The sequence below is a fragment of the Kribbella sp. CWNU-51 genome (assembly GCF_054073265.1).
Genome location: NZ_JBSXMZ010000004.1, coordinates 776,207 through 999,101, shown reverse-complemented (window position 1 = coordinate 999,101; position 222,895 = coordinate 776,207). Strand labels below are relative to the sequence as shown.

Annotated in this window: 219 protein-coding genes, 7 tRNA genes, 4 pseudogenes and 1 riboswitch (2 of these 231 cut by a window edge); of the genes and pseudogenes, 131 read left to right on the top strand and 99 right to left on the bottom strand. The window is 68.5% G+C overall.

Going from position 1 to position 222,895, the window contains the following annotated elements; all coding sequences use genetic code 11:
* The 6 genes from ACXC9Q_RS06875 to ACXC9Q_RS06850 form a co-directional block, all read left to right on the top strand.
* Positions 1-399, top strand: partial view of an ABC transporter substrate-binding protein gene (locus tag ACXC9Q_RS06875; protein ID WP_457055618.1) — the final stretch only. The gene continues 888 nt to the left of window position 1, outside the view; only the last 399 of its 1,287 coding nucleotides appear in the window; the start codon falls outside the window, past its left edge; it ends in the stop codon at positions 397-399.
* Entirely contained in the window at positions 396-1,361 is a 966-nt protein-coding gene (locus ACXC9Q_RS06870; RefSeq protein WP_457055617.1) for a carbohydrate ABC transporter permease, read from the top strand. The genes ACXC9Q_RS06875 and ACXC9Q_RS06870 overlap by 4 nt, the downstream gene beginning before the upstream one ends.
* Positions 1,361-2,245 (top strand): carbohydrate ABC transporter permease, encoded by an 885-nt coding sequence (locus ACXC9Q_RS06865; RefSeq protein ID WP_457055616.1) that lies wholly within the window; start codon positions 1,361-1,363, stop codon positions 2,243-2,245. Before ACXC9Q_RS06870 ends, ACXC9Q_RS06865 begins: the two co-directional genes overlap by 1 nt.
* Before the next feature lie 94 nt (positions 2,246-2,339).
* Positions 2,340-3,554: a M20 metallopeptidase family protein gene (locus ACXC9Q_RS06860; RefSeq protein ID WP_457055615.1), complete on the top strand. Its 1,215-nt coding sequence runs from the start codon at positions 2,340-2,342 to the stop codon at positions 3,552-3,554.
* 240 nt (positions 3,555-3,794) lie between these two features.
* Positions 3,795-4,109, top strand: coding sequence for a GNAT family N-acetyltransferase (locus ACXC9Q_RS06855; protein WP_457055614.1), 315 nt, complete (start codon positions 3,795-3,797; stop codon positions 4,107-4,109).
* Positions 4,110-4,112: 3 nt separating this feature from the next.
* Positions 4,113-4,304: a GNAT family N-acetyltransferase gene (locus ACXC9Q_RS06850; protein ID WP_457055613.1), complete on the top strand. Its 192-nt coding sequence runs from the start codon at positions 4,113-4,115 to the stop codon at positions 4,302-4,304.
* A gap of 619 nt (positions 4,305-4,923) precedes the next feature.
* Here the strand turns inward: ACXC9Q_RS06850 and ACXC9Q_RS06845 are convergent.
* From ACXC9Q_RS06845 to ACXC9Q_RS06830, 4 genes are all read right to left on the bottom strand, one after another.
* A complete protein-coding gene (locus ACXC9Q_RS06845) occupies positions 4,924-6,957 on the bottom strand; it encodes a DUF222 domain-containing protein (protein WP_457055612.1) in 2,034 nt (677 codons plus the stop codon).
* Positions 6,958-7,118: 161 nt separating this feature from the next.
* Positions 7,119-7,475, bottom strand: a complete 357-nt coding sequence (locus tag ACXC9Q_RS06840; protein WP_457055611.1) for a hypothetical protein — start codon at positions 7,473-7,475, stop codon at positions 7,119-7,121.
* Between the two features lie 79 nt (positions 7,476-7,554).
* Entirely contained in the window at positions 7,555-8,451 is an 897-nt protein-coding gene (locus tag ACXC9Q_RS06835; RefSeq protein WP_457055610.1) for a phosphotransferase, read from the bottom strand.
* A gap of 442 nt (positions 8,452-8,893) precedes the next feature.
* Positions 8,894-9,133: a hypothetical protein gene (locus tag ACXC9Q_RS06830; RefSeq protein WP_457055609.1), complete on the bottom strand. Its 240-nt coding sequence runs from the start codon at positions 9,131-9,133 to the stop codon at positions 8,894-8,896.
* 184 nt (positions 9,134-9,317) lie between these two features.
* Between ACXC9Q_RS06830 and ACXC9Q_RS06825 the strand changes: the two genes are divergently transcribed.
* The 3 genes from ACXC9Q_RS06825 (at position 9,318) to ACXC9Q_RS06815 (ending at position 11,427) form a co-directional block, all read left to right on the top strand.
* A complete protein-coding gene (locus ACXC9Q_RS06825; protein WP_457055608.1) occupies positions 9,318-9,470 on the top strand; it encodes a hypothetical protein in 153 nt (50 codons plus the stop codon).
* Between the two features lie 114 nt (positions 9,471-9,584).
* Complete coding sequence (locus tag ACXC9Q_RS06820) at positions 9,585-10,457, top strand: SDR family NAD(P)-dependent oxidoreductase (RefSeq protein WP_457055607.1); 873 nt, start codon at positions 9,585-9,587, stop codon at positions 10,455-10,457.
* Between the two features lie 316 nt (positions 10,458-10,773).
* Positions 10,774-11,427 carry a class I SAM-dependent methyltransferase gene (locus ACXC9Q_RS06815; RefSeq protein ID WP_457055606.1) on the top strand — a complete coding sequence of 218 codons (654 nt, stop codon included), beginning with the start codon at positions 10,774-10,776 and terminating at the stop codon, positions 11,425-11,427.
* A 170-nt stretch (positions 11,428-11,597) separates the two neighbouring features.
* On the opposite strand, the gene ACXC9Q_RS06810 is transcribed toward ACXC9Q_RS06815, so the two are convergent.
* Positions 11,598-12,683 (bottom strand): IS630 family transposase, encoded by a 1,086-nt coding sequence (locus ACXC9Q_RS06810; RefSeq protein WP_457055605.1) that lies wholly within the window; start codon positions 12,681-12,683, stop codon positions 11,598-11,600.
* A 340-nt stretch (positions 12,684-13,023) separates the two neighbouring features.
* Between ACXC9Q_RS06810 and ACXC9Q_RS06805 the strand changes: the two genes are divergently transcribed.
* A complete protein-coding gene (locus tag ACXC9Q_RS06805; protein ID WP_457055604.1) occupies positions 13,024-13,317 on the top strand; it encodes a hypothetical protein in 294 nt (97 codons plus the stop codon).
* Here the strand turns inward: ACXC9Q_RS06805 and ACXC9Q_RS06800 are convergent.
* Both ACXC9Q_RS06800 and ACXC9Q_RS06795 read right to left on the bottom strand, forming a co-directional pair.
* A complete protein-coding gene (locus ACXC9Q_RS06800) occupies positions 13,310-13,597 on the bottom strand; it encodes a LysR family transcriptional regulator substrate-binding protein (RefSeq protein WP_457055603.1) in 288 nt (95 codons plus the stop codon). The two genes, ACXC9Q_RS06805 and ACXC9Q_RS06800, sit on opposite strands and share 8 nt — an antisense overlap.
* Positions 13,518-14,273, bottom strand: coding sequence for a LysR family transcriptional regulator (locus ACXC9Q_RS06795; RefSeq protein WP_457055602.1), 756 nt, complete (start codon positions 14,271-14,273; stop codon positions 13,518-13,520). The genes ACXC9Q_RS06800 and ACXC9Q_RS06795 overlap by 80 nt, the downstream gene beginning before the upstream one ends.
* A 95-nt stretch (positions 14,274-14,368) precedes the next feature.
* Between ACXC9Q_RS06795 and ACXC9Q_RS06790 the strand changes: the two genes are divergently transcribed.
* Complete coding sequence (locus ACXC9Q_RS06790; protein ID WP_457055601.1) at positions 14,369-15,187, top strand: class I SAM-dependent methyltransferase; 819 nt, start codon at positions 14,369-14,371, stop codon at positions 15,185-15,187.
* 20 nt (positions 15,188-15,207) lie between these two features.
* On the opposite strand, the gene ACXC9Q_RS06785 is transcribed toward ACXC9Q_RS06790, so the two are convergent.
* Positions 15,208-15,738, bottom strand: a complete 531-nt coding sequence (locus tag ACXC9Q_RS06785) for a YbhB/YbcL family Raf kinase inhibitor-like protein (protein WP_457055600.1) — start codon at positions 15,736-15,738, stop codon at positions 15,208-15,210.
* Positions 15,739-15,872: 134 nt separating this feature from the next.
* Between ACXC9Q_RS06785 and cobT the strand changes: the two genes are divergently transcribed.
* The 4 genes from cobT to ACXC9Q_RS06765 are packed head-to-tail and all read left to right on the top strand — an operon-like array spanning position 15,873 to position 19,580.
* Complete coding sequence (gene cobT, locus ACXC9Q_RS06780; RefSeq protein ID WP_457055599.1) at positions 15,873-16,913, top strand: nicotinate-nucleotide--dimethylbenzimidazole phosphoribosyltransferase; 1,041 nt, start codon at positions 15,873-15,875, stop codon at positions 16,911-16,913.
* Positions 16,910-18,151, top strand: a complete 1,242-nt coding sequence (cobA, locus tag ACXC9Q_RS06775; RefSeq protein WP_457055598.1) for a uroporphyrinogen-III C-methyltransferase — start codon at positions 16,910-16,912, stop codon at positions 18,149-18,151. The genes cobT and cobA overlap by 4 nt, the downstream gene beginning before the upstream one ends.
* Positions 18,148-18,957, top strand: a complete 810-nt coding sequence (locus ACXC9Q_RS06770) for a TrmH family RNA methyltransferase (RefSeq protein ID WP_457055597.1) — start codon at positions 18,148-18,150, stop codon at positions 18,955-18,957. The genes cobA and ACXC9Q_RS06770 overlap by 4 nt, the downstream gene beginning before the upstream one ends.
* Before the next feature lie 8 nt (positions 18,958-18,965).
* Complete coding sequence (locus tag ACXC9Q_RS06765; RefSeq protein WP_457055596.1) at positions 18,966-19,580, top strand: phosphotransferase-like protein; 615 nt, start codon at positions 18,966-18,968, stop codon at positions 19,578-19,580.
* Between the two features lie 4 nt (positions 19,581-19,584).
* On the opposite strand, the gene def is transcribed toward ACXC9Q_RS06765, so the two are convergent.
* From def to ACXC9Q_RS06750, 3 genes are read right to left on the bottom strand one after another with little or no spacing between them, the layout of a single operon-like run.
* Positions 19,585-20,190: a peptide deformylase gene (gene def, locus ACXC9Q_RS06760; protein WP_457055595.1), complete on the bottom strand. Its 606-nt coding sequence runs from the start codon at positions 20,188-20,190 to the stop codon at positions 19,585-19,587.
* Between the two features lie 59 nt (positions 20,191-20,249).
* The gene (locus tag ACXC9Q_RS06755) at positions 20,250-21,062 is read right to left on the bottom strand and encodes an LLM class F420-dependent oxidoreductase (protein WP_457055594.1); all 813 of its coding nucleotides are present in this window, start codon (positions 21,060-21,062) and stop codon (positions 20,250-20,252) included.
* Between the two features lie 10 nt (positions 21,063-21,072).
* Positions 21,073-21,663 carry a hypothetical protein gene (locus tag ACXC9Q_RS06750; RefSeq protein ID WP_457055593.1) on the bottom strand — a complete coding sequence of 197 codons (591 nt, stop codon included), beginning with the start codon at positions 21,661-21,663 and terminating at the stop codon, positions 21,073-21,075.
* A gap of 206 nt (positions 21,664-21,869) precedes the next feature.
* Between ACXC9Q_RS06750 and ACXC9Q_RS06745 the strand changes: the two genes are divergently transcribed.
* A complete protein-coding gene (locus ACXC9Q_RS06745) occupies positions 21,870-22,568 on the top strand; it encodes an AAA family ATPase (RefSeq protein ID WP_457055592.1) in 699 nt (232 codons plus the stop codon).
* Here ACXC9Q_RS06745 and ACXC9Q_RS06740 read toward each other — a convergent pair.
* From ACXC9Q_RS06740 to tkt, 9 genes are all read right to left on the bottom strand, one after another.
* A complete protein-coding gene (locus ACXC9Q_RS06740; RefSeq protein WP_457055591.1) occupies positions 22,558-22,965 on the bottom strand; it encodes an SRPBCC family protein in 408 nt (135 codons plus the stop codon). The two genes, ACXC9Q_RS06745 and ACXC9Q_RS06740, sit on opposite strands and share 11 nt — an antisense overlap.
* A 284-nt stretch (positions 22,966-23,249) precedes the next feature.
* On the bottom strand, positions 23,250-23,828 hold the full coding sequence (locus ACXC9Q_RS06735) for a hypothetical protein (protein ID WP_457055590.1): 579 nt from the start codon (positions 23,826-23,828) through the stop codon (positions 23,250-23,252).
* 63 nt (positions 23,829-23,891) lie between these two features.
* Positions 23,892-24,701: an isocitrate lyase/PEP mutase family protein gene (locus ACXC9Q_RS06730; protein WP_457055589.1), complete on the bottom strand. Its 810-nt coding sequence runs from the start codon at positions 24,699-24,701 to the stop codon at positions 23,892-23,894.
* A gap of 61 nt (positions 24,702-24,762) precedes the next feature.
* Positions 24,763-25,539: a 6-phosphogluconolactonase gene (gene pgl, locus ACXC9Q_RS06725; RefSeq protein WP_457055588.1), complete on the bottom strand. Its 777-nt coding sequence runs from the start codon at positions 25,537-25,539 to the stop codon at positions 24,763-24,765.
* Positions 25,536-26,699 carry a glucose-6-phosphate dehydrogenase assembly protein OpcA gene (locus ACXC9Q_RS06720; protein WP_457055587.1) on the bottom strand — a complete coding sequence of 388 codons (1,164 nt, stop codon included), beginning with the start codon at positions 26,697-26,699 and terminating at the stop codon, positions 25,536-25,538. The genes pgl and ACXC9Q_RS06720 overlap by 4 nt, the downstream gene beginning before the upstream one ends.
* Positions 26,696-28,246 carry a glucose-6-phosphate dehydrogenase gene (gene zwf / locus ACXC9Q_RS06715; RefSeq protein WP_457055586.1) on the bottom strand — a complete coding sequence of 517 codons (1,551 nt, stop codon included), beginning with the start codon at positions 28,244-28,246 and terminating at the stop codon, positions 26,696-26,698. Before zwf ends, ACXC9Q_RS06720 begins: the two co-directional genes overlap by 4 nt.
* Before the next feature lie 22 nt (positions 28,247-28,268).
* Complete coding sequence (locus ACXC9Q_RS06710; RefSeq protein WP_457055585.1) at positions 28,269-29,852, bottom strand: glucose-6-phosphate isomerase; 1,584 nt, start codon at positions 29,850-29,852, stop codon at positions 28,269-28,271.
* A complete protein-coding gene (gene tal, locus ACXC9Q_RS06705; protein WP_457055584.1) occupies positions 29,849-30,958 on the bottom strand; it encodes a transaldolase in 1,110 nt (369 codons plus the stop codon). The genes ACXC9Q_RS06710 and tal overlap by 4 nt, the downstream gene beginning before the upstream one ends.
* A gap of 36 nt (positions 30,959-30,994) precedes the next feature.
* The gene (gene tkt, locus ACXC9Q_RS06700) at positions 30,995-33,166 is read right to left on the bottom strand and encodes a transketolase (protein ID WP_457055583.1); all 2,172 of its coding nucleotides are present in this window, start codon (positions 33,164-33,166) and stop codon (positions 30,995-30,997) included.
* Between the two features lie 304 nt (positions 33,167-33,470).
* On the opposite strand from tkt, the gene ACXC9Q_RS06695 reads away from it, so the two are divergent.
* Together ACXC9Q_RS06695 and ACXC9Q_RS06690 are read left to right on the top strand one after the other, a co-directional pair.
* Positions 33,471-34,436: a heme o synthase gene (locus tag ACXC9Q_RS06695; RefSeq protein ID WP_457055582.1), complete on the top strand. Its 966-nt coding sequence runs from the start codon at positions 33,471-33,473 to the stop codon at positions 34,434-34,436.
* A gap of 246 nt (positions 34,437-34,682) precedes the next feature.
* Positions 34,683-35,771, top strand: coding sequence for a ScyD/ScyE family protein (locus tag ACXC9Q_RS06690; protein ID WP_457055581.1), 1,089 nt, complete (start codon positions 34,683-34,685; stop codon positions 35,769-35,771).
* 26 nt (positions 35,772-35,797) lie between these two features.
* Here the strand turns inward: ACXC9Q_RS06690 and ACXC9Q_RS06685 are convergent, their stop codons facing one another.
* The 3 genes from ACXC9Q_RS06685 to ACXC9Q_RS06675 are packed head-to-tail and all read right to left on the bottom strand — an operon-like array spanning position 35,798 to position 38,236.
* Positions 35,798-36,724 (bottom strand): COX15/CtaA family protein, encoded by a 927-nt coding sequence (locus ACXC9Q_RS06685; protein WP_457055580.1) that lies wholly within the window; start codon positions 36,722-36,724, stop codon positions 35,798-35,800.
* Between the two features lie 19 nt (positions 36,725-36,743).
* Positions 36,744-37,529 (bottom strand): ABC transporter permease, encoded by a 786-nt coding sequence (locus ACXC9Q_RS06680; RefSeq protein ID WP_457055579.1) that lies wholly within the window; start codon positions 37,527-37,529, stop codon positions 36,744-36,746.
* Positions 37,526-38,236, bottom strand: a complete 711-nt coding sequence (locus ACXC9Q_RS06675; protein WP_457055770.1) for an ABC transporter ATP-binding protein — start codon at positions 38,234-38,236, stop codon at positions 37,526-37,528. Before ACXC9Q_RS06675 ends, ACXC9Q_RS06680 begins: the two co-directional genes overlap by 4 nt.
* A 246-nt stretch (positions 38,237-38,482) precedes the next feature.
* Between ACXC9Q_RS06675 and ACXC9Q_RS06670 the strand changes: the two genes are divergently transcribed.
* From ACXC9Q_RS06670 to ACXC9Q_RS06630, 9 genes are read left to right on the top strand one after another with little or no spacing between them, the layout of a single operon-like run.
* Positions 38,483-39,163, top strand: a complete 681-nt coding sequence (locus tag ACXC9Q_RS06670; protein ID WP_405072244.1) for a helix-turn-helix transcriptional regulator — start codon at positions 38,483-38,485, stop codon at positions 39,161-39,163.
* Positions 39,160-40,572, top strand: coding sequence for a Fe-S cluster assembly protein SufB (sufB, locus tag ACXC9Q_RS06665; protein ID WP_457055578.1), 1,413 nt, complete (start codon positions 39,160-39,162; stop codon positions 40,570-40,572). Before ACXC9Q_RS06670 ends, sufB begins: the two co-directional genes overlap by 4 nt.
* The gene (gene sufD, locus ACXC9Q_RS06660; RefSeq protein ID WP_457055577.1) at positions 40,572-41,774 is read left to right on the top strand and encodes a Fe-S cluster assembly protein SufD; all 1,203 of its coding nucleotides are present in this window, start codon (positions 40,572-40,574) and stop codon (positions 41,772-41,774) included. The genes sufB and sufD overlap by 1 nt, the downstream gene beginning before the upstream one ends.
* Positions 41,771-42,109: a non-heme iron oxygenase ferredoxin subunit gene (locus ACXC9Q_RS06655; protein WP_329478179.1), complete on the top strand. Its 339-nt coding sequence runs from the start codon at positions 41,771-41,773 to the stop codon at positions 42,107-42,109. Before sufD ends, ACXC9Q_RS06655 begins: the two co-directional genes overlap by 4 nt.
* A gap of 21 nt (positions 42,110-42,130) precedes the next feature.
* Entirely contained in the window at positions 42,131-42,892 is a 762-nt protein-coding gene (gene sufC / locus ACXC9Q_RS06650) for a Fe-S cluster assembly ATPase SufC (protein ID WP_328521296.1), read from the top strand.
* Entirely contained in the window at positions 42,889-44,145 is a 1,257-nt protein-coding gene (locus ACXC9Q_RS06645; protein WP_457055576.1) for a cysteine desulfurase, read from the top strand. The genes sufC and ACXC9Q_RS06645 overlap by 4 nt, the downstream gene beginning before the upstream one ends.
* A 31-nt stretch (positions 44,146-44,176) precedes the next feature.
* Positions 44,177-44,635, top strand: a complete 459-nt coding sequence (gene sufU, locus ACXC9Q_RS06640; RefSeq protein WP_457055575.1) for a Fe-S cluster assembly sulfur transfer protein SufU — start codon at positions 44,177-44,179, stop codon at positions 44,633-44,635.
* Positions 44,628-45,011 (top strand): metal-sulfur cluster assembly factor, encoded by a 384-nt coding sequence (locus tag ACXC9Q_RS06635; protein WP_457055574.1) that lies wholly within the window; start codon positions 44,628-44,630, stop codon positions 45,009-45,011. The genes sufU and ACXC9Q_RS06635 overlap by 8 nt, the downstream gene beginning before the upstream one ends.
* Positions 45,008-45,631 carry an acVLRF1 family peptidyl-tRNA hydrolase gene (locus ACXC9Q_RS06630; RefSeq protein ID WP_457055573.1) on the top strand — a complete coding sequence of 208 codons (624 nt, stop codon included), beginning with the start codon at positions 45,008-45,010 and terminating at the stop codon, positions 45,629-45,631. Before ACXC9Q_RS06635 ends, ACXC9Q_RS06630 begins: the two co-directional genes overlap by 4 nt.
* On the opposite strand, the gene ACXC9Q_RS06625 is transcribed toward ACXC9Q_RS06630, so the two are convergent.
* From ACXC9Q_RS06625 to ACXC9Q_RS06615, 3 genes are read right to left on the bottom strand one after another with little or no spacing between them, the layout of a single operon-like run.
* Complete coding sequence (locus ACXC9Q_RS06625; RefSeq protein WP_457055572.1) at positions 45,613-46,173, bottom strand: hypothetical protein; 561 nt, start codon at positions 46,171-46,173, stop codon at positions 45,613-45,615. The genes ACXC9Q_RS06630 and ACXC9Q_RS06625 overlap by 19 nt on opposite strands.
* Positions 46,174-46,176: 3 nt before the next feature.
* The gene (locus tag ACXC9Q_RS06620) at positions 46,177-46,707 is read right to left on the bottom strand and encodes a hypothetical protein (protein WP_457055571.1); all 531 of its coding nucleotides are present in this window, start codon (positions 46,705-46,707) and stop codon (positions 46,177-46,179) included.
* 26 nt (positions 46,708-46,733) lie between these two features.
* Positions 46,734-53,786, bottom strand: coding sequence for a hypothetical protein (locus ACXC9Q_RS06615; protein WP_457055570.1), 7,053 nt, complete (start codon positions 53,784-53,786; stop codon positions 46,734-46,736).
* Positions 53,787-53,930: 144 nt separating this feature from the next.
* Between ACXC9Q_RS06615 and ACXC9Q_RS06610 the strand changes: the two genes are divergently transcribed.
* The 13 genes from ACXC9Q_RS06610 to ACXC9Q_RS06550 all read left to right on the top strand — a co-directional run bounded on the left by ACXC9Q_RS06610 (position 53,931) and on the right by ACXC9Q_RS06550 (position 65,890).
* The gene (locus ACXC9Q_RS06610) at positions 53,931-54,392 is read left to right on the top strand and encodes a hypothetical protein (RefSeq protein WP_457055569.1); all 462 of its coding nucleotides are present in this window, start codon (positions 53,931-53,933) and stop codon (positions 54,390-54,392) included.
* A gap of 53 nt (positions 54,393-54,445) precedes the next feature.
* A complete protein-coding gene (locus ACXC9Q_RS06605; RefSeq protein WP_457055568.1) occupies positions 54,446-55,186 on the top strand; it encodes a hypothetical protein in 741 nt (246 codons plus the stop codon).
* On the top strand, positions 55,186-55,989 hold the full coding sequence (locus tag ACXC9Q_RS06600) for a hypothetical protein (protein WP_457055567.1): 804 nt from the start codon (positions 55,186-55,188) through the stop codon (positions 55,987-55,989). Before ACXC9Q_RS06605 ends, ACXC9Q_RS06600 begins: the two co-directional genes overlap by 1 nt.
* Positions 55,990-56,065: 76 nt before the next feature.
* The gene (locus ACXC9Q_RS06595; protein ID WP_457055566.1) at positions 56,066-57,376 is read left to right on the top strand and encodes a CpaF family protein; all 1,311 of its coding nucleotides are present in this window, start codon (positions 56,066-56,068) and stop codon (positions 57,374-57,376) included.
* Between the two features lie 4 nt (positions 57,377-57,380).
* The gene (locus ACXC9Q_RS06590; protein WP_457055565.1) at positions 57,381-58,286 is read left to right on the top strand and encodes a type II secretion system F family protein; all 906 of its coding nucleotides are present in this window, start codon (positions 57,381-57,383) and stop codon (positions 58,284-58,286) included.
* Positions 58,283-59,203, top strand: a complete 921-nt coding sequence (locus ACXC9Q_RS06585; protein WP_457055564.1) for a type II secretion system F family protein — start codon at positions 58,283-58,285, stop codon at positions 59,201-59,203. The genes ACXC9Q_RS06590 and ACXC9Q_RS06585 overlap by 4 nt, the downstream gene beginning before the upstream one ends.
* Before the next feature lie 80 nt (positions 59,204-59,283).
* Entirely contained in the window at positions 59,284-59,502 is a 219-nt protein-coding gene (locus ACXC9Q_RS06580) for a hypothetical protein (RefSeq protein ID WP_328521282.1), read from the top strand.
* A gap of 7 nt (positions 59,503-59,509) precedes the next feature.
* Positions 59,510-59,926 carry a TadE family protein gene (locus ACXC9Q_RS06575; RefSeq protein ID WP_405066285.1) on the top strand — a complete coding sequence of 139 codons (417 nt, stop codon included), beginning with the start codon at positions 59,510-59,512 and terminating at the stop codon, positions 59,924-59,926.
* Positions 59,927-59,934: 8 nt separating this feature from the next.
* Positions 59,935-60,396 (top strand): TadE/TadG family type IV pilus assembly protein, encoded by a 462-nt coding sequence (locus tag ACXC9Q_RS06570; protein ID WP_329478151.1) that lies wholly within the window; start codon positions 59,935-59,937, stop codon positions 60,394-60,396.
* Positions 60,383-61,129 carry a TadE/TadG family type IV pilus assembly protein gene (locus tag ACXC9Q_RS06565; protein WP_457055563.1) on the top strand — a complete coding sequence of 249 codons (747 nt, stop codon included), beginning with the start codon at positions 60,383-60,385 and terminating at the stop codon, positions 61,127-61,129. Before ACXC9Q_RS06570 ends, ACXC9Q_RS06565 begins: the two co-directional genes overlap by 14 nt.
* Before the next feature lie 20 nt (positions 61,130-61,149).
* Entirely contained in the window at positions 61,150-61,797 is a 648-nt protein-coding gene (locus ACXC9Q_RS06560; protein WP_457055562.1) for a hypothetical protein, read from the top strand.
* Positions 61,798-61,906: 109 nt separating this feature from the next.
* Positions 61,907-62,854, top strand: a complete 948-nt coding sequence (locus tag ACXC9Q_RS06555) for a hypothetical protein (RefSeq protein WP_457055561.1) — start codon at positions 61,907-61,909, stop codon at positions 62,852-62,854.
* A 21-nt stretch (positions 62,855-62,875) separates the two neighbouring features.
* Positions 62,876-65,890 carry a hypothetical protein gene (locus tag ACXC9Q_RS06550; protein WP_457055560.1) on the top strand — a complete coding sequence of 1,005 codons (3,015 nt, stop codon included), beginning with the start codon at positions 62,876-62,878 and terminating at the stop codon, positions 65,888-65,890.
* Between the two features lie 230 nt (positions 65,891-66,120).
* Here the strand turns inward: ACXC9Q_RS06550 and ypfJ are convergent, their stop codons facing one another.
* Positions 66,121-67,020 (bottom strand): KPN_02809 family neutral zinc metallopeptidase, encoded by a 900-nt coding sequence (ypfJ, locus tag ACXC9Q_RS06545; protein WP_457055559.1) that lies wholly within the window; start codon positions 67,018-67,020, stop codon positions 66,121-66,123.
* 104 nt (positions 67,021-67,124) lie between these two features.
* Here ypfJ and abc-f point away from each other — a divergent pair, with 104 nt between their 5' ends.
* A complete protein-coding gene (gene abc-f, locus ACXC9Q_RS06540; protein ID WP_457055558.1) occupies positions 67,125-68,723 on the top strand; it encodes a ribosomal protection-like ABC-F family protein in 1,599 nt (532 codons plus the stop codon).
* 25 nt (positions 68,724-68,748) lie between these two features.
* On the top strand, positions 68,749-69,516 hold the full coding sequence (locus tag ACXC9Q_RS06535) for an enoyl-CoA hydratase/isomerase family protein (protein ID WP_457055557.1): 768 nt from the start codon (positions 68,749-68,751) through the stop codon (positions 69,514-69,516).
* On the opposite strand, the gene ACXC9Q_RS06530 is transcribed toward ACXC9Q_RS06535, so the two are convergent.
* The 3 genes from ACXC9Q_RS06530 to ACXC9Q_RS06520 are packed head-to-tail and all read right to left on the bottom strand — an operon-like array spanning position 69,513 to position 70,737.
* On the bottom strand, positions 69,513-69,959 hold the full coding sequence (locus ACXC9Q_RS06530) for an SRPBCC family protein (protein ID WP_457055556.1): 447 nt from the start codon (positions 69,957-69,959) through the stop codon (positions 69,513-69,515). The two genes, ACXC9Q_RS06535 and ACXC9Q_RS06530, sit on opposite strands and share 4 nt — an antisense overlap.
* A gap of 20 nt (positions 69,960-69,979) precedes the next feature.
* Positions 69,980-70,309, bottom strand: coding sequence for an ArsR/SmtB family transcription factor (locus ACXC9Q_RS06525; RefSeq protein ID WP_457055555.1), 330 nt, complete (start codon positions 70,307-70,309; stop codon positions 69,980-69,982).
* Entirely contained in the window at positions 70,306-70,737 is a 432-nt protein-coding gene (locus tag ACXC9Q_RS06520) for an SRPBCC domain-containing protein (RefSeq protein WP_457055554.1), read from the bottom strand. The genes ACXC9Q_RS06525 and ACXC9Q_RS06520 overlap by 4 nt, the downstream gene beginning before the upstream one ends.
* Positions 70,738-70,904: 167 nt before the next feature.
* Between ACXC9Q_RS06520 and ACXC9Q_RS06515 the strand changes: the two genes are divergently transcribed.
* On the top strand, positions 70,905-72,791 hold the full coding sequence (locus ACXC9Q_RS06515) for an ABC transporter ATP-binding protein (RefSeq protein WP_457055553.1): 1,887 nt from the start codon (positions 70,905-70,907) through the stop codon (positions 72,789-72,791).
* Positions 72,792-72,794: 3 nt separating this feature from the next.
* Here the strand turns inward: ACXC9Q_RS06515 and ACXC9Q_RS06510 are convergent, their stop codons facing one another.
* Positions 72,795-73,301: a hypothetical protein gene (locus ACXC9Q_RS06510; protein WP_457055552.1), complete on the bottom strand. Its 507-nt coding sequence runs from the start codon at positions 73,299-73,301 to the stop codon at positions 72,795-72,797.
* Between the two features lie 125 nt (positions 73,302-73,426).
* Complete coding sequence (locus ACXC9Q_RS06505; protein ID WP_457055551.1) at positions 73,427-74,503, bottom strand: ATP-dependent DNA ligase; 1,077 nt, start codon at positions 74,501-74,503, stop codon at positions 73,427-73,429.
* An 87-nt stretch (positions 74,504-74,590) separates the two neighbouring features.
* Between ACXC9Q_RS06505 and ACXC9Q_RS06500 the strand changes: the two genes are divergently transcribed.
* The 5 genes from ACXC9Q_RS06500 to ACXC9Q_RS06480 are packed head-to-tail and all read left to right on the top strand — an operon-like array spanning position 74,591 to position 76,956.
* Positions 74,591-75,325 (top strand): hypothetical protein, encoded by a 735-nt coding sequence (locus ACXC9Q_RS06500; protein WP_457055550.1) that lies wholly within the window; start codon positions 74,591-74,593, stop codon positions 75,323-75,325.
* Positions 75,310-75,849 carry an FHA domain-containing protein gene (locus ACXC9Q_RS06495; RefSeq protein WP_457055549.1) on the top strand — a complete coding sequence of 180 codons (540 nt, stop codon included), beginning with the start codon at positions 75,310-75,312 and terminating at the stop codon, positions 75,847-75,849. The genes ACXC9Q_RS06500 and ACXC9Q_RS06495 overlap by 16 nt, the downstream gene beginning before the upstream one ends.
* A 41-nt stretch (positions 75,850-75,890) precedes the next feature.
* On the top strand, positions 75,891-76,205 hold the full coding sequence (locus tag ACXC9Q_RS06490) for a hypothetical protein (RefSeq protein WP_457055548.1): 315 nt from the start codon (positions 75,891-75,893) through the stop codon (positions 76,203-76,205).
* Complete coding sequence (locus ACXC9Q_RS06485) at positions 76,202-76,624, top strand: MerR family transcriptional regulator (protein ID WP_457055547.1); 423 nt, start codon at positions 76,202-76,204, stop codon at positions 76,622-76,624. Before ACXC9Q_RS06490 ends, ACXC9Q_RS06485 begins: the two co-directional genes overlap by 4 nt.
* Positions 76,621-76,956 (top strand): YnfA family protein, encoded by a 336-nt coding sequence (locus ACXC9Q_RS06480; protein ID WP_457055546.1) that lies wholly within the window; start codon positions 76,621-76,623, stop codon positions 76,954-76,956. Before ACXC9Q_RS06485 ends, ACXC9Q_RS06480 begins: the two co-directional genes overlap by 4 nt.
* Here ACXC9Q_RS06480 and ACXC9Q_RS06475 read toward each other — a convergent pair whose 3' ends face one another.
* Complete coding sequence (locus ACXC9Q_RS06475) at positions 76,957-77,718, bottom strand: phytanoyl-CoA dioxygenase family protein (protein WP_457055545.1); 762 nt, start codon at positions 77,716-77,718, stop codon at positions 76,957-76,959.
* A 131-nt stretch (positions 77,719-77,849) separates the two neighbouring features.
* Here ACXC9Q_RS06475 and ACXC9Q_RS06470 point away from each other — a divergent pair, with 131 nt between their 5' ends.
* Positions 77,850-78,638, top strand: a complete 789-nt coding sequence (locus ACXC9Q_RS06470; RefSeq protein ID WP_457055544.1) for an AraC family transcriptional regulator — start codon at positions 77,850-77,852, stop codon at positions 78,636-78,638.
* Complete coding sequence (locus ACXC9Q_RS06465) at positions 78,524-79,192, top strand: Gfo/Idh/MocA family protein (RefSeq protein ID WP_457055769.1); 669 nt, start codon at positions 78,524-78,526, stop codon at positions 79,190-79,192. The genes ACXC9Q_RS06470 and ACXC9Q_RS06465 overlap by 115 nt, the downstream gene beginning before the upstream one ends.
* Before the next feature lie 13 nt (positions 79,193-79,205).
* On the opposite strand, the gene ACXC9Q_RS06460 is transcribed toward ACXC9Q_RS06465, so the two are convergent.
* Positions 79,206-80,180, bottom strand: coding sequence for a zinc-binding dehydrogenase (locus ACXC9Q_RS06460; protein ID WP_457055543.1), 975 nt, complete (start codon positions 80,178-80,180; stop codon positions 79,206-79,208).
* A 92-nt stretch (positions 80,181-80,272) separates the two neighbouring features.
* On the opposite strand from ACXC9Q_RS06460, the gene ACXC9Q_RS06455 reads away from it, so the two are divergent.
* Positions 80,273-81,493, top strand: coding sequence for an ROK family transcriptional regulator (locus ACXC9Q_RS06455; protein ID WP_457055542.1), 1,221 nt, complete (start codon positions 80,273-80,275; stop codon positions 81,491-81,493).
* Positions 81,494-82,214: 721 nt separating this feature from the next.
* On the opposite strand, the gene ACXC9Q_RS06450 is transcribed toward ACXC9Q_RS06455, so the two are convergent.
* From ACXC9Q_RS06450 to ACXC9Q_RS06425, 6 genes are read right to left on the bottom strand one after another with little or no spacing between them, the layout of a single operon-like run.
* Positions 82,215-83,561 carry a GH1 family beta-glucosidase gene (locus tag ACXC9Q_RS06450; protein ID WP_457055541.1) on the bottom strand — a complete coding sequence of 449 codons (1,347 nt, stop codon included), beginning with the start codon at positions 83,559-83,561 and terminating at the stop codon, positions 82,215-82,217.
* Positions 83,558-84,505 carry an aldo/keto reductase gene (locus tag ACXC9Q_RS06445; RefSeq protein ID WP_457055540.1) on the bottom strand — a complete coding sequence of 316 codons (948 nt, stop codon included), beginning with the start codon at positions 84,503-84,505 and terminating at the stop codon, positions 83,558-83,560. The genes ACXC9Q_RS06450 and ACXC9Q_RS06445 overlap by 4 nt, the downstream gene beginning before the upstream one ends.
* Positions 84,502-85,281 (bottom strand): VOC family protein, encoded by a 780-nt coding sequence (locus tag ACXC9Q_RS06440; protein ID WP_457055539.1) that lies wholly within the window; start codon positions 85,279-85,281, stop codon positions 84,502-84,504. Before ACXC9Q_RS06440 ends, ACXC9Q_RS06445 begins: the two co-directional genes overlap by 4 nt.
* An 18-nt stretch (positions 85,282-85,299) precedes the next feature.
* On the bottom strand, positions 85,300-86,139 hold the full coding sequence (locus ACXC9Q_RS06435) for a carbohydrate ABC transporter permease (protein WP_457055538.1): 840 nt from the start codon (positions 86,137-86,139) through the stop codon (positions 85,300-85,302).
* Entirely contained in the window at positions 86,136-87,110 is a 975-nt protein-coding gene (locus ACXC9Q_RS06430) for a carbohydrate ABC transporter permease (RefSeq protein ID WP_457055537.1), read from the bottom strand. Before ACXC9Q_RS06430 ends, ACXC9Q_RS06435 begins: the two co-directional genes overlap by 4 nt.
* A 4-nt stretch (positions 87,111-87,114) precedes the next feature.
* Positions 87,115-88,428 carry an ABC transporter substrate-binding protein gene (locus tag ACXC9Q_RS06425; RefSeq protein ID WP_457055536.1) on the bottom strand — a complete coding sequence of 438 codons (1,314 nt, stop codon included), beginning with the start codon at positions 88,426-88,428 and terminating at the stop codon, positions 87,115-87,117.
* Positions 88,429-88,559: 131 nt separating this feature from the next.
* Between ACXC9Q_RS06425 and zapE the strand changes: the two genes are divergently transcribed.
* Positions 88,560-89,615, top strand: coding sequence for a cell division protein ZapE (gene zapE, locus ACXC9Q_RS06420; RefSeq protein ID WP_457055535.1), 1,056 nt, complete (start codon positions 88,560-88,562; stop codon positions 89,613-89,615).
* 51 nt (positions 89,616-89,666) lie between these two features.
* Positions 89,667-90,536, top strand: a complete 870-nt coding sequence (locus ACXC9Q_RS06415; protein WP_457055534.1) for a PPK2 family polyphosphate kinase — start codon at positions 89,667-89,669, stop codon at positions 90,534-90,536.
* A 32-nt stretch (positions 90,537-90,568) separates the two neighbouring features.
* Here the strand turns inward: ACXC9Q_RS06415 and ACXC9Q_RS06410 are convergent, their stop codons facing one another.
* The gene (locus ACXC9Q_RS06410; protein WP_457055533.1) at positions 90,569-91,657 is read right to left on the bottom strand and encodes a Clp protease N-terminal domain-containing protein; all 1,089 of its coding nucleotides are present in this window, start codon (positions 91,655-91,657) and stop codon (positions 90,569-90,571) included.
* Positions 91,657-91,884, bottom strand: a complete 228-nt coding sequence (locus ACXC9Q_RS06405) for a ribbon-helix-helix protein, CopG family (RefSeq protein WP_328521247.1) — start codon at positions 91,882-91,884, stop codon at positions 91,657-91,659. The genes ACXC9Q_RS06410 and ACXC9Q_RS06405 overlap by 1 nt, the downstream gene beginning before the upstream one ends.
* Positions 91,885-91,966: 82 nt before the next feature.
* Here ACXC9Q_RS06405 and solA point away from each other — a divergent pair, with 82 nt between their 5' ends.
* Positions 91,967-93,091 (top strand): N-methyl-L-tryptophan oxidase, encoded by a 1,125-nt coding sequence (gene solA / locus ACXC9Q_RS06400; RefSeq protein WP_457055532.1) that lies wholly within the window; start codon positions 91,967-91,969, stop codon positions 93,089-93,091.
* Here solA and ACXC9Q_RS06395 read toward each other — a convergent pair.
* From ACXC9Q_RS06395 to ACXC9Q_RS06375, 5 genes are all read right to left on the bottom strand, one after another.
* A complete protein-coding gene (locus ACXC9Q_RS06395; RefSeq protein ID WP_457055531.1) occupies positions 93,088-93,882 on the bottom strand; it encodes a sirohydrochlorin chelatase in 795 nt (264 codons plus the stop codon). The two genes, solA and ACXC9Q_RS06395, sit on opposite strands and share 4 nt — an antisense overlap.
* Complete coding sequence (locus ACXC9Q_RS06390) at positions 93,879-95,165, bottom strand: sulfate adenylyltransferase subunit 1 (protein ID WP_457055530.1); 1,287 nt, start codon at positions 95,163-95,165, stop codon at positions 93,879-93,881. The genes ACXC9Q_RS06395 and ACXC9Q_RS06390 overlap by 4 nt, the downstream gene beginning before the upstream one ends.
* Positions 95,165-96,079, bottom strand: coding sequence for a sulfate adenylyltransferase subunit CysD (gene cysD, locus ACXC9Q_RS06385; RefSeq protein WP_457055529.1), 915 nt, complete (start codon positions 96,077-96,079; stop codon positions 95,165-95,167). The genes ACXC9Q_RS06390 and cysD overlap by 1 nt, the downstream gene beginning before the upstream one ends.
* Positions 96,076-96,762, bottom strand: a complete 687-nt coding sequence (locus ACXC9Q_RS06380) for a phosphoadenylyl-sulfate reductase (protein ID WP_405066321.1) — start codon at positions 96,760-96,762, stop codon at positions 96,076-96,078. Before ACXC9Q_RS06380 ends, cysD begins: the two co-directional genes overlap by 4 nt.
* A 222-nt stretch (positions 96,763-96,984) precedes the next feature.
* Positions 96,985-98,679 (bottom strand): nitrite/sulfite reductase, encoded by a 1,695-nt coding sequence (locus tag ACXC9Q_RS06375; protein ID WP_457055528.1) that lies wholly within the window; start codon positions 98,677-98,679, stop codon positions 96,985-96,987.
* Between the two features lie 411 nt (positions 98,680-99,090).
* Between ACXC9Q_RS06375 and ACXC9Q_RS06370 the strand changes: the two genes are divergently transcribed.
* The 4 genes from ACXC9Q_RS06370 (at position 99,091) to ACXC9Q_RS06355 (ending at position 103,194) form a co-directional block, all read left to right on the top strand.
* Positions 99,091-99,657 (top strand): ArsR/SmtB family transcription factor, encoded by a 567-nt coding sequence (locus ACXC9Q_RS06370; protein WP_457055527.1) that lies wholly within the window; start codon positions 99,091-99,093, stop codon positions 99,655-99,657.
* Positions 99,654-100,019, top strand: coding sequence for a hypothetical protein (locus ACXC9Q_RS06365; protein WP_457055526.1), 366 nt, complete (start codon positions 99,654-99,656; stop codon positions 100,017-100,019). The genes ACXC9Q_RS06370 and ACXC9Q_RS06365 overlap by 4 nt, the downstream gene beginning before the upstream one ends.
* 83 nt (positions 100,020-100,102) lie before the next feature.
* Positions 100,103-101,962: a glycoside hydrolase family 9 protein gene (locus tag ACXC9Q_RS06360; RefSeq protein ID WP_457055525.1), complete on the top strand. Its 1,860-nt coding sequence runs from the start codon at positions 100,103-100,105 to the stop codon at positions 101,960-101,962.
* Between the two features lie 62 nt (positions 101,963-102,024).
* Positions 102,025-103,194, top strand: coding sequence for an amidase (locus ACXC9Q_RS06355; RefSeq protein ID WP_457055524.1), 1,170 nt, complete (start codon positions 102,025-102,027; stop codon positions 103,192-103,194).
* Between the two features lie 6 nt (positions 103,195-103,200).
* On the opposite strand, the gene ACXC9Q_RS06350 is transcribed toward ACXC9Q_RS06355, so the two are convergent.
* Positions 103,201-103,671 (bottom strand): GbsR/MarR family transcriptional regulator, encoded by a 471-nt coding sequence (locus ACXC9Q_RS06350; protein ID WP_457055523.1) that lies wholly within the window; start codon positions 103,669-103,671, stop codon positions 103,201-103,203.
* A gap of 58 nt (positions 103,672-103,729) precedes the next feature.
* Between ACXC9Q_RS06350 and ACXC9Q_RS06345 the strand changes: the two genes are divergently transcribed.
* Both ACXC9Q_RS06345 and ACXC9Q_RS06340 read left to right on the top strand, forming a co-directional pair.
* On the top strand, positions 103,730-103,960 hold the full coding sequence (locus ACXC9Q_RS06345; RefSeq protein ID WP_457055768.1) for an MFS transporter: 231 nt from the start codon (positions 103,730-103,732) through the stop codon (positions 103,958-103,960).
* Positions 103,961-104,051: 91 nt separating this feature from the next.
* On the top strand, positions 104,052-104,972 hold the full coding sequence (locus ACXC9Q_RS06340) for an MFS transporter (protein ID WP_457055522.1): 921 nt from the start codon (positions 104,052-104,054) through the stop codon (positions 104,970-104,972).
* Here ACXC9Q_RS06340 and ACXC9Q_RS06335 read toward each other — a convergent pair.
* Positions 104,965-106,413, bottom strand: a complete 1,449-nt coding sequence (locus tag ACXC9Q_RS06335; protein ID WP_457055521.1) for a glycine hydroxymethyltransferase — start codon at positions 106,411-106,413, stop codon at positions 104,965-104,967. The genes ACXC9Q_RS06340 and ACXC9Q_RS06335 overlap by 8 nt on opposite strands.
* A 28-nt stretch (positions 106,414-106,441) precedes the next feature.
* Positions 106,442-106,521: riboswitch (ZMP/ZTP riboswitch) on the bottom strand.
* A gap of 86 nt (positions 106,522-106,607) precedes the next feature.
* Positions 106,608-108,233 carry an acyl-CoA dehydrogenase family protein gene (locus tag ACXC9Q_RS06330; protein WP_457055520.1) on the bottom strand — a complete coding sequence of 542 codons (1,626 nt, stop codon included), beginning with the start codon at positions 108,231-108,233 and terminating at the stop codon, positions 106,608-106,610.
* Positions 108,234-108,362: 129 nt separating this feature from the next.
* Between ACXC9Q_RS06330 and ACXC9Q_RS06325 the strand changes: the two genes are divergently transcribed.
* The 4 genes from ACXC9Q_RS06325 to ACXC9Q_RS06310 all read left to right on the top strand — a co-directional run bounded on the left by ACXC9Q_RS06325 (position 108,363) and on the right by ACXC9Q_RS06310 (position 112,491).
* Positions 108,363-109,472, top strand: a complete 1,110-nt coding sequence (locus ACXC9Q_RS06325) for a YhjD/YihY/BrkB family envelope integrity protein (RefSeq protein WP_457055519.1) — start codon at positions 108,363-108,365, stop codon at positions 109,470-109,472.
* A 151-nt stretch (positions 109,473-109,623) separates the two neighbouring features.
* Positions 109,624-110,691 (top strand): ribosome small subunit-dependent GTPase A, encoded by a 1,068-nt coding sequence (rsgA, locus tag ACXC9Q_RS06320; RefSeq protein ID WP_457055518.1) that lies wholly within the window; start codon positions 109,624-109,626, stop codon positions 110,689-110,691.
* A gap of 31 nt (positions 110,692-110,722) precedes the next feature.
* Positions 110,723-111,466 (top strand): SDR family NAD(P)-dependent oxidoreductase, encoded by a 744-nt coding sequence (locus tag ACXC9Q_RS06315; protein WP_457055517.1) that lies wholly within the window; start codon positions 110,723-110,725, stop codon positions 111,464-111,466.
* Positions 111,467-111,642: 176 nt separating this feature from the next.
* Positions 111,643-112,491, top strand: coding sequence for a DMT family transporter (locus ACXC9Q_RS06310; protein ID WP_457055516.1), 849 nt, complete (start codon positions 111,643-111,645; stop codon positions 112,489-112,491).
* Between the two features lie 85 nt (positions 112,492-112,576).
* Here the strand turns inward: ACXC9Q_RS06310 and ACXC9Q_RS06305 are convergent.
* The 4 genes from ACXC9Q_RS06305 to ACXC9Q_RS06290 all read right to left on the bottom strand — a co-directional run bounded on the left by ACXC9Q_RS06305 (position 112,577) and on the right by ACXC9Q_RS06290 (position 113,988).
* Positions 112,577-112,648, bottom strand: a tRNA-Val gene (locus ACXC9Q_RS06305).
* A 42-nt stretch (positions 112,649-112,690) separates the two neighbouring features.
* Positions 112,691-112,761, bottom strand: a tRNA-Cys gene (locus ACXC9Q_RS06300).
* Between the two features lie 32 nt (positions 112,762-112,793).
* Positions 112,794-112,866: transfer RNA gene (locus ACXC9Q_RS06295), tRNA-Gly, on the bottom strand.
* Positions 112,867-113,052: 186 nt separating this feature from the next.
* The gene (locus ACXC9Q_RS06290) at positions 113,053-113,988 is read right to left on the bottom strand and encodes a sigma-70 family RNA polymerase sigma factor (RefSeq protein ID WP_457055515.1); all 936 of its coding nucleotides are present in this window, start codon (positions 113,986-113,988) and stop codon (positions 113,053-113,055) included.
* 39 nt (positions 113,989-114,027) lie between these two features.
* Between ACXC9Q_RS06290 and ACXC9Q_RS06285 the strand changes: the two genes are divergently transcribed.
* From ACXC9Q_RS06285 to ACXC9Q_RS06275, 3 genes are all read left to right on the top strand, one after another.
* On the top strand, positions 114,028-114,477 hold the full coding sequence (locus ACXC9Q_RS06285; protein ID WP_457055514.1) for a pyridoxamine 5'-phosphate oxidase family protein: 450 nt from the start codon (positions 114,028-114,030) through the stop codon (positions 114,475-114,477).
* Between the two features lie 37 nt (positions 114,478-114,514).
* Positions 114,515-115,660 (top strand): PucR family transcriptional regulator, encoded by a 1,146-nt coding sequence (locus ACXC9Q_RS06280; RefSeq protein WP_457055513.1) that lies wholly within the window; start codon positions 114,515-114,517, stop codon positions 115,658-115,660.
* Between the two features lie 132 nt (positions 115,661-115,792).
* The gene (locus ACXC9Q_RS06275) at positions 115,793-116,767 is read left to right on the top strand and encodes an alpha/beta hydrolase (RefSeq protein WP_457055512.1); all 975 of its coding nucleotides are present in this window, start codon (positions 115,793-115,795) and stop codon (positions 116,765-116,767) included.
* Positions 116,768-116,801: 34 nt separating this feature from the next.
* On the opposite strand, the gene ACXC9Q_RS06270 is transcribed toward ACXC9Q_RS06275, so the two are convergent.
* Positions 116,802-117,752 (bottom strand): LysR family transcriptional regulator, encoded by a 951-nt coding sequence (locus ACXC9Q_RS06270; protein ID WP_457055511.1) that lies wholly within the window; start codon positions 117,750-117,752, stop codon positions 116,802-116,804.
* A gap of 70 nt (positions 117,753-117,822) precedes the next feature.
* Between ACXC9Q_RS06270 and ACXC9Q_RS06265 the strand changes: the two genes are divergently transcribed.
* Both ACXC9Q_RS06265 and ACXC9Q_RS06260 read left to right on the top strand, forming a co-directional pair.
* On the top strand, positions 117,823-118,740 hold the full coding sequence (locus tag ACXC9Q_RS06265) for a cyclase family protein (protein ID WP_457055510.1): 918 nt from the start codon (positions 117,823-117,825) through the stop codon (positions 118,738-118,740).
* Positions 118,741-118,744: 4 nt separating this feature from the next.
* Positions 118,745-119,047, top strand: coding sequence for a CBU_0592 family membrane protein (locus ACXC9Q_RS06260; RefSeq protein ID WP_457055509.1), 303 nt, complete (start codon positions 118,745-118,747; stop codon positions 119,045-119,047).
* Here the strand turns inward: ACXC9Q_RS06260 and ACXC9Q_RS06255 are convergent.
* Positions 119,014-119,604, bottom strand: a complete 591-nt coding sequence (locus ACXC9Q_RS06255) for a TetR/AcrR family transcriptional regulator (protein WP_457055508.1) — start codon at positions 119,602-119,604, stop codon at positions 119,014-119,016. The two genes, ACXC9Q_RS06260 and ACXC9Q_RS06255, sit on opposite strands and share 34 nt — an antisense overlap.
* A gap of 80 nt (positions 119,605-119,684) precedes the next feature.
* On the opposite strand from ACXC9Q_RS06255, the gene ACXC9Q_RS06250 reads away from it, so the two are divergent.
* From ACXC9Q_RS06250 to ACXC9Q_RS06240, 3 genes are all read left to right on the top strand, one after another.
* Positions 119,685-120,971, top strand: a complete 1,287-nt coding sequence (locus ACXC9Q_RS06250; protein ID WP_457055507.1) for an FAD-dependent monooxygenase — start codon at positions 119,685-119,687, stop codon at positions 120,969-120,971.
* Positions 120,964-121,740, top strand: a complete 777-nt coding sequence (locus tag ACXC9Q_RS06245; RefSeq protein ID WP_457055506.1) for a hypothetical protein — start codon at positions 120,964-120,966, stop codon at positions 121,738-121,740. The genes ACXC9Q_RS06250 and ACXC9Q_RS06245 overlap by 8 nt, the downstream gene beginning before the upstream one ends.
* Before the next feature lie 287 nt (positions 121,741-122,027).
* Positions 122,028-122,201 carry a hypothetical protein gene (locus ACXC9Q_RS06240; RefSeq protein WP_457055505.1) on the top strand — a complete coding sequence of 58 codons (174 nt, stop codon included), beginning with the start codon at positions 122,028-122,030 and terminating at the stop codon, positions 122,199-122,201.
* 94 nt (positions 122,202-122,295) lie between these two features.
* Here ACXC9Q_RS06240 and ACXC9Q_RS06235 read toward each other — a convergent pair whose 3' ends face one another.
* Entirely contained in the window at positions 122,296-123,255 is a 960-nt protein-coding gene (locus tag ACXC9Q_RS06235; protein WP_457055504.1) for a DUF5937 family protein, read from the bottom strand.
* A 56-nt stretch (positions 123,256-123,311) separates the two neighbouring features.
* Between ACXC9Q_RS06235 and ACXC9Q_RS06230 the strand changes: the two genes are divergently transcribed.
* Positions 123,312-124,814, top strand: coding sequence for an MFS transporter (locus ACXC9Q_RS06230; protein ID WP_457055503.1), 1,503 nt, complete (start codon positions 123,312-123,314; stop codon positions 124,812-124,814).
* Here the strand turns inward: ACXC9Q_RS06230 and ACXC9Q_RS06225 are convergent.
* The gene (locus tag ACXC9Q_RS06225) at positions 124,768-125,001 is read right to left on the bottom strand and encodes a hypothetical protein (protein ID WP_457055502.1); all 234 of its coding nucleotides are present in this window, start codon (positions 124,999-125,001) and stop codon (positions 124,768-124,770) included. The genes ACXC9Q_RS06230 and ACXC9Q_RS06225 overlap by 47 nt on opposite strands.
* Positions 125,002-125,325: 324 nt before the next feature.
* Between ACXC9Q_RS06225 and ACXC9Q_RS06220 the strand changes: the two genes are divergently transcribed.
* On the top strand, positions 125,326-125,772 hold the full coding sequence (locus ACXC9Q_RS06220; RefSeq protein WP_457055501.1) for a tyrosine-type recombinase/integrase: 447 nt from the start codon (positions 125,326-125,328) through the stop codon (positions 125,770-125,772).
* A gap of 1,960 nt (positions 125,773-127,732) precedes the next feature.
* On the opposite strand, the gene ACXC9Q_RS06215 is transcribed toward ACXC9Q_RS06220, so the two are convergent.
* Positions 127,733-128,119 carry a hypothetical protein gene (locus ACXC9Q_RS06215; protein WP_457055500.1) on the bottom strand — a complete coding sequence of 129 codons (387 nt, stop codon included), beginning with the start codon at positions 128,117-128,119 and terminating at the stop codon, positions 127,733-127,735.
* Between ACXC9Q_RS06215 and ACXC9Q_RS06210 the strand changes: the two genes are divergently transcribed.
* The 4 genes from ACXC9Q_RS06210 to ACXC9Q_RS06195 are packed head-to-tail and all read left to right on the top strand — an operon-like array spanning position 128,118 to position 130,807.
* Entirely contained in the window at positions 128,118-128,705 is a 588-nt protein-coding gene (locus ACXC9Q_RS06210) for a DUF4062 domain-containing protein (RefSeq protein ID WP_457055499.1), read from the top strand. The two genes, ACXC9Q_RS06215 and ACXC9Q_RS06210, sit on opposite strands and share 2 nt — an antisense overlap.
* A complete protein-coding gene (locus tag ACXC9Q_RS06205; RefSeq protein ID WP_457055498.1) occupies positions 128,702-129,361 on the top strand; it encodes a replication initiator in 660 nt (219 codons plus the stop codon). Before ACXC9Q_RS06210 ends, ACXC9Q_RS06205 begins: the two co-directional genes overlap by 4 nt.
* 25 nt (positions 129,362-129,386) lie before the next feature.
* Entirely contained in the window at positions 129,387-129,608 is a 222-nt protein-coding gene (locus tag ACXC9Q_RS06200) for a helix-turn-helix domain-containing protein (protein ID WP_457055497.1), read from the top strand.
* The gene (locus ACXC9Q_RS06195) at positions 129,608-130,807 is read left to right on the top strand and encodes a site-specific integrase (protein ID WP_457055496.1); all 1,200 of its coding nucleotides are present in this window, start codon (positions 129,608-129,610) and stop codon (positions 130,805-130,807) included. Before ACXC9Q_RS06200 ends, ACXC9Q_RS06195 begins: the two co-directional genes overlap by 1 nt.
* Positions 130,808-130,846: 39 nt before the next feature.
* Here the strand turns inward: ACXC9Q_RS06195 and ACXC9Q_RS06190 are convergent.
* Positions 130,847-130,921: transfer RNA gene (locus ACXC9Q_RS06190), tRNA-Val, on the bottom strand.
* Between the two features lie 125 nt (positions 130,922-131,046).
* On the opposite strand from ACXC9Q_RS06190, the gene ACXC9Q_RS06185 reads away from it, so the two are divergent.
* The gene (locus ACXC9Q_RS06185) at positions 131,047-131,613 is read left to right on the top strand and encodes a CGNR zinc finger domain-containing protein (RefSeq protein WP_328521205.1); all 567 of its coding nucleotides are present in this window, start codon (positions 131,047-131,049) and stop codon (positions 131,611-131,613) included.
* A gap of 80 nt (positions 131,614-131,693) precedes the next feature.
* On the opposite strand, the gene ACXC9Q_RS06180 is transcribed toward ACXC9Q_RS06185, so the two are convergent.
* On the bottom strand, positions 131,694-132,512 hold the full coding sequence (locus tag ACXC9Q_RS06180; RefSeq protein WP_457055495.1) for an aminotransferase class IV: 819 nt from the start codon (positions 132,510-132,512) through the stop codon (positions 131,694-131,696).
* A 176-nt stretch (positions 132,513-132,688) separates the two neighbouring features.
* Between ACXC9Q_RS06180 and ACXC9Q_RS06175 the strand changes: the two genes are divergently transcribed.
* The 3 genes from ACXC9Q_RS06175 (at position 132,689) to ACXC9Q_RS06165 (ending at position 132,978) form a co-directional block, all read left to right on the top strand.
* Positions 132,689-132,761, top strand: a tRNA-Gly gene (locus ACXC9Q_RS06175).
* A gap of 32 nt (positions 132,762-132,793) precedes the next feature.
* Positions 132,794-132,864 (top strand) — tRNA-Cys (locus ACXC9Q_RS06170).
* 42 nt (positions 132,865-132,906) lie between these two features.
* A tRNA-Val gene (locus ACXC9Q_RS06165) sits at positions 132,907-132,978 on the top strand.
* An 801-nt stretch (positions 132,979-133,779) separates the two neighbouring features.
* Here ACXC9Q_RS06165 and ACXC9Q_RS06160 read toward each other — a convergent pair.
* Genes ACXC9Q_RS06160 through ACXC9Q_RS06150 form a run of 3 tightly spaced genes read right to left on the bottom strand, consistent with a single transcriptional unit; the run spans position 133,780 to position 136,430 of the window.
* Positions 133,780-134,388 (bottom strand): formylglycine-generating enzyme family protein, encoded by a 609-nt coding sequence (locus ACXC9Q_RS06160; protein ID WP_457055494.1) that lies wholly within the window; start codon positions 134,386-134,388, stop codon positions 133,780-133,782.
* An 18-nt stretch (positions 134,389-134,406) separates the two neighbouring features.
* Entirely contained in the window at positions 134,407-135,867 is a 1,461-nt protein-coding gene (locus tag ACXC9Q_RS06155; protein WP_457055493.1) for an ArnT family glycosyltransferase, read from the bottom strand.
* On the bottom strand, positions 135,864-136,430 hold the full coding sequence (locus ACXC9Q_RS06150; protein WP_457055492.1) for an SDR family NAD(P)-dependent oxidoreductase: 567 nt from the start codon (positions 136,428-136,430) through the stop codon (positions 135,864-135,866). Before ACXC9Q_RS06150 ends, ACXC9Q_RS06155 begins: the two co-directional genes overlap by 4 nt.
* Between ACXC9Q_RS06150 and ACXC9Q_RS06145 the strand changes: the two genes are divergently transcribed.
* The 4 genes from ACXC9Q_RS06145 (at position 136,402) to ACXC9Q_RS06130 (ending at position 141,422) form a co-directional block, all read left to right on the top strand.
* The gene (locus tag ACXC9Q_RS06145) at positions 136,402-137,487 is read left to right on the top strand and encodes a GntR family transcriptional regulator (protein ID WP_457055491.1); all 1,086 of its coding nucleotides are present in this window, start codon (positions 136,402-136,404) and stop codon (positions 137,485-137,487) included. The two genes, ACXC9Q_RS06150 and ACXC9Q_RS06145, sit on opposite strands and share 29 nt — an antisense overlap.
* A 47-nt stretch (positions 137,488-137,534) precedes the next feature.
* Complete coding sequence (locus tag ACXC9Q_RS06140; RefSeq protein WP_457055490.1) at positions 137,535-139,103, top strand: sensor histidine kinase; 1,569 nt, start codon at positions 137,535-137,537, stop codon at positions 139,101-139,103.
* Positions 139,100-139,765: a response regulator gene (locus ACXC9Q_RS06135; protein ID WP_457055489.1), complete on the top strand. Its 666-nt coding sequence runs from the start codon at positions 139,100-139,102 to the stop codon at positions 139,763-139,765. The genes ACXC9Q_RS06140 and ACXC9Q_RS06135 overlap by 4 nt, the downstream gene beginning before the upstream one ends.
* Before the next feature lie 151 nt (positions 139,766-139,916).
* Entirely contained in the window at positions 139,917-141,422 is a 1,506-nt protein-coding gene (locus ACXC9Q_RS06130) for an AAA family ATPase (RefSeq protein ID WP_457055488.1), read from the top strand.
* Here the strand turns inward: ACXC9Q_RS06130 and ACXC9Q_RS06125 are convergent.
* A complete protein-coding gene (locus tag ACXC9Q_RS06125; RefSeq protein ID WP_457055487.1) occupies positions 141,406-142,281 on the bottom strand; it encodes a sigma-70 family RNA polymerase sigma factor in 876 nt (291 codons plus the stop codon). The two genes, ACXC9Q_RS06130 and ACXC9Q_RS06125, sit on opposite strands and share 17 nt — an antisense overlap.
* A gap of 182 nt (positions 142,282-142,463) precedes the next feature.
* On the opposite strand from ACXC9Q_RS06125, the pseudogene ACXC9Q_RS06120 reads away from it, so the two are divergent.
* Positions 142,464-143,027 (top strand): annotated as a pseudogene (locus ACXC9Q_RS06120) (NAD(P)H-dependent oxidoreductase); the annotation flags it as partial.
* Here ACXC9Q_RS06120 and ACXC9Q_RS06115 read toward each other — a convergent pair.
* From ACXC9Q_RS06115 to ACXC9Q_RS06100, 4 genes are all read right to left on the bottom strand, one after another.
* Entirely contained in the window at positions 142,986-143,213 is a 228-nt protein-coding gene (locus tag ACXC9Q_RS06115) for a hypothetical protein (protein ID WP_457055486.1), read from the bottom strand. The pseudogene ACXC9Q_RS06120 and the gene ACXC9Q_RS06115 overlap by 42 nt on opposite strands.
* Before the next feature lie 96 nt (positions 143,214-143,309).
* Positions 143,310-143,483: a hypothetical protein gene (locus ACXC9Q_RS06110; protein WP_457055485.1), complete on the bottom strand. Its 174-nt coding sequence runs from the start codon at positions 143,481-143,483 to the stop codon at positions 143,310-143,312.
* Entirely contained in the window at positions 143,464-143,958 is a 495-nt protein-coding gene (locus ACXC9Q_RS06105) for a DedA family protein (RefSeq protein WP_457055484.1), read from the bottom strand. The genes ACXC9Q_RS06110 and ACXC9Q_RS06105 overlap by 20 nt, the downstream gene beginning before the upstream one ends.
* Complete coding sequence (locus tag ACXC9Q_RS06100; RefSeq protein WP_457055483.1) at positions 143,955-144,416, bottom strand: ATP-binding cassette domain-containing protein; 462 nt, start codon at positions 144,414-144,416, stop codon at positions 143,955-143,957. Before ACXC9Q_RS06100 ends, ACXC9Q_RS06105 begins: the two co-directional genes overlap by 4 nt.
* A gap of 175 nt (positions 144,417-144,591) precedes the next feature.
* Here ACXC9Q_RS06100 and thrS (ACXC9Q_RS06095) point away from each other — a divergent pair, with 175 nt between their 5' ends.
* The gene (thrS, locus tag ACXC9Q_RS06095; RefSeq protein WP_457055482.1) at positions 144,592-146,613 is read left to right on the top strand and encodes a threonine--tRNA ligase; all 2,022 of its coding nucleotides are present in this window, start codon (positions 144,592-144,594) and stop codon (positions 146,611-146,613) included.
* Complete coding sequence (locus tag ACXC9Q_RS06090; RefSeq protein WP_457055481.1) at positions 146,610-147,206, top strand: HIT family protein; 597 nt, start codon at positions 146,610-146,612, stop codon at positions 147,204-147,206. The genes thrS (ACXC9Q_RS06095) and ACXC9Q_RS06090 overlap by 4 nt, the downstream gene beginning before the upstream one ends.
* A gap of 3 nt (positions 147,207-147,209) precedes the next feature.
* Here the strand turns inward: ACXC9Q_RS06090 and ACXC9Q_RS06085 are convergent, their stop codons facing one another.
* Positions 147,210-148,172 (bottom strand): hypothetical protein, encoded by a 963-nt coding sequence (locus ACXC9Q_RS06085; protein WP_457055480.1) that lies wholly within the window; start codon positions 148,170-148,172, stop codon positions 147,210-147,212.
* 141 nt (positions 148,173-148,313) lie between these two features.
* On the opposite strand from ACXC9Q_RS06085, the gene pgsA reads away from it, so the two are divergent.
* From pgsA to ACXC9Q_RS06070, 3 genes are read left to right on the top strand one after another with little or no spacing between them, the layout of a single operon-like run.
* On the top strand, positions 148,314-148,979 hold the full coding sequence (gene pgsA, locus ACXC9Q_RS06080) for a phosphatidylinositol phosphate synthase (protein ID WP_457055479.1): 666 nt from the start codon (positions 148,314-148,316) through the stop codon (positions 148,977-148,979).
* A 2-nt stretch (positions 148,980-148,981) separates the two neighbouring features.
* Complete coding sequence (locus tag ACXC9Q_RS06075; RefSeq protein WP_457055478.1) at positions 148,982-149,851, top strand: phosphatidylinositol mannoside acyltransferase; 870 nt, start codon at positions 148,982-148,984, stop codon at positions 149,849-149,851.
* A 10-nt stretch (positions 149,852-149,861) separates the two neighbouring features.
* The gene (locus ACXC9Q_RS06070) at positions 149,862-150,962 is read left to right on the top strand and encodes a glycosyltransferase family 4 protein (protein WP_457055477.1); all 1,101 of its coding nucleotides are present in this window, start codon (positions 149,862-149,864) and stop codon (positions 150,960-150,962) included.
* Here ACXC9Q_RS06070 and ACXC9Q_RS06065 read toward each other — a convergent pair.
* From ACXC9Q_RS06065 to ACXC9Q_RS06045, 5 genes are read right to left on the bottom strand one after another with little or no spacing between them, the layout of a single operon-like run.
* Complete coding sequence (locus ACXC9Q_RS06065) at positions 150,938-151,180, bottom strand: hypothetical protein (RefSeq protein ID WP_457055476.1); 243 nt, start codon at positions 151,178-151,180, stop codon at positions 150,938-150,940. The two genes, ACXC9Q_RS06070 and ACXC9Q_RS06065, sit on opposite strands and share 25 nt — an antisense overlap.
* On the bottom strand, positions 151,177-151,410 hold the full coding sequence (locus ACXC9Q_RS06060) for an anti-sigma factor family protein (RefSeq protein ID WP_457055475.1): 234 nt from the start codon (positions 151,408-151,410) through the stop codon (positions 151,177-151,179). The genes ACXC9Q_RS06065 and ACXC9Q_RS06060 overlap by 4 nt, the downstream gene beginning before the upstream one ends.
* Positions 151,407-152,027 carry an RNA polymerase sigma factor gene (locus tag ACXC9Q_RS06055; RefSeq protein WP_457055474.1) on the bottom strand — a complete coding sequence of 207 codons (621 nt, stop codon included), beginning with the start codon at positions 152,025-152,027 and terminating at the stop codon, positions 151,407-151,409. The genes ACXC9Q_RS06060 and ACXC9Q_RS06055 overlap by 4 nt, the downstream gene beginning before the upstream one ends.
* 4 nt (positions 152,028-152,031) lie before the next feature.
* Positions 152,032-153,258 carry an MFS transporter gene (locus ACXC9Q_RS06050; protein WP_457055473.1) on the bottom strand — a complete coding sequence of 409 codons (1,227 nt, stop codon included), beginning with the start codon at positions 153,256-153,258 and terminating at the stop codon, positions 152,032-152,034.
* A 60-nt stretch (positions 153,259-153,318) separates the two neighbouring features.
* Entirely contained in the window at positions 153,319-153,723 is a 405-nt protein-coding gene (locus ACXC9Q_RS06045; RefSeq protein WP_457055472.1) for an HIT family protein, read from the bottom strand.
* Between the two features lie 153 nt (positions 153,724-153,876).
* On the opposite strand from ACXC9Q_RS06045, the gene ACXC9Q_RS06040 reads away from it, so the two are divergent.
* The 3 genes from ACXC9Q_RS06040 to ACXC9Q_RS06030 are packed head-to-tail and all read left to right on the top strand — an operon-like array spanning position 153,877 to position 156,458.
* Complete coding sequence (locus ACXC9Q_RS06040) at positions 153,877-154,326, top strand: hypothetical protein (RefSeq protein ID WP_457055471.1); 450 nt, start codon at positions 153,877-153,879, stop codon at positions 154,324-154,326.
* Positions 154,323-155,198 carry a tetratricopeptide repeat protein gene (locus tag ACXC9Q_RS06035; protein WP_457055470.1) on the top strand — a complete coding sequence of 292 codons (876 nt, stop codon included), beginning with the start codon at positions 154,323-154,325 and terminating at the stop codon, positions 155,196-155,198. Before ACXC9Q_RS06040 ends, ACXC9Q_RS06035 begins: the two co-directional genes overlap by 4 nt.
* On the top strand, positions 155,199-156,458 hold the full coding sequence (locus ACXC9Q_RS06030; protein ID WP_457055469.1) for a tetratricopeptide repeat protein: 1,260 nt from the start codon (positions 155,199-155,201) through the stop codon (positions 156,456-156,458).
* Between the two features lie 15 nt (positions 156,459-156,473).
* On the opposite strand, the gene ACXC9Q_RS06025 is transcribed toward ACXC9Q_RS06030, so the two are convergent.
* Complete coding sequence (locus ACXC9Q_RS06025; protein ID WP_457055468.1) at positions 156,474-158,606, bottom strand: elongation factor G-like protein EF-G2; 2,133 nt, start codon at positions 158,604-158,606, stop codon at positions 156,474-156,476.
* 152 nt (positions 158,607-158,758) lie between these two features.
* Between ACXC9Q_RS06025 and ACXC9Q_RS06020 the strand changes: the two genes are divergently transcribed.
* Positions 158,759-160,642 carry a DUF2207 domain-containing protein gene (locus ACXC9Q_RS06020; RefSeq protein ID WP_457055467.1) on the top strand — a complete coding sequence of 628 codons (1,884 nt, stop codon included), beginning with the start codon at positions 158,759-158,761 and terminating at the stop codon, positions 160,640-160,642.
* Positions 160,643-160,646: 4 nt separating this feature from the next.
* On the opposite strand, the gene ACXC9Q_RS06015 is transcribed toward ACXC9Q_RS06020, so the two are convergent.
* Genes ACXC9Q_RS06015 through ACXC9Q_RS06005 form a run of 3 tightly spaced genes read right to left on the bottom strand, consistent with a single transcriptional unit; the run spans position 160,647 to position 164,146 of the window.
* Positions 160,647-161,174, bottom strand: a complete 528-nt coding sequence (locus tag ACXC9Q_RS06015; RefSeq protein ID WP_457055466.1) for a ferritin — start codon at positions 161,172-161,174, stop codon at positions 160,647-160,649.
* Positions 161,175-161,225: 51 nt separating this feature from the next.
* Entirely contained in the window at positions 161,226-163,133 is a 1,908-nt protein-coding gene (locus tag ACXC9Q_RS06010) for a DUF2264 domain-containing protein (protein WP_457055465.1), read from the bottom strand.
* Entirely contained in the window at positions 163,130-164,146 is a 1,017-nt protein-coding gene (locus ACXC9Q_RS06005) for a hydroxyacid dehydrogenase (protein ID WP_457055464.1), read from the bottom strand. The genes ACXC9Q_RS06010 and ACXC9Q_RS06005 overlap by 4 nt, the downstream gene beginning before the upstream one ends.
* 173 nt (positions 164,147-164,319) lie before the next feature.
* On the opposite strand from ACXC9Q_RS06005, the gene ACXC9Q_RS06000 reads away from it, so the two are divergent.
* From ACXC9Q_RS06000 to thrS (ACXC9Q_RS05990), 3 genes are all read left to right on the top strand, one after another.
* Positions 164,320-165,234, top strand: a complete 915-nt coding sequence (locus ACXC9Q_RS06000) for a proteasome assembly chaperone family protein (RefSeq protein WP_457055463.1) — start codon at positions 164,320-164,322, stop codon at positions 165,232-165,234.
* A gap of 42 nt (positions 165,235-165,276) precedes the next feature.
* Entirely contained in the window at positions 165,277-166,122 is an 846-nt protein-coding gene (locus ACXC9Q_RS05995; protein ID WP_457055462.1) for an acyl-CoA thioesterase, read from the top strand.
* A 179-nt stretch (positions 166,123-166,301) separates the two neighbouring features.
* A complete protein-coding gene (gene thrS / locus ACXC9Q_RS05990) occupies positions 166,302-167,579 on the top strand; it encodes a threonine--tRNA ligase (protein ID WP_457055461.1) in 1,278 nt (425 codons plus the stop codon).
* Between the two features lie 40 nt (positions 167,580-167,619).
* Here thrS (ACXC9Q_RS05990) and ACXC9Q_RS05985 read toward each other — a convergent pair whose 3' ends face one another.
* The 4 genes from ACXC9Q_RS05985 to ACXC9Q_RS05970 are packed head-to-tail and all read right to left on the bottom strand — an operon-like array spanning position 167,620 to position 171,854.
* Positions 167,620-168,477, bottom strand: coding sequence for a MaoC/PaaZ C-terminal domain-containing protein (locus ACXC9Q_RS05985; RefSeq protein ID WP_457055460.1), 858 nt, complete (start codon positions 168,475-168,477; stop codon positions 167,620-167,622).
* 1 nt (position 168,478) lies between these two features.
* Positions 168,479-169,825 (bottom strand): 3-oxoacyl-ACP reductase, encoded by a 1,347-nt coding sequence (locus ACXC9Q_RS05980; protein WP_457055459.1) that lies wholly within the window; start codon positions 169,823-169,825, stop codon positions 168,479-168,481.
* Positions 169,826-169,833: 8 nt separating this feature from the next.
* Positions 169,834-171,111, bottom strand: a complete 1,278-nt coding sequence (locus tag ACXC9Q_RS05975) for an acetyl-CoA C-acetyltransferase (protein ID WP_457055458.1) — start codon at positions 171,109-171,111, stop codon at positions 169,834-169,836.
* Entirely contained in the window at positions 171,108-171,854 is a 747-nt protein-coding gene (locus ACXC9Q_RS05970; protein WP_457055457.1) for a TetR/AcrR family transcriptional regulator, read from the bottom strand. The genes ACXC9Q_RS05975 and ACXC9Q_RS05970 overlap by 4 nt, the downstream gene beginning before the upstream one ends.
* A gap of 101 nt (positions 171,855-171,955) precedes the next feature.
* Here ACXC9Q_RS05970 and ACXC9Q_RS05965 point away from each other — a divergent pair, with 101 nt between their 5' ends.
* From ACXC9Q_RS05965 to ACXC9Q_RS05945, 5 genes and pseudogenes are all read left to right on the top strand, one after another.
* A complete protein-coding gene (locus ACXC9Q_RS05965; protein WP_457055456.1) occupies positions 171,956-173,272 on the top strand; it encodes an acyl-CoA dehydrogenase family protein in 1,317 nt (438 codons plus the stop codon).
* A 492-nt stretch (positions 173,273-173,764) separates the two neighbouring features.
* Positions 173,765-174,184, top strand: a pseudogene (locus ACXC9Q_RS05960) (TCP-1/cpn60 chaperonin family protein); the annotation flags it as partial.
* Between the two features lie 141 nt (positions 174,185-174,325).
* A pseudogene (gene groL, locus ACXC9Q_RS05955) lies at positions 174,326-175,504 on the top strand (chaperonin GroEL); the annotation flags it as partial.
* Positions 175,501-176,685, top strand: a complete 1,185-nt coding sequence (locus ACXC9Q_RS05950) for a hypothetical protein (protein WP_457055455.1) — start codon at positions 175,501-175,503, stop codon at positions 176,683-176,685. The pseudogene groL and the gene ACXC9Q_RS05950, both read left to right, overlap by 4 nt.
* A 288-nt stretch (positions 176,686-176,973) precedes the next feature.
* On the top strand, positions 176,974-177,717 hold the full coding sequence (locus ACXC9Q_RS05945; protein WP_457055454.1) for a phosphotransferase family protein: 744 nt from the start codon (positions 176,974-176,976) through the stop codon (positions 177,715-177,717).
* 348 nt (positions 177,718-178,065) lie between these two features.
* On the opposite strand, the gene ACXC9Q_RS05940 is transcribed toward ACXC9Q_RS05945, so the two are convergent.
* On the bottom strand, positions 178,066-178,467 hold the full coding sequence (locus tag ACXC9Q_RS05940) for a nuclear transport factor 2 family protein (RefSeq protein WP_457055453.1): 402 nt from the start codon (positions 178,465-178,467) through the stop codon (positions 178,066-178,068).
* Positions 178,468-179,123: 656 nt separating this feature from the next.
* Here ACXC9Q_RS05940 and ACXC9Q_RS05935 point away from each other — a divergent pair.
* The gene (locus ACXC9Q_RS05935) at positions 179,124-179,447 is read left to right on the top strand and encodes a hypothetical protein (protein WP_457055452.1); all 324 of its coding nucleotides are present in this window, start codon (positions 179,124-179,126) and stop codon (positions 179,445-179,447) included.
* Positions 179,448-179,512: 65 nt separating this feature from the next.
* Here the strand turns inward: ACXC9Q_RS05935 and ACXC9Q_RS05930 are convergent, their stop codons facing one another.
* A complete protein-coding gene (locus tag ACXC9Q_RS05930; protein WP_457055451.1) occupies positions 179,513-182,077 on the bottom strand; it encodes a helix-turn-helix transcriptional regulator in 2,565 nt (854 codons plus the stop codon).
* Between the two features lie 153 nt (positions 182,078-182,230).
* Between ACXC9Q_RS05930 and ACXC9Q_RS05925 the strand changes: the two genes are divergently transcribed.
* Both ACXC9Q_RS05925 and ACXC9Q_RS05920 read left to right on the top strand, forming a co-directional pair.
* Positions 182,231-182,764: a hypothetical protein gene (locus ACXC9Q_RS05925; protein WP_457055450.1), complete on the top strand. Its 534-nt coding sequence runs from the start codon at positions 182,231-182,233 to the stop codon at positions 182,762-182,764.
* Positions 182,765-182,885: 121 nt separating this feature from the next.
* Positions 182,886-184,583, top strand: a complete 1,698-nt coding sequence (locus tag ACXC9Q_RS05920) for a S8 family serine peptidase (RefSeq protein WP_457055449.1) — start codon at positions 182,886-182,888, stop codon at positions 184,581-184,583.
* A gap of 68 nt (positions 184,584-184,651) precedes the next feature.
* Here the strand turns inward: ACXC9Q_RS05920 and ACXC9Q_RS05915 are convergent, their stop codons facing one another.
* The gene (locus ACXC9Q_RS05915) at positions 184,652-185,407 is read right to left on the bottom strand and encodes an IclR family transcriptional regulator (protein ID WP_457055448.1); all 756 of its coding nucleotides are present in this window, start codon (positions 185,405-185,407) and stop codon (positions 184,652-184,654) included.
* A gap of 277 nt (positions 185,408-185,684) precedes the next feature.
* Between ACXC9Q_RS05915 and ACXC9Q_RS05910 the strand changes: the two genes are divergently transcribed.
* From ACXC9Q_RS05910 to ACXC9Q_RS05865, 10 genes are all read left to right on the top strand, one after another.
* Positions 185,685-187,088, top strand: coding sequence for an extracellular solute-binding protein (locus tag ACXC9Q_RS05910; RefSeq protein ID WP_457055447.1), 1,404 nt, complete (start codon positions 185,685-185,687; stop codon positions 187,086-187,088).
* Entirely contained in the window at positions 187,085-187,981 is an 897-nt protein-coding gene (locus tag ACXC9Q_RS05905; RefSeq protein WP_457055446.1) for a carbohydrate ABC transporter permease, read from the top strand. Before ACXC9Q_RS05910 ends, ACXC9Q_RS05905 begins: the two co-directional genes overlap by 4 nt.
* A complete protein-coding gene (locus ACXC9Q_RS05900) occupies positions 187,978-188,895 on the top strand; it encodes a carbohydrate ABC transporter permease (protein ID WP_457055445.1) in 918 nt (305 codons plus the stop codon). The genes ACXC9Q_RS05905 and ACXC9Q_RS05900 overlap by 4 nt, the downstream gene beginning before the upstream one ends.
* Positions 188,896-188,931: 36 nt before the next feature.
* Positions 188,932-189,378 carry a Rieske (2Fe-2S) protein gene (locus ACXC9Q_RS05895; protein WP_457055444.1) on the top strand — a complete coding sequence of 149 codons (447 nt, stop codon included), beginning with the start codon at positions 188,932-188,934 and terminating at the stop codon, positions 189,376-189,378.
* 22 nt (positions 189,379-189,400) lie between these two features.
* Complete coding sequence (locus ACXC9Q_RS05890) at positions 189,401-190,351, top strand: PDR/VanB family oxidoreductase (RefSeq protein ID WP_457055443.1); 951 nt, start codon at positions 189,401-189,403, stop codon at positions 190,349-190,351.
* 31 nt (positions 190,352-190,382) lie between these two features.
* On the top strand, positions 190,383-191,477 hold the full coding sequence (locus ACXC9Q_RS05885; RefSeq protein ID WP_457055442.1) for an amidohydrolase family protein: 1,095 nt from the start codon (positions 190,383-190,385) through the stop codon (positions 191,475-191,477).
* Between the two features lie 8 nt (positions 191,478-191,485).
* Entirely contained in the window at positions 191,486-192,595 is a 1,110-nt protein-coding gene (locus ACXC9Q_RS05880; RefSeq protein WP_457055441.1) for an amidohydrolase family protein, read from the top strand.
* Positions 192,592-193,680, top strand: a complete 1,089-nt coding sequence (locus tag ACXC9Q_RS05875; protein ID WP_457055440.1) for a mandelate racemase/muconate lactonizing enzyme family protein — start codon at positions 192,592-192,594, stop codon at positions 193,678-193,680. The genes ACXC9Q_RS05880 and ACXC9Q_RS05875 overlap by 4 nt, the downstream gene beginning before the upstream one ends.
* Positions 193,681-193,773: 93 nt before the next feature.
* The gene (locus ACXC9Q_RS05870; RefSeq protein ID WP_457055439.1) at positions 193,774-194,829 is read left to right on the top strand and encodes a Gfo/Idh/MocA family protein; all 1,056 of its coding nucleotides are present in this window, start codon (positions 193,774-193,776) and stop codon (positions 194,827-194,829) included.
* 68 nt (positions 194,830-194,897) lie between these two features.
* Complete coding sequence (locus ACXC9Q_RS05865; protein ID WP_457055438.1) at positions 194,898-195,383, top strand: RNHCP domain-containing protein; 486 nt, start codon at positions 194,898-194,900, stop codon at positions 195,381-195,383.
* Between the two features lie 128 nt (positions 195,384-195,511).
* Here the strand turns inward: ACXC9Q_RS05865 and ACXC9Q_RS05860 are convergent, their stop codons facing one another.
* Positions 195,512-197,239: an MFS transporter gene (locus ACXC9Q_RS05860; RefSeq protein WP_457055437.1), complete on the bottom strand. Its 1,728-nt coding sequence runs from the start codon at positions 197,237-197,239 to the stop codon at positions 195,512-195,514.
* A gap of 28 nt (positions 197,240-197,267) precedes the next feature.
* Positions 197,268-197,699: a MarR family winged helix-turn-helix transcriptional regulator gene (locus ACXC9Q_RS05855; RefSeq protein WP_457055436.1), complete on the bottom strand. Its 432-nt coding sequence runs from the start codon at positions 197,697-197,699 to the stop codon at positions 197,268-197,270.
* Between the two features lie 129 nt (positions 197,700-197,828).
* Here ACXC9Q_RS05855 and ACXC9Q_RS05850 point away from each other — a divergent pair, with 129 nt between their 5' ends.
* From ACXC9Q_RS05850 to nicT, 6 genes are all read left to right on the top strand, one after another.
* On the top strand, positions 197,829-200,666 hold the full coding sequence (locus tag ACXC9Q_RS05850; protein ID WP_457055435.1) for a helix-turn-helix transcriptional regulator: 2,838 nt from the start codon (positions 197,829-197,831) through the stop codon (positions 200,664-200,666).
* 171 nt (positions 200,667-200,837) lie between these two features.
* A complete protein-coding gene (locus ACXC9Q_RS05845; RefSeq protein WP_457055434.1) occupies positions 200,838-201,680 on the top strand; it encodes an alpha/beta hydrolase in 843 nt (280 codons plus the stop codon).
* A gap of 36 nt (positions 201,681-201,716) precedes the next feature.
* Positions 201,717-203,453 (top strand): ubiquinone-dependent pyruvate dehydrogenase, encoded by a 1,737-nt coding sequence (gene poxB, locus ACXC9Q_RS05840; protein WP_457055433.1) that lies wholly within the window; start codon positions 201,717-201,719, stop codon positions 203,451-203,453.
* Positions 203,454-203,773: 320 nt separating this feature from the next.
* Positions 203,774-204,256 (top strand): hypothetical protein, encoded by a 483-nt coding sequence (locus ACXC9Q_RS05835; RefSeq protein ID WP_457055432.1) that lies wholly within the window; start codon positions 203,774-203,776, stop codon positions 204,254-204,256.
* A 7-nt stretch (positions 204,257-204,263) separates the two neighbouring features.
* Positions 204,264-205,346 (top strand): hypothetical protein, encoded by a 1,083-nt coding sequence (locus tag ACXC9Q_RS05830; protein WP_457055431.1) that lies wholly within the window; start codon positions 204,264-204,266, stop codon positions 205,344-205,346.
* A gap of 35 nt (positions 205,347-205,381) precedes the next feature.
* Positions 205,382-206,551, top strand: a complete 1,170-nt coding sequence (nicT, locus tag ACXC9Q_RS05825; protein ID WP_457055767.1) for a Nickel transporter NicT — start codon at positions 205,382-205,384, stop codon at positions 206,549-206,551.
* Here nicT and ACXC9Q_RS05820 read toward each other — a convergent pair.
* Complete coding sequence (locus tag ACXC9Q_RS05820) at positions 206,510-207,517, bottom strand: cation:proton antiporter (protein ID WP_457055430.1); 1,008 nt, start codon at positions 207,515-207,517, stop codon at positions 206,510-206,512. The genes nicT and ACXC9Q_RS05820 overlap by 42 nt on opposite strands.
* A gap of 240 nt (positions 207,518-207,757) precedes the next feature.
* Here ACXC9Q_RS05820 and ACXC9Q_RS05815 point away from each other — a divergent pair, with 240 nt between their 5' ends.
* The gene (locus tag ACXC9Q_RS05815; protein WP_457055429.1) at positions 207,758-208,591 is read left to right on the top strand and encodes an alpha/beta fold hydrolase; all 834 of its coding nucleotides are present in this window, start codon (positions 207,758-207,760) and stop codon (positions 208,589-208,591) included.
* Here ACXC9Q_RS05815 and ACXC9Q_RS05810 read toward each other — a convergent pair.
* Complete coding sequence (locus tag ACXC9Q_RS05810; protein ID WP_457055428.1) at positions 208,588-208,929, bottom strand: hypothetical protein; 342 nt, start codon at positions 208,927-208,929, stop codon at positions 208,588-208,590. The genes ACXC9Q_RS05815 and ACXC9Q_RS05810 overlap by 4 nt on opposite strands.
* A gap of 292 nt (positions 208,930-209,221) precedes the next feature.
* Between ACXC9Q_RS05810 and ACXC9Q_RS05805 the strand changes: the two genes are divergently transcribed.
* Positions 209,222-209,674 (top strand): DUF1269 domain-containing protein, encoded by a 453-nt coding sequence (locus ACXC9Q_RS05805; RefSeq protein WP_457055427.1) that lies wholly within the window; start codon positions 209,222-209,224, stop codon positions 209,672-209,674.
* A gap of 80 nt (positions 209,675-209,754) precedes the next feature.
* On the opposite strand, the gene ACXC9Q_RS05800 is transcribed toward ACXC9Q_RS05805, so the two are convergent.
* From ACXC9Q_RS05800 to ACXC9Q_RS05790, 3 genes are all read right to left on the bottom strand, one after another.
* A complete protein-coding gene (locus tag ACXC9Q_RS05800) occupies positions 209,755-211,341 on the bottom strand; it encodes a nitric oxide synthase oxygenase (RefSeq protein WP_457055426.1) in 1,587 nt (528 codons plus the stop codon).
* 76 nt (positions 211,342-211,417) lie between these two features.
* On the bottom strand, positions 211,418-212,077 hold the full coding sequence (locus tag ACXC9Q_RS05795; RefSeq protein ID WP_457055425.1) for a DivIVA domain-containing protein: 660 nt from the start codon (positions 212,075-212,077) through the stop codon (positions 211,418-211,420).
* Positions 212,074-213,138 carry a globin domain-containing protein gene (locus ACXC9Q_RS05790; RefSeq protein WP_457055424.1) on the bottom strand — a complete coding sequence of 355 codons (1,065 nt, stop codon included), beginning with the start codon at positions 213,136-213,138 and terminating at the stop codon, positions 212,074-212,076. The genes ACXC9Q_RS05795 and ACXC9Q_RS05790 overlap by 4 nt, the downstream gene beginning before the upstream one ends.
* A 787-nt stretch (positions 213,139-213,925) precedes the next feature.
* Here ACXC9Q_RS05790 and modA (ACXC9Q_RS05785) point away from each other — a divergent pair.
* From modA (ACXC9Q_RS05785) to ACXC9Q_RS05765, 5 genes and pseudogenes are all read left to right on the top strand, one after another.
* Positions 213,926-214,291 (top strand): molybdate ABC transporter substrate-binding protein, encoded by a 366-nt coding sequence (gene modA / locus ACXC9Q_RS05785; protein ID WP_457055766.1) that lies wholly within the window; start codon positions 213,926-213,928, stop codon positions 214,289-214,291.
* Positions 214,273-214,716, top strand: coding sequence for a molybdate ABC transporter substrate-binding protein (gene modA / locus ACXC9Q_RS05780; protein WP_457055423.1), 444 nt, complete (start codon positions 214,273-214,275; stop codon positions 214,714-214,716). The genes modA (ACXC9Q_RS05785) and modA (ACXC9Q_RS05780) overlap by 19 nt, the downstream gene beginning before the upstream one ends.
* Before the next feature lie 10 nt (positions 214,717-214,726).
* Complete coding sequence (locus ACXC9Q_RS05775; protein WP_457055422.1) at positions 214,727-215,446, top strand: ABC transporter permease; 720 nt, start codon at positions 214,727-214,729, stop codon at positions 215,444-215,446.
* Positions 215,419-215,886, top strand: a pseudogene (locus ACXC9Q_RS05770) (ATP-binding cassette domain-containing protein); the annotation flags it as partial. The gene ACXC9Q_RS05775 and the pseudogene ACXC9Q_RS05770, both read left to right, overlap by 28 nt.
* A 473-nt stretch (positions 215,887-216,359) precedes the next feature.
* On the top strand, positions 216,360-216,509 hold the full coding sequence (locus tag ACXC9Q_RS05765; protein WP_457055421.1) for a TOBE domain-containing protein: 150 nt from the start codon (positions 216,360-216,362) through the stop codon (positions 216,507-216,509).
* 295 nt (positions 216,510-216,804) lie between these two features.
* On the opposite strand, the gene ACXC9Q_RS05760 is transcribed toward ACXC9Q_RS05765, so the two are convergent.
* The 3 genes from ACXC9Q_RS05760 to ACXC9Q_RS05750 form a co-directional block, all read right to left on the bottom strand.
* Entirely contained in the window at positions 216,805-217,887 is a 1,083-nt protein-coding gene (locus ACXC9Q_RS05760) for an IS110 family RNA-guided transposase (RefSeq protein WP_457055420.1), read from the bottom strand.
* Between the two features lie 138 nt (positions 217,888-218,025).
* Positions 218,026-218,235, bottom strand: coding sequence for a TOBE domain-containing protein (locus ACXC9Q_RS05755; protein ID WP_457055419.1), 210 nt, complete (start codon positions 218,233-218,235; stop codon positions 218,026-218,028).
* Positions 218,236-218,351: 116 nt separating this feature from the next.
* Positions 218,352-219,464: a pyridoxal phosphate-dependent aminotransferase gene (locus ACXC9Q_RS05750; RefSeq protein WP_457055418.1), complete on the bottom strand. Its 1,113-nt coding sequence runs from the start codon at positions 219,462-219,464 to the stop codon at positions 218,352-218,354.
* Between the two features lie 158 nt (positions 219,465-219,622).
* On the opposite strand from ACXC9Q_RS05750, the gene ACXC9Q_RS05745 reads away from it, so the two are divergent.
* Complete coding sequence (locus ACXC9Q_RS05745) at positions 219,623-220,393, top strand: GntR family transcriptional regulator (protein WP_457055417.1); 771 nt, start codon at positions 219,623-219,625, stop codon at positions 220,391-220,393.
* 65 nt (positions 220,394-220,458) lie between these two features.
* Here the strand turns inward: ACXC9Q_RS05745 and ACXC9Q_RS05740 are convergent, their stop codons facing one another.
* The 3 genes in view from ACXC9Q_RS05740 to ACXC9Q_RS05730 are tightly spaced (at most 52 nt apart) and all read right to left on the bottom strand, a layout consistent with a single transcriptional unit that may run on beyond the window.
* Complete coding sequence (locus ACXC9Q_RS05740) at positions 220,459-221,955, bottom strand: CoA-acylating methylmalonate-semialdehyde dehydrogenase (RefSeq protein ID WP_457055416.1); 1,497 nt, start codon at positions 221,953-221,955, stop codon at positions 220,459-220,461.
* A gap of 52 nt (positions 221,956-222,007) precedes the next feature.
* The gene (locus tag ACXC9Q_RS05735) at positions 222,008-222,802 is read right to left on the bottom strand and encodes an SDR family NAD(P)-dependent oxidoreductase (RefSeq protein WP_457055415.1); all 795 of its coding nucleotides are present in this window, start codon (positions 222,800-222,802) and stop codon (positions 222,008-222,010) included.
* Positions 222,799-222,895: the end of a glycine C-acetyltransferase gene (locus ACXC9Q_RS05730; protein ID WP_457055414.1), read on the bottom strand. Its footprint extends 1,088 nt past the window's final position; the window shows 97 of its 1,185 coding nt (coding positions 1,089-1,185); its start codon lies off the right edge, out of view; it ends in the stop codon at positions 222,799-222,801. The genes ACXC9Q_RS05735 and ACXC9Q_RS05730 overlap by 4 nt, the downstream gene beginning before the upstream one ends.

Below are 222,895 nucleotides of genomic sequence, written 5' to 3'. Positions count from 1 at the left end.
CTCGACGCGCAGAGCAAGCCGGCCGTGTACTCCGGCGGCTGGACCCAGTTCGTGTCCGCGAAGAGCGCGAACATCGACGCGGCGAAGAAGTACGTGAAGTGGCTGTGGCTCGACAAGGCGGACTTCCAGGAGGACTGGTCGCTGAACTACGGCTTCCACATCCCGCCGCGGAAGAGCCTCGCCGCCAAGGCGTCGAAGCTGCAGAGCGGCGTCGCGGCCGACACGGTCAAGCTGAACGAGGACTACGGGCACACCGACAACCCGGCCTGGACTCCGAAGATGGGTACGGCGTTCGGTGACATGCTCACCAACATCATCAAGAAGGGAGCCGACCCCGCCGCCGAGATCAGCAAAGCCGAGAAGACCGTCAACGCCGAGCTGTCCCGGTTGTTCGGATGAGCGCTCCCGTCAAGACTGCCCAGGCCGTGGACCCCGCCATCGCTGGTGAGCCGCGGGGCTCACGGCGGCGGCAGAAGGGGATCGCCGGGAACACCTTGTGGTTCTGGGTGTTCGTAGGCCCGTTCGTGCTCGGGCTGCTGATCTTCTCCTACCTGCCGATCATCTGGAGCCTGATCCTCAGCTTCTTCGAGGCCTACAACACGGTCACGCCGTCGAAGTTCGTCGGGCTGCAGAACTACATCGACATGCTCACCGACCACAACTTCTTGTCGAGCCTCGGCACGTTCACGATCTTCGCGGTGTTCATCGTGCCGCTGACGTTCGTGCTGGCGCTGGCGCTGGCGTTGCTGGTCAACCAGGTGAAGATCGCGCGGGCGTTCTTCCGGTCGGTGTTCTTCCTGCCGACCGCGTGCTCGTACGTGGTCGCGTCGCTGATCTGGCGGTTGTCGATCTTCAACGGGGTCCGGTTCGGGCTGGCGAACACGATCCTGGGCTGGTTCGGCGTCGACGGGATCGCGTGGCTGTCGACGGTCGATCCGCCGTGGTACTGGCTTCCGATCGTCACCGTGCGGCTGTGGCTGCAGCTCGGGTTCTACATGATCCTGTTCATCGCCGGACTGCAACGGATCTCGCCGACGCTGTACGAGGCGGCGTACGTCGATGGGGCGAAGCCCGGGTGGCAGGTGTTCCGGTACATCACGTTGCCGCAGCTGCGGGCGACGTCGGTCGCCGTACTGATCCTCAATCTGATCGCGGCGTACCAAGCGTTCGACGAGTTCTACAACCTGATCGGCAACGTGAACTACGCGCGGCCGCCGCTGGTCTACCTGTACGGGATCTCGTTGGGCACGATCCAGGATCTCGGCCACGGCTCCGCCGGCGCGCTCATCCTGGCGGTCATCATCATGATCGTGACACTGCTGCAGAGCCGGATCTTCGGCTTCGGAAAGGCAGGTGACTGATGGCTGTCGCCGAGCGTACGACGGGCACACCCCAGCCGATCGGCTTCAGCCGGAGCGCTCTCGGCCGGGTCGGGACGGTGCTGCGGTGGATCGCGTTGTTCATCGCGGTGGTGCTGTTCCTGCTGCCGTTCTACCTGATCCTGCGCAACGCGCTGTCCACCGAGGCCGACATCACCGCGCCTTCGTGGACGTTGTTCCCCGCGCATCTGCAGTGGAGCAACATCAGCGAGCTGTTCAACGACACCCAGGTGCCGATGGCGCGAGCGCTGTACAACTCGGCCGTCGTCGGTGTGCTCGGGACCGGCGGACAGTTGCTGTTGGCATCGATGGCGGGGTATGGGCTGGCGCGCATCCCGTACCGGCACGCGGACAAGATCTTCTACGCGATCGTCGCGACACTGATGATCCCGGCCGCGGTGACGTTCATCCCGAGCTTCATCGTGGTGTCGTCGCTCGGATGGGTCTCGTCGTTGCGTGGTCTGATCATTCCGACGTTGTTCAGCGGATTCGCGGCGTTCTTGTTCCGTCAGTATTTCCTGGGCTTCCCGAAGGAACTGGAGGAGGCGGCCCGGGTTGACGGTGCCGGCTATTTCGGTGTCTTCTGGCGGATCGTCGTACCGAACTCCCTGCCGTTCTTCGCCGCCCTCGCCGCGATCACCTTCATCGCCAACTGGAACTCGTTCCTGTGGCCGCTGGTGATCGGCCAGGACTCGTCCTCGTGGACGGTCCAGGTGGCGATGTCGACCTTCGTCACCGCCCAAACCATCAACATCCACGAACTGTTCATGGCGGTAGCGGTCTCGATCCTGCCGCTGATCCTGATCTTCGCCTTCCTCCAGCGCTACCTGATCCAAGGCGTAACCCAATCCGGCATCAAAGACTGAACGTCTGGAACGCTCCGGCGGGGAGTCCACCAGGCTCCCCGCCGGCCCGCCAACCGGGGCTGGTGCTGGAGGAGCGATGGCCTAATCTACGGTGGTGCAGTCTGAGAGCATCATCAGTCTGATCGACCAAGTTGTCCCGTCGCTTGACCGCGACCTGATTGAGGTGCGCCGGGCGATCCACCGGCACCCAGAACTGGCCGGCGGCGAGGTGAGAACGGCGGCGCTCGTAGCTGACCACTTGCGAGCGGCTGGGCTGGAGGTCTCGACCGGAGTCGGCGGGCATGGTGTGGTCGGCATCCTTGACTGCGCTGAGCCGGGAGCGACGATCGGGTACCGCGCGGACATGGACGCGGTGGCCATGGACGAAGCCTTCGATTCTGAGTTCAGGTCACAGGTCGACGGAGCAGGGCACCTGTGCGGGCACGACATCCACACGGCCATCGGAATCGGCGTCGCGCGAACCCTGGCCCGGGTGCGGGACCAATTGAGCGGGCGGGTCGTGTTCTACTTCCAGCCGGCCGAAGAAGCCCTCACCGGCGCGAAGGCGATGCTCGATGCCCGCGTCCTCGAACTGGCCGAGCCGGAAGAGATCTATGCACTGCATTGCGCGCACATCCCCGTCGGCACCTTCGCGGTGATGCCGGGCGGCGGACTGCCGGGGCACGACAGCTTCGACCTGGAACTCGCTGGGCCGGGCGCGGCAGACAAGGCGGAAGAGATCGCCGCTCGGATCGCCTCCTGGTCCACGGTCAGGCCGCCGGCTACGCCACAGCAACATGAACAGTTACTCGCTGACCTGCAAGTGGAAGACGGCCCGCTGGCTCGCTTCGTCTTCGCCGGCGCGTGGATCAGCAGCGACGAGACCCGCACACAGGTGAACACGCATGGCTGGATCAAAGCATGGCCTGACGACTCGTACCCCGGAATCCGGGAACAGGTGACAGAACTCGTGCACGACGTGTGCGGCCCCGCGGGGCTGGACCACCTGACTTTCCGGGAGGCGCCGTTCCCCGCCATGATCTGTCCAGTGGATCTCAGTGAGTCGGCAGCGCAGTACTTTCGTGGGACGTTCGGAGCCGACGCGGCGACGATGCTGCATGCACCGTTTCCTTTCAATGGTGAGGATTTCGCCTACTTCCTCAACAGGGTTCGCGGGGCGATGTTCTTCGTCGGCGTGGCGAACCCGGCGGAGGGACTGAGCGGCATCGTGCACACCCCGACTTTCGCCGCCGACGAACGTGCAATCGCACTGGGAGTACGCGCGATGGCAGGCTGGCTCGCAAACCGCCTGTTCGCGCTGGACGATTAGGCCCATCGCAACGAACCCGACCGTCGGCCCGACCAGCTCGGCACCTCCGCGCGCCCAGTCTCAGCCGCCGAGATCGCGCTGCCCCCCGCAGTGTTGGTCGTACGGAACAGCCTGTCTGGGGAAAGGGGACGACGTTGCCCGAGCCATCAGGAACCGGTGATCCGTTCGGTGGGCGGCAGGCGACGAGTGCGGCATTAGGTATCTCAGGGTGGCAGACAGTGTCGGGGGGCGGCTGCTACGTTGCCGACGTACCGGATAAGGCGGGAGGGCGCGGCTGCGGCCGACGTGGTGTTGCGGGAACTCGAGGATGGTGACCTCGATGGGCTGTTCGAGCAGATGCGGGACGCGGAGTCGGTCAGGATGGCTGCCTTCGTCTCCGGGGATCCCAACGACCGCGAGGCGTTCGATGCTCAAACGGCGCGGGTGAGGGCGACTCCTGGCACCAGGAATCGCGCGATCACCCGGGACGGGCTTCTCGTCGGGAGCATTGCCAGCTTCGTCATCGAGGGCGACACCGAGATCACCTACTGGATCGATCGTTCGGTGTGGGGGTAGGGAGTGGCGAGCACCGCACTGACGCTCTTCCTTCAGGAGCAGCAGATCCGGCCTCTGCATGCTCGAGCGGCCAGCGACAACGCCGGATCCTTGAGGGTCCTGCAGAAAGCAGGATTCCACGTCACCGGCACCGAGGTCTCCTACGCGAACGCGCGAGGTGCCGAGATCGAAGAAACCATCCTCGGCTTCGACTAGAACTCGCGGCCCGGGTTGACCTCGGGAGCACTGGTGGTGGGGCCGGGCAGTGCAAGGTGCTCGGCTTGGGACAGGAACTCGTTGGTCGGTACACGCTATTTCGGCTCTTCTGCTCGATGTGTGAGTGGCCGGCCTGCATGTCCTCGTCGGCGGGCGGACCCGGGGCCGGTGACTTGAGACAGCCCCTGGTGTGCGGGGGTCAGAACTGCCAGGTCGCCGCCCCCGTCTGGTCGAGGCTGTCGGCCAGCGGCGCCCGGCCCCCGGTCGTCCAGGCCCGACCCCCGGACAGGTAGTGGGGGCCTCGGACACGGCACGGCCTGTCCGAGGCGCCCAGGCGGTGTCCCATCCCCGCGGACCGGTAACGGTCCCACCACCGGCAAGACGAACGCCCGGCCAGTCACCGCACTTGCCCGCCGGTGCCGGCTCGTCGGGTGCGGACGTTGGCAGCCCGGACGTGTGGACGGTGGTGTGCGGGAGTGCGGACGGTGGGATCGGTTCGCTCCTCGGGAACGAACTCCAGGCCGATTCCGAGTAGATCGGCCGATGCCGCCGCTCCCAATCCCGGCGCGGTGGTTGGTTCAGTCCCAGGTGGCTGAATGCAAGGCCTACCCGGGTCTCATCAGAACGGCGGGCGATCGTCGGCCGGTGCGCGCTGCCGTGTGGTGGTGGATTCGTGGGTGCTGCTTACGGCGTGAGCGTCTGTGTAGGTGGTGGGAGAGTCGTGGGCTTCGGCTGGCTGGAGCATGGGGCCGCGGACGGGTGGCACGGTGGTGTAGCGGTGGCCGGTGGGGGTGGTCAATGTGATCGAGCCGTCGGGGTGGCTGGTGGTGGTCCAGCCCCAGGCGGGGGTGTCTTTGATGACGTGGTGGTACTCGCAGTAGGGCGCTAGGCCGGTGAGGCTGGTGGTGCGGTTGCGGGCGAACGGGGTGAGGTGGTCGCGGTCGCAGTCGCGGGAGGTGCGGTTGCAGCCGGGCCAGGCGCAGACGGGGTGGCGGGCGAGCAGGGTTTCGGTGACGAGGGCGCCGGGATCGTGGCGGGTGGTGGAGGCTTCGACGACGGCGCCGTTGACGGGGTCGGTCAGGAGTCGCCGCCAGGTGCCGTCGGCGGCGATGCGGCGGGCCATATCGGCGGTGATCGGGCCGTAGCCGGTGAGTTCGGCGGGGTCGTCGTCGAGGCCGAGCAGGGTGGAGGCCGCGACGACGACCTCGATGTGGGGGCGGCGGCGGTGCTGGTCGGGTAGGCGCCGGCCGAGCCAGTCCAGGCCGTTGTGGAGGATGTGCTCGAACAGGTCCGCGGCCACGTCGGCGCGGCGCTGCGCGGCGGTCCGGGCATCCTTCAGCACACCATCAGCCGAGCCGGCGGTGGTGCTGACCGTGGCGCTGCTGTCGTCGGTCGCACGGTTCGGCCTGGCATCCGTGGACGCCATCGCGTCCGGTGCCACGGTGCCCGGTGGCACGAAGTCGGGTGGCACGGAGTCGGGTGGCACGGTGTCCGGTGGCGCGGTGCCCGCGGTGGTTGCTGCGGTGTCCGAGCGGTCCGTGGTGGCGTGCGGGTTCGCCGGGGCCGTCGCGGCGCCGACGCAGGGTCGGTTGCTGTCGTTCGGCGAGCAGCCGGGGTCTGGGGTGGTGCCGTGGTCTGGGGTGGTGTCGGTGTTGGCCGAGATGGTGGTGCTGGACCCGGGGGCAGGTTCGGCGGTGGTGGGGGTATCGCGCTTGGCGAGGGCGGCCATCGCTTGGATGGCGACCCAGATCTGCTGGATCTTGTCGGAGGTGTGAACGATCCATAGGCCGGCCATGCCGTCGGCCAGCGGGACGATCTTGCAGGTGCGCTCGGCGACGGCGGCGCGGTGGCTGTCGGCGGCTTCACGAGTGGTGTGTTTGGCTACTTGGCGGCGCAGCGACTCCTGCAGGTTCTTGTGGGTCTGTGCGGCGGCGCGTTTCAGGACGTGCGCCTCGACCGCCTGCGCCTCGCGGTCGGGCAGTTTGCTGGTGGCCTCGGAGATCGCCAGGGCCTTGCCCCAGGTGAGCGCCCCGCATTTCAGCGCCGCGTGCGTTGCCGACAGGGTCGAGGTGAGCCGCAGGGCGGTGTCGACCCGGCGACCGACGGTATTGGGCGACAGCCCGAGCGCCAACGCGATCTCGCCGTACCAGGAACGTTCCGGATCGATCGGGCGGCCCGTCGCATCGAGCTGGGTCGGACGAGGCGACTCGCGGTGCTCGGCTTGGCGCTGCCGGTAGAACGATGCCATCGCGGCCGCCTCGATGGACGCCGCCCAGCTGGACAGGCGCTTCGCGGCCTTCATCAACTCGATCAGCGCCATCGGCGACATCGCCTGCGGCCGCGTCGACTCCAGCGCGGTCGCCAGCCCACCGCCGGGCGGCAACAACACCCAGGCAGGAGCCTCGCGGCGCAGCATCTCGCGCTCCGCCTCGTCTTGGTCGACGCCGTCCCACAACTCCCACTCCAGCGTGTCCACCCGGGAGAATCTGTTCCGGCCCAGGAGTACGTCGAGCTCGGCGTCCCACTCGTCTTGCTCACTGACGAAACGCGGACCACCCAGGTCATCGGGGATCTCGAAGGCGGCGCCACCCGAAGACAGCGCATCGGACTGCGCATCGGCCGGATCGCTGGCCGGGAAGTCGATGGCTCTCATGGATCTATATTAGAACAAATGTTCGATCAGATCAAAGTGACTCTCTCGCCGTCACTGTGTGATGTCTCAGGACATCGGTGACGGTTCTGTCTCAGGACATCGGTGACGGTTCTGTATCAGGACATCGGTGACACTGGGTGTCTCAGGACATCGGTGACGATTCAGGGGTCTTGGCGTGGGCCGCGGGGGCGGCCGTTGCCGACGTAGGTCACTCCGGGCGCGGGTCTGGTGTGCTCGATGAGGATCTCGCCTTCGAGGTCGGCGACGGTGATCTTGTCGCCGGCGGTGATGACGAGGACCTGCTGGAAGCCTCGTCGCCCGTCGACCATGTACTGGACCTTGTTCAGGATGAAGACGGCGTTGCTGGTCAGCTTCTTGACGACGGTGTCGTCGGGCAGGTCTGTGGGTAGGGGCGCCGGGGTGGGTCGGGGCCGGCTGGCGGGACGGCGCATCAGGTCACGGGTGGGGCGAGGTGCCTCGGTCTTCGCGGTGGCCTGCCAGGCGGTCAGATTCTGCACCGGCCCGGGTGCGTCCGGCCCGCCGATTCTTCGCGATCGGTGGCCAGAACGCGGACTCGGATGATCCAGAATTGTTCGGCTAGCGCGGGGCGGTGCCGTCGGGCGACGGAAGCCCCAGCGATGACGCTGCCCACGACAGGTCGATCGCGATCAGCCGGATCATCACCGGGACCAGCCAGTCCGGCAGGGAATCGTGGTGAACGCGATAGGCGAGCGTGGCGGCACCGGCGGCGGCCCAGGGTGCGCCGTCGGGCATGACGTCGTAGGGAAGGGCGCCGCCTTCCAGGTGCAGGGTCGGGAGCAATCCGGCCAGATCGTGGTCGGCGCTGCCGCGTGAGGTATGGCTCCAGTCGACGAAAACCACCCGGTCGCCGTCGATGCAGATATTGTCGCTGCGAATATCCCCGTGCACCAGGCTCATTCCGTCCTCGTCGCAGCGGGATTCGGCGGCGATGAGCTGCGGTGCGGCGTTGTCGAGCCACTTCTCCGAGCACAGCTGCAATTCGAGGAAGGCCGTTCGGTCCGGGCCGCACAGTAGGCCGGGCCAGCGAGCGCGCGTTCGCGGTGTGGGTGAGAAAACGTTCGGTGCCTCGATATGTGAAAGATTGGCGACAGCGGTGAGTAGGAGATCGATATCGCCGGGGCGCCAATTCACGCCCTGATGGCTGGCCGGCCAGTGAGCCCGGCTGAGATCTTCAGTGACGAGAATCGGGCGGCCGGGCTCGTCGAGCCACGCGATGATCGTTGGCGCGAACCGCTCGGGAACGTGCTGCAGGGAAAGGTGTTCGGTGCGGAGCCAGCGCTCGGTATCGTCGTCGGTGGCGGCTTTGACGAAGACGCGCGTGCCGTCGGCCAATCCGACTGAGTGCCGGATCGCCCCCGACCAACCGGTATCGGGGACGGCCCACGTCGTGGTCGGCCGGCCCAGTGCCTGTTCGACCCGGCGTCGGATCTCGGCATCGGGTTCGTCCGGCATCAGTTCCTCTCCCAGGGTTCACGCATCTACGTCGTCGCAGATTGGATTGTGGCAGAGAAAGTGTGGCTGCACGCCCTTTCCGCGTTTGGTTGGCTGGGACTTGTCGAGAGGCCCGCCTGGCCCACAACTGCCGCGACGTAGAGGCAACTGGCTGGCGGAAGTGGCGAGGGTGGCGACGGTGGCGACCCCCATGCTCTAGCCCTGCCCGTGGCCCGGTTCAGCTAGAGCATTGGTGCATCCCCCGTGCATCCTTGGCGGTGGTCAGCCGAGGCCGCGGAGCGGGCGCGGGCGTCCATAACCGGACCCGGTCATTTCAGACTCACCTAAGAGGCTACGTGGGATTCCCAAGCTGAGAATGCGAGTTCGATTCCCGTTCATCCGCTCCAAGGCTCCGCAGGGTCAGGTGATGGCATGAGTCGACCATGCGATGGTGTGAGCGTGGCTACCCATCCGCTATGGCGGCCATACTCCTCGTCGGCCAACGCCGTCCGCCAAGCCAATCGAGTGCAGCCCGGACCCCGATCGCCTGCCGCCTGACCTCATCGGCCAGCTTCGAGGGCTCGACTTCGGCCGCCGCGACCTCGGCTCCAACGCCGCCGCGGGCACCGTCGGTCAGGCTACGCCGCCGGATCTCGTAGAACGTCCTGCGCGAGATGCCGTGCTCGGCACAGAAGGTCGTCACCGCCCCACGCGGCGCATCAGACGGCCACTGCGTGATCGCGAGACGGACACGGGGATCAACAGACTCGTTCTTCGGCACCGGCGCAGTCCACCTGCCCCGGGCATCACCGACCCCGCCGACTCACCGAAGTGTCACCAGCCGCCACATTCAGGGTGACCCTTTGCTGGCAGCAGGATTACCGCCTGTGGGTCGGTCGGTTGAGCTCGACGAACTGGTTGAGCATTGGACGCTGTTGGATGACGAGCGGGTCTTGCTGTCGGGCAACGGTGGCGCGGGTCTGCTCGGGTTCGCGCTGCTGCTGAAGTTCTACACCCGTGAAGGCCGGTTGCTCGGGTGAGTTCGTCATGACGATGACGCTAGAGACTGGAGCGCGCTCAAACGCAAGCCTCGATGACTGGAGTCTGCTGTTCGGTTTGCGTTGGAGTGCGCTCCAACCTCTAGCGTCGCGGCTATGAACACAACACAAGACAGCACGACCTGGATCATCACGGGCGCTAGCTCGGGCCTCGGATTGGCGCTGGCCGAGGCCGCCCTGAACGCCGGAGAGCGGGTCGTCGGTACCGCGCGCCATGTCGAAAGGTTCGACGCGCTCAAGGCTCGGTACGGGGATCAGCTTCTGGCGATCGAACACGACGTACGGAACACGTCCACGGCCGCCGAGGTCGTACAGCGCGCGCTGGACGCGTTCGGGCGGGTCGACGTACTGGTCAACAACGCCGGTGCCGGGCAGGTCGGCGCCGCAGAGGAAGTCACGGACGCCGAGCTGCGAGACATGCTCGACCAGCACCTGTTCGGCCCCGCCGCCTACGTCCGAGCGGTCCTCCCGCACATGCGGCAGAACCGTTCGGGGGCGATCGTGCAGATGAGCAGCCAGGGAGGACGGATGTCGTTCCCCGCCGTCGGCAGCTACTCAGCCGGCAAGTTCGCCCTCGAAGGCTGGTCCGAAGCCCTCTCGGGCGAGGTCAAACCGTTCGGCATCCGCGTGCTGATCGTCGAACCCAGCCGCTTCCGCACCGGATTCAACGCCTCCGACGTACTCAACACCGCAGAGCAGGACGCAACGTACGACGAGGTCATCGGCTCAGTGCGCGCCAACATCGCCGAAGCCGACGGCCTCCAGGAAGGTGACCCGGGCCGGGCTGCACTCGCGATCCGCGACATGCTCGGCACCCCCGATGCGCCACTGCGGTTGCCGCTCGGGGCCGAAGCCGTCCGCAACCTCACCCGCGTCTACCAACGCGACCTCGACGACGTCCGCAAGTGGGCCGCCGTCAGCGAAGCAGCCGACTTCCCCGGCCTGCCCCCGGCCGCGCGCGCCTTCTGACCATCCAACGTCACCGAAGTCCTGATACAGAACCGTCACCGAAGTCCCGAGACATCACACTCTCTCATCGGTGCGGGCGCGGAATGTCGTCGCAGGGACGGCGATCCGGCCAATCGGTTGCTGATAGCAATTAGTAGGGACACGACAGGCATGAGATGCGACCGGCGCGCGGTTGTAGGTTCCGGCTCCGACCTGCAACGACGAGTGGCGGGATCGACTATCGACTACGAGCGGGCGCGGCCCGGGAGCACAGCAGGCATAGTCAGGTGTGCCCTGAGGGGTCACGATGAGAAGTCCAGGCAGGAAGGAGACGGCGTTGTCCGAACCAGTGGTAACCCGCGGTCCGTACGGCGGCCGGCAACCGACCAGCCATGAACGGATGACAGGCGAGCCTTGGGATGCGTCGTACCACGACGGACCGGCTCCCTGGGACTTCGGCGGCCCTCAGCCGGCAATCGTCCGCCTGGCATCCAGCGGCGGCTTCACCGGATCGGTGCTCGACGCGGGCTGTGGCAGCGGCGAGAACGCCCTGCAGATTGCGTCTCTCGGACTGCCGGTCCTAGGGGTCGACGTTGCCGAAACCGCCTTGGCCTTGGCCCGCCAGAAGGCCGTCGACCGCGGTATCAAAGCCGACTTCACCACAGCCGACGCCCTCCACCTGGATCGCTTGGGGCGCACATTCGACACAGTTCTGGACTGCGGCCTGTTCCATTCCTTCGACGCCGACGAGCGCCCGCCGTACGTCGCGAGCCTGGCCTCGGTCACCCAACCCGACGGAACCCTCTACCTCCTCTGCTTCAGCAACGAAGGCCCCGACACCGGCCCCCACCCCGTCACCCGCGAAGACCTGACGACAGCCTTCAACCCCAACACCGGCTGGCGCATTGCCACGCTCGAAAACACCAAGCTCGAAACGCGCTACCACGACAACGGCGCCCCGGCCTGGCTGGCAACAATCAACCGGACATAGGTCCCGACCGTGACGTAAAGCATTTGGCGGTTCATACTGCCTTCGGGGGTGGCGCGGCGCCAGATCGCGTCACGGGGGGAATGTCATGAAGAATCGTCGTGCGCGGTTCCGCAGGACAGCGATCGCGATCTGTGTACTGCCTATTTGCTCTGGATGCGTCATCAACGCTCCTAGTGGTCCGTGTTTGAAGTGGTCTGACGGTTGGCTTTGCTGAGGATCTGGTCGGCGGTCTTGGTCCAGACGAAGGGGTGGCAGCGGTCGTTCCAGCCGTCGATGAAGGCGCGGATCTTGGTGTTGAGGTCGCGTACGGAGTTGAAGGTGCCGCGGCGGATGGCCTGGCGTTCGATGATGCCGAACCAGACCTCGACCAGGTTGAGCCACGATCCGGACGTCGGGGTGAAGTGCGCCTGGATCCGCGGGTTGGCGGCCAGCCAGGTACGGATCTCGGGGCGCTTGTGGGCGGCGTAGTTGTCCATCACCAGGTGGAGTTCGGTGCCGTCCCCGTGGTCGGGGTAGGCCTTGGCGACCTGCTTGAGGAAGGCCAGGAACTCCTGGTGACGGTGCCGGGGCTTGACCGCTGCAGTCACGGTGCCGGTGGCGATCTCCAGGGCCGCGAACAGTGTGGTGGTGCCGTGCCGGACGTAGTCATGGGTGCGCCGCTCGGCCAGCCCGGGTTGCATCGGCAGCGTCGGCTGGGTCCGGTCCAACGCCTGGACCTGCGACTTCTCGTCCACACACAACACGATCGCGTTCTCCGGCGGCGCGAGATACAACCCGACCACATCGGTGACCTTGGCGACCAGTTCGGGATCGGTAGAGAACTTGAACGTCTCCACCCGCCACGGCTGCACCCCATAATCGCGCCAGGCCCTGGCCACCGTGCCATTACTCACTCCCAGCCGAGCGGCCATCAGCCGGCTCGACCAGTGCGTCACCCCCAGCCGCTTCGGTGGCGGCTTCAGCGTCTCCGCCACGATCTTGCGATGGTCGACCACCCGCGGCCGACCCGACCGCGGCTCATCATCCAACCCCGCCAGTCCCCGCTCGGCGTACCGCTCCCGCCAACCGATCACCGTCGGCCGCGAAACCCCCACCCGCTCCGCGATCGCCGTATTCGCCTCACCGTCAGCCGCCAACAGCACAATCCGCGCCCGCTGCGCCAGACCCGCCCGACCCGACGACGACCGAGCCATCCGCAACAACCGCTCCCGATCACCCTCACGAAGAACCAGCGCAGCAGCAGGTCGATTCGCCATACCCCCATCCTGACGCACACCAACCGTAAATCAACTAACTACACGCGACACTAGTTCAACGCCAAACGGTTCCGCATCAGCGCAGCCGCAGGGCTCGGCCACAGTGCGCGTATCTGTACCTCCAAGTCCTCAGACGAGCAAGACCACGCCCCGGACACTTCCGGGTGGACCGGGCGTGTACTCGTTCGAGTACGAGGGAGCTGTGGGGACGATCCAGGTCCCTGCATCCATCATGGACGCGCGACTGTAGAGGTTCGGCGACTATCGCAGACTTGCGAAGGCGCCGCCAATTACCTACCTCATCGCCCAGGTCGACAATCAGTCGAACGCCACAATCACCATGCACGAAGTCGTCGTTGTCACCGGCAGCGGCCAGCAGATCGAGGCGACCTCGATCAGCGACTACGTCGATATCTGGAGAGATACCTTCGCAGGTGACGCCAGCGGGCACGGCGGCGACACGACGAAGTACAACATGGGAATCGCGCTCTCGAACGCCAGCAACTTCTTCCTGCTTCCAGGCGCGAAGGGGACCGCGATCATGGGTGTCAAGGTGCCGATCAAGACGGTCAAGCGGGTGTTCGTCTACCCGGCAGGTGCGTTCGACCGAGCTGAGGCCCACAGAATCACGTGACCACGGCGGTTGTGCCGGCCTCTTGCGGTACGCCGGGTGGGAGTCGGCCCGGGTTCTGGGACCCCGGTGATTGCAGGTGGGCTTGGAAGTGGGATGCGACTTCCGTGGCGATTGCGATGGTCCGTTTGGTGAGGGGGGATTGGGTGCGGCCGGAGGGCCAGAGGAGGTAGATCTCGCGGCGGGGTGGGGCGGGGAGTAGGTCATGGATGGACAGGGCCGGGTCGGGGGTGGTCAGGACCAGGCGGGGGAGTACGGCGGAGCCGAGGCCGGATCGGACCATCGCCAGGACTGCTTCGTTGCCTGCGGCCCGGAACACGATGTGGGGCCTGTACGTCGTTGGTGGCGAACAACTGTTCTACGCGGGGCTGGTCGCAGGTGGGTGGCCAGGCCACCATGGGTGCGCGGTGGAGGCTGGTGAGCTGGACCGGGCCTTCTGGGAAGGCGCCACGTGGGGCGACCAGGACGTACGGGTCGTCGAGCAGTCTGAGGTGCTCGATGTCGCCGGCGACGCGGCCGTCGAAGAACATCAGGTCCACCTTGTCGACCGGTGGCGGATCGGATTCGTCCTCGAACAGGCGGATGTCGCAGCCGGGGTGTTCCTCGCGCAGTTGGCGGACGACGTGCGGGAGGAGCACGTTGGAGACGCTTTGGAAGGTGCCGATGTCGATGCGTCCCTCGCCGGCTTTGAACCGGTCGAGCGCGGCGGTCATGGCCTGGCTCCTGGCCAGCAGGTCGCGACCATGAGACAGCACGACCGTGCCGAGTGGGGTGATCCGCACCGGCTTCGGGCCGCCGGGGCGGTCGAACACCGCACCGCCGACGGCCTTCTCCAGCGCGGCGATGTGCTGGCTCACTGTCGACTGGGTGTAGCCGAGCCGGGTGGCCGCCCGACCGAACGAGCCCTCGTCGGCGACGGCGGCGAGGGTAGCGACATGCCGGAGTTCAACGTCGGACATGGACGCGAGCGTACGCCGGATGATCGTGGTTCGCGATGGGGTCGATCGAGGACTATCGTTTTTCACGATGCTGAGCGCGGCCTAGCGTCGTTGCCGTGAGCTGGGGAAACGACGAAGGGGAAGCGACCATGACGGCCGAAGCGCAACGCGGGCAGTTCGACTACGACGCCGAGCTGAGCCGGTATCACCCGCGGCTGCTGACGGCGATGGATGTCAGGTCCGATGACCACGTGCTCGACATCGGATGCGGTAGCGGGCTCACCACCCGGGCGGCCGCCAAGAGCGCGGACTCCGGGAGTGCGCTCGGCGTCGACATCTCCGCCGAGAGCTTGGATGCTGCCCGGCGACTCAGCGAGCAGGAGGGCCTGCAGAATGTCCGCTTCGAGCGGGCTGATGCTCAGACGCATCCCTTTCCGGCGGAGGGCTTCTCCCTCGGCATCAGTCGGTTCGGCACGATGTTCTTCAGCGACCCGGAGGCCGCGTTCACCAACATCGCCCGCGCGTTGCGTCCGGCGGCGCGGCTGGTGCAGCTGGTCTGGCAGGACAGAAGGCACCAGGAGTGGGACGCCGTGGTCCGTCGTATGCTCACCACCGGACGGACGGCGCCGGACACCGGAGGCGAACCGTTCTCGCTCGCTGACCCCGCGGCCGCGGAGCGTCTCCTGACCGGCACTGGGTTCACCGACGTACAGGTCACCGACGTCCGTGAACCCGTGTACTACGGCCCTGACGCCGACGCCGCGTGCGACGCCGTACGCAGCCTTTGGCTGACAAGGGACCTGCTCGCCGAGCTGGGCCCGACCCGTGCCGAACAAGCACTCGAGCGATTGCGCGCCATCCTCGCCAGCCGACAGACCGCGGACGGCGTGTGGTTCGACTCCCGCGCTTGGATCGTCACCGCACGCCGCCCGTAGTATCCGGGCCGGCCGGGCAATCAGGCCTGGATCTGGTAGGTGGGGGTGAGGATGGCTCGGGCGAGGGTGTGGAAGGCCAGGTTGAAGGAGACGACGGCGGGGGTGGCGTCGGAGTCCACGTCGAGGGCTTCTACGTCGATGGCGTGGACGACGAAGTAGTAGCGGTGGACCTGGTCGTTGGGCGGCGGAGCGGCGCCGCCGAAGTTCTTGGTGCCGAAGTCGTTGCGGACGTGGAAGGCGCCGTTGTCGAGGCGCTCCGTCGCACCGGCGCCGGTCGGGAGCTCCGTCACCGTGGCCGGGAGATTGACCAGGATCCAGTGCCAGAAGCCGGACGGTGTCGGGGCGTCGGGGTCATAGCAGGTGACCACGAAGGCCTTGGTCTCGGCGGGGAATCCGGACCAGCTGAGCTGCGGCGAGGTGTTTGCGCCGGCGAACGCCTGGGCGTCGGGCAGCTGCTGACCGTCGGTGACATCGGTGCTGGTGACGGTGAACGATCCGCATTTCGGCAGGAGTTCGTACGGGTCCGGGGCGACTGGACGATCGAGCGACATCGGTGATCCTCCGGGATCTCGCGAGTGTGGTGATTCCGACATTACTGTCCACATCTCACCGGTCCGTCCCGGGGCACGCTCACGGGGATGCGAAGATCGGAGCGGTACGACGGCAGACGTGAGCGGAGGACGTGGTGGAGGAGTATCTGGAGCGGATCGTTCCGGCCGATCCCGAGGCGATGCGGGCTGCCGCCGAGCGGCAGGCGATCCTGACGAAACCGGCCGGATCCCTGGGCATCCTCGAGGACCTGTCCGTCCAAGTCGCCGGGATGACCGGGACGTGCCCGCCCGCGATCCCCGCGCCCGCCGTGGTGACGGTGTTCGCGGCCGATCACGGCGTACACGCTCAGAACGTCTCGCCGTGGCCGCAGGAGGTGACCGCCGCGATGCTGGCGAACTTCGCCGCCGGCGGCGCCGCGGTGAACGCGTTCGCGGCGAACAACCGGGTCGACGTCCGTGTGGTCGACGTCGGCGTGGCGACGCCCGTCGACGAGCTGGACATCATCCACGCGAAGGTGCGCCCCGGCACCCGCGACCTGTCCACGACCGACGCCCTGACCGAGGACGAGACCAGGGCCGCGATCGCGGTCGGCTTCGACCTGGCGGACACACTGGTCAAGGACGGCTACCGGTGTCTGCTCACCGGCGACATGGGGATCGCGAACACCACCGCGAGCGCCGCCCTGATCGCCACCTTCACCGGCGCGACCGCCGACGTGGTCACCGGTCGCGGCACCGGCATCGACGACGCCACGCTGGCCCACAAGACCGCGATCGTGCGGTCGGCTTTGCAGCTGCACGACGTACCGGCGACCGACCCGCTCAAGGCACTCCAGGCGTACGGCGGCCTCGAGCATGCGGCCCTGGCCGGGTACATCCTCGGCGGCGCGGCCAACAAGGTGCCGGTGATCCTGGACGGCGTGATCGCGGGAGCCGCCGCGCTCGTCGCACAGGCGTTCCACCCGGCGGCGATCGACTACTGCGTCGCCGGGCACCGGTCCGCCGAGCCGGGACACGCGGTCGCGCTGAAGACGCTCGGCCTGCAGCCGTTGGTCGACCTCGATCTTCGGCTGGGTGAGGGAACCGGCGCGGTCCTTGCGTACCCGATCCTGACCTGTGCGGTACGAGCGCTGGACGAGATGGCGACGTTCGAGTCCGCGGGAATCGACTCGTGACGAGCCAATACCTGTCTGGTCTGGTCCTCGAGGGGCGGCGCGTTGTCGTCGTCGGAGGTGGTGGAGTCGCCCAGCGGCGGCTCCCACGCCTACTCGAGTCGGGCGCGAAGATCGACCTCATCTCGCCGTCGATCACGCCGACGATCGAGGGCCTGCTGAGCAACCCGTCGCTGACGTGGATCGAGCGGGGCTACGGGGACGGCGACCTCGACGGTGCCTGGTACGTCGTGGTGGCGACGGACGACGCCGCGGTGAACGACCGAGTGTCGGCGGAGGCCGAGGAACGGCGAATCTTCTGTGTCCGCTCCGACGACCGGTCCCGCGCGACCGCCTGGACCCCCGCGTCCGGGCAGCACGACCAGGTGACCATCGGCGTACTCGGTGGCGGCGATCACCGGCGCTCGGCCGAGGTCCGCGACGCGATCCTGGAAGGCCTGCGGACGGGGCAGCTCGGAGCGCGCACCCAGGACAAGAAACCGGGGGTGTACCTCGTCGGCGGCGGACCGGGCGATCCGGATCTGATCACTGTCCGCGGCCGGCGGTTGCTGGCCGAGGCCGACGTGGTCGTGGCGGATCGGCTCGCGCCGCAGCAGTTGCTGGATGAGCTGCACCCCGATGTCGAGCTCTTCGACGCGGCGAAGCTTCCGCGTGGGCGGGCGGCTCAGCAGGAGGAGATCAACCGGATCCTGGTCGATCGCGGTCGCCTGGGGAAGGTCGTCGTCCGGCTGAAGGGCGGCGATCCGTACGTGTTCGGCCGCGGCTTCGAGGAGGCGCTCGCCTGCGCGGAGGCCGGGGTGCCGTGGTCGGTGGTGCCGGGGATCACGAGCTCGATCTCGGTGCCGGCGGTGTCCGGGATCCCGGTCACGCATCGCGGCGTGACGCATGAGTTCACCGTGGTCTCGGGGCATATTCCGCCGTCGCATCCGGATTCGCTGATCAACTGGGACGCGCTCGCCCAGTTGAGCGGGACGCTCGTCCTGCTGATGGCGGTCGAGAATCTGCCGGCGATCACCGAGCGGCTGATCGCCGCCGGCCGGCCGAAGACGACGCCCGCCGCGGCGATTGCCGACGGCACCCTTCCGGGACAGCGGATGGTGACGTCCGACCTGGCCGGGATCGCCGCCGCGATGGCCGCGGCCGGCGTCGGCGCACCCGCGATCGTTGTCATCGGCAACGTCGTGGAGGTGGCCGCGCAAGCGCGCGATGGACACGGCGACGACGGGCCGGGGCCGGCGTGAGTTCGCTGGTGCCGCTGGATGATCCGGCGGATCAGCGGCTGGCGGACTATGTGCAGCTGCGGGAGGTGAACCTGCGGCGCCTGCTCGAGGAGGAGCACGGCCTGTTCATTGCCGAGGGCGACAAAGTGATCCGGCGCGCCGCGGACGCCGGGTACGAGCCGCGTTCGTTCCTGCTCGCGCCGCGATGGCTGGACTCCCTGCACGATGTGCTGGCGAAATGGCCGGACAAGCCGGTGTATGTCGTCTCCGAGGAGCTGGCCGAGCAGGTCACCGGCTTCCACGTGCACCGCGGCGCGCTCGCGTCGTACCGGCGTCGCGCCGCGCGGCCGCTGACCGAACTCCTCCAGGACGCACCCCGGCGGATCGCGATCTTCGACGACATCGTGGATCACACCAACGTCGGCGCCGGCTTCCGGGCCGCCGCGGCGATGGGCGTCGAGCTCGTCCTGGTCACCCCGACCTGCGCGGATCCGCTGTATCGGCGCTCGATCAAGGTCTCGATGGGCACGGTCTTCCAGGTCCTGTGGACCCGGCTCGACACCTGGCCCGGCGATCTCGAGCTGCTCCAGGACAATGGGTACGTCGCCGCGGCGTTCGCGCTCACCGACGACTCGATCACGCTCGACGATCTCGCCGCGCGGCACGACGAACGGCTCGCGCTGATCTTCGGCACCGAAGGGCACGGCCTCAAGCCGCACGTGCTCGACAAGGCAGACCTGACCGTACGCATCCCGATGGCCGGCGGCGTCGACTCCCTCAATGTGGCATCCTCAGCAGCAGTCGCGTTCTACGCCACGCGACCATAGGTCGAGTCATGCGTACGACGGGACGCCTGGTGCTGCGCCCGTTCCATCTACTCACTCACGGCGGAGGCATGGACCACAGCCCGAAGGTAGTGCTTGTCACGGGGATGCAGGCGGCGGGGAAGTCGACGGTGGCGCCGATGGTGGCCGCGCGGCTCGGGCCGCCGGCGGCGACGCTGGATGGGGATGTGTTCTACCGTGGGGTCGTCGCCGGCGCCGAACAGATGACACCGGAGCCGTCGGCGGAGGCGGTCCGGCAGTTGGAGCTGCGGTACGACGCGACCGCGCTGGTAGCGCAGCACTACGCGGACGCCGGATTCGACTTCGTCTGCAGCGACATCATCCTGGGCGAGCATGTCGAGAAGTGGTTCGCCCGGCTGCGGGGCGTGGACACGTATCTCGTCGTCCTGATCCCGTCGGTGCGGTCGATCGTCGAGCGCGAGATCGGTCGAGGCGGCAACAACAGCTACCGCGACTGGGGCCCCTCGCTGGAGGACGGCGTCCGCGCCCTGCAGGCAGGCCTGGAGGACATCCCGCGCCGCGGTCTGTGGCTGGACACGACCGGCCAGACCCCGGAGCAGACCGCCGACGCGATCCTCGCCGACCTCGAGAAGGCCCGCTGGTAGACCGTCAGGTGGCGCTGCTGTCCTCGTGGGCATCCTCGTGTTCGATCATCGGGGTGATCGGCCAGTCGGAGGGGTAGTCGGGGGCGAGTTCTTCGGCTTCGGCGAAGAGGCGCTTGCGGTACTTGCGCGACAGACGGTCGCCGAAGACGGTGCCCTGGGTGTGGTCGGTCTCGTGCTGGAGGCAGCGGGCGAGCAGGCCGTCGCCCTCGAAGCTGACAGGTTCGCCGTGCTGGTCGAGGCCGGCGACTCGGGCGAAGTCGGGGCGGGCGCACTTGGTGAACGCGCCCGGCAGGGACAGGCAGCCCTCGTCGCCCTCGTCCAGGCGGCGGTCCTTGCCCTCCGGGAGCTCGATCACCGGGTTGCAGACGACCCCCTGGACCCGGTTGCCGTCCTTGTCCGGGCAGTCGAACACGAACAGCTGCAGGTCCACGCCGACCTGGTTCGCGGCCAGGCCGACGCCCTCGGCCGCGTTCATCGTCGCGACCATGTCGGCGACCAGCTTCTGCAGCTCGTCACCGAACTCGGTCACCGGCCGGTTGACCCGGTGCATGACGTCCTCACCCCACCGGGTGATGGGCAGCACCGAACCGTTCTCAGGCAACGTAGACATGGCGAAAATCCTAGCGCCCTCTCGGGTGGCGGCCGACCGGCCGCCACCCGAGGCCGGTGCTACTTCTTCAGGTCGTCGCGCCACGCGACCCAGTCGCGCAGCAGGCCCAGGTCGTAGTCCGGGCCGGAGGCGTGCACGGTGAACAGGCGGGTGCCGACGTCGAGGAGGGACTTGCCGATCTCTTCGGGGGTCTTGGTGCCGACGGCCGTCGAGCGCTCGATCTCGCCGGGGTCGCGGCCGATCGTCTTGCAGTGCTCGTCGAGGACGGCGTGCTTGTGCGCGATCGTCTCGGCGTCGCCGAAGCCGTGCCAGATGTGCGCGTGCTGGGCGACCAGCTTCAGCGTCTTCTTCTCGCCACCGCCGCCGATCAGCACCGGGATGTCCCGGGTCGGCTTCGGGTTGAGCTTGGTCCAGCGCTGCTCGATCCGCGGCAGCGCCTCGCCGAGCGCGTCCAGCCGGCCGCCCGCCGTACCGAACTCGTAGCCGTACTCGTCGTAGTCCTTCTCGAACCAGCCGGAGCCGATGCCGAAGATCAGCCGGCCCTCGCTGATGTGGTCGACCGTGCGGGCCATGTCGGCCAGCAGGTCGGGGTTGCGGTAGGAGTTGCAGGTGACCAGGGCGCCGATCTCGACCCGCTCGGTCGCCTCGGCCCAGGCGGCCAGCATGGTCCAGCACTCGAAGTGCAGACCCTCGGGCTCACCGGACAGCGGATAGAAGTGGTCCCAGTTGAACACCACGTCGACGCCGATCTCCTCGGCCGCGGCAACGGTCCGCCGGATGTCGGCGTACTGGGCGTGCTGGGGCTGGAGCTGCAGGCCGATCCGTACCGGGAAGGCGGCGTACGGACGGTCGGTGGACTTGGAATCTGTCATGGTGGTGATCTTATCCGGCGTTGCGGAGGAGCCTCCGGATAGGTCCATGACAAGGGGGTACGGCGCGATGCCGGACGAGACCGAGATCGACGAGTTCGCGCGGCTGTTCACGCGGTTCCTGGAGCGGATGCAGCAGGCCGGCGGGCGGACGGGCCGGGAGAGCCTGCGGGACCGGTTGCGCGCGCATCTCGGCGTCGACCCCGAGCAGGTGCCGGTGGTGTCGTCGAGCTTCCCGTCGTACGACCTGCCGAACGTGCAGCGCGGGATCGAGGCGTGGTTCGACGAGTTCGAGGTGCTCGGGCTGGCCGGGTCGAACCGCGGCCACCACTCGCTCGGCGAGCTGCTCGAGCTGTCGGAGTACGACCGGTTCGGGATCGGCGCGGTCGACTATCAGCGGTTGCAGATCGACGTCGACGAGGAGATGGACTGCGTCGCGTTCGGGTTCTATCTCGGCGTCCAGGGCGAGGACCGGTACGTCGCACTGTTGCGGGCGGCGAACCCGCAGTACGGGCGGATGAGCGTCGAGCTCGAGGTCCTCGCGGTGGCGAAGGCGGCGGGGGATCGGTTCCTCGGTGCGCTGCCGGACCTGATCCGCGAGCACAACGTGTTCCGCGGCAAGGTGGTGTCGTTCGAGGGACACGAGTTCGGTCAGGGGGTCGGGCCGTTCCGGTTGCATCCGCGGCCCGGGATCACGCGGGCGGACGTCGTACTGCCGGATGGGTCCTGGAGCGGGTCGAGCGTGAGGTCGTCGGCATCGCGGAGCACCGGGAGACGCTGCTGTCGGCCGGCCAGCACCTGCGCCGAGGCGTGCTGCTCTACGGGCCGCCGGGGACGGGCAAGACCCACACCGTCCGGTACTTGCTGTCCAGGTTGCCCGGGTTCACCGTCGTACTGCTGGCGGGGACGAGTATCGGGTTCATCTCGCAGGCGTGTTCGCTGGCGCGGATGCTGCAGCCGGCGCTCGTCGTACTCGAGGATTGTGACCTGGTGGCCGAGGCGCGCGACTACTCCCACGGGATGGGGAACCCGCTGCTGTTCCAGGTCCTCAACGAGATGGACGGCCTGGCCGAGGACGCGGACGTCGCGTTCCTGCTGACGACCAACCGTGCCGACCTGCTCGAGCCGGCCCTGATGCAGCGTCCGGGCCGGGTCGACCTCGCGGTCGAGGTGCCGCTGCCCGATGCCGAGGGTCGTGCGCGGCTGCTGAGTCTCTACGGACCTCGGCTGCAGCTGGATGCCGACGTGATCGAGGAGGTCGTCGGGCAGACGGAGGGTACGACGGCGTCCTTCATGAAGGAGCTGGTACGACGGACCGTCCTGCTGGCCGCGGAGTCGGGGGAGACCGCGGGAGCCGGTGAGCTGCGGACCGCCGTGGCCGAGCTGCTGTCGTCCCGCGATGCGCTGACCCGGCGACTGCTCGGCGCGGCCGACGGCGACGCGCCGGACTACTCGCCCGGACCGGCACCTGGACCGATGCCCGGCGTCTACAAGGGGCTCATCGGCTGAAGTACGACGCCATGTGCCCGAGCATCGTCGCGACGCCGGGCTTGATCGTGGTCTCCTGCTCGACGGGCAGGCCCACGCTCCGGTAGTCGAGCCGGGTCCGGTCGTCGCCGAGATCCGTCAGCCGGACCGTGATCTCCTCGGCCGGCTCGTCGAAGTGAAGTACGACGCTCCGCGGCAGATCGACCTCGCCGAAGCGCAAGCTGAAGGGGACCTCGACGTCCCCGTCGCCGACGAACACGGCCGAGATGAGTCCGCCGGGGCGAGCATCGATGGCGACGCGGTCGGCGGGCGTGGTGAAGCCTTCGGCGAGGAACCAGGCCGCGAACGGCTCGGGCTCGGTGAAGGCGCGGGCGACCTGGGTGGGTGCTGCGTCGATGGTCCGGGTGAGGGTGAACATGAGCTTGACCTCCTGGAATCGGGCTGACTCCAGCACTGTGCCGCGACCCGTTTACGGTTTGTTTCCGGTCGGGATGCGGTCGGCGTAAGCGGCCGCCCAGTCGCCGAGCGCCCGGATCGGGACGAGGAGATCCTCGCCGGGGGTGGTCAGCGAGTGAGCCGGTGGTCGCCGGTGGGCTGGCACGCGCGCGGTTGCTGGAGGCAACAGCCGCGTTGGCGATCGGTGTGTGGGTCTCCGGTGGTGATGTGCGAGGCCTGTTCCCGCCGCTGGAGGCCGCGTTCGGGTCAGTCCTCCCCGGGCAATGAGGTCACGCGGCCCAGGCGGAGGCTCCAGGCCGGGAAGAGCAGGTAGGTGCCCGCCCAGCTGAGGCCGCCGACGTAGGTCCAGCCGGGTGCGGTGTTCAGGTCGTCGAGACCCATGATGATGCCGGGCACGCTGACGAAACCGAGCAGCATCACGGCTCCGGCGACCAGGCCGGCTCGTTGCAGGCGCTGCGGCCACGAGCCGTCGGCGAGTCTCCGACTGGCGGCGACGAGCCAGACCCCGATCAGCGCGAACCCGGTCGCCGACACCAGCCCCGCGAGGAAGAATCCGGTGGCGTCGGTCAGGATCAGGATCGAGCCGACGACGGTGATCACGGCGCCGAGAGCCGCGATGCCGACGACCACGGGCCGGACCTTCGCGGCGGACTCCTGGAACCGCCAAGCGAGCCCGGCGCTGAGCAGCCCCAGCGCCGCGTTGCCGACGTCGTTGATGGAGCCGAACGCGTCGGCGCCGAGGTAGAACACGATGAGACACAGGCAGGTCGCGAGGCCGACGATCCCGTGAACGATCGCCGGCCGGCGCAGTCTGTCCGTCACCATCGTTGCCCCCAACCCGTGAACCGAGAGTGCTCCCGGGAGACGTCGGCCGGCAACTGCCCGGTGTCAGCGCAGTGGTCGGCTCCCGAAGAGCCGGTTGAGCTCGGCTTGCGGGATCTGGTCGGCGGCGAAGGTGATCGTGCCCTTCGTGGCCAGCTCCTCGGCGCTGCGGCGGATGAAGCCGAGTGCGGCGCGGGCGATACTGCCGCCGAGGCTGATCCGGGTGACGCCGGCGGACTGCAGGTCGGCGACGGTCAGGGTCGACGTACCGAGGCCGACGACGACGTTGAGCGGGCCGTCGATCTCCGTCACCAAGGTGCGGATCGTGTCCAGATCGTTCACGCCGGGCACGTAGAGGCAGTCGGCACCAGCCGCGCGGAAGCGGTTGGCGCGCTCGATCGAGTCGGTCAAGGAGCTCGGCGTGCGCAGCAACTGTCCGTCGGTCCGGGCCGTGAGCACGAAGTCCGCGCCGGCCGCCTCGCGGGCCGCGACGATGAGGTCCACGGCGAGCTCCGCGTCGTACAACTCGCGTCCGTCGTAGTCCTCGATGTTCCCGCCGGCCAGCCCCGCCTCGCGGGCGAGCGCGATCGTCTCGGCGACCCGCGAAGGCTCGGCGCCGTACCCGTCCTCGAGATCCCCGTTCACCGGTACGGCGCTCGCCGCCGCGATCTCGCGGATCCGCTCGAACATGACCTCGCGGGACACCGACGGCGCCCCGTCAGGCAGCGTGTGATCGCCCTTGGCGAGCGAGAATGCGATCCCGGCGCTCGTGGTCGCGATCGCCGGGAAGCCGGCCTCGGCAAGGATCACCGCGGACCCGGCATCCCAGGCATTCGGCATCACGAAGAACTCGGTGTGCAGCTCACGGAAGGTCATGACCGCGATCCTGCCAGACCGACGCTTCGGCACCGGCCGAAGTCCGGCCCGCGGGTCTGGACTACTCGATGTGTGACGCGGCGGCTTCGTCGAGGAGCCACAGCGTGCGGTTGCGGCCCTTGGGCGCCGAGGCAGGAAGGGTGCTGGTTTCTTTCAGGGCATCGGCCACCGCATCGGCCTTGTCTTCGCCGGAGACGACGAACCAGACCTCGCGGGAGCGGTTCAGGGCCGGGAGCGTGAGCGTGACCCGGGTCGGCGGGGGCTTGGGGGAGTCGTGCACCGCGACCGCCGACACGTCGGTGACGGCGAGCTGCGGGTAGCCCGGGAACAACGACGCCACGTGCCCGTCCGGCCCGACACCGAGCATCAGTACGTCGAACGCCGGTACGGCGCGACCTTTGACGTCGCTCAACGCCGAGATGGTGGCGGCGAGTTCGGTGGCGTACGCCTCGGCGGCTGCCTCGGGCGATTGCCCGGTATCGGCGGGCATGGGGTGCACACGAGCCGGGTCGACGTCCACGTGGGCGAGGAGGGCGTCGCGAGCCTGGGTCTCGTTGCGCTCGGGGTCGCCGGGCGGCAGGAACCGCTCGTCACCCCACCAGAACTCGACCCGCTGCCAGTCGATGCTCGCGCCGGCCGGCCACTCGGCGACGGCGCGGTGCACCGCGGCCGCGACGCGACCGCCGGTCAGCACCACCTGCGCGACCCTGCCGTTGCTCTGGGCATCGACCAGCGCGGTCACGAACCGCGCCGCAACCGCGTGCGCCAACGCCGTGGCGTCGCGGTGGATCAACAGCTCCGGGTCGACCACCCGGCTGGAAGCGGATGCATCAGTCATGAGGGCCCCGCCACTGCCTTGCCCGCCGCCGCCTTCTTCGCAGCGGTCTTCTTGGTCGCGGTCTTCTTGGCAGCAGTCTTCCGCCCAGCGGCGTTCTTCGCCGCCGCGGCCTTCTTCGCGGCAGCCGACTTCCGCGGAGCGGCCGTCTTCTTGGCCGGGGCCGTCGTCGCACCCGCGGTGTGGGCAGCGGCCTTGGAGACCGCCGCCTGCACCGAGCGCCGGTCGGCCGCATCGACCTTCTTCTCGGCTTCGGGCATCGTCTCCCGCTTGACCATGCACGCCAGCGTCTTCGCGTACACGTCGTCCGGGTCGAGTCGCCGCAGCTCCTCGCTCAACAGCTCGGACGTCGTACGGCGCTTCAACGCCACCGGCCGATCCGGCTGCCCGGGGATGCTGAACGTCGCCACCGCGCCATCCGGCCGCGTCAGCGCGATCGGCCCCGACGGCGTGAACATGCGAACGGCGGTCACCCCCGGGCCGCGCGAGTTCCGCTGCTCGACCGGGACGCCGAGCCGGCACTGCAGCCACGCGGCCATCAGGTCCGCACTCGGGTTGCCCTTCGCCGACACTACCTCCGCACCCGTCACCTTGGTCGGGTACTGATCCAGGGCAGCCGCCATCAGCGCCCGCCACGGCGTCAGCCGGGTCCACGCGAAGTCCGTGTCCCCAGGCTCGTAGCCCTCGGCCCGCGCGGTGAAGTCGAGCGACGCCCGCCGGGTCGTGGCCGCATCGGTCACCCGCCGCCGGCCCAGGCGGCCGAGCGGGTCGTCTGCCGGAGCCTTCGGGCCGCCGCCCGGCCACCAGACGATGACAGGGGAGTCGGGCAGCAGGAGCGGCGTGACCACGGACTCCGGCACCTTGGCCAGCTCACCGTGCAGCCGGAGCAGCACGGCCTCACCCGGAATGCCTTCGCCCACCCGCACCTCGGCGTCCAGGCCGGAGGCACCGCGGCCCGGCCGCAGGATCGCGACCAGGACCCGGGAGGGGTGTTCGCGACCGGCCTCGTTCGCGGCCTTCATCGCGTCGTGGTGCGACGCCTCGTCGACGACCACCACGATCGTGCCGACCATGCCCATGGCCGGGGAGCCCGCGTTCCGGCGGGCCTTCAGCAGCGCCGAGGCGATCTCGCTCGAGGTCGTGTCGGTGAGGTCGATGATCATGGCCGCCTCCAAGCGCGTCCGTCGCGGGCGAGCATCTCGTGCGCGGAGTCCGGGCCCCAGCCGCCCGACCCGTATTGCTCCGGTTTGCCGTGCTCGGCCCAGTAGTTGATCACCGGGTCGAGAATCTTCCAGCCCAGCTCGACCTCGGTGTGCTGCGGGAACAGCGGCGGGTCGCCGAGCAGGACGTCGAGGATGAGCCGCTCGTACGCCTCGGGCGAGGACTCCGTGAACGAACCGCCGTACTGGAAGTCCATGTTCACGTCGCGGATCTCCATCGCGGTCCCGGGCACCTTCGCGCCGAAGCGCATGGTGATGCCCTCGTCCGGCTGGATCCGCAGGACCAGGGCGTTCTGACCGAGTTCTTCGGTCTCGGTCTTGGCGAACGGCAGGTGCGGCGCCCGCTTGAACATCACCGCGACCTCGGTGACCCGGCGGCCCAGCCGCTTCCCGGTCCGCAGGTAGAACGGAACCCCTGCCCACCGGCGGGTGTCCACGTCGACCCGCAGCGCCGCGAAGGTCTCCGTCGCGGAGGACGCGGGGATGCCGTCCTCCTGCAGGTAGCCCTTCACCTTCACGCCGCCGGCCCAGCCGGCCGCGTACTGACCGCGAGCCGAGTGCAGGTCGAGGCGCTCCGGCAGTTGCACCGCGGCGAGCACCTTCTTCTTCTCCTGGCGCAGCGACCAGGCGTCGAAGCTGACCGGCTCCTCCATCGCGACCAGCGCGAGCAGTTGGAGCAGGTGGTTCTGGATCACGTCCCGGGCCGCGCCGATGCCGTCGTAGTATCCGGCCCGGCCGCCGATGCCGATGTCCTCGGCCATGGTGATCTGGACGTGGTCGACGTAGTGACTGTTCCAGACCGGTTCGAACATCGCGTTGGCGAATCGCAGTGCCAGCATGTTCTGGACCGTTTCCTTGCCGAGGTAGTGGTCGATCCGGAACACCGACTCCGGCGGGAACACCGACTCGACCACGCGGTTCAGCTCGCGCGCACTCTTCAGGTCGTGGCCGAACGGCTTCTCGATCACCACCCGCCGCCACGAACCGGGCACCTCGTCGGTCAGCCCGTGCTCGGACAGTTGCCGCACGACCTCCGGGAACAGCCCCGGCGGGATGGACAGGTAGAACGCGTGGTTGCCACCGGTCCCGCGGGTGATGTCCAGCTCGTCCACGGTCTCCCGCAGCCGCTTGAACGCCTCGTCGTCGGTCAGGTCACCCGGGACGAACCGGAAGCCCTCGGCAAGCTGCTGCCAGACCTCCTCGCGGAACGGAGTCCGCGCGTGCTCCTTCACCGAGTCGTGCACGATCTGGGCGAAGTCCTGGTTGGTGTAGTCGCGGCGGGCGAACCCGACCAGGGCGAAGCCGGGCGGCAGTAGCCCCCGGTTCGCCAGGTCGTAGACCGCCGGCATCAGCTTCTTGCGGGCCAGGTCGCCGGTGACTCCGAAGATCACCAGGCTGCACGGCCCGGCGATCCGCGGTAGCCGCCGGTCCTGCGGATCCCGCAGCGGGTTCACCGGGCCGGCCGGCCCGTCATCGAGCTCAGCGGTCATCAGCCGCTTCCCTCCGAGGTGTCTAGTTGCCGAACAGGGACAGGAGCTGTTGTACGCCGGTCGCCGGGTCCGTCAGGTGCAGACGAAGTACCGGACGGCCGCGGTCGGCCAGAACGTTCGCGTCACCGGCCGCCTGGGCCGAGATCAGCGTGCCGAACGTGAACGGACGGTCGGGGATCTCCACGTCCGCCGGGTGCGCCGAGGTGATCTGCAGGAACACGCCCTCCGGGTGGCCACCCTTGTGGTACTGGCCGGTCGAGTGCAGGAACCGCGGACCCCAGCCGAAGGTCACCGGACGGCCCGTGCGGGTCGCCAATGCCGGGCGAATCGCGGCCAGATAGCCGTCGCGATCGGAGTCCAGGTACGCCATGACGGCAAGGTAGCCCTTGGCATCGAGCTTGCCCAGCAGCGCGTCGACCGCGCCTTCCAGCGAGTCCACACCGTCCAGCAGGCCCTCGGAACCACGAACCTCGACGGCGCCCTCGGTGAACGCCGCCGCCTCCGGCTCGGGCTGTGCGTCGAGCAGGCCGCGCGCCGCCTTCTTCGCGCTCTCGACATCGGGCTGGTCGAACGGGTTGATGCCCAGCAGGTAGCCGGCCACCGCCGTCGCCATCTCCCAGAGCAGGAACTGCCCACCGAGCGTGCCCGCGGTCAGCGCCGTCGGCACCCCGCTCGTCGCCTTCTCCGCGAGCAGCGCGTTGGTCAGGTCCGCGGCCTCGCTGCGCAGCTCCGGAGCGCCGACCTCGACCGCGACCGGCAGGACGCCGGTGCCGTTCTTGCCGGTGCTCTCGGCGATCAGCTGCTCCGCCCAGTCCGGGAAGCCGACGATGTCCGAGCCGTCGGCCGTGATGATCGCCTTGTCCCGCCCGGCGCTGGCCGCGAGCACGGCGCCCAGCCACAGGGCCGGGTTGTCCGTGGAATCGGCCTGGAGCTCGGGAGCCGCCTCGGCGGCCTGATCGAGCAGCTCGGCGATGTCCGCACCGGCCAGGCCGGACGGCACCAGCCCGAACGCGGTCAGCGCGCTGTACCGGCCGCCGATGTTCGGGTCGGCCAGGAAGGTCTTGCGGTAACCCTCGTCGGCCGACAACTTCTCGAACGGCGAACCCGGGTCCGTCACCACGACGACCCGGGACGCAGCGTCGATGCCCGCGTCCGTGAACGCCTTGACGAACGTCCGCCGGTGGCTGTCCGTCTCGACCGTCCCGCCGGACTTGCTGGACACCACGATGACGGTCTTCGACAGGTCGCCGGCCAGCGCACGCCCGACCACACTCGGGTCGGTCGAGTCCAGGACGACCAGCTCGACACCGGCTGTCCGGGTGATCACCTCGGGGGCCAGCGACGAACCGCCCATGCCGGACAGCACGATCCGGTCCAGACCCTCGGACCGCAGGTCCGCCTGCAGCGCCTCGATCTCGGCCAGTAGCGGGCGGGAGGTCTCGTGCAGGTCGACCCAGCCGAGCCGGATCGAGGCCTCGGACTCGGCCTCCGGGCCCCAGATCGTCGCGTCCTTCGCGGCGATCCGGGATGCGATCTTCTCGGCGACCAGTTTGCCGACGACCTCGGCCCAGTCGCCGTTCTGCGTCCTGACCGACGGAGCGCTCACTTGGCGGCCGCCTTCAGCGCCGCGGTGACGGTGTCCTGCAGGTCCGACCAGGACGCGTCGAACTTGGCCACGCCTTCGTCCTCGAGCACCTGGACGACCTCGTCGTACGAGATGCCCAGCTTCTCCAGGTCGTCGATCACCTTGCGGTCGGCCGCGTAGTCGCCGCGGACCGTGTCGCCGGAGAACTCGCTGTGCTCCTCGACCGCCTTGATGGTTGCCTCAGGCATCGTGTTGACGACACCGCTGGTGACCAGGTTGTCGACGTACAGGGTCGGGGAGTACGACGGGTCCTTGGTGCCGGTGGACGCCCACAGCGGACGCTGCGGCTTCGCGCCGGCGGTCTCGATCTCGCGCCAGCGGTCGCTTTCGAAGATCTCCTCGTACGCCTCGAACGCGAGCCGGGCGTTGGCGATCGCGGCCTTGCCCTTCAGGGCCAACGCCTCGTCGGTGCCGATGGCGTCCAGCCGCTTGTCCACCTCGGTGTCGACCCGGCTGACGAAGAACGACGCCACGCTGGCCAGCTTGGTCACGTCGTGGCCGTTCTCGATCGCCTGCTCCAGGCCGGTCAGGAACGCGTCCACGACCGCCTTGTAGCGGTCGAGGGAGAAGATCAGCGTCACGTTCACGCTGATCCCGGCGGCCAGCGTCGCGGTGATCGCGGGCAGTCCCTCCTTGGTGGCCGGGATCTTGACGAAGATGTTCTCCCGGCCGACGGCCTCCCACAGTTCCTTGGCCTGCCGGATCGTCTTCTCGGTGTCGTGCGCCAGCGTCGGCTCGACCTCGATCGAGACCCGGCCGTCCTGGCCCTCGCTGTCGTCGTACGCCGGCTTGAACACATCGGCGGCGTCGCGGACGTCCTCGGTCGTGATCACCCGGATCGCCTCGTCGGTGGAGATGCCCTGCGCTGCCAGCCGGGAGACCTTCTCGGCGTACGCGTCGGCGTCCGAGATGGCCTTGGCGAAGATGGTCGGGTTCGTGGTCACGCCGACCACGTGCTTGTCCTGGATCAGGGCGGCCAGGCTGCCGCTGGTCAGTCGTTCGCGGGAGAGGTCGTCGAGCCAGATGGAGACACCCGCGTCGGTGAGTGCTTTCAAGCGATCGTTCATGTCCGGAGCCTTCCGAATCTTCTGTTGTGGGTGTCGTCAGTTGCCGGCGTCGGCGGGTCCGACCGGCCCGGCGGCGGCTCGCTTGGGCGGCACGCCCGGACCGCTGATCTCGGCGGCCGCGGCGATGCTGTCCTTGGCTGCCTGTACGACGGCGCCGGCGGTGATGCCGAACTCGTCGTACAGCGTCTGGTAGGCGGCGGACGCGCCGTAGTGCTCCAGGCTGACCGTGCGGCCGGCGTCGCCGACGATGTCGTGCCAGCACTGGGCGATGCCGGCCTCCACCGACACCCGGGCCCGGACCGCCGCCGGGATCACAGACTCGCGGTACCCATCGTCCTGCTCGTCGAACCACTCGCGGGAGACCATCGAGACCACCCGCGCCTTGATGCCCTCGGCCGCCAGCGTGTCGCGGGCCTCGACGGCCAGCTGCAGCTCGGAGCCAGTCCCGATCAGGACCACGTCCGGCGTGCCGTCGGTGTCGAGCAGCGTGTAGCCGCCCTTCTTCACGTTCTCCGTGGTGGCGAAGCCGTCGGTGCCACGGGGGAACGTCGGCACGTTCTGCCGGGTCAGCGCCAGGCCGGCCGGGCGGTCGGTGTGCTCGAGGATCACGGCCCACGCGGCCGCCGTCTCGTTCGCGTCACCGGGCCGTACGACGTCCAGGCCGGGGATCGCCCGCAGCGCGGCCAGGTGCTCGACCGGCTGGTGGGTCGGGCCGTCCTCACCGAGGCCGATCGAGTCGTGCGTCCACACGTAGGTGACCGGCAGCTTCATCAGCGCGGCCAGCCGGACGGCCGGTCGCATGTAGTCGCTGAAGACCAGGAACGTGCCGCCGTACGGGCGGGTCAGTCCGTGCAGGGTGATGCCGTTCAGCACCGAGCCCATGGCGTGCTCGCGGATGCCGAAGTGCAGCACCCGGCCGTACTCGTTGCCCTGGAACTCCTTGGTGGCGTGCTCGGGCGGGATGAACGACGGCTCGCCCTTCGGGGTGGTGTTGTTCGAGCCGGCCAGGTCGGCCGAACCGCCCCACAGCTCGGGCAGCTCCGGCGACAGCTTGGTGAGCACGTCACCGGACGCGGCGCGGGTGGCAACGCCCTTGGCGTCGGCGTCCCAGCTCGGCAGCGCGTCCTTCCAGCCGGCCGGCAGCTCACGCTTCCGCAGCCGGTCGAGCAGTGCCGCGCGCTCCGGGGTGGCCGTGCGCCAGGCGTCGTACTTCACGTCCCAGTCGTCCTGCAGCGCCTTGCCGCGGTCGAGCGCCTTGCGGGTGTAGGCGATCACGTCGTCGGCGACCTGGAAGGTCTGCTCCGGGTCCCACCCGAGCACCTTCTTGGTGGCCGCGACCTCGTCCGCGCCGAGGGCCGAGCCGTGGATCTTCCCGGTGTTCTGCTTGGTCGGGGCCGGCCAGCCGATGATCGTGTGCAACCGGATGAAGCTCGGCTTGTCGGTGACCGCGTTGGCCGCCTCGAGCGCGTCGTACAGGGCCTGCACGTTCTCCTCGTAGCCGGTGCCGCCATTGGTCCAGTCCACGTCCTGCACGTGCCAGCCGTACGCCGCGTAGCGGGCCGCCACGTCCTCGGAGAACGCGATGTTGGTGTCGTCCTCGATCGAGATCTTGTTGGCGTCGTAGATCACCGTCAGGTTGCCGAGCTGCTGGTGACCGGCCAGCGAGGACGCCTCACCGGAGACGCCTTCCTCAAGGTCACCGTCCGAGGCGATCACGTAGATGTGGTGGTCGAACACGCCCGCGCCGCGGGCCGCCTCCGGCTCCAGCAGGCCGCGCTCGCGGCGGGCCGCCATCGCCATGCCGACCGCGTTGCCGACGCCCTGGCCGAGCGGGCCGGTCGTGGTCTCGACGCCGGGGGTGTGGGAGTACTCCGGGTGGCCCGGGGTCTTGCTGCCCCAGGTCCGGAGCGACTTCAGGTCATCCAGCTCGAGGCCGAAGCCGGCCAGGTACAGCTGGATGTACAGGGTGAGGCTGGAGTGACCGGCCGAGAGCACGAACCGGTCGCGACCAGCCCAGTGCGGGTCGGCGGGGTTGTGCCGCATCACCTTCTGGAACAGCAGATACGCCGCCGGTGCCAGGCTCATCGCCGTACCGGGGTGGCCGTTGCCGACCTTCTCGACCGCGTCCATCGCGAGCACCCGCACGGTGTCGACCGCGCGCTGGTCGAGCTCGGTCCATTCAAGCTTGGGGCTGGTCTTCTCCGTCACGCCGGCGGCGCTCCTCTCGATGGCTGCGAAACACGTCCGGTCAGCGTCGAGGGGATCGCTCCTCGACCTACCGGCCGGTCACGATCGCGCCCCCGCGCGTCACCGTGAGCGAGCCTACTCGCCTAGGCGTCCGGCGCCTTCCATAGACTCCGAACCCGGCCGGTGTGGTGCTTGTTCCCAACGTCTGCCAGGTCACACCGATGACTCGCCCAGGGGGGTGGCGAGTCCCTCCTACGGGCAGTCGTAGACTGTCGAATCGTCAGCGCCGGACCTCCGGCGTCAACCCACTGAGTTCGAGGTGTTCGTGACGGCCGTCGACCCGCGTCCAGCCGCGACGACGTCGTACCCGACGCCGCTGGTGGACGCTCCTGCTGTGGTGAGTCCGTCGGTGCGCGACGTGGTGAAGACGTACGTCGGTCTGACCAAGCCTCGCATCATCGAACTGCTCCTGATCACGACCGTGCCGGTGATGTTCCTGGCCGCCGGGGGAGTGCCCGGTCTGGAAGTCGTCGCGGCCACCCTGGTCGGCGGCATCCTCGCCTCCGGCAGCGCCAACACGATCAACTGCGTGCTCGACCGGGACATCGACGAGCAGATGCGCCGGACCCGGCGCCGGCCGCTGCCGCGGCACGCGGTCAGCCCGCGCTCGGCGACGGTCTTCGGCATCGTGCTCGGCGTCCTGGCCACGCTCGAGCTCGGGTTCTTCGTCAACTGGCTGTCGTCCGGCCTGGCACTCGCGGCGAATCTCTTCTACGTGTTCGGCTACACGATGGTGCTCAAGCGCCGGACCGTGCAGAACATCGTCTGGGGCGGCATCGCGGGCTGCTTCCCGACCCTGATCGGCTGGACCGCGGTTACCAACGAGCTCGCCTGGACCCCGGTCGTGCTGTTCCTCGTGGTGTTCTTCTGGACGCCGCCGCACACCTGGTCGCTGGCGATGCGCTACCGCGAGGACTACGCATCGGTCGACGTACCGATGCTGCCTGTAGTCGCGACCCCTGTCGCGACCGCCCGGCAGATCACGGCGTACTCGGTGATCATGGTGATCACGTCGATCGCGCTCTGGCCCGTCGCGGACACCGGATTCGTCTACCCGCTGGCCGCGATCGCGCTCGGTGTGGTGTTCCTGCGCGAGGCCCGCGCGTTGTTGCTCCGGGCCCACACCGGCGCCGAAGGAGCCGCACTGCGGCCGATGCGGTTGTTCCACTTCTCCAACATCTACCTGGCCTTGCTCTTCATCGCCGCAGCCGTCGATCCCCTGCTGCACTGAGCAGGACGACTCCGGTACGCCTGGCGCCGGCTGCTCGAAAGGGCAGGGGTGGTTGCTTCAGGCATCGAATTGCGGTGCACTGAGGGTGGAGTCGCGGCGACACTGCGTTGTTCGTAGGGGGTTTGCGGCGCGTGTGTGGTCGGCTGCGTGGAGTCCTCCCGTTGACCTCACCGTTATCTGATGTTCCGATAGGGCCGTCTGTGGAGGGGGTTCCACGCCTGGGGGGACACAGATGAAGGGGAAGACATGGGGGTTCGAACACGCATTGCAGCAGTCGCGGCACTGGCACTCGCCGGGTCCGTGCTGGTGGCCGGGCAGGCCGACGCCGGTGGCTCACACAGCAGTTTGAAGCCGGTGGTAACGGGTCTCGACGGTCCGCGGGGAGTGTCGACGTTTGGGCACAGCGTCATCTACAGCGTCACCGACGGTTCGGTGTACGCGACCTACGGCAAGAAGACCGTCAAGCTCGGCCAGGTGCCGGGCGGCTTCGCACCGGCGATCGACACGAGCAAGCGGGGCGTGACGTACGCCCTGACCGGCGGTGGTGGCCCGGAGGGTGACACCCCACCGGGCGGCGCGACCCTGTTCCGGCTCCGCGGGCCCGGCAAGTCGCCGGTCGTCGTGGCCGACATCGGGAAGTATCAGGCCACCGATCCGGACCCGTACAACCAGGCCGACTCGCCGACCGAGTCCAACCCGTTCGGTGTCGCGGCGCTCAACGACGGCACCGTCCTGGTGTCCGATGCGGCGAACAACGATCTGCTCCGGGTCTGGCCGAACGGCAAGACGAAGACGGTCGCACGGTTGAAGCCACGCACGGTGAAGGTGCCTGCTGGTCTCGGGCCGGACGCACCGCCGGCCGGAACGCCGTTCGTGGCCGAGGCCGTGGCGACGTCGGTGACGGTCGGATCCGACGGCTACTGGTACGTCGGTGAGCTCCGCGGCTTCCCCGCCACACCCGGGACCTCGGAGATCTGGCGGATCAAGCCGGGTTCGATCGGCGCGGTCTGTGACCCGGTCAAGCCGAACAGGGGCAACTGCCAGCGGTACGCCGACGGCTACACGTCGATCGTCGACTTGGCCGGCGGCCCGCACGGCACGCTCGCGGTAGTGGAGCTGGCGCGAGACAGCTGGCTCGCTTTCGAGTCCGGCGGCTCGACGATCGGCGCTCTGTTCCTGCAGTACCCGGGCAAGCACCACAAGGCCGGGTTCAAGCGGGAACTGGTCCGCGGCCAGCTGAACCTGCCAGGCGGCGCGGCCTTCAACCGATGGGGCGGCCTTTACGTCTCCGCACCGGTCTTCGGGCCTGGAGCCGTCTACAAGGTGAAGTACTGATGTGAGTGGTGCGCCCGCGGCGTGAGCTACGTCGCGGGCGTGCCGCGTTCGGCGTACACGGCCGTGACGAGGGCGATGAGCAGTCCGGCGAAGAACATGTGGACGAGCACCAGGCCCCACGGGAGGCCGGTGAAGTACTGCGTGAAGCCGACGGCGCCCTGGAGTAGTTCCATCGCGAGCAGCCAGGCGGCCAGCTTGCGCAGCGTTCTCGAGGTCGCCGTCACGCGGGTGGCGATCACCAGTGCGATCGTGATTCCGAGCAGGCCGAACACGACGTCGGCGTGCAGCTGGCTGATCAGCTCCTCGTTGAACCCGTTCCGCCCGGTGTCGGGGTCACCCGAGTGCGGACCCGCGCCGGTGACCAAGGTGCCGAGGGCAACGGTCAGCCAGACCGCCACGACACAGGCGGTCGCGAGGGCGCGGACCACCGGGGGAGTGTGCGGGTAGGGACTGGTTCGGGACCGGCGCACCATCGACACCGTCAGGGTGATGATCACCAGCGAGACCAGGAAGTGCGCGGACACGATCCAAGGATTCAGCCCGGTCAGCACGCTGATGCCGCCGATCACGGCCTGCAACGGGACGCCGAGCGCGGCCGCCGTGGCGAGCCGGCGCAGGTCCCGGCGGATCGGGCGGTACCGCATCACCACGAGCCACGTGCAGATCGCGATCACCGCGACCACGAACCCGAGCATCCGGTTGCCGAACTCGATCGCGCCGTGGATGCCGAGCGCGCTGTGCGGCACGTACGACTGGTCGGTGCACTGCGGCCAGGTGGGGCAGCCGAGGCCGGAGCCGGTCAACCGGACCAGACCACCGGTCACCACGATGCCGATGTTCGCCGCCACCGACGCCCAGCCCCAGCGCCGGACGACGTCCAGGCTCGGTTCGGGAACCAGTCGCCAGAATCCGCTGACTGGCTCGGCCTCTTGGGGCGGCGTCTCCGTGCTCATCACCGGCACACTCTAAAGGTCAGTCCCATCGGAAGGTTCGGGAGACCAGGTAACCCAGCACCCCGGCCCAGAGCGCGAGCGACAGCGCCGCAGCCCATGGGATCACACCTTCGACGGTCGAGTTCGCCAGCCCGTTGGCCAGGGCGGCACTCGGCAACAGACGTACGACGCCCTGCATGCCGGCCGGATACTCGTCGACCGGCGTGAAGATCGCGCCACCCACCAGCAACAGCAGGTACAGCAGGTTCGCCGCGGCCAGCGTGGCTTCGGCGCGCAGTACGCCGGCCATCAGCAGCCCGAGTGACGCGAAGGCCGCCGTACCGCACAGAACCGTCAGGATCACACCGAACACGGCGTCGAACCCGCCCGTCGGGTTCCAGCCGAGGGCGAAGCCGGTCCCGATCAGTACGGCGAGCTGGATCGCCTCGACCACCAGGACCGCGCCGATCTTCCCGGCCAGCAGACCGGTGCGGGACAGCGGGGAGGCGCCCAGCCGCTTGATCACGCCGTACCGCCGCTCGAAGCCGGTGCCGATCGCCAGTGAGGTGAAGGACGTCGAGAGCACCGCCAGCGCGAGCACCCGCGGCACCGCCTGGTCGATGGCCGGACCGTCGCCGAGCGGGAGTCGGTCACCGAGTTCGGTGCCGCCCAGCAGCAGGAGCAGGCCCAGCGGGATCACCAGGGCCAGCAACAACTGCTCGCCGTTGCGGATGAGCAGCTTGAACTCCATCCGCGCGTGCGCGAGCACCTTGCGGGGCCACGGAGCACCGCCCGGCCGCGGGGCGTAGGTCGCGGCGGTGCTCATGAGCCCTCCCGCTTCGGTGCCGTCAGCTCGAGGAAGACATCCTCGAGCGACTTCGTGTGATGTTCGGTGAGTGAGTCCGGCGTGCCGGACGCGATCACCTTGCCCGCGGACACGACGTGGACCTGGTCCGACAACTGCTCGGCCTCGTCCATCGCATGCGTCGTGAGTACGACGGTCACGCCGTCGTCCCGCAGATCGCGGATCAACTGCCAGATCTCGCGCCGTCCGTGCGGGTCCAGCCCGGTGGTCGGCTCGTCCAGGAACGCGATCTCCGGCCGCCCGACGATCGCGAGCGCGAGCGACAGCCGCTGCTTCTGCCCACCCGACAACCGCCGGTACGGCGTCCGCCCGCAGCTGCCCAGGTCGAGTCGCTCGGCCAGCGCGGGGATGTCCAGTGGATGGGTGTGCAGGGTGGCGACGTACCGGAGCATCTCGAGCGCGCGGACGCCGGACCAGGCGCCGCCCTCCTGGAGCATCACGCCGATCCGCGGCGTCAGCTCGTCGTGGTCGGCGATCGGATCCAGCCCGAGCACCCGGACGCGGCCGGAACTCGGCCGCCGGAAACCCTCACAGCTCTCGACGGTCGTGGTCTTGCCGGCGCCGTTGGGGCCGAGCACTGACGTCACCGTGCCGCCGGTTACGGTGAGACTGAGACCGTCGACCGCGGCCTTCTCGCCGTACCGCACGACGAGGTTGTCGATCTCCACCGCAACAGGCACGGAAGCAGTCTAGGACTGGGCTATCGCGCCTTCGGCCCGGGTTGGGGTAGTGGCGAGCGGCGTGACGCTGGTCACGGGAGGGCTCCGTCGCCTGCGGCGGGGAGCGAACCGGTTAGGTGAGCCTTATTTGAAGGGTCCGGGGAATTACGCGACACTGATGTTGTGAAAACTCCCGCGACCAATCCTGCGACGGGTGGCCCAGCGCCCTCCGGCGCCGGTGCTGTTGCCGGTGTCATGCGGGACGAGTCCACCCGGGACCGGGTCGCCCGCTCGATCCTGACCCACGGTCCGTCCAGCGCCGCGGTGCTCGCCGAGCGCCTGGAGCTGACCCCGGCGGCAGTCCGCCGGCACCTCGACCACCTGCTCGACGAGGGCCTGGTCGAATCCCGCGAGGAGCGTGTCTACGGCCCGCGTGGCCGCGGTCGCCCCGCGAAGGTCTTCGTGCTGACCGACACCGGCCGGCACGCGTTCCACCAGGCGTACGACGACCTGGCGGCCACCGCGATGCGGTTCATCGCCGAAGCCGGCGGTGAGCAGGCGGTCGCGGAGTTCGCCCGGCGCCGGGTCGCCGAGGTGGAGCAGAAATACCGCGAGCTGGTCGACGCCGCTCCGGAGAGTGACAAGACCGAGGCGCTGGCCCGGGCGCTGACAGCGGACGGGTACGCCGCCTCCACGGCGGAGGCCGGGCACGGCGCCCAGCTCTGCCAGCACCACTGCCCGGTCGCGCACGTGGCCGAGCAGTTCCCCCAGTTGTGCGAGGCCGAGACCGAGGTGTTCTCCCGGTTGCTCGGCAAGCACGTCCAGAGATTGGCCACCATCGCCCACGGCGACGGTGTCTGCACCACACATATCCCCGGCCCCCAGCCGGCTACTGCCCCTGTATCCGACGGCGAATCTGCGAGGACTGCACGATGACGCAAACCGCTCACCCTGAGCTCGAAGGGCTCGGCACGTACAAGTTCGGCTGGTCCGACAGTGACGCCGCCGGTTCCGTCGCGAAGCGGGGCCTCAGTACGGACGTGGTGCGGGGCATCTCGACGCTGAAGAACGAGCCGGAGTGGATGCTGGACCTGCGGCTGAAGGGCCTGAAGCTCTTCGACCGCAAGCCGATGCCGTCGTGGGGTGCCGACCTGTCCGGGATCGACTTCGACAACATCAAGTACTTCGTCCGCTCCACGGAGAAGCAGGCCACCAGCTGGGAAGAGCTGCCCGAGGACATCAAGAACACCTACGACAGGCTCGGCATCCCCGAGGCGGAGAAGCAGCGCCTGGTCGCCGGTGTCGCGGCGCAGTACGAGTCCGAGGTCGTCTACCACCAGATCCGCGAGGACCTGGAAGCCCAGGGCGTCATCTTCCTGGACACCGACACCGGCCTGCGCGAGCACCCGGAGATCTTCAAGGAGTACTTCGGCTCGGTCATCCCGGTCGGCGACAACAAGTTCGCCTCGCTGAACACGGCGGTCTGGTCCGGCGGCTCGTTCATCTACGTGCCCAAGGGCGTCAAGGTGGACATCCCGCTGCAGGCCTACTTCCGGATCAACACCGAGAACATGGGCCAGTTCGAGCGGACCCTGATCATCGTCGACGAGGACGCCTACGTGCACTACGTCGAGGGCTGTACGGCGCCGATCTACAAGTCGGACTCGTTGCACTCGGCGGTGGTCGAGATCATCGTGAAGAAGGGCGCCCGCTGCCGCTACACGACGATCCAGAACTGGTCGAACAACGTCTACAACCTGGTCACCAAGCGCGCCACCTGCGAAGAGGGCGCGACGATGGAGTGGATCGACGGCAACATCGGCTCCAAGGTGACGATGAAGTACCCGGCCGTCTACCTGATGGGTGAGCACGCCAAGGGCGAGACCCTGTCGGTCGCGTTCGCGGGCGAGGGCCAGCACCAGGACGCCGGCTCCAAGATGGTGCACAACGCGCCGTACACGTCCAGCTCGATCATCTCGAAGTCGGTGGCCCGCGGCGGCGGCCGGACGTCGTACCGCGGCCTCGTCGAGGTCGCGCCGGGCAGCCACCACAGCAAGTCCACGGTGCGCTGTGACGCGCTGCTGATCGACACGATCAGCCGTTCGGACACCTACCCGTACGTCGACGTCCGCGAGGACGACGTGGCGATGGGGCACGAGGCGACCGTGTCCAAGGTCAGCGACGACCAGCTCTTCTACCTGATGAGCCGGGGCATGGCCGAGGACGAGGCGATGGCGATGATCGTCCGCGGCTTCATCGAGCCGATCGCCCGCGAGCTCCCGATGGAGTACGCGCTGGAACTCAACCGGCTCATCGAGCTGCAGATGGAAGGGGCCGTCGGCTGATGTCCGCCGCTGAAACCCTGGTCGCCACCGGCAACCGGGCGCACTCCCACGGGCCGGGCTCCCCGGTCCCGTTGCAGGCCCGCAGTGAGCGGCCGACGTCGTACGACGTGGCCGACTTCGCGGTGCCGAACGGTCGCGAGGAGGAGTGGCGCTTCACCCCGGTCAAGCAGCTCAAGGCACTGTTCGACGACGCGGCCGGCAGCGAGACCCCGAAGATCGACGCGAGCGGACCCGAGGGCGTCGTGTTCGAGACGGTGGCCGCCGACTCGCTGCAGGTCGGCAAGCCGCAGGACCGGTCGGCCGCCATCGCCTGGAACCAGGCCGGCCAGGCGTTCGCGGTGCGGATCCCGGTCGAGGCCGAGCTGACCGAGCCGGTGCACGTGAACGTCGCGAGCCTCGGTGCGCGCGGCTTCACCCACCTGATCGTCGAAGCCGGCCGGCACAGCCGCGCGATCGTGATCATCGATCACACCGGCGCGGGTGAGCTCGGCAGCAACGTCGAGATCGTCACCGGCGACGGCGCCCAGCTGCGCGTGGTCAGCATCCAGCAGGGCGACCACGAGTCGATCCACCTGGCCCAGCACGACGCGCTGGTCGGCCGGGACGCGAAGCTCCACCACGTCGTCGTCACCCTCGGCGGCAAGATCGTCCGGATCGCCACCAACGTCCGGTACGCCGGGCCTGGCGGCGACGCGGAACTCCTCGGCGTGTACTTCGCCGAGTCGGGCCAGCACCACGAGAACCGGCTCTTCGTCGACCACGAGGCCGCCAACTGCAAGAGCAACGTGATCTACAAGGGCGCGCTGGCCGGTGACCACGCCCGCTCGGTGTGGATCGGCGACGTCCTGATCCGCGCCGCGGCCGAGGGCACCAACACCTTCGAGCTGAACCGGAACCTGGTCCTGACCGACGGCGCCCGCGCCGACTCGGTGCCGAACCTGGAGATCGAGACCGGTGAGATCGAGGGCGCCGGCCACGCGTCGGCGACCGGCCGGTTCGACGACGAGCAGCTGTTCTACCTGCAGGCCCGCGGCATCCCCGAGGACGCGGCCCGGCGGCTGGTGGTGTCCGGCTTCTTCAACGACATCATCGGCAAGATCGGCGTTCCCGAGGTCACCGAGCACCTGCACGACGTGATCGAGGAGAAGCTGGCGCGGGCCGCGGAGTTGAGCGCATCGGCCGAGGCGGTCGTCGGGCAGTGAGCGACAGCTTCGAGCGCGCCTGCGCCGCCGCCGACGTACCGGATGAAGGAGTCATCCCGGTCGAGGTCGGCGGCGTCGAGGTCGCGGTGGTGAAGAGCGAGGGACAGTTCTTCGCGGTGCGGGACGAGTGCTCGCACGCGCAGATCCAGCTGTCCGAGGGCGATGTCGGCGAGTGCGAGATCGAATGCTGGCTGCACGGCTCCCGCTTCGACCTGCGCACCGGCGAGCCGACCAGCCTGCCGGCGTACGACCCAGTGCCGGTGTATCCGGTCCGGCTGGACGGCGACGACGTACTCGTCGACGTGAAGAACCCCCTGAACCAGGCATCCCTGTAAAGCGACGGAGATAGAAACCTCATGGCGACACTCGAGATCCGCGACCTGCACGTGTCGGTCGACACCGAGAGCGGCCCGAAGCAGATCCTGCGCGGCGTCAACCTGACCATCAGCGGTGGTCAGACGCACGCGATCATGGGCCCGAACGGTTCCGGCAAGTCCACGCTGGCGTACTCGATCGCCGGCCACCCGAAGTACAACATCACCAGCGGCACCGTCACCCTCGATGGCGAGGACGTCCTCGCCATGAAGGTCGACGAGCGCGCCCGGGCCGGCCTGTTCCTGGCGATGCAGTACCCGGTCGAGGTGCCGGGGGTGTCGGTGGCGAACTTCCTGCGGACGGCGAAGACCGCGATCGACGGCGAGGCGCCGAAGCTGCGCACCTGGGTCAAGGACGTCAACAAGGCGCTCGCCGACCTGGACATGGACGCCGACTTCGGTACCCGCAACGTCAACGAGGGCTTCTCCGGTGGTGAGAAGAAGCGGCACGAGATCGTCCAGCTCGAGCTGCTCGACCCGAAGATCGCGATCCTCGACGAGACCGACTCCGGCCTCGACATCGACGCGCTGAAGATCGTCTCCACCGGCGTCAACCGGTTCGCGGAGAAGGGTGACAAGGGTGTCCTGCTGATCACCCACTACACGCGGATCCTGCGCTACATCAAGCCGGACTTCGTGCACGTGTTCGTCGACGGCCGGGTCGCCGAAGAGGGCGGACCGGAGCTGGCCGAGGAGCTCGAGGCGAACGGCTACGAGCGGTTCCTGAAGGCAGGCGCGAAGTGACCACCGCCCGGACGTTCAGCAGTCCCCTGGACCTGCAGTCGGTCCGGGCGGACTTCCCGATCCTGTCCCGCGAGCTCGCGGGCGGTTTCCCGCTGGTCTACCTGGACTCGGCCAACTCGTCGCAGAAGCCGCGGCAGGTGGTGCAGGTGATGGAGGACCACTACCTCAAGCACAACGCGAACGTCGCCCGGGCGATGCACCAGCTCGGTGCTGAGGCGACCGCGGCGTACGAAGGTGGCCGGGACAAGGTCGCGGCCTTCATCGGCGCGCCGTCGCGGGACGAGATCGTGTTCACCAAGAACGCGTCCGAGGCACTCAACCTGGCCGCCCACACTCTCGGTGCCGGGCTGAAGCCGGGCGATGTCGTCGTCGTCTCCGAGATGGAGCACCACAGCAACATCGTCCCGTGGCAGCTCGCGTGCGAGCGGACCGGCGCGACGCTGAAGTGGTTCGGTGTCACCGAGGAGGGCCGGCTCGACCTCAGCAACATCGACGAGCTGCTCACTCCGCAGACCAAGGTCGTTGCACTGACCTGGGTGTCGAACGCGCTCGGCACGATCAACCCGATCACCGACATCGCCGCCAAGGCGCACGCGGTTGGCGCGACCGTGGTGGTGGACGCGTCGCAGGCGGTGCCGCAGTTCCCGGTCGACGTCTCGACGCTCGGCGCCGACCTGCTGGCCTTCACCGGCCACAAGGTCGTCGGCCCGACCGGCATCGGCGTGCTCTGGGGACGGTACGACCTGCTCGCCGCACTGCCGCCGTTCCTTGGTGGCGGTGAGATGATCGAGGTCGTGCGGATGACGGGTTCGACGTACGCCGCTCCGCCGGCCCGGTTCGAGGCCGGTACGCCGCCGATCGCGCAGGCGGTCGGACTCGGCGCGGCGGTCGACTACCTGTCCGGGATCGGGATGGACAAGATCGCGGCGCACGAGCACGCGATCGTCGAGTACGCGCTCGAGGGGCTGCAGACGGTCCCGGGCGTGACGATCCTCGGGCCGACCGACGCGGCCGACCACGGCGGCGCGATCAGCTTCGAGGTCGAGGGCGTTCATCCGCACGACGTGGCGACCGTGCTGGACACCCGCGGGATCGCGGTACGGGCCGGGCACCACTGTGCGCGGCCGGTGCACGAGCGGTTCGGCGTCCAGTCCTCGACGCGGGCGTCGTTCTACCTCTACACGACTCCGGAGGAGATCGAGGCGCTGGTCGACGGCCTCGGCTTCGTCCGCTCCTTCTTCAAGCGTGCTTGACATCAGATACAGCAAGGTGGCCTGACTTTCCATGCAGCTGGACGCGCTGTACCAGGAGATCATCCTGGACCACTACCGCAGCCCGCACCACGCGGGACTGGCGGACCCGTACGACGTGGAGGTGCACCACGTGAACCCGTCCTGCGGGGACGAGGTCACGCTCCGGGTCGAGCTCGACGGCGACACCGTGAAGGGTGTGACGCACCAGAGTGTCGGCTGTTCGATCAGCCAGGCGGCGACATCGGTGATGTCGGATCTCGTCATCGGCAAACCGGTCGCCGAGGGCATGGCGACGTACGAGAAGTTCCTCGAACTGATGCAGAGCCGGGGGAATGCCGAACCGGACGAAGAGGTTCTGGAGGACGGCGTCGCGTTCGCGGGCGTCGCGCAGTTCCCGGCCCGGATCAAGTGTGCGCTGCTGGGCTGGTCGGCCTGGCGGGACGCCACCGCCCAGGCCCTGGCCCGGAAAGAAGGAGTGAGCAATGCCTGACCAGACCGACGAGAAGATCGAGCTGCCCGAGGTCGACCTGGCCGCGGCGGCTCAGCCCGGCACGAGCCCAGCCGAGGTCGAGGACGTGACCGAGGCGTTGAAGGACGTCGTCGACCCCGAGCTCGGCATCAATGTGGTAGACCTCGGCCTGATCTACGGCATCACCGTCGACGACACCAGTACGGCGATCATCGACATGACGCTGACGTCCGCGGCCTGCCCGCTGACCGACGTGATCGAGGACCAGACCCGGATGGCGCTCGACGGTCTGGTGAACGACTTCCGGATCAACTGGGTCTGGATGCCGCCGTGGGGCCCGGAGAAGATCACTGACGACGGCCGCGACCAGCTCAGGGCGCTCGGCTTCAACGTGTGAGCCGCATCGTTGCGGTGGCGCCGGAGCGGCTGGACAGGTGGCTGGCCGGCTTCGGAGACCGCCACGGCGAGGTCTCGTACGACGTGACGCCGACGAGCGTCACGGTCTCCGCGAAAGACGGCTCGCTTGCGGTCGTGACCGTGCCGTTCGCGCCGCTGAGTGAGCTCACTCGCGCGGGGTTGATCGCGCACGTGCTCGGCGACCATCGGCTCGGTGTGCTGCTGGTGCGACGGGGTGGTTACGGCGCCGGAGTGTTTGCCGGCGGCAAGCTTCTCGACTCCAAGGTCGGCTCGCGGCACGTGCAGGGGACGACCAAGGCCGGCGGCTGGTCGCAGCAGCGGTACGCGCGGCGCCGCGACAACCAGGCGCGGGAAGCCTTCGCGGCCGCGACCGAGGTCGCCGTACGCATCCTGGCCCCGGCGAAGCTGGACGCGCTGGTGTGTGGGGGAGACCGGCGCGCCATCGACACCGTGCTCGAGGATCCACGGTTGAAGGACCTGCCCGGACTGGTGCGGCCGCCGTTCCTCGGCGTACCGGATCCGAAGCAGAAGGTGCTCGAGCAGGCCGGTGTGGACGCCCGGGCGATCCGGATCGAGGTGACTCAGGAGGATCCGTCGTAGAGCGCGCGGAAGTCCTCCAGCGTTCCCCGGCAGTACTCCAGATCGTCTTCCAGCTTGGCGCGCGTCACCAGGTGCCGGTTCTCCGCCCGGGCCTGGCGCCCGAACTCCGACCACACTGCCGCGTCCGGCGCCTCATTGGCCCCCTCGGGCACGAACTTGAGCGCCTCGCGGACCGCGTCCGCCGCAAACTCCCAGTTGAGTTCGACGACGGTGCGATCCTGGTCGGGCGCGCCGGTGTAGGCCATATCGGCCTCCAGCGCCCGCCGCGCGAAGGTCGCGGCCACCACGGCCCACTGCGCCGCGTCGATCAGTTGGGAGACGCCGAGGCCGAACCGGGCGCCGACTGTCCGGGACGCGTTCTCGGAGTCGAACGGGATGAGCAGTTCACCGGCCGTCGACCGGAGCGTCCAGCCGTCCGCTCCTTCGAGCAGGTTCTCCCCGGGCTGCAGCGGGGCGGGCTCGCTCGCCGGCACCTCCAGATCCGCCGCCGTCGTCAGGCTGACGTAGATCTGCGCCTCGGCCAGGGTCCTTGCGGTCAGCATCGGTTATCTCGCTCCTGTCTCTCGGACCAGATCGCGGTACGTGTCGCGGACCACCAGCAGCCGGTCCAGCCGGAACCGGCCCGGCTCCGCGTCGCGAACCGCCCGGCCTTCGGGCGTCCAGAACTCGTCCTCCGGTACGGCGTCCTGCCCGGCCGGCACGAACTTGATCACCTCGTCCACGGCGGCCCGCGCGACGGCCAGCACCCTACCCGCCTCCACCGGCTTCGTGGGGACCGCCATGGCCGCGCGATCGGCGACCTCCATCCACTGACCCGCGTCCAGCAGCTCCGACGGTTCAGGCCCGCCGAACGTCGGCCACCCGGCGGCGCCGGTCTCCCGGTCCGGCAGACCGAACAGGTACTCGCGTTCGGCGTCGCAGCCGGGGCAGATCCCCGCGTAGCTGGTCACGAGCTCACCGTCCACGTCGGCCAGCCCGTGCTCCCAGGGCGTTTCGGTCGAACCGCAGTCAGGGCAGGGGTGCAGCTCGAGGTAGAGCTGCGCCTCGTCCCTCGTGCGCGCTACGGCGAACTCCATATGCTGCTTCTCCTCGTCTCGCCCGGTCACGGCCCGGCCAGAATCGGGCCGCCGCCGGCGGTCTGTGTCATGGCCCGGCCGGCCGCTGCGCCGTCAGTCGTCGGCCTCGCGCCGTGGCCCGGCGTCGGCGGGTTCTCGAGCTTGGCCGAGGAGTAGGTGAGTCCCTTCAGCATGGCTTTCGGCACACCGTGCTCCTCGAGGGCGGCCGCGACCTGGGTGCTGAAGTTGCTCCCCGGCTCCGAAGTGTTGAACAGCTCCCGCAGGTCGACGCGACCCTCGGCCATCATCACCAGGTTCCGGTCGAGGGTGGCGAAGGCGGTGGCGAATCCACCGTCGCTCCCGCCGTCCATCGTCCCGTCCGGGAACGCCTGGTAGAGCCGCTCGTTGCCGTTGCGATCCGTGACCGAGAGCACCACCGTGGACTCCTCGGCGATCGCCTTCTCGATCGCAGCCCGCAGCGGCCGGTACGGCTGGTGCACAGGCTTGCCCGAGGCGCCCTGTCCCCACTCCGACGCGCGCAGGTCCGGTTTGCCGAGCTTCTTCGGCACGGCCCGCAGCCGGGATCCGCCCAGCGAGACCTCTCCGCCGGACTCCAACTGGCGCAGTCCCTCGAGGTATTCGTGGTACTGCATCCGTACGTAGAACTCGGCCCGGCCGGCGTCCTTCAACTGCGTGGTCCGTTTGGCCGCCGGCGTGCCCCGGCCCTTGTCGGTCAACCGGTCAATGGTGGCCCTGTACTCGACCGGCACGCGGACCGTGACGATGTCTCCGTTCCGGAAGGCGGTGGCCTCGCGCCGGGTGCCCCAGGAGTTCGAGGACTGCTGCTTGACCTGGTCGCCGACCGACCCGGTCACGGAGACGATGCCGCCGCCGGCGCCACCGGTCGCGGTGAGCGGCAGCGCGTTGGTCCCGGTGGTCGAAGACGTGCCCTGGTCCTGTCGGCGCCGGACCGTCCCACTCTGACCGGGCGCCGGTCCGGTGACGAGCTGCCAGCCGACCGGCTTCGCGTAGATGCGAACGCCGACCGTGGTCCGGCCGTTGCCACCGGTCGCCATCGGCTCCAGCCGGAGACCCCCCGGGCTGGTCAGCTCCTCGAGGTTGGCCTCCATAGCGGTGGGTTGCAGCTGAATCCCGATCGACGTTTCGTACTGCGCCAAGCCTCCGGCCCCGAGAACGTCGCGCCTGCCGAGGTGACCGGTGAGCCGGTGGTACAGCTCGTCGGTGACGGCCGCGCCTTTGCGGAACGGCAGCATCGTCTCGGCCGCGGCGCCCTCAGGCATTTCGACGGAGCGATGCTCGGGGTGGAACTCTTCACCACTGTGCTGAGCGACGACCGCCGGCGGATCGCCGACGACGCCAGTGGGCACGAGAGCCGTCAACTCGGCCCGCAACTGGCGGGGCCGCGCGGTCAAGGTCTGCGCCGCCGGAGCCGTGCGGTTGAGCCGCCACCGCACGCTCGACGGCGCGGCTGCGCCGGCGTTCTGGATGCGCCGGACCTCGGTGGTGAACACCATCGTGCGGTAGAGCGGTGTCTGCTCGAAGTCCCCCGTCCGGGCGAGTGTCGTGTTCTGCTCGGAACTGCCGGCGGTGACCTGCCGGACCCTGTCGGTGCTGACACCTCCGGACAGCGAGCCGTCCGCACCGTCCTCGCCGTTGACCCCCACGCTGCCGGAGTACGTCGTGGTATGGCTGATCGACCGGCTCTTCCCGAAGTATTTGTACTTCTGGATGAAGCCCAGCGCCGCGGCCTTGGCCAGCTCGGGGGTGCCGTCGACGGTCGGTTCGCCCTCGAACTCGGCCTTGACCGTGATGAGCAGGAGGTCGGGCCGGTCCTGGCCCTCGACCGGAACCTCGATCGGTGTGGTGTACCCGCGTGGGCCAAGCATGTTCTCCAGCTGGCCCTGGTAACTGTCCTCGGACAGGTCTACGTCCAGCATCGGTGCGAGCAGTTTGTCGGACGCGAGCAGCCCAGGCGCGACCTCCTCGAGCTGCGCTTTGATCTGGGGGAGCAGATCGACGTCCTGGTCGGCGTCTCCGTCCACTTTGATCATGTACAGCTGACTCGACGCCAGGCTCGCCTCATACTGCTCCGAGAGGCCGACAACACGCCGGCTCTCGGCCAGCGCCTGGACCTTGACCAGTGACTCCCGGAGGCGTTCTTCGGCTGTCGGGGCGGTGGACTCCGCGACGCCGGTCCGGTCCAGGACCTTCGCGTTCAGGCGTTCTGCGGTGTGCTCGGATGCCAGGCCTGTGGTCGCGCCGGCCTGCTCCTGCTTGTAGCGGCGGACGAAGCCGGCCGCGACCCGCTTCGGGATCTCGACCTTCCCGGTCAGGTACCGCTCGGCCACGTCGGCTGCGATCGCCGGTGGCAGATCGAACTTCTGGCCGGCGTAGAGCTCGAGCGCCTCGTACTCGGGAATCGTCTTCTGCACCAGGGCGTCCTGTAGCGGCACAGTCTGGACGACCTTGCCGTCGTGCATGATCTCGGCCACCATCCGGTGCCGCTCGATCAGCTCGTAGTGGACGCCGTTGTTGACCCGCAGCCGCTCCTCGCCGGTGGTCTGGCTGGTCCCGGTCGACTGCGACGTACCGCCGACCCGGCCGGCGCCCAGCGCGCCGCTGACCGCGGGTTCGCCCGGAGTGACCGCCCCGCCGCTGCCATCGACCGACACCCCACCCGACGTCGAGGTGCCGGAGGTGTGGCCCACGTCGTTCATCGTGAAGTTGATGTTCGCGGTGTTCTGGTCGTTCATCGCGGCGAACGTCTGGCTGACCGGCGTGCTGCGGATCACCACCTTGTATTCCCGCGGCAGCAGCGTCCGGTCGGCCACGGCCTGCGCCGGGTTCGCCGGCGGCGGCGTGATGACCAACGGCAGCTCGTACCTGCCCTTGGTGATCCACTCCGTGTTGGAGACCAAACTCTCCGAGGACAGGGCGGCGTGCAGTTGCAGATAGCCGGTGGTGTCCGCGCGGATGGCATCCACCTCGGCGAACAACCGGTCGGCCGGTTCGCCGGCGTCGACCGCCACCGGAATCGACCGGCTGACGGCTTCGGCGTGCGGCGGCTTCGGGTCCGTGGCGAATACCGGCGCCTCGGCCCTCGCCAGCGAGCTGTCGTACGGCAGCACCATGCTGCCCTGGACATCGGCCAGCGGTTCGGAGTCGCCGTGGTCGGTCATCTCGGTGACGGTGATCCGGATGCCCTGACGGACCAGGTCGACTTCGGCGGTGCTCTCGTTCAGCGTGACCCGGTTCACCCGGCGGCCGAGGGTCCAGCTGAAGCTCCGCCCCAGCGCGCTCCGGCTCAGCTTCAGGCCGAGCCGCCCGGCCAGCCCCGACTGTCCTTCGGCCGGTCCGTTGCTGAGGCCGACACCAGCGGAGACCGGTACCGACTTCGATCGGCCGGAGATCTGCTGGCTGGCGCGGGAGCTGATGCCGAGCCGGGCGATGAACCTGGACGCAGTGGTGCCGACCGGGGTGATGTCGTCGAAGTCCTGCGTGACGGACAGCCGGAACAGGCGGGTCCGCGGCGCGTGGCCGGTGCGGTGCTCGACCAGCGGGATCACCAGTCCGGACTGGCAGGCCGTGTTCATACCCGCCACGAGCCGGTAGTCGGTGATGTCCTGGATCACGCGGTCGTAGTTCGCCAACTGGGCGGCCGTCGGCTCGCCATGCAGCGGCGGCACCAGGCCCAGCTCGCGCAACCTCGCCAGAGCTTGGTCCCGGGCCTCGTCGACGCCCGTGACCTCGTCGGGAAGGGACTTGCCGGTACCGCGCAGCTGATTCTCACCGCGTCCGTGCCAGGGTGGCATGGTCAGCCGTGCGGTGGGCGGCTCGGGATCGCCGACCAGCAGTGCGCGGCCGTCCGGGCCCGTCCGGATGGTGCCGTCGTCCTCACGCAGTACTGCGTCCTTGCCGGCCGGAGCGCCCGCCCGCAGCAGCCGGTTCGGCGTGAGCCGCACCTTCGCCTCACAGGTCGCCGTGACGACGACGGGCTTCGCCCGGGGATCGCTGATCTTGCGCAGCGTCGCCGTCACTTCGACGTCGACGAGGGCACCCTGGGTCGCGGACATGTCGCGATCGACCACCGGTGTGATCGCCGTCGTACTCACGCTCTGCCCGCCCTGCCGCGAGACGTTCCGCCCGACCGACACGCTCGGCGAAAGGTCCGCGGTCGAGGACCCGAGGTCGCTCAGGCCGGTCGGGCTCGGCAGGTAGCCGGGCACCGGCTGCGCGGGATCGAGCGGCTTGCCCGGATAGGCCAGGCTGGCCGAACCCGTCAGCGAGGCGCTGGAGATCCGGCTCGCGTTGACGCCGGCGAAGTCGACCTGGACCTTCTCCTGGCCCATCTCCGCACTGGGCTCACCGACGAGCCTGGCCGTGCGCCAGACCGGCTTGGCCTCCAGGGTGAGCTCGTACTCCGATCCACCGCCGACCGGGATCGTCCGGCCGAGGCCGCCCTCGGTGCCCTGCTCGGCCAGCAGACGGAGCGGGTCTTTGCTGACGAACTGGCTGATCTGGTCGTGCCCGACTCGATCGATCGGCCCGAGCTGCTCGCGGGCCTCGGCGACGAGGCGGGAGTTGAGGTCTCCCAGGCCGCGGATGCGGTTGACAGTGAGCCGCGGGGTCTCCTCGGTGCACTCGTCGGCCAGGCCGAGCTGCTCCAGCGTGACGGTCTCGGTCGGCGCCGGCACCGTGTACGGGCTGGGCACCCAGGTCAGCTGCTCACCGGCGTCGACGGTCTCGACCGGCGACCACGGCTCGGTGGCCGCGCCGCGGACCTCGATCTCGTACTCGCCGAGCCACCTGTAGGGGATCGACTCGCCCTTGAAGACGTCGACCCAGCCGAGCTGGGCATGCGCGGTCGCGCCGGCGGTCACGGCCTCGGTCGTGCCGGTGGTCGCCTCGACCTTGGGAACGATCACCTGCGACACCTCGCCTACCACACTGCCCGGCGGAGCCAGCGCCAGGAGCGGCTGCAGGTTGACGCCGTAGGTGACACTCGAGGAGTGGGTGGCGGTGATGGCGTTGCTCTGGCCGCCTTCGCCGAGGGTGCCGGACATCTGCTCGGCGAGGGTGTAGTCGAGACCCGTCACCTCGCTCAGATCACGGGCCTTCATCCGGACGCGGACCTGGGCGATCTTGGTGACGTCGTCGTCGGGGTCGCCGTCGACGGTGAAGACCAGGCCTTCGGAGAACAGCAGCCGGTAGTCGGCCATCGGCGCCGGGATCGGGCCGTGGTCGGCGATCCGCCGGCCGCTGCCGCTCCGGGACAGCATCTCGTTGATCTTGCCGACCGGTAGGCGCAACCGCTCGTCGGTCGGCACACCTGTCTCCAGGTGGTCGACCGGCAACGCTTGGCGCAGGCTCGCCTCGTAGACGTCACTCCGCCCGGCCGCCTCCCGGGCCAGCTCGGCGATCCGTCCCGGCTGCTGGTCCGGGTTGTCGAGCTCAGCGAGCAGGGTCTGGTAGCCGGCCAGCGCCCGGCCTGCGTCGGTGGCCGCCAGGTGGTAGGCATGCGCCATCGTCACGTGGCGCCGCCCCTTGCTGAAGGCGATCTCCGCGTCAACCCGCAGGCGGCGGGCCCGCTCGGGTGCGCCGATGTCCTGCAGCAGGTCCTCGGCCACAGCCTGGTCCAGCTTCGAGGTCGCGTCGTCGGCCGCGTCCGCGGCACTTGCCGTCTTGCCCTCGGCTTTGGTCTCGAGGTCGGCAGCGGCTGCTTCCAGCGCCGCGATCTGTTCGGTGACCTGCTGGCGAAGATGTCCCGCGGTGTTCGGCCCAGGAGTGGCCGCGGCGGCTTCGCGCTCGGCGATGAGGCCGCCGGCAGTCGCAGCGGGGGAGTAGGTCGAGTCGTTGGCCCAGGGGCGCTGGGGCCGCGCACCGCTCCTGCGCTCGATGGCCGTGGCCAGGCCCTCGAGGTCGCGCTCGAGGTCCTGGACGCTCAGCGGCCCGTTCGGACGGCCTTCGCGGGCGGATTGCCAGTCCCTGGACAGCTTCCGGTAAACCGCCAGGTCGGCGTTGATCCGGTGGTCGCGCCGTTCGTGCCTGAAGGCCGCACGGAGTCTGCCGAGGATGCCGGACGGCCGGTCGGCCCGCGCTGCCTCCTGTTGCTGGGTCATCTGGCTGAGCTGGTGGACCCAGACATCGCCGTACTGCTCGGGGGACAGCCCGGGGTCGATCTTCAGGACATGCGGGTCGGTCGCCGTACCCGAGCGGATCCGCCCCTGCGCGACCAGACCACGGACAGCCGTCCGGATCTCGACCCGGAAGTACTGCGGCTCGTGGCTCGTGGTCGTCGTGACGACCGCCATCCGGGACTGGGCATCGGTGGTTGGCGGGCTGGTGACGGACGACCCGAGGTCGGCCGCACCGAGTCGCGTCAGCGCCGCCAGTGCGGCCGATTCGCGCTCGTGCGGGTCTGCCGCCGAGTCGCCGGCGGCGAGACCGGTGCCGGGGATCTCCCGGGTCAGCGTCTGACGCATCGGCGCGCGGCGATGTTTCACGCCGGCCTGTGCGCCGCGACGCCTGCCACGCGGCGCTGACGGGGCGGGGTGACTTGTCGCGGCGAGCGCTGCGGCGTCGTGGCTGATCCGCTGGGAGGCCGAGACGATCTCAGTAGCCACCGCCACCTTCGCCGCACCCGGCAGGGCAGCCAGACGCGCAGCGGCGTCGGCGGAGTCCCTGGCCGCCAGCCGCAGCGCGAGGCGGAGCATCGCCTCGCCTTCGGTCCGGCGCGATTGGTCCAGTCCGGGAACCTGCAGCAGCCGGTCGAGGGCATCCGCGGCACCGGTCTCGGGTGACTCGCCCCGGACCCGGGCCACCTCCGCGCCCAGGACGGCGACCGCCTCGGCGAGCATCCGGTCGTCACTGGCCCGATCGGTCGCCCGGCGGCTGAGCTGCTCTTCCAGTGCGCGGACGATGGGGCCCGGCAGGACGTCGCGCCGACTGGTCAACCAGACCCGGCCGTCCCGCAATGGCACTGCCTTCGGCCAGACGTAACCCAGGGCGGTCCCGATCGCTGTTCGCGCGCGGGTGACCGACTCAGGGGCGGCTGTCGTGGGTGTCGTCAGCCGAACCACCCCCTTGCGTTCGTGCCTCGGTGCTCACCAGTTGTCACCAAGACCTTGGTTCGGGAATTTAGCAAACTTTCGGTTACTCGCCAGCTACTCGGAACACCCGAACTGTTAACGATTTACGCCCCGTCGGCCCCTAGGATCACGCGCATGGACGACCGGCTGGGTTCATCGGAGTGGAGCGTGCCCGAGGCGCGGAACGTGGTGGCCCAGTTGCGGCACGTCGCGGCCGAAGGCCCGGAGTACGACGGTGTCGAGCTCTTCCTCGCTCTGTGTGACTATCTCGACGAGCTCCACGGCGAGGCCGGATTCGACCGGGTGTTCACCGGGTCGGAGCGGTCCGCGCTGGCCGGCGCGGTACGCCGGGTGCACGGGCGGAGCGCCGTACCGGATCGGGACGGGGAGCGGCTGGTCCAGCCGGTGAACGCGGCCGTCACGCTGACCGAGGGGCGGGCTCTCGCGGCCGAGCTGGAAAGCGCTGACGCATGGCAGCGCGAGCTGGGACGAGCACTGCACGGGCTGTACAGCTATCTAGACCAGTTGTACGGCGGACCGGGCGCCTTCACCGACCTGCTGACGACCGCGGAACGGGACCGGGTCGCGAGCCGATAACGGCACCGACCTGACGGCCCGGATGGCACCTCGCTGCCACTACGGTAGGGCGCGTGAGTCTCTCGTCCTCCACGCGTACACCCTCCCAAGGCACCCGCGGAGCGGGCCGATCGGCGGGCGGTGGCGCGACCCGCCTCCCGAGCAGCCGGGAGCGCCGTCCGGCCCTGGCCGCGCTCGCGGTCATCCTGATCCTGCTCGGCGCCGCCGGGTCCGCCCTGATCGCGCTGAACAGCGGCAACCGGTCCGACTTCGTCGCGATCGCGCCCGACAAGCTCGCGCCCGGCCACCGGATCGAGCCCAAGGACCTGTCCCGTGGCGACCTCGCCGGTGCGACCGGCGGCCTGATCCCGTGGTCGGAGGCGACGAAGTACCTCGGCCGCTACACCACGACCTGGCTGTACAAGGACCAGTTCGTCACGCCGGACAACTTCACCAAGGACGGCGCCAAGCCCATCCCGGCGGACGGTGCGCTGGTCGGTGTCAGCCTCGAGGCGGGCCGGGCGCCGTCGGACGGACTCGACGTCGGCGACATGGTGTCGGTGATCCGGGTCCCCGCGGCCACCGGGGACTCGGGGATCCCGACCACGCTGGTCAAGGCCGCCGAGGTCACCTCGACCGCGGGTGCAGTCACCGACCCGAAGACGAGCGCCAGCACGACCTTGAACGTGACAGTGCTGATCCCGACCGACCAGGCGATGCCGGTGGCCGCTGCCGCCGCGGCCAAGACCCTGGTGCTGGTGAAGCTCGCGCCGGGGACCAAGCCCGACGTCTCGCGGACCGACGGGACCAATTGATGGCACTGGTGGCATTGGCGAGCGCGAAGGGCTCGCCCGGGGTGACGACTGCCAGTCTCGTCTTCGGCGCGCTCTGGCCGCGGCAGGTGCTGCTGGCCGAGTGCGACCCGGCCGGCAGCGACGTGGCGATCCGGATGACCGCACCGGGTGGTGCGGCGCTCAACTCCGATCGTGGCCTGGTCAGCCTGGCCGCCGCGAGCCGGAAGGGCTTGGGCGACGAGGTGATCCTCGCGCACAGCCAGCAGCTCGACGGTGGTCTCGACGTACTGCTCGGCGTCCGTTCACCAGAGCAGGTCGGTGGCATGGGCGGTCTGTGGCATCCGCTCGGCGTCTCGTTCAACCAGATGCAGAACGGCGACGTACTGGCCGACTGTGGCCGGATCGGTGCGTCGTCGCCGCAGCTTCCTGTCATCCAGTCCGCGCGGCTCGTCGTACTCGTGTGTACGGCGACTGGATCGTCGGTCGCGCACCTGCGAGAGCGACTGTCCTCACTGGTGCACCATGTCGACGCACAGCTCGGCGTGGTCGTGGTGGCCGACCCGAAGCGGCGCGACGGGGTCAAGCAGGTGTGGAGCGTGCTGGACGCGATGTCCGTGCCCGTTCGGCACCGGTGGCATCTGGCGTACGACCCGGCCGGTGCGGCGTTCTTCGACGGGCGGGGTCACGGCCGGCTCGACAAGACGCCGCTGATCCGGTCCGCGACCGACATCACGGCGGAGATGGCCGCACTCGTCGCGGCGCCACCGCAGCAGGACTTCGACATGGCCCAGGCCGCCTTCCCGCCGCAGGGGGATTGGCAGTGAGCGAGCGGAGCGAGGTCACCATCAAGCACAGTGCGCCTCGTGTCTCATCGGCGCCCGGAGCGCAGCGAGGACGCCGATGAGCGCTGATCAGGAGCTGGTCCGCAAACTGCGGGTCCAGGTCGCCGAGCGGCTGAACGAACAACGCCGCCGCGACCAGGTGAACGGCGTACCGCCGATGAGCGCGGAGGACGAGCGCGAGTACGCCCGTTCGCTGATCGTCCAGGTGCTCGAGGACCACGCCCGCTACGAACTGGCCGAGGGCCGGACTCCGCCGACTCCGGACGACGACGCGCAGATCGCCGGCGCGATCCACTCGGCGCTGTTCGGCGTCGGCCGGCTGCAGCCGCTGATCGACGATCCCGAGGTCGAGAACATCGACATCAACGGCTGCGACCAGGTCTTCGTCCAGTACGGCGACGGCCGCGAGGAGATGCTGGGAGCGGTCGCCGAGAGCGATGACGAGCTGGTCGAGCTGATCCAGGTGCTGGCCGCCCACGCCGGCCTGACCAGCCGGCCGTTCGACTCCGCCAACCCGCAGCTCGACCTGCGGCTGCCCGACGGCTCCCGGCTGTCGGCGGTCATGGGCGTCACGTCGCGTCCCGCGGTGTCCATCCGGCGCGCGCGACTTGGCCGGGTGTTCCTTCGCGACCTGGTGGCCAACGGCACCATGTCCGACGACGTCGGCTCGTTCCTGCGGGCCGCGGTCGCCGCGCGGAAGAACATCATGATCGCGGGCGCGACGAACTCCGGGAAGACGACGCTGCTACGGGCGCTGGCCAACGAGATCGGCCCGTCCGAGCGGCTGATCACGGTCGAGCGGTCGCTCGAGCTGGGCCTCGGCGAGTTCAAGGACCTGCACCCGAACGTGGTCGCGTTCGAGGAACGGCTGCCGAACTCCGAAGGCGTCGGCGAGGTCAGCATGGCCGACCTGGTCCGCCGCTCGCTGCGGATGAACCCCTCGCGGGTGATCGTGGGTGAAGTGCTGGGCGACGAGATCGTGACGATGCTGAACGCGATGAGCCAGGGCAACGACGGCTCGCTCTCGACGATCCACTCGAACAGCTCGATGGAGGTGTTCAACCGGATCAGCACCTACGCGATCCAGGCGACGGAGCGGCTGCCGATGGACGCCACCCAGATGCTGATCGCGGGCGCGCTGGACTTCGTCGTGTTCGTCCGCAAGCACAACGACTACGAGCACGGCGGCGGCCTGAGCCGGTACGTCGAGAGTGTCCGCGAGGTGACCGGCTGGGACGGCCGGGTGCTGTCCGGCGAGGTGTTCGCACTCGGACCCGACGGCCGGGCCGCGGCGCACGCGCCGATCGCCTGCATGGACGAGCTCGAGCACTACGGGTACCAGCCCCTCGTACACGGAACGTGGGCGTGACGCGATGAACGACAAGACGCTGCTCGCCCTGCTCTGCGGTGCGGTCGTCGGCGGCGCCGTACTGCTGCTGATCATCGCGATCCGCGGCACCGAGCCGCGAGAGGAGACCCCCTCGGTGTTCCGCCGGGGCAACGCCGAGAGCCGGAAGAACCTGATCCGGTTCGGCGTCGGGATCGGTGTCGGTCTCATCGTCCTGGTCGTGACCCGCTGGCTGGTCCTGGCCGTGGCCCTCGGCCTGTTGGCGGCGATGGCAGACCGCTTCTTCGGCGGCACCGGCGAGGAACGCCGCGCGATCGAGCGGCTGGACGCACTGGCCACCTGGACCGAGGCGCTGCGCGACACGATCGCCGGCGCGGTCGGCCTGGAGCAGGCGATCCCGGCGACCGCGGTGAACGCGGCCCCGGCGATCAAGCCCGGCCTGAACCTGCTGGTCGACCGGCTGCGCATCCGCGAACCGTTGCCCTCGGCATTGATGCGGTTCGCCGACGACCTGAACGACCCGTCCGCCGACCTGATCGTCGCGGCTCTCGTACTCAACGCCCGGCTGCGTGGACCCGGTCTGCGCGAAGTGCTCAGCGCCCTGGCGGACTCGGCCCGCGAGGAGCTCGACGTACGGCGGAAGGTCGCGGCGGAACGCCGATCGACGCGGCGCAGCGTGCAGGTGGTGGTCGCGATCACGCTGGTGATGGCGGCCGGACTCGTGCTGTTCAACCCGACGTACATGCAGCCGTACACGAGCTTCATCGGGCAGGTCGTGCTGGCCGTCGTGATCGCTCTGTATGCGCTCGGGCTGATCTGGTTGCGCCGGCTCGCCAAGATCGAGGTGCCCGAGCGGTTCCTGATCAGGAGCGACAACGCCCAACGGGGCAACCGGCCCGGCGACCAGCGGATGGAGGTGGTGGGCGGATGACGTGGGCCTTCATCGCCGGCGGTCTCGTCGGCCTCGGCGTGTACCTGGTGGTCCGGGTGTTCATCAAGCCGGCGACCAACGTGCTGTCCACCATCGCCCGGATCGACGCCGGCCGTGGTGGGTACACCAGTGGCGCGACGACCAGTGCGGCCGGCGAGCGGGTGCTCGGCGGCGTGGACCGGGCCCGCGAGACGTTCGGGCGGCGGCTGGAGCTCGAGGCGAACGCTCGCGGCTGGGCGTTCGGGAAGCTCCGCCGCGACCTCGCGGTGATGAACCAGCCGTTCGCGGCGATGCTTGCGACCAAGGTGTTCTTCGCGCTCGGGGCAATGATCTTCATCCCGCTCGTGCTGTTCCTGTTCGGGGCGATCGGCCTCAGTGCCCCCGGCGCCAGCCCGGCGATCGTGACGCTGGCCGCGATGGCCCTGGCGTTCTTCCTGCCTGACCTGGCGTTGCGGCAAGAGGCCGAGAAGCGGCGCCGCGACTTCCGGCACGTGGTCGGCAGCTTCCTCGACCTGGTCGCGATGAACCTGGCCGGCGGTCGTGGCCTGCCCGAGGCACTCATGACCGCGTCCACCATCGGCGACCACTGGGCGATGGCCCGGATCCGGCAGGCCCTCGCGAACGCGCGGCTGATCGGCATCACACCGTGGGACGCGATGGCCCGCCTCGGCGAGGATCTCGGCGTCGAGGAACTGCGCGACCTCGCGTCCGCGCTCGCGCTGGCCGGTGACGAGGGCGCGAAGATCCGCGCATCGCTGCTGGCGCGGGCCGCCTCGCTGCGACGCAAGGAGTTGGCCGACGTGGAAGGCAAGGCGGGTGAACGCTCCCAGTCGATGCTGGTCGCGCAGCTCGTCATGATCGCGGCGTTCTTCCTGTTCCTGGCCTTTCCGGCCGGCGCGGCGATCCTCGGGAGCTAGTGGGATCCAACGGACGAAGTTGTCCGTCGTAGAGGGCATACTGAGGCCTGCTTCGGCCTCACGATTCGGAAGGCTAACGGATGATCTCGGAACTACAGTTCTGGCGGGCGATGGCTGGTTACGCGATGGCGCGTGCCCACGCTCAACGAGCCCGGGCACGCCAGGGCCGGACCGATCTCGGTGCCTCCGCCCTGGAATGGGCGATCATCTCGGCGATCCTGGTCGCCGCCGCGCTGGCGATCGGCGTGGTCGTCAAGCGCGTCATCACCAAGCGGACCGGCGAGATCGACCAAGGCTGACCCGAGCATGCGTTTCCGTCCCCGCTCGGAGCGCGGCGTCAGTTCGCTCGAGCTGGCGATCCTGGCGCCCGCGATCCTCGCGCTGATCTTCATGAGCATCCAGACCGCGCTCTGGCTGTACGGGCGGTCGGTGGCGCTGAACGCCGCACAGGAAGGGGTTTCCCGGCTGCGGCTGGTCCAGCCGCCGGTCTACACCACGGGTGTGGGGGAGAAGGTCCGGGCCGACATCGAGTCGTACGCGCAACAGGTCGGTGGGACGTCACTGCAGCACGCGAGTGTCGCGCCACCGTCGTACAACAACCCCGAAGGCATGGTCTCCTTCACCGTCACCGGTGAGACGGTCTCGCTGGTCCCCGGCCTGACGCTGAAGGTGAGCCGCACCGCCACCGGCCCGATCGAGCAGTTCGAGGCCGACGACAAGTGAGCCAGGAGATGACGCGGAGACTGGGGATCCGGTGCCGCCGCATGGTCGGACGGCGGCGCGAACGCGGCGCACTGGCGCTCGAGCTGGCGGTTCTGGCGCCGGTCCTGCTGGTGCTGTTCATGTTCCTGCTCGCCTGCGGCCGCTACTTCCAGACTTCTTCGCTACTGGAGGGTGCCGCCCGCGACGGCGCCCGGTCCGCGAGCCAGGCGCGCTCACTGACCGATGCCCAGGCGCGGGTCGACCGGGCCGTCAGCGATGCGATGGGCCAGGCCGTCAAGTCCTGCAAGGAAACCGCGTCCGGCAGCATCACCACCGGGTTCACCGCCGGTGCGCCGCTGTCCGTCGAGGTGAGCTGCACGATCAACTACCGCGACCTCGGGCTGCTCGGCCTCGGCGGCGACACCACCATCACCAAGCGATTCACCTCGTCGCTCGATCCGTACCGGGGGGTGCGCGGTGACGGCTCCTGATCGGCACCGGATCCTGGAGTTCTTCCGGATCGATGCCCCCGGCAACCATCGGGTCGTCCTCGGCCGGGGTGCCCTGAGCCCCGCGGTGGCGATCCTCGCGGTGATGATCTTCACCCTGGCCGGCCTGGTGATCGACGGTGGCCGCCAGCTCGGCGCCCGCTCCCGCGCCGTCGGCTACGCCCAGGAGGCGGCCCGCGTCGGCGCCGCGGCGATCCAGCTGAACAACGCCGAAGCCAAGATCGACACCACCAAGGCGGCCGTCGCGATCAACGGCTTCTGCGCCCAGGTGAAGTCCAACGACTCCACCGTCACCTCCTGCGGCCCGACCACCCTGACCGACGAGCAGGTCGACATCCAGGTCGACATCGCCAACAAGACGACGTTCCTGGGCCTCATCGGCAAACAGAGCCTCAAAGCCGTCGGCACCGGCCAGGCCCACGCCGAGCAAGGCATCAAGAAGGCCGACGACAGCCCGACGATCCCCTCGATCTCGATCAACCGGACCCCCGACGACCCGGGAGCGCCGACCAGCATCGCGATGCCACCGACCATCGACTTCCCCTGCCCGACCTGGACCGTCGGCTCACCGACCCCGATCTGGACGTTGACGCCGTTCCCGTTCCCGGCCACCTGCTCGCCGAACGTGACGCCGACGCCGGACCCGTCGTCCACTCCGCCCGAGAGTCCGCCGCCCGGGACGCCACCCACCTCCACCACCCCGCCAAGCCGCTAGAGACCGAAGGAATGTCATCCGTGCGTAGGTTCGCTCTCCCCGCCGCGGCGCTGGCCGGCGTCCTGCTGCTCTCCGCCTGTGGCGGCAAGGACTCCAACGACGGCGGCCTGCCAGTGCCGGCCGGCGGCGACTCCGCATCGACGACCTCGAGCACCCCGTCGACCGGGACAGGCGAGCCCACCACCGAACCGTCGCAGCCGGCCTCGACAGCCAAGCCCACCGCGCAGCCGAAGGCGCAAGTCATCGTCCAGGCCGGGAACTTCGCGTCGAATGCCGCCGTCCAAGGCCTCGTGAACAGCTATCCGCTGTACTTCCAGGCGCTGGTGTCGAAGGACGACACCGTGCTGAAGAAGTCCTTCCCGTCCTTCTGGTACGCCGACGTGTCACAGGCGATCTTCGATGCCCAACGCAACGGCTGGGTGATGCGCCCACCGGGCAGCGTGGTCGTGATGGGTGTGCAGAGCCAGCCGGAGGGCATCGTTCGGGTGAAGACGTGCCGATCGCAAACCACGCAGTACTGGGATCTCAAGGCGAAGAACTGGATCGAGGTCACGCCGAAGGGATCGCCTCAGGTGATCGACATGGTCCGGACCGGACGTGGCTGGCTGCCGTACCGGCTGGCTCCGTCGACCGGCGTCAGTTGCTCGGGCGTGCACTATCCGGCCTAGGTCAGAACGCGAGAATTCAGGTTCCGGTTAGGTGACGGGGACAGGGAGTACCGGGCATGATGCCCCTGGTCGAAGATAATCTGCGGGTAGCCGAGTCTGGGGAGTGAGGATGCACAACCGAGTCGGGCGCGGACTGCTCGTCGTGAGCGCCGTACTCGCGCTGCTGATCGCCGGCCCCGCCGCGACGGCCACCGCCGACACGATTCAGACCGGCAACAAGGTCTGCAGCATGTACGTCAACTCGGTCGGCTTCGGCGCGTACTGCAGCTCGGGCCTGGCATACGTCGGTGGGAATCCGCCGCCGACCTGGCGCGAGAAACTCGCCGGCCGGCCGTTCATCCCGTGCCGCGACTTCGACATTCCCGACGGGATCCGCCTGCCACAGGCGCCGGAGGGCAAGAGCTGGGTCATGCGGATCACGATCACCGGCTACAAGCTGGACAGCTACAACGGTGGGCCGCACGCGCACTTGGAGCGGGCCTACGTCGCGGTCGACGCGGCCGAGCGCGCTCAGTGCCCGTTCCCGGACTACATGAAGGACTTCTGGTGGCCCTTCAAGAGCACGTACCCGGATCCGGCGCTGCAGATCATGCCGACGTACACGCCGCGGGTGAACGTGCCCGCGTACTTCACGCTGACACCCGAGAGCTCGATGGCAGGGAAGACCGACGGGCGGACGGTGGATCCGAAGGAATTGACCAGCGGGTACTTCGACCAGAGACACAACCTCACCATGCGCGGGATGGTCGTCAAGATGGTGATCGACCCAGGTGACAACAGCGGCACGTTCACGTGCCCGGTGGGCGTGACGCCGTTGGACGACCCGGACGGGTACGACCAGTCGCAGGACCCGGATCACCAGATCAACCCGTGCAAGCACGTGTACACGCGGTCCAGTGCGAACCAGCCGGACGGCATGTACACGGTGAAGCTGACCATTACCTGGGAGGTCTCGTACTGGGTCGGCCAGCACAACGGCTGGCAGCCGATCGGCAAGGCGGACGTGCATGCGGTGCAGCGGTTGCCTGTGCAGGAAGTGCAGGCCATTGGTGGTTGATGGTGGGGGTGTGGAGGCGTGATGGTCAGGACGAATGAGCCGGTGCGGGTGGCGCGGTTGCCGCAGCGAGGGTCGGGCAGTCCGGGGGCGGACCGGCTGAAGGGATTCGTCGCGCTGCTTGCGATCCTGGCGATCGTCGGCGGGGTCCCGTACGTCCTGCTGCGGTTCTTCGGTACGCCGTGGCCGGACAAGATGCCGAGCAGCAGCATGCTGTTCAGCGAGCTGAGCATCGAGACCGTCCTCGGCATCATCGCGTTCTTCATCTGGGTGGCCTGGCTGCACTTCGTCATCTGCCTGATCGCCGAGGCGGTCGCGGAGATCCGCGGCCACGGCCTGTCGCCACGGATCCCCTTCGGCGGCGGTTCACAGACCGTGGCCCGCCGGCTGATCGGGACCGTCGTACTGATTGCCGCGGGAGCCGGCGTGAGCCTGCCGGTCGCCAGCGCGGTGACGACAAGCGCCGTCACGCCGACCTCGGTCACTGTGACGCAGGGCGGCGAGCAGGGGTCGACGGCGCAGTTCCGCCAGACCGAGGCCCGCAGCACTGTGCTCAGCGGCAACCAGGCCAAGACGACCACGCACACCGGCGTACGGACGAACCACGACCACAACGGTCAGGTCATCAAGTACACCGAGGTCCGCCCGCCTCAGGGCCGGAACTACGACTGCCTGTGGGACATCGCCGAGCGCTACCTGGGCGAAGGCCGGCGGTACAAGGAGATCTACGACCTCAACAAGAACAAGCTGCAGCCCGACGGCCGCCGCCTCACCAACCCGGACTTGATCCTGCCGGGCTGGCAGGTCCGCCTGCCTGGTGACGCCAAAGGCCCGGGTGTGCACACGGTCCGGGTGAACATCGAGGACCACAGCAAGACCACGCTCCCCACGGGCTCGAAGGTGACCACGGGCACCAAGACGACGACCGGGTCGAAGACCACCACCGGCGGCAAGGTGACCACCGGGTCCGAGACGAAGACGACGCCCGGCACGGGCAGCCGCTGGTCCGAGCAAGGCGCCGAGTCCGGTTCGACGATCACCATCGGGACCGCGAAGAACGACCCGGGCGCGAAGAACGTCAAGCCGGGGGAGCCCGGCATCACGGTCGGCCCGCACGGTCCTGGTACGTCGGAGTCCGAGCCGGGCGACCCGGCCGCCGGTGGCACTCAGGTGCCCGGGGCAACGCCGGTCGCGACGGACGGCGGGTTCAGTCCGACCGAGGCCGGCATCTACGGCTTCGGTGCGACGCTGCTCGCGGCCGGCCTGGCGCTGGCGCTGAAGCGGCGCCGCGGCTGGGCGCTGGGTCCGGGCCCGAAGGCGGCCGGCCACCGGCAGACCGAGGTCGGTCTGCGGCTGGCGTCGGACATCCCGACCGCGCAGTTCGTCGACAACGCGCTGCGGAAGCTCGGCGCCGACATGACGCAGGCTCAGCGTCCGATGCCGAAGGTCGTTGCCGCACTGGTGACGGACCGGGCCCTGACGCTCGTGCTCGACCCCTACGAGGCGCCGTCCGCACCGCCCGGCCCGTGGCAGGCGATTGCCGAAGGCACCCGCTGGACGCTGCGTCGCGGCTACGCGCCGACTGGTGACGTCACGGCGCCCGCGCCGTACCCGACGCTGGTCACGATCGGACAGAACGCCGACGGCGCGACCGTGCTGGTCGACCTCGACACCGCGAACGGCATCGTCAGCTTCGGCGGGGTGAACAACGCGTCCCGGGACGTGGTCGGCTCACTCGCGGTCGAGCTGGCGACGAATCTGTGGTCTGAAGGTGCACACATCAGCATGGTCGGGTTCGGCGACGACCTGTCGTCGCTGGCGCCGAGCCGGCTGAGCTACTGGGTCCGGGTCGACGACGCGATCGCCGAAGTGGCTCGCCGTACCGACGCCCAGGTGCAGGCCTGTGCGCGGCGTGACCTGAGCTCGGTCGCCGACGCGCGGATGGCGTACCCGGACCCGGTGCTGTGGGGTGCGGAGATCATCTTCGTGTCCGCGCCGCCGTCACCGGAGGAGCAGGACCAGCTGAACCGGCTCGCCGCGGATCAGCAGCGCAGCATCGCGGTGGTCGTGGTCGGCGACGTGATCAACTCGCCGTGGCGGTTCGTGGTGGACGAGAAGAACCAGGCCGTCTGCCGGCTGCTCGGACTCGAGGTCGATGCCCACAGCATCGATCCTGAGCAGTTCGCCAACCTGGTCGCGCTGTTCGACGCGGCCGAGTCGGACTCGCGGGACAAGCGCCGGGCCGAGCAGGACATGCCGGCGTACGAGTTCTCCGGCACCGATCTCAGTCAGCCCGCACCGGTCGAGGTCGACCTGCTCGGGCCGGTCGAGGTGGATGCCCGCGGCACCATCGACGACGGCCGGATCCAGCTGTCGACCGAGATCATCGCCTTCCTGGCCAGCCAGGACTATGGCGTCCACCCGAACGTGCTGGCCGGCGCGATCTGGCCGCGCGGCATCAGCGACGAACTGCGCGACGCCGCGCTGGACCACACCCGTCGCTGGGTCGGCATGGACGCGATGTACGCCGACGAGTCCGGCCGCTGGATGCTGAATCGCAGCATCGTCCGGGTCGACTGGGACGTGTTCCGCACGCTGGCCAAGCAGGCAACGATGATGGACGACCCGCGCGGGCCGCTGTCGACGGCGCTGAGCCTGGTGCACGGCCCGGCCTGGTCCAACCTGCCGGCGGGTCGCTACTCGTGGCTTGCCGCCTCGGGGATCGAGCGGCGGATGGTGGAGTCCGTGGTCGACGCGGCCCTGCGGCTGGCGGAGTCGGCGCTGAACCACAACGACGGCAACCTGGCCCGCACCGCCCTCCAGACCGGCCTGAGCTTCTCGCCGGCCTCGGAGGAACTGTGGCGCGCCACGCTCCGCCTGGCCTCGCACTTCGGCACGGCCGCCGACGTCACCAACGTCGCCGGCCAGCTGTACGCCGCCCTCGCCAAGCACGGCGCCCCCCGCGGCCCAGAAGCCGAGACCGACGCCCTGGTCGACGAACTCCTCCCGGGCTACCACCGCCCCGCTGCAGTCGCCTGACCCACCCGAATCCGCCCGTACCCCAGATCCACTGGGGTCCGGGAGGGGAGTCGACTGGGGAGGGAAATGTCCCCTCACGGGGATAAAACCCTCCCCGGACTGGCCCCGGCCGGACGCAACCCCGGCACCGAGCACGGACCCTCGCCGGCGGTGGGCTGGGGCGGGCGCAGGGCAGGGCCGCCGGGGTCGGAGGGGGCTGGGGGTCGAAGGGGTGGTGGGCGGATGGGCGGTCAGAGGGGGTTGGCGGACCAGGTGTCGCAGGCGGTCATGTCGCCGGAGTCCATGCCGGTCTTGAACCACTTCATCCGCTGCGCGGCGGTGCCGTGGCTGAAGCTCTCCGGGGTGACCTGGCCCTGGGTCTTCTCCTGGATGCGGTCGTCGCCGACGGACGCGGCGGCGTCGAGGCCGCGGGCGATGTCGTCCTCGGTGAGCTCCGTGATCAGCGGCTGGCCGCTCTTGTTGGGGACCGTGGTGGCGTGGTTCGTCCAGATGCCGGCCAGGCAGTCGGCCTGCAGCTCGGACCGGACCGAGTCCGAGGTCGGCCCGTTGCGGCTCTTGATCCGGTCGAGGATCCCGTAGAGGTTCTGGATGTGGTGGCCGTACTCGTGGGCGACGACGTACGCCTCGGCGAACTCGCCGCCGCGCGCGCCCAGGTCCGTCTGCAGGGTCTTGAAGAACCCGATGTCCAGGTACACCCGCTTGTCCGGCGGGCAGTAGAACGGTCCGACCGCGCTGGTCGCCGGCCCGCAGCCGGTGCTGACCGAGCCGTCGAACACCCGCATCGGCGCCGGGATGTACTTCTTCCCGCGCCGGGGCAGCTCCGCGGCCCAGAAGCTCTGGATCGAGTTCTGGTAGAAGACGAACCGGCAGTCCGAGTTCTGCTGCAGGTCCGAGCCCTTCTTGCAGGAGTCCAGGTTGCCGGCCGCCGTGTTGTGGACCGCCGGCTGGTCGCCGCCGTCGCTGCCGGGCAGGCCGCCGCTGAGTAGCAGGATGACGACCAGCAGGATGATGCCGCCGATACCGCCGCCGACCGGGATCATTCCGCCGGGCAGGCCGCCGCCGCGTCCGCCACTGCCGCGGGTGTCCTCGACACCGCTGGTGTCGAGATCCGCGTCCGGGTTGAATTTCACAGCACTTAGACTAGACCTCGGTGCGGGGGATTCTGCCGTGTCGTGACGCAGTGCTTTCGACCCGCCACAGACCGACTCTCAACCCAAGGACGCCTGCCACCGCGATGATCAATGTCTCCAATCTCGAGGTCCGCGTCGGCGCCCGTCAGCTCCTCGCCCCCGCCTCGTTCCGGGTCGGGCCGGGCGACAAGGTGGGGCTCGTCGGCCGCAACGGCGCCGGCAAGACGACGCTGACCAAGATCCTCGCCGGTGAAGGCCTCCCGGCGAGCGGCTCGGTCACGTCGTCCGGTGAGATCGGCTACCTGCCGCAGGACCCGCGCACCGGCGATCTCGACGTACTCGCGCGGGACCGGATCCTGTCCGCCCGCGGCCTCGACGACGTCGTACGGCGGCTGCGCAGTGCCGAGAAGTCGATGGCCAGCGCGGACGACAAGACCCGCGCGAAGGGCATGCGGCGGTACGAGCGGGCCGAGGCGGACCTGCACGCCGCCGGCGGGTACGCCGCGGAGGCCGAGGCGGCCCGGATCGCGGCGAACCTCGGCCTGCCGGATCGCGTCCTCGGCCAGCCGCTGGGCACGCTGTCCGGTGGTCAGCGCCGGCGCGTCGAGCTGGCCCGCATCCTGTTCGCCCAGGCGGAGACGCTGCTGCTGGACGAGCCGACCAACCACCTGGACGCGGACTCGATCGTCTGGCTACGCGACTTCCTCAAGTCGTACGCCGGTGGCGTGATCATGATCAGCCACGACGTGAACCTGCTCGAGGAGACCGTCACCCGGGTCTTTCACCTGGACGCGAACCGGGCCGAGATCGACGTCTACAACGTCGGCTGGAAGGCGTACCTGACGCAGCGCGAGACCGACGAGCGGCGCCGCAAGCGCGAGCGGGCGAACGCGGAGAAGAAGGCGACCCAGTTGGTCGACCAGGCGAACAAGATGCGCGCCAAGGCGACGAAGGCGGCCGCGGCCCAGCAGATGCTGCGGCGGGCCGAGCGGTTGATGTCGTCGCTCGAGGACGAGCGCAAGCAGGACCGGGTCGCGAAGATCTCGTTCCCGACGCCGGCGCCGTGCGGCAAGACGCCGCTGATGGCGCGCGAGCTGTCGAAGTCGTACGGCTCGCTGGAGATCTTCACCGACGTGGACCTGGCGATCGACAAGGGCTCGCGGGTCGTCGTGCTCGGGTTGAACGGCGCGGGGAAGACCACGCTGCTGCGGGTGCTGGCCGGGATCGAGAAGTCGGACACCGGCGAGGTGATCGACGGGCACGGGCTCAAGCTCGGCTACTACGCGCAGGAGCACGAGACGCTGGACGTCAACCGGACCGTGCTCGAGAACATGAAGTCCGCCGCCCCGGATCTGAACGAGACGCAGGCCCGGAGCGTGCTCGGCTCGTTCCTGTTCACCGGTGACGACTCGGACAAGCCGGCCTCGGTGCTGTCGGGTGGCGAGAAGACGCGGCTCGCGCTGGCGACCCTGGTCGTCTCGGCGGCGAACGTCCTGCTGCTCGACGAGCCGACCAACAACCTGGACCCGGCGTCGCGGGCCGAGGTGCTCAACGCGATTCGCTCGTACGCCGGTGCGATCGTCCTGGTCACCCACGACGAGGGCGCGGTCGAGGCGCTCGAACCGGAGCGGGTGCTGCTCCTGCCGGACGGCGTCGAGGACCTCTGGACGAACGACTACGCCGACCTGGTGTCGCTCGCCTGACCTACTCCGCAGTAATGTTCGGCTCATGACGGATCTGGGACTGCGGTTCACGGTGGACGGGCCGGTCGCGCGGGTTGTGCTGGACCGGCCGGAGGTGCGCAACGCGCAGACGCCGGCAATGTGGCGGGCCCTGGCCGAGTTCGGTACGGCGCTGCCACCCGAAGTCCGCGTGGTCGTCGTGTCGGGGGAGGGGCCGTCGTTCTCGGCCGGTCTCGATCGGCGGCTCATCATGGGCGAGAACGAGTTGGGCGAGGAGCCGCTGCTGACCCTCGGGGCGAAGCCGACCGCCGAGGTGTACGAGCTCATCGCCGAGTTCCAGGCCGGGTTCTCGTGGTTGCGGCGACCGGAGATCGTGAGTATCGCCGCCGTCCAGGGGCACGCCGTCGGCGCCGGCTTCCAGCTGGCCCTGGCCTGCGATCTTCGCGTCGTCACCCCGGATGCCCGCTTCAGCATGCGTGAGCCGGCCCTCGGCCTGGTCCCCGACCTCGGCGGCACACAGCCGCTGGTCCAGCTGGTCGGGTACTCCCGGGCTCTCGAGATCTGCGCGACCACGCGCTGGGTCGAGGCAGCCGAGGCGAAGGAGCTCGGTCTCGCGAACATCGTCGTACCGGCCGAGGAGCTTGCCGGGACGGTGAAGGATCTCACCGACGCACTGCTCGGCCCGCTCCCCGGAGCGATCCGCGAGACCAAGGCGTTGCTCCTCGGTGCCGCGGATCGCTCGTACCAAGAGCAACTGAAGGCCGAGCGGGAGGCCCAGGAGCGCCGGTTGAAGGAGCTCCTGGCCGCCCTCTAGTGCCAGTTGCTGATCTGGACGTCGCGCGGAGCGGGGTCACCCTGACCGGTTTCGACGTACTTCTTCAGGCTCAGCAGGTACGAGCCCCACTTGGTGCTGCAGTGGTACATGAACTCGACCGGCTCCTTCCAGCCCTCGTGCCTGAACAGGACGATCGTGTACTCGTCGGCCGTGCTCAGCTCGAAGCTGACGTGCGTACCCATCCACTCCTCGGGGCCGTCGACGACCTCCCAGCGGACGAGCTTGCCCAGCTCGACGTCCAGTACCTTCATGTCGAACCCGCCGCCCGCCACGGGGAACTGGAATCGGAGCACGCCGCCGACCGATTCGTCGCCTTGCGTGTCGTCGGTCCACCAGCCCGCGAGTCCGGGGATCGTGGTGAGGGCGGTCGTGACGTCCTCGGGGGACGCGGTGATGCCGATGCGGTGCAGGATGTCTACCATGTCGATTCCTCTTTCTGATATCAGTCGGTGCGGTTGCGCTGGATGGTCTCGGCGATGCGCTTGATCCGCTGCAGCCGGCCGTCCCAGGCCTCGCTGACGGATGCCATTTGCGCGACAGCCCGGGCGAGCTGTGCTTCGTCGACGGTGTAGCGGCGTTCGCGTCCGGACGGGGTGGAGTGCACCAGCCCGGCCCGGTCGAGGACGGCGAGGTGCTTGGCGACCGCCTGCCGGGTGACCGGCAGCTGATCGCTCAGGCTGGTCGCGGTCCCGCCGCTGCCGGCCAGCAGCAGGTCGAGCATCCGGCGCCGAGTCGGGTCTCCGATCGCCGACCAGAGCTCGTCGTCGATCACGGCCTCGCCGCCAGCCGATCTACGTACGGCGCGAGGCGGGGAAGGAAGTAGTCCCAGCCGGAGCTGTGGTCGTGGTACACCTCGTCCGGCTTGGCGGCCTCGTCGTACCCGGTCTCGGCGAACCGCAGCAGCGTGCCGCCGTCGGACGGGACCAGGTCGAACGTCACCAGCAGCGAGTTGGCCGCGGTCGCGACCTCGCCGTCGTAGTCCCAGCGGAACGAGAACCGCCGGGGCGGGTCGGCCTCGACGACGGTGAGCGCGACGACATTCGTGTCACCGAACGAGACTGTCCCGGTCGCGCCGGCCACGGGCTCGAGGTCCGCGTCGTCCGGCCACCACTCGCGCAGGTGCTCCGGCGAACTGACCACCTCGTAGACGACCTCCGGCGAAGCCTCCACCCGAATCTCCCGCTCGATGCTCCGAGACATCCCAGCCACCCTTCCTTTCGCAACCTTTGGTTGCCTATGACTCTAGGGCACGGATCCGCGATGCGCAACCATCGGTTGCAGGAAAGATCTGTCCGTGCCATGCGGGAAGATTGAGCCGACCTGAACTGTTGTGAAGGTCCACGAGGAAGACGTGGGGAGGTGACCGGATGTCAGGCATGATGCGCCCGGGCATGGGTGCGGCCAGTTGGCGCCGCCAGGACGAGTCAGTCGTCGGGAAGAAGCTGGCGAAGGGCACGCTGCGCCGGATCGTCCGGTTCGCCAAGCCCTACCGCTGGTACATCACGCTGTTCCTGCTCCTGGTGATCATCTCCGCTTTCCTGGTGATCGCCTCACCGTTGCTGTTCAAGAAGATCGTCGACGACGGCATCAGCAAGGGGAACGCGCCACTCGTGACCGCGCTCGCTCTGGTCGTCGCCGTCCTCGCGGTGCTCGAGGCCGCGCTCGGCCTGATGCAGCGCTGGTTCTCGGCGCGGATCGGTGAAGGACTGATCTTCGACCTGCGCACCAAGGTGTTCTCGCACGTCCAGCGGATGCCCGTCGCGTTCTTCACTCGGACCCAGACGGGTGCGCTCGTCTCCCGGTTGAACAACGACGTGATCGGCGCCCAGCAGGCCTTCACCTCCACGCTGTCCGGCGTGGTCTCGAACATCATCAGCCTGATCCTCGTGGTCGGCGCGATGCTGGTGCTGAGCTGGCAGCTGACCGTGGTGGCGATCCTGATGCTGCCGATCTTCCTGATCCCGGCCCGGGTCCTCGGACGCCGGCTGGCCACGATGACCCGCGAGCAGATGAACCTCAACGCGGAGATGTCGACCGGGATGACCGAGCGGTTCAGCGTCGGGGGAGCGCTGCTCGTCACGCTCTTCGGTCACCCGTCGATCGAGAACCGCGACTTCGGCGAACGCGCCGGCCGGGTCCGTGACCTGGGCATCCGGATCGCGATGGTCGGCCGGGTCTTCTTCACCGCGCTGACGCTGGTCGCCGCCCTCGCGACGGCACTGGTGTACGGCGTCGGCGGCAACCTCGCGGTCCGCCAGGCGCTGACCGTGGGGACACTGCTGGCGCTCGTCGCGCTGCTCGGCCGCCTGTACGGACCGTTGACCGCGCTGTCCAACGTGCGCGTCGATGTGATGACCGCGCTGGTCTCGTTCGAGCGCGTCTTCGAGGTGCTCGACCTGGAGCCGATGATCAAGGACAGCCCCGGCGCCCAGGACTTGCCGGCGGGCGCGGCGAGCGTGGAGTTCGAGCGCGTCGCGTTCTCGTACCCGACGGCCGAGCAGGTGTCGCTGGCGAGCCTCGAGTCGGTCGCGGTCCTCGACAAGCGCGTGTCGGCGCAGGTGATCGAGGATGTCAGCTTCGCCGTCCGCCCCGGTCAGATGGTTGCCCTGGTCGGCCCGTCCGGCGCCGGTAAGACCACGATCACGAACCTGGTCGCGCGCCTGTACGACGTGACCGGTGGCGCGGTCCGGGTCGGCGGCCACGACGTACGCGATGTCACGCTGCGGTCGTTGCACGATGCCATCGGATACGTGACACAGGACGCGCACATGTTCCACGACACGATCCGCGCGAACCTGGCCTATGCGAGGCCGGGCGCGTCGGACGACGAGATGATCGAGGCGCTCCGGGCGGCGCAGATCTGGGACCTGGTGTCGTCGTTGCCGGATGGTCTGGACACCGTGGTCGGGGATCGCGGGCACCGGCTGTCCGGTGGCGAGCGGCAACGACTCGCGATCGCCCGGTTGTTGCTGAAGGCACCGCAGATCGTCGTCCTCGACGAGGCGACCGCGCATCTGGACTCCGAGTCGGAGGTCGCCGTCCAGCGGGCGCTCGACACCGCGCTGGAGGGACGGACGTCGCTGGTGATCGCGCACCGGCTGTCCACCGTGCGGAACGCCGACCTGATCCTGGTTGTTGACCACGGCAACATCGTCGAACGCGGCACCCACGAGCAACTGCTCGCCGCGGGTGGCGAATACGCTGACTTGTATCACACGCAGTTCAAGGAAACCGGCACAGCGGCAGGTGTCTGACTCCTACGGAGCCGGCTCGTTGGGCTGCTGGTCGTGCTCCAGCAGATGGAGCACCGGTACGCCGAGGTGGCGGCGGGCCGAGTTCGTCCAGTCGAGGTGGAAGAACTCCGCGACGACGTGCGCGCGGGTCAGGATGATGACCTCCTGCCCCTGCACGTGGTCGACGGTCGCGACCAGCGCGTCGATCGGCCGTTCGTGGGTGATGCCGCCCTCGGCGTCCTGACCGAGATCGCGTAGCCGCTGGACGCTCCGCCCGGTGCAGCCCTTCGCCTCGGTGTCGATCGCCTGCTGGGCCTCGGCGAGGTCCTGGCGCTGGGTGGCGAGCCCCGGTCCGTAGAGATCCGCGGTACCGAGGGCGCTGATCGAGGCCTCCACACCGGCCTCCGCGTTGTGGCACGGCACGAGCACGTGGTACTTGACCGGCTCGGGCATGTCCTCGTGCAGGTCGACGACGCGCTTGGCGTCCGGCTCGGACAGTTCCTGTTCGACGAGCAGTACGACGTCGTACATCTCGCAACCTCCGGTTCCTACCAGTCGGTATGCCTCCATGATGCCCCTTGTACCCACCAGGAGTCAGCTGGATGCTTCCTGCAGTGCACGAGCCGTTGAATCAGGCAACAAATCCAGCGGCTTCGTCAGCGTTGGGCGCTGGACAGGACGTCGGCCAGGTCGAACTTCACCGGCTCCTCGAGCTGCTCGTACGTGCACGACTCCGGCGTACGGTCCGGGCGCCAGCGGACGAACTGCGCCGTGTGCCGGAACCGGATGCCCTCCATGTGGTCGTAACGAACCTCGACCACCAGTTCCGGGCGCAGCGGTGTGAACGACAGGTCCTTGCCCGCCTGCCAGCGGCTGCCTTCGGCGTTGCGCGGCGTCCGCACGCCCTCCTCCTGCTTGGCCCACGCCCACGGATGGTCGTCGAACGTCGTGACGAGCGGCTGCATCTCCTCGAAGAGCTCCTTGCGCCGCTCGAGCGGGAACGCGCCGATCACGCCGACGCTGGCCAGCGTGCCGTCCTCGTTGTAGAGCCCGAGCAGCAGAGAGCCGATCCGGTCCGGGCCGCTCTTGTGGATGCGGTAGCCGGCCACCACGCAATCCGCCGTACGCTCCGGCTTCACCTTGAACATGACCCGCTTGTCCGGCTGGTAGAGGCCGTCCAGCGGTTTCGCGATCAGCCCGTCCAGGCCGGCGCCCTCGAACTGCTCGAACCACTGCCCGGCGGTGGCGTGATCGGTCGTCGCGGGCGTCACGTGGATCGGCGCCTTGACGCCGGCGAGCGCGTCGATCAGAGCGGTACGGCGTTCCGCGAACGGGCGCTCCATGTAGTCGTCGTCCCCGAGCGCCAGCAGGTCGAACGCGACGAACCGGGCCGGGGTCTTCTCGGACAGCATGTTCACCCGGCTCGCGGCCGGGTGGATCCGTTGCTGCAGCACCTCGAAGTCGAGCCGGTCGCCGGACTCGCCGATCACGATGATCTCGCCGTCGATCGCGCACCGCTGCGGCAGGTTCGCCTTCACCGCCTCGACCAGCTCCGGGAAGTACCGGGTCATCGGCTTCTCGTTCCGGCTGCCGATCTCGACCTCGTCGCCGTCGCGGAAGATGATCGAGCGGAACCCGTCCCACTTGGGCTCGTAGCTCAGCTCCCCGCGCGGGATCTCCTTCACCGGCTTGGCGAGCATCGGCTTGACCGGTGGCATCACAGGCAGTCGCATCCCGTCATTCTCACCCACGCACCAACTCCTCACCTACGGGACGCGTCCCACAGCTGAGGACGAATTGACCAACTCGGGAGGTTGATCATGAGGATCAAGGGTCTTGGTAAGGGTGGAGTCATGGCGGCGGCGCTGGCCGTCACCGCTCCACTCGTGCTCGGTGGCGCGGCGGCTCCTGCGATCGCGACGAGCGCTCAGACGACGGCGGTGACGTCGTGTCGCGGTTCCGTCGTACGGCTCGACCCGGTGACGTACGCCGACCGTCTGGTGCGCGCCTGGGGTCGCGGCGACCGTGCGACGGCGGCCTGTTACGGAACCGCGAGCACCGTGCGAGCGCTGTTCGCGCAGGCGTCGCCGGGCGGCATCCGCTGGCGCCGGGTCTCGGCGGAAGGCGCGGCCGGGACGGCCTTGGTGACCTACCACGACGACGCTCGTGGCGGGAATCTGACCGTGGGCGTGCAGAATGCGGCGCCGGAGCTGCGAGGGCCGGGTGGCTGGCATGCGGCGTACACCCTGCGCTTCATCGGTGAGCCACGCGCCTGGAGTCCGGTGCAGTGGTCCGACAACCTGGTCCGGGCCTGGGGTCGTGGCGACTCGAAGTGGATGTCGTACTACGCAACGCCCGCGGTGAAGAAGGCACTGACGCACATCTCGGCCGTCGGCGGTCCGAACTGGCGCCGGGTCTCGACAGAGGGTGCAGCAGGTACGACCTTCGTGACGTACCGCAACTCAAAGACCGGTCACCGGTTGACCATCGGAATCTCGAACGTCAGGCTCTCGCAGGGCGACGCACACGTCGCCTACCTGTGGAGCTATCGCTGACCGCGCGCCCGGCCCTGGCCGTCCTGCGCGAGGGCGCCGGCTCGGGCCGCCTGTCGCAGGACACCTTCATCCGGCGGATGAATTTCGTGCTCCGCGCGCAGAGCCGCGGCGAGCTCGCCAACGCGATCCGCGACCTGCCCCGGGCCGAACCCCGCCGCCCCGGCTGGATCCGGCAGTTGCGTCGCAGAGTCGACACGATGCTCGCGACGTTTCCGCAGTTCGCCGTCGCGCGACGTACGCCGGCCCTGCCGCTGCCCGGACTTGCGCTGCCGACGCCCGGTTCGCCGACCGTCCGGATCGGCCGCGGTCCTGGCGCCACCCTGCGCTTGGCCGACGTCTCCGTCTCGCGCTGCCACGCCGAGCTGCGGCACGTTGACGGCGGCTGGATGGTGCGCGACCTCGGATCGATGAACGGGACCGAGGTCAACGGCTCCCGCATCACCACGCCGGTCCGGGTCCGTCCGGGCGACGTCATCCGGTTCGGCGCGGTCGCCTACGTGCTCACCTGGACAGATCAGCCGTAGGGCTTGCATCCGGTACCTGGGTACGGGTTTACCGTCGATCCATGGACGCCGACTGGACCCCTTCCGCTTGCACCCTTCCGACCGCCGAGCAGCCGCTGCGGCGGGCCGAGTTCGACCAGCTCTTCGCCGACCATCTCCGCGGCTCCGACCGCGTCGACCCGCACACCCTCGACCTCCTCCTCGCCGCCGACTCTCGCGCGACGGCCACCGACCTGACCGCCCGCGAGAACGAATGCTGCTCGTTCTTCACCTTCACCTTCACCGAGGCACCGGACGACCGCATCCGCCTCCGGATCCACGTGCCGCCCGCGTACGTCGCCGTACTCGACGGGTTGAGCGAGCGGTTGCCGCGGTGAGACCTGGAGAGGTCGCCGCCGCGGCCGGCGTGAACCTGCAGACGTTGCGGTACTACGAACGCCGCGGGCTGCTCGACGAGCCGGTGCGCAGCCTCGGCGGGCACCGGGTGTACTCGCACGACGCTGTCACGACGTTGCGGGTGATCAAGGCGGCCCAGCGGCTCGGGTTCACGCTCGCGGAGGTCTCGGAGCTTCTCGACACCGCCAGGCATCGGCATGCCCTCGGCGAGGGGGCCGGGCTGCAGGCCCGAGCCCGGGAGAAGCTGGCCGATGTGGAAGCGAAGATCGCCGACCTGACCGTCATCGCCGAGACCCTGCGCGCCGGGATCGCCGCCGGGTGCGACGATCTGCAGACCTGCGCGGGCGACCCGGACTGCCCGCTCCCGTTCACCGACCTCGGCCAGAGCGACCGTTGGTGACCGTGCTGCGGTCGGTCGGGCTGTTCGTCCTGGCCGCGCTGGCAGAGATCGGCGGCGCCTGGCTGATCTGGCAGGGCTGGCGCGAACACCGCGGACTGTGGTGGATCGCGGGCGGCGTGATCGCGCTCGGAGCCTACGGCTTCGTCGCGACCTTCCAGCCGGATCCGAACTTCGGCCGCATCCTGGCCGCGTACGGCGGTGTGTTCGTGGCCGGCTCGCTCGTGTGGGGGATGGTCGTCGACAAGTTCCGCCCCGACCGCTTTGATCTGCTAGGCGCCGCGATCTGCCTGCTCGGCGTCGTGATCATCATGTACGCGCCGCGCAGCTCCTGATCAGCGGTCGGCGACGATCTGGCCGGCCTTGAGGAAGGGGTCGAACGAGCCGTGTGCGCCGGCACCGTCCTTGGCCGGGATGACCTCCTTCGAGTACTGGGCGATGTAGACGCGCCGGTTCCGGTCGGTGAGGTTGGGTCCGCTGCGATGGATGACGACGCTCGAGAAGACCACGATCGAGCCCGCCCGCGCGGTCATCGGGATGCCGGGATCGCTGCCGAAGTAGCACACCATGTCGTTGAGCTCGGGGTCCTGGATGTGCTTGATGTACGACCTGATGCCGGACCGCGAGTACGGCAGCAGGTAGACCGAGCCGTTCTCCTCGGTGACGTCATCGAGGGCGATCCAGCAGGTCAGGTAGGGCTCGTGGTCCTCGTGGACGTAGCCGGAGTCCTGGTGCCAGGCGAACGCCGTGTTCGGGTCGCCGGCCTTGATCACGTACTGCTCCCAGAACAGGTACGCCTCGTCGCCCAGCGTCGCCCGGCAGATCTCGGCCATCATGTCGCTGAACAGGAACTGCCGCAGTTCGGGCCGGTCCTGGTAGATCATGCTGCTGAAGTACCGCTTGCCGCGGTGGTTGATGCCGAGCGAGTCGGTGCCGGCGGCATCCATCGCGGCGTCGAGTTTGTCGATCGAGTACTGCGCTCCGCCGCGCAGCAGCTCGAGTTGCTCGTCGGTGAGCACGCTGTCCAGCACGAAGTAGCCCTCGTCGCGGAGCTGTGTCAGGTGCTCGCGCGTGACCAGGTCGGTGGTCGATGTCATCGTGCGGTCCTCCGGTCGATCGGCTGGTCCCTTCCACCGAGAACGCTAGGGCGGCAGCGTCTGCCAGAGAATGTCTGCAGGCGACCCGGGCATGAACATTTTGGCGTTTCGGGCTGGGTACTGTTGCCGGCATGAGTGAGCGGACGATCGTCACGATCGCCGAAGGCCCGGTGACCAGGCTCGGCCAGCTGGTGCTCGCCGGCGAGGTGATCGACGCCGAGCCGATCATGTCGTCGACGTTGCGGGTGATGGACGCGTACGTGCTGTCGGTGCTGATCGATGGCGAGGGCAACTATCGCGACGCCGACGGGCGCGACGAGCGGCTCCGGCCGGGCGCGCACACGATCCTGCCGCCCGGGTTCCCGCACACGTCCCACACCGATCCGGGGGAGCGGTGGACGGAGTTGTTCGTCGTCTTCACCGGACCACTGTTCGACGCGCTCGCCCAGCTGGCCGGGGTGGGCCCGCGGTACCCGGTGCCGCCGCCGTCGATCGAGGCGCTGCGCACCGTACTGCGCTCGCCGCCACGGACTCGCCGGGTCGCGGAGCATCAGCTGCTGGCCTTGGCCGACTGGCTGATCGACACCGACGACACCGACGACAGTCCCGACGTGAGCATGGACATCGTGGACGCGATGGGACGGCTCGCCGACGATCTCACCGCGAGCACCGACCTGGCGGCCGTGGCGGCCGAGGCAGGGCTGAGCTACGACACGTTCCGGCGCCGGTTCACGACACAGGTCGGCCAGACCCTGGCCGCGTTCCGGAGCGCGCGCCGATGCATCGGCGGGTCCGCGACGGCGAGATCGGCGACCTGCACCTGGCCCGGGCTCGGTACAGCTGGTCCGGGCCCTGGTGGGGCCGCTGGTTCTACGAGTCCGGCGGCGGGGCGTTGTTCGACCTCGGCGTGTACAACCTGACCAGTCTGTGCGGGTTCTTCGGCCCGGTCCAGCGGGTCACCGCCATGGTCGGCACCGCCGTACCCAAGCGCGAGATCACCGGCCAGCTCGTGACGGTCCGCGCCGACGACAACGCGCACATCGTGCTCGACTTCGGCAACGCCCGCTTCGCCTCGATCGCGACCGGGTTCACGATGCAGCAGTACCGGTCGCCGGCGATTGAGCTGTACGGCGCCACCGGCGTACTGCAGTTGCTCGGGGACGACTGGGCTCCGGACGGGTTCGAGCAGTGGTCGAACGAGCGTGGATCCTGGGAGGTGTTCGGCGAACGCGATCCGAACTGGCCGTGGACCGACGGCCTGCGGCATCTCGTCGAGTCCGTCGAGAACGGTACGCCGACCGTCACCCGGCCCGAGCACGCCTTCCACGCCCTCGACGTGATGCTCGCCGCCAGGCGCTCAGCCGCCGAGGGCCGCGTGATCGAGGTGACGAGCCCGTTCCCCGACCTCGACTACGGCACGCCCACCGGCCCCGCAGAAGCCGCCCGCCCGGCCCACGACCCTCGCACGTCCTGAGCTGGCCCCCGTCTCAGGGGATGAGCACGACCTTGCCGGTGGTGTTGCGAGTCTCCAAGGCGTGGTGAGCCGCCGCGGCTTCGGAGAGCGGGAACGTCGTGGTGAGCGCCTGCCAGCGGCCCGCAACGGTCTCTTCGAGGGCCGCTGCTTCGAGCGCGCGCAGCTGCGCCGTCATCTTCGCGCCGAGCGCCCAGCCGGCGGTGAGGCTGCGGGCCATCAAGTCCTCATGGGTGAACTCGATCGACCCACCGCCGGACCAGCCGAACATCAGCACCCGCCCGCCGGCCCCGAGCAGCTCGAAGGCCCGCTGGCCGCTCGCGCCGCCGACCCCGTCGAGCAGGACGGTGATCTGCCGATCGCCCAGCTCCGCCTTCAAGGCACTCGCCCACTCCGGATCCGTGTAGTCGATCGCGTACTGCGCACCCAGCGAGCGGACCAGGTCGACCTTGGTAGGTCCGCCGGCCAGCCCGATCACGGTTGCACCCGCGTTCCGCCCGGCCTGGACCAGGTAGCTGCCGATTCCGCCCGCGGCCGCCGTCACCAGGACGACGTCGTCCGCGGTCAGCCTCGCCTGGTTCAGGATTCCAGCCGTCGTCCGGCCGGTCCCGATCGCGGCGACCGCCTGCGCGGCGTCGACGTGGTCGGGGAGTTCGTACAGCGACTCCACCTTGGCCACCGCGAGTTCGGCGTACCCGCCGGGGACCATGCCGAGGTGCACCACCACCCGTTTGCCGATCCACGACGAGTCGACCCCAGGCCCGACCGCGGTGACGCGCCCGGAGACCTCGCGACCGGGGATCGTCGGCAGCTCCGGCACCGGGATCGGGCTACCGCCGGTCGAGCCGGACCTGATCATCGTGTCGACCAGGTGGACCCCGGCCGCCTCCACTTGAATGAGCACCATGCCCGGATCGGGGGTGGGATCCGGAGCCTCCTCGTACCGCAGGTTCTCCGCCGGACCGAACTCGTGCAATCTGATCGCCTTCACACCGACCGAGGCTAGAACCTCAACAAACATTGAGGTCAAGGTATCCCACTTTCTTACTTTGTGTATTAAAGTGCGGAGCGAGGGAGGGTGACGTGGCGAAGATTCTGAAGGGTGCGAACGCGCAGGAGACGCACAGCGCGATCCTCGACCTGATCCGCTCCAGCGGCACGGTCACCCGGATCGACCTCGCGGAGCGTTCCGGCCTGACCGGTGCGTCCATCTCCCGGGTGGTCAAGCAGTTGCTCGCCGACGGCCTGATCGTCGAGACCGGCCTCGGCGACCCGACCGGCGGCAAGCGCGCGACGCTGCTGCAGTTCAACCCCCGTGCGCGGCACGCCGTCGGCATCTCCATCGACACGCCGAGTACGACGTACGTCGTCACCGACATGAGTGGACGGGTGATCGAGCAGGTGTCGTCGCGCGGCATCGGCCGGGACGCGCCCAGCACCGCGGTGAAGCGGATCACCGCCGAGCTCGAGGACCTGATCGTGAAGGCGGAGATCGAGCCGGCCACCCTGGTCGGCGTCGGGGTCGCCCTGGCCGGTCGCCAGGGCGGGGGAGGGCAACGGCTGCTGCGGACGAACTCGTCGAAGTACGCCTGGGAGCCGTTCGCCGTCCGTGACACCCTGCGGGCAGCGATCGACCACCCGATTGTGGTGGAGAACGACTCGACCTGCGCAGCGATCGGTGAATTCTGGGCCGGCCGGATCCCGTCGGTGAACGACTTCGCCACCGTCTACATGGCGGCCGGTTTCGGGCTCGGCCTGGTCACCGACGGCGACGTGTATCGCGGCTCGTCGTCCAACGTCGGCGAGATCGGCCACATGGTCTTGGACATGAACGGCCCGGAGTGCTGGTGTGGCAGCCGCGGCTGCCTGGAGAGTCTCGCCGCACCGGCGGCCGTGGTGAAGCGTGCCGAGCAGGACGAGGCGCTGGTGAACGAGCTCGCCCTACGCGGCCGGCAGCTGGCGGTTCGGTCCGACTTCGCGAAGATCGCCCGGCTCGCGGCCGCCGGCGACCCGCGGTGCGTGCGGCTGATCGAGGAGTCCGCGACGTACTTGGCGAAGGCGCTGCTGTCGATCACGAACCTGCTCGACCTCGACCAGATCATCCTCGCGGGTCCCGGCTTCAGCGAGGCGGGCGGCCTCTACGTCCGGATCGCGTCGACCGAGATCAACCGCCTGTCGTTCGTCCGCGCGATGCACCCGACCCGGGTCGAACTGTCCAAACTAGGACCCAGCGCCGCTGCCCTCGGCGCCGCGTCCCTCGTCCTCCACAGCCAGCTGACCCCCCGCCAGAAGTCGGGCCGTTAGCCAACTGCCGGGACCTCGGACAAGACCCGCTGGGCCGGGACAAGTTATTCCAGCTCTTCTGTTTGATGTGTGAGTGAGGTGACGGCCTTTGAACTGGTGCACCCGGTGGCTTGGTCGAGTGTCTGGAACTGTGGCTCCCTGTCGTTTCCGTGGTGTACCCGGGCCCGGCTCGCCACCTTGAGCACGGTTCAACCACGAAACCGCCCGCACAACGACCATCCCGTGCCCAAAGTCGACCCCGCGCCCCCCGCCCGAGGTCGACCTACCGATCGGGTCCTGAGGGCTCGGGGCGGAGGAGGGGGAGAGGGAGAGGCCTGGTGTACCGACGGACGGGTAGTGGTCGGCCGGCGCGGGCACCTGAGTGAGATGGTCAGCCCGAACGGCGGCCGGTCGGGTGGGGCGTGGCCGACTACTACCCGTTCCTCGGTACGCCGGGGATCCCCGGGACTCGATCCAGTAACTCTTCGGACCTCGGACACCTGATCGAGACCGCGGACACCACACCCGGTGTCCGCACTCCCCAACGGGTGACCCCGCAGCCCCCGAACCCACACCCGGCGCGTCCGCCAGCGTCCGCCAGCACCGACCGCACCGCAGACCCCCGGGCCCCTATCACCCGCACACCCAGCACAAGAGCCGTTATTGCTTGTCGCAACCCACCAAGCGGGAGGCCCAGCCCCCGAGAGTCGGGCAGGCAAGCGGGGCGTGATGGCAGGTAGCTCTAGCTCAGGAAGTCTTTCAGCCAGAGGGCGCTCTTCTTCACGATGCGCTGCTGGGTGGTGTAGTCGACGTACACGATCCCGAAGCGCCGGCTGTAGCCCCAGGCCCACTCGAAGTTGTCCATCAGCGACCAGGCGAAGTACCCCTTCAGCGGGAAGCCCTCGGAGACGAGGTCCCGGCACACCGCGGTGTGCTGCTGCAGGTAGTCCAGCCGCTCCTCGTCCTCGACGGTCCCGTCCGCGGTCAGTTCGTCCGGGTACGCCGATCCGTTCTCCGTCACGTACAACGGCAACTCCGGCGCCATCTTGTTGATCGTGACCAGGATGTCGCGCAGTCCGGCGGCCTGGATCGGCCAGCCCATCTGGGTCCGCGGCAGACCGGTGTCGACGGCAGCGACATTCTCACTGCCGGGCTGCGTCGACGGACCGGGCGTGGAGATCGGCCCGTCCGGCGCGGCGACCGTGGTCGGGCAGTAGTAGTTCACGCCGATGAAGTCCAACGGCGCCGAGATCACCGCGAGATCGGCCTCCTGCGCGGCGAACCACTCGGTCATCCCGGTATCCTCGAGCACGTCGGCCGGATACGTGCCGGCGAGCAGCGGATCGAGGAACATCCGGTTCCGCAGTCCGTCCACCCGCCGCGCGGCGTCGAGGTCCGCGGCCGAGTCCGAGGCGGCGTGGATCGGCGCCGGGTTCAGGGCGATGCCATACGTGCCCTCTGACGACCGGAGCGCCTCGAGCGCCAACCCGTGCCCGAGCAGCAGATGGTGCACGGCCTTCAGCGCCTCGGCACCCTCGGTCCGCCCCGGCGCGTGCTCGCCGTTCCCGTACCCGAGGAAGGCCGAGCACCACGGCTCGTTCAGCGTCATCCACTGCTTGATGACGTCCGACAGCGCGTCGTGCGTGACCGCCGCGTAGTCGCGGAACCGCTCGGCCGTGGACCGCAGGAGCCAGCCACCCGCGTCCTCGAGCGGCTGCGGCAGGTCCCAGTGGTAGAGCGTCGCGTACGGCGTCACGCCGTACTCCAGGCAGGTCTCGGCGAGCCGCCGGTAGAAATCCAGTCCGGCGGAGTTCGTCGCGCCGGAGCCGGCCGGGACGATCCGCGGCCAGGCGATCGAGAACCGGTACGCCGTCAGGCCGAGGTCCGCCAGCAGCCGGATGTCGTCGGCGAACCGGTGGTAGTGGTCGACGGCGACGTCACCGTTCGTGCCGTCGGAGATCTTGCCGGGCGTGTGCGCGAAGGTGTCCCAGATGCTCGGGCCGCGCCCGTCCGTGGAGACCGCGCCTTCCACCTGGTACGACGCGGTCGCCGCGCCCCAGGTGAAGCCGGGTGGGAAGCCGTTCGTCACGTCGTCTCCTTTGTTCCTTCAACCCAGTATCGCTCTTGGGGGAGGAGGCTACCTAACCGGTTAAGGAGCGCGGCTGGGAGGTCGGCCTCGAGCGATGTGATCAACGCCTCGACCCGCGAAGGCTTGCTGATGCCGACCACGGTCCCGGCGATGTCCGGGTTGTCCACCGAGTGCCGGAGCGCGGCCGTTGCGAGGTCGGTGCCGAACTCGCGGCACGCCTTGTCCATCTCGGCGACAGCTTCCAGTACGGCGTCCGGCGCGTCGCGGTACGCGTACTTCGTCGCGCCCTGCGGGTTGGCCAGGATCCCGCCGCCGTAGATCGCCGCGTTGACCACAGCGATGCCGTCACCACTCGGCCGGCGGATCAGGTCGCCGGCCGAGTGGTCGACGAGGCTCCATCGGTTGTGCACGAGCAGCACCTCGAAGCCGCCGAGGTCGAGATAGCGGCCGAGCTCGACGGTGTTCCCGCCGGCCAGCCCGACATGCCCGATCTCGCCGTCGGCCCGGAGCTGCATCAGCGTGTCGACGGCCTCGCGCATCGAGTCGAAGTCGTGGAACTCCGGATCGTGCAGATAGACCAGCGGGAGGTCGTCGAGCCCGAGCCGCTCCTTGCTCTCGGCAACACTCGCGCGGACCCGGGCGCCGGAGTAGTCCTGGCCGCGGGCGTCGACCTTCGTCGCGACCAGGAAGCCGTCCGGGAGACCGCCGTACTCGCGGATGGCCCGGCCGATCCGCAATTCGCTCTCGCCGTCGCCGTACCCGTTGGAGGTGTCGATCCAGGTGAGCGGGCTGTCGAACACCCGCAGGACGAGGTCGACCGCCTCCTGCCGGGTCACGTCGTACCCGAAGACCGCGGGCATGCCCGCGATCGCGCTGCCGCCGGCGCAGACGGCGGACACGGTCAGTCCGGTGGAACCGAGGGGCCTCAGCCAGTCGTCTCTCATGCCTCGGAGCCTACGGCGAACGCGAAGCCGTCGGGATCGACGTAGACACTCGTCCCGTCAGGTGCGGTGGCCGTGGTCAAGTCCCTCGGGGGGTTGCCGGCGAGTTCGGCGTACGCGAAGCCGGCGACGTCGAGCTGGGGCTCGCGGGAGGTCTTGCCGACCTCGTATGTGAACACCTCCAGGACCGTGTCGCCGCCCTTGAGGTAACCGATGCTGAAGCCGCGCTGGTCGTGCGGTTGCTCGATCGTGCCGATGAACGAGAAGCCGTAGTGCTCGTGGTAGTAGTCGCTGGTCGCGGCCCGGTCCTCGATCGTCACCGCGACGTGGTCCAACCGCGGCCGCCGCGGTACGCCGAGGGTACGTTCCCGCGCGACTCCGTCGGCGTCGAGCACAGCGGCGTACTGCAGATCGCCTTGGATCATCTCGAGCAGCGTGCCGTCGGGATCGTAGAAGAAGCAGATCCGGACCCCGCCCTCGGCGTCGAGCGGATCCAGCTTGAACTCCACCCCGGCGGCCTTGAGTACGTCGGCCCGCTGGTCGAGCCGGTCGACCTTGAAACCGATGTGGCGAAAGCCCTTCTGCAGATCGTCCGGCGACCAGGTACTCTGATCGCGTCCGTTGCCTACGGCCCTTAACTCGACCGTCGCGGTCACCGCGTCCAGTATGGCGCGCTCCGGCGTCGGCTCGCCGACCACCCGCAGCTCGAGGAACTTGGTGTAGTACTCGACCGAGCGCTGCACGTCCGTGCAGTTGACCACGACGTTCTTGATCGGCATAAGACCTCTTCCAGTCAGCTAGTTCTTGACCGCGCCGAGCATCATCCCGGCGACGAACTGCCGCTGCATCCGGACGTACACGATGACGACCGGCACGACAGACAGCGTGAGGCCGGCGGTGAGCGCCGGCCAGTTGGTGGAGTACTGGCCCATCAGGGTGAACAGCACGGGTTGCAGGGGGAGTGACTCGGTGTTGCGCAGGACCGTGTTGGCGATCAGGAACTCGTTCCAGGTGGAGAGGAACTGGAAGATCACCACGGTCGCGATCCCGGGCCGGGTCAGCGGCAGGATCACCCGCCGGAAGATGGTGAGCTCGCTTCCACCGTCCACCCGGGCCGCCTCGATCAACTCGTCGGGCAGCGTCTGGAAGAACGCCCGCATCAGGAACATCGCGAACGGCGCCGAGCCAGAGATGTAGAGCACCAGCAGACCGGCCTGGCTGTCGAGCAGCCCGAGCGATTTGAGCTCGAGGTAGAGCGGGATGATCAGCGCCGTCGACGGCATCATCAGAGTGGTCAGCAGCAGCACGAACAGCGTGTTGCGGAACGGGAAGTCGAGCTTGGCGAACGCGTACCCGCTGAGTGTGGCGAACACGAGGACGCCGATCACCGTGACGGACGTGATCCAGACGCTGTTCCAGAAGTGCAGCGGGAACTCGATCGAGGTCCACGCCTCCTTGTACGCCGTACCCGTGAACTTCCGCGGGATGATCGGCCCGTTGAAGATCGTGTTCTGCTCGCGCAACGAGGTGAGCAGCATCCAGACGAACGGGAACGCCATCAGCACGCAGAACGGCAACAGCACGAAGGTCGCGAACGACTTGCCGACCCACGGCTTCTGAGCATTGGTCACGCTCACCGGTCCGCCCTCCTCGTCAGCCAGAGCTGGGCGATGACGGCCAGCGTGCAGAGCACCATCGTCACGACACTGAACGCGCTGGCGTAGCCGAGTTGCGGGATCGAGCCCGACGTCGAGCCGAAGGCGAGCGAATAGAGATAGGTGCCGAGCACCTCGCTGGCGTGGTTCGGCCCGCCGCCGGTCATCACGAAGATCACGTCGAACGCCTTGAACCCGTTGAGCAGGCCGAGGCTGACGATCAGACCGGTGACGACGCGCAGGCTCGGGACCGTGATGTGCCGGAACTGCTGGACGGTGTTGGCGCCGTCCATCGCCGCCGCCTCGTACAGGTTCGGGTCGATGCTCTGCAGGCCGGCGAAGTAGATCAGCATCGTGAAGCCGAGGCCGCCCCAGACCGTCACGACGACGATGGCCGGCAGCACGGTCTTCTGGTCGGCCAGCCACGGGTGCTGCAGGCTGTCCAAACCGATTGCCCCGAGCAACCGGTTGAGGGTGCCGATGTTCGGGTCGTAGATCAGCTTCCACAGCACGGCGGACACCACGAACGACACGATCCCCGGGATGAACAGGATGGTCCGGACCAGGACGCCGACCTTCGACCAGACCACGTTGACCAGTACGGCGATGACAAGGCCGAGGAACGTGAGCACTGCCGTGGTGACACCGGTCAGCACCAGCGTGATGATCAGCGCTCGCCGGGCGATCGGGTCGTTCAGCATCCGGCTGTAGTTGTCGAAGTTGACGAATCTCGGCGTACCGAAGCCGCCCCAGGAGGTGAGGCTCAGGTACGCCGTGTAGAGAATCGGCCAGAGCACGAACCCGAGGAACAGCGCGAACGTCGGCAGGACGAACAGGTAGCCGGCGATGCGCTGCGATTTCCTCAGCGGCGAACCGAACCGGTACGGCGGCCGCCGGGGGAGCGGTCGCCGATCGGCCGGAGCGACGTCCTTGCTGGTGAGGGCAGTCGCCATCCGATCAGCCGCCCTTGGCGTTCTGCACGGCCTGCTGCATCTCCTTGGCGACCGCGGCCGGTTCTCCCTTGCCGTCGAAGATCTTGGCGAGCGGATCGCCGGCCGCCACGGAGCCGGGGCCGAACGGGATGTGCGGGCAGCCGTCGCCGTCGAGCAGCCAGGACGTCATCTGCTTCATGATCGGCAGCTCGATCCGGCTCGCCGCGCTCTTGGTGGCCGGCATCGAGTTGGACTCGTTCATGGTGGGGGAGTACTGGTCGGCGGAGTACATGAACTTCAGGAACTCCAGCGCGGCGTCCTTGTTCTTGCTGTTCGCCGACACGGCCCAGCCGGCGCCGGCCTGGTTCGCGGTCCAGTGCCGCTTGCCGGCCGCGATGGCCGGGGTCTTCATCACCTTGTACTTCTTGTTGAACGCCGGCGTCGCGTCCTTGGCCAGGCCCTGTGGCGTCCAGCTGCCGTTGAACAGCATCGCGGCCTTCTCGGTGTAGAAGATCTGCGGCGCCTGGTCTCCGCTGGTCCCGGTGGTGCCGGGCTGGAAGACGCCGCCGTTCACGATCTTCTGCTGCAGCTCGATCGCCTGCACGACCTTCGGGTCCTCGTACGTCGCCCCGTCCTTCAGCTGGTCGAGCTTGAGGTAGAAGGTCGGGTCGTCGGCGACTTGCGTGATGAGCGGAAGGAAGAAGTCCAGGGAGCTCGTCGTCGGGTTGCAGCTGAGCGCCACCGGGAACTTGCCGGTGGCCTTGATCTTCGCCGCCGCCGCGATCAGGTCGTCCCAGGTCTCGATCTCGTCCTCGCCGACGCCGGCCTTCTTCAGCAGGTCCGGGTTGTAGAACAGGCCGAACGTCTGTGCCATCCAGCCGGCCGCGTACTGCTTGCCGTCCAGGGTGTACTCCTGGTTGGCCGAGTCGAAGAAGTCCTTCAGGAAGTCGTCGCCGAGCTCCTGCTTCAGGTCGGCGGAGATGCCGCCGGTGCCGTAGGTCAGCGCCCGGGTGTGCGGCGCGAAGATCTCCGGGACATCGCCACCGGCCACCGCGGCCTGCAGCGCGGGCAGGTACTGGTCCGGGGTACCGAAGATCCGGTTCTCGATCGTGATGTTGCTGTGTGCCGCCTGGAACTTCTCGATCAGCTTCGGGAACTGGTCTTCCTGGTCGTTGTACCAGGACCACATCCGGACCACGGCCTTCCCGCCGCTCGTGGTCCCGCCGCCGCTGTCACTGCCGCCACAGGCGGCCAGCGTGGACCCCAGTCCGAGGGCCGCCGCGCCACCACCCAGCGCGCCCTTGAGTACCGTCCGCCGTCGTACGTGCCGTTCGCCCATCGCCGACTCCTAGTCGCTCACCTCACGAACCTCACATCAACTTCCTAACTGAAAGTAAGAAAGTGGTCAAGGTCCGGGACTGCGCTTTCCGACTTTTCCGGAGCTGCGGCCCCGGCCCCTAGGGTTGGGGCATGGTGATTCGGCTGAGCGAGCGGTGGCCGGAGGTGAGTTCGGATCGGCTGCTGTCCGAGTGCGTGCCTCCGCCGCGGTTCGCCGGCGTCCGGTTCGCTACCTACCGCCCGGATCCGAACGAGCCCTCCCAGGCCGAGGCGCTCGAGGTGCTGTGGGAACGCGCGACGAAGCTGGCCCGCCCGCGCCCGGCGCCGACGCTCTGGTCCCGGCTCCGCGGAGGCCGCGGCGGTTCGTCGTCGGGCGGACGCGGGTCGGCGGCGGACAAGCCCGGGATCTATCTCGACGGTGGGTTCGGCGTCGGCAAGACGCACCTGCTCGCGTCGCTGTGGCACGAAGCCTCCGGACCCAAGATGTACTGCACCTTCGTCGAGCTCACCAACCTGGTCGGCGCCCTCGGTCTCCGCGCCGCCGTCGAGGCGCTCTCGTCGTACCGGCTGATCTGCATCGACGAGTTCGAGTTGGACGATCCCGGCGACACGATGCTGATCTCCCGGCTGCTCGGGCAGCTGGTCGCCGCCGGGGTCGAGCTGGCCGCCACGTCGAACACGCTGCCGGACAAGCTCGGCGAGGGCCGGTTCCAGGCGATCGACTTCCTTCGCGAGATCCAGGCGCTCGCCGCGCATTTCGACGTACGCCGGATCGACGGACCGGACTACCGGCATCGCGGCTTTCCGGTGGCTCCCGAGCCGTGGCCGGACGAGCGGGTCGAGCAGACCGCGGCCGAACGCCCCGGCGCGTCCTGCGATCACTTCGTCGACCTGCACCGCCACCTGGCCGAACTGCACCCGAGCAAGTACGGCGCTCTGCTCGACGGCGTCGAGACTGTCGCGATCACCGACATCCGCCCACTCACCGACGAGAACGTCGCCCTCCGGATGGTCGTGCTGGCCGACCGCATGTACGACCGGAACCTGCCGCTCCTGGCCGGCGGCGTACCACTGGACCAGCTGTTCTCCCCGGAGATGCTCAAGGGCGGCTACCGCAAGAAGTACCTTCGCGCGCTGTCCCGCTTGATCGCCCTGACCCGCGAGTCGGTCGATCACGCCGCGACCTGAGATCCGCACGACCTCCGCTCATGTCAGCGGTCGATGAGGCAGTATGGGCCAATGGCGAAGCAGAAGAAGGGTCAGAAGGCGGTGGACGGTGGACTGCGCGCTGAGCTGCGAGTGCCGTCCGGCCCGGTGGACCTGACGAAGTACGACACGCGAGCCACGCCCGGGTTCAGCGGGAGCAAGGACGACGGCAAGGTCGCGCTGGAGAGCCTCGGCGCCGAGGCGTCCGACTGGCAGGAGCGGCTGTTCGCCGAGGGGCGCAAGGGCGGGGACCGCAGTGTGCTGCTCGTGCTGCAGGGGATGGACACGTCCGGCAAGGGCGGGGTGATCCGGCACGGCGCGGGGCTGATGGATCCGCAGGGCCTCAAGATCACGTCGTTCAAGGCGCCGACCGCGGCCGAGAAGCGGCGTGGGTTCCTGTGGCGGATCAAGCAGGCGCTGCCGGAGGAGGGGATGATCGGGATCTTCGACCGGTCGCACTACGAGGACGTGCTGATCGCGCGGGTGCGCAACCTGGTCACGCCGAACGTGTGGAACCGGCGCTACGACCAGATCAACGACTTCGAGGCGGAGCTGGCCGCGAACGGCACGACGATCCTGAAGTGCTACCTGCACATCACGGCGGAGGAGCAGCGGGCGCGGCTCGAGGCGCGGCTGGACGATCCGACCAAGTACTGGAAGTACAACCCGAGCGACGTTGACGAGCGCAAGCTCTGGCCGGACTACATGGACGCCTACCACGCGGCGATCGAGCGCTGTAACACGCCGGAGGCGCCGTGGTACGTCATCCCGAGCGACCGCAAGTGGTACCGCAACTGGGCCGTCACCACGCTCCTTCTCGAGACGCTCAAGGAGCTGAACCCCGAGTGGCCGGCCGCCGACTTCGACGTCGTCACCGAGAAGAAGCGCCTCGCCGCCACCTGAGCTGAGCGGACGCCTGATGCCCGGCCAAGGGATCAGGAGTCCGGATCGATGTCGTGCTCCCGCAGCAGGTTGCGCAGGTGTGCCACCTGCTCGTGGAGGCGTTCGTTCTCGTCCAGGACGTGGTTGAGCTCGCCCAGGAGGTGGTGGCGACGGCCGAAGGTGGTCCAGCCCGAGGCGTCGTCGGCGAGCATGCCGGCGACGGCGGATTCGGACCGCCGGCGGCGATCGATCCGATCCTCGACCTTGCGGCGGATGGCGTCCGGGTCGGAGGTGAGCTTGGTCAGGATCTGGCCGGCGACGCCCTCGCCGTCGCGCAGCAGGCCGAGCAGCAGATGCTCGGTGCCGAGCTGGTCAGAGCCCCGCCGGCGGGCCTCGTCCCACGCGTGCTCGAACGTGCTCTTGGCCCGCGGCGTGAACGGAATGGTCCCGGCCTCCCCGCGCCCACGGCCGAGGATCTCCACCACCAGGTCACGGACCGCTGGAGCCGTGATCCCGAACCCGGCCAGCACCCGCTCCGCGATGCCCTGTCCCTCCTCGATCAGCCCGAGCAGCAGGTGCTCGGTCCCGATGTAGACATGGCCGAGTTTCCGCGCCTCCTCCTGGGCCAGCGCGACGACTCGCTTGGCCGGATCACTGAATCTCTCGAACATCCGGATTCCCCTCCGCCACTCGTTGTCGACAGTCAGTTCGGCGACCGCGTCCTCCAGCAGCAGGTCGAGCCGCAGATGCTCCTGCAGGTCGTCGGCCGTGACCGGTTCCAGCTCGAGCCGGGCCCGGACAAACTCGGCAACCTCGGGTGCGGTCGCAGCGCCGGCTGTGATCCGATCCAGCAACTCGTCCACTTCCGACACCGGCTCCAGCCGCAGCTCGGCCCGGTTCAGCGCAGTGAACTGCAGGACGACCGCGACCGCCACCACCCGATTCGGCCCCTCGAACGGTCGCTCCCGGACCAGCCCTGCCAGCAACACCCCGGCCGCCTCAGCCATCCCAGGGGTACGCCGGACATCGGCCAGCACTCGGTCGATCGCGTCCAGGTCCGTCCGGCGTACGGCGTCCTCCGACTCGCACTGCAACACGCGAGCCGCCACTGCGAGCACGTCGTACCGGCCGAGGTAGCGCATCAGTCGTCTCCGCGGAGCCGGCGTAGGGACTCCTCGTGGCGGGCCAGGTTCTCCTCCAGGAGCCGGCTGAACCGCGTGTCCTGCCGCCGCTGATCGACCAGCGCCGTGATCGCCTCCCGCGCGACGTCCGACACCGACCGGCCCTCCACCGACGCCACCGTCTGCAGCCGCTCGGCCAACTCCGGATCAAGCCGCAACAGGATGTTCTTCGTCCCGTCCTTCACCATAGATAGCAAGATATCACGCTATCTCGGTCCAGAACCTGGGCTGCCGGGACTCTTGAGCCGGGGAGTGGGGCAGGGTGGGGGAATGCGAGCGGATGTCGTGGTGGTCGGGCTGGGTGCGTTCGGGTCGGCGGCGTTGTGGCGGCTGGCTTCGCGTGGGGTGAATGTGGTGGGGATCGAGCGGCAAGGGATCGGGCATCCGTTCGGTTCGTCGCACGGGACCACGCGGCTGTTCCGGGTCGCTTGCATGGAACACCCCGGGCTGACGCCGATCGCTCGCAAGTCGCTGGAGCTGTGGACTCAGCTGGGGGAGGGGACCGGCGAGGTCTACGTCCGCCAGACCGGGTCGCTCAACGTCGGCGGGCCGAAAAGCCGTCCGGTCAGGGGTGCCCGGCAGGCGGCAGCCGAGGCGGGGGCACCGACCACGGACCTGACCCACGACGAGTTGGTCGAGCGATTCCCGCAGTACGACCTGGCCGCCGAGGACGTTGCCGTCTGGGACCCCGGGGCGGGCATGTGCTATGCCGAGCCGACCGTCCGCGCGCACGTCGCGGAGGCGCAACGGCTGGGTGCGACGGTCTTCCCGCACACGATGGTGACGGCGATCGACCTCGGCCGCGACGAGGTGACCGTGCGGACGCCGACGATCAGCATCACCGCGGATCAGGTCGTCGTCGCCACGGGCGCCTGGCTGAGCAAGCTGGTTCCAGGTCTGCCGCTGTCACCTCGGCGTACGCCGTTGTTCTGGTTCCAGCCGAGGGATCCGGCGTCAGCGGCCTTTCAGCTGAGCAACTTCCCGTCGTTCATCTGGGAGTTCGCGGACGGGCGCGGGCTGTGGGGGCACGGGTCCGACGAGGACTTCCTGGTCAAGGTCGGCCTCGACGGCGCCGAGCGGGAGCGCGACGTCGATCCGGACGAACTCGATCGCTACATCCACCCGCGCGAGGACATCGCCGAGCTGTCGGCAGCGATCAGCCACGCCTTCCCGGACCTCGATCCCGAGCCGGTCAAGGTGATCCCGTGCATGGTGACGGACTCACCCGACGGCCAGTTCCTGGTCGGCCGGTACGACGAGCGCCTGGTGATCGCGGGTGGTGACAGCGGCCACGGCTTCAAACACTGCGCCGGTGTGGGTGAGCTGCTGGCTCAGATCACAACGAAGGAGACGCCGTACACCGACGTCTCCTTCGTTGATCCGTTGCGGTTCTAGGCGGTGCGGACGAGCTCTGGGCGGGCGATGACCGGGCGGGGCGCCGGGGTGAGGGTGAGCAGGTCCAGGCCGGCGACGCCGTAGCGGAGGAGGACAAGGCGGGCTACCTCGGCACTGACACCCAGCGGGCGCGAGACGGCGACGGCGCCGGCGCGGCGGGCGGTTGACTCGGCGCGGTCCGGGAGGACGCCGGGGGCCAGGAAGAGGGATCCGACGGCCACGTGACGCCGGCCCTCGAGCCGCCACTGCAGCACGGCCTCGGCCGGTGACGGCGACGCGGCGCAGGTGAAGGCCGCGGTCACCGGCAGCTTGTGCCGCTGACTCCAGAGCCGCGCGAGCCGGGTCACGCTCGCGTTCGCCTGGGAGTCGCTCGAACCGGCGCACGCCAGCACCAGCGCGTCCAGCTCCCGCACCCGGCCGTCCTTCAGCTCGGCCCGCATCCGGCGATCCAGTACGTCGAGCAGCGACTCGTCGTACCCGAGGACGTCGGAGGCGATGATCCGCAGCGCCGGGAACCGGGTGCGTGCCTCGTCGACCACTGCCGGGACGTCGACCCGGGCGTGGAACGCTGACGACAGCAGCAGCGGCAGGATGACGACTTCCTCCACACCCTCGGCGGCGAGCTTGCCGAGCTTCTGGTACGGCGTGGGCGGGCAGTGGTCGAGGAAGGAGGCTTCGATCCGCAGGTCGTCACGCAGGTCGCGCAGGCACTTGACGAGAGCGTGGACGGTGGCGGCCGAGCGCGGGTCGCGGCTGCCGTGGGCGAGGATCACGAGCGCTGGAGCAGTCACAGCAGTTCCCCTTCTTCGTCGTCGATCATGCCGGCTGCCAGCGTCCACCCGTCGTGGGCGTCGATCAGCAGGAACGATCCGGTGATGGTGTTGCTGGAGTACGGGTCGGCGGCCAGCGGTGCGGCGATCTTGAGTTGCACCTTGCCGATGTCGTTCAGGTCGAGCCCGGTGGCGTCGATGACTCCGAGCGTGTCCAGGTCCAGCGCCCCGGTGATCTTGGTGACGATCGCCTGGGCGGTGGTCGTGGTGTGCTTGATCAGCAGCCGGGCGCCCACGGTCAGTGGGCGGTCCGACAGCCAGCACACGGTGGCGGCCAGTTCCCGGCGGGTGCCGGGGGAGGCCTCGGCGGCGACGATCACCGAGCCGCGGGCGACGTCGATGTCGTCGGTCAGCCGGACGGTGACGGCCTCGCCGGCGACCGCGGACGGCCGCTCGACCACCGCGGTGCTCGTCGACGTGACGACGGGCCGGTCGATGCCGGCGATCGACGTACGGCGGCCGGTCGGCAGCACGATCACCGGGTCGCCGACGGAAACGGTGCCGGAGGCAACGGTTCCGGTGTAGCCGCGGTAGTCGCGGTACTCGTCCCCGGTCTGCGGCCGGATCACGTACTGCACCGGGAACCGCAGCGGCTGGCCGGAGGAGTCGATCCGCCCGGTCGCGTTCTCGAGCACCTCGAGCAGCGTCGGTCCGTCGTACCAGGACGTCTCGGTCGACCGCTCGACCACGTTGTCACCGACGAGTGCGGAGACCGGGATGGCCTTGACGTCGGCGATCCCGAGCTGGTCGGCGACCTCGTTGACGTCTTTCGCGATCTTGGTGAACACCGTCTCGTCGTAGCCGACCAGGTCGATCTTGTTCACCGCGAGTACGACGTGTGGCACGCGGAGCAGGCCGGCTACGGCCAGGTGCCGCCGGGTCTGCTCGAGTACGCCGTGCCGCGCGTCGACCAGGATGATCACCACATCCGCGGTCGAGGCGCCGGTGACCGTGTTGCGGGTGTACTGCACGTGCCCGGGGCAGTCGGCCAGGATGAACGAGCGCTTGTCGGTGGCGAAGTACCGGTAGGCGACGTCGATCGTGATGCCCTGCTCGCGTTCGGCGCGCAGGCCGTCGGTGAGCAGAGCGAAGTCGAAGTCACCGCCACGGGCTTCCGACACCGTCTTCACGTGGGCGATCTGGTCGGCCAGGATCGCCTTGCAGTCGTGCAGCAGTCGCCCGACCAGCGTGGATTTGCCGTCGTCGACGGATCCCGCGGTGGCAAGCCGGAGAAGTGTGCTCATCAGAAGTACCCCTCTCGCTTGCGGTCTTCCATCGCGGCTTCGCTGACGCGGTCGTCGGCCCGGGTGGCGCCGCGCTCGGTCAGCTCGCTGGCTGCCACCTCGACGACCACCTCGGCCGCGGACGACGCGGTCGACGCGACCGCGCCGGTGCAGGACATGTCGCCGACGGTCCGGTAGCGAACCACCCGGCGCTCGACGACCTCATCCGAGCGAGGCTGGGAGTAGGGGCCGACGGCAAGCAACATGCCGTCGCGCTCGAACACGTCCCGCTCGTGCGCGTAGTAGATGCTCGGCAGGTCGATGCCTTCGCGCTCGATGTAGTTCCATACGTCGAGCTCGGTCCAGTTGGAGAGCGGGAAGACGCGCACGTGCTCGCCCGGCCGGTGCTTGCCGTTGTAGAGCGACCACAGCTCCGGCCGCTGGTTCCGCGGGTCCCACTGACCGAACTCGTCGCGCAGGCTGAAGATCCGCTCCTTAGCCCGGGCCCGCTCCTCGTCCCGCCGGCCGCCGCCGAAGACGGCGTCGAACCGGTGCCCGTTGATTGCGTCGAGCAACGGAACCGTCTGCAGCGGGTTCCGCGTCCCGTCCGACCGCTCCCGCAGCCGGCCATCCGCGATGTAGTCCTCGACGCTGGCCACCTCGAGCCGCAGGCCGAGCGTGTTCACGGTCGCGTCGCGATAGTCCAGAACCTCCTGGAAGTTGTGCCCGGTGTCCACGTGCAGCAGCGCGAACGGGACCCCGGCCGGCGCGAACGCCTTGCGGGCCAGGTGCAACATGACGATCGAGTCCTTGCCGCCGGAGAACAGGATCACCGGCCGCTCGAACTCCGCCGCCACCTCACGGAACACGAAGATCGACTCGCTCTCGAGCGCGTCCAGCTCGGTGACGACCGGGGTTTCCACGATGGCCGTCATGTGTGGAGTCCGCATTCGATCTTGCCCTGGCCGGCCCAGCGGCCGCTGCGCGGGTCTTCGCCGGGGGCGACGCGCTGGGTGCACGGCTCGCAGCCGATCGACGGATAGCCGTCGTACTGGAGCAGGTTGACCAGTACGCCGTTGTCCGCGATGTAGGTGTCCAGGTCCTCCTGGGTCCACGGGGCGAGCGGGTTGAGTTTGACCATGTCGCGCTTGGCGTCGTACTCGACGACCGGGGTGTTCGCCCGGGTCGGCGCCTCCTCGCGGCGGATGCCGGTGACCCAGGCCTTGTAGCCGGACAGGTACCGGTTGAGTGGTTCGACCTTGCGGAGCGCGCAGCACTTGTCGGGCTCGCGCTCGTAGAGCTTCTCGCCGTACTCGGCGTTCTGCTCCTCGACCGTCTGCTTCGGCAGGGCGTTGATCAGGTTGATCGGCAGCGTCGCCGCCACCGCGTCGCGGGTGCCGATCGTCTCGGCGAAGTGGTAGCCCGTGTCGAGGAACAGGACGTCGACGCCGGGGGCCGCCTCGGCCGCGAGGTGGGGGAGTGCCCCGTCTGCCATCGAGGCGGTCACCACCAGCTCGTCACCGAAGGTCTCCCGCGCCCACGCCAGCAGTTCCTGCGCCGAGGCGTCGGCTAGTCGTTCGTTCGCCTCTTCGGCGAGCGTCTTCAGATCCGTACTCATTCCACCGTCACCCGCAGTCCGATCATCTTCAGCTGGAACACCCGTGCACACGGCCGGCACTCCCACGCGCCATGGCCTTCCTCGGAAGGACGAAGGTCCTCGTCCCCGCAATAGGGGCAGTAAAGAGGTGCCGCACGCTCGCTCATCGACGTCCTCGCTTCGCTCCGGGCGCCGACGAGGCACAAGTCACGCTGCACTTGTTGGTGAACTCACTTCGTTCGTTCACTGCAAAGCCTCCTCATCAGCACGGGTGACCCACTCGGCGAAGCGCTCGCCCTCGTTGCGCTCCTTCAGGTAGTTCTGGGTGACACGCTCCACGTAATCGGCGAGACCGTCCGCGGTGACCTTGTGGCCGCGGAGCTTGCGACCGAAGCCGGCGTCGAGCCCGAGCCCGCCGCCGAGGTGGACCTGGTAGCCCGGCACCTGCTTGCCATCGGCATCCATCACCAACTGGCCCTTCAGGCCGATGTCGGCGACCTGGATCCGGGCGCAGGAGTTCGGGCAGCCGTTCACGTTCACGGTGATCGGTACGTCGAGCTCCGGGATCCGCTCCTCCAGCTCGTCGATCAGCTGGGCCGCCTTCGCCTTGGTCTCGACGATCGCCAGCTTGCAGAACTCGATGCCGGTGCAGGCCATCGTGTTCCGCCGCCAGGCCGACGGGTTCGCCTGGAAACCGAGTGCGTTGAGGCCGGCGATCAGCGAGTCGACCTGCGCCTCCTCGACGTCGAGCACGAGCAGCTTCTGCTGCGCGGTGGTCCGGATCCGGTTCGACCCGTGCGCCGCGACCACGTCGGCGACCTTGGCGAGCGACCGACCCGACACGCGTCCGACGACCGGCGCGACGCCGACGTAGTACTTGCCGTCCTTCTGCTTGTGCACACCGACGTGATCGCCTTGTACGGCGGGTACCTCGGGGGCGGGACCGTCGATCAGCTTCCGCTTGAGGTACTTCGTTTCGAGAACTTCCCTGAACTTTTCTACGCCCCAGTCCGCGACCAGGAACTTCAGCCGGGCCCGGGTCCGCAGCCGCCGGTAGCCGTAGTCGCGGAAGATGCTGGTGACACCCCACCAGGCCTCGTGCACCTCTTCCAGCGGGATCCACGCGCCGAGCCGCTGCGCGAGCATCGGGTTCGTCGACAGCCCACCGCCGACCCACAGGTCGAAGCCGGGCCCGTGCTCGGGGTGCACCACGCCGACGAAGGCGATGTCGTTCACTTCCGGTACGACGTCGTGCGACGGGTGACCGGTGAGCGCGGTCTTGAACTTCCGCGGCAGGTTCGAGAACTCGGTCGAGCCGATGTACTTCTCGACGATGTCGTCGATGGCCGGCGTCGGGTCGATGATCTCGTCCGCGGCGATCCCGGCGACCGGGCTGGCGATCACGACGCGCGGTACGTCGCCGCAGGCCTCGGTGGTGTAGAGCCCGACGGCCTCCAGCTTCTGCCAGATCGCCGGCACGTCCTCGATCCGGATCCAGTGCAGCTGGATGTTCTGCCGGTCGGTGATGTCGGCGGTGTCGCGCGCGTACTCGGTGGAGATCTCCGCGATCACCCGCAGCTGCTCGGTGCTGAGCTGGCCGCCCTCGACCCGGACCCGCATCATGAAGTAGCGGTCGTCCAGCTCTTCCGGCTCCAGCGTCGCGGTCTTGCCGCCGTCGATGCCGGGCTTGCGCTGGGTGTAGAGGCCCCACCAGCGGAACCGGCCGCGCAGGTCGGCCGGGTCGATCGAGTCGAAGCCGCGGTGCGCGTAGACGTTCTCGATCCGGGCCCGGACGTTCAGGCCGTCGTCGTTCTTCTTGTTCTCTTCGTTCTTGTTCAACGGCTCGCGATAGCCGAGCGCCCACTGGCCCTCGCCTTTGCCCTTGCGCGGGCGGGCGGGCTTACGGGGAGCAGCAGGAGGAGACGTGACGCCAGTCATCCGGAGGGGTGTCCTTGTCCTCGTGACAGGTGCCCACCGAGGGCGGCGAGATCGAAGCGTCGTCGATTCGATGCGTTCCGCGCGGTGCGCACCCAGCGGTGATCGGGGGTGATCAGGGGCCGTCGTCGGGCCCGGCGGGGTGGCTGTCAGAACATCGAAGGACAACAGATGGCGCTGCGCATCCGCCCGAGGTCGACATGAATCCGACCTACGAGGTGAGTGGAGCGGGCAGCGAGCATGCTCACAAGCGTCAGTCCCAGAGCCGGACATTGCAACTGTCAATCCTGCATCGTGAGACCGGATCTCACGATATGGCTATCTCTACAAGTCTGGTGGAGATTGCTTCGCGCTCCCAATCCATTCCACAAGAGCTCTTGTACAAGATCTCTTGTGGAATCTATCGTGGCTCGCATGAGCCCCGCGAACCGGCGCCCGGCCGACCCCTCGGTGATCGCCGCCATCCACCATCCGCTGCGCCGGCGGCTGATCGACCTGCTCGGCGTCGAGGGCCCCGCGACCGCCTCACAACTGGCCGAACGCACCGGCGAACTGGTCGGCAACATCAGTCATCACCTGAAGGTGCTGGCGGTCGCCGGAGTGATCGAGGAGGCGCCGGAGCTGGCCAAGGATCGCCGGGAGCGCTGGTGGCGCAGCGCCCGGTCGTCGTGGGCCTGGTCGGTCGCTGACGCGGGCGGCGAACCGGCCGGTGAGCTGATTGCAACCGTTTCCGAGGAGAGGAATGTCACGTACCACGCGGACAAGGTCCAGCAGTGGTTCGACGCCCGGCACGAGTACGGCGAGGAGTGGGTGCGGGCCGCATTCGCGACCGACAGCTGGCTGACGCTGACACCGGAGCGGCTGACCGAGCTCTCGGGGCGGATCCAGGACCTGATCCAGGAGTACTACGAAGATCCGTCGGACGACTCCTCTGCGGTGCCGGTGTACGTGTTCGCGCACGGCGTGCCGGCCCGGCCATGACCGGCGCCGCGGCGGTCGCGGACACGATCGGCATCCCGCCGCTGGGCCGGGATCGCCGGGTGCACGCCTGGATCCTGTCGGGCGCGATCTCGGAGGCCGGCGACGTCGCCTGGTACGTCGGCCTCGCGTGGAGCGCGGCCCAAGTCGCCCCGCCCGCCGGTACCTTCCAGCAGACCATCGAACCGGCGTTCCTCGGTCGGACCTCGAGCGTCGTCAGCCTGTCCGACGAGGGCCTGATGCCCATCGCCATGACCGGGTTCGGCGCGCTGATCTCGCTGACCGACGTGGCCGTGGCCTGTGCGCTGCTGGGGACCGCGTTCGCGGCACTGATGGTGTGGTCGGCCTCGCGCTTGCGGGGCTGAAGTCTGTACTCCGGCGGAGACCTGCGCTACTTTGCGACCACCAATAGGAAACCTTCCTAACGATTGGGTGGAGGGAGTCAATCGTGACGTCCTTGCGTCGGGTCGGATCGATGGTGGTGGCCGCGGGTCTGGTGGTGGGTCCGGTGAGCATGAGCACAACGAGCAGTGCGAGTACGGCGACTACCGCGCCAGGTGGCGTGGTCCGGGTGAACCAGCTCGGGTACGGCGCCTTCGACGGCAAGGCGGCGTACGTGATGACTCGGGCCGCCGCGACGGGCGCTCGCTATCAGGTCGTCGACCGATACGGGCGGCGGGTGCTGAGCGGCCGGGTCGGCGCTGACGTGGGGGAGTGGAACGCGACGTACCGGCATGTCTACCAACTCGATCTGTCCGCGCTGAAGGTGCCGGGGAGCTACCGGATCCAGGTGCCGGGCGTAGCGTCGGGCGCCTTCCAGATCCGGGGCAACGCCGACCGGTTGCTGACAGGTGCCAAGGACAAGGCGGTCACGTTCTTCACCGAGCAGCGGGACGGGGCGAACGTCGTACCCGGGCCGCTCGGACGGCAGCCGGCGCACCTCACGGACCGGGCCGCGCTGGTCTACGACACGCCCGTGTTCGTCGATCCGGACAGCGATCAGACCGTCGGCGAGCTGCACCGGATCGGTGGTCCGGTGAATGTCGAGGGCGGTTGGTACGACGCGGGGGACTACCTCAAGTTCACCCACATCGCGGCGTACTCGGAATCGTTGCTGTGGGCATCGGCCCGGGACGCGCGCCGGCCGGATCGCGAGGTGCTGGCCGAGGCCCGGCACGGGCTCGACTGGCTGGACAAGATGTGGGACGAGCGGACGAGGACGCTCTACATCCAGGTCGGTGTCGGCTCCGGGAACGTCGAGGAGACGTTCGTCGGCGACCACGACGTCTGGCGGCTGCCGGAGGTCGACGATCACCTGACTGATCCATCGGAGCGCTTCCTACGCAATCGTCCGGTGTTCCGGGCCGCGGCACCCGGCCAGCCGATCAGCCCGAACCTGGCGGGTCGGACAGCGGCCGCCTTCGCGTTGGCGGCGCAGGTCGAGACCAATCCCGCGACTGCCCGGCGTCATCTCGAGACGGCTGCCCAGATCTACGCGCAGGCGCAGACCAAGAACGTCGGCCAGCTCGTCACTTCGTTGCCTTTCGCCTTCTATCCGGAGACGGCCTGGCGTGACGATCTCGAGCTGGGCGCCACGGAACTCGCGCTCGCGGCGAAGCGGCTCGGCGATCACCGGGCGGGGGCTTGGCTCAAGGAGGCCGGCTACTGGGCTTCGCAGTACATCGCGCAAGAGGCGGGCGGGGACACGCTCAACCTGTACGACGTGAGTGCGTTGGCACACGCGGATCTGATCCGGGCGGCTCGCGGCGACCACCAGCTGGTGAGCACGCTCGTGGGTGACCTGCGGGCGCAGTTGCAGATCGGCGTGGACCGTGCGTCGGCGGATCCGTTCCGGGCGGGAGCGCAGTACGACAACTTCGACGCCGTACCGCATGCGTTCGGCCTGGCCGCGACCGCGCGGCTGTATCGGAAGGTGACGGGCGACCGGCGGTACGACGACTTCGGTCAACGACAACTCGACTGGAACTTCGGCGCGAACGCGTGGGGCGTGTCGTTCATGGTCGGCGTCGGGCGGAACGCCGAGCGGTGCCCGCATCACCAGATCGCGAACATCACCGGGAACGTACTCACCGGCGCGGTCGTGAACGGACCGAACTCGGCGGACCTGTTCGAGGAAGGGCTGGGCGACTACCTCGACGGCATGAACCCGTGCCCGGCGGACGGTTCCGATCGGTACGCCGAGTTCACCGGCCACGGCTCGCGGTACGTCGACGACGTACGATCCTGGCAGGCTTCCGAGCCCGCCGACGACTTCGCCGCCATCGCCGTCTACGCACTGACCCGCTGACGCTAAACTCACCCGGTGCTTCAGGTCGACTGGGAGAACGTGCGCCGCGTCGCTGGGGGCGTGTGACCGCGGCGTCCATCGCTGCTCAGGTGCGATCCGGCGAGCGGACTGCACTCGAGGTCGTCGACCAGGCGCTCGACGCTGCCCTGCGCCTCGACCCGCTGCTCCATTTCGTCGACGAGTTGGACGTCGCCGGCACCCGGGCAGCAGCCGAACGACTTGAGCCCACCGGTCCACTCGCGGGTGTCCCGTTCTTCATCAAGGCAAGGACGCCGGACAACTCGCCGATCATCAGCCGGCTCGTGGCCGCCGGCGCGATCCCGATCGGTACGTCGACTCGCGCCCGGCCCGGCGCGATTTCGCAGACCTTCGGGTGGAACGGGCGCGACTACACCCGCAACCCATGGGACTTGTCGCGATCGCCTGGTGGCTCGACCGCTGGTGGTGCGGCGGCGGTCGCGGCCGGCGTCGTACCGCTGGCAACTGGTGGAGACTCCGGTGGTTCACTGCGGATCCCGGCCGCGTTCTGCGGGGTGGTCGGCTTCAAAGGCACCTACGGCCGTATCCCGCGCCCGGTTGGTCGCGCCCTCGGCGGGCTCACCACCGCCGGCTTCATCGGTGCCGATCTCGACGACATGATCCTGGCGACGAGCATCGCCAGCGGTCCACACCGCCTCGACCCGACTGCCCTGCCGGCGTGGCCGGTCCCGACCGTTCACGATCGTTCGTGGCGGATTGCATACCACCCCACCCTCGGCCGCCATCTGGCCGACCCTGCGGTCGACCACGTGATCCGCGAGCGGCTGACTCATGCCGGCGTCACCGTGGTCGACGTACCGCTCGAGCTTCTCCCGACTGATGAGGCGTGGCCGGTGCTGTCGGGTCTGGATGCCGGCCGCGGTGCTGACGCAGCCGCGGCGAACCGGGCTCGCGAGGTCCGCGATCACAACAACACAGCGCTCGCCGATCTCTTCGCCGAAGTGGATGCCCTGATCACCCCGACCACGCTGACTGTTGCCCACGGCTACGACCAGCACGAGTCCAGCATCGTCACCGGCGACCCGTGCTGGGCCTTCAACGTGACCGGCCATCCCGCGGTCAGCGTCCCTGCCGGTTTGGCGGACGGATTGCCTGTGGGTGTTCAGGTTGTCGCGCCGCATGGGTCGGACGACGTCGCGCTCGCGGTTGCACGGCGGATGCAGGTTGTCCTGCCGCCACCACCGATCCGCTGACAGGCCTCAGCGCGGGTGCTCCGACCGCCAGTGCTTGATCATCTGGTCGAGGTCGGTCTTGATGAAGGCGAAGAAGTCGGCGGCTTCGGTGAGGCGGTGGCCGACGGGGGAGTCGGGGCCGAAGAGGTCGGCGCCGGCGCGGCTGCTGGACTCCCATTCGCCGAGGGCGTCGTTGCGGCGTTCGAGGATCGCGGCGAAGACGTCGTCGCGGATCCGGTAGTGGTCCTTGCGGGACCCGGGCAGCCGCTCGCGGGAGATGAATGACACCTGGAGCAGTTGGCGGACCGCGCCGGAGACAGCGGGCTGGCTGATCTTGAGCGACTCGGCCAGCTCGGCAGCGGTCATCGTGCCGGTCGGGCTGACCAGCATCCGGCCCATCACCCGGGCCGACATCGTCGGGACGCCGCTGTTGGCCAGCACGCCGGCAAAGCGCTCGACGAACTGGCTTATCTCTTCCGGGCTCGGTTCCTGCGCCATGGTTGAAGCTTACAATAATTTGATGTATCGCAACTATCACAAACTTCTGATAATTTGAATCCATGACCTCGTCCTCGCGGCCCTGCTGCTGCCGGCCGGTCTCCTCGGCGACCGGTACGGGCGACGCAAGATCATCGCGATCGCGCTCACCCTGTTCGGCGCCGCGTCGCTCGCCTGCGCCCTGGCCGACTCGGCCGAGACCCTGATCGCCGCCCGGGCGTTCCTCGGTGTCGGTGCGGCGATGATCGTTCCGGTGGCGCTGTCGCTGATCACCGTGCTGTTCCGCTGAACGTCCCGATCGCGTTGATCGCGGCCGTCGCGGTCACGCTGCTCGTCCCAGAGACCCGAAGCTCTCGGCGGCGATCGACTGGCTTGGCATCGTGCTCTCCAGTGCTGGCCTGGCATCCTTGGTGTACGGCGTGACCAAGGCCGGCGAGACGTCGTGGTCCGATGGTGTCACCATGCTGTTCCTCGGACTGGCCGTCGTACTGATCGCAGGGTTCCTGCTCTGGCAGCGGCGGACCACGCGGCCGTTGATCGAGCTGCGGTTGTTCCACGAGAAGACATTCACCGGCGGCGCTGTGCTGCTCACGGTGTCGGTGTTCGCGATCTTCGGGTTGCTGTTCACGATGCCGCAGTACTTCCAGGGCATCAACGGATCGGACGCGCTGCACACCGGGCTCAAGTTGCTGCCGTTCATCGGCGGGATGACGCTCGGCGCGAAGCTGGCCGAGCCGGTGGAGGCGAAGGCCGGGACCCGGCTGGTGGTGATGACCGGGTTCGTCGCGATGGCCCTCGGGTTCGTGCTCGGGGCCTTCACGGAGCTCGGCACCGGGTACGGGTACACCGCGATCTGGTTCGTGGTGGTCGGTTTCGGTCTTGGGTGTTCGCTGCCGCAGGCAATGAACGCGGCGTTGGGTGTGGTCGATCCGGAGCGGGCCGGGACCGGATCCGGGCTGCTGCAGGCGTTCCGTCAGGTCGGCGGCACGGTCGGCGTCGCAGTCCTGGGCACGGTGCTGAACTCGGTCTACCGCGCAGGAGTCGACACGACCGGACTACCCGCCCAAGCCGCGGATGCGGTCGAGAAGGGGCTCGGTGGCGGGCTCGCCGTTGCGGCGAAGTCGGGCTCCGCCGACCTGCTGAACGATGTCCGGGACGCCTTCATGACCAGTCTCAACACCACCATGTGGGTGTCCGCGGGAATCGCAGTCGCAGGCGCCGTACTCGCCGCCGTGTTGATGCCACAACGGCGAGCGCCCGCTCCCAGGAGTGTGGAAGCGGGCGCTGCGCGAGTCAGCTGAGCTCGAGGCCTGGGTACAGGGGGTGCTTGTCGAGGAGTTCGGACGAGGCGGCCTTGGTCTTGTCCGCGACGCCGTCGGCGAGCACGTACTTCGCCTTGGACGGGGCGCCGGCCGACGTCGTGGTCGGCGTGGTGGCCGAGAGGACGTCGACGATGAGCTCGGCGACCCGGTCGAACTCGTCGCCGCCGAAACCACGGGTGGTCAGCGCCGGCGTGCCGATCCGGACACCCGAGGTGTACCAGGCGCCGTTCGGGTCGCGCGGTACGGCGTTCCGGTTGGTGACGATGCCGGCGTCGAGCAGCGCGGACTCGGCCTGCCGGCCGGTGATGCCGTACGACGAGACGTCGAGCAGCACGAGGTGGTTCTCGGTCCCGTCCGTCACAAGCTTCACGCCACGCTTCATCAGGCCCTCGGCCAGCGTGACCGCGTTGTCGGCGACCGCCTGCGCGTACACCTGGAACGACGGCTGCCGGGCTTCGGCGAGCGCAACCGCCTTCGCCGCCATCGTCTGGCTAAGCGGACCGCCCAGCACCATCGGGCAACCGCGGTCGACGGAGTCGGCGTACTCCGGCTGGCACAGCACCATGCCGCCGCGCGGGCCGCGCAGCGACTTGTGCGTGGTGGTCGTGGTGACGTGCGCGTGCGGGATCGGGTCGAAGTCGCCGGTGAACACCTTGCCCGCGACCAGGCCGGCGAAGTGGGCCATGTCGACCATCAGCGTCGCGCCCACCTCGTCGGCGATCTCGCGCATCTTCGCGAAGTTCACCTTCCGCGGGTACGCCGAGTAGCCGGCGATCAGGATCAGCGGCCTGAACTCACGCGCCTTGCGGGCGACCTCGTCATAGTCGAGCAGCCCGGTCTCCGCGTCGGTGCCGTAGGAGTGCTGGTTGAACATCTTGCCGGAGATGTTCGGCCGGAAGCCGTGGGTCAGGTGACCGCCGGCGTCGAGCGACATGCCGAGCATCTTCTGGTCGCCGAGCGCCTTGCGGAGCTTGGTCCAGTCCTCGTCGGACAGGTCGTTGACGTGCTTGGCGCCCGCCTCGGCCAGCGCCGGGGACTCGATCCGCTGGGCCAGGATCGCCCAGAAGGCGACCAGGTTCGCGTCGATGCCGGAGTGTGGCTGGACGTAGGCGTGCGGCGCGCCGAACAGGGCCGTGGCGTGGTCGGCCGCGGCCTGCTCGACGGTGTCGACGTTCTGGCAGCCGGCGTAGAAGCGGTGCCCGATGGTGCCCTCGGCGTACTTGTCCGAGAGCCAGTTGCCCATCGTGAGCAAGGTGGCGGGGGATGCGTAGTTCTCGCTCGCGATCAGCTTCAGCGACGAGCGCTGGTCGGCCAGCTCGGCCTTGATCGCGCCGGCGATGGTCGGTTCCACCGCGCCGATCACCTCGAGCGCGTTGCGGTACGCGGCCGATGCGGCGGCGGCATCGAAGGGTTGAGTCATCGTTGTCTCTCCTGCGGTTGCAGTGGGTCGAAGGCACCCAGGCGCACGGTGCCGACGGTCTTCGCTCCCCGGTGGTTCTCCACCTCAGCGCGCCAGTCGCGACCCGCTCACCCTATCGCGTACACACCCTTCTCCTGCGGCTTGTGTCCGAAGAACTGTGGCCTACAACCCTCGGATCTTCGGACGCAACGCGATCAGAGGGCGCGGGCGAGGATCGGGGCGAAGGGGGTGGTGCGGGGGAGGGTGCCCAAGACGCCGGCCCAGTCGCCGGCCAGCCTGGACGCGACGAAGGCGTCGGCGACCTCGGGTGCCGAGTGCCGGACGAGCAGGGACGCCTGGAGGCAGACGGCCATCCGGGCGGCGAGGCGGCGCGCGCCGGCCTCCGCCTCGGACACATCGGCAAGCGTTTCCAGTACGTCGTTCACCGCGGCATCGAGGCGGTCGTCCGCACCCCGTGCCGCGCCGACCTCGAGCAGCCACGCGTCCAGCGACTCCGGCCTTCTGAGCGCACGGAGGACGTCGAGCGCATTGACGTTCCCCGATCCTTCCCAGATCGAGTTCAGCGGCGACTCGCGGAACAGGAGGGGAAGGCCGGACTCCTCGACGAACCCGTTACCACCCAAGCACTCCAGCGCCTCCGCCACCATGAAAGGCGTTCGCTTGCACACCCAAAACTTCGCCAACGGCAGCCCGATGCGGCGGAACGCGGCGGCCTGCTCGTCTCCACCGGCCGACGCGTCGGCCGCAGCCGCAAGCCGCATCCCCAGAGCGGTTGCCGCCTCACTCTCCAGGGCCAGGTCGGCCAGGACGTTCTGCATCGCGGGCTTGTCGGCGAGGAGCCCACCAAAAGCCGAGCGGTGGCGGGTGTGCCAGAGGTCTTCTACGAGGGCGCGGCGTTGGAGGGCGGCCGAGCCGAGCACACAGTCGAGGCGGGTGGCGGCGACCATTTCGATGATGGTGCGGACGCCGGCGCCCTCGTCGCCGAGGCGATAGCCGATCGTGCCGTGGAACTCGACCTCGCTGGACGCGTTCGAGCGGTTCCCGAGCTTGTCCTTCAACCGTTGCAGGGCGAACGCGTTCCGGTTGCCATCGGCAAGCACCCGGGGCACGACGAAGCAACTCAGTCCGTCCGGCGCCTGCGCGAGTACGAGGAAGACATCGACCTGCGGCGCCGAGCAGAACCACTTGTGACCGTTCAGCTGATATTCACCGTCCGGCCCGGTCGGCGTCGCGGTGGTCAGATTGGCCCGGACGTCCGAGCCGCCCTGCTTCTCGGTCATCCCCATCCCCGCGAGTACGCCGGTCTTCTCGGCCGCGGGCAACCGGCGTACGTCGTACGACGTGGCCGCGAGTTGCGGGATCCACTCCTTCGCGAGCCGCTCGTCCGCCTTGAGCGCCGGGACCGCGGCGTACGTCATCGAGATCGGGCAGCCGTGACCCGGCTCGACCTGGGACCAGACATAGAACCCGGCGGCCCGGGTCAGATGCGGCGCCGGGCGGTCGCTCGTCCACGGCGCGGCCTGCAGCCCGAACCCGACCGCACGCTCCATCAGCCAGTGCCAGGACGGGTGGAACTCGACCTCGTCGATCCGGTTCCCGTAGCGGTCGTGGGTGCGCAGGACCGGCGGGTGCTGGTTGGCCGGGAGGGCCTGCGCGAGCGCCTCCTCGGAGCCCGCGACCGCGCCGATCCGGTGCAGACCGGGGTCGCGGGCGAGATCGGCGTACGGACGCAGAGCGTCACCGAGCGGGGTGTCGTCGGTGAAGAAGTTCACCCCCTGCAGTGGGGGAGCCTGGTTCGTTACAGCAAATGGGTCCGCCATGTCAGTACGGTAAGCGGTATGGCACGTTCAGGGGCAGGACCCCGTGGTGGGAGCTCCCTCTCATTGGCATGGGTCCGCAAAGTCCCCGCGACGACCTGGAAGCTACTGACCCAGACCGTCGGGGTGTGTATGCGCTACCGGGTCACCGGTCTCGCGGCCGAGGGGGCGTTCTTCGCCATCCTCTCGCTGCCGCCGCTGATCTTCGGGCTGGCCGGAAGTCTGGGCTACATCGCGAGCAAGTACTTCGAAGTCGAGACGATCGCCGACATCAAGCAGCAGATCGCCGCGCTCGCCGCCCGCGCGCTCACCGACGAGTCGGTGCAGAGCGTGATCGTGCCGACCCTGAACCAGGTGCTGAACGGCGGCCGGCCGGATGTGATCTCGATCGGTTTCGTGCTGGCGCTGTGGTCCGGCAGCCGCGCGCTGAACGTGTTCGTCGACACGATCACGATCATGTACGGGATGGGTGGCAGGCGCGGCATCGTCCGGACCCGGGCCCTGTCGTTCTCGCTGTACTGCGCCGCCCTCGTCATCGGTGTGATCGTGCTGCCGCTGGTGCTGGCCGGCCCGAACGCGGTCGACGCGCTGCTGCCGCACCGGCTGGACTTCCTGAACCAGTTGTACTGGCCCGTCGTGACGATCCTGTCCGCGGGCTTCTTGAACACGCTCTACCACCTGTCGGTGCCGCTGCGGACGCCGTGGGTGTCGGACCTGCCGGGGTCGTTCCTGGCGTTGTCGATCTGGATCCTGGGCAGCTTCGTGCTGCGGTGGATCCTGCAGAGCACGGTCGGCGGTACGTCGATCTACGGTCCGCTGGCGGCGCCGATCGCCGTACTGATGTGGCTGTACATGACTGCGATCGCCGTACTGATCGGTGCGGCGCTGAATGCCGTCGTCGACCGCCTGTGGCCGCACAAGGCGCGGGTGGTGGAGCTCGCCGCGCAGAAGGAGGCCGAGGAGGACGAGGTCGAGCCGGTGATGAAGGCGGAGCCGGAGCGGCACCACCACGAGCACCCGGTGACCCCGCTGACGGTGGAGGAGCGGCCGGAGACCGCCGTTGCGCGGAAGGTCGAGGCGCTCGGTGAGCATCGGCCGCGCGTCGTCGAGGAGCCTGCCGCCTCTGACGCGCCCGCGGTTCCTGACGCGCCCGTTGCTTCTGACGCTGCGGACGAGGCGGATCGCAAACCTGCCTCAGTCGGAAAATCCGGTGCGAAAGGTGAGGGCGACGACCTACGCTGACGGCATCGCGACAAGCGGTCCTCGATCAGGACCGCAGGACTGGAAGGGAGGCACCGCCATGAGCTTCCATCGGGCCCACCGGGCCGATGTCTCCCACACCGTCCGTCCGCTGAGCTGATCTCGCGGCCGGACCCTCCGAAAGGTTCGCCGCATGTCAGCCACACTCCAGGCCCTGGGACTCGACAGTTCCACGGCCGACTTCCTGCAGTCCGTCCCGCGTGACCTCGTACCGGGACGCGTCGCCCGGGTCGACAGGGGCCTGGCGACGGTACTCACCGAGGACGGGCCGGTCCGCGCGACCTGGTCCGGTGCGATCCTTGCGGCGATGGCCAGTGACGCGCAGGCCGGCCCATGTACAGGGGACTGGGCCGTACTGCGGTTCTGGCCGGACGAGCGGATCACGCTCGAGTCCCTGGCGCCTCGTCGTTCGGCGATCGTCCGCGCCGAGGTCAGCGGTACGTCGAAGGGCCAGGTGCTGGCCGCCAACGTCGACGTGATCGCGATCGTGGTCGGCCTCCATCCCGAGCCGAACATCGGCCGGATCGAACGCTTCCTCGCGCTGGCGTGGGAGAGCGGTGCGCGGCCTGTCGTCGTACTGACCAAGGCCGACCTTGTCGGCGACGCCGACGCTGTTGCCGAGGACGTGGCGAACGCTGCGCCCGGTGCCGACGTACTGGTGTGCAGTGCGACCACTGGCGACGGTTTGGCGGCAGTGCGGTCGCTGCTGGACGGTAACGCGACTATGGCGTTGCTGGGATCGAGTGGCGCGGGCAAGTCCTCGCTGGTGAACGCACTGGCCGGTGTGGAGCTTCTGGATGTGCAGGACATCCGTGACGACGGCAAGGGACGCCATACGTCGGTGCGGCGCGAGCTGATCGTGCTGCCTAACGGCGGGGTCGTCATAGACACGCCAGGGCTGCGGGGGATCGGCCTGCAAGAGTCGGGGGAGGGGCTGGCAGCTGCGTTCCCGGACATCACGGCGCTGGCCGAGCAGTGCAAGTTCAAGGACTGCGCGCACCTCACTGAGCCAGACTGCGCGGTCCAGGCGGCCTTGGCGGACGGCACGCTCCCGGTCCGTCGCTACGAGAGCTGGACCAAGCTGCAGCGCGAGGCCGCGTTCATGGCCCGCCGCAACGACCTCCGCCTCCGCGCCGAGACCAAGAAACAGTGGGCGCGCGCCTCCAAGTCGTACCGCCGGGACGTGAACCCGCGGCCGTAGCCCGTGCTCTCGTGATGAAAGGATCGGGAGCATGAATCGTTCGGTACTGGTGACGGGAGCTTCGCGGGGCATCGGTGCGGCGACGGCGCGGGTCTTCGCGGCCGCGGGGGATCGGGTGGCGGTGCACTACAGCGCATCGGCCGACGCCGCGGCCCAGGTACTGAAGGAGCTGCCGGGGACCGGACACGTGCTGGCACACGCCGATCTCGCCGACCCGGTCGCGATCCAGACGATGGTCGACGACGCGGCGACTGGTCTGGGCGGCATCGACGTACTGGTCAACAACGCCGGCGTCTACCATCCGCACCGCATCCGCGAGACGACGTACGCCGAATGGCAGCAGGCGTGGGCCGACACCCTCGCCGTGAACCTGGTCGGCCCGTCGAACGTCACCTGGTGCGCCGTCCGCCATATGAGCCGCGGCGGCCGCATCGTCAACGTCTCCTCCCGCGGCGCGTTCCGCGGCGAGCCCAACCAGCCCGCGTACGGCGCCTCGAAGGCAGCGATCGTCTCCTTCACCCAGTCCCTCGCCCGGGCGCTCGGACCAGAGGGGATCGCGGTGACGGCGATCGCCCCCGGCTGGACGGTCACCGACATGGCCGCCGTACACCTGGACGGCGACGGCTACGACCGCCGCCGCCTGGAAAGCCCGCTCGAACGAGTTGCCGACCCTTCGGAGGTCGCTGCCGCGATCCTCTACTTCGCCTCTCCAGAAGCCGAGTTCGCCACCGGTACCGTCCTCGACTTCAACGGCGCCTCCCAACTCCGGATGTAATTCAGTCGGCAGACGCGCCCGGACTGGCTAAGGTCCTGATCATGCATCGCATCCTCACCCCGCCGACCGCCGCCTAGGCGGACGGTCAACCGGTAGTGCCCAGGCTCTGACCTGGGCTCCTTCGGGCTGTTCGCAGAAGCCCCACGTCATCTTGCGAACACACCCCGGAGTCTGCAATGCATCACCGTCTCGCGTCCTCATCCAGGTGCGGTTTCCTCTACGTCACCCTGGCCGGCATCGCCTGGGGCACCGGCGGCCCGACCGGCGCGCTGTTGTTCGACCACGCCGCCCTGGGCTCCACCGCCGTGTCCTTCTGGCGCCTCGCCGCCGCTGCTCTCTGGCTGGCCCTGGCCCGCCTCGTCCTCCGCCGAGCCCCGATCCGCCCGCTGCTCGCCGCATCACCACTGCGCTACCTATTGACCGGCCTCGGCCTGGCCGTCTGCCAACTCGGCTACTTCGCCGCCATCCCACAGGTCGGGGTAGCTGTAGCCACCGTCGTCGCCTTGGGCGCCGGCCCGTTCTTCATCGCCCTAGGCGCCCGAGAACGCATCACCCCGGCTCTACTAGCCGCGGTAGCCGGCCTGGCCCTCCTCGTGTCCAGTGGAGGTGCCGGCTCCGCAGCCCTGCTGGGCATCGCCTTCGCACTGCTGTCCGCAGCCGGTTACGCCCTGACTACTCTGCTCAACCGCAACGAGCCGGATCCCATCTCACGCGCCTTCCTGGGCTTCGTTGCCGGCGCCGCACTCCTCTTGCCGTTAGCAACCATCGACGGCATCATCCCCACCGCGGCCGGCTGGCCCTTGATCGCCTACTTCGGCCTGGTCCCCACCGCCCTCGCCTACACCCTGTTCTACGCCAGCCTCACCACGCTCCGCGCCTCCACCGCTGCAGTAATAGCCCTCATAGAACCTGTAGTCGCCGCAGCCCTCGGCGTACTCCTCTTCCAGGAGCACCTGACCACCCTCAGCCTGGTGGGCGCCGCCGTACTGCTGGCCGCAGTGGTCCAACACGCACGACGGGAGTAACAACCCAACCGCGGCGCTGCCGCACAAACGACGAAGGCGAGGTGTGCCTGCGTGTTCCGCAGGCTCACCTCGCCTATCGCCTTCGTGGACGATACTGGGATCGAACCAGTGACCTCTTCCGTGTCAGGGAAGCGCGCTACCGCTGCGCCAATCGTCCAAACAACAACACACTCAACAATACGCACGTCTGAGGGTGTCGAGGTGGAGACGGGATTCGAACCCGTGTACACGGCTTTGCAGGCCGTTGCCTCGCCTCTCGGCCACTCCACCAGTGAGAAAGCTGGCCCGCCGAACCCTCTCCGAGCGGACGACCGGGTTCGAACCGGCGACCTCAACCTTGGCAAGGTTGCGCTCTACCAACTGAGCTACGTCCGCATCGCGCCGGTGACTGTTTCCGCTCGGTGCGAGAGCAGAACAGTAGCGCACTTTTCGCCCACGCAAAAACCGGATTCCAGGGTGTCGCGATGCGGACAGTCCGAGCGTGATTCTCACCTCATCCGTCACAACAGCCCCATCCGGCAAGACGCCGTTTGTCCACCCGCCACGCCGGACCGCGCGGCCTCAACTCTCCAGCGTTGCGAGGTCGACGTCGCGGAGGTAGTCGGAGTCGCCGCGCAGATCGATCGCGGTGATGAGGCCGTCGACGACCGTGAACACGAACACGACCTGCGGCCGGCCGTACTGCGACCACACCAGCCCGGCCAGCCCGTCGACCAACGTCAGCCTGGCTGCCTGCGCGCGCCCGGCGAACGACGCCGCGACCGCCCTCGCGCCGGACGCCATGGCGGCGGCACCACGTGCCGCGACGGCCGAGTCGGCCCGCACGACGACGCCGGGGTCGAGCAACTCGAGCAACGCCTCGAAGTCGCCACTGCGTGATGCCGCGAGGAACGCGCCGACGATCTCCTTCTGCCGGATCGCGTCGGTTCCGGACGGTTCCGGCGTACCTTGCACTCGACGCCGCGCCCGGCTGGCGAGCTGCCGCACCGCGGTCGGCGACTTGCCCAGGATCGGCGCGATGTCGTCGTACGGCACGGCGAACATGTCGTGCAGCACGAACGCGAGCCGCTCGGCCGGCGTCAGCGTCTCGAGTACGACGAGCAGCGCCAGGCCGACCGAATCCGCCTGCACGGCTTCCAGCTCGGGATCGGGTACGGCGTCGTCCGCGAACGCGGGGGACTGGTCGCCGACCGGCTGCTCGGGCCGCCGGCGCCGGGTCCGCAGCATGTCGAGGCAGATCCGGCCGACCACCGTGGTCAGCCACCCGCCGAGGTTGTCGATCGAGCCGGTGTCAGAGCGGCTGAGCCGGATCCACGCCTCCTGGACCGCGTCCTCGGCTTCGGGCTCGGAGCCTAGGATCCGGTACGCGACGACCTGCAGGCGGTCCCGATTCTCCTCGAACCGGGTCGCCAGCCAGTTGTCCTCACCCATCCCGACCACGTCCTTCTCCTGTGTCACACTCTGCGGCCCGGCGCCGTCATCCGATTGACGGTCCACCCGCCGCACATGTGACACCAGAATCCAGAGGAGCCCACCATGACGGACCCGGCCCGCCCGCTGTCCGAACGCAGGCAGGACACCCTCCGCCGGCTGGAGCACGACGTCGACGCCTGGGTCGCCACCGCCTCCCCGGACGGTACGCCGTACCTGATGCCACTGTCCTTCCTCTGGAACGGCGAGACACTCCTCCTGTCCACCGCGGCAGGCAACCCGACCGCCCGCAATCTCGCGAAGAGCCCGACTCTCCAGCTGACGCTCGGCCACACCCGGGACGTCGTCCACATCACCGCCACGACCGAGACTCTGCGCGGGAGCGATCTCACGGATGCGGAAGGCGACGCGTTCGCCGAGAAGGCCGGCTTCGACCCGCGCCCGCTCGCGAACTACTTCTACTTCCGCGCCACGCCCACCAAGATCCAAGCCTGGCGCGAAGTCAACGAACTGAAAGACCGAGTCCTGATGGAATCCGGCTCATGGCTGGTGTAGCCGTCGCCGCCCAGGCTGCGCGCGGAGATGGGGCAAGATGGCGGACATGGTCGAAGGGGTCCGCGAGAGTCGGGTGATCCGCCTGATCGCGGCCCTCGAGAGCGACGATGAAGTGGTCGAGCCGATCCTGCGGCGCGTGCGGGGCGAGATCCCCAGCTACCAGGCGGTCGGTCGTGAGCAGATCGTCGCGAGCGTCCACCGGATCCTCAGGCGGGCGTGCCGCACGCTGCGGGCGGGGGAGGTGCCTCCTCCGGACGAGTTCTGGGAGGCCGAAAGAGCCACGGTCGAACGGCTCGGGGCCGGTGTGCCGATCGAGGACATCATGGCCGGGTTCCGCGTAACGATCGCGAGCATCCAGGGCCGGCTGGTCGAGTTGGCGGTGGAGTGCGGAGTCGACGGGGCCGATGTGGTGGCGTTGACCTCACTGTTGTGGAGACTGAGCGACGCGTTCTCGGCGCGGGCCGCGGCCGACTATCACCGGCAGGGGCTGGCCCTCGCGATGGCGGACCAGCGGCGCCGGGACGAGTGGCTGGCAGGCGCACTCGCGGGCGACCTCGACTCTGCACAGCTGGAGAGGGGATATACGGTCTATCGGCTGCGCCGGGACACGACCTACCGCGCCTTCTGCACAGGCCCGGGCGAAGAGCAGCGGATCGAACAGGCTCAGCGTGCACTCGCCGAGCACCACGGGCACGGTGTGCTGATGGCTCCGACGCGCGACCGGCTGGTGGGCATCATGGAGAATCTGCCCACGCCTGTGCCGGGTCAGCTCATTGCGCTGGGAGCTCCGGCGCCGGTGGACCGGCTCGCCACGTCCTATCGGAGCGCGCAGGCTGTCCTGGCCGCCGCCCTGCTGCAGTACCGCGAGGGCGTGCACACCCCGGAGACCTTGGGCTGGCGGCTCGCCGTGCCGACGCTTGGTGAGTTGGGTGAGCTGCTACGGATGCGCTACCTCGAGCCACTTCACCGCGCGGGCGCTTTCGGCGACCAGGTCATCGAGGCGCTTCGCTGCTACCTGTCCCATGGCCGGAGCATCCCCCAGACCGCAGCGGTCCTGCATGTCCACGTCAATACCTTGCGCTACCGGCTGTCGCGCTTCGAGGAGTTGACCGGCCGCTCGCTGCAGGACACCGACACGATCGTGGAGTTGTCGTGCGTCCTCTACGGAGCACCTGCCTCGTAGCTGGCTACGAACCGGCTCTGCCGGCGTTGGACCGGCGTTCGTAGCGAACCGAGTGACCAACGGCGCATTGTCGTGGCGTCCCATTCAATGAGGCGCTTCGCGCTCGGGACGTCAGCAACGCAGGAGGAAATGATGAGCGACAGCATCCACATCGAGCAGCCGCCGCTGGGCATCCGGCTGATGCATGCCCTGGGCAAGGAACCGTCCTGGTTGACGATGACCGACCAGGAACTGGCCGCCTTTCGTGACGCCGAGAATCGCAAGCGGATGTCCCCGCTGGCCCGGGTGATCACCGGCCGTCCGGACCGCGGCGCCGTGATCGAGTGGCAGGAGATGGCGCTGCCCGGGCGCGAGCTCAGGGTCCGGGTGTACCGGCCGTCGGCCGGCGGCGCCGGCCTCCCGTTGGTGGTCCACGTCCACGGCGGCGGATTCGTCGGTACGGCGGTGCAGAGCGACTGGGTGAACAGCCACCTCGCCGCGCGGCTGCCGGCGGTGGTCGTCTCTGTCGAGCACCGCCTCCTCAGCTCGGAGACTCCGCTGTCCGCGGCGGCCGACGATGGCTGGGACGTGCTGCAGACGGTGGTGCGGCAGGCCACGCAGTGGGGGATCGACCCGGCCCGCGCTGTTGTCTTTGGTGAAAGCACCGGCGGCCTGATCGCCGCTCTGGCAGCGATCAGGGCCAGGGAGTGCGGCCTGCAATTGCGGGCGCAGGTCCTGGTGAATGCCGCCGTCGATGTCACCCCAGCCCTGTACGACCACGCGTCGATGACCAGGTACGCCGACAGCCCGACCCTCACGAGGACGCAGATGGAGCTGTTCTGTCGTCTCGCTGTGCCTGAGGGGACGGACCCTCGCCCGCTGTCACCGCTCCAGGCTGACGACCTGAGCGGTTTGGCCCCAGCACTTGTGGTCGTGCCGACCTTCGACCCGGTCTCCGATCAGGGCCGTCGGTATGCAGAACGCCTGCGCGACGCCGGGACCCCGGCGCGCGTGGCCGAATTCCCCGGCGCAACGCATGCGTTCCTCAGCATGCCGAGCGTGGTTCCGCAAGCAAAGCCCGCCCGGGCGGAGATCCTGGAGTTCCTCCGGGACCGTCTCGCCGACTGACCGACCCTCGTCTCTGCGTCTGTCGCCGTTGCCGTCAGCTGTGGTGCAGGGGTGTGCGCGGCATCGCGACAGGGGTCAGGCCAAGGTCGAACGCGACTGTCTGAAGGGCGTCGACCAGGGCTTGGGTCCGTGGTTCCGGGCCGGCCGGCAAGTCGCGCCGCAGGACAGTGATGCGGCGGTGGCCCGCGACCGGCACCGACGGCATCGCGATGGCAAGGGGCGACGCGCCCGCCAGCGCCAGCGTCGGAATGACCGCGGCGCCGAATCCGCCCGCGACCAGCGCCAGGACGGTGGGGAACTCCAGGCAGGTGTGGGCGCGTTGCGCGGTGAATCCGTACTGACCGGCGATCCTGTCCAATGCCCGGCCGCACGCGGTGTCCGGCGGACTGGCGACCCACGGGCGAGCAGCCAGATCCTTGATCGAGGCGGGACGAGGCGACCACGCCGACGGCGTGACGATGCAGTACTCGTCGTCGGCGACCGGAGCGGCGGACAGGCCGCGCAGCGGGCCAGGCGACCCTGAGTCGTCGGTGTCGTACTCGGCGATCACCAGGTCGACTGCTCCAGTGCGCAACTCGGTCAGCGCCGGAAGACCTTCCAGCTCCACGACCTCTGGTTCGAGATCGGGATGAGTAGTCGCCAGTTCGCGCAGCGCCGGAACGACGAGATGGCAGACCGCCGAGGAGAACGCCGCAACCGTCACCGGGCCGCTCAGTCTGCCATTCAGCTCGGTCAGCTCTCGGCGGGCCTCGGTGAGCTCCTGTTCGATGCGCTCGGCGCGGGCGGCCAGCAGTTGACCGGCCGGTGTAAGGCTCGCCGTCCGGCGAGAGCGATCGATCAGCGGCTGGCCGACTTCCCGCTCGAGCTGCGCAAGCTGCTGGGAGACCGCGGACGGGGTCAGGTGGAGCAACTGCGCCGCGGCCGCCATGCCACCCCGCAGCGCTACCGCGCGTAGCACCCGGAGGCGGCGGGGATCGAGCTCCATAAGCATCACTGTAGCAACGCTTCAGATAATCTCGCTTGTCATCAAGTATTCCTTCACGGAGCATCGAGTCATGAGCGACAACACCGACGAATGGCGGGTGCAGTTCGACGCCGACGTGACCTTCGCGAACGGGGGCGGTCTCCAGGCCCAGGACTTCCGGCTGGATGTGCCGGGTCCCGACATCAGCGAGGGCGCCCTGGGTGAGTTGTTCGTGCGACATCTTGGCCTCCTGATGGTCGACAAGGTTGCCATCAGCAACAAGCGGCTGCTTCGCGAGCCGCACAAGGGATCCCGGGGTACGGCGGCCGAGCCGGCCGCTCGACCACGGACGGTCGACCTCAGCCACGGAATCCGTGACGGAATGATCACCTACCCGGGTCTGCCCGCCCCGGAGATCACCGATCACCTCTCGCGGCAGGCGTCCCGCGAGCTCTATGCGGCCGGCACCGAGTTCAGCATCAATCGCATCTCGATGGTCGCCAAGACCGGCACATATCTCGACAGCCCTTTCCACCGCTTCGCCGAGGGGGCCGACGTGGCGGCGCTGTCGCTGTCCCGGCTCACCGATCTCGACGGAGTTGTGATCCGAGTTCTCGGCAGCAGGGAGCGGGCCATCGAACGGAGTGTGCTGCTTCCCTACGACGTTGCGGGGAAAGCTGTGCTGATCCACACCGGCTGGGACCGGAACTGGGGCACCGAACGCTATGCGAGCGGCTATCCCTTCCTGACCGCGGACGCGGCGGCGTGGCTTGCAGCGCAGCAGCCCACATTGGTGGGAATCGATTCCCTGAACATCGACGACGCAGGCGACGACAGCCGCCCGGTGCACACGGCACTGCTGGACGCCGGAATTCCCATCGTGGAGCACCTGCGTGGGCTGGAGCAGTTGCCGCCGTACGGTTTTCGGTTCCATGCCGCGCCTCCGGCCATCGAGGGCATGGGGACATTCCCGGTCCGTGCGTACGCCATCGTGGACCAGGACCGATAGTTCGATGGAAGCCCTCGTCGCAGTGGTCGGCTGGACCGGCGCTGGAGTGCTACTGGCCGCCTATGCGTTGGCTTCGGCTGAACGGATCGCGGCAGGCGGGCAGGTGTTCCAGGTGATGAACCTGCTGGGTGCCGTGGCGCTCACCGTGAACTCGGCTTGTCATCGGGCCTGGCCCTCGGCCGTGCTCAACGCCGCGTGGATCACGATCGGCATGGTGGCACTGAGCCGTCGCTCAACGCCTGTGGAGAGTGTGGACGTCGCCGCACCCGACCGTCACGACGCAGAGGATCTTCCACTATCGCCATGAGCAGCCTTGGCCCTGCGCCGCGGCTCGATGCCCAGGGCGGCGCAGGCGCCGTCCACGGCCGCCCGGCGGAGCTCGTCCTTCGGCACATCGGCGAACTGGATGGTGCAGTCCTGGAGGCCGCCCAAGGCGATCACGGCCCGGGTGGCCTGCTCCAGCGTGGGGTCGGCGCCTTGCAGCAGCTTGACCAGTCGCCTGCGCCAGTCCAGTACGAGGTCGATCAGGCCCAGGTCGGCGAGCGTGGTCAGCTCGCTGAGCATGAGCACCATCTCTGCGCGGTGGCGGTAATGGAAGTCGAAGTAGCCCTCCAGCAGGGCGCGGGGCTCGACCTCGCCCAGCGCCTCCTGGCCGACGAGGAACGTCTCCTCCTCGTCGAGGATCGGCTGCACGATGCTGCGGACCAGTTCCTCACGTGAGGAGAAGTGGTAGTAGAGCGACGGCTTGGTGATGCCCAGCCGGTCGGCGATCTCCTGCAGGCTGGTCCGCTGCACACCCTGCTGTGCGAACAGCTCGCGGGCGACCTCCTGGATGCGCTGCTTGGTGCCAGGGGGACGAGTCATGTCGCCAGCCTATCTTACTTAACGATAGGTAGGTGGCCGTGTTACCTTACCTACCTATCGTTAGGTAGGGAGGCCTGATCATGCGAATTCTCATCTCCGGCGCCAGCGTCGCCGGTCCGGTGCTGGCGTACTGGCTCACCAGGCACGGCTTCTCCGTCACGGTCGTCGAGCGCGCGCCGGCTCTGCGCAAGACCGGTGGCCACTCGGTTGACCTGTTCCGGCCTGCGATGGCCATCTCGGACAAGATGGGCGTGCTCGCGCGCGTCAATGAGCGGGCGACCGGCACGAACCGGATGACCCTGAAACGGGAGGGAGTACGGCGCCCCGTCCGGGTGGACCTCTCCAAGATCTTCAGCGCCACGCCCGACGAGCACGTCGAGATCATGCGTGACGACCTGAGCGGGATCTACTACGACGCCGCACGCGACGACGTCGAATATCTCTTCGGTGACTCGATCACCGCGATCTCGCCCGACGGCGAGGTGCGTTTCGAGAACGCCGCGCCGCGCCGCTTCGACCTCGTCGTCGGCGCGGACGGGCTGCACTCCAACGTGCGCCGTCTCGTTTTCGGCGACGAGTCTCGCTTCAGCGACTTCATCGGGGCCTACTTCGGGGTGCTGACCGTGCCCAGCACCTTCAGCCTCGACGGTGAGCTGCTGATCCACGTCGGCGTCGGACGCACGGCCGGCATCTACAGCGCGCGGCATCTCGACGAAGCGCGGGCGCTGTTCCTCTTTCGTAGCGAGCGCGAGCTCGACTACCACCACCGCGACGTGCCCCGGCAGAAGGACCTCCTGCGCGGTGCGTTCCGCGGCCTTCACGCCGACGTGGACCGCTGGCTCGACGAGCTCGACCGTACGCCGGCGTTCTACTTCGACTCGATCACCCAGGTCCGCATGGACACCTGGTCGCGAGGGCGGGTGACCCTCGTTGGCGACGCGGGCTACTGCCCAGGCCCGGCCGTCGGTGGCAGTACCAGCCTGGCCGTCGTCGGCGGATACGTCCTCGCCGGCGAGCTGGCGCGGGCGGGCGGCGACCACGAGCGCGCCTTCCCGGCGTACGAGCGCGCGATGGCGGAGCACGTGCGCGGTAGCCGCGCGGTCGCGTTGAGCGCTGCGAAGACCCTGATCCCCACGTCTCGGCTCGGTGTGTCGGGACTGGCTCATGGCGCCCGCCTGATCTCTGCCCTGCCCGCGGGGCCCAGCCGCGCCCTCCTGCGTCTCACCACCAAGAGCGCACGCGTCTACAACTCCATGACGGTCGACGACTACCCACCGTCGCCCGCCGGATCAGCAAGGCGGGCCCTCGCAGAGCGGATCGGCCGCTCATATGAAAGCGCTGAGGTTAGGCTGGAGCCATATGAATGAAGAACCGAACTACGAGCACCCGGGTATCTTCTGGGTGGGTGGTCCGGGGGCGGCAGGCAAGACCACGGTGAGCCGTCTACTCGCCCGAAAGCATGGATTTCTCTGGTACAGCGTAGATGCTCATGCATTCGCTCACGAGAAGCGCGCGGCTGCGGCCGGTCTTCATGTCATGGGTACCGGTCCAGGTGACTTTGATCGCCGGCCGATGATCCTGGCAGACGTCCAGTCGCTGCCCGTGGATACATCGGTTGTCGTCGAAGGTGCATTCGTCACTCCCGAAATGGCTGGGATTTCCGACAACGCCGTGTGGCTGATGCCGTCCAGAGAGGAACAGCTCGCACGACTGGAACACAGGCGGCCGGGAGGTGACCATCGAGGTCAGATCTGGGGCTGGGGGCTGGTGCGGAGCCAACTTGAGGGAACCGGCGCAAGCATCGTCGTGGTCGACGGCCAGACGGTCGAGCAAACAATCATGGCGGTCGAGCAGAGGTTCAACGCAATCTTGGGATCTTTCCACGCAGCACGCAGCACCGATGAGCGACAGTCCTTGATTCGTATCAGCAATCGCCAACTCGCTGAACACGCGACCGAAAGGCTGCGATCGGGAGGCAACAAGGAGAACGGACACCACGCGGTTCACGTATTCGATTGCGAGTGCGCACAGGCAAACTGCCGTGAGGTTGTCGAGCTTGCCGTCGATGAGATGCCAGCGTTGCTCGCCCAGGCGCCCCCATCAATTGTCTCACCCGAACACTCCAACTTGACCTGAAGCCGCCTTAACGTGCTTGCCGTGAGTGAGTTGATCTTCCGAGGGAAGGACCGAATCCGCCCTTCCTGGCGGGTATTTTCAGTCATTGGGCTTGCGCTGATCGTTCGTATGATCATCGGTCACGTCGGCGTCGTGGGAATCTGTTGGCTAGCGGGCTCGATGGCCGCGGCGGTCGGTCTCGGCATCGGCGCGGCGCTCCGGAGCTGGACCAGGGTCGGGCCGGCCGGAATCACCATCTGCTGGGGCATCGGGCGGCGTGGTCGAACCTTTCCCTGGCAGGAGATCCGATGGATCGACGTATGGGGGAGCCGCGGTGCACACATGGGTTCAGCACCGATCCAGCCGCACGGTTCCAGCCGCGGCTGACGTTGCGAACCCGGCTGACGCCCTACATGTTCGGCGTGACCATAGCTCTGCTCATAGTGGCCGGCGTCGCGATCGCCCAGGTCATTCAGGCTTAGCGGGTCGAACCGCCCTGTCGCGTCGGTCCGGTGGGCTCTCGCGGCGCGGGTTCGAGGTGACGTCGGAGAACCTCGGGCGTGCCGAGGACGTGATCTACGCCCCGCGGAGGACTTGGTCGCCGAGGTCCGAGCGGCGGTAGAGGATTGAGTGGCCGTGCCGCGCCGAGATGAGCAGGCCGGCCGCGCGCAGTGCGCGCAGGTGTTGGTTGACCGCGCTCGGCGTGACGTTCAGGCGCACGGCGAGCTCGGTCGACGACGTCGGCGTCTCGAGCAGCCTCAGCAGCTGGGCGCGGACACGGCCGATCAGGCCCACCAGGGCGGTCGGCGGCGTGGTCGTCTTGGTCTCCCACAGCGTTCCGAGACCGCGTGCCGGGTACATGAGGTGCGGCGGCTCCTCGGGAGAGATCGGCACCGATCCGCGCCGGCTGAAGAGCGAGGGAGTCAGCGTCAGGCCGCGACCGGCGGTCGAGGTCCGGTAGGAGTAGTCGCTGCGCAGACGTATCCGGAGGACGGTGTCGTCTAGGCGGACATGTGGGTCGATGCCGGCGAACATCGCCGCGAGACCGGCTTGCGCCGTGACCCGGCCGCGGTAGACGACGTCGGCCTCGAGCACTGTCCGCATCCGCGCCCAGTGCGGCTCGAAACAGGCCTCCCAGTAGTCCCGCAGCGCTGCCAGCACACGGTCGAGCACCTTGTCCGGCCGACCCCGAAGTACGGGCGGGAGCATGGCCGGATGGATCGCCGCCAGATCCGCGCGTACGACGCCGGCCGGTGTGCCCGTGAGCGCCGCCAACTCGTCGTCGATCCTGCCCAGCGGTGTGTAAGGCCGTGGGGTGAGGAAGTCCGGCGTCCAGAGCAACTCGTTCGTCAACGCGCTGAGCAGATCCAGGTCGAGCCCGGCACGCGCCGGCTCGGTGGCCCGCAGCCAGGGCAGTTGCAACGGGAATCGGCCGGGGTCGCGCAGGGTCCGCAGGGACAGGACCAACTCGTTCAGCGGTGAGATCGCGAACCGCACCTCGCCGAGGTCGTTGCCCGCGAGTTCGTACTCGATCATGAAGCAATACGCTACATCGCTGGTATCGGACAGCATCTGGATGCAACAACTGTCGAGTGCCTGAACTCCTCCGCGATCCCATCGAACGCGCGCTGGCCTCCGCCGTGGCGGCGCTGTCGCTGTCTCGTGGCATGTTCTTCGCAGTCAGCGCCCTCTACTTCACCCGCGGAGTCGGGCTGTCGCCGGCCGTCGTCGGGATCGGGCTCACCGCCGCCGGAGGGGTTGGCGTCCTGGCGTCGTACGCCGGTGGGCGGCTGAGCGACCGATGGGGTGCCGATCGGCTTCAGCAGTGGGCGCTGGCCGCGAACGGAGCCTCGCTGCTGGCCTATGCCTTCGCCGGCAACGTCGTCAGCTTCGTCCTGGTCGCGGCCTGCGTCTCCGCCAGCCGCGGCCTGATGAGCACCGCCCAGATGACGATGCTCGCCCGGTGGTACGTCGGCCCGGAGCGGGTCGCTGTCCGCGCCCGGCTGCGGGTGGTGATGAACGTCCTCATCGGCATCGGCACCCTGCTCGCGGGACTGGCTCTGATGGCCGACACCACCATGGCATACCGCCTGACGGTGGTTCTCGTCGGCGCGATCACGATCCTGGGCACGGTGCCACTAATCGGCCTGCGCCGCAGGGTCGCCGGGCTGGCTGCACGGATGGACGCCGCCGGTAGCGCCGAGGCGCCACGCGGACCCTCCCCCCTGCGGGATCGCACGTACGTCGCCTCGACAGTCCTCAACGCCGTACTCGCGATCCACTTCGGGCTGACAACGGTCGGGATACCGCTGTGGGTGGCAGACCACACCGAAGCACCGACCATCGTGGTATCCGCGCTCCTGCTCGTCAACACCGCCTACGTAGCGCTCTTCCAGGTCCGTGCCTCCCGCGGCACGCAGAACCTGCGCACCGCTGGGCGGTCAGTACGCCGAGCGGGCCTGTTCCTGCTCATTGCCTGTCTGCTCTTCGCCTTAGCAGGCCATCTCGGCACCGCGGCAGCAATCGCCGTCCTGGTCCTCGCCGCCCTCGCCTCCTCCGCAGCCGAGACGCAGGGCGAAGCGGGACTGGGGCATGGCGTTCGAACTCGCCGACCCCGCTCGCGCCGGCGCCTACCAAGGTCTCAGCCAAACCGGCAACGCACTCGCCCTGATGCTTGCCCCCGCCGTCGTCACCACAACCGCCATCGACCACGGCACACCAGGCTGGATCGCGCTCGGCGCTCTCTTCGCAGTCACCGGCACTGCGACCGCGGCCGTCGCGAACCACGCCGCCACACGCAGGAACCAACGCGACACGCCCATCGGCACCACTCCCGCCCGCACTTGATGCCAATGATCACTCGGCTTGCGGTGCCGCCGTTCACCAGCCTTTCCCGTCGGCTATCGCCGTCAACCGTTGGTGAATGCAACCATCTGTTCAGTGCGGTCCTGAAGACTGCTGTCCGCGATCGGCTGATCGCAGGCAACCCCGCCAAGGACGTATGTCGGTTAAACGGTCATTGGCCAACAACTGTGGGAACTCGCCGCGTCACAGCGCGGCGGCGCGCAGATTCCGCAGCTCCAGCGCGAGGTTGAACCGATCGTCCGGCGGCGCGGGCCACGCTGAGGCCAGCCCATCGAGATCGATCACCGCGCCGGGGACACCGACCTCGGCCAAAGCTTCGCCCACCGCGCCCGCGACCGCGGTCTTACCGATCCCGACCGGGCCGGTGATGAGGAGTGCACGCGGGGCAAGAATCTCCTGTGGGGGAAGTGAGTTCATGTGGGCATCATGGCCCGAATCTCCAGCAAGTGCTTGAGCTACGTCGGAATTCTCGTCATCACCCATGACCACTCGAATGCGTCGGCGACGCGTTCCCCGGTTCCGCTTTCGAGCGGCGCGAGCGACTGAGCAGGGCCATCATGCGGATCGACGATGCCCACACCTGCGTACCGCAGGACCGCGAGCGACGCGAGCCAGGCCGGGTGGCCTGCTAGATCGTGCTTTGCGAACGGCACTGCAATCGTCGGAGCCCGTGCGCCAAGTGCGGCGCACAGCGTGGTGAGCGGATAGGTATTCGCGTTCCCGTTGGCCCAGGAGTTGAGCGTGTTGAAAGTGGTGGGGACGACGGCGACGGCGTCGGCCGGTGGGGTGCGGCGTGGTACGCCGCGGCGACGGACGCTCTTCCGGGCGCGGATCTGGCGGCCGTCGCTGGTATGGACCGGACTGCTCGGATGCGTCACGGAGGAGAGTGACAAGTTCCGGGGGAGCTGGCCGACTCCGGCCGGGGACGAGAGCGAGTTGTTCAAGACGCGGGCTCAGGCCTTGAAGGCGGTCTCTCGCCGCGCCGACGGCGGGCTGCGGTTCCACGACCTCCGGTACTCGTACGCGTCGTGGCTGATCACCTCGGGTGTGCCGGTTCCCGACGTACAGCGGGGCATGGGGCACGAGCGGCCGACGACGACGCTAGCGATCGACACGCACGTCCAGGGATGCTCTCAGGAGCGGGTTCTAGGGGCTCTTGCTGCCTTTTCGCTGCCTGACGAGGGCTGAAACGAGAAGAGCGGGGACCCGGCTGATGCTGGGTTCCCGCTCTGACCTGCGTGTTCTTCGGGTGGGCGATACTGGGATCGAACCAGTGACCTCTTCGGTGTGAAGCAACGCCGACGGATGACCGAGCTGGGAGAAAGCCTTGCGGTACAACGGGTTTCCGTTCGCTGGTGTCCGCTGGCGTCCTCCCGTGGCGGTGGCCATTGACACTCAGTTTGACGCTCACGGTCGAACGTCCTACGAATGGTGGCGGCCGAGGTCGCACCTGGTCCGGCGCCTTGGATCCCGCAACGCGCTTTCCGTGGGAGGCGACTTGGGAAACCGTGGCGCACTCATAACGTTCGATGCTACCTGCAAGCTTCGCTCGGCCGGACGCGGTCTGGTTGCCTCCGGTGCGCGATGGGTCCCGGTGCTCGGCGAACATCCCAGAGTCGCCCGGGTCCAGGGGTGGAGCCCCGGCCGCCGGATGCCATGACCGGGTCGTAGGGCCGGAGGCCCTGTCCGCCGGAGGCAGACTCGTGCGTGTCATGGGGATCGAACTCATGGCCTCTTCCAGCGGAGGCGCGGGCTGCGTTCGCTTCGTGTGTCAGCAAGGCGTAGCGTCCGAGGTATGAGCAAGCCCTGGAATTGCCGTCTCGGATGGCATTCATGGCAACAACACGATATGCCGGACCGCAGCGCGCATGGCGAAGGCCTGCCAGACCCGCGCGGGCGTGGTGTCGACCAGGTCTGCCGACGTTGCGGCAAGCGTAGGCACCTCGCCGGACCGACGAATTTGGGCGGGCCCCCTGTTGGCGGCCCCACTCCTTTCGGGTAGCCAAGATCAACGGGAGACGCCGCTCTGCTGCGGTTGGCCGGCGCTGGCCTCGGCGTGCCCTTCTGCGCCGCGCAACCCGCTGCCGGCTCGCGCCGGGAGCGAAGCGGCAAGGCGCGACCGGCCGGCAGATGCGGGCCGCGCGGCGGCCCTGAGGGCCGCCTTGAAGACGTACAGAAAGTTGTCGCCTGCCACTGGCCGGCACCGCTGGCCAGTCCGGTGAATGCGTCAGAGCTTGACCCCCAGGCAACGATCTTGGTCTGTGGAGCTGCCCAAACACTTTACGCACCAACGGAACCGCGTCTGCGGCCGTCCGCCGGTGTCTGCCCGCGTTCGGCGCGATTGACACGCAGTTCGACGCTCAGCGGACGTGGCGGGCGACTGCTCGACGTCTTCCGTGTCAAGCAACGATCATGGTCGATGGAGCTGGGCGAATGCCTTACACCGCAAGGAAACCAGGTCCGTTGGTGTTCGCCGGTATCCGCCTGGGTTCGTAGCGATTGACGCGCAGCTGGACGCTCGGCTCCAGCCTGGCCTCTGGACGTGTTGTGACGCTAGACGCGTTGTTCCATCAGCCTTTCAGCTCCAAGCGCCGATCGTCAAACGTGCCTTGACGCGGACGACGGTGGCCGCCGCCTTCGCGCGTCTTCCCCAACAACGACGGGTGCATCTTCTAAGGGTCGTGGGCGGTGCTTCCCGGTGGCGCAGGCGTCGCCCGGCCGGGCCGCGTCCGGGGCTGTCAAACGCTCCACCTTGACAGCCCCGGGTGCGGTCTGGAGGCCTGTGGTGGGTCAGCGGGAAGTGTCCGACGGGCCTGGTGCCTCCCGGAGCGTCCGAGCCGGCTGGAAGCCGGGCCGTCGGCAGACGGTCTTTGCGAGCCGAACAGGCTCGGCCCGCCGGCGAGGCATCCTGGTCGGCAGCACACCACACAACCTGCTTGCGGGCGATCTTCCCGGCCCAGCGGTGCCGCGTCGCCGATCGATCAGCACTCTCAGCTTGGGAATCGTGTTGGTCGGGGCGCTCTATAGCCGAATCGCTTTCGTACGGTCACCCACCGTGGATCACAGCGTGCCGTATCCGTCGTGGTTGACCGGTGTTGGCCGCTGGATCGGGCACGGATCGGGCACGGCTCATGTGCGGTGGAGCGCGCTAGCGAAGGGTGAGGTAGCTGCTGATGACCAGGGCGATGATGAGGAGGCTGCCGTAGAGGATGGCGATCGATGGGCTGGTCAGGGCGCGGCCGAGGTCGTGCGGCCGGGGTGTGGGGAGGTGCATCTGCCGGTCGTCGACATCGCCGGTGACCGCTTGCTGGTACAGGGTGCGGTAGGCACGTTCGCGGGTGAGGTAGTAGGCGTCCAGCGCAGCGAACGCGACGGTGACGTAGACGGCGAGGTAGGCGGAGAGGCGGGTGTTGGTGGCGGCGAAGCTGAGCAGGGCGGCGGTGACGGTTAGGCACCAGCCTTTGCTGGTGGTGGATTGGCCAGCGAGCCGGGCGATCACGGTTTGGATCATTTGCAGGTGGGCGTCGGCGGGCATGGCGTTGATGATGGCAGGTCATGCCGGTCGGGTAGTTCGGCGGACTGGGTTCGACCGTCACCGACCGGGTGATCGCCCCGTTGAGCGGCCGGTCGGCGGGTGCGCTTACTGGGTGACGGGTGCGATGCTGTGCGTCGTGTCCGAGTCGGAACGGCTATCGCCTCGTCGGGTGTTTCTGAGTCATACGTCGGAGTTGCGGCGGTTCCCGGTGGGTGGGTCGTTTCTGGCGGCGGCCGAGGCGGCGGTGCATCGGGCCGGTGATGCGCTGATCGACATGGCGTATTTCACGGCGCGGGATGCGTCGCCGGAGGTGTATGACCGGCAGCGGGTGGCCGACGCGGACGTGTACGTGTTGATTGCTGGGTTCCGGTACGGGATGCCGGTGCGGGACCGCCCGGCGGTGTCGTATACGGAGGCGGAGTTCGAGACGGCGAGCGAGTTGGGTCTGCCGGCGGCAGCTCACCGAGCGCCTGCAGCAGCACCGTCGCCAATCCCTCCGGCGACGACACGAACGTGCAAGTCAACCCTGAGTCCTGCAGCCGCCGCCGGAACGCCGCCTGCCGGTCGCCGAATCGCAGGTCGATGAACAGCTCCGCCGGCCCGTTCGTGTCCTCGGCCAGCAGGAACACCAACCGCGGCATCAACGACGGTGACAAGGACGTCGGACGCTCCATCCGCTACGTCACCAAATACATCACCAAAGACGTCGCCGAATCCGTGCGCGCCAGGTCCGACCCTCAGCGCGCGCACTTCGACCGGCTCCACGAGGAATTGTCGACCCTGCCCTGCTCCCCCACCTGCGCCAACTGGCTGCTCTACGGCATACAGCCCAAGAACGCCAAGCCGGGGCTGGTTCCGGGCCGCTGCAAGGGCCGGGTTCACCAGCCGGCCACGCTCGGCTTCACCGGCCGGCGCATCCTCGTCTCCCGCAACTGGTCGGCCAAGACCCTCGCCGACATCCGCGCCGACAACGCCGACTGGGTCCGCACCGTCCTCGCCCAACACGGCGACCCCGGCGACCAGGGCGACGACGAGCAAGCTGCCGCCCCGGAACCGCCGAGCGCGGGCAGTCCCGACCGCTTCTACTACGAACTGGCCCGGCCCGACGATCCCGACGTCGCCCCCTACCAGCACCGCATCCTCACCGCGATCGCCGCCCGCGACCGGTGGCGACGCCACCTGCGCCAGGCCCTCGACGAGCAGCAACTTTCGGCAACGACCACCGAGATGCGGGCGGCCTGACCGGCCAGGAAGGAGACGAGCACCGATGGACCAACGACCAACCACCTCGCCGACGGCCGCGAAGGCGCTCTACCGGATCCCGGAGGTCATGGACCTGCTGAGCATGAGCCGTTCCGTGATCTACGAGCAGATCCGTGCCGGCCGGCTCCGCACCGTCACCGAGGGCCGGGCCCGGCGAGTGCCGGCGTCGGCGATCGCCGAATACGTGGCGCTGCTGGAGCGCGAGAGCGGCGGAAGGGCGGCCTAATGACCAAGCGACGCGGCAAGGGCGACGGCGCCCTGTACTGGAGCGAGGCCCGCCAGCGGTGGATCGCGGAAGTGACCACCGGCTACAGTCCGTCCGGCAAACGCATCGTGCGACGCGGCAGCGGCAAGACCAAGACTCAGGCCCGGGCCAAGCTCAAAGAGGTCATGCGCGATCACGACGACGGCCTGGCCATCGCCCCGCACGGCTACACCGTCGCCGACGCGGTGACCGACTGGCTCGCCTACGGCCTGCCCGGCCGGTCGGCCAATACCGTCGACAAGTACGGCATCCTGTGCCGGAAGCACATCATCGCCGCGCTCGGCGCCCGCAAGCTGCGTGACCTCACGGCCGCCGAGGTCGATCGGTGGTTGGCCGCCAAGGCGAAGACGCTGAGCACCCGCACCCTGCAGGAGCTGCACGCGTGCCTGAACCGGTCGGTCAACCGGGCGATGGCCCGGGACAAGGTCAAACGCAACGTCGTCGCGCTGTGCGCGATCCCAACCGGCCAGGACGGCCGGCCGTCGAAGTCACTGACCTTGGAGCAGGCCACGGCGCTGCTGGCGGCGGCCGAGGGCACCCGCCTGGACGCCTACGTGGTGCTGTCGCTGCTCACCGGCGCCCGCACGGAGGAGCTGCGCGCGTTGACCTGGGATCACGTCGACCTGACCGGCAAGCCGGACGCTGACCCGCCGGTACGGCCCTCGATCGGGGTCTGGCGCTCGGTCCGGGAGGGCGGCGACACCAAGACCCGCAAGTCGCGGCGCACCCTCGCCCTGCCGGCGCTCTGCGTCACCGCCCTGCGGGTACAACACCGGCTCCAGGCGGACGACCGCGAGCGGGCCGGCGCCAGATGGCAGGAGCACCACCTGGTCTTCGCCAGTATGGTCGGCACGGATCTGCTGGCGGGCAACGTGCGGCGCGGGCTTCGGCTCATCCTCGACCGGGCCGGCCTCGCCGCCGGCGACTGGACGCCGCGCGAGCTGCGACACAGCTTCGTCTCGCTGATGTCGCTGTTCGGGGTGAGCCTGGAGGACATCGCCGACCTGGTCGGCCACGCCGGCACCGCTGTTACCGAGGCGGTGTACCGCCACCAACTGCGGCCGGTCCTGCTCAGCGGCGCCGTCGCCATGGACCGGATCTTCCCTGGTACAACGACCGATGATGACGAGATAGACGCTCAGTTAGACGCTCAGACATGAAGAGAGGCCATACCCATCGATGGATTCTGGCCTCTGACCTGGTGGGCGATACTGGGATCGAACCAGTGACCTCTTCGGTGTGAACGAAGCGCGCTACCACTGCGCCAATCGCCCGTACTGTTGGTGCTGTTGTTGCTTTCTGGTGCCTTGCGGGTGAAACCTTAGCGCATCATGGAGCGACGATCTAATCGGCCCGGGCTACTCTTGCTGCAGGACGGAGACCCCGTCGCGTTGGAGACGTGATTGTGACTTTCTCGCACGACACCGAGCAGGCGCTCGGCACGCTGGTCCGGCTCGTCAACACCCTGCCCGGACCGAACAGCCAGGTCGACACGATGGAGACGCTCGAGGAGTTGGAGAAGTTCGTCCACGAGCGCGAGTTCAGTGCGGTCGACACGCTGACGGAGAAGGACCTTGCCGAGGTCCGCGATCTGCGGCCGTTGTTCTCGCCGGTGTTCACCACGGATTCCGACGCCACGGCAGCGGTGATGATCAACGCGATCGTCGCCCGCGGCACGACGACGCCGCGGCTGACGAATCACGACGGGCACCCGTGGCACATCCACTACTCGCGGGACGGTGCGTCACTGGCGTGCCGGATCACCGTGGAGTGCGGGATCGCGCTGGCCCAGGTGATCTCCGCCGGCGAACGCGAACGCCTCCGTCGCTGTGAGGCGCCGGACTGTGACGACGCCCTGATCGACCTGTCCCGCAACCGTTCCAAGCGGTACTGCGACGCCCGCACCTGCGGCAACCGTCTGCACGTGGCCGCCTACCGCGAACGCCGCAAAGCCTCCGGCGAGTAGCCCCTGAACTGGGCATCGGGTCGCGCTTTTCGGAACATTCTCTGCGCCAGGCGGCAGAAATCATCCGGAAAGTGCGTCCGTTAGGGGTTGGGGTTCTCGGCTGAGCGTTCGGTGAAGATCTTGGTGACCTGGGCGGTGATGGCCCCGGGGACCGGGAGGTCGCGGTCGTCGACGCGATGGATGGCTTGGATGTCGCGGGTGGTGGAGGTCAGGAAGACTTCCTCGGCCTCGTGCAGGCGCTCCAGCGGTACATCTCGCTCCACGCCGCCGAACCACTCGAGCACCAGCGCGCGGGTCACGCCGGCCAGCGCCCCCGACTCGAGGGTCGGCGTGACGAGCTCGCCGTCGTACACGCAGAAGATGTTCGAGCCGGTGCCCTCGCAGAGGTTGCCGATCGTGTTCGCGAAGATCGCCTCGCTGCCGCCGCGTTCCTTCGCGTAGGCGAGCGCGCGGACGTTCTCGGCGTACGACGTCGTCTTCAGGCCGGCGACCGCGCTGCGTTCGTTGCGGACCCACGGCACGGTGACGATCGCCGACGTCGGCCCGGGCCGCTTGATGGCTTGTGTGGCGATCAGGATCGTCGGTCCCGACGTACCGCGATCGGACGACAACGGTGAGACACCACCCGTGTACGTGATCCGCAGCCGGCCGAACGGGATGTCGGGATCGGCCATCACGACCGCCGCGACGCCCTCCTCGAGCTGGGCCACGTCCGGCTCGGGCAGGCCGAGGCCGACCGCGGACCGAACCAGTCGCTCCAGATGCCTCGTCACCGCGAACGGACGCCCGTCGACGATCTTGATCGTCTCGAACACACCATCACCGGTGGTGAGCCCGTGATCCAGTGGCGAGACCGTCGCCTCGTCGTCCTGCAGGGCGCCGTTCAGCCAGATACGCATGTGCTGCTCCTTCCGCGGAACACCTTAGTGCGCAGGCGATCCGCGTCTGCCGGGCGGTCCGAAGGTGACCGGACGATGACGGTACGTCGACGTCGAGGAGACCCCGATTTTTGAACTCCGGGCGAGATGGGCTAGTGTTCTTCTCGCGCCGGGGAGGTCGAAAACCCGGTCGCGATGCGGACGTAGCTCAGTTGGTAGAGCGCAACCTTGCCAAGGTTGAGGTCGCCGGTTCGAACCCGGTCGTCCGCTCGGAGAGGGTTCGGCAGGCCAGCTTTCTCACTGGTGGAGTGGCCGAGAGGCGAGGCAACGGCCTGCAAAGCCGTGTACACGGGTTCGAATCCCGTCTCCACCTCGACACCCTCAGACGTGCGTATTGTTGAGTGTGTTGTTGTTTGGACGATTGGCGCAGCGGTAGCGCGCTTCCCTGACACGGAAGAGGTCACTGGTTCGATCCCAGTATCGTCCACGAAGGCGATAGGCGACTCGTGTCCGCGGAAAGCGCGGACCGGGTCGCCTTCGTCGCTTGTGCGGCAGCGCCTCGCTCGCCGCGAGCGGGGGCTCCGCCACCCGCACCCCCTTTGCGCCTTCGCTTCGCTCGGCTGCTGTGGTTGCGCCGCTCGGACGGTCCCGCGCTGGGGTTACCCGCGCTGAATGTTCCCGGCGGTGGTTGCCCAGGTCTGGCAGTTCTGGGCTGGGGTTGCCCGCCGCTGAACAGTTCCGGGCTGGGGTTGATCGCCGCTCACATGGTCCCGGGCTGGGGTTGGCCGCCGCTGAGGGTTCCCGGCGGTGGTTGCCCGCGTGTGGCAGTTCTGGGCTGGGGTTGCCCGCCGCTGGATAGCACCCGGGTCTGGTGGCCCAGTTCTGGACAGTTGCTGGCTCCGGTTGCTCGTCGTGGTCTGCTTCTGGCTAGGCTGGCGGGTCCTGAAGGGTTGCTGGCTCCGGTTGCTCGCTGCAGCGTGCTCTCCGTCCGGGGGCGCGCCGGGCGCGCGACCCTCGTATCGACCGGCGCCCGGCCCCGACCCTCCGGTGTGGTTGCGCCGGGAGCGTGACCGTCTGCTGTGGTTGCGCTGGTAGGCGGGCATCGGCCGGCGTGGGGTTGGTTGCGGCTGCTGCGCTGGCTGGGGACGAGATCGAGGGCGGTCGCGGGATCGTGGAAGGGCGGGTGTGGGCTGACGTGTGTTGAGGGTGAGTGTGTCTTGAGGACAGCGAACCAACCCGAAGGCGCTGGCCGAGATGAGGGCACGGGCGACCCACGGGAAGGTCGCGCTCAGACTGTGATTGATTGGGCGATGCGTAGGCCGAGGTCCTCGATCGCGAAGGTTGGGTGGGAGCGGCGCCGGACTGTGGAACCGACCGAGCGTTCCGGGTCGTCGAAGCCGGCGCCGCGAAAGATGCGGTACGCGCCGTACGTCGCCGGGTCGTAGAGGTCCCAGCACCACTCCCAGACGTTGCCGAGCATGTCGTGCAGACCCCAGTCGTTCGGCGTCTTGAGCCCGACACGATGTGGGTGACCGTCGGAGTTGCCCGCATACCAGGCGATGTCGTCGACAGGCCCGTAGCGGTAGGAGGGCACACCCGCCGTGCACGCGTACTGCCACTCGGCGTCCGTCGGCAGCCGGTACCCGGGCGAGCTCGACGACCACGTGACCTCCTCCCCGTCGATCACATACGCGGCGGGCAGACCGTCCTCAGCGGACAACTTGTTGCACAAGGCAACTGCGTCGTACCAGCTGATGCTGATGAGCGGTACGTCGTCCGCCCCGACGACCGGGTAGCGGCCGAGCCGGAACGGGGCCAGCGAGACCTCCCAGCGGGTGCCGAGACGGTCGTCCCGGAGGGCGATGGAGCCCGCCGGGAGGTCGACCAGAGGGAGCATCGTCCAACCGTACGTGCGTCAGTAGTACCTCCTCAGCTTCGGCCACAGCGTGGACCACGGCTCGGTCGGCGCCGAGCACAGCACGAGCGCGGTGCCGTCCTCGTCGTTCGAGACGATGTTGTCGATCGTGCCCACCTGCGAGCAGTCGCGGAAGTTCGCCTCGAACGACGGCGTCCGCTCGATCTCGACGAGCAGAACCGGCCCGGTGTTGCTGTCCGGCGGGCGGTCCCAGTCGGCGAAGCTCATGTGTCCCGAGTACGCCGGTGGCAGCCCATGTGCGGGCCCGTAGCGGAGCAACGCCCCGGCCTCGCCGTAGTTGCCGGCGAAGATCGTGGCCGACGACCGTTGGTCGGCTGGGATTCGATCCCACGCGGTCGCGACGGCAGCCGCCATCGAAGGCCAGCCGATCTGCTCGCCCTGCTCCTTGTTCACCGGGATGACGAAGTCCACGGCCGACGCCGGAAGCACCGGCAAAGTGAACAGCGCGGACGTCAAAGCGGTGAGCACGAGCCCGACCACCGCAAGTGGCCTGTGCCGGTCGATCCAGCCCAGCGCCGGCTCGCTCCCGGCCGCCACCAGGACGAGCAGCAACGGCAGCGCGTAGTACGACTTCCCGCCGACCGCCAGGACGACGACACACAGCAGTGGATACGCCAACGCGATGGACCGGGCCCACGGAGACCGCCACAGCCGCAGGAACCCGGCCACCCAGATCGGCACCAGGAACGGCGACAGTTGCAGAATCTGCAGCGGGATGAACATGATCCGGTTCTCGGTGCCGTCGTCCTCGCTGATCCCGCCCGCGACGGTGAGCTGTGGCCAGTCGTGCTGGAACTGCCACACCACATTCGGCAGAGCGGCAAGCCCGGCCAGCGCGACGCCGGCCAGCAGCCACCACGACCGCAGCACCTCTCGCGGACCGACGATCAGCAACGCCACCAGCAAGGCACCGACCGGGAGAACGACGAGGTACTTGTTCTCCAAGGCGATCCCGACCGTCAGCCCGAGCGCGAGCCACCACCGCCCGTCGCGGGTCCGCAGTAGCTTGACCGCGAACAGTCCGATCAGCATCCACGCCAGCAGGTCGTACGTCGCCGTCGACACGAGGTGCCCGACGCCGAGGACGAACCCGGATACGGCCGCACACACCGCCGCCAGCACCTGTCCACGCCGATCGCTGCCGAACTCACGGGCGATCAGCGCCACCACGATGATCGTGATCACGCTGCTCACCGTCGACAGCACCCGAAGACCCATCACCGTGTCCCCGAACACCGAGGTCGAGACCCGCGCCAGCAAGGGTGTCAGGGGCGGCTGATCGACGTACCCCCAACTCAGCCGTCGGCCGGCGACCATGAAGTACAGCTCGTCGCGGTGGAACCCGTACCGCCCGGACAGCGCCGTCAGCACGAGTCCGATGGCGACCGCGACGGACACCACGGGACGAGCTGCGAAGGCAGGCACTGCTGGGCGGGTCATGCCGGAATGTTGTCAGTCCATCGGGTCCCCTCACCAGGATCTGATCCGGAACTCCTCCAGACTTTTCCAACCACCGTTGTCACTACAGAAGGCGCGGTTCCGCACCGCGATCCTGCAGCACCACCCGACCGGCCACGCAGGTTGAGCTCGAGCGACGCCGACCACCGCTCGACCGACGCCTCGGGGAAGCACGGTCGCAGCACCGCCCCGCCGCCGGCGTTGTTGACCAGGATCTGTGGTTGACATGCCATCAGGTCGGTCACCGCAGCGTCGACGCGCATGTCGACCCGCACGAACTGCGTCGATGAGCCGATCAGCTCACACGTGCGACTACCGCCCGCAACGTCGAGGTCGGCCACCACCACCTCCGCGCCAGCCGCGGCCAGGCGCAGGGCGATCGCGCGACCGATCCCGACCGCGCCGCCGGTGACCACTGCGCGTTTCCCCTCGATTCGCAGGACACTCACGCTGCCACCGCCCACCGACAGTAAGGGATGATTTGATATGTCAACCGGACAACAGTGAGGTGGCGGCGTGGCATTGCTGTACGAGCGGATCTGCAACCACGTCCTGGAGCAGCTCCGGCGCGGTGCACTGAGGCCCGGTGATCGCGTGCCGTCCGAGATGGAGCTCGCAGCGCAGTTCGAGGTCAGCCGGATCACTTCGAAGCGCGCTCTCGAGGTCCTGCGGGAGGCCGGCCTGGTCGAACGCATCCGCGGCAAGGGGACGTTCGTCGTACGGCGCCTGCCCGATCTGAGCCGGATCACGATGCCTCTGCGTGGCCGCCCGGGTCCGCGGCAGGAGGCTCGTTCGATCGCGCTCATCGTGCCGGACGTGTCGGAGGCCTACGGTCTGGATCTCCTGAACGCCATCGAGGAGCGCTGCGCGGAGTACGGCGCCCATCTGGTCGTACGGCGAACCCACGGGCGGCAGACCGACGAGGAGAAGGCCGTGGACTCGCTCGTGGCGAGTGTGGACGGCCTGATCGTGTTCCCGGTTCACGGCGACTTCTACAACGCCAGCCTGCTCCGGCAGGTGCTGGACGGCTACCCAGTGGTCCTCGTCGACCGGCATCTGTCCGGGATCCCGGTCGCGGCCGTGCACACCGACAACGTGGCGGCGGCGCGGGCGCTGACGTCGCGGCTGCTCGACCAGGGACACCGTCACATCGCCTTCCTCTCCCCACCGCCCGTCAACACGTCGTCGATCGAGGAGAGGCTGGAGGGTTTCCGCTCTGCGTTCGAAGGCAGGGGACAGGCTTACGAACTGACCGACCTGCGCAGCACTCTGCCCGGTTCGACGACCACTGAGAGTGTGCGGGCGGACATGGAGGTGATCCGCGCGTTCCGGGAGCGGCTGCCGGAAGTGACGGCGTACTTCGCCTGTGAGTACAACCTGGCCCGGATGGTCGACCGTGCATTGGGCGGCGACGGAGTGATCGCGTGTTTCGACTCACCGGGCGACTCCATCGGCGGACCGCCGTACCTGCATGTCCGGCAGAACCAGGCGGAGATGGGCCGGCGTGCAGTCGACCTGCTGCTCGCCCAGCTGCGCGGGGAGCCGGTGCCGAACCTGTCCATGGTCCCTTTTGAGCTGGTCGATGCCGACAGCAACACCTGACTTTCGCCAGTACGGCGACATGCAAGCGACTGTGTAGCGTCTACCGCATGACATGGCGGCGCCTGGGAGACGTCGGCCTGTGGGCCGGGCTGAGCTTCCTCGTGCTCGCCGAGAGCGGCACACGCGGTGATCCGTATTGGGTGCGTGCGGCGTGCGTCGGCGTACTGCTCCTGGCCGCGTTCGGCCGGCGCAGGTGGCCGCTGGCCGCGCTGGCCGTGGTCGCCTGGGCGCAGATCCTCATTCTGATCTTCGCGCTCGGTACGACGCACGGCGTGCAGATCGCACTGGTCCCGGCGATCAGCCTGCTGAGCTATCTGGCCGGCCGGCGCGAGACGCAGCTGAAGCACTTCGTCATGGTGTGCAGCTGGTCGCTGCTCGGGGGCCTCGCGCTGACGTTGGTGATGAGGCGGCAGGTCCGGGCCACGGAGTCGATCCTGTCCTGGCTTGTGATGCTCCTGCTGGCCTTGTTGCTGGTCGTGCTGCCATGGCTGGTCGGCCGGTACCGCGCCCAGCAGGCGCTGCTGGCCTCGGCCGGCTGGGAGCGGGCCGAGCGGATCGAACGCGAGCAGCGGATGGCGATCGACCAGGAGCGCTTGCGCGAACGGTCCCGGATCGCCGAGGACATGCACGATTCGGTCGGTCACGAGCTGAGCCTGATCGCGCTGCGGGCCGCTGCGCTGGAGCTCGATCCCACTCTGCCGGAGCAGCATCGGCGGGCCGCGACGTCGCTGCGTGAGGCAGCGGCCACCGCGACCGAGCGCCTCGGCGAGATCGTCGGCGTACTGCGGGACGCGGACGCGCCCGTCATGCCGCATGACGAAACTGTGGCCGCACTGGTCGACCGAGCCGGCGCGTCGGGCCTCAACGTGCGACTGGTTGAAGAGGGCACCGGTGAGCTCTCACCGATGGTGGACCGGGCAGTCCACCGCGTCGTCCAGGAATCCTTGACGAATGCGAACAAGCACGCGCCAGGTGCTGCGGCAACTGTGTCCGTGACCTCCCACGAGGACGATGTGCAGATAAGCATCGTCGACACCGGCGCAACGCGGCCACAGCAGGCATTGCCGTCAAGCGGTCGCGGCCTGGACGGGTTGCGGGAGCGCGTGCGGCTGGTCGGCGGGACGCTGACCGCAGGACCCCGGCCCGGTGGTGGATTCGAGGTGGTCGCGAGGATGCCGCGCGCCGGTGGCCGTCCCGAAGCTGAGAAGCCGACCAACACGGCGGAAGAACGAGCCACGGTACGACGGTCCGCCCGCCGCGGACTGATCACCATGGTGGCCGCGCCGCTGATCCTCGGCGCCGTCGTCGGAGTGGTTGCCCTCGGCTACTACCTCGTCGCGGGCTACAGCTCGATCCTGCGGCCCGCGCAGTACGACGCACTGACGATCGGCCAGCGCGAGGACGACGTGGAGAGGGTGCTGCCCGCGATGGAGATGATCGACCCGCCAGGGGAGGGCTACCACCCACCGGCCGGCTGGAGTTGCCGCTACTACCGCCCGGACGCCCCGTTCTCCATCACGTATGTCTATCGCCTCTGCTTCGCCGACGGCGCGCTCGTCGCCAAGCACCTGGTGCAGAGCGGTTCCGTGGCACCGACCCCGGAGGCGACCGGATGATCCGGGTGCTGCTGGCCGACGACGAGGCGATGGTGCGGGCCGGCGTCCGCGCGATCCTCGGCACCGATGACGCGATCGAGGTCGTTGCCGAGGCAGCCGACGGCGTGGCAGCGGTCGAGGCAGTACGGCGGCATCGGCCGGACGTCGCCGTACTCGACATCCGGATGCCGCGGATGGACGGACTGGCGGCCGGTGCCGAGATCCGGCGGACCGTGCCCGAGACCGCGGTGGTGATGCTCACGACCTTCTCCGAAGACGCGTACATCGCCCGCGCGCTCGGCGACGGCGCGAGCGGTTTCCTGTTGAAGTCGGGGGACCCGCGCGAGCTGATCGCCGGCCTGAAGGCGGTGGCGGAAGGCGCCGCGTATCTGTCGCCGCGCGTCGCCCAGCGGGTGATCGCCGAGCTGAGTGCCGGATCCGGCGGCGGTGCGATGGCCCGGGCCGCCGCCGCCAAGGAGCAGGTCGCCGTCCTGAGTCCCCGCGAGTTGGAGGTGCTCGGCCTGGTCGGCGCCGGGCTGTCGAACGCCGAGATCGCCGCGCGGCTCTACCTGGTCGAAGGGACCGTGAAGGCCTATGTCAGCGCCGTCCTGCTGCGGCTCGCGGTGAAGAACCGGGTCCAGGCGGCCATCGTCGCCTACGAGGCGGGATTGGTGACATCTTGAGTCGTCAACGGCCGAGCGACGCTCCGGGTCGTGACATTGTGTGGACACCGTGTCATGGGATAGTGGACCTCTCCCGGAGACCTCACCTCCGGAATCGAACCAGCAGCCTCCAGGGGCACCGCCCCCTCTGACAGAATCGGGGATCCAGGTCGTGACCGACTCGCACAACTCCGGACAGCACAAGGACCGGGAAGCGGCGGCGGCCGAGGTCCGGAGAATGTGGCAACCGACCCCCTCCTGGACCCAGCCGGACCCGAACCGGGAAGGCGAGCCCGAGCCCGCCACCGAGGAGAAGCCGGATGCCTTGTCGGCGGACTACCCAGTCGACTCGTGGTCCCGGCCCGCCGACCAACCTGCGCCGTGGGCTCAGCCCGAGCCCCAGCAGTCAACCCCGTCCTGGACGCAGCCCGTCGCCGAGTCCGCCGCCTCGTGGACCCAGCCTGCAGCCGAGCCCGATGAGCTCGAGGAAGCCGGCGACAGTACGGCGGACGACCAGGAGACCAGCGGGGCAGCTGTTGAGGCTGACCCCGGTACGACGCCCACCGCAGGTCCGAGCAGCCCAGTCTTCGGTGGCGCGTCATTCCACGGCTCAGGCTCCGGCTACAGCGCTCCTGGCACTCCCGCCGCCGGTGGCCCGGCGCAGGGCGGTCAGCAGTTGTCTCCGGCCGCTCAGCACTTCTTCCCGCAGGGCATCCCCGGTCAGCAGGCACCGCAGCAGCGCGAGGTGTCCTACCGCACCGACGAGCTGATGCAGGCTCTGCCGCTGCCGCGGGAGGCTCCGGCCGAGCGCGGCGTGCGGAGTGTGCTGAAGCTGCGTCCGGGCAGCTCCGAGCGGTCGGAGCGGATCGCGCGGGCGACCGCGGCGACCGCGTTCCGCCGTCCGGTGACGATCGTCGTCGCGAACCCCAAGGGTGGTTCGGGCAAGACGCCGACCACGCTGCTGCTCGCCGGTGCGCTCGGTCAGGCCCGTGGCGGCGGTGTCGTGGCGTGGGACAACAACGAGCTGCGCGGCAACATGCACCTGCGCACGCACGACACGAACGCACGGTCCACCGTCACGGACATGCTCCAGGCGATGCAGATGCTGACCCAGCCGGACGCCCGGCTCGGCGACGTCGCGGCGTACCTGCGGCACCAGGTCGCCGGTCAGTACGACGTACTCACGTCCGCGACCACGACGTACGCACAGATCGAGGCCAAGGACTTCGACCAGATCCACCGGCTGCTGAGCCGCTTCTACAAGGTGCTCGTGATCGACACCGGGAACAACGAGGGCTCCAGCAACTGGCGTGAGGCGATGAAGGCGGCCGACGCCCTCGTCATCCCGATCAAGTGGAAGAGCCTGTCCTGCGCGGCCGCGGTGCAGATGCTCGAGGAGCTCGACAGCCAGGGCCCGGAGGCGCAGCGGCTGATCCGCCGCGCGGTGATCGCGGTCTCCAACGGTCCCGGCGACGTGAACAAGGAGGTCGAGAAGCAGCTCCGCCCGTACTTCGAGTCCCGCGCGGCGGCCGTGATCGACATCCCCACCGACATGCACATCGCCGCCGAGGGTCCGCTCGACCACTCGGCCCTGCAGCCGGCCACCCGGCGCGCCGGCCTGGAGCTCGCGGCCAAGGTGTCGGAGCAGATCACCATCGCCCTCAACGTTCCGCGCTGAGGACGGCGAGGCTCAACCGGTCGAGGCGGTCCGGATCGGCGATGACGTCGTACGACGTGACCCGGTCCGCCTCGCTGGTGAAGACGATGGCCAGGAACAGCTGCCCGTGCGGGGCCAGGACCAGGCCGACCTGGCCATCGACGAGGGCCACCTCGGCCAGCTGAGAGCGGCTCGCGAGGACGACCGTGCCCTCGGCGACGGCACGCGAACCCCGCAGCTCCGCGGCCATCCCAGGTGCCAGGGCGGCCGCGTCGACCCGGCGTACGACTTCGGGGTCCAGCACATCCAGGATGGCCGCGAGATCACCGGCCCGGGCGGCCTGGAGGAAGGCTGACACGACGCGCCGCTGCCGGGCGAGCTCGGCCGCCGGTACAACGGGAGTGCCCTGGACACGCTGACGAGCCCGGCTGGCGAGCTTCTTGGTCGCGACCGGGGTCCGATCGACGATCGGCGCGATCTGACCGAACGGTACGCCGAACATGTCGTGCAGCACGAACGCGATCCGCTCGGCCGGCTCCAACTTGTCCAGTACGACGAGCAGCGCCCGGCTGACCGAGTCGGCCACCAGCGCCTCGTCTTCCGGCGTGCTCCGGCTCGCGGGCGCCTGCTCGAGCAACTCGGGTCCGGTGGGATCCTCCGGGCGAACCTTGCGTGCGCGCAGCACATCGAGGCAGATCCGGGTCACCACGGTCCGGAGCCAGGCGCCGAGGTTCTGGACGTCGTCGACTCGATCGAGCCGGATCCAGGCCTCCTGCACCGCGTCCTCGGCCTCACTCCGCGAGCCGAGCAGCCGGTAGGCGACCGCCTCGAGCTTGCCGCGCTCTGCTTCGAAGGCCTCGGTCAGTTCGTCGCCGATCACAGGTCACCTTTCCCGCTGCCGTCCGTCACCCAGTCTGACGACCACGACCCGACGAAGGTGACCATGTTGCTCCATCTGGATTCCAGTGCCAATCGCTCCGACGAGTCAGTGACGCGGCGGCTGACCCGCCTGTTCGCGGACCGTGGCAGGCTGTCCAAGGCTCGGCCGGGTACCGCTACCGCGACCTCGCCGTGGACCCTGTGGCGCCGATCGACACGGCGTACTGTCAGCTCGGCCGGCGGTCCGAGCGGCAGGGCGTCGTACGGCTGACGCTGGTCGGCTCACTGATCGAGAGCACCGCCGAGGCCAACGCCTGGGCGCTGACCACGCCGCTGATCGACGAGGTGGTGTCGAGCCGGACGATCCTGATCGGTGCGCCGATGTACAACTACTCGCTTCCGGCCGCACTCAAGGCTTGGATCGACCGGATCACCTTTCCCGGTGCCTTCCGCGACGGGGTCCTCAGCGACACGGAAGTGGTCGTGATCAGCAGCCGTGGCGGTGCGTACGGTCCGGGAGCTCGCCGAGAGGGCTGGGACTACGAGTTTCCCTATCTGCGGGCCTACTTCACCAACTACGGAGTCCCCGACGACAACCTCCGCTTCATCAGTGCCGAGCTCGCTCTCGCCGATCTCATCCCGCGGTTCGCGGACCAGCGTCCGTCGGCGGCGCGTTCGCTGGCCGCGGCGTGCGACGAGGTGGTGTCAAGCGTCGCGGCGGCTGAGCACGCGGGTGCCAAGCGCTAGACCCCCGACAGCCCACGCGACGAGCACTATGGCGCTCAGAGTGGGGGAGATCGGGTCGGTAGTGCCGGTCAGGTAGTTCTGGCCGGCACCGCCAGGCAGGAGTGCCCCGATCCAGACCAGCGCGCGCAGAGAGGCCGCGATGCCTGCCAGCAGCAATCCGTAGACGAACAGGACGGGTGCCAGCACGACCGCCTTCGCCAGTACGACGTTCCGCCGTACCGGAGTCCACTGGAGAGTCGAGCGGATGCTGCCGGTCGCGTACTCCGACGTTACGGTCCGCGTTCATCGTTCTCCTGCTTCCACGAGTTGAGGCTTTACCTGAGCTTGAGGCTTCCGTTTGCGCAGGCGGTGCCGGACGACCTCGACGATCACCGTCACCGTGAGGGCGAGGCCGATCCCGAGGATCACGCCCTTCAGTGGGTTGTCCTCGAAGGCCTTACCGCCGATGTAGCCCACCAAAGTGCAGTACAGACCCCAGCTGACGGCGGCCAGTCCGGCGTACGCCGAGAACTTCCGCAGGGGATAGCGCACCGACCCCATGGTCAGCGTGACGGCCGTGCGACCGCCAGGGACGTACCGGGCGACCACGAGGACCAGTCCGCCTCGCTCTGCCAGCGCTCGCCGGGGCCCAGAGCACAGCCGCGTGCCGTTTGGTGCCAGGCTTCGTCCGATCGAGCAGCCGGCCACCGGCGCCGCGGCCGAGCGCATAGGACACATGGTCCCCGACGAACGCGCCGATCGCCGCGACCACGATCACGGCGTACAGATTGGGTTCACCGGTGGCAGCCGCGAACACGCCCGCGGTGACGACCAGCGTCTCGCTCGGGATGGCCGGGAAGAAGCCGTCCAGCGCGGCGAAACCCCACAGCGCGAGGTAGATCCACCACGAGGACATCAGCTCGTCGGCGAAGTGCAGGAGCTGGTCACTCACGAGGCCACCGCCACGCCGTACTGGACGCTGTCCGCGGTGAGCTCCATGTAGGCCTCCTCCAGCGAGGCCCGCTCGGTGTGCAGCTCGTGCAGCCGTACGCCGAGCTCGTGAGCCAGATCGCCCGGCACCTCGTCGACCCGGCTGATCGGGATGCCGTTGCTCCGGGCCATCGCGATCAGGTGGTTGCGTGCGCTCCGCCGCGGGTGCAGGGCCTTGGCGTCGAGCAGAGCGCCAACCTTGGTCAGTGGTGCCGGCCACGCCGCGTACGGGCGGCCGTCGACGAGCGCGGTGCCTTCGGTCGGGGTGTCGAGGCCGAGGATCATCCGCATGGTGGTCGATTTGCCGGCGCCGTTCGGGCCGTGGAAGCCGGTGACGCGACCGGGGCAGACGGTCAGGTCGAGTGCGTCCACCGCACGGGTGGCGCCGTACCTCTTGGTGAGTCCTTCGAGGGTGATCACGCTCTAGAACCTAAGAATCCGGGCACCCCCGGCACATCGGACCAACGGCTGGGCCGACCCCCGACTTTCGTCAGGTGCCGCAGGCCTGTGGATACGCCGTCGGGGCGCGGCGCCGGAGTGGATACCATCTGTGCTGACCGGCAAACCGGCTGGTCGCCGTACCCGAGGAGTGAACGTGTCGGAAGTCAAGGTCCATCTGATCGGCGTCGAGGGCGAGGCTGAGCGGAGTGTGACCGAGACGACGACGATCGGGGAGCTGTTCGCCGGGATCTTCGGTCAGGACCGCTCCGCCATCGCCGCCCGCGTCAACGGTGAGCTGCGGGACCTGTCCCGGGTGGTCGGCGACGGCGACCAGATCGAGCCGGTCAAGGCGTCGTCCGAGGACGGCCGGGCGATCATCCGGCACTCGACCGCGCACGTGCTCGCGCAGGCCGTGCAGGACCTGTTCCCGGAGGCGAAGCTCGGCATCGGCCCGCCGGTGGAGAACGGGTTCTACTACGACTTCGACGTGCCCACGCCGTTCACGCCCGAGGACCTGGGCAAGCTCGAGAAGAAGATGCAGCAGATCATCAAGGAGCGGCAGCGGTTCAGCCGCCGCGTAGTCTCCGACGACGACGCGCGGACCGAGCTGGCGAGCGAGCCCTACAAGCTCGAGCTGATCGGCATCAAGGGCTCCGCGGCCGACGCCGCCGAGGGCGCGACTGTCGAGGTGGGTGGCGGCGAGCTGACCATCTACGACAACGTCCGGCGCGACGACTCGGTCGCCTGGAAGGACCTGTGCCGTGGTCCGCACGTCCCCGCGACGGGCTACCTGGGCAACTTCAAGCTGATGCGGACGGCCGCGGCGTACTGGCGCGGGAGCGAGCGGAACCCGCAGCTCCAGCGGATCTACGGGACGGCGTGGGAGTCCCGCGACGAGCTGAAGGCGTACCTGACCCGGCTGGAGGAGGCGGCCAAGCGCGACCACCGCAAGCTCGGCAGTGAGCTCGACCTGTTCAGTTTCCCGGACGAGATCGGCTCCGGCCTCGCGGTGTTCCACCCGAAGGGCGGCGTGCTGCGGAAGGTCATGGAGGACTACTCCCGCCAGCGCCACGTCGAGGACGGGTACGAGTTCGTCTACTCGCCGCACATCACCAAGGCCCAGCTGTTCGAGACCTCGGGTCACCTGGACTGGTACGCCGACGGCATGTACCCGCCGATGCACCTGGACGAGGAGCGCGGCGCGGACGGGCAGATCCGCAAGCAGGGCCAGGACTACTACCTGAAGCCGATGAACTGCCCGATGCACAACCTGATCTTCGCCGCCCGCGGCCGGTCGTACCGGGAGCTGCCGCTGCGGCTGTTCGAGTTCGGCACCGTCTACCGGCTGGAGAAGTCCGGCGTCGTGCACGGCATGACCCGGGCCCGCGGCTTCACCCAGGACGACGCACACATCTACTGCACCCGCGAGCAGATGCGCGACGAGCTGCGCGACCTGCTCACGTTCGTGCTCGGCCTGCTCGCCGACTACGGCCTGGACGACTTCTACCTCGAGCTCTCGACCAAGAACCCGGACAAGTTCGTCGGCTCCGACGAGGTCTGGGACGAGGCCACCGAGACCCTGCGGGAAGTTGCCGAGGGCTCCGGTCTCGAGCTGGTCCCGGACCCGGGCGGCGCCGCGTTCTACGGCCCGAAGATCTCGGTCCAGACCAAGGACGCGATCGGCCGGACCTGGCAGATGTCGACGATCCAGTTGGACTTCAACCTGCCGGAGCGGTTCGAGCTGGAGTACACCGCGCCGGACGGCTCCCGGCAGCGACCGGTGATGATCCACCGCGCGCTGTTCGGGTCGATCGAGCGGTTCGTGGCGGTGCTGACCGAGCACTACGCCGGCGCCTTCCCGCCCTGGCTGGCTCCGGTCCAGGTGATCGGCATCCCGATCACCGACGGCCACGTGGACTATCTGTACGACGTCGCCGCGCAGCTGAAGGCGCTCGGGATCCGGGTCGAGGTCGACTCGTCCGACGACCGGATGCAGAAGAAGATCCGGAACGCGCAGAAGTCCAAGGTGCCGTTCATGCTGATCGCCGGTGACGACGACATGGCCGCCGGGTCGGTGTCCTTCCGGTATCGCGACGGCACGCAGAAGAACGGCGTACCGATCGCCGACGCGGTCGCGGAGATCATCGAGGCTGTCCAGAAGCGCGCCCAGGTATGACGGAAACCCCTGACCCCTCCGACCTGCCGGAGTCGCCGTACGTCCCCGACGAGCTGGTGGCGCAGGACGGGGTCGGGGTGCCGGACGAGTTCCTGCGGTTGTGGACGCCGCATCGGATGGCCTACATCGAGGGGGAGAACAAGCCGACCAGCTCGGAGGCCGGGTCGGGGTGCCCGTTCTGCCGGCTGCCGGGGTTGCCGGACGCCGAGGCGCTGATCGTGCACCGGGGTGAGGCGGCGTACGCGGTGCTGAACCTGTACCCGTACAACCCCGGTCATCTCATGGTCGTGCCTTATCGGCACGTGGCCGACTACACCGAGCTGACCGCCGAAGAGGTGACCGACGTCGCCACGCTGACGCGGGAAGCGATGCAGGCGGTCCGCACGGTGTCGGGTGCGCACGGCTTCAACATCGGTATGAATCAAGGGCAGATCGCCGGCGCCGGGATCGCGGCCCACCTGCACCAGCACGTCGTACCGCGCTGGGCAGGTGACACCAACTTCATGCCGGCGATCGCGCACACCAAGGTCCTGCCGCAGTTGCTGCCCGACACTCGGGCCCTGCTCGCCAAGTCCTGGCCGACCGAGCCCTGAAGCTCAGCGTAGAAAGAGCGGCAGCAAGGGGTCGACGATCCCCGTCAGCGTGGCCAGGGAGGCCACCTGCGGCGGGTTGGTCAGGCCGGTGACCCGAACGACCCGGCGGCCCTGGCGGAAGACGAGCTCGCCCGCCTCAGGCAGGTAGTAGCCGGGCTGCCCGATCGGGGCGAGCCGAGGCGGCGGCACCGTCTCCGCCTCGGGGATGCTCGGCTGGTCGAACGCCTCGACGATCGAAGCCGTCGCGTCCAACGACCCCCAGATGCAAGTCAGCGCGCCTTTCACCCGGTAGTCCCGCCGCAGCTGCACCTGCAACCCGACGAACCGCTCGGCCGCGGAGTTCGCGACCTGACAGGCCTCGTCCACCTGCCGCGCCGGTCGAAGCGTCTTCGGTACGGCGTCCCGCGTCGCGAGAGCGATCGCGACGGCTTTGGCCCGGTCGACGCCGTCCGCGGTACCGAGATCGATCCCGCCGGCCGGTGTGATCCGTACGGCTCGGTCGCCGGCGGGGAAGACGAGGCGCGACTCGGCGATGCGGGCATCCGGACCGAGCTCGGGCAGCGGCGCGACGGTGCCGGTGCCGGTCATCAGCCGGCCCAGGGAGTCGGGCCGGCTCGGCAGCGCGCTGACGCCGATCGTCACGACCCGATCCTGGACGAGCAGGGTGCACAGGTCCATCGAGGGGAGGCCGCCGTCGTTCCAGGAGTTCGGTTTCGCGGTGACGGGGACGTGGAGCTTCGCGGTCAGCGCGTGGGTGATCGCCGTACACACCTGCGCTCCGGGAGCGCCTGCCGAACCGTCCAGACCCTCGGCCTGCGGGGGCGCGACGACGGTGGGCACGACGGTCGGTGCGGCTGTGATGCGTGGCTGGGAGTCGTTAGCGCGCCGCGCGACCGAGCATCCTGCGGTCGCCACCAGCACGGCAAGCACACCGGCGACGGCGCCACGGCTGGTCCTGAGTCGCATCCAGACACCTCCGAGCCTTCCAGCGGCTCGCTCACAGCGCGGGCCACTGTGACCAGGATCGCGCGAATGGAGGTCTTTCGCAGGCGGAATCGGGTGGCTTGTCACCTGATGGTGATCCGGCTGGACTACGATCGCGTCGCCATGCTTAACAGATTCCGGCAGTTCTGGACCAAGGTGATCACGCCGATCGCCAACCTCCTGCTCAAGCTCGGCGTGAGCGCCGACGCGGTCACGCTGGTGGGCACCATCGGGGTGTGCGCCGGCGCGCTGATCTTCTTCCCGCGCGGCCAGCTCTGGCTGGGCGTCGTTGTCATCACCTGTTTCGTGTTCTCCGACATGATCGACGGGTACATGGCCCGGACGTCGGGGACGTCGTCGAAGTGGGGCTCGTTCCTCGACTCCACGCTGGACCGGATCGCCGACGCCGCGATCTACGGCGGCCTGGTGCTGTACTACGCCAACTCAGGCGCCGGCGACTCGACCCTGATGGCTGCAGTGACGCTTTGGGCGCTGGTGATGGGCGCGGTCACGTCGTACGCGCGAGCCAAGGCCGAGAGCCTCGGACTGAAGGCGAGCGGCGGTCTGGCCGAGCGCGCGGACCGGCTCGTGTTCACCCTGATCCTGGCCTTCTTCTCCGACGTCCTGAACCTCCCGATCCTGCTGAAGATCGTGCTCTGGGCGGTCGCGGTCGCGAGCACGATCACCGTGATCCAGCGGATCCTCGGGGTCCGCAAACAGGTCCTCGCCGACCCGGCCAACGCCGGCCTGGACACGCCGCCGCCGGCCGAACCCGACGCGCAGAGCTGAGGATGGGCGGCCTCCGTCAGCGGGCGGTCGATCTGGCGTTCGCACTCGCCTGGGCGCTGGTACGACGCCTGCCCGAGCGGACCGTCACCTGGCTGTTCCACCAGGCCGCGGACCGCGTCGTACGCCGGAACGGGCGCGGCGTACGGCGGTTGCGCGGCAATCTGGCCGTGGTCCGTCCGGACGCGACCGAGGCGGAGCTCGACGCGCTGACGCGGGCGGGGATGCGGTCGTACCTGCGCTACTGGCAGGAGGCGTTCCGGCTGCCGGAATGGAGCGACGAGGAGATCGTCGGGCGGGTCCGGACGGTCAACGAGAAGCTGGTGCGCGACGCGTACGCCGCCGGCCGCGGTGTGATCTGCCCGCTGCCGCACCTCGCCAACTACGACCACGCGGGCGCCTGGGCGGGCCTGACCGGGATGCCGGTGTCGACCGTGGCCGAGCGCTTGCAGCCCGAGTCGCTGTTCGACCGCTTCATCGCCTATCGCAAGAAGCTCGGCATGGAGGTCCTCCCGCTGACCGGCGGTGATGAGGACGTCATCGGCGTACTCGCGGAACGCCTGCGGGCGGGCGGATTCGTCTGTCTCGTGGCAGACCGGGATCTGTCCGAGCGGGGTGTCCCGGTGACATTCTTCGACCGTCCGTCCCGGATGCCGGCCGGTCCGGCCGCGCTGAGCCTGCGCACGGGTGCACCGGTCATCCCGGTGACCCTGCACTACGACGGGCCTGACCTGGTCATCACCTTCCACGACGCCATCGACCCCGACGGCGGCATGGCCGCGATGACGCAGCGCTGCGCGGATGCGTTCGCCCAGGGGATTGCGGCACATCCGCAGGACTGGCACATGCTGCAGAGGATTTTCCTGGATCAGTAAGAATCGTTCCGTGAGGATCGGTGTGGTGTGCCCGTACTCGCTGGGCACGCCCGGCGGGGTGCAGAACCACGTGCGCGACCTCGCCGAGGCGCTGCTGGCGCTGGGCCACGAGGTGTCGGTCCTGGCTCCGGTCGACGACTCCGACGCGGCTCCGCCGTACGTCGTCTCGTCCGGCCGGGCGGTCGGGGTCCCGTACAACGGGTCGGTCGCGCGGGTCACCTTCGGGCCGCGCACGGCCGCCCGAGTGAAGAGCTGGCTGGCCGACGGCGACTTCGATGTCGTCCACGTGCACGAACCGACCACGCCGAGTGCGTCGATCATCGCGCTCTGGTCGGCCGAGGGGCCGTTCGTCGCGACGTTCCACACCTGGCAGGTCCGGTCGCGCGCGATGAGTGCGGCGGCCGGTCTGCTCCGGCCGGCGCTGGAGAAGATCGACGCCCGGATCGCGGTCTCGGAGAACGCCCGCTCGATGATGGTCCAGCACATCGGCGGCGAGGCCGTGGTGATCCCGAACGGGCTCTACACCGCCCACTTCAAGGGGAGTCCGCGGCGGGAGTGGCTGGGCGCCGACGGCACGATCAGCTTCCTCGGCCGGCTGGACGAGCATCGCAAGGGCCTCGGCGTTCTGTTGAAGGCTGTGCCGGCGCTGGTCGCAGAACGTCGCGGACTGAAGATCCTGGTCGCCGGTGCCGGTCAGGCCGACGAGGCCCGCCGCCTGCTGCCGGCGCACTGTCGCGACAACGTCCTGTTCCTGGGCGCTGTCGACGACGAGGCCCGCGCGGACATGCTGGCCGGCTCGGATCTGTACGTCGCGCCGCATTTGGGCGGTGAGAGCTTCGGCATCGTCCTGCTCGAAGCCATGGCCGCCGGGGCGCCCGTGCTGGCGAGTGATCTGGCTGCCTTCCGCCAGGTGCTCGACGACGGACGGCTAGGGGAGCTGTTCGAGCCAGGCGACGTGGAAGAGCTCACCACTCGCGCACTGCGGCTGCTCAGCTCGCCGGACGAGCGTGACAAGCTCCGCGCCGCGGGACTGAGCGCCGTACCGCGTTATGACTGGTCGGTGTTGCTCCCGGAGTTGCTGGCCGTCTACGAGCTGGTCGCCCGGCGGTAGCGCTCGGCCAGTCGCTGCAGGTAGTCCGTCAGCTCAGGCGGGCCGTTCCGTACGACGAAGTCCGCGTCGAGCAGGCTCAGGTGGACCGCCATGCTCTGGACCGAATCAGCCTTCTCCAGGTCGAACGCAACGAGGTACCAGCGCCGGGACCAGCCGATGACGCAGGACGCGCCGGATCTGTTGCTGCAGGACCTGCGCGAGTTCTTCGCGTCGATCACCGGCGATCGCGGAACGCGTTGAGGAGTGTGCTGCGGGCGTCACCCGGCAGAGCGGCGGCGGGCAGGTCGGTGAGTGCCTGCGACGTCTGGCGGATCTGGTCGAGGTAACGCTCGCAGCCGTCGCACAGGGCGAGATGGTCGACGAAGTCCTGCTCGGCATCGGTGCTCAGGGCGCCCTCGAGGAACGCCGTGACCTGCTCGACGAACTCACGGCACTCGAGGTCGCTCATGAGTCATCACCTTCCCGTCGGTAATACTCCTCCAGTTTGCCGCGCAGGAACGCGCGCGCCCGGTGCAACAACACCCGCTGGTTGGCCGGCGTGATCCCGAGCAGCTCACAGACTTCGTCGTACGGCCAGCCCTCGATGTCCCGCAGTACGACGACCAGGCGCTGGCGCTCGGGGAGTTCGGCCAGGGCGTCGGTGAGGTGGGTGCGGACCTCCGCGGTGAGCAGGCCTTGCTCGGGGGACGGCCAGGCCGGCGGGAAGTCCCACCAGTGACCGGGGAAGGGATCGCCCGCCGGCCGGAAGCGGCTCGGGTCCACGGTCGGGCCGCTGTCGTCGACGCTGCTCATCGGGACGACCTTGTGCTCGCGGACGCCGCGGCGCTTGGCCGTGTTGGTGAGGATCCGGTAGACCCAGGTCTTCAGCGACGACCGGCCTTCGAACCGGTCGATGCCCTCGATCACCGCGAGCCACGTCTCCTGGACGACGTCCGCGGCCGATTCCTCGGTCGACACGAACGACCGGGCCAGCCGCAGCATCCCGCCGGACCACCCGTCCAGGAGCACCCCGAACGCGGCCTCGTCCCCGGCGCGCAACCGCTCCAGGAGGGCGTCGTCCGTCATCGGCTCAGCGTAGGGCGTCAGCATGCCGCTGAACCCAGACGAGTGCGGCCCCGCCGAGGGCGACCGCAGCGGTGATCATCCAGCCGGACACGTACACACCGGCATGCTTGCTCACGGCACCGAATACGAGCGCGAACGGCGTGAACAGCATCCACGACACCGCACTGATCCCGGATGCCACGCCGGTCCGGATCGTCGACGGTACGGCGTCGTGCAGCAGGCGACTGAGGTGGATGCCGATCACCACCAGCAGGAAGGTCAACGCGGTCATCGCGGCCGTCAGCGCGGCCAGGCTGCGGCTCGTGGTCATCGTCACGCACGCCGCGAGCATGGTCAGTACGACGACCGTGAGCGGGAGCGGCCGCTCGAGGTGGATCCGGTTCGCGAGCAGGCCGCCGATGCCGAGCGTGCCGACCAGGAGCGCCCAGAACGGGCCGTAGTACCCGGCCTCGGTCTTGAGCGTGATCAACCACAGCGGCCCGAACTCGAACATCGCCTGCAGGATCATCGCGGCCATCACCGTGGCGGCCGCGATCGGGATCAGCCGGCCGCGGTCGGTGATCGCGCGGTAGGTGACTCGGAGATGGTCCCGGAGCGAGGTGCGCTCGGCGGTCTGGTGCAGCTTGGGTTCACGCAGCCGGGTCAGGGCGACCAGGTAGAGGAGTGCGAACGGGAGGGTGAGGAAGTAGGTCGCTCGAGGGGAGAGGGCTGCGGCGATCCAGCCGCCTGCGAGGGCGCTGCCCACGAGGGCGACGCTCTCGACGAAGCGGACCCGGCCGATCCGGCGCTCGTACTCCGCGCTGTCACCGGTCTCCTCGAGCACCACGTCGTACACGATCGCCTCGACGGTGCCGGAGTACATGGCGAAGTAGATCCCGAGGATGAGCGCCGCCACGATGTACGTCGCAACGTTGTGGCTCAGCGCACCGATGAAGACGCTCACCGCCAACGCGACGCCCGCGACCATCAGTACCCCGCGCCGCGACCACCGGTCTGCCAGCACTCCGGACACGACCTCGGCAAGTGGCGTCATCGCCGCATACGCGGCGGCCATCAGCCCGATGGATGCCGCATCGAATCCGATGCCGGTCACGAACAGCTTCTCGACCGGCACCCAGAAGCCCACCCCTTGCAGGAAGGCGGCAACCCAGAGGGGCCTCAGCCGCACAGCCACCCCCGCGCGGAGCGCGAGGACCTCGTCTGACCGGGTTGTGGCTGCTGTGTTCGGCATGACAACTCCAGGGCTGGTTAAGTGCGGACAGCCCTGCAGTGTCGTGGGGGTGGGGAAGTGTTACACCAGCTTCGCGGCGGTGGCGTTGATCTGGTCGAAGTCGCCCGGGGCCGGGTGCCAGGGGAGTTGGAGCGGGTCGTCCTGGTAGCGGGGGATGACGTGCAGGTGGGTGTGGAAGACGGACTGCCACGCGGCCGCGCCGATGCAGCTGAGGAGGTTGGCGCCGTCTGCGTCCAGGCGCTCGATCACCCGGCCGACCAGCGACTGCGCGAGCAGGGTCGCCGCGGTCAGATCCTCGGCGTCCGCCGTCCGCAGGTCGGTCGAGTGCGCTCGCGGGATCACCAGCAGGTGCCCGGCCGTCGCGGGATTGATGTCCATGAAGGCGATCGCCCGGTCGGTCTCGGCCACCCGCGTCGACGGAATGGTGCCGGCCACGATCCCGCAGAAGAGACAGTTCTCGCTCATCGCCCCAGGCTAGTGCCCCGCCGCGCCGGCGCCGGCCGGGAAGAAACGGGGGGAGGGAGGAATCGCCCCAGGCTAGTGCCGGAGGAACGGGGGAGGGGGGTTCAGCCCAGGCTATACACTGCGCGAGCCGAACCCTGCCCGCCGAGGAGCCCCATGCCGGACGAACTGTTGCGCCCGACGATCGGCGCCGGTGTGGACATGTCGGTGCGCCCGTGGCGGCTGATGTCGCAGGCGTACGTCGCCTTCTTCGGCGGCGTGATCGGCTCGACGATCATCGCCTCGCTCAACGCCCGCCGCCTCGGCGTGGATGCGGCCAAACGCCGCCTCATCCTGCTCATCGGCGCCGGCGGCCTCGTGGCCGTGATCGCCGTTTCCACCCTGCTGAACGGCGACGACGACCTCGCGTCCGGTTTCGGTGTCGCCATCCGGGTCGTGGCCATCGTCACCTGCCTCGCCCAGCTCCGGCTCCAGCGCCCGATGGACCGCGCCTTCCAGCTCCGCGGCACCGACTACGGCTCGCTCTGGGGGCCGGGCATCGCGGCCACGATCGGCGGCGCGATCGCCGAAGCCCTGATCCTGCTCGTCACTGTGAGGGTCTTGTGAACGAACCTACCGAGGCCCGCCTCCAGATGGCCGGCCACTGGCTCCAGATCGGCCACCCTGAGCGCACCCTGGACGAGCTCCAGGGCCTGACGGGTGACGCGGCCCTCGACTACCGCGCGTACCTGTTCCGCGGCGCCGCTCTGCACACCCTTGACCGGAACGCCGAGGCCATCGACGTACTCCGCGACGGCCTGGCCCAGCACGGCCCCTTCCCGCCGCTCCTCCAGGTCCTGGGCTCCTCGTTGCGCTCTGAGGGCCAACTCCCCGAAGCCGAGGCCGCCTTCCTCCAGGGCCTCAGCCTGGACCCGAATGACCCCGACCTCCTGATCGGCTACGCCCGCGTCTGCCTCGCCGCCGGCCAGGCCGAGAAGGCGAGCGCTCTGGTCGAGCGTGCCGCCTCGCACGCCCCCGAGAGCGCCGCCGTCTCCGCCGCTCGCGCGCAGGTCGCGTTCGCCCTCGGCAACGACCGCGACATGCACCGCCACAGCACCGAGGCCCTGTCCCACGACCCCGAGGACCCGAACGCACGGGCCCTGCACGGTACGGCGTCAATGCTCACCGGCGACTCGCGATCCGGGTACACGTCGCTCGCCTCCGCCGCCGCGTCCCAACCGGGCGACGCGGACCTGCGTGCGGCTGCTCGTGAGGCCAGGCTGATCAACCATCCGTTGATGCTGCCGCTGCGGCCGTTCGCGCGGCTCAACCCGCTGGTCGTCTGGATCGGCGCGGTTGCGATCATCTACGGTCTCCGGATCGCCGGCCTGGGTCCGCTGTCGTTCGTGTTCGCGATGATCTGGCTGGGCTTCTGCGTGTACTCCTGGGTGGTCCCACCCCTTGTCCGCCGCTGGCTCAACAGAAACTGGGGAGCCTGAATGACCAACGACCGGATCGTCGCGTTGCGTAAGGCGGTCGAGGCCAACCCGGACGACGTCCTGCTGCGGCTCGTCCTGGCTGAGTCGCTGGTGACTGCCGGTGACACCGACGAGGCGCTCGACCAGTACGTCGTACTCCTCGATCAGCAAGGGCTTCCGGACGACCAGTTCGTTCCGGTCGGCGAGTTGGCGGCGGCGAACGGGCGGCTTGCGCTGCTGCGGAGCCTGCTCGAGGCGGCCCGTCTGCAGGGCGTGGTCGAGGGAACCGGTCGGCTGCAGCAGTTGGTCGACGGGATGATCGCGGAGCGCAGCGGGGTGCGGATCAAGGTCGGCCCCGAGGCAGAGACGCCGTACGACGTGGAGACGCCGAAGGAGACCACCACCTTCGACCAGGTCGGGGGCATGGAGGAGATCAAGCGGGTGATCCACCGGATGGTCATCCTGCCGCTGAGCCGCCCGGAGCTGTACGAGAAGTACGGGCGGAAGTCGGGCGGCGGCGTGATGCTCTACGGCCCGCCTGGCTGCGGGAAGACGTTGCTGGCGCGGGCGACCGCGGGGGAGTGCGGTCTCCCGTTCGTCAACGTCCGGATCGAGGACGTGATGGACCCGTACCTCGGCGTCTCCGAGCGCAACCTGCACGAAGCCTTCGAGCGCGCGCGGGCGAACGCGCCGTGCGTCCTGTTCCTCGACGAGCTCGACGCACTGGCCTTCGCCCGGCACAAGCACGGCGGATCCGAGGCCCGCCGGCTGGTCGACGTACTGCTCCAGGAGCTCGACGCGATCGGCTCCGAGAACGAGGGTCTGCTCGTCCTCGCCGCGACCAACGCGCCCTGGGACGTGGACGAGGCGATGTTGCGACCCGGCCGGTTCGACCGGGTGATCTTCGTGCCGCCGCCGGACGAGCCCGCGCGGGCCGACATCCTGTCCGTGCTGGTGAAGGAGGTGCCGGCCGACGGACTGGATCTGAAGGCGCTCGCCGGTCAGACGCCGATGTTCAGCGGCGCGGACCTGCGCGCGCTGATCGAGCGCGGTGTCGACCGGGTGATCGACGAGGCGCTCGCCGGCGGTGGCGAGCCGCCGCTCGCGATGCGGCACCTGACCGAGGCGCTGCCAACGGTCAAGCCGTCGACACTCGACTGGCTGCACCGCGTCCGCTCGTACATCGAGTTCGCCAACCAGAGCGAGCGGTACGACGACGTCGCGGCGTACCTGAAGTCCCGCGACGTCCGCCGCCGGCTCAGCCGCGACACCAAGGGCTGAGCCGGCTCACAGTCGTCAGGTCGACTTCACCTTCGCCGCTGCCGACTCCGGCATCGGCTCGTACCGGGAGAACTGCCGGCTGAACGACGCCGAGCCATGCGACAGCGACCGCAGGTCGATCGTGTAGCGGGTGATCTCCACCTGGGGGACCTCGGCCTTCACCAGGGTCCGGTCGTCGCCGACCTTGTCCGTCCCGAGCAGCCGCCCGCGCCGGCCGGACAGGTCGCTCATCACCGTGCCGACCAGGTCGTCCGGCACCAGCACCGACACCAGATCCACGGGCTCCAGCAGGTTCACCTTGGTGGCGGCCGCTGCCTCGCGCAAGGCCAGCCCGCCGGCCATCTGGAACGCCATGTCGGACGAGTCGACGCTGTGCGACTTCCCGTCCAGCAGCGTGACCCGGATGTTCACCATCGGATACCCGGCGTGGACACCCTTCTCCATCTGCGCCCGCACGCCCTTCTCGACGCTCGGGATGAACTGCCGCGGCACCGCGCCGCCGACCACCTTGTCGACGAACTCGAAGTCGGACCCCTGCGGTAGCGGCTCCACCTCGATGTCGCAGACGGCGTACTGACCGTGGCCACCGGACTGCTTGACGTGCCGCCCGTGGCCCTTCGCCTTCCCGCCGAACGTCTCCCGCAGTGGCACCCGCAACTCCACGGTGTCCACGGTCACGCCGTACCGGTTGGCCAAGGCGTCGAGTACGACGTCGGAGTGGGCCTCGCCCATGCACCAGAGCACGATCTGGTGGGTCTCCGGATTCTGCTCGATGCGGAGCGTCGGGTCCTCGGCCGCCAGCCGCTGCAACCCGCCACTCAGCTTGTCCTCGTCTGTCTTCGCATGCGCCTGGACGGCGATCGGCAGCAACGGCTCAGGCATCGTCCACGGCTTCAGCAGCAGTGGATCAGCCTTGTCGGACAGCGTGTCGCCCGTCTCCGCCCTGGTCAGCCGCCCGATCGCGCACAGATCGCCCGCGACCACGGCCGGCGCCGGCCGCTGCACCTTGCCCAGCGGGAACGACAGCGAGCCGATCCGCTCGTCCTCGTCGTGATCGGTGTGCGAGTTCTGCTCACCGAAGAAGGACGTGAAATGGCCCGACACGTGAACCGTCGTGTCGGGCCTGATGGTGCCGGAGAACACCCGCACCAGGCTGACCCTGCCGACGTACGGATCCGACGTCGTCTTCACCACCTCGGCCAGCAGCGGCCCGTCCGGGTCGCAGGTCAGGCCCTTGCGCGCCACACCGTGTGGGCTGAACACCTCGGGCAGCGTGTGCTCGAGCGGCGACGGGAACCCGCTGGTCGCGACCTCGAGCAGCTCGAACGTGCCGACCCCGGACGCGCTGCAGACCGGGACGACCGGGAAGAACGAGCCGCGCGCGACGGCCCGCTCGAGGTCGTCGATCAGCACCTTCTGGTCGATCTCCTCGCCCTCGAGGTACCGATCCATCAGCGACTCGTCCTCGGACTCCTCGATGATGCCCTCGATCAGGGTCCCGCGCAGTTCCTCGATCTGGTCGTCGTACGACGACTCCGGGGCCGAGGTCGACCGTTTGCCCCCGGCGTAGCCGTAGTACGTCTGGGAGAGCAGCCCGATCAGCCCGTCACCAGCGGGCAGGTAGAGCGGCAGCACCTTGTCGCCGAACGCGGCCTGCGCGGTGGCGAGCGCGTTCTGGTAGTTGGCACGGGCATGGTCGAGCTTGGTGACCACGACGGCCCGCGGCATCCCGACCTGGTCGCACTCCTGCCACAGCGCCTTGGTCGGCTCGTCGACGCCTTCGCTCGCCGAGATCACGAACAGCGCACAGTCGGCGGCGCGGAGTCCAGCCCGCAATTCGCCGACGAAATCGGCGTACCCGGGGGTGTCGATCAGGTTCACCTTGACGCCGTCGTGCGGCAGCGAGGCGAGCGAGAGGCCCACCGAGCGCTGCTGCCGGACCTCGGCGTCGTCGAAGTCGCACACCGTGGTTCCGTCCAGGACGGTGCCGGGTCTGTTCAGGACGCCGGAGGCCACCAGCAAGGCCTCGACGAGAGTGGTCTTGCCGGCTCCGGACGGGCCGACGAGCACCACGTTGCGGATGGCGTCCGGGCTGTCCACAGCGGGCGCGGCTCCGGTGCCTTGGGAAGTGTTCGCCTTGTCTGCCATGACGTTCCTCCTGGTCCACCCACCATTCCCCCAACGGCCACTTCGCACAAGAGTCTTCACGTCGCCCTTTCGTCGAAACCGGCACAGACCGCTGATTGATCAGGTGCCTGGCGGCCCGGTTGCGGACCCTCGCGCTCGGTAAGGTCGTGGCCATGCGTAGGGCTCTCGGGGTCGTCATCAGCACGCTGGTCGCCGTCCTGGCGCTGGCCGGTTTCGCGGCGCCCGCGTCGGCTGCGGCCGGCGACATGGTGCAGAACTTCACGATCGACTACACCGTCACCCCCGACGGTGTGCTGCAGGTGAAGGAGACCATCCAGTACACGTTCGATAGCAGCGGCCGGCACGGCATCTACCGTGATCTCGTCACTCGCGAGCCGTACACGGACGACGATTCGAAGGACCAGAAGTACGAGGTCTCGAACATCACCGTGAGCAGCCCGTCCGGTGCTCCGGACGAGTTCACGACCGCGACGAGCACGTCGAACCACGACCGCTACCAGGAGTTGCGGATCAAGATCGGCTCCGAGAACGAGACGGTCCCCGGGAACAACGCGACGTACGTGATCACGTACGACGTCCGCGGCGCACTCCGGCACTTCGCGGACCACAGCGAGCTGTACTGGGATGCGACCGGCAGGGCGTGGGCCGCGGTGATCAACCAGGTCACCGTCAACGTCACCGTCCCCGAAGGCGTACAACAGGTCGAGTGCTTCATGGGTACGCCGGGGTCGAACCGGAGCTGTTCGCAGAAGTCGGTGAGCGGTGGGATGGGCGTCTTCGGCGCGGCGAACGTCCCGAGCGGCGAGCAGTTGACCATCGTCGCCGGCATCAGGGCCGGTGTGGTCAGCAACGACACCCCCATCGTGGAGGACGCGCCGAGCTGGATGAAGCGGAACGGCGTGACCTGGCCCGCGCTGGCGGGCTCCGCGGCGGTGAGTCTGGCCGCGATCGCGGCCGCCGCGCTGTACTCGCGGAACGGGAACAAGGACCAGCGGTTCGCCGGGATGCCGCCAGGCACGTTCCCACCGAACGGAGTCGCGGCCGAGCCCGTGAAGGACGACCTGACCGAGGACCAGATCCCGGTCGCGTTCGCGCCGCCGCGGATCCCGGTGGCCGAGGGCGGCCTGCTGATCGACGCGAAGGCGAACACCACGGAGACCGCGGCGACCCTGATCGACCTGGCGGTGCGCGGCGGCGTACGGATCGAGAACACGGGTAACGACCAGAAGGCCGTGTTGCTGAACCCGGCGGTCGCGACCGCGCCGCACGAGCAGGTGCTGATGTCGGGGCTGTTCCCGTCGCTGCAGCCCGGCGCCGAGGTGTTGTTGCGGCGCGGCGCGGTGGGCGACCAGACGATGCGGCGGGCGCACGACGGGATGATCGCGGCGCTGCGGGATCAGGTGAAGCAGCGCGGGTGGTATCTGCGGATGCCGCGGGCGGGCGGCGGTTCGGCGTTCAAGAACGGCTTCGGCTGCGCGTGCATGGCGATCATCGCGATCTGGGTGTTCGGGGCCGGGCTGGCCGGGACGATCACAGGTGCGGCGACCGGTGGGCTCGGGCGCGCCATCGTGATCGGGATCCCGGTGGTCGCCGTACTCGTTGCCGTCGGCATCTGGATCGCGAAGCGCGGCAAGGGCCAGCGGAACCCGGCCGGCCGGGCGGTCGCGGACCAGCTGGTCGGGTTCCGGAAGTACCTGGCCACCGCGGAGGCTGATCAGCTGCGGTTCGAGGAGGGGGAGGACATCTTCAGCAAGTACCTCCCGTGGGCGATCGCGTTCGGGCTGGCCGACCGCTGGCAGAAGGTCTGCGAGCAACTGGTCGCCGCGGGTCGTCTGACCCCTGACCCGTACTGGTACAGCGGCCCGTCGTACTACACCTCCGGCTGGACCGCCGGACTGGTCGGCTCCACCGTCGCCAGCACCTTCGACCCGCCGCCGGCCCCGGCCAGCAGCGGCGGAGGCGGCGGCAGTTCCTCCGGCTTCAGCGGCGGATCCTCCGGAGGCGGCGGCGGCGGTGGAGGCGGCGGCAGCTGGTAGGAACTCAGACCGCGCCGCCGGCAGCCGGGGGAGCGGTCGGGTCGTTGCCTGCGTCGCCGACCACCTCGCGAGCCAGGAAGTCCTCGAGGTGGAACAGGTTGTCACCGGCCCGCTTCGCGACGTTGACGAGCGTCTTCATCGCGGCGACCTCCTCGACCTGTTCCTTCAGGAACCACTGCATGAACTGCTCGCCGACGTAGTCACTCTCGTCCCGCGCGGTCCGGGCCAGCGTCTCGATCTGCTTGGTGACGGTGATCTCCTGCGCCAGCGCCAGCTCCAACGGCTCGAGCGCGGTCTTGAAGTCCGACTCCACCTCGCCGACTGACGGGATCTGCGGCCGGATGTCCTTGTCGAGCAGGTACTGCACCATCATCATCGCGTGGTTGCGTTCTTCCAGCGCCTGTTTGTAGAAGTGCCCGGACAGCTGCGGCAGGTCCTGATCGTCGTACCAGACAGCGACCGCCGTGTACTGCTGGGACGCCGTGAATTCGTTACGGATCTGTTCTTGCAGAAGTTTTTCGTACGTGCTCATCCCGTCAATCTAGTGGGCACGACCGGATTCCACATGGTTGGGGAGGCTCCCCTAAGCGACTCGATGCTGTCCCAGTTCGACCACCTCGATGTCGCCGCCGGGCAGGCTGATCCGGACCGTCGTCCCGTCCACCGCGACATCGATGCCCTCGGCAAGCGCTTCCGGCCGGAGCGCATCCCGGGTCAGCAGTACGGCGCTCACCAGCACGAGCGGATCGCCGTGGTGCGGAGCCGTCACGTACGGCGTCGCCGAGTGCACACCGAATGGGTTCGCCCCCAGACCCCGGTGCACACCGGCTTCGTCGTACCCGTGCAGTCCGACGACCGCGGACAGCAAGCCGTCGTCGTTCCGCGCCGACGCCGTCCGTGCTCCAGCGGTTGCCTCAGGCAAGGACTCGCCGGCGACCGCGAAGCCGCCGCTGCGCACCATCGCACCGGCCGGTCCTTCGACGAGTGCACACCGGATCTCCCAGCCGCCGTGGACGACCGACGTCGTCTCGATTCGCCAAGGTCCGTCCAGGCCGAGCCACGCCTTGTGCCATGAGGACGCCGTACGCCCGCTGACCGCGATCCGCCGGATCCGCCCACGCGAGCTCGCCCGGCCATCCGCGTCGACCAGCGAGATCAGGTTGTCGATGTGCGGCGCTTGGTCGGACAGCTCCGGCCCAGCGTGGTTCGCGTACGCCAACCGGTTGTAGTGCGGATCGCCCTCCGGCTCCACACCCTCGGGCTCGGCGACCGGCGCGTGGTCGGCGCCATGGTTGACCAGTTGCACGATCTGGTCGTGCCGGCTCGCGTGCACGATCCACCCCGGCGCAGGCATCGCTCGTACCTGATCCGCGTCGTCCAGCGGGATCGAGTCCTCTGGATCCGTCCACACCGGGTGGTCCGGCGGCAGCACCAGCCCGATGAACCCCTTAGACGCCCAGTACGGCGAGCCAGGCCCGGAGTACTGCTGTGTCGTCGGCAGGAACGTGTCGTACCACCCCAGCGTCAGCAGGCCGCGCTCATCCGGCACACCGTGCTGCACGAAGTGCCGCGCGATCCCCGAGCACAGCCGCCGCGTCTGCCCGGGCGACAGGGGAGTGGCGTCCAGCAGCGCTCCCATCCAGTACGGCGTCGCCGCGGCCATCCGGTAGGTCAGTGAGCGACCCTGGTAGATCGGTGCGCCGTCGTTGCCGACCAGATGCACCGCGTCTTCGAGGAACAGGCTCAACCGCTCGCGGTACAGCTTCAACCGGTCCTCGTACGCCGCACGCGGCGTGGCAGCCGCCATCCGGGTCCACAGCGCCGGGTAGAGGTGCATGGCCCAGCCGATGTAGTTGTCGAAGTTCTGCCCGTCGCCGTCGGAGTACCAGCCGTCGCCGACGTACCAGTCCTCGATCCGGTCCAGCCCGCCGTCGATGTCCTCCTGCGAGTACGGCGCTCCGACCGACGCGAGGAACTGCTCACTCACGACCTGGAACAGCCGCCAGTTGTTGTCATGTGTCGTCGATCCGTTGAAGCCACCCAGCCACTCCGCGACGTGTTCCTGTGCGCGGGTGTCGAGCCGGTCCCAGATCCACTCCCGCGTCTCGTGCAGCGCGACCGCGATCGCCGCCGCCTCGACCATCTGCTGGGAGCGCGGGGTGAGCCGCAGCCACGCCTCGGGGTGGTCCGGATTCGCTCCGTTCGCGACACCCCGCGCGTACCGCTCGATCAGCTCTTCGCAGCCCTTGCCCTGCACGCCGGCGATCCGGAACGCGGCCAGCATGAACGACCGCGCGAACCCCTCCAACGCGTCAGACGCCGTCCCCGACCGACTCGGCCGCCCAGGCAATGCGATCAGCGACGCACCGGGGGAGAAGTACGGCACCAGCGAATCAAGCAGGTGATCCGCCAAGGCCTCCCAGTGCGCGCGACTCCACCCCGTCTGGCGCGACAGAACACGATCGGTATCAGGCAGTACCAGGCGGGTCATGCGAGCCTTCCAAGTTCGGTGGGGCTGATGGCGTGCAGCAGCGGGCGGCCGGTGGCGAGGCGTTCGAGCTCGCTGACGGCGAGTTCGCCGAGGCGGGCGATTTCGTTGCCGACGGCACCGGCGACGTGGGGGGTGACGAAGACGTTGGGCAGTTCGAGCAGCGGAGAGTCGGGCGGCAGGGGCTCCGGATCGGTCACATCGAGGACGGCGTCGATCCGGCCGGACACGCATTCGCGGACCAGGGCTTCGGAGTCGATGATCTTGCCGCGGGCGGTGTTGATCAGGACCGAACCGTCCCGGAGCAGCCCGAGCAGGCGGGCGTCGACCAGGCCGACGGTCTCCGGGATCAGCGGTGCGTGGACGCTGAGGATGTCGCTCCGGCGAAAGAGCGTGTCGTTGTGGACCAGCTCCGCGCCGAGTTCGGCCGCCTCGGCCGCGGTCAGGTACGGATCGCTGATCAGCACGTGCAGGTCGAACCCGCGCAGCCGCTCGGCCACCATTCTGGCGATCCGCGACGCGCCCAGCAGGCCGACCGTCGTACCGTAGCTGCCCGGCATGCCGTGCGGGTCCGCCTTCCGCCGCTCGATCCGGTACTGCGCGGCCAGCCGGAACGCCCGCTTCCCGGCGAGCACGATCGCGGCAAGGGTGAACTCTGCCACCGGCAGGGCGTTCGCGGTCGCCGCCGACGACACCTGGATCCCGCGGTCGAACGCGGCCGGGTCGACGATCGCCTTCACCGAGCCGGCCGCGTGCAGGATCGCTTGCAGCTTCGGCGCCGCGTCGAGCACCTCGGGCCCGATCCGCGGGCAGCCCCAGCCGGTGAGCAGTACGTCGACCTCCGGCAGCGCGGCCCGGATCGTCGGGTCGGCCAGGAAGCTGGTCCCAGGACCGACCGGGAGGACGGTCGCGGCCGCCTCCAGGCGCTGCCGGACGCGCGGGATCAGGACACGCTCCCGGCTGGCGTCGCTCATCGCCAGCATGACGGTCAGGGCGGAGTCTGGTTCGCTGCTCACGACAGCCAACCTAGCAAGCGCTTTCCAAAGTGTCTTCCCGAGTGCCGAATCTTGGAAGATGCTGAAAGTTCCGGACTGCCGGAATGTAGGCCCGCATCCCAGGCGTTGACAGGTGAAAGGGCAGGATAGATGAGCCTACCCGCCCTGTTGGCCACTGTGTGAAGGAGACGACCATGCTGCGACCGGACGACCTCTACGAGATCGTCGACGAGTCGGTGGCGACCGGCCCGGCGGCGACGCCGAAGGTGCTGGTGCATTCGCTGGACGGGTTCATGGACGCGGGTCAGGCGGGCCGGGTCACAGCCGACCACCTGCTCGAGGTGCTGGACAGCCGGCTGCTCGCGCGGTTCGACATCGATCTCCTGCACGACTACCGGGCCCGGCGGCCTGAGGTGACGTTCGCCGAGGACCGGTTCATCGACTACACGCCGCCGCGCCTGAGCCTGCATCTGCTCACCGACGACGCCGGTGTCGAGTTCCTGCTGCTCGAAGGTGTCGAGCCGGACAACCACTGGGACCGGTTCGCCGGCGCGGTCCGGCAGCTGATCGAGCAGTACAACGTGACGCTGACGGTCGGCGTCCACGGCATCCCGATGGGCGTCCCGCACACCCGTCCGCTCGGCCTGACCGCGCACGCGACCCGGCCCGAGCTGGTCACCCGCTCGAACATCTGGGACGGCGAGATGCGGCTGCCCGCGAGCGCCGGCACGATGCTGCAGGTGCGCCTGGGCGAGGCCGGCAAGGACGCGATGGGCTTCGCGGTCCACGTGCCGCATTACCTGGCCGAGAACCGCTTCCCGGGTGCCGCGCTGGCCCTCGTGCACGCGATCTCCGCCGCGACAGGTCTGCTCCTCCCTAGCAAGGCCCTGCTCGACGAGGCCGCAGTCACCGGCCGGCTCGTCGACGAGCAGGTCGAGGCCTCGGAGGACGCGAGCGCGGTGGTGAACGCCCTCGAGACCCAGTACGACGCGGCCGCCGGCTCCCTGAGCCGCAAGAGCCTCCTCGCCGACTCCACCCCGTCGGCCGACGAGCTCGGCGCCGAGGTCGAACAGTTCCTGGCCGAACTCAACCGCAACGACGACGAGTAACCCCGCCACCAGAAACGGCGACTCCGCCTGTCAGGATGAGGCATGCCTGAGTCGCTGGAGGATCTGGTCGACCTGCTCGACCTGGAGATGATCGACGTCGACCTGTTCCGGGGGCGTCAGCCCGACACGTCGATGCAACGGGTGTTCGGCGGCCAGGTGCTGGGTCAGGCGCTGGCCGCCGCGAGCCGGACCGTCGACCCCGAGCGCGTCGTGCACTCGCTGCACGGCTATTTCCTGCGCGCGGGCGACACCGCCGTACCGATCGTCTACCGCCCGGAGCCGACGCGCGACGGCGGCTCGTTCAGCAGCCGGCGCGTGGTCGCGTCACAGAACGGGAAGCCGATCTTCTACATGTCGGCGTCCTTCCAGCGGCCGGAGCCCGGTCTCGACCACCAGGATCCGATGCCGGACGACGTCGTACCGCCGGACGAGGCGCCGCGGTTGGCGACCGTCCTCGAGGCTCGGTCGGGCCGCTCGGCCGCCGACTGGGACAAGGAGTGGGCGGCCCTCGACGTACGCCTGGCCGGAGTCACCGGTCGCCAGTTCTGGATAAGGGCTGCTGGCAAGCTTCCTGATGATCCCGCCTTGCATGCCTGCGTTCTTGCCTATGCGAGCGACTTGACGTTGCTCGGGGCAAGCTTGCTGCCGCACGGCATCGTGATCGGCGACCGCCGGATCCAGCCCGCGTCGCTGGACCATGCCCTCTGGTTTCATCGCGAGTTCCGCGCCGACGAGTGGCTCCTCTACGACCAGGCGTCGCCGTCCGCCTCCGGTGCGCGCGGCTTCGCGACCGGCCGCCTCTACTCGGCCGACGGCCGTCTCGTCGCCTCGGTGGCCCAGGAAGGCCTCATCCGTCCCGTCGGCCTCGACCTGGACGAAGATCGGTAGATCGGTCTGATGAGCTCTGATATCGTGGAGGCATGTTGCAGCGCGCAGTAGTGACGACGACGCCGGAGTTCGTCCCGGCGCGCTGACACCTGACTGTCTGACAAAGCCCCGGGGCGACTGCCCCGGGGCTTTTTTGTGCCTTCCGTGGGTTGCTCGCCCCCAACTCGTGGAGGAACACCATGTACGACCACCGCAAGATCGGCCGTGAACTCGGCCTGTTCGACTCTGACCCGCTGATCGGCGCGGGCCTGCCCTACTGGCTGCCCGCCGGTGCCGCGATCCGGAGCGCTTTGGAGAGCTACATCGCCGAGGTGGAACGGAGAGCCGGCTACCAGCAGGTCTATTCGCCCGTGCTAGCCAAGCGTGAGCTGTACGAGATCTCGGGCCACTGGGCCAAGTACCACGAGGACATGTACCCGCCGATGGATATGGGCGGTGAGCAACTGGTGCTACGGCCGAGCATCTGTCCACACCACGCGCTCATGTACCGCTCCCGCTCCCACAGCTACCGCGAGCTGCCGCTGCGGATCTCCGAGCTCGGCGGCCAGTATCGCGCCGAGCTCTCCGGCGCGATCGCCGGCCTGAGCCGGGTCCGCGCGATGCAACTCAACGACGCGCACATCTTCTGCCGCCTCGACCAGGTCGCCGAGGAGGCCGGCAACGCGCTCGCTCTGATCAACCAGGCCTACAGCGACATGGAGATCAGCCCGTCCCGCTACGTCCTGGCCCTGCCCGCTGAAGACGCCGACTTCGGCAGCCCCGCCAGCAAGTACGTCGGTGATGCCGCCAGCTGGGCCGAAGCCGCGCGACTCCTTCGAGAGGTCCTCGACAACGCCGGTGTGGGCTACGAGGAATCGCCCGGGGACGCCGCGTTCTACGGACCGAAGATCGACATCCAGATGGAGGACTCGGCCGGCCGGGAGTTCAGCCTGTCGACCGTCCAGCTCGACTTCCATCAGCCGGAGCGGTTCGGCCTCGAGTACATCGGTGCCGACGGCAACAAACACCGTCCGGTGATGGTGCACCGCGCGATCGTGGGCAGCATCGAACGCGCGGTCGCGCAGTTGATCGAGGTGCACGGCGGCGCGTTCCCGGCCTGGCTGGCGCCGGTCCAGCTCGTCGTACTCCCGATCTCCGACGACGAGGAGAAGGTCGCCGCCGAGGTCGCTCGGCGCGCGTTGGACCGGGGGTTGCGGGTCGAGGTCGCGCACGCGGACGAAGGCAGTCTCGGTGCCCGGATCCGCGAGAACCGGTTGGCGCCGTACCAGGCCGTCATCGGTGCCCGCGAGGCGGCGGCCGGTCTCATCGCCGTTCGCCGACGGGATGGTCAGCAGCTCGCCCCGGCTGATATCGGGAAGGTCCTCGACGATCTGCGCGACGACTGCCAACCTGCCGCACTCAGGTCGGATTCTGCGCGCGCCGTCGGAGGATCCAGGTCGCGATCGGTACCACGATGATCGTCCCGATCAGGGCACTCAGGAGGCGGAGTCGAGTGGGTCAGTGGGCCTGCAGTTGTCCGATCAGGTGGGTGAGCTCGTGCGGCTCGTCGTACAGGGCGAAGTCGGTGGTCTTGCCGGTCTGCTGGTAGCCGAACTGCACGCGCGACGGCAGCAGCAGCGGCTTGCGGAAGTCGACGCGGACGGTGAAGGTGTCCGGCAGCTTCCCGGCGCGCTCGATCGAGGCGAGCGCGGCGGCCTTGGCCCACATGCCGTGCGCGATCTGGCGCGGGAATCCGAACGCCTGAGCGGTCAGCTTGAACAGGTGGATCGGGTTCCGGTCGCCGGACGCGGCGGCGTACCGGCGGCCGAGGTTGCCGCGCAGGTCCCACCATGCGGTCGGGTCCAGCTCGGGGTTCTTCAGTAGGTCGACGTGCGCCGACTCCGTCCCGGACGAGCGACTGAGCAGCGTGGTGAGATCGGTCCACACCAGCTCACCGTCGACCCGCACCTCGCTGACCACGTCGAACACCGTCCCCTTCGGGTGCGGGCGTTCCGGCGTGCTGTGCACCCGGATCGCCGGCTCCGCGTGGATCGGGATCGGCTGCCGCTGGCTGATCGTGTTGGACAGGTGCACGATCCCCATCGGCTTGTACGGGAACGATGGGTCGGACATCAGGTCCAGGTGCAGCGGGAACGCGAGCACATGCGGGTACGTCGCCGGCAGCGCCGGACCGGCCGGGAACCCGGTGACATCCCGGTACGCCGACAAGTGGTCCTGATCGATCGCAGAGCGGGGGAGCTCCAGCGTGAGGCCGTCCGCGTCCGGCTCGTAGTCGGCCCGTCGCAGCGTGGCTTTGACCGTCCGCGCGTAGAGCGAGCCGAGGCCGGGCGAGTCGTCGTACCGTCGGGTCGGCATGTCAGGCGCCCAGCATGCTCTGGCCGCAGACGCGGACCACGTTGCCGGTCACGCCCGCTGAGGCCGGGTCTGCGAACCAGGCGATCGTCTCGGCCACGTCGATCGGCAGCCCGCCCTGCTGCAGCGAGTTGATCCGGCGGCCGACCTCGCGAATCGCGAACGGGACCTTCGCGGTCATCTCGGTCTCGATGAAGCCGGGCGCCACCGCGTTGATCCGGATCTGCCGGTCGGTCAGCTTCGGCGCGAGAGCCTGGACCAGGCCGATCACGCCGGCCTTCGAGGTCGCGTAGTTCGTCTGGCCGTTGTTGCCGGCTATGCCCGCGATCGAAGCGACGCCGACGATCGAGCCGCCGTCCCTGATCGCGCCGGATTCGACGAGGTGCTTCGTGATCCGTTCAGGGGCCCGCAGGTTCACGTCGAGGACGGCGTCCCATGCGTCGGTGCGCATGTTGGCCAGCCGCTTGTCCCGGGTGATGCCGGCGTTGTGGACGACGATATCGAGCCCGCCGTGCTGCTCCTGTGCGTGCGCCCCGATCCGCTGCGGTGCGTCGACCGCGGTCACGTCGAGGAGGAGTTCGGTGCCGCCGATCTTCGAGATCACCTTGCGCAGGGCGTCCGCGTTCTGCGGTACGTCGACGCCGATCACAGTGGCGCCGTCCCGGGCCAGCGTGCTGGCGATCGCCGCGCCGATCCCGCGGGCCGCGCCGGTCACCAGCGCGACGCGGCCGGCCAGTGGGCGAGCCGAGTCGTTGCTGACCAGTGGTCCGGTCCCGATCCGCGCGACCTGGCCGTCGACGTACGCCGATTTGGGGGAGAGGAAGAAGCGGAGCGTCGAATCCAGCTGCTCGTGCGCGTCCGGAGCGACGTACACGAGATTGACCGTGGCGCCGCGCTTGACCTCCTTGCCGAGGCTTCGCGTGAAGCCCTCGAGGGCCCGCTGCGCGATCTGCTGCCCGGTGGTCTGCGCGAGCTCCGGCGTACGGCCGACCACGATCACTCGCCCGGCCGGCGCCAGCTGGCGGATGACGGGGGAGAAGAAGCGCTGCAGGCTCGTGAGCTCGGCCGTCGACGTCGCGCCGGTCGCGTCGAAGACCAGCGCCTTCGGCCGGATCTCGCTCGACGCCACGCCCTCGGTCGCCGTACTGAAGGAGGCTCCGATGTCCCGCAGCAGCGCCTGGATCGCCTTACCGGTGTCGGTCTCGGAGATCGCGCCGAACACCACCGGCCCGTCGATCACCGGCGAACCCTCGGTCCAGCGCGGCAGCGGTGCCGGGTCGGGCAGACCGAGGTTCTTCACCAGGGTCTGGCCGAGCGGCGTCCGGGTGAAGGTCTGGTAGCGATCCGTCATCTCAGCTCCTACTTCTCGAGGATGGCGACGACACCCTGGCCGCCCGCGGCGCAGATCGAGATCAGGCCCCGGCCGCCGCCGTTCTCGTCCAGTTGCTTGGCCAGCGCGGCGACGATCCGCCCGCCGGTCGCCGCGAACGGGTGGCCCGCGGCCAGCGAGCTACCGTTCACGTTCAGCTTGTCCCGGTCGATCTCACCGAGCGGCGCGTCCAGGCCGAGCCGCTCCTTGCAGAAGATCGGATCCTCCCATGCCTTCAAGGTGGCGAGCACCTGGGATGCGAATGCCTCGTGGATCTCGTAATAGTCGAAGTCCTGCAGGGTCAGTCCGGCCCTGGCCAGCATGCGTGGCACGGCGTACGCCGGAGCCATCAGCAAACCCTCGGCACCCTTCACGTAGTCGACCGCCGCGGTCTGCGAGTGGGTCAGGTAGGCGAGCGGCTTGAGGCTGTGCTTCGTGGCCCACTCATCGGTCGCCAGCAGTACGGTCGACGCGCCGTCGGTGAGCGGAGTCGAGTTGCCGGCCGTCATCGTCGCGGTCTCACCCTTGCCGTACACCGTCTTGAGCGTGGCGAGCTTCTCCAGCGAGGTGTCGGGGCGGAGGTTCTGGTCTTTCTCGAGGCCCAGGTACGGCGTGATCAGGTCCTGCTGGAAGCCGCGGTCGTAGCTCTTGGCCAGGTTGATGTGGGAGCGGTAGGCGAGCTCGTCCTGCGCCTCGCGCGTGATGCCCCACTCGAGCGCGGTCAGGGCCGCGTGGTCGCCCATCGACTTCCCGGTCCGCGGCTCGGCGTTGCGCGGGATCTCCGGTACGACGTCCTTCGGGCGGACGCGCGCGAGTACCTTCAATCGGTCCTGGTACGACTTGGCTCGGTTGAGGTCGAGCAGGATGTTGCGGAGGCGGTCGTTGACCGCGATCGGCGCGTCGGACGCGCTGTCCACACCACCCGCGATGCCGGCCTCGATCTGGCCGAGGGCGATCTTGTTGGCGACCAGGATGGCCGCCTCCAGACCGGTGCCGCAGGCCTGCTGGATGTCGTACGCCGGGGTCGTCGGGGCGAGCTTCGAGCCGAGGACCACCTCGCGGACCATGTTCCAGTCGCGGGCGTGCTTCAGCACCGCGCCGGCGACCACTTCACCGAGCTCCTGACCGCCGAGGCCGGTCCGGTCGACCAGGCCGTTCAGCGCGGCGGTGAGCATGTCGGAGTTGGAGGCGTGCCGGTAGGTCTTGTCCTGCCGGGCGAACGGAATCCTGTTCCCGGCGACAACGGCCACCTTGCGAGGTTCGGTCACGATGTCTCTCCTGCTCTGGTGGTTCTGCTTCTCGGAGCCCGGCTGCTGTGGTTGAGAGCCTTCCGGCCTACTGCGGTCGCGAGGGTGGCCGTGATCGCGGTCGCCCGGACGGTGGCGATATCGGCATGATGCACGACCGGATGCCCCGGCTGGCCGCTCGACACGATCAACCCGACCCTTGCCATGTGCAACGATCCGAGCGTCTGCGTGTACAGGTGGTTGGCCAGGTAGTCGGTGTCCACGTCGTCGAACACACCTGACCGCTGGCCGGCCTTCAGGATCTCCGCGATCCGCTCCAGCGCCGTGGCCATCGCCGTACCGAGCTTCATCATCACCGGCTCGGTGATCTCGCCGAACAGTTCCTCACCGGTCCGGCGGAGCAGGCTCATCGCGCAGTCCGCGAACGCCGGATACTCGAGGCAGAAGTCGACGAAGACCTCGCTCAGTGCTTTCAGCCGGTTGAGCGGTGCCTTGCGCGGGTTGTCCGTTGTGGACAGGCGGTCGTCCAGCTCGGCCAGGTAGTCGACCAGGGTGAGCGCGAACAGCTCCTCCTTGCCGGCGAAGTGCCGGTAGATCAGCGCCTTGTTGATGCCGACCCGCTTGGCGATATCGTCGATCTGTGCGTCGATGGTGCCGCGCTCGTCGAACAGCGCCCGGGTCGCCCGGATGATGTCCCGCTCCCGGTCGCGACGACGCTCCGCCGTGGTCCGGCGGCGTCCGATCGCGAGCAGCGCGGAGCTCATGGACCGATCTTAGCCACACCGGTACCCCCTGGTGCAAACGACGGTTACACTCGTGGGTAACATCTGGCTGTTGAGTCTTCCCCTGCTTCGGAGGATGTTTGATGACCACCCCCAAGGCGACTGTCGCCGCCGACGTGATGGCGCTCGCCGGTGAACTGGGCGCCGAGCGGTCCAAGCCGGGCTGGAGCACGTTCTCGCTCGCTCTGAACGACGAACAGCGCGAGATCCGCGACTGGGCCCACACCTTCGCCGCCGAGGTGATCCGTCCCGCTGCCGCCGAGTGGGACGAGCGCGAGGAGACACCGTGGCCGGTGATCCAGGAGGCCGCGAAGATCGGTCTGTACGGCCTGGACGCGAATGTGAACCTCTTCGTGGATCCGACCGGGCTGCTGATGCCGTTGGTCCACGAGGAACTGTTCTGGGGTGACGCCGGCATCGGGATGTCGCTCAAGGGCACCGGCCTGGCGTCGTCGGCGATCTTCTCCAACGGTACGCCGGAGCAGTGGAGCCAGTGGATGGGGCGGTGCTACGGCACGCCGGATGACGTGCGCGTTGCGGCCTTCTGCTCGTCGGAGCCCGGGGCGGGTTCGGACGTGTCCGCGATCCGTACGCGGGCGACGTACGACTCCCGGACCGACGAGTGGGTGATCAACGGGCAGAAGGCATGGGCGACGAACGGCGGGATCGCTGACATCCACGTGGTCGTCGCGACGGTCGATCCGTCTCTTGGGACCAAGGGGCAGGCGGCTTTCGTCGTACCCAAGTCCGAAGTGCGCGGGCTGGAGCAGGGCACGAAGCTGCGCAAGCACGGCCTGCGGGCGTCGCACACCGCGGACGTCTTCTTCGACAACGTCCGCATCCCGGCCGAGAACGTGCTGGGCGGCAAGGAGAAGCTCGACGAGCGCCTCGCACGCGCCCGCTCCAGTGCGGGCCGGCAGGGCCGCAACGCCTCGATGGCCACCTTCGAGATGACCCGCCACATCGTCGGCGCCCAGGCGATCGGCATCGCGCGGGCTGCTTATGAAGTGGCGTTGGATTACGCCAAGACCCGCGAACAGTTCGGCCGCCCGATCATTGACAACCAGGGCATCGCCTTCAAACTCGCCGACATGGCGATGGAGATCGACGCCGCCCGATTGCTGGTCTGGCGCGCCGCCAACATGTCCGCCGGCCTGATGCGCGGCGAAACCCCCGACTACAGCCACGGCGAAGGCTCGATGGCAAAGCTCAAGGCCGGCGAGGTCGCCGTACGCGTCACCGAGGAAGCCATCCAAATCCTCGGCGGCAACGGCTACACCCGCGAGTACCCAGTAGAACGCATGCACCGAGACGCCAAGATCTACACCATCTTCGAAGGCACGTCGGAGATCCAGCGCCTGGTCATCGCCCGAGCCATCTCGGGCATGCGAATCCGTTGACGTTTCCGCAGGTCAGAGGCCGATATCAGGGCCTTCGAGGTGCGGGCGGATAAGCAACCTCCTAATGAAAGCTCGGGCGCGTGATCGCGCAGGCGAGCCAGCTGCCGCGCATAGACCAAGCCACTTGCGTGCCGCAGGCAACGGCAGACTCGATTCTGATCACACTGCTCGGCTGGCGCATGAAGACCCTTAGCCTCCAACGGATGGGACGTGGAGGTTCGTGCAGACGCCTAGGTGCCAATGACCCAAATCCTGCCGAGATGGGTGGCTTCCTCCTCGGTTTCATTGCCTCATTCCGTAGCGATCGAGGACCTAGTGGGTCCTGTCCCGGACTCCGGCGGTTACTCCGATGTCGGCGTCTAGGCGTGCGCCGCACTGCGGCTGGAGGTGGACAGTCGTGACACTTGCACTAGGCGATCACTCTGGAGTCTGCGAGGATTGTCGTACTCGCTGCTGAGGCGCTCGGACGCCGCTGCGAGTGGGGGGTGGGGAATGCCGAAGATCATTCGGTTCGACGAGGACGCGCGGGGCGCCCTGGAGCGAGGGATGAATACCCTTGCAGATGCGGTGAAGGTGACGCTTGGCCCGAAGGGCCGCAATGTCGTCTTGGACCGGACCTGGGGGGCTCCCACCATTACGAACGACGGTGTCTCGATCGCTCGGGAGATTGAGCTCGAGGATCCGTACGAGAGGCTCGGGGCCGAGCTCGTCAAAGAGGTCGCCAAGAAGACAGATGAAGTCGCGGGCGACGGTACGACGACTGCGACTGTGCTGGCTCAGGCTCTGGTTCGCGAGGGGCTGCGCAACGTTGCGGCCGGCGCCAACCCGATGGCCCTGAAGAGCGGCATCGAGAAGGCGACCGCGGCGATTGTGGCGGAACTGAAGCGGCTCGCGTTGCCGGTAGCAACGATGCGATACGGCGCGCTGGCTGGGAACGCGGTGTTGGCGATGGGGCGTCCGCCAGGGGATCCGACCGATCCGCCAGAGGATCCAGACGACGAGGACCTTCTAGAGGAGTCGCCAGAGGAGTCTCCTGCGGAGCCGAGTGGGTTCGAGATGATCCGATGGACGGCGTCTGTTTCGGCCGCCGACAACCAGGTCGGCCAGATCATCGCCGAGGCGATGGACAAGGTCGGCAAGGAAGGCGTCATCACCGTCGAGGAGAGCAACACCTTCGGCCTCGAGCTCGAGCTCACCGAGGGTATGCGCTTCGACAAGGGTTACATCTCGCCCTACTTCGTGACCGACACCGAGCGGATGGAAGCGGTCCTCGACGACCCGTACATCCTGATCGTCAACAGCAAGATCTCGAGCATCAAGGACCTGGTCCCGGTGCTGGAGAAGGTCATGCAGACCGGCAAGTCGCTGGCCATCATCGCCGAGGACATCGAGGGTGAGGCGCTGGCGACCCTGGTCGTCAACAAGATCAAGGGCACCTTCAAGGCCGTCGCCGTCAAGGCGCCGGGCTTCGGTGACCGCCGCAAGGCCATGCTGGTCGACATCGCCGTCCTCACCGGCGGCGAGGTGATCTCCGAGGAGGTCGGGCTCAAGCTCGACTCGGTCGACCTGGAGCTGCTCGGCCAGGCCCGCAAGATCGTCGTCACCAAGGACGAGACGACGATCGTCGAGGGCGAGGGTGACGCCGACCAGATCGGCGGCCGGGTGAACCAGATCCGCGCCGAGATCGAGAAGTCGGACTCCGACTACGACCGCGAGAAGCTGCAGGAGCGGCTGGCCAAGCTGGCCGGCGGCGTTGCGGTGATCAAGGTCGGCGCGGCCACCGAGGTCGAGCTGAAGGAGCGCAAGCACCGCATCGAGGACGCCGTTCGCAACGCGAAGGCGGCCGTCGAGGAGGGCATCGTCGCCGGTGGCGGCGTGGCTCTGCTGCAGGCGTCGGTGATCGCGTTCGAGAAGCTGGACCTCGACGGTGACGAGGCCACCGGTGCCGCCATCGTGCGGTCCGCGGTCGAGGCGCCGTTGAAGCAGATCGCCGTGAACGCCGGCCTCGAGGGTGGCGTCGTGGTGGAGAAGGTTCGCAACCTCGAGCCGGGCTGGGGCCTCAACGCCGCGACCGGTGAGTACGTCGACCTGATCGCCACCGGCATCATCGACCCGGCCAAGGTGACGCGCTCGGCGCTGCAGAACGCGGCGTCCATCGCGGCCCTGTTCCTCACCACCGAGGCCGTCATCGCCGACAAAACCGAGCAGGCCGTTCCAGAGGTCCCAGCGTGACGAGCGAGGTCTTCAAGTCGATCGCTTCGGCCAAAGGCATCGCGTTCGTCCTGGTTGCCTGGGGGCTTCCGGTGGCGATCGGCATGGCTGCGTGGTGGGCAGTCGCGCTGCCCGCTTGGCAAGCTCACGTCCTGCCTGACGCGTTCCTGCAGCGCTTGGACGCCTCGGGTCTGTCGAACGCCTGGCTGTTCCTAGTGGCCTGGTTGCTCCTGACACTATCGCTCGGTCTGAACGCGACGTTCTTCTTCCGGCTCTACGAGGGGTACTACCTGTGGGCGCCGGTCGCGAAACGTCGCAAGCACACCCATTGGCTGCACCGCGAGAATCTCCGGCTGTCCGAGCGGCTAGCTGTGGCCGAAGGTCGTGCGGCCAAGGCCGGCACCAGTCAAGACGCCGCGAGCCTCGCCCGGCTGACAGAACTCCGCACCGAGGCCCCGGCCGCCCAGGCATTGGCCAGGAAGCGGGTGGTTCTCGTACGGCGTCTTCTGACGCAGCGTCCGGTCGGCGGTCTGAAGAACTGGCGGGACTACCCAAGCGAAGAAGCCGAGCTGATGCCATCTGCGTTGGGTAATCGCATCCGGGCTTTCGAGCGCTACGGCAACGCGCGGTTCGGCCTCGACATCCTCATCCTGTGGTACGAGTTCGTCGGTGCGGCCGAGGATCAGGTGCGCGAGCAGATCGAGGCGGCACGACAGGGGGTCGAGGTCTTTCTCGCCGGCAGCGTGGTCTTCGCGCTGTTCGCGTTTGCGTCTCTCGTGCCCTTGGTGAACCCTGATACCTGGCGGACCGATGGACCATCACTGGTGGCTGCCGGGCTCGTAGGCATCGTGGCGTCGGTCCTGACTTATCGCCGAGCCGTGGCCCAGACCGGTGATTGGGGAGCCGCGGTCACAGCCCTGGTCAACACGAACAGGGGCAAGGTTGCTGCTGCATTCGGTTTCGTTCTGCCGGAGTCGCTCAAGCAGGAGCGCAAGCTGTGGCGAATGCTGAATGGGTTCGTCCGAACGGGTTCCAGGGAATGGGAAGCTCTCTTCGATCGGTTCGAGCGTCTGCCGGCGAAGGCCAGTGACTTCTCTACTACCGCAGTCGGTGCGAACGATGTGCCGCCGCCCAAATCGCGGCTCAGCGCCTTCCGAGCGCTTGCGGCAAGTTCGGTAATCCGCAGACTCCTCCACCGATGAGCAGGTCAAACCGGCGCGTCCGCGCGCGGTAGTCGGGCGAGCCTAATCCGGGTTCAGCCGGGCGCCGGTCGTAGCGAGCCTGCGTAACCATGACGACAGACCAGCACGGGTCCTCGACTGAAGCGGTCGGCGGCTTCGTCAGTGGGGGAGGCGGCGGTGATCTGAGCAGGAGCGTTTGGTCGGGTCTAGGTGCCGTGTGGGTGGCTGTTGGGCGGCGGGCGCGGGCGCTCCTGTGGGCGCGGGGTAATTCCGGTGACGGGGGTGGTTGTCGCCGTGATAATGGCGGGCGTGGAGGAGGTTGAGGTTGAGGTTGTCGTTGCGCATAGCGAGCGGGCGACCTTGCGGGTTGGTGATGTGTTCCTGAAGGTTGACGCTGATCAGACGCGTATCGACGTCGAGGTCGAGGCGATGGCGTTGGCGCCGATACCGACTCCGGAGGTGCTGTGGCGGAAGCCGCCTGTGCTCGCGATCGCCGCCGTCCCGGGGACTGCGCTCGGGCGCCTCGGTGAGCCGTCGCCCGCGTCGCCGGCGGCTTGGGCCGCGGCGGGCGCCGCCGTACGGATGCTGCACGAGGCGCCGCTGCCACCCTGGTCCGGTCGGAGTCGCGACGAGATCGCGTCGCACCTCGACGCCGAATGCGAGTGGCTCATCACGAGCGGCGTCCTTCCCACCGACTTGGTCACGCGCAACCGCGAGATTGCGGAGGCTGCGCTCCGGCCGTGGACACCGGTTTTCACGCACGGCGACCTACAGATCACCCACATCTTCGTCGACGGTGACAAGGTCACCGGCGTGATCGACTGGTCCGAGGCGAGCCAGGGCGATGCGATGTTCGACCTCGCCACTTTGACGCTCGGACACGAGGAGCGCCTTGGCGACCTCGTCGCCGGCTACGGCGCGGACGTCGACCTCGAGGTGATCCGCGCGTGGTGGTCGTTGCGAAGCCTGGGGGCGGCGCGCTGGCTGGTCGAGCATGGGTTCGACCCAGACTCGCCAGGCTGCGAGTTCGACGTACTGAGATCCCGGATGTGAGGCTGTACGAGCCCGATGGCACGAGTGCCGTTCTGCCGCATCGAGTAGGCCATCTCTGCAAGCGCGTCGTGTCGGACGGACAAGCTGCCCCACAGTGTCGTTCAAGGTTGCTGTGGGCAAGAGGCGCTCCGTGCTTCGCTGCTCCCGCGCGTGCTCCCACCGCCAGCGCGGACCGCTGGTGTCCATCGCAGTCGACGTACCTCCAGTCGGTCTCGCTTGGCATCATCGTCGTTGCGTAGACATCGTGGAAAGGCCTCGGATCCCTCGCCGCCTGAGCGGCGCGGCCCCGGGATGCCAGATCTTCGCTTGGGTTGGGCGACCCGGCACCCGGAGCGCGCTGTCCGAGTTTCAGTCGTCCGACAGCAGCCGTGCGGTGAGGGCGGTGTCCTCGGTGCCGCGGTAGTAGTAGACCTTGCCGTCGCGGAAGCGCCACCAGTGGTGCAGGTCCATCTCACCGGATTTCCCGGTTCGGGTGCTGGTCATGGCGAAGTGAATGACCGCCATGACATCGGTGTCGTTGGATGCGAACGACAGTGGAGTGAACTCGGTGACGCTGACCGCGCCACCCAGCTCCTTGAAGAATTCGGGCACCTCGGCCTTGCCATGTTTGACGCCGTACCAGGGCGCAGCCGACGACTCGGCCGCGGTCGCCCAGTCGACGTCGTCGGTGAGTTGGTCGACGATGAAGCCGACGTCACCGCGGCCGAACGCGTCGTAGATGGCCTCCACCCTGCGGATGTTGTCATTCACGATTGCTCCTCGGGTTCCTGGGGCCCCTGCTCGCGCGCTCTGCAGGCCACTCGCTGTGTCGACCTGGCTGCGAGACGTGCGACCCCCGCGAAATTGGTGAGACCGCGGGCACGGACGGTGTGCGCGAACCTCGGCGCGAAGAGCGCCGCCGTCTGCTCCCCTTGATGTGCGGCCCGATGGATCTCGATGTCGGACGTGAAAGCCTCCCCTCGTCGTGTGGCCAGGGTGCTCTTCCCCCAGCTGCGCGGCGCGGCCCAGATGCCGGCCGCACCACGACGAAGCTCTTCCCCCAAACCACGTCCCTTGGTACAGCTATAGACCGTTTAGAGGTGCGACTCAAGGGACAGGCTCCTCGCCCCTTGCCGTCTCTTGGCCAAGTCGGCACTCTCCGGCCCGCTTGCTCCGGTGGCAGCTCGCGAGATCGGCCGGTTCGGCGAGACGGCGCTCGCTGTTGTCGAGGACGTACGCCGTGTCACGACTCACAAAGGTTGCTACAGGCAAATAGCTGCTCCGGCACAGCTCCGTAGGAAGTTTCCAAGTCTGGGGGTCGCTCCGCTGATCTGAGGGGGTATCCCCGATGCGAGTGCCTGGTCGGCGGACCGACCGTATGGGCAGGGGCGCTACCACCCCAACAGCAGCCTCAGGAGGGAGATGTCATGAACAGCAGGCATTCGGCCGTCGCTGTGCTCGCGCTCGCGTTGGGCGCGGGCGCGTTCGCCACGAGCGAGGCGTGGGCACGCGATCCGGTCAAGGAGGAGCAGCCGGCCTACGTCGTCCCGCGCGATCCGAGCCCGCCGAACTATCCGGAGTACGACCCGCCCAACCGGGTCGGCCCGGTGGAGTCCACGGGAGATATCGCGGCGTCGTCGCACGACACTGGGCTGGAGGTTGTTCAAGCCGGGGCGTCTGCACTCGGCGGAGCGGGCGTCGCTTGCGGCGTCATGTGGCTGTACCGCCGTCGCAACCGGCTGGCCAGCTGAATCGCGGAGCGCCGTATCTGTGCACCCGCGCAGATACGGCGGACCGGCGGAGCATGCTAAATGGCCTATGTCGTGGGGAGGTCCAACTGTTGAGCCGTCTTCGCGGCTTCGCGACGGTTGGGAACGCCGAGCTTGCCGAGGATCCGCGAGACGTGGTGCTCGACGGTCTTGTCGGACACGAAGAGCCGAGCGCCGATCTCTGCGTTGGTCAGGCCGTCGGCAACGAGCTGGAGGACCTCGACCTCGCGGGAGGTGAGGCCGGCTGGATTTCCTCGTGTGCTTGGTCGCAGCCCGCGGGGCACTCGTTCGCCCAGGCTCCGCAATCGTTCGGCAGCGAGTGTCGCGGCAGGACGGGCACCGAGACGGTCGAGGATGTCGAACGCGAGGGTCAGGGCGGTTGGTGTGCCGACCTCGATCAGCGCCAAGGCTTGTTCGTAGGGTCGCTCGAGTGTGTGCCAAGCGTCGGCGGCCTGCTGCCACTCGCCGTTGATCTCCAGGGCGATCTGGGGCGGTGTGCCGGCGGGTACGTCGTGAGGGTCGCCGAGTCGTGTCGCCCAGGAGATCAGGTGGCCTCGATGGTGAACGGTGAGCGGCTTGTCGTTCCGGCTGAGCACGTTTCTTATCGAGCTGCGGGCACTGTGCGGGTCGCGGTGTAGCCACGCTTCCTCGGCGAGCGCCAACGCGATCGGGACGATGCGCTGCATGTCCTCGGCGGACTCGGCGCGCTGCATTGCCTCCAGCAGCGTGGAATGCGCGTCCGGCTCGCCGCGGCGCATGGTGATCGTGCCGATTGTGGTCAGCGCCGGGATGTGCCCGACCGCCATCGTTCCGGCTCGTTGCAGGACGCCCCAGGCGTCGGCGAGCGCGTCGTCCCACCGGCCGCGTTTCAGCTCCACGTCGGCCAGCACTGAGGTGATGCACACCCATCGCAGGGTCAGGTCGTGGTCCTCGGCATGCCGGAGCCCGTCGGCGATGACGGTGTCGGCGCTCTCGAACCGGTCGTTGTCGACGAGGACGGTTGCGAGGTTCGCATAGGCCCGTCCGCTCAGGTGGCCGAAGCCGTACTTCAATGCGTCCTGTAGGGACTGCTCGAGGTGGGCAACTCCGCTGTCGACGTCGCCGTAGTAGTAGGCCAGCGCCCAGCCGATGGAGTTGAGGGTGTTCGACTCGCCGTAGGGGTCGCCGGCCGAGGTGGCGATCTCCAGGGCGCGTCGAAGCGTCACGATGCCGTGCTGTGGGTCTCCGGTGTCCACCTCGAAGGTGCCCGCACCCGTCAGGGCTCGACCCAGCTCGACAGTCGGCCCGTGGGGTTCGAGTACCGCTACGGCCTCGGAGGCATGCTGGAGTGCCAGATCGCCGCGCCCGAGGTACCACGCGATGTACTCGAGGGCGATGTGAGCCGCGCCGACCTTGATCGGGTCGCCGATCTCGTTCCACAGTTGCAGGGATTCCTCAGCCGCCGTCAGGGCCTCGTCCATCTGATCGGTGACCATGCATTCGGCGGCGAGCGTATCGAGCAGCGCGGCGCGCTCGCTCGCTGGTTGAGGTGAGGCGAACCGCAGCGCGGTTCGGTAATGGTGAACGGCTTCGCGATGTGCCCCGAGATCGGCCGCGCGCTGAGCCGCCCGCAGGCCGTAGCCGAATGCGCGGTCCGTCTCGTAGGCCGCCGCGGCATGGCCGGCCAGCCGCGCGACGTCGACGCCACGCCGTTCCTCGAGCGCTCGCAGGATGGCCCGGTTCACCGTGGCCCGCCGGATCGGCGGGATCTCGTCGGCGATGGTCGCTCGCGACAATTCGTGGCGGAATCCGAGTTCTGTCCCGAAGGTCATCAACATGCCCTGCGCGACACAGTCGTCGACACCACCGGCGTCGGCGCCACCGGCCTCGATCAGGAGATCCGCCTCGAACCGCAGGCCGAGCTGAGAGGCGACCTCCAGAACGCGCCGGCCGTGGACCGGCAGCAGGGCTGCCCGAGCGAGTACGGCGTCGCGGATCGTGCCAGGCGTGCTCGAGCCTGCCGCGAGGCACTCGGTGACGAAGAAAGGATTGCCCGACGTCTGCCGGAACACCTCAGCAGGATCGAGGCCGGAACCCGCGACCATCGCAGCCACACCCGACTCGGAGAGGGAGCCCACCGAAACCCGCCGTACGACGCCCAACCGGGCGAACTCGCCGATCGATCGCGTCAGCGTCGCGTTCGATCTGATCTCGTCGTCGCGGTACGTCGCGATGAGCATCGCGGGCAGGTCGTCCAGGCGGCGCCCGGCGTACAGCAGGAAGTCGGCCGTCGCGTCGTCGGCCCAGTGCAGATCCTCGACCAGCGCGATGGTCGATTGCCGCGCGAGCGCGTCGAGAATCGCGGCGAACAGCTGATCGCGGGGGAGCATGGCGTCGACCTCGAGCTGCGCCGCGATGTCGATCAGCGGCCCCAGCGGCCGAGGCGTCGACAACCCGTCGCACGAGCCCGCGACGACACGAACCGCCACGTCCGCAAGGAAATCCGAGACGAGTGCCGACTTGCCGCTGCCGGCTTCGCCCGCCACCAGGACCAGAACGCCCGATCCGTCCCGGGTGTCCTCGAGATACTGCGACAGCGCGGCCAACTGGGGACCGCGCTCGATCAGCGCCATGGCTTCACGCTAGGAACCGGCCGAGCCCCGGGTCAACGAATGACGGCCAAGATAGGGGTCGGCGGGCCCCAAAGTAGGGGACTCGCACCGACGCCGTACACGGTCCTCGCCGCGCATCCTCGTGGCATCCGCATCCTCAGGGAGGGGCTCGAGATGAATATCAGGCTGGCCATCGGCTCGGCTGTGGCCACGGTTGCGCTCACGGTCACCGGTGGATCCGCTGCCGTAGCCCATCCGCAGCACGGTCTGGCGTCGCTGCGGCAGGCCACGGCGAAGTACCACAGCATCGCTGTAGCGGAGCAGAACAAGTACGCCTTGCTCACCGACACCCAGGGAATCGCCTGCATCGACATGCCCGGCATGGGCGGCATGGGCATTCACTGGGCCAACTCCGCATTGGTCGGCGATCCCGCCATCGTCCCCAATCAACCGGAGGCGCTCGTCTACGCGCCCACGCACGACGGCACCCTCCGGCTCGCGGCCGTCGAGTACGTCGTGATCAAGTCTGCGTGGGACGCCACACACCCAGCGCCGCCCAAGCTGTTCGGGCAGGCGTTCAATCTGACCGACGAGCCGAACCGGTTCGGGTTGCCTGCGTTCTATTCCCTGCACGTCTGGGTCTGGAAACGCAACCCGGCCGGCACCTTCGAGATGTGGAATCCGCGCGTCACCTGCCCACCGGCGTGATCCAGGAAGTGGAAAGTCAGTCGCTTGCTTCGGAAACCTGACAACGTCGTCCCCTTCTCGGTCGCCGTACCCAGCCCTAGCGTGATCCCCGTCACACTCATTCTCCAGGGAGGGGATCCTCGTGAGGGACGTCCGGAGAAGTCTGTTCGCGGTGACCGGGGCGATCGCCTTGGTCACTGCCACGCTCGCGGTACCGGTCACAGCCGGTGCCGGAGCTGCGGGAGTCACTGGGGGAGACACCGAGTACCTGGTCCTGCTCGAGGCGGGGGCTGACCGCAACCAGGCCATCGCGGCGGTCAAGGCCGCCGGCGGTGAAGTGGTCAAGGAGAACGCGCACCTGGGTACGCTGACCGTGCGCGCGGCCGCGTCGGGGTTCGTCACCCGCGTGTCCGCGTCGAGCGCGGTCGAGGGCGCGGCCCGCAGCCGGCCGATCGGCACGGTGCCGCAGCAGAAGCCGCGCACTGTCGAGCGGGAGAACGGCGGGACCGGCAAAGCCGGCGCCGCGGCGGGTAAGAAGACCGTCGGGATGGATCCGCTCGACGCGCAACTGTGGGGTCTGCGGATGGTTCGCTCCGACCTGGCGCGGGAGGTCCAGCCGGGCAAGAAGTCGGTCAAGGTCGGGGTGCTCGACTCGGGCATCGATGCCCGCAACCCGGACATCGCGCCGAACTTCGACTGGAAGTTGTCCCGCAACTTCGCACCGGACATCCCGGAGATCGACGGCGTATGCGAGTTCCGCGGCTGTGTCGACCCGGTCGGCTGGGACGACAGCGGTCACGGCACCCATGTGGCGGGCACGATCGGTGCCGCGGTCAACGGTGTCGGCGTCTCCGGCGTCGCGCCGAACGTGACGCTGGTGGAGATTCGCGGCGGCCAGGACAGCGGCTTCCTGTTCCTCGGCCCGGTCACGGACGCACTCACGTACGCCGGTGACGTCGGACTCGACGTCGTCAACATGTCGTTCTACGTCGACCCGTGGCTGTACAACTGCACCGCGAACCCGGCCGACAGCCCGGAGGCGCAGGCCGAGCAGCGCACGATCATCCGCGCGATGAACCGGGCGCTGGACTACGCGCACAACCACGGCGTCACGCTGGTCGGCGCGCTCGGCAACAACCACGAGGACCTCGGCAAGCCACGCACGGACATCAGCAGCCCGGACTTCCCGCTGAACACGGCGTACCCACGGCCGATCGACAACGCGACCTGTGTCGACCTGCCGGCCGAGGGTCCGCACGTGATCGGTGTGTCGGCGCTCGGTCCGTCGACGACGAAGGCCGACTACTCCAACTACGGCCTGGAGCAGACCGACGTGTCCGCCCCCGGTGGGTGGTTCCGCGACTTCTTCGGGACGCCGCAGTTCCGGACCAACGAGAACCTGATCCTGTCGACGTACCCGGTGAACGCGTTGCAGGTCGGCGGGCTGGTCGACGCGGCCGGCAACATCACGCCGGCCGGGGTCGCGGCCGGGGCGCAGAAGCAGTGCCCTGCCGGTGTCACGGAGTACACCAAGTGTGGGTACTACTTCGTGCTGCAGGGCACGTCGATGGCGTCGCCGCATGCCACCGGTGTGGCCGCGCTGATCGTCAGCCAGTACGGCAAGAAGAGCCACGGTGACTTCGGTATGAACCCGGACAAGGTCGGCCGCATCCTGATGGACACGGCGCAGGCCCGGGCGTGCCCGAACCCGCCGCTGCAGACCTACACCAACGAAGGGCGGGCGGACGAGTTCAACGCGCTCTGCGAGGGCACGCGGGACTTCAACGGCTTCTACGGCCACGGCATCGTCGATGCCTACGCCGCGGTGACCCGTCACTAGCCCGAGCCGACCCCGCTGAGGGTTGCCCCCTCGACATCCGAGGGGGCAACCCCGGCGGTCGGCCGGGGTCAGTCCAGGGCGCCGAGCAATTCGGCCGAGATCGCCTGTGCCTCGCTGATCAGCAGCGGGACCGCCGCCTTGCCGAGTTCCGGCGTCATCCGGAAGGCCGGCCCGGAGACCGAGATCGCCATCGAGACCGGTACGTCGGGGATCCGTACGGCGTAGCAGACGACACCGATCTCCTGTTCGCCGTTGTCCCTCGCGTAGCCCGTGCGGCGGATCCGGTTCAGTTCGGTGCGGAGCTTCGCCAGGTCGGTGATGCTGTGTTTCGTCGCGGCCGGCATGCCGACTCTGCTCATGATGCGGGCAACCTGGTCGTTGGACAGTCCGGCGAGGATCGCCTTGCCGACCCCCGTCGAATGGGTGTGCGCGCGGTGCCCGACCTCGGTGAACATGCGCATCGCGTGCGGGGAGGGGGACTGGGCGATGTAGACGACCATGTCGCCTTCCAGCACCGCCAGATTCGCCGACTCGCCGATCTCCCGGGCGAGCGTGTCCAGGTGCGGTTTCACGATCGGGCCGAAGTCGACCCGGCCGGCCAGTCTCGCCATCCTGAGCCCGAGCCCGTAATGGCGGTTCGGCAGCTTGCGGACGTAGCCGAGCGCGACCAGCGTCTTCAGGAACCGGTGCGTGGTCGGCGCCGGCACATCGATGGCGGCCGAGAGATCGGTCAGCGACGAATCGCCGCTGTCGGCCAGTAGCTCGAGAAGGTGGAAGGCCCGTTCGACGGATTGGACACTTCCCGACGTCGTGTTCTCCACCATCCTGCTCTCTGTCTCTGACCCGATCGGGACTCAAGCATAAGTGCTCCGCCCACCCCCTCCGGGCGGGTCGGCAGGCGAGCTCCAGACTTCCGAATATTGGAAGTTGTATTCCGCATAGTGTTGACACCCCGGTCTGGCAGGCGAACACTTGGGGCACACCCAAGATCAACAGCCCGCAGCTGTCAGCGCCGCGTAGTACATCGGTGTAGATGGCTGTTGTTGCGCAGACTCTGGGGGCCTGTGCCGGGCGAACCGCCTGTCAAGGGAGACCATCGCCATGACCTCCGGCTCGTTGTTCACCCGCCGCCGACTACTCCAAGGGGGCCTCGGACTGGCCGCCGCCGGCATTGCCGGCAACTCGTTGATCGCCTGCGGATCGGGGGCGTCCGGGACGCCCACCGGCTGGACCGAGGTGACCTTCAGTTCCGTCGGTGATCCCACCGTGCAGAAGATGTTCAAGGACATGATCGCGGCTGCTCAGAAGGAGAGCCTCGACGAGCACAAGATCAAGATCGTGTGGAAGCCCGCCCCTGGAGACGACTGGGCCAGCGTCATGCTGCAGTTCGCCTCCGGTACGGCGGCCGATCTGCAGCGCATTGACGACGACCGGGTGTACGACCTGGCGACGAACGGCAAGATCCTGCAGTTGGACAAGATGATGCAGGACGCCAGCGACGGGTTCGACCTGACCAAGTACAGCCCGACGTTCACGACGAAGGTCGCTGTCGAGGGGTACCAGTTCTCCATCACGCCCGGTATGAGTGCGAACGCGCTGTACTACAACAAGAAGCTGTTCGCCGATGCCGGGCTCACGGCGCCGACCTCGTGGTCCGAGGCGTGGAGCTGGGACGAGTTCGACGACGCCGTGAAGAAGCTGACGAAGAAGAGCGGCAACCGGACCGATACCTACGGTCTGCAGTACGCCGTCAACACCATCCAGGCCACGGCGTACGGTGCTGGTGACACCGCGCTCTACAACAACCAGACCGAGTGTGGTTACGGCAAGCCGGAGACACAGGACGCGATCGACAAGCAGGTCTCCTACATCCGCGAGGGTTACGCCCCGACCATCGACGTCGAGTACCTGCCTCTGTTCAACGCAGGAAAGCTCGCCATGACGTGGCAGGCGATGGACATCAGCGCGCAGATCAGCTCCTCGGTCGACTGGGACGTGATGCCCTGGCCGAAGACACCGCTGTTCGCGATGACGAAGAACTACGCCCGGACCTGGGTCATCCCGAAAACCGCGAAGGACCCGCAGGCTGCTTTCCTTGCGATGAAGGCGTTGTGCGGCAAGGCGGCTTCGGAGGTCATGGCCAAGGCACAGTTCGCCGTACCGGCGCTCATCGAGGTTGCCAAGAGTGCGGCGTTCACCGACCACCCACGACCGAAGACCGCGAGCGTCTGGGCCGAAGCGCTCGGCACTGTCGCCGGTAAGCCGGTCGACGTACCGTTCCCGCGCGGACCGATCGGGACGGCGCTGGCCGATTCCTTCGTCGAGGGTACGAACGCGAACAACCTGGTCAGCGGCAAGCTGGCCACCGCCGACTACCTCAAGCGCGGCCGGGACGCCGTCAACGCCGAGATCAAGAAGCGCGGCTGGAACGGGGACAAGGGCAAGGAGTTGCTCGAGAAGGGAGGAGCGCTCTCCGATCCCGACCTGAAGGTTGCGGCCAAGTGACGGCGGAGCAAACGGTCAGGGCAAGGCGGCGCACTCTCCGCGGCTGGATGTTCATCGGTCCGGTCGTACTCGGGACGCTGCTCTTCAACGTCATCCCGGTCGTGCCCACGCTGGTGACGAGCTTCACCGACTGGGACGGCCTGGCGGCGCCGACGTTCAAGGGCCTGGCCAACTACCAGGAGATGTTCTCCGGGCAGGATCCGCTGTTCGGCAAGAGCTTGATCAACACGGCCATCTACACGGTCGGGTACGTGCCGGTCGGGATCATCATCGGGATCGCCCTGGCCCTGCTGGTCAACAACCGGCTTCGAGGCATGGCCGTGATCCGGGCGCTGATCTTCCTGCCGTACGTGACGTCCCTGGTCGCCGTCGGGGTCGTCAGCCGGTGGGTGTTCAGCGATCAGTACGGCGTCATCAACGCGGTGCTGGCGTCGTTCGGCATCACCGGACCGCACTGGCTGGGTGAACCCGGATCGGCCATGGCCGCGGTGATCGCCACTGCGATCTGGGCGAACATGGGCTTCAACATGATCATCGTCCTGGCCGGCCTGCAAGGGGTCCCGGAGACGCTGATCGAAGCGGCCACCCTCGACGGCGCCGGCCGGTTCTCACGCTTCGTCCACGTGACGCTCCCGTTCCTCACGCCGACGATCTTCCTGTTGCTGATCCTGCAGACGATCGGCTCCTTCCAGGTCTTCGCACTCATCCTGGTGATGACGGGCGGCGGACCGGGCGACGGCACGTACGTCTACATCTACCACCTCTGGTACGAGGCGTTCACGCTGCGACGGATGGGCTACGCCTCGGCACTGGCGATCGTGCTCTTCGCCGTGCTGCTCGCGGTCACCTGGATCCAGAACCGGCTTTCGAAGAGATGGGTGTTCTACCAATGACGGTCGAAGACACTCGTGCTCCCCAACGGCTCGCGCCACCACGGTCGCCGGTGCCGCAGGACGATGCCGGCGTCGAGCGGCGACCCCGGCGCCGGATCGTGGCACCGACGGCGACTTACGTCGTCTGCGTCATCGTGGCGTTGGTTGCCATCGGCCCGTTCCTGTGGATGCTGTCGAGCTCGTTCAAGGAACCGGGCGACGTGATCAGCCTGACACCCCACCTGCTCCCACACCCGTTCACCGGCGAGAACTACGCCTACCTGATCAACAACGGCGTCCTGCCCTTCATCCGGTTCCTCGGGAACAGCGCCTACATCACGGTGCTGGTGATCATCGGCCGGCTGTTCGTCTGTGCGCTGGGCGCCTACGGCTTCGCGAGACTGCAGTTCCGCGGGCGGGACGCCGCCTTCGGGCTGTTGCTTGCGTCGCTGATGATCCCGGACATGCTGATGGTGCTGCCGCTGTACTCGGCGTACGTCAAGGCCGGTCTGATCGACACCCACTTCCCGCTGATCATCCCGCCGATCGTCGCCAACACGTTCGGCACATTCCTGCTCCGGCAGTTCTTCCTGACCATCCCCAAGGAGTACGACGAAGCCGCCCTCGTCGACGGTGCGAGTCATTTCCGGATCTTCGTGAGCATCATCCTGCCGCTGTCGAAGCCGGCCCTGGCCACCCTGGCGGTGCTGACCTTCGTCAATGTGTGGAACGACTTCTTCGGCCCATTGGTCTACCTCAGTGATGTCAACAAGTTCACCGTCCCGGTCGGGCTGGCGTTCTTCCAGACGCAGGACAGTACCCAGTACGGCCCGCTGATGGCCGGAGCGACGCTGGCCATCATCCCGACCGTCCTGGTCTTCGTCTTCGCGCAGAAGTACTTCACCCGCGGAATCTCGATGACCGGAATCAAATGATGCCTTCTGGCAATGCCTTCTGAACAGGGAGACAACGTGACGAAGTACGTAGTGGCGACGGTCGACGAGATCCCACCCGGCCATCGGAAGGTGGTCGAGATCGCCAAGCGATCGATCGGCGTCTTCAACGTCAAGGGCAACTATTACGCGATCCGCAACCAGTGCCCACACGGCGGCGGACCGATGTGTGAGGGCGTGACCTCGGGACTGGTCCGTTCGGACAAGCCCGGCAACTACGACTACATCATGCGCGGGGAGATCATCCGCTGCCCCTGGCACGGCTGGGAGTTCGAGATCGCCACCGGGCAGTCCTGGTTCGACCCCGCGAAGACCAAGGTCAAGGCGTATCCGACCGGGGTGGAGTCCGGTGAGGCACTGGCCAAGAATCCGGAGCTCTCCGCCGCCGGGTTCCAGCCCGGTCCGTACTCCGGTGAAACGTACGAGGTCGAGGTCGACCGCGACTATGTCATTGTCAATATCTGACGCCCGTGGGGGAGCGGAGTCGGTGCGCGAAACGAGCATGCCGTTGCGGGTGAAGTCCCACCAGCAGGTCTCGTCCGGCGTGACCGAGCTGGTGCTCGTCGCAGACGATTCCTCGGAGCTGCCGTCGTGGGCTCCGGGGAGTCATATCGACGTACAGGTTCGCCCCGGACTCGTTCGGCAGTACTCGCTGTGTGGCGATCCCGAGGATCGCAGCCAGTGGCGCATCGCCGTACTGCGGGAGCCCGCGAGTCGAGGTGGATCCGCCGCACTGTGCGAGCGCGTCCAGCCCGGTGACGTGCTGACGGCCACCGGCCCGCGCAACCACTTCCCGCTCCACGATTCCCCGCAGTACCTGTTCATCGCCGGCGGGATCGGAATCACCCCGATCATCCCGATGATCGCCGCCGCGCACGCGGCCGGCGCCGAGTGGCGCCTGGTCTACGGCGGTCGCAGCGAGGCGTCGATGGCCTACCGGGACGAGGTCGGGAGTTACGGTCCCGAGCGCGTGCTCGAATGGCCGCAGGATCGTCGCGGTCTGATCGAACTCGATCAGCTCCTCGCCGAACCACAGTCCGGGATGTTGATCTACTGCTGCGGCCCCGAACCGCTGATCGCGGCCGTCGAGGCGAAGAGCGCGCACTGGCCGCACAAGACCCTGCAGGTGGAGCGGTTCGCGCCGAGGCCTCTGACCGAGGTCGCTCCCAACACCTCCTTCGAGATCGAGCTCGTCGACAGTGACGAGGTCCTCGTCGTACCGCCGGACAAGTCCATCCTCGAGGTCGTGGACGAGGCCGGTATCTACGTCTTGTCCAACTGCGAAGAAGGTACCTGCGGAACCTGCCAGACGACCGTGCTGGAAGGCATTCCGGATCATCGGGACTCCGTTCTCGACGACGACGAACGCGCCGCGAACGACACGATGATGATCTGCGTCTCTCGCGCGCGCTCGTCCCGGCTGGTCCTCGACCTGTGAGTTCCCCACAACCACGAAGGTGAGAGCACAAGTGGCCATCCAAGAACTCGAGAACTACGCACGCCCCCAGCAGTGGGCCGGCCTCGACCTGGTCGACACCGACGTACACATCAACCTCGACAGCCTGAAGAGCCTGTTCCCCTACCTCGAGGCGCGGTGGCGCGACTACATCACCGAGTCCGGGATGGGCGGGCTGGCCTCGACCCTCTATCCGTCCAACGCGCCGAATCTGTTCCTCGACGGCTCCCGGCCGGAGCAGGGTCCGCCCGGGTCCAGCATCGAGCTCCTCCGGAGTCAGTTGCTCGACCCGTGGGGGTTGCAGTTCGCGATCCTGAACTGCACCTACGCCATCGACTCCATCCACAACGACGACCTGGCGGCGGCGCTCGCCCGGGCGCTGAATCGCTGGCAGTTGCACGAGTGGCTGGAGCAGGATCCCCGGCTCCGCGGATCGGCTGTGCTTCCGCTGCAGAATCCGGCGTTCGCGGCCAAGGAGGTTGAGTGGTCCGCGCAGCACAGTCAGTTCGTCCAGGTGACTGTCCCGTCGCGCAGCCGTGAGCCGCTAGGCCGGCGCGGATTCTGGCCGATCTACGAAGCCGCGGGAAACGCCGGGCTCGTCGTCGGTGTCCAGGCCGGCGGGCTCAGCGGCAACCCGGTGACGCCGGTCGGCTGGCCGACGTACTTCGTCGAGGACTACGTGAATGTTCCGCTGGCATTCCAGGCACAGCTGCTGAGCTTCGTCACCGAAGGTGTCTTCGTCGAGTTCCCCGAGCTGACCGTTGCGACGATCGAGGGCGGCTTCAGTTGGCTACCGCCGTTGATGTGGCGCTTCGACAAGGACTGGAAGGGCCTGCGACGTGAGGTTCCGTGGGTGGAACGTCCTCCGTCGGAGGTGCTGCGCGAGCACGTTCGGATGACCATCGCGCCGCTCGACCGGCCCGACACCCCGGAGTTCCTCGTCGAGGTCATCGACCAGCTTCTCTGCGACGAGATGCTGATGTTCTCCACCGACTACCCGCATGCGCATTTCGCGAACGCCGCCGACGCGCTGCCCGAGGGGATCTCCGGGGATCTGCAGACCAAGATCATGTCCGGCAACGCGCACGCGACGTACCGGCTGGGATGAGGAGAGAGATGACTGAGACACAGACGCAGCCACGGACCGTACGCCGTACCGCTGCGAAGCAGATGATCATCGATTGCGACATCCACAACGTGATGGCACCCGGAGCCCTGGAGCCCTACCTCTCGAATCGCTGGCTCAACCACCTGAAGACCTTCGGCTCGCGCCAGCACTCGGGCAACGTGTACCCGAAGGGATCGCCGGCCCGGTACGACGCCATTCCGCCGTCCGGACTGCCCGCGGGTGCCGACCTGGAGTTCATGCAGAAACAGCACCTCGACGGGTTGAACGTCGAGTTCGGGATCCTCGGTCCGCTCAGCTCCTCCGGCAGCCAGATGGATCCCGAGTTCTCCGCGGCGCTGTCGGCGGCGACCAACGACTGGCAGATCAAGGAGTGGCTCGAGCCGGAGCCGCGGCTGCGAGCGGGCATGATCGTGCCCGCCGAGCACAGCGAGCAGGCGGTCGCCGAGATCGAGCGGCTCGCGGGCCATCCGGGGTTCGTGCAGGTCCTTCTGGTTGCACGCAGTTCCGCACCGCTCGGCGATCGCCGCTATTGGAAGATGTACGAGGCCGCCGCCCGGCACGATCTGCCCGTCGGCATTCACTACGGCGGCGGCGTTCGCGGCGTACCCATCAGCGCGGCAGGTTGGCCGTCCTTCTACCTGGAGGATCACGCCGGGATGTCCGGCGCGTTCCAGGCCCACGTGGCGAGCCTGATCTTCGGTGGGATCTTCGAGCGGCTTCCGAACCTGCGCATCGCACTGATCGAGGGCGGGTTCGGCTGGCTGCCGTCCCTGGGCTGGCGGATGGACACCCATTGGGAGCGGTTCCGCGCCGAGGTTCCGCACGTTCGCCGCAGGCCGTCGGAGTACCTGCGCGAGCACTTCTGGATGACGACGCAGCCGATCGAGGAACCGCATCGGCCGGCCGACCTGCACAAGGTGTTCGAACACCTCGGCGGAACCGGCAAGGTGATGTTCTCCACCGACTATCCGCACTGGGACTTCGACCATCCCGCGCACGCCTTCCAGGTCCGGTTGCCCGCGGCGCAGCGGGACAGCATCTACACGGAGAACGCCCGGGCCTTCTACAAGCTGCCGGCACGGGCGGAGTCGCTTTGACCAAGATCATCTCGATCGAGACGTTCGACGGCCACGGCTGCATCGTTCGCGTCCGTACCGACGACGGGCTCGTGGGATATGGACAGACGGCGCACTCCGAGGCCCGGATCACTGGGGAGGTGTTGCACACTCTGATCGCGCGGAACTATCTCGGTCGGGACCCGTTCGATGTGATGACCCTGGCCGAGGAGTGCGCACGGGCCGAGTACAAGTACTTCGGCAGCTTCCTGTTCCGGGCGCTGGCCGGCGTGGACACCGCGCTGTGGGACCTAGTGGGCAAGGCGAAGTCCCAGCCGGTCTACCAGCTGCTCGGTGGAAAGTTCCGGCCGTCGGTGCCGGTCTACGGTTCCGCCATGCGTCGCGACACGACGCCGGCGGAGGAGGTCGACCGGATCGTCGCGGCCGTCGCTGCGCACGGTTTCCGCGCGGTGAAGATCAAGATCGGCGAGCGCAACGGTCGCGATGCGGAGTCGCGTACCGGCCGGACCTGGCAGCTGGTTCCCTTGCTGCGCAAGGAGCTCGGCGACGACGTCGAGATCAGCGCGGACGCCAATGGCGCCTACTCCCCGGGCCAGGCGATCCGGATCGGGCGACTGCTCGAGGAGCACGACTACCTGCACTTCGAGGAGCCGGTGCCGTTCTGGGAGTACGAGAACACCAGGAGCGTCGCGGCCGCCCTCGACATCCCCGTCGGGCTGGGGGAGCAGGAGTTCTCGGTCGAGAACATGGGACGGATCGTGCGGGACGGCGTGGCCGATGTCATCCAGCCCGATGTCTGTTACATCGGCGGCATCACGCGCGCCCGGCAGGTTGCGGAGCTGGCCAACCTTGCCGGGCTCCCGTGCGTACCGCATTCGTCGGGGAGATCGCTGACGGCGATCTTCACCGCGCATCTGGTGACAGCGATGCCGGCGTGCAACCTCTTTCACGAGTGGACCATCGAGGACGCCTCGGCGATGCGGGTCTACGAGCCGTTGCCGGTCGCGCGGGACGGCGAGGTGGTGCTGTCCGACGCACCTGGTTGGGGAGTGGAGATTTCCGGCTCCACCTTGCAGCGTATGGAGCGACGGGTGTCGTCCCTCTGACCCGTGCACGGCTCGCCAGGGGTTGGCAAGCGCTTGCCAACCTGGCATAGGGTGAGTGGCAGTCGAAGCTTCGTCGAGTCGGGAGGAATACGAGTGACTTCCACGCAGGCTGTCAGGTTCGCCGCGGTCGGGCTTGATCACGCGCATATTTTCGGTCAGATCGCGGGCCTGATCGGGGCTGGTGCGGAGTTCGTCGGGATGGCGACCGACGATCCGTCGGCTGCGATCGCGGCCCGGGTCCGGGAGCGGTACCCGGACGTTCCGGTGGCCGAGAGTCCCGACGAGTTGATCAACCGGGACGGGATCGACTTGATCGTGACCGCCGCCGTACCGGATCGGCGGGGGCCGATCGCGGTGGCGGCGTTGCGGGCCGGCAAGGACGTCATGACCGACAAGCCTGGCTGTGTGAGTCTGGATCAGTTGGAGGAGATCGAGAAGGCGGTCGGTCAGACCGGGCGGTTCTGGTCGGTGACGTTCTCGGAGCGGTTCGAGGTGCCCAGCGTGATCAAGGCCGGTGAGCTCGTCCGCGAGGGCCGGATCGGAACGGTGGTGCAGACTCTCGGGATCGGGCCGCACCGCGTGGGGGACCGTGGCCACCTCGGCGGCGGGGCCGGTCGCCCGGACTGGTTCTACGACAACAACCGGTATGGCGGGATCCTGACTGACATCGCCTCCCACCAGATCGACCAATTCCTGTGGTTCACCGGCGCCCGGACCGCCGAGGTCGTGGCCAGCACGGTCGGGAACTTCGCCAACCCCGATGAGCCTGGCTTGCAGGACTTTGGTGAGATCCTGCTGCGCAGCGACAACGCCCAGGGCTACATCCGGGTCGACTGGTACACCCCGGCCGGTCTGCCCACCTGGGGCGACGGCCGCCTGATGATCCTCGGCACCGACGGCTACATCGAGTTGCGTAAGTACGTCGATATCGCAGGCAGGGATGGCGGCGACCACCTTTTCCTGGTCAATCAGGAAGGTACGCAGTACATCGACTGCTCGCAGGTCGAGACCACCTACTATCCGGACCTGGTTCGCGACGTACGGGATCGAACCACCTCGGCCGCGCCGCAGGAGCACACCTTCGAAACCATGCGCCTGGCCCTGACAGCCCAGCAGCGGGCGACCGTCCGCGGAGCGGCGCGGGGATGAATCGCCGATGGTTCTCGGGAGTTAATCGATTGACGCTGGTGGAGGCAGGCTGATCTGCTGGAGGCGGTGTGCCGGATGATCCGGCGCGGACCGGAAGGAGGGAAGCCGATGTCTGTCCTGTCCAGCAGCTTCGCTCTGAAAGGTTCTTCGGTTTGGTATTCGCACGTTCGTTCAGCTGTGAGCACTGCGGCGTAGAGGTTTCCCTCGACGCCCCTGGAACTACCCATCGCAACCATTGCCCGAGCTGTCTGTGGTCGCGCCATCTCGACCGCAACGTCCCGGGTGATCGCAAAGCCGATTGCGCGGGCGGCATGGAGCCGATCGCGGTCACGGTCCGCGGCGAGGGCCGTTGGGTCCTCATCCATAGGTGTACCAACTGTGGGCGCCTTCGTCTCAACAAGACCGCCGGTGACGACAACGTCCTGCTCCTGATGCGGCTGGCGGCTCTGCCGCTGACTATGCCGTTCATCCCGTTCGCGCCCGAGCCCGAGAGCAACGGCAACGGCTCACATGCCGCCACTCGCAAGCCGAGGGCGCGCAAGACCAAGGCCTGAGTCAGGCCGTCAGGCCCGTGGCGGCGCCTTGTCGGACGCCGACCACGGGCCCGACGAGGGGGCCCACCCGAATAGTTGCGTTAGGCAATAGCACCCTCCGTGGCTTCGAGCCTCGTCGCCTGCCTGCGTTACGGGTTCTGCTGTGCAACGCCTGGCGACGCTGCTAGCAGGCTGGCGACCGGTACGGCGGTTTTGCCGGGTTCAACCAGTACGACTGTGCGGGCGGCGGCGTGGGTCAATGCGCTGGTGAAGCTGCCGTCGGCGAACTGGGCCACCGGTCCGCGTGGGGACCGGCCGACCGCGATCGCGCGCGCGTCGATGTCGTCGGCGTGCTGGGCGAAGGCCCGACCTGCGGCGGCGTGGTCGCCGACGCTGGTGAGCACCTGACCGGTGGCGGCGATGCCCTGCGCGAACAGCCGGTCGAGGTGGTCCTGGACGGCGGCGTGCGCCTGCTCGGCGTCCTCGGCGTCGATGGCCAGTTCTTCGACTACGGCGGTCTCGCGGACGTGCACGACCTCCAAAGGGCTGCCGGTGTCGCGGGCAAGTGCGGCGGCCGCGTCGACGATCTCGGCGGCGTTCTCGGTAGCACCGACCGCGACGATGACCGGTCGGTACGCCACAGTCGGTGTGGCACCGACAGGTTGCAGGCTCGGGCGCACGGTCTCGCCCTCGACCATGCCCTGCTCGGCTGCTGCGACCAGCTTGTGGCCGGAGGCGAGAACGACGATGGCCAGGATGAAGGCGACGCCGCCGAGGTAGAAGGGGACGCTGAGGTTGGTGGCGTCGGCGAGCTTGCCCGCGGCGAACGGCGCGAGGCCGCCGCCGATGAACCGGACGAAGCCGTACGCCGAGGAGGCGACCGGCCGCTCGACCGGCGAGACGAGCATGACGGCCTGGGTGGTCAAGGTGTTGTTGATGCCGATGAACGCGCCGCTGATGATGACCGCGACGATGACCGCCGCCGGAGTGTTCACGCCGATCGCGATCACGGCCATGACGATGCCGAGGCAGAGCAGATTGACGTACAGCACCGGCGCGGTCCCGAAGCGCGCCTGCAGCCGCGGTGCGAAGAACACGCTGAAGGCGGCGACCAGCAGTCCCCAGCCGGTGAAGACCAGGCCGAGCTTGTGGGCGTTGAGTTCCATGGGGTACGGCGCGTAGCCGAGCATGGTGAAGAATCCCCAGTTGTAGAGCAGCGCCATGATGCCCATGGTCAGCAGGCCGCGGTGCCGCAACGCCTTGAGTGGCGCGGCCAGCGATGTCTTGTGCGCTGGTTTCGGGAGGTTCGGGACGAACGCGACGGTCGCGACGAGGGCGATGAACATCAGGACCGCGACGCCGAAGAACGGCCAGCGCCAGCTGATGCTGCCGAGTTCGCCGCCGAGCAGTGGCCCGACCGCGATGCCGAGTCCGAGCGCGGTCTCGTACAGGATGATCGCCCCGGCGAAGCCGCCGCTGGCCGAGGCCACGATGACGGCGAGGCTGGTCGCGATGAACAGGGCGTTGCCCAGCCCCCAGCCGGCGCGGAAACCGACGATGCCGCCGATGGTGTTCGAGGTGCCGGCGAGCGCGGCGAACACGACGATGAGGATGAGGCCGACGATCAGCGTGCGCTTGGCGCCGATGCGGCTGGATACCCAGCCGACTACCAGCATCGCGACCGCAGTCACGACCAGGTAGCTGGTGAAGAGCAGCGACACCTGGCTCGGCGTGGCGTGCAAGCTGCCGGCCAGTGCGGGCAGGATCGGATCGACGAGCCCGATGCCCATGAACGAGACGACACAGGCGAACGCCACGGCCCAGACGGCACGCGGCTGTTTGAACGGGCTCGGAGCTGTCCCATGGGACGCGGTCATATGCAGGTTCTCCTCACGATGGGCGTGTTCAGTCGGACGACCGGGACTCGACGAGCCGGGCGAGCGCGGGTAGTGCGGCGGCGATAGCGGCCTGATCCTGCGGATCGAGGCGGTCGAGCAGGTGCTGCAGCGCCTCGGCGCGCTCCGCACGCCGGCGCCTGAGGAGCTCGAGACCGGCTTCGGTCGCCTCCACCAGTACGGTGCGGCGGTCGTCGCTCTTCGCGGTGCGGCGCACCAGGCCCTCGCGTTCCATCCGGGTGACCAACTGCGTCATCCCTGGCTGGGAGGCGCGCTGGGCGTGAGCCAGCTCCGTCAGCCCGTGCGGTCCGTCACGTCCGAGGCGGTGCAGGGCGGACGAGGCTGCCGCGCTGAGGTCACCGGCGGTCGAGACCTGGCGGATGAACGTCACCAGGTGTTCGAGCACCACGACCAGCTCAGTGCCGGAGGCATCCGATTGCATAACCCCATTATGCATAACCTCCTTATGGAAATCACTGCCACCCTCCAAGAGAGACGGAGTTCACTTCCCGGTCGTACCTCGCCATCCGCTGGCCAGTGGCGGGGACAGCAGTAGACTCGTCGCCATGTCATGAGAGCTGCGCGACAGAGCCGTTCGCGGTTCGCCCTACGGCTCTTCCCCGGAGGTCCGATGCGTCGTCAGCGTGATGGCACCGCTGCGATGTACGGCAGGCGCAGCGAGTGCGCGATTCTCGACGATCTTGTCGCGGGCGCACGGGCGGGGCGGAGTCAGGTACTTGTGGTGCGAGGCGGCGCAGGGATCGGCAAGACCGCATTGCTCGACTACGTGGAGACGAGCGCGGCCGGCTGCCGCGTCGCGCGGGTTGCCGGCGTCGAGGCCGAGATGGAGCTTCCCTACGCAGGACTGCATCAGCTCTGCGGTCCGTTCGCTGATCGACTTGACCACCTGCCCGATCCACAACGCATCGCCCTCGGTACAGCCTTCGGCATGAACGCGGCCGGAGCGCCGGATCGTTTCCTGGTCGGACTGGCGGTTTTGGACCTCCTGGCCGACCGCGCCGAGCAGCAACCGCTGGTCTCCCTCATCGACGACGCACAATGGCTCGATCGCGTCTCCGCCCAGACGGTTGCCTTCGTGGCTCGTCGGCTGCTGGCCGAGCGGATCGCGCTTGTCATCGCGATCCGGGCGCCAACCGATGAACTCGACTTCGCCGGCCTCCCCGAGCTGACGATCAATGGCCTGACCGAGGCGGACGCCGGTCGGCTGCTGGACTCGGTGGTCAAGGGCCCCATGGACCCGCGCGTCCGGGATCGGATCATCGCCGAGACCCGCGGCAACCCGCTGGCGCTGCTGGAGTTGCCGCGGGCCTGGACGGCGGCGGAACTCGCTGACGGGTTCGAGGAATCGGACCTGGTCCCGCTGGCCAGTCGCATCGAGCAGATCTTTCTCCAACGCGTATCGACACTCCCGGACGACACCCGGCGCCTGCTCGTCGCCGCGGCGGCCGAACCGCTCGGCGACGCAGAGCTGCTGTGGCGGGCGGCGGGTCTCTTGGGGATCGGCGCAAATGCCGCACAAGCGGCCGAGACGGCGGGATTGATCAAGTTCGGTGCCCGAATCGGGTTCCGCCATCCCTTGGTGCGCGCAGCGGCGTACCGCGCTGCCTCTCCTGAACAGCGCCAGGAGATCCACCGCGCGCTGGCCGAGGCCACCGACGCCGAGATCGATCCGGACCGGCGCGCCTGGCACCGAGCACAGGCAACGCTGACGCCTGACGAAGCGATCGCAGCTGAGCTGGAACGCTCGGCCACCCGAGCGCAATCCCGCGGTGGCCTGCTGGCTGCGGCCGCGCTCCTGGAACGAGCCGCGCGCCTCACGCCCGACCCAGCGCGGCGTGCCCAGCGCGAGCTCGCCGCCGCGTGGCGCAAGCGCGACGGCGGCGCCCTCGAGGCGGCTCTCACCCTTCTCGCCGAGGTCGCGGCCGGCCCGGCCGATGCGTTGCGGGCCGCGGAGATTACGCACCTGCGCGGGCAGCTCGCCTTCGACCAGCGGCGCTCCACCGAAGCCGCTCGACTGCTCCTCGATGCCGCCCCGCACCTCGAGCCGCTCGACCTCGACTTGGCCCGCGAGACGTACCTGGATGCGCTCGCCGCCGCGATCTGGGCCAGCGGGACCGACGCGCCCGACGCGACAGTTGTCGTGGCGGCGGCCGCACGGTCGGCGCCCCCGGCCCGGGGGACGCCACGAGCCATCGACCTCATCCTTGACGCGCTGGCCAGCAGATTCACCGACGGCCACGCGGCATCGGCGCCGCCGCTCGCCCGAGCGCTCACGGCCGTGCGGAGCATCGAGGGCGGCGCCGAGGATGTCGGCCGGCTGCTCTGGCTGGGTGGCAACAGGGTGACGGCCATCCTCGCCACCGAGCTGTGGGATTTCGAGGCGGGACGCGCGCTGGCCGAGCTCCAGGTCCGGCGAGCGCGTGACGCCGGCGCGCTGGTCCAGTTGCAGTTCGCCCTCAACGTGCTCGCGGCCAACAAGCTGCTTGCCGGGCAGGTGACCGACGCCGCCGAGCTGGTCGAGGAAGACCGGATGATCGCCGGCATCACCGGCAACCCACCGGTCGGCTACGCGGCGACGCTGCTGGCTGCCTTGCGCGGAGCCGAAGAGACGGCATCGAGGTTGATCAGGACTGTCCGCGACGAAGCATGGGCACTGGGCCAGGGCCGGATCGTCACGTTCGCCGACTATGCCAGTGCCGTGCTGAGCAACGGCCTCGGGCGTCACGACCTCGCAGTGCCGGCCGCGCGCAGCGTGTTCGACCGCGATGTCGTGGGCGGCTACCAGCTGATGGCGATCTCCGAGCTCGCTGAGGCGGCCTCACGCACCGGCGACACAGCGTTGCTGGTCGCGGCGCATCAGCGGATGTCCGAGCGCGCTCGTGTCACCCCCACCGGCTGGGCGCTGGGCATCGAAGCCAGGCTCCTGGCGCTGCTGGGTGGCGAGGAGGCAGACGCGTCATACCGCGCATCGATCGAGCATCTGGACCGCGCGGGCCTGCGGATGGAGTGGGCCCGAGGACACCTCCTGTACGGCGAGTGGCTGCGACGAAACCGCCGGCGTACCAAGGCCCGGGAACAACTGCGCGCCGCGCACGACATGCTGTCCGCCATGGGGGTGGCCGCGTTCGCCGAACGAGCCCGGCGAGAACTTGCCCTGGTGGGCGTCAAGGTGCCCAGGCGGACGGTCGAGACCACCGAGGAGCTGACCACCCAGGAGTTCCATATCGCACGGCTCGCCCGCGACGGCCTGTCCAACGCGGAGATCGGCACTCGACTCTTCCTCAGCCCACGCACTGTCGAGTGGCATCTCGGCAAGGTCTTCACGAAACTCGGCGTCAACTCGCGCAGGGAGCTGCACGGAGCGGTGCTCGATTTCGCGCCCGACTAGCGGGGGCGCCAACTGGCCGGGGCGCGACCCGGTGCTGACCGGGGTTCGGCCCGGGTGCGGGACAGCCCTCGGGCCGCAAGGGTTGGGCATAGAAACCTTCGCTCGCCGTGGCACTCCGCCCGTCAGGCACCGGACAGGTCTCCCGTGACCGCGAACAAGGAGATTGCTTCGATGGATACGAATGACGTGAACAGTCCGTCGACTGCCAGTCGGCGTCAGTTTCTGGGGGTCGCCGGCGCCGCGGCGCTGGCCGTCGGCGCGACCCAGTTCGGGAACGTCCCGAAGGCCGCGGCCCAGGCGGGGACCGCGCGGACGGGTACGTCGTTCGGTCCGGTGCGGCAGATTGACGCCGGCGTGCTGAACGTGGGGTACGTCGAGGCCGGCCCGGCCGGCGGTGCGCCAGTGATCCTCATGCACGGTTTCCCGTACGACATCCACAGCTACGTCGAGGTGGCGCCGTTGCTGGCGGCCGCCGGCGCTCTGGTCTCCACCAGCGGCTATCTGATCACCAACCTGGCTGCGAACAAACAGCCGCTGCCGGCGAAGCTCGAATGGGCCTGGTGGTATCAGTACTACTTCTCGACCGAGCGTGGTGAACTCGGCCTCACCCAGCACCGCCACGACCTGGGAGAGTTGATGTGGAAGTTCAACTCGCCGACGTGGAACTTCTCCGCAGCGACGTACGAGCAGACCGCGGCTGCCTTCGACAACCCCGACTACGTCAGCATCGTGATCGGCAACTACCGCTGGCGGCTCGGCCTGGCACCGGACGAACCCCGGTACGCACAGCTTGAGAAGCGGCTCCAGCAAGCCCCGGTCATCGGTGTGCCCACCATCACCATCGACGCTGCCTACGATCCGTTCACCGCGGCCCTTGACGGCGCTGCCTACCGTGACAAGTTCTCCGGCCCCTACGAACACCAGGTACTGCAAGTCGGTCACAACGTCCCGCAGGAAGCACCAAAAGCCTTCGCCGACGCCGTCATGCGCGTCGACAGCTTCAAGCGGCGCTAGCCTGAGGAGCACAGTCGGACGTGCGAGGAGTCGCTGATGGCCGGCACGGTGGCAGACGCGATGGTGTCGATGCTGAAGTTGTCGGGGGTACGCCGGATCTACGGCATCCCCGGGGACTCGCTGAACGGCCTGACCGACGCGTTGCGCCGTGATGGCGAGATCGCCTGGGAGCATGTCCGGCACGAGGAGTCAGCGGGTTTCGCTGCTTCCGCGGAGGCGGCGCTGACGGGGGAGTTGGCGGTCTGCGCCGGCAGTTGCGGACCGGGCAATCTGCACCTGATCAATGGACTGTTCGACGCCAACCGCAGTGGCGTCCCGGTGCTGGCGATCGCCGCGCAGATCCCCGCCGAGGAGATCGGCGGGGGCTACTTCCAAGAGACCCATCCGCAGGAGCTGTTCCGCGAATGCAGCGTGTTCTGCGAGCTGGCCAGCGTGCCGGAGCAGGTTCCGCGGCTGCTCGAGATGGCGATGCGGGCAGCATTGCAGCGCGGTGGTGTCGGCGTCGTCGTCGTACCGGGGGAGATCTTCTTGGCCCCTGGCCCGGACCTGGCGCGGTTCGTGCCTGTGCGGCCGGTTCGCGCAGTTGTTCGCCCGGAGAGTGAGTCGCTGACCGCTGCGGCGCGATTGCTCAACCAGGCGAAACGGGTCACCATCTTGGCCGGGGCGGGCTGTGCGGGCGCCCATGATCAGCTGATCGGCCTCGCAGAGACCCTGAAGGCGCCGGTCGTGCACGCGTTCCGCGGCAAGGAGTTCGTCGAGTACGACAATCCGTACGACGTCGGCATGACCGGCCTGATCGGGTTCAGCTCGGGATACCGGGCGATGGAGCATTGCGATCTGTTGGTGATGCTCGGCACCGACTTCCCTTATCGCCCGTTCTATCCCGAAGGCGTCCCGGTGATCCAGGTGGATGTGCGGGGCGAACGGATCGGCCGGAGGGTGCCCGTCCAGGTCCCGCTCGTCGGCACGGTCCGGGACACGGTCGATGCGTTGATGCCATTGCTCGAGGTGCATGCCGATTCGGATCACCTGAACCGGATGACGGCGCATTACCGGCGCGCCCGCACCCGCCTCGACCACCTCGCCAGACCAGGCCGGGACGGATCGCCGCTGCACCCGCAGTTGGTCGCCGCCACCGTCGACCGCCTCGCTGCCGAGAACGCAGTGTTCACGGCCGATGTGGGTACGCCGTGCATCTGGGCCGCGCGCTATCTACGGATGAACGGGGCCCGCCGGCTGATCGGCTCGTTCAACCACGGCAGCATGGCGAACGCACTCCCGCAGGCGATCGGGGCGCAGGCCGGCGAGCGGTCGCGGCAGGTCGTCGCCTTGTCTGGGGACGGCGGCCTCGCGATGTTGCTCGGCGAACTGCTCACCCTGCGCCAGCAGCGGCTGCCGGTGAAGGTCGTGGTCTTCAACAACGCCGCGTTGTCGTTCGTCGAACTGGAGATGAAGGCCGCCGGCATCGTCACCTTCGGCACCGATCTGACGAATCCCGACTTCGCCGGAATCGCCACCGCTGCCGGCCTTTTCGGCGTTCGGGTCGAGACGGCGGACGAGCTCGAAGGGGCGCTGCGTGCCGCGTTCGAGTACGACGGTCCCGCGGTGGTCGACGTACACACCGCCCGCCATGAACTCTCGCTGCCTCCCAAACTCACCTACGGCCAACTCAAGGGCTTCACCCTCTACGCGACCAGAACCATCCTCTCCGGCGGAGCTGACGAACTCCTCGAGCTCGCCAAGACCAACCTCCACGAGCTCGACCGCGAATAACGACGGTTCGGGCCTTGATCGCGCACAGGTAGAGCTTGCCCTTTCGCCCGGCCCGGGCCGCAACCAGTAGCGGACCCGGGACCGGCCGGGGCAGTTCCCGGGCGCGGCCGAGCGGCACGAAACCGGATGGTGGTGCTAGCGGCGCCGAGTCGGCGCAGCGCGGGGCGCGACGCAAGAGAGGAACGTGAGTGAGCATCATCAGAGGTAATCGAGAGCCTGTGGAAGCCGTACGGGGTGGAGGAGGGCTGAGTCGCCGGGGCGTCCTTGGCGGTCTCGCCACTCTCCCCGTCCTGTACGGCGTCGGCTCAGCCACACCAGCTTTGGCCGCCACCGCGACGCGGCCGGGCAGCGTCCCCAAGGCCACTGACGACCTGGTGCGCGGTGTGGAGCGGCGGTTCAACGCCCCGCTGCTCACTCCGGGGACACGTGTGGTGCTGCCGGCGGGCATCAAGGCCGTGGCCATCCGGGATTACTACCGTCATCCGCACCTCGCGTCGGCCGAGTCTGCATGGCCGCGCATGACGGCAACCGACGGCACTACGGTCGACGCTTCGATCGTCCCGGAACGCGGCGCTCCCACCCGTATCGCGATGCTGAGCGGGTTCACCGAGGGCTGGTACGAACTCATTCATGCGAGCGGGCGGGCCGACCGCGTGACGTGGGATGCCCGCAAGCTCCCGTTCCTCTGGCTCTATGGGGAGTTCGGCGCCACGAACGATGCTCCCTACCGCGACCTGTTCTACACGCTCGCGTTGCAGCCGTTCTCCCGCAATCCGTATTCACGCAACCGCGTGGCCGAGTAGGAGCATCATGTCTCACCACTTTGACTACCCAACAGACGAAACGCTGGACATCACCGACGCCTACTGCTTTGCCGGGGCCGGCGACCTCCTCGCGGACAGTCCCGCCCCGCGCACGGTATTCGGGATGAATACCTCGCCGATGGCGGGCCAGCCCTGGAACCCGGCCGGCTATTACGAGCTCAAGATCGACATCAATCGCGACTACGTCGAGGACATCACCTTTCGTGCGACCTTCCCGATCGGCGCCGACGGCACGCAGCACGTGCGAGTAGAGCAGCTCACCGGCCGCGCAGCCACCGACCGCAAGGCCTCGGGCACGATCATCACGCCTCCCAACGCCCCGGTCGGGGAGATCGTCGAATGCCGCAACGGCATCAAGCTCTTCGCCGGACAACGTCTCGACCCGTTCTACAATTTCATCCCCTTCCCCGTCGCGTCGGCGGAAGCGCTGGCCGCCGGCACCTTTCCCGACTTCGACGCTCTGCGTCCGGCGAGTGACTCCTTCGCGAATTCGACCGTCCGGGCCTTCGTGCTCGAGGTCCCGGTGAGGATCACGGGCCGCGGCCCGGTGAACTTCTGGGCGACCACCGCATACTTCGACACGGGGCACAAAACCTGGGTCCAGGTCCAGCGCGCCGCAGAGCCCAACATGACCACCTTCTTCGACTTCGCCCATGGCTCGGCACAGGTCGCCAACTACAACGGCACCGCCCCTACGATCGACCTCGTAGGCAGGCCCCGCCACCCCGCAACCGATCCCGCCTCAGGAATCTGGGGTCAAGTGCGGGACAACATCGCAGCGGTCGTCGAGGCCGGGGGAACCTATGGCGATCCTCCGCACAAGTTCCGCACCGCGCGCGCCTACGGTGCGTGGGCGGCAGACAAGCTGCTGCCGAACGTCATCACGTTCACTCCTGGCACCGTGGCGCTCTGGGACCCCTGGTTCAACAGTCAGAACGGCAAGGGCATCGTCGAGGACATTGCGTCCAACGTCATCAAGATGATCGTGAATCAGGACTTCTCCTCCGGGCTCGAACCGGCGCCGATCCTCGAGTACTTCCCTTACCTCGCCCCGCCGCCGGCCGGCTGACCCGGCAGTCTCGCGGAGAGGAACCCATGACGGGCATCACGGCCGAACGGCAACCGTCGACGTTCACGCAATTCCGCCGCGGTCTCAACCGGCGCGACCGGCGCTCGCTCCGCGGAATGACTGGCTTCATCGTGCTCCTGCACGTGATCGGGTTCGGTGTCCTGTTCGGGTTCGTGGTGCCGCAGCATTACCAGATCGGCGGCGACCACCCGGTGTTCACCATCGGCGTCGGACTGCTCGCCTACACCTTCGGACTCCGGCACGCCTTTGACGCCGACCACATCGCGGCAGTGGACAACACGACCCGCAAACTGCTCGCCGACAACGCCGAGCGGCGGCTGTCCGGCGTGCCGGAGGCGGAGATTCGTAAACCGCTCTCGGTCGGGTTCTGGTTCTCCCTCGGCCATTCGACGATTGTGTTCACACTCGCCCTCTTGCTGTCGCTCGGCGTGCAGGCATTGGCCGGGCCGGTCGAGAGTGACAACTCGATGCTGCATTCGGTGACTGGAACTATCGGCCCGTCCGTCTCCGGCGTCTTTCTCTGGGTGCTCGGAATACTCAACTTCGTTGTCTTCGTGGGCATCATCAAGGTGTTCCGGGAGATGCGCACCGGCGGCTACGACGAGCAGCAACTCGAGGAGCAACTGAACAAGCGCGGCTTCATGAATCGCATCCTCGGTGGTCTGACGAAATCTGTCCGCAAGGCCTGGCATATCTACCCGGTCGGTGTGTTGTTCGGGCTCGGCTTCGACACCGCCACCGAAGTCGGTCTGCTCGTTCTCGCCGGGGGTGCCGCCGCGTTCAGCCTGCCGTTCTACTCGATCCTGGTCCTGCCCGTCCTCTTCGCCGCCGGCATGTGTCTCATGGACAGCGCCGACGGCGTGTTCATGAATGCCGCATACGGCTGGGCATTCGCAAAGCCCGTGCGGAAGGTGTTCTACAACATCACCATCACCGGGATCTCGGTCGCGGTGGCACTGATCATCGGCACGATCGAACTGATCGGCGTGATCGCCGACCAGGCCCACATCACCACCGGACCCCTCTCCGCGATCGCCAACATTCCACTCGACTACGCCGGATACGGAATCGTCGGACTGTTCTTTGCCGCCTGGGTCGTGGCACTCGCCATCTGGAAGTACGGCCATATCGAACAGAAGTGGTCAATCGGCCTTGCTCCCAGTCGAGACGAAGCCGCCGACTGACAGTAACCGCAGCGAGATGGTGGGAAAAATGATGACGCTGAGAAGCCCTGCGGCGACGAGTGCGGCCGCGTTGGCCGGCCTGATGGCGTGCACCTGAAGCCCGATGGTGGTGGCGGCGACGATGAAGGTCAGCGACGTCGCTTGCAGCAGCCCCGCGGCGACGACATCGCGAATGCTGCCCAGGGCGGACAGGTAGAGGACGGCGGGCAGTCCGCGCACGACCAGCAGTGCCAGCAGGAAGAGTGGCACCCGCAGCACCGTGGAGGCGCTCGAGAACAGCACCGACAGGTTGAAGGTGAGCCCGCTGGTGACGAAGAAGACCGGGATGAGGAAGCCGTAGCCGATGGCATCGAGTTTCGGATGGAACAGCGGATGCTTGTGTTCGGCATCCGGGTCCACCAGGCGAAGGATCGCCCCGGCAATGAACGCGCCGAGGATCGCCTCGAATCCTAGACGTGTGGCCAGGGCGCCCAGGCCGACCACGAGCAGCATCGACAGTCGTATCCGGATTTGGGCCGAAGTGTCGGCGAGCCGGTCGATCATCCTTGTGATCCATAAGGATCCCTTCATGATGGGAATGATCAAGCCCAGCGATGTGGCGATCAGAATGATCCCGACGAGCAACGGGCTTTCGACGACACCCGCTCCGTGAAGCACGAAGCCGATGGTCAGAGCGAGCAGCGCGCTCAGACCGAGCGCCAGTCCGGCCAGGCGGGCGCGAGGCCCGCGGAAGTGGCGGACGTCGATCTCCAGACCAGCGAGGAAGAGCAGGAACGCCAGCCCGATCGTCGACAACAGCTGTACCGCCTGGTCAGGTTTCACCAGGCCCAGTACCGCAGGCCCAAGCACGATCCCGGCGACGATCTCCAGCACCGGCCCGGGAACAGCCACCCGCGGCACGGCCGCGAGAATCAACGGCACCGCCGCCGCGACCGCAAGCACGGCGACCAGATTGTCGAAGTTCATCGCGGCCTCCAGGAGGGCTTCGTGTCCTGGCTTCCACGGTTGCGTGCGGCGGAGGTCGCTTGCACCCGTACGACCCCCGGCCCTGCCCTGGTCTGCGGGTCAACCCGGGTACGGCCCGGGGTCTGTACGGGTTCGGTGCACCGCCCAGTAGCGCGACCGTGGTTTCAGTACCAACTTGCAGGCGAGACCGCCCGGCCTCCGGGTCGGCGGGGCGCCGTTAACGGAAGGAATGGATGTTCCATGCCCACAGTCACCGTCGGCCAGGAAAACAGCTCAGCCATCGAGATCTACTACGAGGATCACGGCGCCGGCCAGCCGGTGGTATTGATCCACGGATACCCGCTCAGCGGCCGCGCCTGGGACAAGCAGGTCCCCGTCCTGCTGGACGCCGGGTACCGGGTCATCACCTACGACCGGCGCGGATTCGGCAAGTCCAGCCAGCCGGTCGTCGGCTACGACTACGACACCTTTGCTGCTGACCTGAACACGCTGCTGGAGCACCTGGACCTTCGCGACGCCGTACTCGTCGGGCACTCGATGGGCACCGGGGAGGTCACGCGCTACCTGGGCCACTATGGCTCGGCGCGGGTGGCCAAGGGCGTGCTGGTCTCCCCGATCCCGCCGTACCTGCTGCAAAGCAGCGACAACCCCGACGGGGTACCGCAAAGTGTGTTCGACGGGTTCGCCGAGGCCGCCCGGGCCGATACCCCGGCCTGGATGAAGGGATTCCTGGATCTCTTCTACAACATCGACACCCTCCGCGGCACGCTGATCAGCGACCAGGCCTGGCAGGCCAGCTGGAACCTCGCCGTCACCGCCTCGGCCGCCGCCGCGGTGGCCTGCATCAGCACCTGGGCCACCGACTTCCGCGACGACCTGCCCAAGATCGACGTACCGGTGCTGGTCGTGCAGGGCGACGCGGATCAGGTCCTGCCGCTGGACAAGACCGGCAAGCTGCTGACCGGCCTGATCAAGGACGTGCAGCTGGTCGTCGTCGACGGCGGCCCGCACGCCATCGCCTGGACCCACGCCGCCCAGGTCAACGCCGCCTTGCTGGACTTCCTGCGCAGCTAACTTCGGCTGAGGTGCTTGGTGGAGTGTTTGCCGGTGTACCAGTGCGGCAGGAGAAGCAGTTCGTCTTGTTGCGAGGCCTCATCGACGCGGCTGCGGAGGTAGCGCCTCGCTTCGTCGGAGTCGACGCGAACCCGGGGGCCTCGGCTGCCGTCGGTACGCCGTACAAATGCTCGGCCGTCGCCGTGGTCGAGCCATCGAATGAAATCTGCTGCCGACGACTCTTCCGGATCCCGGCCGCCGGCATCCCACCGCACCGCGAAGATGTTCTCGAGGTCCAAGCCCCCGGCGAGCCCGATCGCAGTCACGTACAAAGTCGTGTAGCTCGCCAGGCTGGACATCGAACCGGTCCTTCCGTCGGTCTCGATTGCATCATGTGCCGGAACGGGCGCTCACGGAAGGTCTCGGCGGCAAGTCCAGGGATGCTTGGCCAGTACGTCGTACGAGCGTCTCAGCGTTGATTACTTCGGTGACGAATTCGCGACGCACAGTGGCTGCCGGCAGCAGCGGCTGATCAGCCAACCATCCGTCGGGGGTGAGGCGGTACGTCTGGCCGACGCACTAGAAACGAGTAGGTCGCAGTTGCGATTGGCCACCTATCGAGGGAATCCCATGGGAAACAAGATCGTTGTGTTGGCAATTTTCGGGGACGAGGCCGCGGCGGATGCCGCTGCGCAGTCAGTCAAAGACTCCGGGCTCGCTAAGCATGATGCGATCGGGGTTCTGGTCCTGAACGAGAAGGGCGAGGTCAAGGCTGAAAAGGTCGGCAAACGCAGCACTGGCAAGGGAGCGGGGATCGGTCTGGCGCTGGCATTGTTCACCCCCGTCGGCCTCGCTGTCGGAGTAGTCGGTGGTGGACTCGTCGGTGCGCTGCACCACAAGGGGCTCGGAATGGACAAGGCCGCCCGTGAACGCCTCGGATCCGCGCTCACCGATGGCAAGGCCGCCGTCGGAGTGCTGGCGCCGGTCACTGAAGCGCCCGCGGTGTCGGACAAGCTGACAGAGCTGGGCGGTACGTCGGAGTCGCACACAGTCACCGACGAGGATCTCGAGGAAGCCAACGAGGCCGCGCCTGCCGCGTCCTAGCCGCGCCCCCTGGAGCCGATCGCGGCCACGGTCCGCGACGCGGGCCGTGGCCGGCCGGATGGTTGCGTTGGGCAATTGGGTCAGCGGAAGGCGGGAGGACCGCCCTCGAGCGACCGGCGGGTTGCGTCGTCGTCGGCGAAGAAGTTCGGCACCTTGTCTTCGGCGTCGTAGTAGCGGTGGAAGACCGGGGTCTGCGATCCGGACATCGGCGGCACGATCCAGGTCCAGTCGGCAGGGCAACGGCGGCCCGCCCGCTCCTCCCGCTCGAGGTGGATGAGGAATCTGCGGGACTCGGTGTGGTGGTCGGTGATAGTCACGCCATTCACCCGGAACGAGTGCAGTACCGCACGGTTGATCTCGACCAAGGACCGGTCTCGCCACAGGGTCGCCTCGTCCGAGGTGTCCAGCCCCATCCGTTCCGCAACCTCCGTAACGAGGGCGTAGCGGTCGCCGTCGCCGAAGTTGCGGGCCCCGATCTCCGTGCCCATGTACCACCCGTTGAAGGGTGCGGCCGGGTAGGAGACACCGCCGATCTCCAGTCGGTTGTTGCTGATCACGGGGACCGCGTGCCACCGCATACCGAGGTCGGCGAACCACGTCAGCTCGGGGTGCTCGAGCGGGACCTCGTGAACCGCGTGTCCGGGGAGCTGGAACATCCGCGGTCCCTCCTCGGCGGTCTCCACGACGAGCGGGAGCACGTCGAAGGCTCCCGTGCGCTCGGGCGGCCGCCATCCGCGCCGGATGAGTTCGCTGGTGAAGGTCCGGTAGCGAGGGTCCCCGAGGACACCCCCGTCCGGCTGCTCGTACCCGGCGTACCGGATGAGTTGCTCGTTCCAGATCCTGGGAGCGGGCCGGGACGGGGCCTCGGGAGCGAACACGCTGATCATCGGCCGGATCTTTCCGCCGTTGTGAGCCAGCCGCAGGTGGTCGAAGCAGTGCGCGGCGACGCGGCCGGCGTCGGAGACGGTCCTCAGATCGCGCACCTGCAGGCTGCGCCAGTACAGCCGGCCGATGCACCGTGCGTTGTTACGCCACGCGACGCGAGCGCCGAAAGCCAGCTCCTCTGCGGTGTGCCAGTACGTGCCGGTCATGTCGATCTCGCGCGCCACCGCGGCGATCCGCGGCCCGGACGGCCCCGCGTGGGGGTTCTCGGCATGAAAGAGCTGGAGGAACTCCTCGGCCGCGGCTCGAATCGCCGCGATGTCCGTACTCCCGGGCTTCCACTCGTGCTCGGGCTCGGGTTCGGGCTCAGGCTCGGGCAGGCTCACTGTGTATCCGGCCGTCGGATGTGACTCGCGGCCCGTACGGCGCCTGGACGTCGCCCGGACCCGTCCGGGACCCGGTGACCCCGGACGGCCCATCCGTCGGCCCTTGCCCGGCCGGCCGGCGTCGATCCGGAGCACATGGTCTTCGGCCTGGGCGGCGACGAGGTAGCCGAGGCAGATCCGAACGCCCAGGAAGAGCAGTGCCAGTCCCACGACGCTCAGCACGACCGTCGTGCGGCTGGTCGGCACGTTCCAACTCAGTTCGAGCACGCTGACGGCGGCTCCGGGCACGGCCAGTACGACGACTGCGAGCGGGAGGGCCATCAGCCGGCGATTCCAGGCCGCCGGCTGGTCGGCCGCGAACGTGTGGACCGGGCAGCGCTCTTGGTGTTGCGTCTTCATGTCAACTCCCTCGGGGGCGGAACCGCGGGAACCGGGATGGTCGGCTGCGAATCGCTCACGCCGTGCACGGGCGCCGTTATGGCCGGTCCGAGCCCGGCGCCTTCGGACCGCGCCCGTTCGCCAAGTGGGTCGGCCAGTTGTTCAAGTCGGCGAACAAGGGATCGATCTCGTGCGGCGCCACGGAACGCGGCTCGCCGGACAGCGGCTGACCGGACTGCGGCTCGCCTCCGAGCCGCTCGACCTCGGTGGCGAACGAGTCGATGGCAGACTTCATCTGCGCCTGGGCTGTCCGTGCATACGATCGAATCTGCTCCCCGGCCGTGTCCATGGCCGCCGAGACGATCTGGCGCTCGTGTGCGCGGGCCTGGCTGAGGCGCTCGCGCGCGTCCCGGCTGACCTCCTCGACCATCTCCTCGGCCACCAGTTGTGCCTGGCTGAACAGTTGGACGACCTGTTCGTTCACGCGGTCGCCGACCTGCTCGTACTCGTCCAGCTCCGTCTGCACGCGCCGCAGCTCTGCCTGCGTGCGCTGCACCTCCGCCTTGAGACGTTCGTTCTCGGCCCGGCTCGCTTTGAGCTGTCCTTCCGTGGCCTGCACCTGGTCGGCCAGCAGGTCGAGGTAGCCGTACACCTTGTCGGCGTCGAGACCCCGCATCCGGCGCTGGAACGTCTCGTCCCGGATCGAATCGGGTGTCTGGTAGCGCGGGGAGTCGTGGCGGTGCTGGGGGTTCGTCACTGGTGTTCTCCCGACCTGGTCAGCGCCGGCGGACCGGTGTGTTCGTCCGCGGCTGCGTAGTAGAAGTGCTCGTACTTGATGTGCTCGGGCGGCAGGCCGGCGGCGGCCAGCCGCTCCAGCGTGTGCGCGACCATCTGGGGGCCGCCGCACACCATCGCCAGGCGCCCGTGCACCTCCTGCCGGGCCGCGACCGTGCCGACCTTCCCCCGCGTCCCGGGATAGGACGGGTCGTCCGACACGACCTCCGTGTAGTCGAACCACGGCCGCTTCTCGGCCAGGTCCCGCAACCGGGGCCGGTCGTACAGGTGCCAGGCCATCCGTACGCCGTGGAGCAGGTGGACCCGGGGAGCGGTGTGCGACCGTTGCCATTCGAGGTCGATCTGTTCGAGGACCGCGAGGAGCGGGGCGAGACCAGTTCCGCCGGCGACCATCAGAAGGTCCGTCGTGTCTTCGTCGCGCCGGGTCAGGCGCTCACCGACCGGCGCGCCCAGCTTCACGGTGTCGCCGACCTTCAGGGACCGCACCACGGCCGGGCTCACCTGTCCACCGTCGATCTGCTGGACGTGCAGGTCGATGGAGCCGTCCCGGCGCGGGGCGTTGGCGGGGCTGAAGTACCGCCACTGCCGAGGGCGTTGGGGGATCTCCATGGACAACGACTGGCCGGGGAGGAACTGGAACGCGTGCCTGGGCCGGACCGTCATGAGGGTCAGGTCCATGGTCCTCCGCTCGACCGAGACCACGTCGGCGTCCCACCAGTCGGGAGCGGACTCCGAGGACGTCTCCGCCGCCTCGACCATGATCCGCGCGATCACCTGGTAGGCCGCGGTCCAGTGTGCGGCCAGCTCCTCGTCCCACTCGGAGCCCAAGAAGTGTTTCAGGGTCGCGCACAGCGAGGCGCCGACGACGTTGTAGTGCTCCGCGAGTACGGCGTACTTGCGGTGATCGCGGCCGAGGTGTTGCAGGAAGGCCGCATCGTTCTCGATCTGGTCGGCGTGGCTGACGATCCTGCCGAGCGCGCTGACGAACTTGTCCCGCTGATTCGACATGGACAACGGGAACATCGATCGCACCTGGGGATGGGACACGAAGAGATGCGAGTAGAAGTACAGCGGTACCTGTTCTCCATGCTTCGTGACCTGATCCCAGCTGCGCTGTAAGGCGTATCCGTCCATCGACTTCGCTATCTGGCTCGAGGGAGCAGACCCTCGAACGAAGTGGGCGGTCTATCAGCGGGCACGATGTACTGCAGGTCGTCGGCCGTTCGAGCCGACGGGAACTGCGTTGACAAAGGGTTTCCTCCCAGTCCAGACCCCGAGTCTTTTCCAGTGCTCCGTCTTACTGGCGACCAACCTACCCCGGCCCGGCGAGCTGAAACCGCTGCGTCTCGAATAAGGTCGTGCCGAACTTCTCGGTGGGGCTCGGTTCTCCTGTCTAGACCAACGCCTGGACTTAAGGTTGCCAATGGCAACTATCTGCTGACCGAAGCTCCGTGAGGCGTCAGCCTCCGGCGATCATCGTCGAGCCGCGTCGAGAGGCAAACCCGCAGGCCAGATGCGGATTCGTGGCGCCACCACAAGCGTGAAGCCAACGTGGCCGGCTCGCGCCGACGTTCGACTGGGTGGCTCGCCTCGACGTGCCGGGGCCTTGACCTGCGCCGCGCCGGCCAACCTACGGCAGTGGCTTCACTGTGTGAAAGCCCACTTTGGCGCTGTGTGCTGAAGCACGTCAGCAATCAATCGATTGACAGTGACGCACGCGCGCAAGAACCCAAGGTCTCGGTCGAGATACCGAGAAACCGGTCTCGTCTCAAGCGAGCCCCGATGAAGGAGTTCTGATGCGCGCTTCCCCATTCTGACGTTCGTCGCCGCAGCCGCCGCGCTTGTCGTCGGCGCGGCGGGATGTGGGTCCGGTGACGACAACGGATCAAGCTCCGGGGCCGCTACGAGTGGCTCTGCCTCGCCATCGCTGTCCGGCAACATCACGGTCTTCGCGGCGGCATCGCTGACAGAGTCCTTCACCGAGCTGGGTAAGCAGTTCGAGAGCTCCAACCCGGGGACCAAGGTGACGTTCAGCTTCGCCGCGAGTTCGGCTCTGGCGACGCAGATCAACTCGGGCGCGCCGGCTGACGTGTTCGCCTCGGCCAGTCAGAAGAACATGGATCAGGTGGTCACGGCAGGGGCGCGTCCGGCGACAAGGTGTTCGCGAAGAACGTGATGGAGATCGCGACTCCGCCGGCCAATCCGGCCAATGTTGCCTCGATCAACGATCTGGCGAAGTCGTCGGTGAAGACGGCGCTGTGTCAGCCGCAGGTGCCGTGCGGATCGGTGGCTCAGGCGGTGTTCACCAACGCGAACGTCACCGTCAAGCCGGTTACTCTCGAGCCGGACGTCAAGTCCGTGCTGACCAAGGTGCAGCTCGGTGAGGTGGACGCGGGGATGGTCTATGTCACTGATGTCAAGGCGGCCGGCGACAAAGTCAAGGGCGTCCAGATCCCCAATGACATCAACGCCTCCACCGACTATCCGATCGCGGCGCTGACCAAGAGCGGCAACGCCGCCCTCGCCTCCGCGTTCGTGGACTTCGTGCTGTCACCGGCGGGTGAGAGCGTGCTGTCCGCGGCCGGCTTCCAGGCACCGTGACGTCGTCCACGTGACGTTGATCGTGCGTGCTCCGTGGGGGGAGCTGTGGTCTGTCCTGAGGGGCTCGAACGCATCCCAGGCGCTGCGACTTTCGCTGTGGACGTGCACCGTCGCGACCGGGGTCTCGCTGGCTATCGGTGTCCCGCTGGCCTGGGTCCTCGCTCGGGCGGACTTCCCCGGTCTGCGGCTGTTGCGGGCCCTGGTCACCTTGCCGCTTGTCCTGCCACCGGTCGTGGGTGGCGTCGCGCTGCTGCTGGCGTTCGGCCGCAACGGATTCATCGGTCGCTACCTCGACCAGTGGTTCGGGCTCACCATCCCGTTCACCCCGATCGCAGTCGTGATGGCGGAGACGTTCGTCGCGATGCCGTTCCTCATCGTCACCGTCGAAGGCGCGCTGCGGTCGGCGAATCTCGGGTTCGAGGAGGCGGCGGCCACGCTCGGGGCAACCCGGATGACCGTGTTCCGCCGGATCACAGTTCCGCTGGTGGCACCGTCTCTGGGCGCGGGCGCCGTGTTGTGCTGGGCTCGCGCGCTCGGCGAGTTCGGCGCGACGATCACGTTCGCCGGCAGCTTTCCGGGGCGGACCCAGACGATGCCGATCGAGGTGTACTACGCGCTGGAATCCGATCCGGATGCCGCGATCGTACTCAGCCTTGTGCTGCTCCTGGTGTCCGTCATCGTCCTCACCACTCTGCGAGACAGATGGCTGCGCAGCGGAACGGCCCAGTGACCTCCTCGGCCAGAGGGCTCGACGTCAACGCGGAGGTAAGCCGCGGTGCCTTCACACTGAGGGTTGCCTTCACCGCCGCGGCCGGCGAGGTCCTCGGCATCCTCGGGCCGAACGGCTCCGGCAAGTCGACCCTCCTCAACGCGATCGCCGGACTGGTGCCGGTGTCCACAGGTCGCATCCGCCTCGACGGCTGGGTGGTCGACGACGCCGCAACCGGAGCGTTCCTGGAAGCCGCGGACCGTCCGGTCGGCTTCGTGTTCCAGAACTACCGGCTGTTCCCTCACATGAGCGTGCTCGAGAACGTCGCGTTCTCGCCGCGGGCGCGCGGCGTCAGCAAGCACGAGGCCCGGACCACGGCTGCTGCCTGGCTCCGTCGCCTAGGACTTTCCGATTTCGCCGGCCGTCGACCGGCCGACCTGTCCGGAGGACAGGCTCAACGGGTGGCGCTCGCCCGCGCGCTGGCGGGAAACCCGGCCCTGCTGTTGCTCGACGAGCCGCTGTCGGCTCTGGATGCCCGGACCCGGATCGATGTCCAGACTGAACTCAACCGCCACTTGCGCGACTTCGCCGGCCCTTGTCTGCTGGTCACGCACGACCCGCTGGAGGCGCTCGTCCTCGCGGATCGTCTCCTGGTGCTCGAGGGAGGGAGGATCGTGCAGGAGGGCACACCAGCCGAGGTCGCCAGCCGGCCCGCCACCGAGTACGTCGCCAAGCTTGTCGGGCTGAACCTCTACGCCGGCCACGTGGACGGGCCTGAGGTCAGGTTGCGCGGCGGCGGGACGTTCGTCGTGCCAGATCACGGCCAGCACGGCGAGGTGCTCGTGGCGCGGCGGCCCTCGGCGGTGGTCGTCAGCACGGAGCAATCTCAACCAGCGCGCGGAACTGTTGGCCGGCCAGCGTCGTCGGACTCACGTTGCTCACAGACCGGGTCCGTATCGACTTCGACGGCGCGCCGTCGGCCCTGGTCGACGTCACCCCGGCCGCCGTCTCCGAACTCCAGCTGAGCTCCGGGCGCCAGGTGTGGCTTACTGCCAAAGCCACGGACCTCGAGGTCTACAGCTGATATGTAGGGACCTCTTGTCAATGGGCAGGTTGAGGCGCCCGTCCCGGACGGTGTTCGGGGCGGGCGCCTCTTGGCTTTGTCGGCTGGTGTGGTGGTGAGCGTGTCGTTGGCGACGCGCGGTCAGACTGATATGCGCGGGTTGGTTACCGCAGGACGGGGTGTTCGGCAGGAGCGGGTCCGCGTGTCTAGGATCGAGCGTCGCCCGGCGCGGTGGCCGGGTTGCTCATAGCTGTATCGCGGGTCGCTCCACGCGCTGCTTCCACCACGGGTGGTCGACGAAGCCGGCTTGTGGGATCTACTCCTCGAGCACGGCCAGGGACCAGCACCAGCCGGCCAGCTCGCGGGCGATGGCGACGTTGGCGACCACGTGGCGCTTACGACGGGTCCGGAAAGCGTCCCAGCGATCGTGCAGTCGCCGGTTGCCGGCGTCGCCGCGGGCACGGGCGGCCGGCGGTGCGAGTTCCCATCGGTCGCGCATGGTCTTGCCGGCCACGTAGCGGGCGCGGTGGTGCCAGGCCGCTTCGATGAGGAGCCGGCGGACGTGGGTGTTGCCGGTCTTGGTGATCGATCCTTGGACCCGGGACTGGCCGGAGGAGTACTCCGAGGGGACCAGGCCGACGAAGGATCCGATGGTGTTTCCGGTGAACCGGTGCCAGTCGCCGATCTCGACCGTCAGCGCGAACCCGGTCAGGGCACCGACCCCGCGCAGACAGCCAAGCCGATGGACCAAGGGTGTGAACTGGCTGTCGGCGGCCATCGCCGTGATCGCGGTATCGAGGCGGTCGCGGCGGGCCTGGACGGCCAGGACGGCATCGTAGTCGGACTCGAACGTCAGCTGCAGCGCAGGCGAGTCGAACCGCTGACCTCGCAGCCACGCGTCGTGCGCACCGGTCCATGCCTGCCCACCGGAGTAGACGATGCCTTGGCGCAGCAAGAGCTTGGACAGCCGGTGCCGGGCACGCATCAGATCCGCGCGGGCGTCTTCGCGGGCCCGGACCAGATCCCGGGCGGTCTCTTGTTCCACGGTCGGGACCGACACCGGCGTGAACTCGTCCAGCCGCAACAGCCGGGCCAGATGCACCGCGTCCTTCGCGTCGGTCTTGACCCGATCACCGCTGGGTCGCTGCAGCTTGCTCGGCGCGACCACCTCGCAGCGGATCCCGGCCGCGGTCAGTGACCTTGCCAGCCCGAACCCGGTCGGGCCGGCCTCATAGGCCACCGCCACCGGGCCCGGCAGATCACCCAACCAGGACCGGATGTGCTCATGCGACGGAGTCAGCCTCGCCCGGACGAGCTCACCCGTCACGCCATCGATCGCCGCCGCGACAACCGATCGGGCGTGCACATCCAGCCCCACACTCGTACGCTCGACAAACACCGGGGCCTCCCACAAATGTCGGATAGGCCGAGCAGGCAGCCCCTACTCGGTAACCCACGAATGTTGTGAGCGAGGCCCCGGCCCGCAACCCCGTCACGACGACGGCGTCACTACATACCGTCTATCCGGACCCGGCACTCAGCTGTCAGCGACGAGAATGACATCCGAGGCCTTGATGAGGGCCGTGACGGTGCTGCCTTCCGCAAGGCCGAGGTCGTTCACCGCCTCGACGGTGATCGACGCCACGAGACGGACCCCGTTGGCATCAAGCTCGACGTTCGCGATCGCCTCGCCTCGGGTGATACCGGTGACTCGCGCGGGGATCTGGTTGCGTGCGCTGATCTTCATGCGCCTGAGTGTAGTGACGGCCTCCCGGATCGGCCGTTTCGTTGCTGGATCTCCAGGTGCTCGCAACCGTGGTCGGCGGTCAGGTGGAGTACTGCGCCGACAGCGCACTGTGCTGGCTACGAGGCGGATTCTTGGTGGGCTCGGGTGAGGGCGTCGACCAGCTCGTTGAGCACTTGCTCGCTCGAGCCGAAGGTGAGGCGGACGTGGGTGTCGGGGGCGTGCATGTCGGCGCCGCGGATCGTCGCGATGCCGTGGCGCAGAAGAGTGCGGTCGATGTCGGCCGGCGTCTTGCCGAGGCGAGAGCAGTCGGCGAGCAAGAAGGCGCCGGCGGCGGGTCGCGCGGGATCGGGGAGGCCGCTCGCCGCGATGCCATCGCAGACGAGGTCCCGCTTGGCCTGGTACGTCGAAAGCGCGCGGTCGAGCCAGTCGCGTGGCCCGGTGAGGGTAGCGACCGCGGCCCGTTGCGGAACCACGCCGCAACACACCGCCTCCCATTGGAGGCGGCGCTCGAGCGCGTCGATGATGGCCGGCGGCGCTACGACATAGCCGAGACGCCAGGTCGCGAGTGCGTAGTACTTGCTGAGACTGGTGATGGTGACGATGTGCGGCCAGCGGTCGGCGAAGGCCTCTACGGGTTGGTAGTGGCGACCGTCGTACGTGAAGTGCTGCCAGGAGTCGTCGGAGACGACGAGGAGCCGGTGGCGCGCGGCGATGTCGACCACCGCCGCGATGGTCGCGGCGTCGGGCAGGTAGCCCGTCGGGTTGTTCGGGTTGCACAGGAGGATCGCGCGGCTGTGCGGCGTGATGGCGGCCTCCAGCCGGGCGGGGTCGAGCGCCCAGCCGTCGCCCTCGAGAGACGGGACGTACGCCGGCGTCGCGCCGGATTCGCGGATGAGGCCGTCGAAGAAGAAGGTAGGCGTCGGGACGATGACCTCGTCGCCCGGAGCGAGCACGGTGCGCAGGACGAGGGAGAGGCCGTGCATCGCTCCGTGGGTGATGAGCAGGCGACGATCGGGATCGACGCGGAGGCCGTGGTCGCGCCTGAGTTCGGCGGCGATCGCCATCCGCAACTCGGGGAGACCACGGCTGTTGCGTGGGTCGGGCTGGTCCATCGCGTCCGCGACCGCCTGCCGTACATGCGCCGGCATGGGCAGCACCGGGGCGCCCACAAGCGGGAGGACCCGCACACCGTCGTGGGTGCTTCGTGCCGCGCGGTCGCGCGCGCTCATCGCACCCATGGTCGGGAGGTCGCGCACGGGGGGAGTCCAAGATCGCTGCACAAGCAGAGTTTATCCCACTGAGATATCAAAAAGGAAGATAAACATCTTAGAACATGCCCATTCGATAGTACTGCTGTATCAATTCAGCTCGGTGGTACGCTGACTGAGTGCCAGATATCCATTCTGTGATCCGAGGGACGCCTCACGTTCCCGCGCTGCTGCTGGTCGGTAGCGAAGAGAGCGGCCTCGACCGCACCAGCCAGGCCTATCGGGCGATCCGGCGCCAGATCATCGACCTGACGCTCTCGCCGGGGAGCAGTTTCACCGAGACGTCGCTCGCGCAGCAATGGCGCATCAGCAAGACGCCGGTGCGGGAGGCACTCGCGCGGCTGCGGCGGGACGGACTCGTGAACGCGCTTCCGCGCGCGGGGTACGTCGTCAGCCCGATCACGCTCCAGGACACCGATGATCTGTGTGCGGTGCGGACACTGCTGTGCAGCGAGGCTGCCGCTGCCGCTGCACGCCGAGGCGTCGAGGCGCCGGCGCTCAAGCGGCTCGAAGTGCTGTCCAAGGTGCCGTTCGCGCTCGCCGCGGGCGAAGTGGGGCTCGAAGAGTCGCTGCAGGCCGGGATCGAGTTCGAGGCCATCATCGCCAACTACAGCGGTAACAACCGGCTGGCCAAGGCGATCGTGGACCTGCTCGACGAGTTGGAGCGGGTCCTGCGGATGGCCACCTTGATCTCGCCGGACATCGCGAGTCCGCCGGGGGAGCTGGAAGCCATCTTCGAGCGACTGCGCGACCGGGACGCCGACGCCACCCAGGCCGCCTCGCACAAGCGCTGCGAGCGCGTGCGCCAGGACGTCCTCCAGGTCCTGTCGAAGAGCGCCTCGGTCAGCCGGGCCAACATCGAGATGCCGGTGCCGGCCCGCCCGAAGTAGCTCGCGCGGGCCGGCACCTGCGGCACCCGCCGGGGATCGGGTGCCGGGACGCGGCCTGGAGGGGCTCAGACCGCGGTAGGGAAGTGGAGCTGCGGGCCGTCCGTCGTCTCCTCGGGCCAGCGAGTGGTGACGGCCTTCGCACGGGTGTAGAACGCGATGCCCTCGGGGCCGTGGACGTGATGGTCGCCGAAGAGCGAGTCCTTCCAGCCGCCGAACGAGTAGAACGCCATCGGCACCGGGACCGGGACGTTGACGCCGATCATCCCGACCTGCACGGAGCGCTGGAAGGTGCGCGCCGCCTGGCCGCTCGCGGTGAAGATCGCCGTGCCGTTGGCCCAGGGGTTGCGGTTGACGAGGTCGATCGCCTCCTCCAGCGTGCCGACCCGGACGACGACCAGCACCGGACCGAAGATCTCGTTGCGGTAAACGTCCATCGCGGGCGTGACGTGGTCGAACACGGTCGGGCCGACGAAGAAACCGTTGCCCTGGACATCGAGTCTGCGCCCGTCCACGACGAGGTCGGCGCCCGCGTCGACTCCGAGGCCGATGTAGTCCCTGATCCGCTCGAGCGCCTCGGGTGACACCACCGGACCCATCTCGGCCCCGGGCTCCAGCCCCGGACCGACCCTGACGGCCTGCGCCTTCTTGCCCACCCGCTCGACCAGCGGGTCGGCGATGTCGCCGACCGCGACGGCGACCGAGATCGCCATACAGCGCTGGCCCGCGGAGCCGTACGCGGCGGCGATCAGGTGGTCGGCGGCCTGGTCGAGATCGGCGTCCGGCAGTACGACGGCGTGGTTCTTGGCGCCACCGAGTGCCTGCACCCGCTTGCCGTTCCGGGTCGCCCGCTCGTGCACGTACTGCGCGATCGGTGTCGAGCCGACGAACGACACCGCGGCGATGTCCGGGTGGTCGAGGATCGCGTCGACCGCGACCTTGTCGCCGTGGACGACGTTGAAGACGCCGTCGGGTAGCCCGGCGTCCACATACAGCTCGGCGAGGAAGTTGGATGCCGACGGGTCGCGCTCGGAGGGCTTGAGGACGAACGTGTTGCCGGTCGCGATCGCGATCGGGTGCATCCACAGCGAGACCAGCGCGGGGAAGTTGAACGGCGTGATGCCGGCGCAGACGCCGAGTGGCTGGCGGAAGGAGAACAGGTCGACATCGGTCGAGACCTGGTCGGAGTACTCGCCCTTGAGCAACTGCGGGATCCCGCAGGCGAACTCGACCACCTCCATGCCGCGCAGGACCTCGGCCCGGGCGTCGTCGAGGACCTTGCCGTGCTCGGAGCAGACGATCCGGGCCAGGTCGTCGAGGTACTTCTCAACAAGGTTGCGGAAGGCAAACATCAGCCGCGAGCGGCGCATGACCGAGGTCTCGGCCCAGCCCGGCAGTGCGGCGCGGGCCGCCCGCACCGCGGCATCGACGTCGGCGGCCTCGGCCAGGTAGACCTCGGCCTGGCGCTCACCGGTCGCGGGGTTCCACACCGGGGCGGTGCGGCTCGACTCGCCGACGGTCTTTCGGCCGCCGATGCGGTGATGAATGGTCTTGATGGTGCTCACTGGTGCTCGCCCTTCTGCTGAGTTCCCGAGGAGTTTGCGGTTCGCCGTCGGCTCAGACGATGAGATCACCGCCGTTGATGTCGACGGCCGCGCCCGTGATGTAGGCGGCCCGGTCGGAGGCGAGGAAGGCGACGAGCTCGGCGACCTCCCAGGGCAGGCCGACCCGGGGCACCGGGTACGACGCGGTCTCGCGCTCGAGCGACCCCTCGGGCAGCAGGCCACGGGCCATCGGTGTGTCGATGAGGCCCGGGCACACGGCGTTCACCGTGACCCCGTCCGGCCCGTACGCCTTCGCCAGATGCCGGGTGAGCCCGAGGACGCCGTGCTTCGCGGTCGTGTAGTGCGCGCCACCGGCGGTACTGATGGTCTTGCCGGCAGTGGAGGAGAAGTTGACGATCCGTCCCCAGCCACCGCTGCGCATCGCAGGCAACGCTCGCTGACAACACAGGAACGTGCCGTTGACGTTGACCGCGAGTACCCGGCTCCACTCGTCCTCGGTGATGTCCTCGAACGAGGTCGGCGGTGCAATGCCCGCCGCGTTGACCAGGATGTCGAGCCGCGACTGCTCCGCCAACACCGAGGCGACCGCACGGTCGACCTGTCGGCTGTCCGTGACGTCCACCGCGACCGACCGGACACGGTCCGCCGCCACATCCAGCATCGACGCCAGCTCGGTGCGGCCAGGTGCGGCGAGATCGAAGACCGCGACGGTCGCGCCGCGGCGCGCCAGTGCGTGCACGGTCGCGAGGCCCATGCCGCTCGCACCGCCGGTCACGATCGCGACCCGGCCCTCCAGCTCCACACTGTCCGCGCTGGTGGGTGCGCGGAGCCCCTCGTCGGCGCTCATACGGCCGCCATGACGGCGTACGCGCGACCGAAGGCGGCCGCCGCGAGTTCGAGTTGGTTGGTGGTGTGTGACGCCGAGACCTGCACTCTGATC

Bases quoted from the DNA above. Each gene is read 5' to 3' on its own strand.
- ACXC9Q_RS06870 (WP_457055617.1), top strand. From the start codon at position 396: ATGAGCGCTCCCGTCAAGACTGCCCAGGCCGTGGACCCCGCCATCGCT.
- ACXC9Q_RS06865 (WP_457055616.1), top strand. From the start codon at position 1,361: ATGGCTGTCGCCGAGCGTACGACGGGCACACCCCAGCCGATCGGCTTC.
- ACXC9Q_RS06845 (WP_457055612.1), bottom strand. From the start codon at position 6,957: ATGAGAGCCATCGACTTCCCGGCCAGCGATCCGGCCGATGCGCAGTCC.
- ACXC9Q_RS06835 (WP_457055610.1), bottom strand. From the start codon at position 8,451: ATGCCGGACGAACCCGATGCCGAGATCCGACGCCGGGTCGAACAGGCA.
- ACXC9Q_RS06820 (WP_457055607.1), top strand. From the start codon at position 9,585: ATGAACACAACACAAGACAGCACGACCTGGATCATCACGGGCGCTAGC.
- ACXC9Q_RS06810 (WP_457055605.1), bottom strand. From the start codon at position 12,683: ATGGCGAATCGACCTGCTGCTGCGCTGGTTCTTCGTGAGGGTGATCGG.
- ACXC9Q_RS06805 (WP_457055604.1), top strand. From the start codon at position 13,024: ATGCACGAAGTCGTCGTTGTCACCGGCAGCGGCCAGCAGATCGAGGCG.
- ACXC9Q_RS06800 (WP_457055603.1), bottom strand. From the start codon at position 13,597: ATGGTCCGATCCGGCCTCGGCTCCGCCGTACTCCCCCGCCTGGTCCTG.
- ACXC9Q_RS06795 (WP_457055602.1), bottom strand. From the start codon at position 14,273: ATGTCCGACGTTGAACTCCGGCATGTCGCTACCCTCGCCGCCGTCGCC.
- ACXC9Q_RS06785 (WP_457055600.1), bottom strand. From the start codon at position 15,738: ATGTCGCTCGATCGTCCAGTCGCCCCGGACCCGTACGAACTCCTGCCG.
- ACXC9Q_RS06765 (WP_457055596.1), top strand. From the start codon at position 18,966: ATGCGTACGACGGGACGCCTGGTGCTGCGCCCGTTCCATCTACTCACT.
- def (WP_457055595.1), bottom strand. From the start codon at position 20,190: ATGTCTACGTTGCCTGAGAACGGTTCGGTGCTGCCCATCACCCGGTGG.
- ACXC9Q_RS06755 (WP_457055594.1), bottom strand. From the start codon at position 21,062: ATGACAGATTCCAAGTCCACCGACCGTCCGTACGCCGCCTTCCCGGTA.
- ACXC9Q_RS06740 (WP_457055591.1), bottom strand. From the start codon at position 22,965: ATGTTCACCCTCACCCGGACCATCGACGCAGCACCCACCCAGGTCGCC.
- ACXC9Q_RS06735 (WP_457055590.1), bottom strand. From the start codon at position 23,828: ATGGTGACGGACAGACTGCGCCGGCCGGCGATCGTTCACGGGATCGTC.
- ACXC9Q_RS06730 (WP_457055589.1), bottom strand. From the start codon at position 24,701: ATGACCTTCCGTGAGCTGCACACCGAGTTCTTCGTGATGCCGAATGCC.
- pgl (WP_457055588.1), bottom strand. From the start codon at position 25,539: ATGACTGATGCATCCGCTTCCAGCCGGGTGGTCGACCCGGAGCTGTTG.
- ACXC9Q_RS06720 (WP_457055587.1), bottom strand. From the start codon at position 26,699: ATGATCATCGACCTCACCGACACGACCTCGAGCGAGATCGCCTCGGCG.
- zwf (WP_457055586.1), bottom strand. From the start codon at position 28,246: ATGACCGCTGAGCTCGATGACGGGCCGGCCGGCCCGGTGAACCCGCTG.
- tal (WP_457055584.1), bottom strand. From the start codon at position 30,958: ATGAACGATCGCTTGAAAGCACTCACCGACGCGGGTGTCTCCATCTGG.
- ACXC9Q_RS06690 (WP_457055581.1), top strand. From the start codon at position 34,683: ATGGGGGTTCGAACACGCATTGCAGCAGTCGCGGCACTGGCACTCGCC.
- ACXC9Q_RS06685 (WP_457055580.1), bottom strand. From the start codon at position 36,724: ATGAGCACGGAGACGCCGCCCCAAGAGGCCGAGCCAGTCAGCGGATTC.
- ACXC9Q_RS06680 (WP_457055579.1), bottom strand. From the start codon at position 37,529: ATGAGCACCGCCGCGACCTACGCCCCGCGGCCGGGCGGTGCTCCGTGG.
- ACXC9Q_RS06670 (WP_405072244.1), top strand. From the start codon at position 38,483: ATGCGGGACGAGTCCACCCGGGACCGGGTCGCCCGCTCGATCCTGACC.
- sufB (WP_457055578.1), top strand. From the start codon at position 39,160: ATGACGCAAACCGCTCACCCTGAGCTCGAAGGGCTCGGCACGTACAAG.
- sufD (WP_457055577.1), top strand. From the start codon at position 40,572: ATGTCCGCCGCTGAAACCCTGGTCGCCACCGGCAACCGGGCGCACTCC.
- sufC (WP_328521296.1), top strand. From the start codon at position 42,131: ATGGCGACACTCGAGATCCGCGACCTGCACGTGTCGGTCGACACCGAG.
- sufU (WP_457055575.1), top strand. From the start codon at position 44,177: ATGCAGCTGGACGCGCTGTACCAGGAGATCATCCTGGACCACTACCGC.
- ACXC9Q_RS06635 (WP_457055574.1), top strand. From the start codon at position 44,628: ATGCCTGACCAGACCGACGAGAAGATCGAGCTGCCCGAGGTCGACCTG.
- ACXC9Q_RS06625 (WP_457055572.1), bottom strand. From the start codon at position 46,173: ATGCTGACCGCAAGGACCCTGGCCGAGGCGCAGATCTACGTCAGCCTG.
- ACXC9Q_RS06620 (WP_457055571.1), bottom strand. From the start codon at position 46,707: ATGGAGTTCGCCGTAGCGCGCACGAGGGACGAGGCGCAGCTCTACCTC.
- ACXC9Q_RS06610 (WP_457055569.1), top strand. From the start codon at position 53,931: ATGGACGACCGGCTGGGTTCATCGGAGTGGAGCGTGCCCGAGGCGCGG.
- ACXC9Q_RS06600 (WP_457055567.1), top strand. From the start codon at position 55,186: ATGGCACTGGTGGCATTGGCGAGCGCGAAGGGCTCGCCCGGGGTGACG.
- ACXC9Q_RS06595 (WP_457055566.1), top strand. From the start codon at position 56,066: ATGAGCGCTGATCAGGAGCTGGTCCGCAAACTGCGGGTCCAGGTCGCC.
- ACXC9Q_RS06590 (WP_457055565.1), top strand. From the start codon at position 57,381: ATGAACGACAAGACGCTGCTCGCCCTGCTCTGCGGTGCGGTCGTCGGC.
- ACXC9Q_RS06585 (WP_457055564.1), top strand. From the start codon at position 58,283: ATGACGTGGGCCTTCATCGCCGGCGGTCTCGTCGGCCTCGGCGTGTAC.
- ACXC9Q_RS06580 (WP_328521282.1), top strand. From the start codon at position 59,284: ATGATCTCGGAACTACAGTTCTGGCGGGCGATGGCTGGTTACGCGATG.
- ACXC9Q_RS06575 (WP_405066285.1), top strand. From the start codon at position 59,510: ATGCGTTTCCGTCCCCGCTCGGAGCGCGGCGTCAGTTCGCTCGAGCTG.
- ACXC9Q_RS06570 (WP_329478151.1), top strand. From the start codon at position 59,935: ATGACGCGGAGACTGGGGATCCGGTGCCGCCGCATGGTCGGACGGCGG.
- ACXC9Q_RS06555 (WP_457055561.1), top strand. From the start codon at position 61,907: ATGCACAACCGAGTCGGGCGCGGACTGCTCGTCGTGAGCGCCGTACTC.
- ACXC9Q_RS06550 (WP_457055560.1), top strand. From the start codon at position 62,876: ATGGTCAGGACGAATGAGCCGGTGCGGGTGGCGCGGTTGCCGCAGCGA.
- abc-f (WP_457055558.1), top strand. From the start codon at position 67,125: ATGATCAATGTCTCCAATCTCGAGGTCCGCGTCGGCGCCCGTCAGCTC.
- ACXC9Q_RS06535 (WP_457055557.1), top strand. From the start codon at position 68,749: ATGACGGATCTGGGACTGCGGTTCACGGTGGACGGGCCGGTCGCGCGG.
- ACXC9Q_RS06530 (WP_457055556.1), bottom strand. From the start codon at position 69,959: ATGGTAGACATCCTGCACCGCATCGGCATCACCGCGTCCCCCGAGGAC.
- ACXC9Q_RS06520 (WP_457055554.1), bottom strand. From the start codon at position 70,737: ATGTCTCGGAGCATCGAGCGGGAGATTCGGGTGGAGGCTTCGCCGGAG.
- ACXC9Q_RS06515 (WP_457055553.1), top strand. From the start codon at position 70,905: ATGTCAGGCATGATGCGCCCGGGCATGGGTGCGGCCAGTTGGCGCCGC.
- ACXC9Q_RS06510 (WP_457055552.1), bottom strand. From the start codon at position 73,301: ATGTACGACGTCGTACTGCTCGTCGAACAGGAACTGTCCGAGCCGGAC.
- ACXC9Q_RS06505 (WP_457055551.1), bottom strand. From the start codon at position 74,503: ATGCGACTGCCTGTGATGCCACCGGTCAAGCCGATGCTCGCCAAGCCG.
- ACXC9Q_RS06500 (WP_457055550.1), top strand. From the start codon at position 74,591: ATGAGGATCAAGGGTCTTGGTAAGGGTGGAGTCATGGCGGCGGCGCTG.
- ACXC9Q_RS06490 (WP_457055548.1), top strand. From the start codon at position 75,891: ATGGACGCCGACTGGACCCCTTCCGCTTGCACCCTTCCGACCGCCGAG.
- ACXC9Q_RS06475 (WP_457055545.1), bottom strand. From the start codon at position 77,718: ATGACATCGACCACCGACCTGGTCACGCGCGAGCACCTGACACAGCTC.
- ACXC9Q_RS06470 (WP_457055544.1), top strand. From the start codon at position 77,850: ATGAGTGAGCGGACGATCGTCACGATCGCCGAAGGCCCGGTGACCAGG.
- ACXC9Q_RS06445 (WP_457055540.1), bottom strand. From the start codon at position 84,505: ATGAGAGACGACTGGCTGAGGCCCCTCGGTTCCACCGGACTGACCGTG.
- ACXC9Q_RS06440 (WP_457055539.1), bottom strand. From the start codon at position 85,281: ATGCCGATCAAGAACGTCGTGGTCAACTGCACGGACGTGCAGCGCTCG.
- ACXC9Q_RS06430 (WP_457055537.1), bottom strand. From the start codon at position 87,110: ATGGCGACTGCCCTCACCAGCAAGGACGTCGCTCCGGCCGATCGGCGA.
- ACXC9Q_RS06425 (WP_457055536.1), bottom strand. From the start codon at position 88,428: ATGGGCGAACGGCACGTACGACGGCGGACGGTACTCAAGGGCGCGCTG.
- zapE (WP_457055535.1), top strand. From the start codon at position 88,560: ATGGTGATTCGGCTGAGCGAGCGGTGGCCGGAGGTGAGTTCGGATCGG.
- ACXC9Q_RS06415 (WP_457055534.1), top strand. From the start codon at position 89,667: ATGGCGAAGCAGAAGAAGGGTCAGAAGGCGGTGGACGGTGGACTGCGC.
- ACXC9Q_RS06410 (WP_457055533.1), bottom strand. From the start codon at position 91,657: ATGCGCTACCTCGGCCGGTACGACGTGCTCGCAGTGGCGGCTCGCGTG.
- ACXC9Q_RS06405 (WP_328521247.1), bottom strand. From the start codon at position 91,884: ATGGTGAAGGACGGGACGAAGAACATCCTGTTGCGGCTTGATCCGGAG.
- solA (WP_457055532.1), top strand. From the start codon at position 91,967: ATGCGAGCGGATGTCGTGGTGGTCGGGCTGGGTGCGTTCGGGTCGGCG.
- ACXC9Q_RS06390 (WP_457055530.1), bottom strand. From the start codon at position 95,165: ATGAGCACACTTCTCCGGCTTGCCACCGCGGGATCCGTCGACGACGGC.
- cysD (WP_457055529.1), bottom strand. From the start codon at position 96,079: ATGACGGCCATCGTGGAAACCCCGGTCGTCACCGAGCTGGACGCGCTC.
- ACXC9Q_RS06380 (WP_405066321.1), bottom strand. From the start codon at position 96,762: ATGAGTACGGATCTGAAGACGCTCGCCGAAGAGGCGAACGAACGACTA.
- ACXC9Q_RS06375 (WP_457055528.1), bottom strand. From the start codon at position 98,679: ATGACTGGCGTCACGTCTCCTCCTGCTGCTCCCCGTAAGCCCGCCCGC.
- ACXC9Q_RS06370 (WP_457055527.1), top strand. From the start codon at position 99,091: ATGAGCCCCGCGAACCGGCGCCCGGCCGACCCCTCGGTGATCGCCGCC.
- ACXC9Q_RS06365 (WP_457055526.1), top strand. From the start codon at position 99,654: ATGACCGGCGCCGCGGCGGTCGCGGACACGATCGGCATCCCGCCGCTG.
- ACXC9Q_RS06350 (WP_457055523.1), bottom strand. From the start codon at position 103,671: ATGGCGCAGGAACCGAGCCCGGAAGAGATAAGCCAGTTCGTCGAGCGC.
- ACXC9Q_RS06335 (WP_457055521.1), bottom strand. From the start codon at position 106,413: ATGACTCAACCCTTCGATGCCGCCGCCGCATCGGCCGCGTACCGCAAC.
- ACXC9Q_RS06330 (WP_457055520.1), bottom strand. From the start codon at position 108,233: ATGGCGGACCCATTTGCTGTAACGAACCAGGCTCCCCCACTGCAGGGG.
- ACXC9Q_RS06325 (WP_457055519.1), top strand. From the start codon at position 108,363: ATGCGCTACCGGGTCACCGGTCTCGCGGCCGAGGGGGCGTTCTTCGCC.
- rsgA (WP_457055518.1), top strand. From the start codon at position 109,624: ATGTCAGCCACACTCCAGGCCCTGGGACTCGACAGTTCCACGGCCGAC.
- ACXC9Q_RS06315 (WP_457055517.1), top strand. From the start codon at position 110,723: ATGAATCGTTCGGTACTGGTGACGGGAGCTTCGCGGGGCATCGGTGCG.
- ACXC9Q_RS06310 (WP_457055516.1), top strand. From the start codon at position 111,643: ATGCATCACCGTCTCGCGTCCTCATCCAGGTGCGGTTTCCTCTACGTC.
- ACXC9Q_RS06285 (WP_457055514.1), top strand. From the start codon at position 114,028: ATGACGGACCCGGCCCGCCCGCTGTCCGAACGCAGGCAGGACACCCTC.
- ACXC9Q_RS06280 (WP_457055513.1), top strand. From the start codon at position 114,515: ATGGCGGACATGGTCGAAGGGGTCCGCGAGAGTCGGGTGATCCGCCTG.
- ACXC9Q_RS06275 (WP_457055512.1), top strand. From the start codon at position 115,793: ATGAGCGACAGCATCCACATCGAGCAGCCGCCGCTGGGCATCCGGCTG.
- ACXC9Q_RS06270 (WP_457055511.1), bottom strand. From the start codon at position 117,752: ATGGAGCTCGATCCCCGCCGCCTCCGGGTGCTACGCGCGGTAGCGCTG.
- ACXC9Q_RS06265 (WP_457055510.1), top strand. From the start codon at position 117,823: ATGAGCGACAACACCGACGAATGGCGGGTGCAGTTCGACGCCGACGTG.
- ACXC9Q_RS06260 (WP_457055509.1), top strand. From the start codon at position 118,745: ATGGAAGCCCTCGTCGCAGTGGTCGGCTGGACCGGCGCTGGAGTGCTA.
- ACXC9Q_RS06255 (WP_457055508.1), bottom strand. From the start codon at position 119,604: ATGACTCGTCCCCCTGGCACCAAGCAGCGCATCCAGGAGGTCGCCCGC.
- ACXC9Q_RS06250 (WP_457055507.1), top strand. From the start codon at position 119,685: ATGCGAATTCTCATCTCCGGCGCCAGCGTCGCCGGTCCGGTGCTGGCG.
- ACXC9Q_RS06245 (WP_457055506.1), top strand. From the start codon at position 120,964: ATGAATGAAGAACCGAACTACGAGCACCCGGGTATCTTCTGGGTGGGT.
- ACXC9Q_RS06240 (WP_457055505.1), top strand. From the start codon at position 122,028: ATGGATCGACGTATGGGGGAGCCGCGGTGCACACATGGGTTCAGCACC.
- ACXC9Q_RS06235 (WP_457055504.1), bottom strand. From the start codon at position 123,255: ATGATCGAGTACGAACTCGCGGGCAACGACCTCGGCGAGGTGCGGTTC.
- ACXC9Q_RS06225 (WP_457055502.1), bottom strand. From the start codon at position 125,001: ATGAACTCACTTCCCCCACAGGAGATTCTTGCCCCGCGTGCACTCCTC.
- ACXC9Q_RS06210 (WP_457055499.1), top strand. From the start codon at position 128,118: ATGGCGTTGATGATGGCAGGTCATGCCGGTCGGGTAGTTCGGCGGACT.
- ACXC9Q_RS06215 (WP_457055500.1), bottom strand. From the start codon at position 128,119: ATGCCCGCCGACGCCCACCTGCAAATGATCCAAACCGTGATCGCCCGG.
- ACXC9Q_RS06205 (WP_457055498.1), top strand. From the start codon at position 128,702: ATGAACAGCTCCGCCGGCCCGTTCGTGTCCTCGGCCAGCAGGAACACC.
- ACXC9Q_RS06200 (WP_457055497.1), top strand. From the start codon at position 129,387: ATGGACCAACGACCAACCACCTCGCCGACGGCCGCGAAGGCGCTCTAC.
- ACXC9Q_RS06195 (WP_457055496.1), top strand. From the start codon at position 129,608: ATGACCAAGCGACGCGGCAAGGGCGACGGCGCCCTGTACTGGAGCGAG.
- ACXC9Q_RS06180 (WP_457055495.1), bottom strand. From the start codon at position 132,512: ATGCGTATCTGGCTGAACGGCGCCCTGCAGGACGACGAGGCGACGGTC.
- ACXC9Q_RS06160 (WP_457055494.1), bottom strand. From the start codon at position 134,388: ATGCTCCCTCTGGTCGACCTCCCGGCGGGCTCCATCGCCCTCCGGGAC.
- ACXC9Q_RS06155 (WP_457055493.1), bottom strand. From the start codon at position 135,867: ATGACCCGCCCAGCAGTGCCTGCCTTCGCAGCTCGTCCCGTGGTGTCC.
- ACXC9Q_RS06140 (WP_457055490.1), top strand. From the start codon at position 137,535: ATGACATGGCGGCGCCTGGGAGACGTCGGCCTGTGGGCCGGGCTGAGC.
- ACXC9Q_RS06135 (WP_457055489.1), top strand. From the start codon at position 139,100: ATGATCCGGGTGCTGCTGGCCGACGACGAGGCGATGGTGCGGGCCGGC.
- ACXC9Q_RS06090 (WP_457055481.1), top strand. From the start codon at position 146,610: ATGACGGAAACCCCTGACCCCTCCGACCTGCCGGAGTCGCCGTACGTC.
- ACXC9Q_RS06085 (WP_457055480.1), bottom strand. From the start codon at position 148,172: ATGCGACTCAGGACCAGCCGTGGCGCCGTCGCCGGTGTGCTTGCCGTG.
- pgsA (WP_457055479.1), top strand. From the start codon at position 148,314: ATGCTTAACAGATTCCGGCAGTTCTGGACCAAGGTGATCACGCCGATC.
- ACXC9Q_RS06075 (WP_457055478.1), top strand. From the start codon at position 148,982: ATGGGCGGCCTCCGTCAGCGGGCGGTCGATCTGGCGTTCGCACTCGCC.
- ACXC9Q_RS06060 (WP_457055475.1), bottom strand. From the start codon at position 151,410: ATGAGCGACCTCGAGTGCCGTGAGTTCGTCGAGCAGGTCACGGCGTTC.
- ACXC9Q_RS06055 (WP_457055474.1), bottom strand. From the start codon at position 152,027: ATGACGGACGACGCCCTCCTGGAGCGGTTGCGCGCCGGGGACGAGGCC.
- ACXC9Q_RS06050 (WP_457055473.1), bottom strand. From the start codon at position 153,258: ATGCCGAACACAGCAGCCACAACCCGGTCAGACGAGGTCCTCGCGCTC.
- ACXC9Q_RS06045 (WP_457055472.1), bottom strand. From the start codon at position 153,723: ATGAGCGAGAACTGTCTCTTCTGCGGGATCGTGGCCGGCACCATTCCG.
- ACXC9Q_RS06040 (WP_457055471.1), top strand. From the start codon at position 153,877: ATGCCGGACGAACTGTTGCGCCCGACGATCGGCGCCGGTGTGGACATG.
- ACXC9Q_RS06030 (WP_457055469.1), top strand. From the start codon at position 155,199: ATGACCAACGACCGGATCGTCGCGTTGCGTAAGGCGGTCGAGGCCAAC.
- ACXC9Q_RS06025 (WP_457055468.1), bottom strand. From the start codon at position 158,606: ATGGCAGACAAGGCGAACACTTCCCAAGGCACCGGAGCCGCGCCCGCT.
- ACXC9Q_RS06020 (WP_457055467.1), top strand. From the start codon at position 158,759: ATGCGTAGGGCTCTCGGGGTCGTCATCAGCACGCTGGTCGCCGTCCTG.
- ACXC9Q_RS06015 (WP_457055466.1), bottom strand. From the start codon at position 161,174: ATGAGCACGTACGAAAAACTTCTGCAAGAACAGATCCGTAACGAATTC.
- ACXC9Q_RS06010 (WP_457055465.1), bottom strand. From the start codon at position 163,133: ATGACCCGCCTGGTACTGCCTGATACCGATCGTGTTCTGTCGCGCCAG.
- ACXC9Q_RS06000 (WP_457055463.1), top strand. From the start codon at position 164,320: ATGCTGCGACCGGACGACCTCTACGAGATCGTCGACGAGTCGGTGGCG.
- ACXC9Q_RS05995 (WP_457055462.1), top strand. From the start codon at position 165,277: ATGCCTGAGTCGCTGGAGGATCTGGTCGACCTGCTCGACCTGGAGATG.
- thrS (WP_457055461.1), top strand. From the start codon at position 166,302: ATGTACGACCACCGCAAGATCGGCCGTGAACTCGGCCTGTTCGACTCT.
- ACXC9Q_RS05985 (WP_457055460.1), bottom strand. From the start codon at position 168,477: ATGCCGACCCGACGGTACGACGACTCGCCCGGCCTCGGCTCGCTCTAC.
- ACXC9Q_RS05980 (WP_457055459.1), bottom strand. From the start codon at position 169,825: ATGACGGATCGCTACCAGACCTTCACCCGGACGCCGCTCGGCCAGACC.
- ACXC9Q_RS05970 (WP_457055457.1), bottom strand. From the start codon at position 171,854: ATGAGCTCCGCGCTGCTCGCGATCGGACGCCGCCGGACCACGGCGGAG.
- ACXC9Q_RS05965 (WP_457055456.1), top strand. From the start codon at position 171,956: ATGACCACCCCCAAGGCGACTGTCGCCGCCGACGTGATGGCGCTCGCC.
- ACXC9Q_RS05935 (WP_457055452.1), top strand. From the start codon at position 179,124: ATGAACAGCAGGCATTCGGCCGTCGCTGTGCTCGCGCTCGCGTTGGGC.
- ACXC9Q_RS05930 (WP_457055451.1), bottom strand. From the start codon at position 182,077: ATGGCGCTGATCGAGCGCGGTCCCCAGTTGGCCGCGCTGTCGCAGTAT.
- ACXC9Q_RS05925 (WP_457055450.1), top strand. From the start codon at position 182,231: ATGAATATCAGGCTGGCCATCGGCTCGGCTGTGGCCACGGTTGCGCTC.
- ACXC9Q_RS05915 (WP_457055448.1), bottom strand. From the start codon at position 185,407: ATGGTGGAGAACACGACGTCGGGAAGTGTCCAATCCGTCGAACGGGCC.
- ACXC9Q_RS05910 (WP_457055447.1), top strand. From the start codon at position 185,685: ATGACCTCCGGCTCGTTGTTCACCCGCCGCCGACTACTCCAAGGGGGC.
- ACXC9Q_RS05900 (WP_457055445.1), top strand. From the start codon at position 187,978: ATGACGGTCGAAGACACTCGTGCTCCCCAACGGCTCGCGCCACCACGG.
- ACXC9Q_RS05880 (WP_457055441.1), top strand. From the start codon at position 191,486: ATGACTGAGACACAGACGCAGCCACGGACCGTACGCCGTACCGCTGCG.
- ACXC9Q_RS05860 (WP_457055437.1), bottom strand. From the start codon at position 197,239: ATGACCGCGTCCCATGGGACAGCTCCGAGCCCGTTCAAACAGCCGCGT.
- ACXC9Q_RS05855 (WP_457055436.1), bottom strand. From the start codon at position 197,699: ATGCAATCGGATGCCTCCGGCACTGAGCTGGTCGTGGTGCTCGAACAC.
- ACXC9Q_RS05850 (WP_457055435.1), top strand. From the start codon at position 197,829: ATGAGAGCTGCGCGACAGAGCCGTTCGCGGTTCGCCCTACGGCTCTTC.
- ACXC9Q_RS05845 (WP_457055434.1), top strand. From the start codon at position 200,838: ATGGATACGAATGACGTGAACAGTCCGTCGACTGCCAGTCGGCGTCAG.
- poxB (WP_457055433.1), top strand. From the start codon at position 201,717: ATGGCCGGCACGGTGGCAGACGCGATGGTGTCGATGCTGAAGTTGTCG.
- ACXC9Q_RS05830 (WP_457055431.1), top strand. From the start codon at position 204,264: ATGTCTCACCACTTTGACTACCCAACAGACGAAACGCTGGACATCACC.
- ACXC9Q_RS05820 (WP_457055430.1), bottom strand. From the start codon at position 207,517: ATGAACTTCGACAATCTGGTCGCCGTGCTTGCGGTCGCGGCGGCGGTG.
- ACXC9Q_RS05815 (WP_457055429.1), top strand. From the start codon at position 207,758: ATGCCCACAGTCACCGTCGGCCAGGAAAACAGCTCAGCCATCGAGATC.
- ACXC9Q_RS05810 (WP_457055428.1), bottom strand. From the start codon at position 208,929: ATGTCCAGCCTGGCGAGCTACACGACTTTGTACGTGACTGCGATCGGG.
- ACXC9Q_RS05800 (WP_457055426.1), bottom strand. From the start codon at position 211,341: ATGAAGACGCAACACCAAGAGCGCTGCCCGGTCCACACGTTCGCGGCC.
- ACXC9Q_RS05790 (WP_457055424.1), bottom strand. From the start codon at position 213,138: ATGTTCCCGTTGTCCATGTCGAATCAGCGGGACAAGTTCGTCAGCGCG.
- ACXC9Q_RS05755 (WP_457055419.1), bottom strand. From the start codon at position 218,235: ATGAAGATCAGCGCACGCAACCAGATCCCCGCGCGAGTCACCGGTATC.
- ACXC9Q_RS05750 (WP_457055418.1), bottom strand. From the start codon at position 219,464: ATGAGCGCGCGCGACCGCGCGGCACGAAGCACCCACGACGGTGTGCGG.
- ACXC9Q_RS05735 (WP_457055415.1), bottom strand. From the start codon at position 222,802: ATGAGCGCCGACGAGGGGCTCCGCGCACCCACCAGCGCGGACAGTGTG.